Origin of the sequence: Neotamlana sargassicola (genome assembly GCF_020523965.1) — a bacterium.
GTDB lineage: Bacteria > Bacteroidota > Bacteroidia > Flavobacteriales > Flavobacteriaceae > Neotamlana > Neotamlana sargassicola.
Map to the genome: position 1 here is coordinate 519,041 of NZ_JAJAPX010000002.1, position 230,686 is coordinate 749,726.

A 230,686-nucleotide genomic window follows, 5' to 3' on the forward strand; every position below is an offset into this window, starting at 1 on the left:
CACCGTACATTAACCAAACTTATGATGAAAACAAATGGCAATTAGCAGCCGATGCTTGTAAGGAGGCAATAGATTATGCTCATGCTGGTGGGCATAGCTTATTTACATTTACTTCATCTTATGATTTGGCAGATGAGACCCTTTATAAAATGAATTTAAGAGGTGCTATTACAGACCGATGGAACGATGAAATTATATGGGGACAAGCCTATAACCCAACAACAAGTAATATTCAAAACGTATCTTTTCCAAGAATTGATCCTGCTTGGGTTGGGCAAACCGCTGGTCAGGTAAATTCATATTACTCAGCGCCGCTGCACATTGCAGAACAATTTTATTCAATTAATGGTGTGCCAATTGATGAGGATACAACTTACGATTATAATGCAAGATACGACATTACACCAGGCGATGAAGCTAATAAGTTTTATGTAAAAGAAGGTTACGAAACTATTGGTTTACATTTAAACAGAGAGCCTAGGTTTTACGCGTCTTTAGCGGCTGATGGTGTATTATCATACGATGTTAACAACGAGGCAGACGATACGAGCTTGTTTCATGTAGATGCTAAAAATGGTGGTGTTTCGGGGTATATTAACGAAAGACAGTATAATCAAACAGGATATTGGCCTAAAAAGTTGGTACATTACAAATCATTTATTGCAAACGATAGTTATACCGCCGAGAACTACTCATGGCCAGTATATCGTTTGGCAGATTTATATTTATTGTATGCCGAGTGTTTAAATGAAGCACAAGGGCCTTCTACGGAGGTGTATCAATATCTTGACGAAGTGAGAGAGCGTTCTGGTTTAGATGGTGTTGTTAATTCGTGGGCGAGCTATTCGTCTAACCCTTCTAAGCCAACAACAAAAGATGGGTTAAGAGATATTATTCACGACGAGCGTTTAATAGAATTGGCTTTCGAAGGACATCGTTTTTGGGATTTAAGAAGATGGTATAAAGCACATTTAGTTTTAAATAGTACCCCAATGGAAGGTTGGAGTTTTTCTAGAGCCACTCCAGAAACCTATTATACAATTGATAACTATGGTTTTACCGAGTTCTCAATACGCGATTACTTCTGGCCAATTTCAGAAGCAGATATTTTAGCAAACCCGAATTTAGATCAGGCGTTTGGTTGGTAATATAAACTAATAAGAATACTAAATTAATTAAGATGAAAAATTTTAAAACGTTTATCGCAATTGCTTTTCTTTCAGTTATATTTAGCTGTGAGGAAGATACGGTTACTTCATTGGTAGCCGATGATGGAATAGCTCCAGGGCCTGTTACTGTAACGGCTAATGCTGTCGAGAATTTTTCAGGTGGTTCAAAAATTACTTATAACCTACCTGATGAAGATGATTTACTTTATGTGGTTGCTGAATATCAAAGAGGTGATGATTCAGAATTAGTAAGTGTAAAATCTTCTGTGTTTAATAATACTTTAATTGTTGAAGGTTTTGCAAACGCACAAGAATATACCGTGAATTTATATGCTGTAGATCAGTCTGAAAACCGTTCTACACCTACAACTGTTACCATTAGTCCAGAAGAACCTCCATACACCTATGTTTGTGAAACTGTACAAGCCGAATCAACTTATGGAGGAATTCAGTTGTATTGGGAAAATCCACAAACAGGGCTGGTAACTATTGAGGTTTATATTGAAGACGAAGGTGGTAATTTAATTTTTAAAGATGCTATTTATACAGAAGGTCCAACTGGTGAACGCCTTGTTTTAGGTCTTGATGCTGTTGAAACTAATTTTGTTTTTATAGTTAGAGATAGATATAATAACAGATGTGGATATATTAGAGAAACACTTACACCGCTTTATATTCAGTTGTTCGATAGAGCTAATTATCAAGCCGTTTATCAAACGCACGATACACCAGATGCTTATGGTTGGATTTTACCAAATACATTCGATGGAGTTATTAGTGGCGGTAACGGCTTTCACTCACCTCCTGGATGGGTTGATCCAGATGGAGAATTACCAGAATATGCCGATTGGTCGTACGATGGAATAGATCTTTACCCATCTATTGTAACTTGGGATATTGGAGAATTAGTGCAGTTATACCGTTTTAAATATTGGCCAAGGCTAGGTAATTATATGTGGCGTCATGGTAATCCTCATTTATTCGATTTATGGGGTTCAGATAAGTTGAATGCGGATGGTTCACTAGATGGATGGACACTTTTATTAGAAAATGCCGGACCTGTAAAACCATCAGGGCAACCTGGTAACGATAATACAACAGAAGACGAAGAAGCAGCAACAGCTGGTTTTAACTTCGAAATTTCACCAGATATGCCAAAAGTTAGATACATAAGATTTGTTCAAAAATTGGCTCAAAATAGAACAAATACACTATTTCATATTAGTGAAGTTGAATTTTATGGAGATAATAGATAAAATTTAAATATTAAAATTTATGATAAATAATATAAAAAATAAACTTATTAATCCTTTTATGCTTGGTGTAGTTTGCGTGTTGCTAGCTTTTTCTTGCGATACCGAATTAACCGAAACTTTTAATGAGTTTATCCCAGAAACTGTAGTAAGTTTGGGAACGCCAGATTCTGTTGCGGTAGTTTCAACAGGTTTAAATAAAGCTATGTTTGAGGTGTTTATAAATTCAGACCCCAAAATTAAAAAAGCCGTTATTGCGCTTTTTGATGATGATGTTACCGATGATGATGATAAAATAGTTGCTACAATCGATATTAATAGAACTATTTTTGCTCCAGAAATTTATTCGGTAGAATTACAATTACCTGAGGGTGGTGCAGAGTATTTTGTGCATTTAGAAGACGAATATGGTAATCAGTCTACTAAATATGATGTTTTTGGTACAGTTTTAGGTGATGAGTATGTTGCAACCTTAGAAGCTAGATCATATTCCGATATACGATTGTATTCTGAAACTGAAGCCATAATAACATGGGATTCTAATAGAACCACTAACGACGATGATGAAGAAGTTGTTGTAAACCCTTTATTGGTAAAAAGCGTTATAACCTATACAAGTAGTGTGGACGGATCTGAGTTAACTGTAGAAGTCGACGAATCGGAAGATTTAACTATTATTCCAGATTTTATATCTGAAGGTATGTTTACTTATACAACCTTTTATAAGACAGTTGCAGATTCTGAATATATTTTTGAAAGTAATCCAACTGAAGGTACTTTTCCAGCCAAAATTTAAGTTTTTTTAAAACTTAAATAATTTAAATCTCTCAAAAAATGCTTTTTTTTTGGGAGATTTTTCTATTTAACTGATTTTTATTGTTTTGTGCGCTTAAATGGGTGTTTTTTTATAGGTTTTGCATAATAATTTATAGGTGAAACAAATTTAGAATACGACTTTTATTGTAACTAAACTTTTTAAACTATTAAAAATGAAAAAAACATTACTATTATTAGCATTAATTTGTTCTGTTACAAATTATGCGCAAACTGTTGGTGACACATTTACCTCTGGAGATTTAAATTACACAGTAACAAATGAGACCCCATTTGAAGTTGAAGTGTCTGGGCAAACGGGCGGTTTAACAGCCATAACAATACCAGAAACTGTTACAGATAACGCTACAGCTACCACATTTAGCGTTGTCGCTATTGGAGCCAATGCTTTCCTTAGTGACATTACACTTGAAACGGTTTCTCTTCCAAGCACTGTAGTAACTCTTAAAGATAAGGCATTTCAAAAATGTAATGTTTTAACAACTCTTGGAGATACCTCTAATATAGAGACTATTGGGTCCGGTGTATTTCTCGACTGTTTTGTATTGGCTTCTTTTGATGCATCGTCACTTACATCGTTGGGAGGGAATTCTTTTAGAGAATGTCGAGCTATAGAATCTTTAGTTTTTCCTGTGTTAACAACAGCTGTTGGTAATGCTACAAATCGTATGCCTAACATAAAAGAATCACACTGGCCTGCAATAGAAACTTTTGGAAATTATAATGTTTATCAATGTGAGTCTTTAACAGACCTATATTTAGGTTCTACGTTAACTGCTTTTGAAGCTCAAACATTTCATTCGGCAGGAACTTTTTTGTTACATATAGATAATGATACACCTATAGATGCTACAATTTTATCTACAGATCATGACGTAAGCGGTGTAACGGTTGTTGTGCCTACAGCTGCGGGAGTTACAGCATATGATAGTGCTCCAGGTTGGGATAGATTTGCAGATGTTATATCGCAGAGTGAGTTATTAACTGCAGTCGGTTATACTTTTACAGAAGGAGATTATACATATACTGTTACAAATAATTCACCGTTAGAAGTTGGTTTGTCCGGGGCTAGCGTTACAGCATTAGATGTACCTGCAAGCGTTACTTCGTCTACTATAACTTATTCGGTTACTAGTGTTGTGGCAAATGCTTTTGAAGGGGATTCTAACATTACTAGTGTTAATTTACCAAGTACAGTTAAAGAAATTGGAGCTTGGGCATTTAGCGGCTGTTCATCATTAACATCACTAGATACTGCCGATATAACAATAATTGGTTCAAATATTTTAAGAGGCACCAATGGTATTACTACCTTAGACTTAAGTAGCGTAACAACCATTGATAGTAATGGGCTTGGTCGTGTAACGAATCTTACAGGTGTATTAGATCTTCCTAATATTGAAACATTAGGGCCTTATGCCTTTGTAGGACCAGATACTGCCGATGGAACACATATTACAGGTTTAAATTTAGGAGGGTCGCTTACAGAAGTAAATACTTTTGCCTTTTATCGATTAAGAGATTTGTCTTTGTTAACAGTTGCCACAGATACACCACCTGCTTTAGCTGATGGAGCAACAACGTTCGATTTAAATTCAACTCCTAGTAGTGGTTTGGTTAGCGATATTTCTTTTGAAGTGCCAACACCAACGGGAGTTTCAAATTATAGTATGGCAGATGGATGGTCTCAGTTTACTAATATTTCGGATAATGCATCTTTAAGCAGCGAAACAATTGATGCAAAAAGCTTAGGTTTTGCTATTTATCCGAATCCTGCAATGGAATCTATTTCAATTAGAAACGCAGAATCTTTAGATGCAAAAATTGAGGTAAGTGACTTAAACGGAAGAATTTTAATAAATAAAAACGTCAATAATAATTTAACCGAAATAAATATATCAAATTTTAAATCAGGGATGTATTTATTTAAAATTAAAACTCAAGAAAGTGAGTTTGTTAAGCGAGTAGTTAAACAATAAGTTTTTCTGTAAGCAAGTATTTTAGTTTATTTTGAAAGAGCCGTATCAATGTTGTGTTGATATGGCTTTTTTGTTACAAAAGAAACAATATTTATAGTTTATGGTTGATTAGTTATATGTTAAATTTTAAACTTTTATCAAATTGCATAAACAATCATTTAACTATTCTAATTTTTTTTAATTTATAATGAGTTTTTCTAAAAATATATGTTGCATTACTATAGCCATAATTTCTTTTTGGTTTTTAAATGCACAGAACAATATTCAAATCGATGCCACTCATGAAGGTACAACTTTCAATCCTTATTGGAGTAAAGTGGTTGGAGCTGGTCGAGCAAACGAGGCACTTCGAGCGGGTTGGCTAGAACAAATGCAACAAGTGCAAGAAAATTGTGGTTTTCAGTATGTTCGATTTCATGGTTTGTTTCACGACGATATGTTTCCGGTAATTATTGAAAAAGGAAAAACAGTTTATAATTGGCAATATATCGACGATGTTTTTGATAGACTGTTAGATTTAAACGTAAAACCCTTTGTGGAGTTAGCGTTTTTACCCTCAAGTATGGCTGCTGAAGATTCTAAAACCGTATTCTGGTGGAAGGCTAAAGTAACACCTAAAGAAGATACATTTACCCAATGGTACGATTTAATTAAAGCATTTACACAGCATTGTGTAGATCGTTACGGAATAGAAGAAGTATTAACATGGTATTTTGAAGTTTGGAACGAGCCTAATTTGTACCCGTTTTTTTGGCACGGAACAAAATCGCAGTACTTCGAAATGTATAAGCAATCGGCCTTGGCTGTAAAAAGTATTGATAGCCGCTTAAAAATTGGAGGGCCATCTACAAGTAATTTTGTTCCAGATGCTCGATTTGATGGGGAAATTATAAATAATCATGTATCTGAAGAGATTTTTAAAATTGAAGATATTAATGCATTAAAATGGCATGGCGTATGGATTGAAGATTTTTTAAAATACTGTAAAAAAGAAAATTTGCCGGTCGATTTTGTTTCAACACATCCCTATCCAACCGATTATGCGTTTAACCCAGAAACAGGAAAAGGGCGTGGGTTAACACGTTACGTGCACTCTGTAAAAGAAGATTTGGTATGGTTAAAAAACACCATTTCAAAAAGTGCTTATCCAAATGCCGAAATTCATTTAACCGAATGGAATACTAGCCCAAGCAGCCGCGATGCTATGCACGATCGTTTGCCTGCGGCGGCCTATATTGTAAAGTCTAATTTAGATTGTATTGGGTTAACCAATTCATTAGCTTTTTGGACATTCACAGATATTTTTGAAGAAAAAGGTGGTGCTTCAAGCATTTTTCATGGTGGTTTCGGAATGATAAATTATCAAGGATTAGTAAAACCATCATACCACGCGTACAGAATGTTAAACCAATTAGGAAATCAACAATTGTACAAAGACGAATATTTATTCATCAGTAAAAAATCTAACGATAATAAAATTGTTGCACTGGCTTATAATTATCCTAAAGAATACGAAAATGCCGTACCATCTGGATCGAATAAACGAGAAAGTGGCACTTCAAAACCATTAAATTTCACAATAAAAAATTTAAAACCAGGAGCGTTATTTGAATTAGAAATTTTAGATAAAGATCATGGGAATATTCATAATTTCTGGGAAACTATGGGTAAACCAGAACCGCCAACAAGAGAACAGATTAAAACTATGAAGGTGTTTGCAAATACAATGGATAAAAAATTTATAAAAGCCAATAATAATGGCGTGTTAACCATTAACCACGAAATAACGCCTTGGAGCTTGGTGCTCATAAAACAAATTAACTAAACCAAATACCATGAAAAATTATAAACTGCCGGTTATAGTAGCGTTGTTAATCATAACGTTTTTTACTGTTTTTGTTTCAGGCTGTCAAAATGATAAAGTGTTTACTATTAACGAATCTGAAGTAGAAGCCACATTAATTTATAAAAATGATTTTGATGACGATTTAAACGATTGGCAGGTTGAACAAATGGAAGGTGGCGTTGTAGAATTAAACAATGGTAAGTTAGAAATTAACGATGTTAAAGGTTGTACGGTTTGGTTAAAGGAAAAGTTTGAAGGTGCCATTATTATAGAGTACGATGTTGTTATTGTGCAAGATGGAGGTGTTAACGATAGAGTGTCGGATCTTAATTGTTTTTGGATGGCTACAGACCCCGAAAACCCATCAAATTTATTCGAAAACTCTAAAAGTAGAGGTGGTAAATTTTCAAATTACGATAGCTTACAGTTGTATTATATGGGTGTTGGTGGTAATCATAATAAAACAACGAGATTTAGGAGGTATGTTGGTAATGGCGAGCGCACACTTTTACCAGAACACGATTTAAGCGATTCTAAATACATGTTAGAACCTAATAAAACATACCATATTAAAATTGTAGCCAATAACGATTTAATTCAATATTACAGAAACGGTCAATTGTTGTCTAATTTTCAAGATGACGCTCCTTATACTTCTGGGTATTTTGGTTTTCGAACGGTTAAAAATCATATGACGGTCGATAATTTTAAGGTATACCAAATTAAATCTTAATTATACAATGAGGTATTTTTATAAAATGAAGTTATTACCGTTGGTTTTTTGTGTAATTCTATTTACCGCAATGACTAGTGATACAAAATCAATTTACCATAACGGCTGGATAGATTTTAATAAGAACAACAAAAAAGATGTTTTTGAAGATAGCACTGCACCATTAGAAGCGCGTGTGCAAAACCTAATTGATTTAATGAATGTTAACGAAAAAACATGCCAATTAGCAACGCTTTATGGGTTTGCTCGTGTTTTAGAAGACGAGTTACCAAACGAAAAATGGAAGCAAAGAGTTTGGAAAGATGGTATTGCCAATATCGACGAACATTTAAACACTATCTGGAATCAAGAAAAAACACATACAAAATACGCTTATCCGTTTAGCACACATGCAGAAGCTATTAATAAAGTTCAAAAATGGTTTGTTGAAGAAACTAGGTTAGGTATTCCAGTCGATTTTACAAACGAAGCAATTCATGGTTTGTGTCACGAAAAAGCAACACCACTTCCTGCACCAATAGGTATTGGTAGCACTTGGAATAAAAATTTAGTAAAACAAGCGGGAGAAATGGTTGGGCGCGAAGCTAAAGCTTTGGGTTATACTAATGTTTATGCACCCATTTTAGATGTAGCCCGCGACCAACGTTGGGGACGTGTATTAGAGAGCTACGGCGAATCACCTTTTCATGTTGCCGAAATGGGTAAAGCCATGACCCTTGGTATACAAGAACAAGGTGTTGCATCAACATTAAAACATTTTGCGGTGTATAGTATTCCAAAAGGAGCGCGTGATGGCGATGCTAGAACCGATCCGCATGTAGCGCCTAGAGAAATGTTTCAACTTCATTTGTATCCTTTTAAACGGGTTATAAAAGAAGTAAACCCAATGGGAATTATGAGTAGTTATAACGACTACGATGGCGAGCCTATAACGGCAAGTCGCTATTTTTTAACCGAATTACTTCGCGAAAAGTATGGTTTTAAAGGTTATGTGGTTTCCGATAGTGAAGCTGTAGAATATGTATATGAAAAACACCATGTTGCCGATAGTTATAAAGAAGCTGTAAGGCAAGTTATTGAAGCCGGCCTAAATGTAAGAACCACGTTTAGAACCCCAGAATCGTTTATCGAACCGCTTCGAGAACTTATCGCAAATGGAGAACTTTCTATGCAAACCATAGATGCTCGTGTGGCCGATGTTTTAAGAGTTAAATTTAAATTAGGATTGTTCGATAATCCTTATGTTACAAACCCTAAAGAAGCCGATAAACTGGTGCATACCAAAGAAGCTGAATCACTATCTAAACAAATCAATAGAGAATCTTTAGTTTTACTTAAAAATGAAAATAATACACTGCCATTAAATCTTAATAAATTAAATAATATTTTGGTTACTGGACCATTGGCTAACGAAGTGAGTTTTACATATAGTCGTTATGGGCCAGCGTTTAATCCTTCGGTTTCGGTGTTTCAAGGCATTAAAAATTATGCAGGAAGTAAGGCATCGGTGGTCTACGAGAAAGGTTGTGAAATTGTAGATAAAGATTGGCCTGAAAGCGAAATAATTTCGACGCCATTAACAGAACTAGAACAAGAAAGTATAAATGCTGCTGTTAAAAAAGCAGAACAGTCTGATGTTATTATTGCAGTTGTTGGTGAAGACGATAAGCGTGTAGGAGAAACCATGTCGAGAACTAGTTTAGGTTTACCCGGTCGCCAGCAGCAATCAGTGCAAGCATTGTATGCAACAGGTAAGCCTGTAATATTGGTTTTAATAAATGGGCAGCCACTAACAATAAATTGGGAAAATAAATATTTACCAGCTATTTTAGAAGCGTGGTTTCCTAGCGCTGCGGCAGGCGAAGTGGTGGCCGAAACCTTATTTGGAGATTATAATCCGGGAGGTAAATTGTCGGTAACCTTTCCTAAAACGGTGGGGCAAATTCCGTTAAATTTTCCATTTAAACCTGGCTCTCAAGCAGGACAACCAGGTAAAGGGCCAAATGGCTACGGAAATACACGTGTACTTGGGCCATTATTTCCTTTTGGTTACGGTTTAAGCTATACTACTTTTATTTACAGTGATTTAAAGTTATCAGCTTTAAAAATAAAATCGCAAGCCAATTTAACGGTTTCTTTTAAGGTTAAAAATACAGGAAAGTATGCTGGAGACGAGATTGTACAATTGTATGTAAAAGATAGAGTAAGTAGTGTAACCACCTACGAGTCGGTATTAAGAGGATTTGACCGGATACATTTAAAGCCAAACGAAGAAAAAACGGTGGAATTTACCTTGAAACCAGACGATTTAGCAATTTTAGATAAAAACATGAATTGGACAGTTGAACCTGGTATGTTTAAAATTATGGTTGGAAGTTCGTCAGTCGATATCAGGCTAGAATCAGATTTTGAGGTATATTAGTTTAATTAATTAATAAGTATTACATTTCGAGAAAACCTAATTTACAAACAGGCTCTCTAAAGTTATGAAATTACATTTTCTTGATAGAAGTAGTTTAAACAATAGTTCATTTAGTGCTAGAGTTAATGAGTATTCAAATTTTTTAAAAGTTTGGCATTATCATCCAGAAATGGAGCTTGTTGTAATATTAAAAAGCCAAGGAACGTGCTTTGTTGGTGATAGTATAGAAAAATTTAAGCCAAAAGATATTGTTTTAATAGGGAAAAACTTGCCACACATGTGGCAGAACGACCCAGAATATTTTAATGAAGATTCTCAATTAAAAGCAAAAGCTGTTTCAGTTCATTTTAAAAAAGATTTTCTTGGAAGCTACTTTTTTGAAACACCAGAAATGATTCACCTTCTAGAATTGTTTGAACGCGCCAAATTCGGACTTAAATTTTTGAATGTTCCCAATCGTTTAATTAACGAAATTACCAAACTACCAGAGCTCGATGGCTTTAATAAAACTATTGCCTTTTTACAGGTTTTAAATCAACTTGCCAAATATAAGGATACGCAAAGGCTAACGAGTTATGGGTTTGTAAATGCATTTAGCTTAACCAAAAGTATTGTGCAAGATAAAGTGCAAGCCTATATTTTTAATAATTTTAATAAAGACATAAGTTTAGAAGAAGCAGCCAAAATTGCAAACATGAATGCTTCTGCTTTTAGTCGGTATTTTAAACGTGTAAATAGGAAAACATTTTCTAAATATGTAACCGAAATTAGAGTGGGTTATGCCTGTAAATTACTAATTGAAAGCAAATTTAATATTGCTGCTGTTTGTTTTGAGTCTGGTTTTAAGAATATCTCAAATTTTAACAGGCAATTTAAGGTTATTATGAATTGTACCCCTTCAGAATTTTTAAAAAACTATAAATCTGAAGCTTCTCAAGACGAAAATAAATAAGCAACTTAGTATATTCTTACAGGGTATTTTTGCAGTATTTTAAATAAAAACTTCTGACAAGCAAAAAAAATATTAGTATCTGTCAAATAAAAATTAGACAAAATCTTTATTAGGTAGTAATATTGCTTTAATAAACCAGCGACTAATGAGTACAGCGAATACGGTATTAAAAATACATCCTAAAGACAATGTAATAGTAGCTCTTCGAGATCTAGAAAAGGGAACTTCGGTTTCTTTAAACTCTGATGAATATGAGCTTAATGACACTATTCCAGCAAAACATAAATTTGCAACCGAAAGTTTTAAAAAAGGAGACGCCATATATATGTATGGTGTTTTAGTGGGGCGTGCTAAAAAAGATATTGCCAAAGGCGGATTAATTAGCACTACTAATTTAGAACACGATACCGAAACTTACGCGGCGAACAACGAAAAAAATAAAATTGAGTGGGAGCAACCCGATGTTTCAAAGTTTATAACTAAAACATTTCAAGGTTACCACAGGGCAGATGGTAAAGTAGGAACCGAGAATAATTGGTTAATTATACCATTAGTGTTTTGTCAAAATAGAAATGTTGAGGTTTTAAAACATGCGCTGTTAGAAAAATTAGGTTTTAGCAAAGAGCAACATTTAAAATTAGATGTTGATGCTTTAATTGCCGATTATAAAAATGGTGCTTCTACCGAAACCATTTTAAGTAAAGATATTTTAAAATCATCACAGCATAAAGAGAAGAATCCATTATTTCCAAATGTAGATGGTATTCATTTCTTAACTCACGAAGGTGGCTGTGGTGGTGCAACTTCAGATTCTGTGGCGCTTTGTCATTTATTGGCAGGTTATATTAATAACCCAAACGTGGCCGGAGCAACTATTTTAAGTTTAGGTTGCCAACACGCACAAGCTAGTATTTTACAAGATGCTTTAAATAAAATGTCGCCTGAACATAAAAAACCTATTTATGTTCTAGAGCAACAGCATATAGCTTCGGAAGAAGTGCTTCTAGCTGAAGCCGTTAAAAAAACTTTTGTTGGTTTAATTGAAGCTAATAAAATAGAACGAAAACCAGCGCCATTAAGTAAGTTGGTTATTGGTTTAGAGTGTGGTGGTTCCGATGGTTTTTCAGGAATTTCTGCAAATCCAACCTTAGGATATGTTTCCGATTTAATTGTGGCTCTTGGTGGTGCCAGTGTGTTGTCAGAATTTCCAGAGTTAAATGGTGTTGAGCAGGAAATGATTAATAGGTGTACCAAGGTTGAAAACGCTAAAAAGTTTTCACAAATAATGTCTACTTACAATGCTAAGGCCGATGCTTTAGGAGCAGGTTTTTACGCCAACCCTTCACCAGGAAATATAAAAGATGGCTTAATTACCGATGCTATTAAATCTGCTGGAGCTGCAAAAAAAGGAGGAAGTTCTCCGGTTGAAGACGTGTTAGACTACACAGAGCAAGTAACCAAGCCAGGTTTAAATTTATTGTGTACACCAGGAAACGATGTGGAGTCTACCACAGGTTTGGCAGGTTCTGGCTGTAATGTTATTTTATTTACCACAGGTTTAGGCACACCAACAGGTAACCCAATTACACCAGTTGTAAAGGTGTCAACCAACTCAAAATTATACAATAAAATGCCTGATATTATAGATTTTAATGCAGGTACAATTATAGAAGGAACAACCTCTATTGAAGAAGCCGGCGAGCAGTTGCTAGACTTTGTAATCGAGGTAGCTAGCGGTAAATTAACAAAAGCTAAGCAGTTGCGTCAAGACGATTTTATTCCATGGAAACGCGGAATGTCTTTATAAAATATTAATCCAACTAACATCACATGTCAAAATTCAGTTTAAAAAATAAAGTAGCTTTGGTTACTGGAGGCGGTAGCGGTATAGGTAAAGCCATATCGTTAACTTTTGCACAGCAAGGAGCCGAAGTACATATATTAGATTTTAATTTAGAAGCAGCCGAAGAAACGGTTAAAGAAATTGAAGCTGCGAATGGTAAAGCTGCGGCACACAAATGTGATGTTGCTAGCAAAACTAATGTAGATAGCATTGTAGAAGCCATTACAGAAAACGGAAACATCGATATTTTAATAAACAATGCGGGAATTGCTCACGTTGGAAATATTGAATCTTGCGAAGAAGAAGACCTAGATAGGTTATACAATGTAAATATTAAAGGTGTTTATAACTGTATCAAATCGTGTTTGCCGGCCTTAAAAAAATCAGGGAATGGTGTTATTTTAAATTTAGCATCTATAGCATCAACAGTTGGTATAAACGATCGTTTTGCGTATTCCATGACCAAAGGTGCGGTTTTAACCATTACCTATTCTGTAGCTAAAGATTATTTAAAAGATGGTATTCGTTGTAATTGTATAGCTCCAGGTCGTGTGCATACACCATTTGTAGATGGTTTTATCAAAAAGAATTATCCAGGAAAAGAAGACGAAATGTTTGCTAAATTATCTCAAACGCAACCCATTGGTAGAATGGGTAAACCTCAAGAAATGGCCGATTTAGTATTGTTTTTATGTTCGGACGAAGCCGGATTTATAACAGGGTCTAATTACGCTATCGATGGCGGATTTGTGACTTTAAACGGGAATTAAAAAACACTCAAAAAAATATTTTAAAATGAAATTAATAAGATTTGGAGCCGTAGGTGAAGAAAAACCAGGTGTTCAGTTAGCAAACGGAACAAAAATAGATGTGTCTGCTTTTGGGCAAGATTACGATGAAGATTTTTTTGGAAATGATGGTATCGAGAAATTAGCAAAGTGGTTAGAAACTAACCAAGCTAGTTGTCCAGAAGTTGATGATAGTGTGCGTTTAGGTGTGCCATTGACCAGACCATCAAAAATAGTTTGTGTAGGTTTAAACTATGCACAACACGCAGCCGAAGCTGGTATGGAAATTCCAAAAGAGCCTGTGTTATTCTTTAAATCTACAACAGCGTTAGTTGGGCCAAACGACGATGTTATCATTCCTAAAAACAGTGAAAAAAGCGATTGGGAAGTCGAGTTAGCTATTGTAATTGGTAAAAAAGCATCTTATGTTGAAGAAGCAGATGCTTTCGATCATATAGCAGGATACGTTTTGCACAACGATGTAAGTGAGCGTGCTTTTCAAATAGAAAAATCAGGACAATGGTGTAAAGGTAAAGGTTGCGATACATTCGCTCCAGTAGGTCCGTTTATTGCAACAACAGACGAAATTGAAGATCCAAATAACTTAAACTTATGGTTAAAATTAAATGGCGAAGTCATGCAAAATAGCACCACTTCCGATTTTATTTTTAACGTACAACACGTAGTAAGCCACATTAGCCAGTTTATGACGCTTTTACCAGGCGATATCATTTCAACAGGAACACCATTTGGTGTTGGTTTAGGTTTAAACCCACCAATGTACTTAAAAGAAGGCGATGTTATGGAGTTAGGTATTGAAGGCTTGGGGGTTTCAAAACAAAACGTAAAAGCATACAAATAATGCGTATAGATGCACATCAACATTTTTGGGTTTTCGATCCAGTTAGAGATAGCTGGATCGACGATTCTATGTTGGTTATTAGAAAGGATTTTTTACCAAAGGATTTAAAGCCCATTTTAAAAGCCAATAATATTGATGGCTGCATTGCCGTTCAAGCAGACCAGTCTGAAACTGAAACCAATTTTTTATTGCAAAGTGCTGCAGATAATCCTTTTATAAAAGGTGTTGTAGGTTGGGTAGATTTATGCAATAAGAACGTAGACGAAAGATTAAAGCATTTTGCCCAAAACAAATTATTTAAAGGTGTTAGGCATATTGTACAGGCTGAAACAGAAGATTTTGTTTTACGAAACGATTTTCTAAACGGAATTAGCAAATTAAGTAAGTATAACTTGGTTTACGATATTTTGGTTTTTCCAAATCAATTAGAAAATGTAATAAAAATGGTAGCTAAGTTTCCAGAACAACAATTTGTTCTAGATCATATAGCGAAGCCAAAAATTTCAGAAGGATTAATAGCAAATACCAACTGGAAAACTAATATTAAGCGTTTAGCATCGTATAAAAATGTATCTTGTAAAGTGTCGGGAATGGTTACCGAAACTCAAGATTTTAAGTGGGAAGAAAAGGATTTTCACGAATTTTTAAATGTAACTGTTGAAGCTTTTGGTGTAGATAGACTTTTATTTGGCTCCGATTGGCCGGTGTGTTTGTTGGCGGGAGCATACCAAGATGTGCTTCATATTGTAGAGGATTTTTTTAATTCATTTTCAATAGAAGAAATAAATAAAATTATGGGGGCAAATGCAGTTAGAATTTATAACCTAAACAACTAATTAAGAAACTAAACTAATGGATTTACAACTAAAAGATAAAGTAATTATTGTAACCGGCGGCTCTAAAGGAGTTGGGTTAGGTATTGTAGAATCTTTAATTAAAGAAGAGGCTATACCTGTTATAATTACCAGAAATAAAGCCAGTGTTGAAAAAGTTATGGAGAGATTTAAAGCGCAAAATGCTGAGGTGTTTTATGCTATTGCCGAACTTACAGATGCTGAGCAATGTAAAAACGCGGTTCAATCTACAATTGATAAATATGGTCGTATTGATGGTCTGGTTAATAATGCCGGTGTTAACGATGGTGTTGGTCTAGAAAATGGTGATGCCGAAAGCTTTATAGAATCTTTAAAGCGCAATCTTGTTCATTATTTTTTAATGGCAAAATATGCATTGCCAGAGCTTAAAAAGAGCAAGGGAGCCATTGTAAATGTAGGGTCTAAAACTGCCGATACCGGTCAAGGGGGAACTTCGGGCTATGCTTCTGCAAACGGCGGCCGAAACGCTTTAACCAGAGAATGGGCTATAGAATTGTTACCTTATAGTATTCGTGTTAATGCGTTAATAGTAGCCGAATGTTATACGCCTTTATACGAAAGGTGGTTAAATACCTTTCCTAATAAAGAAGAAAAATTAGCCGCTATAACCAAAAATATTCCTTTAGAAAATAGAATGACAACTCCTGAAGAATTAGGAGATACTGTGGCCTTTTTGTTATCTCCAAAATCGAGCCATACCACAGGTCAGTTGGTTTATGTAGATGGTGGTTACACGCATTTAGATAGAGCTTTAGAATAAATTAAACATTAACTTAAAAATTAAATTTCCTTAAAGCGCGCGAGTAGCTTTCGTACTTTTTAGCTAACATATTTATAAAAAGTATACAGAAAATTAATAATAGCTATCCAAAACATTATGAAACCTAGTTTTAATACAAAATATCCTTCCATTTACGATTTAAAGGCAAAAGCGAAGAAAAGAATGCCAAAATTTGCGTTCGAATATTTAGATGGTGGTTGTAACGAAGATGTAAACTTACACAGAAATACGGCAGAGTTACGAGAAGTACAATTATTGCCTAATTACTTGAGAAATTACGAAGGCTCGAATTTAAAAACCGAATTATTTGGTATTGAATATGATGCGCCTTTTGGAATTGCTCCTGTTGGTTTGCAAGGGTTAATGTGGCCAAATTCACCAGAAATTTTGGCTAAAGCGGCTTTTAATCATAATATCCCATTTTGTTTAAGTACAGTAACTACAAGTAGTATTGAGCGTATTAGCGAGATTACAGAGGGTAAGGCGTGGTTTCAATTATATCATCCGGCTAAAACAGAACTTAGAGATGATATAATAAAAAGAGCCGAAGCTGCAGAGTGTCCCGTGCTAGTGGTTTTGTGCGACGTGCCAACCTTTGGTTTTAGACCAAGAGATATTCGAAATGGTTTGGCTATGCCACCAAAAATGACGCTTAAAAATATTATTCAAGTGTTAGGGAAACCTGCCTGGGCTTTAAATACATTAAAGTACGGGCAACCAAACTTTGAAACTTTAAAACCATACATGCCTAAAGGTTTAGATTTAAAACAGCTAGGTAAGTTTATGGACGAAACTTTTTCTGGAAGATTAAACGAAGAACGCATTAAGCCAATTCGCGATATGTGGAAAGGGAAGTTGGTTTTAAAAGGAGTTGCATCAATGGAGGATACAGAAGCGGCAATTCGTTTAGGTTTCGATGGTATTATTGTTTCCAATCATGGCGGTCGTCAATTAGACGCTGGTGAATCAACAATAAAACCTTTAGAAAGAATTGTAGAAAAATATAGCGACCAAATAACCATTATGATGGATAGTGGTATTCGTACCGGTCCAGATATTGCCAGAACAATGGCTAGTGGCGCTAAGTTTACCTTTATGGGTAGAAGTTTTATGTATGGTGTTGGTGCTTTAGGAAAACAAGGCGGCGATCATACTATTGGATTGCTTAAAACCGAACTGCAACAAATTTTAGAGCAATTATGTTGTAAACAAGTATCCGATTTACCAAAACACTTAATAAAATAATCGTTTTTCTTTATAACAGAACCAAAAACCTTTGTTGTTCATTTATGCTAAAGTTTTATATTTTTACTAAATGAACAACAACTTTGTAAACGAGTTTTTTGGTATTGGTATTTTAAATGGTAAGACACCAGAAAATTTAGGGGTTTTGTGGCGTTCGGCCCAAAATATGGGTGCTAGTTTTATTTTTACAATTGGTAATCGATACGCTAAACAAGCGTGCGATACTCATAATGCTGTTAAATCGATGCCTTATTTTCATTACGATAATTTCGACGAATTTTTTAATAATTTACCCAAAGGCGCCAGAATAGTAGGTGTTGAGCTTCATGAAAAATCGCAAGACTTAGAGTCTTTTCAGCATCCAAGACGCTGTGTTTATTTGTTAGGTGCCGAAGATCACGGTTTAACCAACGAGGCTATCGACAAATCGCATTTTTTGGTAAAATTTAAATCAACCTTAAGTTTAAATGTTTCGGTAGCTGGAAGTATTGTAATGTACGATAGGCAGCTTAATAAGGCTAGGAGTTAAATACTTAAAACCTGTATTCTGTTAAAGTGTAATAAAACAAATTACCCAAGTAAAGCAATCGTTATATTTGTTTAAATAAGTAATTATAAAACCTATCCAGTGAGCGTTAAAAAATCTATTCTTCTGCCTATATTATTAGTTCATTCTATATTTTTATTTAATTGTAAAAATCCAAAGCAATCTAAAATTAACCAAGACAATATTGTAAAAGAGACGGCACCATCAGCACCACAAGGGATGGTTTGGGTAAGTGGAAAAACCTTTACACAAGGCGCCAAACCAGGAGATCAATATGCTATGCCCAGAGAAAAACCAGGGCATTTAGTTACAGTTGATGGGTTTTTTATAGATGTTACAGAAGTTACCAATAAACAGTTTAAGAAATTTGTTGATGAAACGGGTTACATAACCATTGCAGAACGTCCAATTAGCTGGGATGAAATGAAAGAAAGTTTACCTCCAGGAACCCCAAAGCCACACGATTCTGTGCTACAACCTGGAAGCCTAATTTTTAATAAAAATGTTAGTCAAGTTGCAACTATGGATAATTATACGCAATGGTGGACTTGGAAAATAGGAGCCAACTGGCAACATCCCGAAGGACCAGAAAGTACCATTGAAGGTAAAGAAAATTATCCGGTAGTGCACATAGCGTATCAAGATGCTGTCGCGTATTGCAAATGGGCTAACAGGCGTTTACCAACCGAAGCGGAGTGGGAAGCAGCTGCTCAAGGAACTTTAAAAGATAATATTTATACTTGGGGAAATAACCCAGAAGTGCTTACTCAAAAAGCAAATACTTGGCAGGGCGTTTTTCCTACCAAAAACGAATCTCAAGATGGTTTCGAGCTTATTGCTCCTGTAAAATCTTACGAACCAAATAGTATTGGTTTATACGATATGATGGGTAATGTTTGGGAGCTAACAAGTGATTTGTTTAATGTAAATTATTATCAGCAAATCAATCCAAACGAGTCGTTAGTAAACCCTACGGGAGCTACAGATAGTTATAGCCCAAGTAATCCTTATCAAGAAGAGCACGTTATTAAAGGAGGTTCTTTTTTGTGTCATGCTTCCTATTGCGCGAGTTTTAGAATTTCGGCTAGAATGGGTTCAAGTTCCGATTCTGGATCAGATCATTCTGGATTTAGAACGGTAGCAACTCCAGAGATGCTGAATGGAAATTAATTTAATTTTACCAGGCATTTGCTTTATTTTTACACCCTATTTGTAGTATTTTTTCATGTTTCTTTTTGGGTGTAACTGCCCTGTTTATAGTGGTTTATGAGTAGTTTAGATATTTTTTTTGTTTTTGGAAAAACCATTCGTCTATTCCATTTTACCATTCGTCTACACTTATTTTTATGTTAACGAACTATTATAATAAGTAAGAGGTTAAATTATATTTTTATACCCAAATCTCAAAAAAGCTTATCATGTCTAAAGTTTTAAATGTTTTATTAATAGAAGACGATGTAATCGAAGTTATGAAATTAAACAGAGCTATTTCATCACTTCAGTTAAATCATAATGTCATAGAAGCAAATAATGGAGAAGAAGCCTTAGATGTATTGCAAAATAAAGGCGAGTTACCTGATATAATTTTATTAGATTTAAACATGCCAAAGTTAAATGGTATTGAATTTTTAGAGGTTTTGAAAAAAGACGATATTTTAAAATATATTCCAACTATAATTTTAACAACATCAAGCAATCAGCGTGATTTATTAGAGTGTTATAAAATTGGAATAGCAGGTTATGTTTTAAAGCCTTTAAAGTATGAAGAATACATCACGAAAATACAAAGTGTTCTGGCATATTGGAGTATTAACGAATTAAAGAAAATATAGTGAAAGGGATTGTTTTTACAGAATTTTTAGATTTAGTAGAAGATAAATTTGGAATTGAAATGGTTGATAAAATCATTACCAGTTCTAATTTAAAATCTGAAGGTGTTTATACATCTGTAGGAACATACGAATTTTCCGAAATGCTGCAATTGCTAACACATTTAAGCGAAAATACAAATATTTCAATCGACGATTTATTGCAAGTTTACGCCGAACATTTTTTTAGTGTTATAAAAAGGAGCTATTCTGGCATATTAAATATGTATACCGATCCTATTGAAATGTTAGCTTCAATTGAAAACCATATTCATGTTGAAGTAAGAAAAATATACCCAGATGCCGAATTGCCTACTTTTAACGTACTAGAAAAAACATCTAAAAAATTAGTTTTAATTTACAAATCTAGTAGAGCAATGCATGCCTTTGGTTTGGGACTCATGAATAAAACTTTCGAACATTTTAATGAAACCGCTACAATTGAGTTTGAAAAACTTAATGATGTGGCAACCGAAGTAAAGTTCATAATTAATAAGAACTAAATGAGTCAAGATAAAATTGACATACTCCAACGCGCTCTTGCTCGCGAAAAAGCGGCAAGAAAACAAGCGGAATCTATTTTAGAGAAAAAATCTGCAGAATTATATGAGTCTAATCAAAAATTAGCTAATGCTTATTTAGATTTAGAATCTACCTATTCTAAAACAGACTCGCAGTTACAAGGTGTGTTCGAGCATATTGTGGACGCCTATGTAGTTGCCGATGTCGAGGGGAATATTATAAAAATGAATGCCTCAGCAGTTAAACTTTTAGGTTTAAATAGTGTAAACGATAATTGTAATTTAATGGAACTTGTACGTCCAGATCAATACGAAGATGTTTACCAAGCCTTTAATGTGGTTTATAAAGAAGGAGGATCTATTAGTAACTTGGTTGTAAATATAACAACTAAAGATAATCGAGATGTTATAGTTCAAATTAATGCAAGTGTTATTTATGATAACGGTTTTCCTATTGCATCTCACGGCATTGTTCGAGATATAACACAGGCGAAATATGAAAAAGAAAAGCTAATAGAATCTGAAGAACGATTAGCAACATTAATTCAAAACCTTGAAGAAGGCGTACTTCTGGAAAACGAGAATCGAAAAATTATCCTTGTAAATAACAAATTTTGTGAGTTTTTCAATTTAGAACAAAGACCTCACGAATTAATAGGTGAGGATTGCGAACTAATTATAGATCAAATAAAACAAAGTTTTAAATATTCTCAAAAATTTATTGATGATGTAAACACCATATTTAAAGAAAAAAAGCCCGTATTAAACGAAGATTTAGAAACGTTAGACGGTCGCATATTTGAGCGTGATTATATACCTGTGTTTAGAGAAGGTGTTTATAAAGGCCATTTGTGGAAATACAAAGATTTTACCATTAGAAGACAGTATAGAAGAAGTTTAGAAGCTGAAAAATTTAAGTATTCAAGTATAATTTCTAACATGAATTTGGGCTTAATTGAAGTTGATGTAAACGACAGAATTGTAATGGCAAATAAGAGCTTTTGCGAGATGACGGGTTACGACGAAGGCGAAATAATAGGTAAAGTAGGTAAAGATTTTTTACCCTATGAAGACGATAAGGATATAATACAAGAACAAATTTTAAATCGTAAAAAAGGAAAAACTGATTCCTACGAAATTCGTATAAAAAATAAAGCCGGAGAATTACGGCATTGGTTGGTCAGTGGTGCACCAAACTATAATTTAAAAGGAGAAGTTGTGGGGTCTATTGGAATAAATTTCGATATATCCGATATTAAAAGTTTACAACTACAAAAGGAAAACCTATTAAAAAAGTTAGAAAAAAGTAACGATGAACTTTACGAGTATGCACACGTTGTTTCTCATGATTTAAAATCGCCTTTACGCAGTATAAATGCTTTAGTTAGCTGGCTAAAAGAAGATAATAAAGATAATTTAGATGCGGTAAGTTTGCAAAATATAGCTCATATTGAAAGCACACTCGAAAAAATGGAACAATTAATTACCGACGTGTTAGAGTTTTCAAGTATTGGTTCGGACGACGGCGAAAAAGAACAAGTAAATTTAAACACATTAGTGACTGATTTAATTGGCATTTTGCATAAACCAAGTCATATTAATGTAAAAGTTCTAAACGCTTTACCAAGCATTAGCGGCAACCGAATTAAGTTGCAGCAGCTGTTTCAAAATTTAATGAGTAATGCTATAAAATTTATTGATAAAGAAAACGGATTAGTAGAAATTGATGTACAAACACAAGGAGATTACTTCTTATTTTCTGTAAAAGATAATGGTATAGGGATCGATAAAAAATTTCACGATAAAATATTTAAAATTTTTCTGTCTCTAAATAAACGAAAAGACTCCACAGGAATAGGTCTTTCTATCGTTAAGAAAATTGTTGAAATGCATGAAGGAGAAATATGGTTAGAAAGTGAGCCAACAAAAGGAACTACCTTTTATTTTACATTAAAAAAAATATAGCAAATGAAAATAGTTCAGTTAAAAAAGAAAGAAAATATCGGTTGGGAATATTTAAGCAAAAAAATAAACTTAAATAATCCATTAGTTTTAGTTTTTGGTAATCGATTTTTATTAGAACAAGCCAATATTTATGACGAGGTAAGTGAATTATTTCCAAATGCCCATATAATTTTTGCATCAACAAGTGGCGATATAACCGCTCATTCGGTTGATGAAGACTCTATAACCATTACGGCCATTGAGTTCGAAAAAAGTACTTTCGAAGTAAAAACTACTAATATATCTGCTTTAACAGATGATAGTTTTAAAACAGGAAGCGATATTATAAATCAATTTAAAAAAGAAAATTTAAAATTCATTTTTGTAGTTTCAGAAGGTAGTTTGGTTAACGGTAGTCAACTAACAAAAGGTATGAATGCTGCTTGTAATAATGTTTTAATAACAGGAGGGTTATGTGGTGATGCGGCAAGGTTCGAAAAAACATTAGCATCTTACAACGAAAGCCCTAAAGAGGGCGAAATTGTTGCCGTTGGATTTTATGGCGATTCATTAGAAGTGTCGTTTTCAATTTATGGAGGCTGGACACCATTTGGGCCAGAACGTATTGTAACTAAATCTCAAGGAAATACACTTTATGAGTTAGACAATCAACCAGCTTTAGATTTGTATAAAAAGTACTTGGGCGAAAAATCGAAAGATTTGCCAGGAGCTGCCTTACTTTATCCCATGAATGTGAGAATAGAAAACGAAGATCAATCTATTGTAAGAACAATTTTAAATATAAACGAAGAAGACCATTCCATGATTTTTGCTGGCGATATTCCAGAAAACTCAAAAGTACAACTCATGATGACGAATGTAGATAATATAGCTAATGCTTCAGAGCGTGCAGCAAAACAAGCTAGTTTAAATAGAGAAAAATCTCCTGAATTAGCGTTTTTGGTGAGTTGTATTGGAAGAAAGTTGGTGTTAGATCAACGCGTAGAAGAAGAGGTAGAAGAAGTCATATCGGTAGTTGGTGAAAACACTGTAATTTCCGGGTTTTATTCCTATGGAGAAATAGCGCCATTTAACGGAGAAAGTAATTGTCAGTTACATAATCAAACCATGACAGTAACATTATTAAGTGAATAATGAATTCGTTATTAAAAAGACAAATACGGAAACATTTAAGTGATGATCTTGCCGAAAACGAGCAAGTAAAAGCATTTCTAGATGCCGTAAACCTTTCGTATAATAATTTCGACGAACAATTTGTTATGCAGCAACGCGCTATGCAATTAAGTTCGGAAGAGCTGTTTACTGCTAATCAAAAACTACAAGAAGAAGCCAACGCTCAAAAGGTTGTTATAAATAAACTTAATAATGTAGTTAAAGCATTAAATTTAGGTCAGCTAACCACAGAAGATGGCCAAGAGTTAGTAAATTTAGATGGCCAAAAATTAGCGAACTTTATAGAAAGCCAAGCACAAAAAATAGCAGAAGCAAACCAACAACGAGAAAAGCTTCTAGAAGAATTATCTTACCAAAACCAAGAACTAAGTGATTATGCTCACATGATATCGCACGATTTAAAGTCGCCTTTAAGAAGTTTAGACACCTTAATTTTATGGCTTTACGACGATAATCAAGAAACCTTTAACGAAAGCGACAAGCATACTATTTATCAAATTAGAAGTCATGTAGAAAAAATGGAACTTTTAATTAATGGTATTTTAGAGTATTCTACCATTGGTAGAGCTCAAGAAGGCATGTATATTGTCGATGTAGATTATGCCGTTAATGAAATTTTAGGAAGAATTGAAATTCCAGATAATATTACCATCGAGAAAAAACAGCAGTTACCTTTAATAAAAGGTGAAAAATATAGAATTCAACAAATTTTTAGAAATTTAATTACCAATGCAATAAATTTTAACGACAAAAAACAAGGTAAGGTTGAAATAGGTTTTACCGAAAATGAAGACTTTTGGGAGTTTTACGTTAAAGATAATGGTAAAGGTATTGAAGAGAAATATTTCGATAGAATATTTAAAACTTTTGAGAAACTTGAAATAAAAGTTGGTGCAATTGGTATGGGCTTATCGATAGCAAAAAAAATTGTAACGATGTATGGGGGCAATATTTGGCTAAAATCTAAAGTAGATATGGGTTCAACATTTTACTTTACGATAAAAAAATAATATCATGGAACAACCAAATTTATCATATATTAAAAGCATGTCTGGTGGCGATAAAGCCTTTGAGCAAAAGCTAATAGAAATAATTAAATTAGAGTTTCCTCAAGAAAAAGACGTGTATTATTACAATGTATCTCAAAAAAAACATAAAGAAAGCGCTGAAAATGTACACAAACTTAAGCATAAAATTAGTATTTTGGGCCTTGAAAAAAGTTATGATATAGCCGTAGCTTACGAAGAAAACTTAATTGAAGGCAAAACAGACCTTAAAAACGAGTTCGAGGCTATTTTACAAATCATGACATTATATTTAGATCAATTATAACTAACTTTTATGAATTGTATTATTATTGATGATGAAGCAACAGCTCGTGCAATCATTAATCAATTGTGTTCTAGTGTAACTTCAATTAACGTTTTAGGAGAATTTCCTAATGCAATTCAGGCTATAAAATATTTAAATCAAAATTCAGTTGATTTAATTTTTTTAGATATACACATGCCAGATTTTACGGGATTCGATTTTATAGATACCATAAAAAACCCGCCAAAAATAATTTTAACAACCTCAGATGCAAAATTTGCAATTCAAGCATTCGAATACGATTGTATAGTAGATTATTTGGTGAAGCCAATTTCTCAGGAAAGATTTTTAAAAAGCATAAAAAAAGCAGAATCCTTTTTGGCGAATAAAGTCGAGGAGAAAGAGGAGGTAAATGCAGACGATGGCGATTCGCTCACAGATAATCACTTGTACATAAATATAGATAGGCGACTAATAAAAATTGATATACCAAGTATTTATCTTATTGAGGCAAAAGGAGATTATATTCAAGTTAAAACCGAAGATAAAAACTATACGGTACATTCTACATTGAAAAATATTGAAGAAAAGCTGCCTGCCGATTTATTTTTAAAAGTACATCGTTCGTACATCATCAATATTAAAAAAATAATTGATATAGAGGATAATAGCGTTTTAATTAAGCGAGATGTAATTCCTGTAAGTCGTTCTAATAGACCAGAATTAATGAAACGTTTAAATTTACTGTAATTTTATCGTGTTAATTTAACCATTCGTCTACACTTAAAATTCATCCAACGAAATTTAAATTTCACAGACAAGTAATAATTTAATATTGTAGTATAAACCTACTTATATTATGAAAAAATTATTACTCTTTTTTGTTTTAATTTCGGGGAGCCTTTTTGCTCAAGAACAGCCGTTTAATTGCGATTATAACGCTTATTTGTTTCAATACAACGATGTTTATGCTATCGACTTAGCATCTGGAAATTCCTATGCGGTTGCAACCGATGTTACGCCTGGCAACATAAACGCCGCAGCCTACAACCCTGCCGATGGCTATATTTGGGGGTCGTTAAGTACTCCGGAAAAGTCTATCGTTAGAATTGGTAAAAATTTTCAAACAACAACTTTCTATATTGATGAGTTGCCAACCAAAAATAGATATGTTGGAGATATTAGTGCCACTGGAATTTATTATTTAAAACCAGGAGGAACAACTTATTATGCTGTTGATGTTAATCCAGAATCTGCCAATTATGGTAAATATTTATCATCTCATAATTTAGATATTAATATTAATGTTCATGATTGGGCTTTTAATGCTGTAGACGGATTTCTTTATACCGTAGAAAAAACAACAAACATATTATATAGAATTAACGCACAAACCGGACTTGTTCAAAATTTAGGTGTTGTGCCTATATTATCTGGTTTAAATTATACTTATGGTGCGGTTTATTTCGATGCATCAGGACGTTTTTATGTTTCAGCAAACCAAACCGGTACAATATATGTTATCCAATCTGTTCAAGATTTAAATGGTATTAATGTTATAGAATCTAATCTATTTGCATTTGGGCCTTCAAGCGCTTCTAATGATGGTGCTAGATGTCCCACAGCACCAGTGCCACAAGAAGACTGTACTAACGGAATTGATGATGATGGCGATGGTTTGGTAGATTGTGAAGATCCATCTTGTTCTGGATACGCTTCTTGTCCAGTGCTTGAAATTAGCAGTACTTCTGGATCTAACGAAGGCGGTTTAGAAAGTAATAACCGTTTGGCGATGCAAATTTCTAAACGTAATTTTAATAGAGCGAGAAGAGGTTATAAATTTAATAAATTAACAGCTAAGAAACTTCAAAAAACATCGAAGTATGGAAAAGGCTCGACAGCTAAAGGTAATGGTGAGAATTTAAGTTTAAGCGATTTTGTTCCTTTAGGAGTTATAAGCGAAGATGAGGCATTAGAGGCTTCTCCAACCGATTTAATTGGAATCACTAACGCTGTAGATGTTTATTCGGTAGATTATCAAAAAAATGATAAAACCGTTGCATCAATTCTTTTATTAGAAACCGAAAATGGTGTTTACGAGCACACTAAATATATTTGTGATAGACTTTTAGGAGCCGAAATAATATCAGTTTCAACAATTGAAATTAAAGAACAATCATTTATAAAAACATTAATTAGGAACACCGAAGGGGCTTTAGAATTTGTGTTAAGCCTTTCTGCAAAACCAGTAAACGGTGATGCGAACTTTGAAGTGGAAAGTCATTGGACACTAGATAAGTATGAGGATAATGTTGGGTTTTATAACTTTCAAATTTGGTCTAACTCCCTTGACGATTTATTAATGCTAGGAGAGGAAGTTTTAAATTTGTTAGAGGTTCAAAAACCTATAGTAGGCTACAATAATTCTACGCCACCAACAGTTTTTGTTAGAAAAGGAAAATATCGCAACGGAAAATTAGATTTACAGATAGTAAATACAAATAGAACCGAAGCAGTTAATTTTGATGGCGGTGTAAGAACTACCGAAACAGAAACTGTAGAAAACGTATCTTCAAGTATCGATTTAACAGGTAGTTATATTACCTCTATTGAGGTAGATGCTGGAAACTTATTTGATATTGGTTTTAGAATAGGTGATGGTATAGCTACTCCAGACGATTTATTTTTATCGGATGGCCCATGGGGCTACGATGATGCTGCTACGGGTACAGAAGTTCTTTTTTATAATGTTCAAGAAAACGATGAGGTAATTAATGAAAATTCGTTTGCGGTTGAAAGAAATATTTCTCTACAAGCAGAAATTGACGATTACGTAGCAGTTTATAGAGCATTAACACCAAAATTCAATGCTGTTGATTTATTGGAGTATGACACCTTTAATTTTACAGCAAAAGGAACCGGTAATTTAATTATACGTTTAGTTAAAGAAAGCATTACAAATTGGGGAGAACAATACAAAACAACCATTGCGTTATCTGATAATTTTCAAGAGTTTTCTGTTTCTTTTGACGATTTTAAAAACTTAAACGGAGAAAGTATAGAGGCTTCCGATGTCACGTCAATTGTGTTTACAATGTTATCAGAAAACGGAACTGTTGAAACTAAAAGTTTAGACTTAAAGCAAGTTAGTTTTTCTAGTGCAAGCAACTCGTTATCTGTTAATGACGTAACTAGTGAAAATGGGTTAACGGCTTACCCTAATCCGTTTAAAAGTACAACGGTAATTAAGTTGGAAAGTGTTGCCACAGATGTAAGTATTCAAGTTTATGATATGTTAGGAAGAGAGGTAGATGCACAAGTAATTTCTGTTAATGGAAATGAAGCCATATACAAAGCTCCAAATTTATCAAAAGGCATATATAAGTTTAAATTAATTGATAGCAACAAAAAAGTTTACTCTGGTACATTTATGAAAGAGTAATTTTTACAAATTATTTATTAAAAGGGTGAAGGTATTATACTTTAACCCTTTTTTTGTGTACAGAATAAATTTAAGGAATGGTTTTTTTTTTTTTTTTTTAATGGGTTGGAATATAGTTATTTGAAGCTTTGTTCATCAAAATATTCCCTTAATTCAAAAGTCATAGATTTTAAATTGATAAAATGATAAAACGCTACAGACCAATCGGTCTCTGGTTTGCTTATCACTCCGAACAATTCAATAGTATCGTTCTCTATTTTGTTAAACCAATAGCCATGTAAATTAGCAATTTTTAAAAAGTCTTGTCCCGTCAATTCTCTGAAATCATTTTTCTTAAAAACAGTATCAATTACAACTTCATTATATTTCTTTATAATTAAGTGTTTTTCACTGTCTCTGTATTTGTCAATATGTTTAACTCCGTCGGTTTTAAATTCGTTAGTTACATAAGAGTCGAGAGTTGTACTTTTAATTGAAATTTTAATATTTAGAGCCGATACAATTGTGTCGAATTTTACAGTTTCATTTTCTTCAGGGAAGTATCGTTCAATAATAATTTCATCTTTTTGGCTTTTACTTTCAGGAATTGTAAGAGAGTCAATTTGCTCATTTGGAGTCTCAATATATTTAGGTTGCTTTTCAAAGATTACTTTTTCCTTTTTCTGTTTACTACAGCTGTAGAGTGTGATTGTGGTTATTAAAATTAGAAATAGTTTTATCATTATTTTTTTATGGTTGCACTCAACAAATGTTATGAGTTTTATTTACGAAAAATGGGAGAATTAAATAAATACCATTTAAAGCGCACTCCAATTTCGGTATAAGTAAATCCAGCAGCAGTAGCAGATGCAATGTTACTTCTTGTCCCAAAAAGGTTGGTTATACAGCGTTCGGAAAATTTATAACCTAATTTACCTTGTAGTCTGTATGTGCTTTGGCTAGCATCGTTATCTATATATTGTAATCCGGTGGCAGCTGTAAGTTCGTAAAACCATTCTTTTGGTTTTGTAATAGCTTCATCTTTAATAATATTAGCAAAAATTTCAGCAGCATTAAATTTATCAGGACTAAAATAAATAGTAGGAACTTGGTTTTTAAAAGTAATATATTGGTAATTTAAACCCGCTTTTAAAGAGGGTTTACTTAAAATATTGTAATACAAAGAAGTGAAAAGCAAGTTTCTGGCATTATCATCGTTTTGCCAGGTATAAAAATATTGTGTAAACCAACCTAAATTAAAATTTGTGCTTAAACTGTAGTTTGCATAAATGTTGTTCATTACAATTTCTCTATCTAATAACTCTGCGTTAAAACTTTGTATTTCACGATTATAGCCTATGTCTAAAACTTGTAGTTTTAAGGGTTTTATGTTAAACGAAACATCAGAAACTAATTGGGTATAGCTATCATTATTTGCGTTAGCGGCCGTTATACCTGCAATGGCTTTTAGTGTTATTGTATTTAAAAGCTGATATGAGAATCCGCCAGAAAATGTGTGAGATGTTGCATCATTGTCTGTTACTTTATTACTTGTATTGCGATATGCATAATTAGCTAACCATTTAAATTTAATTGAGGTAGGAAGCTCTAAACTTGTTTGTAGGTTGAAAGCTTTGTTATCGCCATTATCAAATGAATAAGAGGCTTTAGATTCTAAAAAAGGAGTAAAACTTCTATCTAAATTAGATATGAAGTTACTAGCGTCTTTTTGTTTTTTATAAAACTTTAAAGTGTTTTCTGCCCAAGTGTATGCTTTTTTATAAAAACCCTGAGCTTTTAAAGCGTTGGCTTTCCCTAAGTTACCATCAAAAGAGGTGCTATCATTTTTTAATATTTTATTGTAATCTGTAACACTGTCACTAAAATTACTTTTATAAATATTTAAAGTGGCTCTTAAAGATAAAACCCAATTTTGGTTAGGATGTTCTTCATTTAAACTGGAAATTAATACATCAGCTTGTTTAAATTTTTTATTCCAAATTAAAGCTTGAGCATAACGTTCTGTTGTGGCTTGTTTTAAATTATTATTAGTATCGGTTTTTAAGCTCGAATATGCTTTTTCGCTAATGTTTAAGGCTTCCTTGTTTTTGCTTTTTAAGTGCTTTACTAGTGCTAATCCGTTTAAAGCTATAAGTTTGTTTTCAGGGTTTTCACCAATTAAATTATATGTGTTTTCTGCATCATCAAGTCGGTTCGCAATTAAGTATAAATTGGCAAGGTTTATTAGTGTATCTTTATCGTTATTAAAGAGTTTAAGACTTTCTTTTAACAATGTTTCAGCTTCATTATAATTTTGAGATTGTTGTTTTTGGTAGGCATAACCTAAATAAATATATTTTTTTGAAATTAATGCATTGGGATTGCCAGGAGATACGGCAAGCGCCTTGTCTATGTAAGTTAAAGCATTTTGATATTCTTTTAAGTTTGAAAGCGTATTGGCATAGCTTAATAAGGCCGCAAAACTTTCAGGATCTTCATCAATTAGGGTTTTAAAAAAGGTTTTAGCTTCTTTAAAATTTTTGTTCCATAATAAAGATTCTCCATAATTTAGTTTCACTTCAAAATCGTTAGGATAATCTTCAAGTAATTTAGTAAATAGCACTTGAGCTTCTGGCGCTTTACCATTTAAACCAATAGCACGACCATAGCATAATCTTGCTGTTTTGTTATTTGGGTAATCAACTAAAATATTTTTAAAAAAAGTTTCAGAATCTTCGTAGTTGCCTTTTTCTAAGTAATTAAAACCTTCTTGCATGTTTTGGCTATAGGTATAACTTACAAGAAGCAGTATAAGGTAAATTAAGGGGTTTTTTATGGTCATAATTTTAGTTTTGTAATCATGCTGTAAGTTAATACTAAAATCCATTTCATTCACCTAAAGCAAATTGCGTCTCACCGAAATTTACAAGTGGATTATTGTTAATTTGAAGATATTTGTTTCACTAATAATAGAATTAATAATTTAATATTACTCAAATCGATTGTGGAAATTAAACGAAAAGATAAGATTTTTGTGGCAAAAGGAGAAATAAACGCCTCTAACGTTTCGCAATTTAAAGAGAGGATTAAAACACTTCTAAAATTTAATAGCGAACTCATAATTAATGTTGAGAAGGTAAATGCAATTAGTCTGGCAGGTATAAAGGCTATTATTGAGCTTAACTTGTTTGCTTTTAAACAGAAAAAGATTTTTTTAATTGAAGGGAAGCAACTCAGTGAGTTTTATAAAAAAAAACTCAATGAACGAAAGAGTTATTAGTTATTCTTACCCCAAACAACAATAAAAATTAAAATACTATGGAGCTTTTAGCGACCTTAAAGTCAAGAAAAATTACACCAGAACAATTATTCATGCTAAGTGTTTTAGTTGTAAACGGAGGTAATTATTTATACAATTTAATATTGGGTCGCATTTTAGGTCCAGCTCAATTTGCCGATGCGGCAGTTTTAATAACGTTTCTGTTGGTATTAAGTTTTGCCGCCATGACTTTTCAGTTAGTAACAGCAAAATTTTCGGTGCTTTTTGAAAACGAAATTTTTAAAAGTTTTATATCTAGAATTTATAAAAATGCACTGTTAACAGGCGCTATTATGGGGATGTTAATAGTGGTTTTTTCTAAACAATTACAAGTTGTTTTTAATACATCATCATCAACAATGTTTATGGTTTTTGGTTTTGGTGTTCCTCTGTACTTTTTAATGAGTGTAAATCGTGGTGTTTTTCAGGGGAAAAAGGCTTTTAAAAAGCTTTCTATAACTTACCAAAGCGAAATGTTAAGTCGTTTAATAATTACATTGGGGTTAATATTTTTATTTAAAATACAATCGTCGGTCGTAATTTCTATTGGGATATTATTGTCTTTTGTTTTTGGACTTATACCTTTTAAAAAACCAGAAATAAAGTCGAATAAAATATTTAAGCTTAGTAAAGAAAACTCGAAAGCCATAAAAAGCTTTTTTGTAATAACTGCATTTTACGAACTCACTCAAATTATAATTAATAATAGCGATATACTTTTAGTGAAGCATTATTTCGAGTCTTACGATGCGGGTTTGTACGCTTCTTTAGCATTAATTGGTCGCATAGTTTATTTTATAGCATGGATGTTTGTAATGTTATTATTGCCAACGGTTATTCAGCTTAAAAAAGAAGGCAAAGAAACCGCCCCTGTATTATTTAAATATGTGTTATACATTGCAGGAATTGCAGTTGCAATAATATTAGGTTGTGTGTTTTTTCCAAGAACAGCAATAATTATATTATTTGGTAAAAGTTATTTAGCCATGGCTCCTTTGTTATGGAAATATGCTTTAGCAACATCTATGTTTGCAATATCTAACATTTTTGCCTATTACTACCTGTCTTTAGATAAATATGTGCCTGTAGTTATTTCTGGGTTATTTGGTGTTTTGCAAATGGGGTTAGTTGTTTTCTTTCATGATAGTTTAGAGCAAGTCGTGCACATGCAAATTTTAGCTATGTTTTTACTTTTAATTATACAGTTAATCTTTTTTAAGTTAAATCATAAAAAAATAGTCTAATCTACGGTAAAATACCATTCGTCTATACTTAGAGGTTTTCTAACTAAAATCAACAAAAAGGACGAGATGTTTTTGTGTTATTTGTATTACAATTAATCAGTCTCAACAAATATCTATTATGAAATTAGCAATAGTAACAGCATATCCGCCAAGTAAGGTTACATTAAATGAATACGCATACCACTTGGTTAAACAGTTTAGAAAAAAAGAAGATGTTACAGAACTTATTTTACTAACCGATAAAACTAAAGAAGAAAAAGATCTTTGTTTTATGGAAGATGGTTGTAAAATAATTGTTAAAGAATGCTGGAGCTTTAATAGTTATACAAATATTTTAAGTGTAAATAAAGCCATAAACCAAACTAAGCCAGATGCTGTGTTGTTTAATTTGCAGTTTATGAAGTTTGGAGATAAAAAAATAGCTGCAGCTTTAGGGTTAATGTTACCACTGGTTTGTAAGTTAAAAGGTATACCAAATATTGTTTTGTTACACAACATTTTAGAAGAAGTTGATTTAGGAAGTGCTGGTTTTACTAATAGTAAACTAATGCAAAAAATATATGGTTTTATTGGAACATCTTTAACCAAATTAATTTTGCAAGCAGATACTGTTGCAGTTACTATGCAGAAATATGTTGATATTTTGCAAGAAAAATATAAAGCTCAAAATATAACACTTATACCGCACGGTACTTTTGAAATAGCCGACGAACCTAACTATAAAATACCAACAGAACCAATGCAAATAATGACTTTTGGAAAGTTTGGTACTTACAAAAAAGTAGAAGGGATGATTGAAGCGGTAGAAAAAGTACGGGCTAAAACAGGGTTAGATTTAGAAGTGGTTATAGCAGGAACAGATAACCCCAATGTACCTGGGTATTTAGCGCAAGTAAAAGAGGATTACAGGCATGTGTCTCAAGTAGTTTTTACAGGTTATGTAGAGGAACATGAAGTGCCGTTGGTTTTTAACGAAAGTGCGGTTGTCGTTTTTCCTTATACTTCTACCACTGGAAGCTCTGGAGTTTTACACCAAGCAGGAAGTTATGGTAAAGCAGTAGTTATGCCAGATTTAGGAGATTTAGCTTTGCTTGTACAAGATGAAGGTTATAGAGGTGAGTTTTTTGAACCCAATTCTGTTGAAAGTTTAGCCAATGCTATTGAAAATATTGTTACAAATGATGCTTATAGAATAGAGTTAGGTAAGGCAAATTATAAAGCAGCCACAGCTTACCCTATGGATGTTATAGCAGATATGTATTTAAACAGGTTTAAAAAAATTATAGAAATAAAACGAGGCTCAAAACCCCCCAAGGTTAATAGCAAAAATGAGATTATTCTATAGTATTTATATATTTAAACGCAGGTTTAGTCTCTCCATTTTGGTTAATAAAACCAAAATTACCTTGAACCCGTTTTTTCCAAGGAAGTCGTCCTACGACTTCCTTTGGTATTTCTACAAAGTCGTATAATGTCCAAGACATAAACTGTAAGTTTTGGTTAGTAATTATTTCTTGTATTTTTTTATGATAGTTGGCTTGATCTTCTTCTGTACTACCAAAAGGCTTCCATAAGCCTCTGTAACTGGACAGCCCAAACTCTTGCATTACAATCGGTTTGTTAGGGATAAGATTTTTTAAATGTTTTATTTCATCGTTTAATACCTCTAAATCTTCATAATAGTGAAAGGATATAAAATCTACTTTGTCCTTTAAAATAGTGGCACTTTCTGTGTTAGACCATCCTATAGTTATCGGGTGCTTTTCATCTATAGATTTAACTAAAACAATCATGTTTTCAAGCCAAGCGATAACATTATCTTTTCCTCTAGATTCAAAATCTAGATTGGGTTCGTTTTTAATGTCGTAGGCCAATAGTGCTTTATGGTTTTTAACGGCTAACACTATTTTTTCTGCGTGGCGTTGGTTTAAAGTCCAATCCATTACGGTGTAATTACCATAAAAATCGAATAAGGTTAAAACTACTTTTAGATTGTTAGCTTCAGCAATATCTAGAGTTGTAAGTAGTTTACTTATCTTATTATTATCAATGTCTGCTTTTCCAAAATCTTCATATTGTATAAAAATTCGTATTGAATTTAAACCTGCATTTTTAATTATTTTAAAATCTTTATTAATAGTGTCTGCAGAGAAATCATCGCCAAACATTTTCCAAGGAGTTGCTTGTGGGTAGTAATTAATTCCTTTAATTTTAAAATTGTTAAGCGGGCTTGTTTGGGGTATATCGGTATTGTCTTTTTCATCTTCTTTTACCATATGCCTAATACGCCAAAACCCATCTTCTAATAAAAAAACTACTTTGTATGTAGAGATTTCAGTGGTTTCGTAAACTAAACTATCATTTTTAAAAACACGTTTGTATTCTTTTACGTTATTATCTGTTAAAACAGCTAATTGACCGTCTTCGCTAAAGAATTCAAGTTTAGGGTTGTGTTTTAAAGTGGTTGCTTCAATAGTTATGTTTTGTTTTTTATTTAGCTCAATATACTCAAATAGATTTTCTCTAGCATGTTCTGTATAATAATCTTTAATACCAGCTGTTTTGTTGGTTTTATAGGCAATTTGCTTAACGTACCAAGCATCTAAATAATCGTTTTGTAAGGCGTTTAAGTTTTCTTTATCCATAGGGCGACCTTCATTGCTTAAGGATTCCCAAGTCATTTTAGGTAAATATTGTTCAACTTTTGCAATTTCTGTGTGCAGCATTTTACTACGATCGGCACCGGTGTTTAAATAACTAAAAATACCGCTAAGTGCAGATACTATTAGGGCAATAAGCAAAATGTAAGATGCTAATAAAACCGTACGCATTATATTTTTATTAATACTTACCATAGCTTTTTATTAAATTGTTTGGTTATTCCTGCTGTTTCAATTTTAAAATTGTAGTTGTTATTTTTGTATATGGCAGGTTTTAAGTTAAAATATACGTAACCATTAAATGTGGTTTTGGTTAGTATTTTAACCAGCTGGTTGTTAGAATAGATGTAAAGTTTTACGTGTAAACCATCTGGAATCATTTGGTTCATGAAACTTTGTAAAGGACCAACTGAAATGGTTCGGTTTTTATTTGTAAATGCCACATTAAAATCTTTAACTACTTGTTTGTAGTTTAAAGTTATAATGTTACTTTCTGCCATACCATTAATGTAAGCTTTTACAGACCAATTATCGGCGTGGTCTGGATGTATAATTTTAGAATTAGCAACTCCATTTAGTGTTAAGCCAGATGTTTTTAGAATGTTTCCTTCTGCATTTTTTATAAAAAAATCAACATAAGTACCGTCGCTAACTACATTATTAAATCTGTCTTTTATAACAGAAGTTGTAAAGTTGGTAATTTGATTTCCATCGGCGTAGTTATGAGGGCTGGAATATGAAATTTTAAAACGAGTTGGAACTGCAGGCATTGCATTAATTGTAAATTCTTTTGAATTCGTTCCTAAAGCTTCAGAAGACACCAAAATACGACCATCTTGTTTTTTTGAGTATATGTTTTTAAAAGCAATTAGATTTTTAGTGAAAACGTTATCAACTTCTTCAGAATTTAAAAACTGATTTTTAACTTTTACAGGCGTATTTGTAGGTACAGGGTTATCTAAAGAATCGGTAGGAATTACAACAAGCATGCTATAATCTGTTCCTCCAGCTTCAATACTAGGAGGACCAATATAGGTTTCCATTGTGGCAACTTCAGCTTTTGGTTTTATGTATAGTTTACCTGAAGTTGGATAATTTTTGTCTAAAATTTTCCAATTTATCACACCTATTTTTTTTGCTATATTTTCAGGTAAAGTATATTCTAAATTTAAATTGTTGATAGTGCCTGATACCAAAGTAGTGCCGTAACTGTTTGAGCAGTAAAGTAAAGGTGTGTTATTATTTACGTTTTTAAACTTTAAAACAATGTGGCTGCCTACGGTAAACTCTGTTTTAGTTGTTAAAAGTTTAACTGAAGTGTTTTTCTGAGCAAAAACCAAAGGCGAAGCCAGCCAAATACTTAAAAGTAATATGTAAATGGATTTAAAATTCATTAAAAAGGGCTGCCAATGTAAGTGTTAATTTCAATTTTAATATAGCTAAAATCTGGATGATTTATAGGTTGTAATTCATTATTTATGTGGTTTGTAATTCTGTTTGGAATAATTTTATTTGAAATATCGCTGTTGGGTAAACCGTTAACAAAAATGTTTTCCATGCTGGTGTTTATAATTTTTACGGCACCGGAGTCTAAAATTTGGTATTCAAAATTTTGTTTACGTTCTTGTCTTACGCCTTCTTTAACAAAAAAATGATCAACCCAAAGCATGTTTTTATTATCATCGTAATAAGAAATTAAAAGCTGAGGTATTGTTATTTCTTGAATACCACTATTAAATAAATTTCCATAAATATAGTTTTTAGTAATATTAACATCACTTAAAACGACACCTTTATATAAATCTGAACCAGCAACATTTCCAGCAGCTTGCAGGTTAAACTTTGTGGGTTGTTCTTCAAATTCAACTGGAGTAAATTCGTCTGGATTAAAGGTATCTGGAATAGAATCTTGGGTTTTGGACCATGCAATGCCTTCAAAATTAATTCTAAAGCAACTCGATTCCTTTGGCATTAACTTATGCTTAATATGATATTTTGCATTGTACGTTGCTAATTGTTTGTCGTCGTCATTATAAAGTGTACCTTTTAAAATAACATCGGCCGGAACATTATCTATATTCTGTACTTCTCCAATAATGGCATAACTACCATTGTATTTTACTAATTTGGCCGAAATAACTTCTAAAACAGGTTGCTTTAAAATATCTTCATGATGGGTTTGTTCTGTGGTAATTCGGCGTCTACCTTGGTTGTAATATTTCGTAACATTATTTGAGTATAGTTGGTCTGGCGGTAAATCGTTGTTTAAATCGTCGGGTTGTAAATACCATTTTCCTTTAATTTTTGATAAGGATTTATAATCTACCTTCTCAATTTTTTCTAGAGGCGTAATCCATTGGGTCGTTACTTTAGCCGAAACAGTACTGTCGTTATGTATTGTTATTTCAGATTCTATGGCATCCATTTTAGCATAGCTACTTAAAAGTCCATCTGTTACCGATATTTCTAGCATATACTGTGCTATAGGTAAATTACTTGCAGGATCTATTAAACTATGAGCTTTTTCAAATTCTTTAAAATCTAAGGCGTCGTAATATGCCATTATGGCATTTTCAGGACTTCGTTGCGAGTCGTTTTTTAAATAAAAAAGATATATGCCATAAAATATAATAAAGGCTAATATTAAAGACCAAACATGTGTTATTCTTATTATATTTCTATTAAATTTATTGTATTGTATAGGGAATTTTAAGAATTCTGGAATGGGTTTAAACCGAGTTTTTAACATAATAACCCATAACATTTGTATGTTTAGAATAAAAGCTACTATTACTGTTAAAAAAGGCATGATACCCCAGTGTATTTTTAACCACTTAGCCACATCTTCTTTAGGTAATATTTCTGAAACAGGAGGGATGTTTAAACGTTCCCAAACCATAATGCCGTTTTCTAGTTGCCTTAAGCGTTGCCAACCGCAGAAGTATAGAATAGGATCGTAAAATTTATCGTTTGAAAAAATGTATTTTAAATTATATTTTTCTGGAGTAGTTAAAAATTGCTGTAAAGAGCCAATACCGGCTACACCTTTAAATTTTGAGTTTTCTAGGCGCTCTATAGGTCGCGTTGTTAATTCAGGTAATCTTCTTGCAGAATGGTAATTACCGTCTACAGTCATGGCGTTAGTTTGCGCACTTAACCAGGCCATTTGGTCGCCAAAACCAAGAGTTAAAAATCGCCATTTATCATGATCATCTTGATTTAAAAAATTCACAATAGGAAGCATTTTTATTTTTTGAGGTTGCGATGGCCTAAAATAATTTAAACTCATAGTAAAAATTACCATGAACACTAATAAGCCTGCTAAAATACCTCCAATTATTCTGTGATAAACACCTCCAAATTTTTTCTGAATAGCATCTTTCATGTCTCCTTCTACAAAACGATAGGCAAACTCACCCATCATAGGAATAGAAAGTATAGAAGCCCAAAGTGTAAAACGGTCTAATGTTAAAATATTAAAAGCGGTTTCGCCTAACATTTTTAAAGGAACGGGTGTTGTGCCTCCGGTTCCTAAAATGGTACATATAGTAACCGATAAACCAAAAAACAAATAGCGTTTACTGTAATATCGGTAAAAAATATACGGTAATAAAACAAGTAATATTCCCCAAGGAATTAAAAAGAAAACGAGACCAGATGAGGTGATTTCTAAAAAATTATCGCGCGACCCATGCGGAATAGGAACCTGCGTAATTGGGTTGGCTTTAGAATTTAACCAATAAGGAAAAATACAACCAACAATAAGCACCAAAGAGAGCATACCAAAAACAACAATGCGTTTAAATAATTTAAAAAAACTATTTAAAAACACTTTAAAAGTAACGGCTTTCATGGAGCCAACTTGTTCTTTAGATACATCCATTAAAACCATTCCTATTAAAGGGAAAATAAAAAATACCATTCCAAAAATAGGCGTAACATGATGCGAGGTTACAGTAACCGATATTAAAGATAAACAAGTAGCTAAATACCATTTTTTGCCGGTTTTTAGCCATAAATAAATTTCTGGTAAGGCGTGCATTAAAACCGAAACACCAACAATACTTGGTAGTTGCCCAAAAATATGAAGCGTTTCAACAAAAGATGACGAAAACACAGCCAACACGCACGCATAACCAGCAACGGTTTTATTAGCTGTCATCATTAAAGAAAATCGGTAGGTTCCTGTAATAAATAAGGTTATTGCAATTAATGCCACGGTAAACATGCCAAACTTAACGCCTCCTATATAAGAAAGCACACCTATAGATTGATGTACTAATGGCGGATAACTCTGTACCGTAAAACCTGTATACCATTCGTAATTCCAAGGTTCAAACCAACTATTTGCGTAATGGTCTGCAAAAAATAAATGAATTAAAGCATCATAAGTAGTTTCTAGAGTAAAAAAAATAGAACTACCATGAAAAGCTAAACCTAGTAAAAGTGCAGCAATTAAAAATTTATTTGATTTTTCGGGCTTCAAGATATTTATTTAAAGAAGTGTAAATATATAAAATACATTAACGAAAGCTTTTTTAATCGTCTATACTAAATAGCGTTTCGTCTACACTTTATAATTCATTCAACTAAAATATGGATTTTCGTACAGTATGTGCAATAAATTTACCTCGTAATTAACCCCAACCAATCAACCTATGAAAATTTTAGCAATCGACGATCAGCAACTAGTTTTGCTGCCTTTACAAAAAAGGCTTGAAGAGCTAGGGTACGATGTGGTAATAGAAACTGATGCCAAAAGTGCTCTTGAAATTTTTAAAGGCCTAAGGCCCGATTTAGTTATTGTAGATATTAACATGCCTGAAATATCAGGTTTAGAGGTTGTTGAGTTTATTAGGAATTCTGCAAAACCAAAAACACCACTTATGGTCCTTTCTGGTAATACACAAGACGATGTTATTACTAAAGGTTTTGAGCTGGGAATAGACGATTACATGAAAAAGCCGTTAAGCTTAAACGAAGTTTGTGCGCGCGTTAAACGTTTAATAGGTGCTCCAGAAATAGAGAAATCTGCATTAGAAAGTAATGTAATGATACAGCAACGTTGTGTAGGCGTGGTAATTCCATGTTATAATGAAGAGGAACGGTTATTAAGCGACGAGTTTTTAAACTATATAGATAAATACTCTGGTTATCATTTATGTTTTGTAAATGATGGCAGTAAGGATAATACCTTAGGAGTTTTAAAAAATTTACAAGAAGGTCGAGAAGATTTTATTTCGGTTTATGATTGTGAAAAAAATGGAGGAAAGGCTGAAGCAGTAAGATTAGGTATGTTGTACATGGCTAAAAAAGAGGATTTAGATTTTATAGGCTTTCTTGATGCTGATTTATCTACAGATTTAGAGGATTTTGATGATTTAGTAAAAACCATAGAAACATCTAATTTTAAAATCGTTAGTGGTTCAAGAATATCCAGAATGGGAGCAGATATAACCAAAGAATCTGCGAGAAAAATTATTAGTTTAACCATAAACTATATTATTAGAAAAATATTAAAAATGGATTTTAAAGACACTCAATGTGGCGCTAAAATCTTTAGAAAAGACGTTATTAAAATTGCATTTAACGAGAAGTTTGTAACTCAATGGATTTTTGATGTTGAAATATTTAAACGTATAAGTCATCACTTTGGACTCGAAAAGGCAAGATCGCTTTTATGCGAACAGCCATTAAAACGATGGATTCATGCAGACGGCTCTAAATTATCCATGAAAGATTCTATAAAAATAATAATGCAATTAGCGCAGATAGCTTGGGTTTACAGAAAAAAAGGAAAGATTAATAATTCAGATTTAAAGCACATAGTTGTTGATAGCAACTAAGTAAGTTGATTGATTGTTTGGAAGAAAGGAATGCGAAAGCATTCCTTTTTTATTTATAAATTTTACAGTGTTCAATATTATTTTTCCTATTTTTGGCAATCAATAAAAAATATGAAACTAATGAGATTTTTAAGTTTAGCAATTGTAGCTGTGCTACTTGTATCATGTAACAAACAAGGTGTTACAAATAAAACATTAACATCAGAAATTGATTCTGTAAGCTATGCTATTGGTATGGATGTGGCTAAGAATGTAAAAACAAGTTTTGATGAGTTCGATACCGAACTTTTTATTCAAGGTTTTATGAACGTTACCGATTCTACAAATATGCAGTTAGATGCTAACGAAGCACAGCAATTAATAAGAGCGTATTTTCAGAAAAAACAACAAGAAGAATTAGTTAAAAGACAAGAAAAAGCTAAAGAAAATAAAGAAGCTGGGGAGAAATTTTTAGCAGAAAATAAAACTAAAGATGGTGTAGTAACTACCGAAAGTGGATTACAATACATCGTTTTAAAAGAAGGAACCGGTGCAACTCCAGTAACAACCGATAGAGTTAAAGTACATTATCACGGTACCTTACTAGACGGAACTGTTTTTGATAGTTCTGTAGATAAAGGAACACCAGCAGAATTTGGAGTTACTCAAGTAATTAAAGGATGGACAGAAGGTTTACAGTTAATGAAAGAAGGCGCAAAATACAAATTTTTTGTTCCAAGTGATTTAGCCTACGGTTCAAACCCAAGACCAGGAGGAAAAATTGAGCCAAACTCAACTTTAGTTTTCGATGTAGAATTACTAGAAATATTAAAATAATTAAAGTTTAAACTTTGTTAAAAGGTGCTAAATGTTTTTAGCGCCTTTTTTTATGTCCTATTTTAAATAACCAAATTGTACCTTTGCTGTAAATAAATTTTTAAAATATGAAGCACAAAGCTGGTTTTGTAAATATTATAGGTAATCCTAATGTTGGTAAATCTACCTTAATGAATGCCTTTGTAGGCGAGAAGTTATCCATAATTACATCGAAGGCGCAAACAACACGTCATCGTATTTTAGGCATTGTAAATGGCGATAATTTTCAGGTTGTTTTTAGCGATACACCGGGTATTATAAAACCTGCTTACGAGTTACAAGAATCGATGATGGGTTTCGTAAAATCAGCTTTCGAAGATGCCGATGTGCTTATTTATATGGTAGAAATTGGTGAAAAAGCTTTAAAAGATGAAGCCTTTTTTAATAAAATAACCAATTCTAAAATACCTGTTTTATTGCTTTTAAATAAAATTGATATTTCTAATCAGGAACAATTGGAAGAACAAGTGCAGCTTTGGGCAAAACAAGTGCCAAATGCCGAAATTATTCCAGTTTCGGCTCTTGAAGGTTTTCAAGTGGAAGAAGTATTTAATAGAATTATTGAAATGCTTCCAGAATCTCCGCCGTTTTATCCTAAAGATCAACTTACCGATAAGCCAGAGCGTTTTTTTATAAACGAAACCATTCGCGAAAAAATACTTTTACATTACAAAAAAGAAATTCCTTATGCGGTCGAGGTTGATACAGAAGAATTTCTTGAAGAAGAAAAAATAATTAGAGTACGTTCTGTTATTATGGTTGAACGCGATACGCAAAAAGGCATTATTATTGGTCATAAAGGAAGCGCTTTAAAACGAGTAGGAGTAGAGGCAAGAAAAGATTTAGAGACTTTTTTTGGAAAGCAAATTCACCTAGATTTATATGTTAAAGTGAATAAAAACTGGAGAAGTAATCAAAACCAATTGCGACGTTTTGGATACAATAATTAAATAATAGTAAATTTTTATTATCGTAACAATTAGTTAATATAATAACTCCATATTTGCACTGTCAAAAAAAATAATATTTGACACGTTTTGAGTTAGTTAGTTTTAAAAAAGCTTTAATTGATGTTCTTCATTTTTCAATTGGAGCTTTTTTGTTTTTATAACTTGTTAAAGTCTATTGAAACTAATACTATCACCAACCGCAATTTGCTTTTCATCAACTAAACCGGCATTAATTTCAAAAACATATTTGGCAGGAACGTTAGAAGGTAAGGATGCTTCGTTAAAAGGTTTTGCGTTTTTTTGAAAACTAACAATTTTATTGTTATCGTCAATAAAAATTAAGTCTAAACCAATTTTTGTGTTTTTCATGTAAAATGAACGTGGTTGCATATCGTTAAAAATAAAAAGCATTCCATGGTTTTCCTCCATATTGTTTCTATACATTAAACCAGTTTGCGTTTCGTATTCGGTTTCGGCAATTTCTATATCAAAATTAACCTGAGTGCTATTATTTTTAAAAATTGTAAGTTCGCCTTCTTTTGTAAAAGTAATTTCGGTTTGTTTAATTACTTTTTTATCTTCTTTACAAGAGAAATAAACTAGTATAAAACTCAACAATATAACTGAAAAACACCTTTTTAAAGTCATTATTTTACTGCTGTTTTAGGTTTGTAAACAAACATAAAATAAAGGCCAATTAAAATAAACGGAATACTTAACCATTGCCCTGTGTTTAAGCCAAACCAGTTTATGTATTCGTCGCCTTGTGGTTCTTTAAAAAATTCTATAAAGAAACGAATAGACCATAGTAGAATTAAAAATAAACCAAATAAAAATCCGGTTTGTTCGCTTTTTTTTGTTTTAGCATAGAAATACAACAAAATTAAGAATACAAAAATGTAGCAAAACGATTCGTATAATTGCGCTGGATGTCTGTATGGTACAGCGCTAAGTAATTCAGCGTTATTAGCAATGGCATCATAAGCTTTTTGTACATTTTTTATGCCTGTAATTTGGGTAACTTCGTATTTATTATAATAATCTTGAATAAAACGAACACCTAACGGAAAATCTCCAGATGTTTTACCAATAATTTCAGAGTTTATAAAGTTTCCAATTCTAATAAAAACAGCGCCTGAAGCCACCGCAAGCACAATACGGTCTAAAATCCATAAAATGGATTTGTAGTTGTATTTTTTACGATATAAATACATGCCAATAATAATACCAATAGCTGCTCCGTGACTTGCTAAGCCTTGGAAACCTGTGAATTCTACACCATTTTTAAAACTGAATGGAAGAAAAATGCTAAAAAAATCTTCTTGTATTAATTCCGATTGATAGAATAATACATGCCCTAAACGAGCCCCGAGCATTGTTGCTAAAACTGTATATATAAATAGCGGGTCAAGGTAATCCAACGAAATTTTTTCTTTGGTAAAAATACGTTTCATTATGTACCAGCCAATTACAAAAGCCGCAACCCACATTAGGCTATAAAAATGTATTTTGAAATTTCCAATAATATCAATACCTGTAACGGGATTCCAATCTAGTTTTAGTAAATGCATAGGTGTAATTTTATGGGTAAATATAACCCTAAATACAATGTTTTTTGTTAAATTTTAATTAATAAGTGAGATGGTTTCAATCTCGAAAATTAAATTAGACTTCCCAGGAATACCACGGTTGCCATATTCGCCATAGGCTAAATGGTATGGAATAAAAAAGGTAGCTTTATCTCCTAAGCTTAATTGTTTTAAGCCTTCTTTTAAACCTGCAATTAATGGTGCATCTGCACTTAATTCTAGTTCTACAGCTTCGTATTTATCTGCTAATTTTCTTTTTTCGTTTACGGCATCAAGTGCTTCTGCTGTTTCAAGCTTGCTTGTTTCTAGTAGTTTTGCGTTTTCAAAATATACGGCATAGTGGCATAAAACAATATCGCCATCTTTTAACTTTTCTCCTGTGCCTTTTTCTGAAACAAAATATTTTAAGCCAGACTCAAGTGTTTTAGCTTTAGCTTTTTGGACATCAAACTTATCTTTTGAAGCTTTAATAATAGCAGCTTCTTTTTCTGCTTTTTCTTTTGCAAGGCGTTCTTCTTCTGCAAAATGATTAATAAAAATTTCGTTGGCCTTAAATTTTTTAGCGGTTTTACCTTTTCTAATAATGTTTAGCTCTTGAATAACAACGTCGTTTTTTGGGCGATTTGCGTTATCTACTTCTACATTTGAGATAGAGTCTTGAATATTTAAACCTATAACCAATTCTCCAAATACACTATGTACATTGTCTAAATGAGGTTTAGGTATTTCGGTAATAAAAAACTGGCTGCCATTGCTGTTGGGACCTGAGTTTGCCATAGATAAAATTCCTGGTTTGTCGTGTTTTAAATCGGGGTGAAATTCATCTTTAAACTTATATCCAGGATTTCCCATGCCTGTTCCTGTTGGGTCTCCACCTTGAATCATAAATTTATCCATTACTCTATGAAAAATAAGGCCATTATAAAACTTTTTACCTTTATAAGCACTATCTACCATAGTGTTTGTGCCTTCTGCGAGCGAAACAAAATTGGCAACAGTTATTGGAGTTTTTTCAGCTTCAAGTTTAGCTACCATAGTGCCTTTATTTGTAATAAATTCAGCATAAATACCATCTTCAAGTTCAGGGTATTGAGCTTTACATGAAGTAAGATTAATACATACTAAAACATTTAAAATGAAAATAGATTTTTTGTAGATGTTCATTTTTTATGGGTTTAATTTTGGGTAATTGAGTTAACGGTTACTTCGCAGATTAAAGGGGTGTTATGTTGAATTTTATTCTCGTCTCCATAATAGCCATAGGCTTTTTGCGACGGAAAAATAAAAGTTACTGTTTCTCCAGTTTTCATAAGTTTTAAACCCTCTCTCATGCCGGCGAACAATTCTTCTTTATCCATAGCATAGTTTTGGGTTTTTATGTCTTCGAAAGAATAAATTTCCTTTCCGCTTAAGGTCTTCACATTGTAATTGTAGTTTACAATATCTCCAAACTTTGGTGTGCTAAGTGTATCTGCCTCAATTTTATTATTGTAATAATACCAAAAACCATTTTCTGATGCAATGTAATTTTGCTCTTGTTTTTGCATTAACTTTTCAATTAAGGCATGTTCTGTAGCATTTAATTTTTTGTTACGTTCTACAGATTCGTTAATAAAAGAACCAGATTTTACAGTAATTGGGCGTCTTGCTTCTGGTGTTTTACAACCCATTATAAAAATGGGTATTAGTAGCGTTAAAAACTTATTCATTATTAAGGGCATTATTGTAAGATGGTAATATACTAATAAATTTTTCAACTGTTTCATTTAGAGATAAACTACTTCGCCCTCCTGCAGCATTGGTGTGGCCGCCACCGTTAAAATGTTCTCGAGACATTAAGTTTACCGAAAAATTACCTTTAGATCTTAATGAGATTTTTATGATACCTTCCTGTTTATCTTCAATAAAAATTGCAGCTAAAACAATACCCTGTAGTGATAAGCCATAATTAACAAAGCCTTCAGTAAAGCCTTTTTTATAATTGTAGCGATTAAGTTCGTCCTGAGAAAGTGTAATATAAGCCGTTTTACTTTCAGGTATGGTTTTTAAGTTGTTAAGAGCACAACCCAATAGTTGTAAACGTTCAAAACTATTAGTGTCGTAAATATTGTTATGTATTTGCGAGTTATTAGCGCCTTTCTCAATTAAATTGGCAATAATATGATGTGTTTTACTTGTAGTTGATGGAAAACGAAACGAACCAGTATCAGTCATTATACCTAAATATAAGCAGGTAGCAATATCGGCATCAATTAAATTGGTGTCGTTTAATAAATCTATGTAATTGTAAACCATTTCGCAGGTAGAGGTCATACTAACATCGCTATAAGTATAGGTAGCATAATTATCTGGCGCTTGATGGTGATCTATCATTATTTTTAAAGCCTCACTGTTAGCTAGAGCGGTTTCCATTTCTCCAGTTCTGTGGAAAGCATTAAAATCTAGAGTAAAAATAACATCGGCACAATTAATTAAATTGTCGCTAGTATCTTTATCTGTTTCATATTTTAAAACAACGTTATTTCCAGGAACCCATTTTAAAAATTCTGGATAATCGTTTGGCATTATAACCTGTACATTATGATTTAGTTTTTTTAAATAATGAAATAACCCTAGCGATGAGCCAATAGCATCGCCATCTGGGTTTTTGTGGGCTACAATTACGATGTGTTTTGGGGTTGAAAATAAATGTTTTATGTCGAGTAAATCTTGCTTTTTCATAGTTTGCGAAGATACAATTTTTTTAAAATTGAATAACTTGTTTTTAATTATAAATAGCGTACTTTTGCAGGCAAATAAATACATTATATGGCAACAAATAGAACATTTACAATGCTTAAGCCTGATGCTGTTGAAAAAGGACACATTGGTGCAATACTAGAAAAAATTTCTGCTTCAGGTTTTAAAATTGTAGCAATGAAATTAACACAATTAACTAAAGCTGATGCTGAAGAATTTTATGCAATACACAGCGAGCGTCCGTTTTATGGAGAGTTAGTAGAATACATGACTCGCGGGCCAATTGTTGCGGCTATTCTTGAAAAAGAAAATGCGGTTGAAGATTTTAGAACTTTAATTGGAGCAACTAATCCAGAGGATGCAGCAGAAGGAACTATTAGAAAATTATATGCAGAATCTATTAGCCAAAATGCAGTGCATGGAAGCGATAGCGATGAAAACGCTGCTATTGAAGGTGCTTTCCATTTTTCTGGAAGAGACACTTTTTAATTTTTTAGTTATAATAAATACAAAAAAGCCCGCAACAATGTTGCGGGCTTTTGTTTTCTTAAAAAGTTACTACTATATTAAACAAGTTTTACGTTTACAGCGTTTAACCCTTTTCTTCCTTCTTGTAAATCGAATTCTACGTTATCTCCTTGTTGAATTTCATCAATTAAACCAGAGATGTGAACAAAATGTTCTTTGTTTGAACCTTCTTCTGTAATAAAACCAAATCCTTTGGTATCGTTGAAGAATTTTACTGTTCCTGTCATTTTTTTTTAAGATATTAAATTAATTATTTGTGTTAATGCAAACTCAGTGCCAAATAATAATTATTAGCTATCTATTTAACAAAAAGTTAGACAAGCGAAAGATAAAAAAAAAGCCTGTTCAAAATAAATTTTAAACAGACTTTTTTAAAATTGTAAGTGTTAAAGTATATGTTTAGATTACTTTTACGTTTACGGCGTTTAATCCTTTTCTACCTTCTTGTAGATCGAATTCAACATTATCGCCTTCACGAATTTCATCGACAAGTCCTGAAATGTGTACGAAATGTTCTTTGTTGTTGTCCTCTTCTACGATAAATCCAAATCCTTTTGAATCATTGAAGAATTTTACGGTACCTTTACTCATTGTGTTTTTATTAAATTAAGCGACAAAGGTAATGTAAATAAGTATAGTAACCGGTGTTTTAGCGGTTTATTTTAAATAAATTTTAAGTTGTATTTATCTTAAAATCAGATTCTTAATAATTTCTTTGCCTAACTCTTCGTTAAGCATATTAATTATTTTTTGTTTTCCGTAGCTTAATTCTTCACGAAGTACACTGGAGCTTAAGCTAACATAAAGGGTTTCGCGCTCTAAACTAACCGAAGTGGTATAGTTGTTTATGCCGTTACCCATTAAATTTTCCCAGGCATTAGCAACGTTTACTTTATCTAGGCCTTTATCTAACTTGTTAGTTTCAACAAACTGCTTTAGCGCATCGCTAATACTTAAGTGGTCGTGGTTTCGTTTTGCCATAGTTTTTACAGGTTAAATATCTCGTAGCTTTGGTGTACTTGTTTTACAGCATTTTCGGTTCTGTTAGCATGTGTATCGCTTATAAATAACTGGCCAAAATTTTCATCGTCAACTAATTTAATAATTTGTGCAACTCGGTTTTCATCTAATTTATCAAAAATATCATCGAGTAATAAAATAGGGTTAACGCCGCTTTGGGCTTTTATAAAATCGAACTGTGCTAATTTTAAAGCTATTAAAAATGATTTTTGTTGTCCTTGGCTCCCGAATTTTTTAATGGGGTGCGTTTCTATATTAAATTGTAAATCGTCTTTATGTATGCCAACACTAGTGTATTGTAGTGCTTTATCTTTATTAATGGCTTGTTTTAAAAGTGTGTCTAAATCATTATCAAACAAATGGCTATTATATACCAAATCTACTTCTTCATTACCATTACTAATAGCGTTGTAGCGCGACTTAAAAATAGGAATAAATTCTTGTAAAAAGGCATCGCGTTTTTTAAAAACTTGAGAGCCGTATTCGTTTAATTGGTTGTTGTAAACATCTAGTGTGTCTTGGTTAAACGTGTGGTTTAGTGCAAAATATTTTAATAATGCATTACGTTGTGCCAGAGTTTTATTATAACTAATTAATTGGTTTAAATAAGTTTTATCGCTTTGCGAAATTACGCTATCAATAAATTTTCTGCGGGTATCGCTACCTTCAATAATTAAGTCTCTATCGGCAGGCGAAATAATTACTAAAGGCAAAAAACCAATATGTTCACTAAATTTTTCGTAAGCTTTTCCGTTACGTTTAATTATTTTTTTTTGGCCCCGTTTTAGACTTATTGTTATTTTTTCTTCAGCTTCAATTTTTTCGTAATTACCATTTATTACAAAAAAATCTTCACCGTGTTTTATGTTTTGCGATGCTACAGGGTTAAAATAACTTTTTCCGAAAGATAAATGATAAATTGCATCGAGTACATTTGTTTTTCCAATGCCATTGTTACCTACAATACAGTTAATTTTGTTGTTAAAAACAAAAGATTTACTCTCGAAATTTTTGTAATTAAGTAAAGAAAGTGATTTTAAAATCATAAAAAAAGGCAACTATAAATGCATTTAAAGGCTTACAAGCTTAAAGAAGCGCAAATTATTGAAAAATATCAAATAAATAGGCTTTTAGTTATGAAGAAAAATTTTATTTTTGCGCCACATTAATTTAGACAGCATAGCATGGCGACGTATAAAAAGAAAGGTGGGAAACCACAAACAAAAGTAGAAAAGCAAATTGATATTGAAGAGGATTCTACTACGGCCGAAGTATTTAATACTTTAGATGAAACAGCTTCAAAAACAGAGGCTTTTGTACAAAAAAATCAAAAATATATATTTATTATTATTGGTGTTGTAGCCTTAATAGTTCTTGGTTCTATGGGGTACAAAGAGTTTATTGCTAAGCCAAAACAAACTAACGCTATGAACGATATGTTCCAAGCGCAGAAGTATTTTAACGAGGCTGTAAATAATGCAGGTACAGCAAAAGATTCATTATTTAATTTAGCATTAACTGGAGGAGAAGGTAAATTCGGTATGTTAGATATTATTGATGAATACAGCGGAACACCGTCTGCTAATTTAGCAAATTATTATGCTGGTACGGCATACCTAAATTTGAAAGATTACAAAAATGCTATTGAGTATTTAAGTGATTTTAGCAGTGAAGATGAGGTTTTAGCTCCATTAGCAAAAGGAAATATAGGTGATGCTTTTGCTCAGTTAAACCAACCAGAAGACGCTTTAAGTTACTACGAAGAAGCAGCAAATATGCGAGATAACGAATACACTACACCAATGTATTTGTACAAAGCAGGTGTAATAGCTTTAGAGTTAGGAAAAGCAAGTAAAGCATTAGGTTACTTCGAGACTATAAAAGAAGATTACGCTAATTCAACTGAAGCTTCGCAGGTTGAAGTTTTAATAGGTAAAGCGCAGGTGTTGGCTAATAAATAATATATGGCTACAGAAAATAAAAACTTATCACAATACGATAAAAACACAATCCCAAACGCGAGCAACTTTCGGTTTGGGATTGTTGTTTCAGAGTGGAACGAAAACATCACAGAAGGTTTATACCAAGGTGCTTTTGATGCTTTAATTGATAACGGTGTGCCTCACAATTCTATAATTCGTTGGGATGTACCAGGAAGCTTCGAGCTAATTTATGGCTGCAAAAAAATGATAGAGCAAAATGTTGATGCTGTAATTGCTATTGGAAGTGTAATACAAGGGGAAACCAAACACTTTGATTTTGTTTGCGCAGGTGTTACTCAAGGTATAAAAGATTTAAATATAATTACCGATACACCAGTAGTATTTTGTGTACTTACCGATAATACCATGCAACAAGCCATAGATCGTTCTGGAGGTAAACATGGAAATAAAGGTACAGAGGCTGCTATAGCTGCAATAAAAATGGCTAATTTAAAGTCAAATAGCTAATATTAAGCTTGTTTAAGTTACCAATAGTCTCTTGTCGTTAAGCATTAATGTTAACAATTTTTGGCATTTCTCCACTTAGTTTCTGCCTATTTTTAAGTATTTTTGAGGTTTAAATACCACAATTTTGTTTAAACAACGTAAGCCCAGGACTTTTAATTATCAACCTCGATTTTCAAAGGAAAATCAAGAGCAATCTCACGAAAGTGAAACAGATAAAAAAGACTTTGCTTCAAAATGGCGAAATAGTGTTGGTAACAGAAAAAAAGTGAAAGGCATTATGCCAATGCGTACTTTAATTTTGGCTTTGGTATTATTATTGATTTGTATGTATTTACTCGAAAAAAAATACATGTAACTTAAAGCTAAACATTATGGGACTTTTAAAAACGCGTAAAAACAAAAAATTTAATTATCAACCACGTTATTTTGACGATAAAGGTGAAGGTAATCCGTTTGAAATTAAACATAAATTCGACGATTTTAGAAAAACCATTGAAACTAATAAAAGCATAAAAACCCGATTTAATGAGGCTTTAGACGATTATAAAAATCCAGATAAAGAGGCTAACCGTCGTATTTTAATAATTGTAGGGATTTTAGTTTTAATATTTTTATTTATAATCGATTTCGATTTATCTATATTTTTTTCATAATAATTTATGGCAGACATTATACAACTTTTACCCGATCATGTAGCAAACCAAATAGCCGCAGGAGAAGTTGTACAGCGTCCAGCTTCGGTAGTAAAAGAACTTCTTGAAAATGCTATTGATGCAGGGGCTAATACTATAAAATTAATTATTAAAGATGCCGGTAAAACCTTAGTACAGGTAATAGATGATGGCAAGGGCATGAGTACTACAGATGCACGTTTAAGTTTTGAGCGTCATGCTACTTCAAAAATTAAATCTGCAGACGATTTATTTCAGCTTAATACTAAAGGATTTCGTGGTGAAGCTTTGGCGAGTATTGCAGCCATTGCCCATGTAGAGCTTAAAACCAAACAAGAAACAGACGATGTTGGTAACACCATACAAATAGAGGGTAGCAAGGTGGTTACACAAGAAATTGTGGTAACACCCAAAGGCACATCGGTTGCGGTAAAAAACTTGTTTTTTAATATTCCGGCACGACGTAATTTTTTAAAATCAGATGCTGTAGAATTACGCCATATTATGGATGAGTTTCATCGTGTAGCTTTAGCTCATCCTTCTATAAATTTTCTTTTTTACAATAACGGAAGCGAAACCTTTAATTTGCCGGTTAGTAATTTTAGGCAACGTATTGTAAATATTTTTGGAAGTAAAACCAATGAAAAGTTGGTGCCAGTTAACGAAGATACCGAAGTACTTAAAATTTCTGGTTTTGTTGGTAAGCCCGAGTTTGCCAAAAAAACACGTGGTGAGCAGTATTTTTTTGTGAATAATAGATTTATAAAAAGTGCTTATTTAAATCATGCCATTGCCTCGGCGTTTGAAGGGTTATTAAAAAACGGAACACACGCGAGCTATTTTTTAAATTTAGATGTAGATCCGCAAACCATAGATATTAATATTCATCCCACTAAAACTGAAATTAAATTTGACGACGAGCATACGCTTTACGCTATTTTACGTTCGGCTGTAAAACATAGTTTAGGGCAATTTAATATAGCACCTGTTCTAGATTTTGATAGAGATCCTAATTTAGATACCTCGTATACCCAGCAAAAAATTAATATTAAAGCACCGGAAATTGAGGTTGATAGAAGTTTTAATCCGTTTAAAAACGAGCCTATTAAAACAGAATCTAAATCGTCTTTCTCAGGTAGACAAACCACATCGTTCAAGCCAACACCTAATAATTGGGATAGTTTGTATGTTGGCGTGGCTTCAAAAGAAATAAATAATAATAACGAAACACTTGTAGATTTTAGTGAAGTTCAATTTGAAAGTGAAGAGCAAACAGCTTCAATGTTTGATAATAATGAGGTAGAACAAGCTAATACAACCTATCAAATTCACAATAAATACATTGTAAGCACAATAAAATCTGGTATGTTGGTTATCGATCAATACCGTGCACATCAAAGGGTTTTATATGAAGATTTTTTAAAGAATCTTACTATAAAAGAAGCTACAAGTCAGCAGTTATTATTTCCGCTACAGTTACATTTTTCAAAACAAGATGTAGAGATCATCAGTCAATTAAAAGAAGATTTAGAATTTACAGGATTTTTATTTTCAGAAATAACTAAAGAAACAGTCGAAATTACTGGGGTTCCGGTAGGTGTTCCCGAAAGCGAAGTGTCTATTATTTTAGAACAGTTAATAAGCGATGTAGAAAACGAGGTGCCCGATAGTAATTTTAGTGCGGCCGATTTACTAGCGAAATCTATGGCTAAAAGTTTAGCAATTAAAACAGGGCAGGCTTTAAAAAAAGATGAGCAAGAACACTTGGTAAATAAACTTTTTGCTTGTAAAGAGCCAAACGTTTCGCCTGCTAATAAAACAACATTTATTACTATGAGTGTTGATGAGTTAGATAAAAAATTTATATGATGTAACCTCTGTAATATAGAGGTTTACAAAAAGAGAGTTTAAATTATGATGAGAATTTCAGATACCGTAAAACATTTAATAATTATTAATGTATTAGTGTTTATAGGTACATTAACGATAGGTGGAGGTCAATTATTTTATGAATGGTTTGCCTTATATTTTCCAAAAAACGAAGCGTTTAAACCTTGGCAAATTGTTACACATATGTTTATGCATGGTGGCTTTACACATTTGTTATTTAATATGTTTGCACTTTGGATGTTTGGTTCGCCTGTAGAGAATGTTTTAGGCTCAAAGCGCTTTTTGTTTATATATTTTTCTGCTGGTTTAGGTGCTGTGGCATTACAGTTAGGGTATTATTATTTTAAATATATTCCTATGGAGCAAGAGGCGATGGCTTTAGGTTTTACGCAAGATCAAATTGTAGAAGTATTTAAAGAAGGCAAGGCATTTCGTGCAATAGGGCAAGAGTTTAACCAGATTTATTATGCTTCAATGGTTGGTGCATCGGGATGTATTATGGGAATTTTAGCTGCTTTTGGTATGATGAACCCTAATGCAGAACTTATGATGATTTTTCTTCCAATTCCTATAAAAGCCAAGTATTTTATCCCAGGAATTATTATATTAGACTTAGTTTCAGGTATAACAGGGCAATCCTTTTTTAGCCCAAGTAATACGGCTTATATGGCTCACGTTGGTGGTGCTATTACCGGATTTATTATTATGTGGTATTGGAAAAAAAATCAGTTTAACCAAAATCGTTGGTATTAATGAGTTCTTTTGTTCAAGACTTAAAATATAAATTTTCAAACCTAAATGTACTTGAAAAAATTATAGCCATAAATGTGGTTGTTTTTTTTCTATCACTTGTGTTTAAAAACCAAATGACTTGGTTTGAATTACCTAGTAGTTTTGGTGAGTTTATTACCAAACCATGGACTATAATTAGTTATGCGTTTTTGCATTCGGAAACCGATTTTTTGCATATTCTATTTAATATGCTTTGGTTGTATTTTTTGGGGCGAATGTTTTTAAACTTATTTAGTCCAAAAATGGCTTTAAACGTTTATTTTTTAGGGGCTATTTTTGGGGGTGTACTATTTATGTTGGGTTATAATTTATTACCATCACTTTTCGGTGGTCATTCTAGGCTGTTAGGTGCTTCTGCTGCTGTTAGGGCTTTACTTATTTTTTTATGTGCTTATATGCCCAATCAAGAAGTGCGTTTTTTTACTTTTAATATTAAACTTTGGTATATAGGTTTAGGTATTGTGGCTTTAGATGTGTTTGGGTTATTTGGTGTAAACGCAGGAGGGAATTTAGCCCATTTGGGTGGTGCAATTCTTGGTTATGTTTATGCCAAACAATTACAAGCAGGAAGCGATATTGGTAAAGGTTTCGAGCGTTTTATGGATAAAATTGTCAATCTTTTCAAGTCCTCTAAAAGAGGACCGTTAAAAACTGTTCATAAAAATAAAAATAAAGTTGGTGGGTACACTAAAGCTGATTTTAATGAGTTTAATAATCAAAAAAAAATTGATGTTATTCTAGATAAAATAAGTAAAAGTGGTTACGATAGTTTAACATCAGAAGAAAAAGAATTCCTGTTTAGAGCAGGGAAATAAAAGTTAAAGCTAGAAGCTAAAGTTTAAAAACTAAGGCATATATAGTAAAAAGCTATGAGTAAACTAAGCTTCACGAATAAAATAGTTTATTTTTTAAATACAGTAGTTGCTGTATTACTATTGCTGTCTTATATTTTACCATTTTTGCCACCTAAAACCTTTAGTATTCTTGCAGTACTTAATCTGGGCGTTTCCTTTTTAATAATACTTAATGTTATATTTTTTATTTATTGGTTAATTAAGTTTAAACGAAAGTTTATGCTGTCTTTAACCGTATTACTTATAGGTTATTTTGGCTTTGGTTCGCTTTACAAGTTTTCATCTGCCAAAAATATTGAAGATAGCGGCAATTTTAAAGTAATGAATTATAATGTTCGTTTGTTTAATTTATACGAATGGCTGCCAGGAACCGATGTTGATACTAAAATTATAGATTTAATTAAAACAGAATCGCCAGATATTTTAAGCCTTCAAGAATATCATTCTCGGGAAGATGTTAATTTATCTTTTTTTAAATATAAATATGAAAAGCTTTCAGGTAAAAAAATAAAATCAGGACAAGCCATTTACTCTCAGTTTCCCATAATAAACTCGGGTTCTATTGAGTTTCCAAATACATCAAATAATGCCATTTTTGCTGATGTAGTAAAAGGCAACGATACCATTCGCGTGTATAATATTCATTTAGAGTCAATGCGAATTAATACACAGGTTGAAAGTTTAAAAAAGGAAAACTCCGAGCGTTTGTTTAATCGAATTAGCAATACATTTAAAATGCAACAGTTCCAAACTGAGTTGTTTTTAATGCACAAAAAGCAATGCGATTATAAAATGATTATTTGTGGTGATTTTAATAACACCGCTTTTTCATATGTTTATAAAACTATAAAAGGCGATTTAAACGATACTTTTATTCAGGCGGGTTCTGGTTTTGGACGTACATATCATTTTAAATTCTTTCCTGTTCGTATAGACTTTATTTTTGCAGATGAAGCTTTTAATGTAAATGGTTTTAAAACATACGATAACTATTATTCCGATCATTATCCTATAACTACAACTTTAAGTTTAAAGAAATAACATAACTTCTTGTTAACATGTTTGCTTAAAAATTAGCTTTATAGCTATATCCCGATAACTTTATAATAATCTTTACAGGCTATGTTTGTTTATTACTAACCATTTAGTTTTTTAATAATGCAAACGCAACTCAATACCCACCAACCTGAAGTTTTTTTTCATGTTGGTACTGCAAAAACAGGAACAACTTTTTTACAATATCGCGTATTCCCAAAGTTAAAAGGCCTTTATTATATTCAACGGACACGCTACAAAAAGGCTATTAAAATTATACAAAAAGGCGAACACAACCGTTATTTAGTGTCTAGAGAGTTAGATCGACGTGTTTTTGAAAAAGAAGTAGAGCGTTTTGCAAAAGCATACCCAAATACCTTAGCAATTATTGTATTTAGAAGGCATGATAGCTATATAGCATCAGAGTATCGCAGGTATGTAAAAAATGGTTTTACAGGAAGTTTTAAAGATTTTTTTGATGTACAAAATGATTCAGGGTTCTTTAAAAAAGAGCATATGGACTACGATAGGCAAATAAAAATATTAGAAAAAAACTTTAATAAAAAACCACTTGTTTTAGTTTATAACGATTTAAAAAATGACTCGAAAGCATTTATAGGAGGCATTGCAAATGCTTTAGAAGCTACAGTAGATTTAAGTACTTTAGATTTATCTAGAAAACACAAATCCTACTCCGAAAAACAATTAAAAGCGATGCAATTTATGGGCAAGTTTATAAACATGACTAAACGTCGCGGATTTAAGAACAGCTTTTTAAACTTATTATTTAGGCTGTATTTAGGAACATTACGATATGGAATTCTGTATGGTGCGCGATTATTGCCAGATACCATGTTTTCAAAATCACCACTTATTAGCAAGAAGGATTTAAAAGAAGTAAAAAAATATTATAAAGCCGACTGGAAAGCTTGTAAATCTTACAGTACAAGATTGGTTACAGATTTTAGCCAAATTGAAGCTGTAGATTTAAATGAAGATTTAATTTACGGCGGAATATAGCTTACATAAAACTACAATCTAAAATATCGGCAATAATATGAATTACGAGGCCTAAGGCCACTAATCGAGATTTTTTAGGCACTAGAAGAAATATATAAAACAAAATAGCAAACCAAGAATGTAACGGATGATAGCCAATACTACAGCGACCCGAGTCGAAAATTGGTGTGGCTAATATATGATCCAAATCTATTAATATTCCAGCAGCCATAGTTAGGTAGGCAATTTTCCAGTTGGTTTTATAAAATAATAAAGCAATTACAAGTGGTAATAAAAAGTGTGTGCCGTAATGTACAATGGGTTGTAGCATTATTGTATCACATTTAGTTGCTGAGACTCCAAATAATTTAATGTGTTTGGTCCTTCATTAAATAATAAATCTAATATGCTTAAATTAGGAATAAAGCCGTGTTTACTGCTAAAAACTTGGGTGTAGCTATCAAAGTTAGGTGTGTTTTCTTTTTTTGCATTAACCAGCGGTCTAAAATCTGTTTTATCGTTTATTTCTTTTTGATAAGTTTCAGATTTTGTGAAATTTAAATCCAATTGTAAACAATCGCAAATTACCTCAAAACACTTCAAATTAAAATCTAGAATAAAATCCTGTTTTGTTGTAAATAATGGTTGTAATTCATCTTCATAAAACTCAAAAAAAGGAGAGGTTTTGTAAGCCGATTCTAAAGATTTCCAATGATTGCTTTGCCACTTTTCTTCATTAAAAATTTTAACATCGCGGTATTTTTGCCTGTTTTTTTGTGAGTAACTAACTGGAATATTTAAAGTAAGTTTTCCGTTTGCGCCGTAAATATTTGTACGATTACGGTAGGTTTGTTTTATAAAATTATCATCCATTTCAAAGTACACTTCTTCGGCATTTGCTATAGCAACAAAATGTTTAATGTTTGGAAAATATGTTGGGTGGATAATAATGTTCATAATCTAAATTCCCACGAAAGTGGGAATCTTAATAGAAGTTGTCTTAATGTTTTAAATCGCTTAAAGTGTATGAAGTGTTTCGATAGTTTTTGTTATTCTGCCTTCTTACGGTTACGCCATTGGCTAAACCCAAAATAAGCAGCTATTAAAACTAAAAATGGAATTAAGAAAGAGGTTGCTTTACCTGTTCCAGAAACGGTTGTAAAAAAGCGTTCCCAACGTGGGCTTGAACCATCCCAACTCATCCAAATAAACACCGGTTTACCAACTACATGGCTAAACGGTACAAATCCCCATGCACGAGCATCAATAGAGTTGTGGCGGTTATCACCCATCATCCAATAGTAATTTTGTTTAAAGGTGTAGCTGTTGGCCACTTCACCATTTATTAAAATTTGATTTCCGTTTACACTTAAGGTATTGCCTTCGTATTCTGTAATGGCTCGTTTATAAAGCGGTAAATTATCAATTGTAATTTCTATGCTTTTTCCTTCTTCAGGAATATAAAGTGGTCCAAATTGATCTACGTTCCAGTTGTAATTTGGGTCATGCGGAAAAATATTAGGATCGCGCTCGCCTTTTTCTTTTATGTTGGGCGTAATGCTAACTACATTTGGGTTGTTTTTAAATTTGGCTAATGCTTCATCTGAAATCGCTGAAAAATAATAGGTGTTTTGGTTATTTATAATTCCGAAACCATCAGTAATATCGTAGCGATCTTTTAAGTATTTTGGGTTAAACTGACTCGTTTTAGGTTGTACAAAATAACTAAATTGTAAGTGTGCTCTATCTGGCAGTTCGTTTTTCTTTCCGTTAATATAAACAAAACCATCGCGAACTTCTAAAGTATCACCAGCAACACCAACACATCGTTTAACTAAGTTGGTTTTTTTATCGATTGGCTTGTAGTAATTACGATCTGGATGAAAATTATTCATATCTAAAAGCGTATCGGCTGGTTGGTTAAATACCACAATGTCGTTACGCTCTATTTTTTCAAATCCAGGAATGCGCAAATAGGGTAGTTGCAACAGGTTTTTCCATGACTTACTATCCTTATGATCATCAAATAAATACGATTTCTTTTTTATAACAGGAATAGTGTCGTGCACCATTGGAGCAGCCACAGTTGTATTAGGTACACGGGCTCCGTAGTGAAATTTACTAACAAATAAAAAGTCGCCAACTAGCAACGATTTTTCTAGGGACGACGACGGAATAGTAAATGGTTGTATAAAATAAGTGTGTACAATAGTTGCAGCCACGATAGCGAATAAAATAGAACTTGTCCATTCACCAGAACCAGATTTTGGTTGTAAACTCCTGTTCTCAATATAACTTACATCTGCAACATAATTTAAATAGTAGTTGTAAAAACCTAAGGTTAAAACAGCAAGAGCAGTATCTAAATGAGTGTTTTTACCAAAACTTCTGGCAGTTTCTACCCAAACCACCATAAACATGATTAGGTTTACAATTGGTAGAAATAATAAAATGGTCCACCACCAAGGGCGATTAATTATTTTCATTAAAACTACGGCATTGTAAACAGGAACAAAGGCTTCCCAAGCTTGTTTACCTGCTTTAATATAAAGTTTCCAGGTGCCTAAACCATGAATTACTTGAATAATTAAAAAGAAAATAAACCACTGCGACCAAGTCATAATTTTAAATTTTTATTGTTTTGTTAGTGCTATACTTTGTTTATTAGTTACAAACTTAAGTAGTTTTAACCAATATTTAACACGTCGTTCATAGTAAATACACCTGTTTTGCCAATAATCCATTCGGCAGCGATTACTGCTCCTAGTGCAAAGCCTTGGCGGTTATGGGCAACGTGGTCTATGGTTATGGTGTCTACTTCGCTAGCGTAAGTAATAGTATGTGTACCCGGAACATCTTCAATACGTTTTGCTGTAATTGGAATGATGTTTTCTCCGTTTTCATTTAATTTCCAGTCGCTAAAATTATTATTGTTTGAAATTATATCGTTGGCTAAAGAAATAGCCGTACCGCTTGGTGCATCAAGTTTTTGGGTGTGGTGAATTTCTTCCATTGAAACGTTGTATTGTTTTAAGTTACTCATCATTTTTGCTAAGTACTTATTCATTTCAAAGAAAATATTAACTCCTAAACTAAAGTTTGAAGCATAAATAAATGCGCCTTTTTTGTCGTTACATAAATTTACAGCATTGTTGAAATTATCTAGCCAACCAGTAGTACCTGAAATTACAGGAACACCATTATTTAAGCAGTTAGAAATATTATTAAAAGCCACGTTTGGAATACTAAAGTCTATAGCAACATCGGCAAGTGTAATATCGTAATCGGTGTTGTCTTTGTCTATTTTTAAAACAATTTCATGCCCGCGGTTAATGGCAATTTGTTCAATGGTTTTGCCCATTTTTCCGTATCCTAGTAAAGCTATTTTCATATGTTTATAATGGTAATTCTGTTTTATAAAGGCTAAAACTTAAAATTTAATGTAAGGCCTAAATTATTTGTAGCGTTAATTTCATTAAACTCGTAATGTGGAGCTAAAGATAAGTTTTCATCTACATTATATTGCATTAAATGCGCATCAACATTGGCATCAATTATATTTAAGGCGTACAAACCAATAGTTACCAACAGCGATATTTCTTTGTTTTTTTTGTAGAAATCTTGTGCGGTTTCTAAATTTTCTGTTGATATTCTTGGAGTTTCTAGCAAATCGCCGTTGGAGTCGTAGTAAAACTCGTCGTTAGTAAAACCGGCAAGCCTACTTTTATAAGCATCGCGGTAGCGGTTGTATTGTTTGTTATTATCAATATAAAAATATAGCCCCGTACCAAGTGCTGCATAAACAATAGGAACTTTCCAGTATTTTTTATTGTAAACTTGACCTAAGCCTGGTAATATGGCTGAGAAAAACGCAGCTTTTGCTGGCCGTAATGCATCAATAGGTTTTCGAATTTCAAAAATAGAATCGACAACAACCTCGTTAGGAAGTTGTTTTTTTTTTGATTCCTCGGTTTCGCTTTCGTTTTGCGCTAGTAATGATAAACTACAGAATAAAAATAAAATACCTGCTATTACGGTTTTATTTAGCACCTTCAACTAATTTTTTTATGCGGTTAAAATCTTCTTCAGAATGAAAAGGTATAGTAATTTTACCTTTCCCGTTTTTAGAGACTTTAACGTCAATTTTATGCCCAAAGTATTCCGAGAAGGAATTAATTCCAGATTTTATAAATGATGGTACGTCATTATCGGCTTTATTTGAAGCACTGGTGTTAGGCGAGTTAATATTGCGAACCATATTTTCGGTTTCTCTAACCGATAATTTTTTGGTAAGAATACTTTCGTAAATATCCAGTTGTGTACTTGTATCGTCTATTGCAATTAAAGCGCGACCATGCCCCATAGATATAAACCCATCTCGCATTCCAGTTTGAATAATTGGGTCTAATTTTAATAAACGCAAGTAATTGGTAATAGTAGAACGTTTTTTACCAACGCGTTCACTCATTTGCTCTTGCGTTAAATTAATTTCGTCGATTAAGCGTTGGTACGATAAAGCAATTTCAATAGGATCTAAATCTTGTCGCTGAATATTCTCAACCAAGGCCATTTCTAGCGATTCTTGGTCGTTTGCAATGCGAACATAAGCTGGAATTGTTTCTAATTCCAATAATTTTGAAGCTCTAAAACGACGCTCACCAGATACTAATTGATATTGGTTGTGCGCTATTTTTCGAACGGTTATAGGTTGAATAATACCTAATTCTTTTATCGAAGATGCTAATTCGCGCAGCGATTCTTCGCTAAAATTAGTACGTGGTTGAAATGGATTAACTTCAATATGGTCTAAATCCAATTCAACTATATTGCCAATAACTTTGTCGGCATTTTTATCTTGTGCCGATTGTATATCGTTTTCAGGGTCTTTTAATAAAGCCGATAAACCTCTTCCTAAAGCTTGTTTCTTATTTGCCTTCGCCATAATTTAGGAGTTTTTATTAATAATTTCTTTAGCCAAACTTAAGTAATTATTAGCACCTTTACTTGATGCATCAAAATTAATGATGCTTTCGCCATAACTTGGAGCTTCGCTTAAACGCACGTTGCGCTGTATAATGGTTTGAAAAACCATATCGTTAAAGTGCTTTTGTACTTCTTCAACCACTTGGTTCGATAGTCTTAAACGGGCATCGTACATAGTTAGTAGTAAGCCTTCAATATCTAAATCTTTATTATGTATTTTTTGTACGCTTTTTATGGTGTTTAATAATTTTCCTAACCCTTCAAGTGCAAAATATTCGCATTGAATAGGAATAATTACAGAATCTGCAGCTGTAAGAGCATTAAGGGTTAAAAGGCCTAAAGATGGGGCACAATCTATTAAAATATAATCATAATCATCTTTAATATCTGTTAATGCCTTTTTTAGCATGTATTCGCGATGGTCTTTGTCTACCAGTTCAATTTCAATAGCAACCAAATCTATGTGAGCAGGGATAATGTCTAGGTTTGGTGTATCTGTGCTAACGATGGCCTCTTTAGGCCCATGCGAATGTTCTAAAAGTTGATAGGTTCCAATTTCAACCGATTCTACATCGATACCAATTCCAGAGGAGGCGTTGGCTTGAGGATCGGCATCTATTAGCAATACTTTTTTCTCTAAAACACCTAACGAAGCTGCTAAATTAATTGAGGTTGTTGTTTTGCCAACACCACCTTTTTGATTAGCAATTGCAATTATTTTACCCATCTATTAAGTTTGGTTTTGTTAGCGGTAAAAATACGATTATTTATTATTAATAAAAATGGAACTTGTTAACAAAATGGTAAACTAATGGAGTTGAAGTGTTTTGCTTAAAATTATTTATTAAGACAATTACTTTATTCTATTAAATTATAAATGTTTTAAGCTGAAAGCGTGCGTTTAATCGATAAAATTGAGAAAATATCTATAATCTGTCGGTTTCATTCCTATTTTAGTATATTTTTGGTAAACCAAATTGGGTAACCAATTAAACTAAACTTAAACTAAAATGACAACCAGAAAACGAATTAGTGGTTTTTCTATAAAATCATTATTTAAAAACATGATGCTTTTGCTAATATTGTTATTTGCAAAGAGCATTTCTTCACAAACCTTTACCGATGCAGACGACTTAAAAAGTGCTGTGAATGCGGCAACAAATGGCGGTATTTTTATTGTGTCAAATGGATCGTATGCAGATTTTGAGGCAACTTTCGAGAATATGGCATCCGAGAGTGAGCCTATTGTAATTAAAGCTGAAACTGTTGGTGGTGTTACTTTAACTGGAGAATCATCATTTGTGTTAAAAAAATCGTCACACATAACTATTGAGGGTTTTGTGTTTAACGTGGTTGATGCTGGAACTATTATTAAACTGGAAGGCTGTAATAATATTCGTATTAGCAGAAATGTTTTTGAGCAAAGCACAACGAGTTCCGCTAAGTGGCTTTATATTGGAGGTGTTTGGGACGATACGGTTTATCCATTTCAGTACCCAAGTCATAATAATCGTATAGATCATAATATCTTTAAAAATAAATCCAATTTGGGGAATTATTTAACTATCGATGGTTCTACAGACGATGCAAGCGATACACCTTACCAATCGCAATACGACAGAATAGATCATAATTACTTTTACAATAATGGTCCTAGAGCTACAAACGAGCAAGAATCTATTAGGATTGGTTGGAGCGAAATGTCGCAATCAAGCGGTTATACTACAGTGGAGTTTAATTTATTTGAAGACTGCGATGGCGATCCCGAAATTATTTCGGTTAAATCTTGTGATAACTTAATTAGGCATAACACATTCTTAAAAAGTTACGGAACATTGTCTTTAAGACATGGAAACAGAAATAGGGTAGAAGGTAATTACTTTTTTGGAGATGGAAAAGCTATCGGGAGCTCAAGTACAGGATCTAGTTTGTATACTGGTGGCATTCGAATTTATGGTACCGATCATGTTATAATAAATAACTACATGGAAGGTTTAACAGGGACACGTTGGGATGCGCCAATAACCTTAACTTTAGGAGACGCCATAGATGGGCAAAGTACGAGTTGGAGTAAGCATTTTAGAGCCGAAGATGTGGTAATTGCTTATAATACTTTGGTTAATAATAGCCATGGTATTGAAATTGGCTACGATAATAACGATGCTTATAATAAAGATTTAGAAAATATTACTATCGCAAATAACCTAATTACTGGTTCTGAAAATGCCATGGTCGAAATTGTAGACACTAATAATGATCAAGGCGATAAAATAACTTGGATAAATAATTTAATGTATCCAACCGGAACTGCTCAATTGTTGGTAGGGGCAACAAGTACAAGTTTTGATGCCTCCGAAGTGGTAAATGAAAATCCGTATTTAGAGTTTGATGCCGATTCGGGTGTTTATAAAACTACGGCAGATACACCGGTTTATACTAATGGAATTTCAGAATCTGTTTCTGAAGATATCGAGGGGCAAACTAGAGCGGCGACAAGTAATCCGGGAGCCGATAATTTTAGTGCTGAAAGTATTAGATATGCACCTTTAACAACCAACGATGTTGGGCCCTATGCTTATGAAGATGGAGAAGAAACCGAAACGCTTTATGTGTCTCCTATTTCGGGATTTGAAGCAGAAGGTGGAGCACAGACCGTTACTGTTACTTCTAATTTAGATTGGACCGTAAATGAAACCGCCGAATGGGTGTCGGTTTCTTTAACTTCTGGAAGTAATAATGGAAGTTTTACAATAACGGTTAGTGAGAATACAACCACCGAAGATCGCTCGACCTCTATTGAGGTTGCAGGAGGAACACTTTCGCGAACAATTACAGTTACTCAAAGTGCAGCCGATTTAACCAGTTTGTACACCTTAATAAATACTGGGGAATCTAACGATCCGGTTTCGGTTGAAGCTTTTTCTAAGGAAGAGGTTAACGGGACAACTAAGTTTAATTATGCAACAAATACTTTAGATAAAGATAATGGTACCGTTTGGGCAGCAGACGACGGCGAGTTGGTTGCAGGCGATTATAAAGGCGATGGTGAATATATAATATATGATTTGGGGGCAGAATACGAGCTTGATTTAATTCAATTTACAACCACAAATAAATCTGATGCTTTTGGGTATCAAATTTGGGTGTCAACTACAGGAACAAATGCAACCGATTTTTCACGTGTTTTACCTAGCTCGGGCGATTTAATTTTAACCGCTACTGGAACAACCGATTTTAATCAATATGAAATTGAAACAAACGCACGTTATGTAAAGTTGTTAGGTTTTGGAAGGTTTAATGCCGATGGAAATACTAGAACCAGTGTTTGGAGTGCTATTGGGGAAATTGAATTTTTTGGTGAAGCTAGTGTCTTGTCTAACGTATTATTTGATAAATCAAATATCAGTATTTATCCTAATCCTACATCAAATTATTTAATTGTTGATAATCCAGGTTTTGAGGCAACAAAGGTTGAGTTGTATAGGTTGAACGGAGCGCTTATTTTGAGTCAAAATATTACAGAATCAGCTTTAACTATCGATACGTCTAAATTTTCTGGTGGCCTTTATGTCTTAAGTGTTTTTAACAATGAAAAATTACTTGAGTCTAAACGAATAGTTATTTCAGCTAATAAATAGAGCTAAACAAAGTCTTAAATGTTAAATTTTTTGGATAAATAAAAAATAAATGTATTTTTGGTAAACCAAATTGGTAATCCAGTTTGGTCTGCCACTAAAAATACCACAACGCTAACTTGCTTTGTTAGTAAACAACTAAACTAAAATTAAACTATTATGAAAAAAACTTTACTTTTTGCTTTTTTAACAACCACGTTTTTAGGCTTTTCTCAGGTGCAGCCTACGGTGCACAATGCTACCTTCGATAATTTACCAAAATCTTCTGGTACCGACTGTGCATGTTCAGGATGGATAAATAAAGATATTGCCGATCAAGGGGAGTCTTCAACATTAAGCGGAAATGACGTTGTTAAGTTAGATGATTTTGAGTCGGATGGAATTTATCAAGAGGTTGAGGTAGTTGCAAACAGCAATTACACATTAGATCTTGATTATACTTATAAAATAGCTTCCACAACTACCAACTATATTGAAGTAGTTATTCTAAAAGGAAGCGGTTATGTTAGCGGTTACACGCCAGCCTATGAGCCACCAGCTACTGCGGCACAACAAGATTTTGGTTATGAAACTGTAGCTTCGGTAGAGTTAGCAGCTAATCAATTGGCGTATGCTCAAATTGCCCCTCCGGGAAATACAGATACAAACGCGATGTCTCAAATGGTTTTTAATACAGGTAGTGAAACTAGTATTGCCATTTTTGTTAGAGCTATAGGGCCTTACGATGCTGCTTCTCATGGTGATTCTAGTAAAGATAAAGGGTGGATGAATGGTGATTCTGAAATTAGATTAGATAATTTAGTGCTGGTTAATACAACGGTGTTGTCTGCTCAGGAGATTGCAGAATCGAGTTTTAAAGTATATCCTAACCCAGCTAAAGATGTTATAAACATTTCTGCATTAAATAGCGTCAATGTGGAATCTGTGAAGTTGTATAATGTTATTGGTAAACAAGTTTATGCAGGAGATGTTTTAACCGAAAAAATAGATATTTCGAATTTAAATAAAGGGTTGTATTTGTTAAAAATTCAAGCCGAAAGCGGCTCTATAAATAAAAAAATTATTATTGAATAATTGAGTAGTTGAATTAGTCTTTAAAAAGAAAGGTTTAGTATTTAGACCTTTCTTTTTATGTTTTAAGTGAATATTAAAAATATTAAAAATTTAAAATGAATTTACCGAAAATTTGTAGTAGAGTGTCTTCTTTAATGATGCTTTTGTTTGTGTTCTTAGCATGTAAAAACAACGAAGGCTTAAAAGCCGATAACAATAGTGTGTTGGAAAACGCTTCGCATCCAAGCTTAATTTTAACAGCTCAAGGTGTAAAAGATATTCGTGCAAATTTAGGGCAAATTCCAATTTTCGATAAAACACTTCAGGAAACAAAGGAAGCTGTAGATGCAGAAATTACAAATGGTATTGATGTGCCTGTTCCTAAAGATTACTCTGGGGGCTATACTCACGAACAGCACAAAAAGAATTTTGTTTTTATGCAAAAGGCTGGGGCGCTGTATCAAATTTTAAACGACGAAACTTATGCTAATTATGTTAAGGATATGTTGTTTGCTTATAGAGATTTGTATCCAACATTACCTGTGCATCCGCAACCAAGAAGTTATGCTCGTGGAAAATTATTTTGGCAATGTTTAAATGATAGTAATTGGTTGGTTTATACTAGTCAAGCTTACGATTGTATTTATGATTTTTTATCCGAAAGCGAACGTGCCGATTTGGAAAAGAATTTATTTAAGCCTTTCGCTGATTTTATATCAACAGGAAATCCACAATTTTTTAATCGTGTTCATAATCATAGTACTTGGGGAAGCGTTGCTGTGGGTATGATTGCTTTGGTTATGGAAGATGATAGCTTGCTTAACCGTGCACTTTATGGTATTAAAAATTTAAAAATGGATCCTAATATGAAGGATAATGATGGTGGTTTTATTAATAAAGATGGGAAGGCAGGATTTTACGCCAATTTAGAAGAACCATTTTCACCAGATGGTTATTATACTGAGGGGCCTTATTATCAACGTTATGCCTCGTATCCTTTTTTAATTTTTGCTCAAGCACTTCAAAATAAAAAATCGGAATTAGGTGTGTTTAAGTTTAAAGATAGCGTATTGCTTAAAAGTGTAAATGCGTTAATAAATTTAACTGACGCCGATGGGGAGTTTTTCCTGCTAAACGATTCTCAAAAAGGCATGTCGTATTACAACAGTGCTTTGGTTTCTGCGGTGGATATTGCTTATCAATTTGGGGGTAAAAATCCGGAATTGTTAAGTATCGCCGAAAAGCAGAATAAAGTTACTCTAGATGATGCAGGTTTATCTGTTGCACTTGGATTGAAAGCAGGTGAAGCCAAGTCTTTTGAGAAAAAATCTATTGAATTAACCGATGGGCCAAATGGTAAACAAGGTGCAGTTGGTATTTTAAGAAGCAATCCATTGGAGGTTGTTTTTAAATATACAGCACATGGTTTAAGTCATGGTCATTTCGATAAACTTTCGTTTGCTTTGTTCGACGGTGGCGATGAGGTTTTACAAGATTATGGCCTGTCGCGATATGTGAATATTGAACAAAAAGGAGGCGGTAATTACTTAAAAGAAAATAAAACTTGGGCGAAACAAACGGTTGCTCATAACACTTTGGTTCAAAACGAAAAATCGCATTTTAAAGGAGAGTATGGTATTGGGAGTAAATATCATTCTAATTCGTATTTGTTTAACAGTTCTGATAAAAATATTCAGGTAGCAAGTGCTAAAGAAGAGAATGCTTATCCAGGAACAAAATTACATCGCACCATGGCGATAATTAGTGATTCGTCTTTAGAAAATCCGTTTGTGTTAGATATTATGCGAGTGGAGTCGTTAAAACCAAATCAATACGATTTGCCATTTTATTACTTGGGTCAACTTATGCAAACAAGTTTTGAATATAACAAGTTAAATCAGCCTACTGTTTTAGGTGATAGCGATGGATATCAGCATTTATATAAAGAAGCGTCTGCTGTGGCAAATGGCGATAACATCACTTTAAACTGGTTAAATAAAAATAAGTTTTACTCTATCACTTCAGAAACAAATAAGTCGGACGCTATTATTTTGGCCCGAATTGGAGCTAACGATCCTGAGTATAATTTAAGACATGAACCTGCGCTAATTTTAAGGAAAAAAAATGCAAAAACAGCGCTTTTTGTTTCAACAATTGAATCGCATGGAACATATAGTCCAGTGTCCGAGTTGGCAATAAATGCTTATAGTAATATTGCAAGTTTAACTACGATTTATAATGCTTCAAATTATACAGCAGTTAAAATAACGCTTAAAAATAATACGTCGAAATTGTTTATTATTTCAAATGAAAATAATGACGAGCAAAAACAGCATAAATTAGAGGTTGATGGTCGTTTAATAGAATGGACAGGTGCCTTTGCGTTAGTAGATTTTAATTAAGCTTTTTAAAAATAAATTAAGATACTTGCATAGACTTTTTTTGCAAGTATCTTCTTAAGTATTTCCTGTGTTTTAAGCCGATTATTTGGTCAATTCAAAGAGATTTTTAGAGGTTATTGTTAAAATTCTGTAAAATTTTTTTTTAACAGAAAAATAACATATATTTGGTCAACCAGATTGAAAAACCAATTTGGTTGACCATATTAAACTTAAATAAACTAAACTATATGAACCACAAAAAACACCGATAGTGTAGCTATCTACTTCCGCATTTCCTTTTTTTCAGAAAAAAACACTTTTAACCCAAAAAGGGAGTAAAAAATCAATTACAAACTATTCAATTACAACAGATTATTAAAAACAAAAACAGACTTATTAAACTTAAATTAACTATGAATTTTAAAAACAAGTTAGCGTTTATTGCCATGTTGTTTTGCAGTGTAGCATTGTTTGCACAAGAAACAGTTATTAGCGGTACGGTCGTTTCAGAAAAAGACGGTATTCCAATTCCAGGAGTTAACGTCATTATTCTAAATACCACAAAAGGAACAACTACCGATTTCGATGGAAATTATCAAATTAAAGTTTCAAACGGAGAGGTTATTCAGTTTTCTTACATAGGTTTTCAAAATAAAAATGTTATTGCGGCAGGTCAAAAAACAATTAATGTTTCTTTGGTTGAAGATTTAGCGAAACTCGATGAAATTGTGGTTGTTGCTTATGGAGACCAAAAGCAAAAAAATGTAACAAGTGCTTTAACTAAGGTTTCTGCTAAAGATATTGAGGATGTTGCTGTTTCTCGTGTTGAGGATGCACTTCGAGGGAAAGTTGCTGGTTTAAGAATACAAACAGTAGCTTCGGAAGCTGGTGGAGATCCAAAAATTACATTGCGTGGTCCTGGTTCTATTACAGGAGAGTCGTCACCTCTTATTGTAGTTGACGGTGTGGTTCTAGGAAACGATGCAGATATTTTAGCATCTATCGACAATAATAATATCGAATCTATTAGTGTTTTAAAAGATGCTTCTTCTGTAGCTATTTATGGTTCGCGTGGTGCGAATGGTGTTATACTATTAACGCTTAAAAAAGGTATTACTGGTAAAACAAGGTTTTCTTATAACACATTTACTGGTTATAAATATGCTACAAATAATGACAATTTTAACACAACCATCGATCAAGAAAGATTACGATTAGATGGATTACAGTCTACTGTAAATGCTATTACTAATGCAGATAACTACAGCCGAGTAATTAACGATTACAATTCTGCTTATGCCGAGTTAGAAGCTATGGAGTTTATCGCTTCGTTAGGTGGTGGCTGGAAAAATTGGCAAGATGAAATTTTTAATGGTGGTATTATAACCAACCATTCGTTTGCAGCTCGCGGTGGTTCTGAATTAACAAACTATTCAGCTTCACTGGGGTATCTGGAAGATGAAGGTATCGCATTAGTAGATAATTTTAAAAAGTATAATGCCAGAATTAAAGTTGATAGTAAATCAAAAAACAAGAAAATTAAATTTGGTGGTACTTTACGTGTAAACTATAACGATCAAGATAAATTGCCTGCAAGATTTACCGATCCGTTAAGACAATATGGTCATATTCCACTTTATTTAAATGAAGAGCATTTAAAGTATGTTACTAACTTTTCAAGAGATGTGGGTGTGTCTACAGATGCAGGTAAATTGTTCGAAAATTTAGAAGAAGGTAGTTACGGGTTTTCAAGAGCTTTCGATCACGTTTTTACTGTCGACCCAGATAATCCGCAGTCTATCGCAATCGATCCTAACACAGGGTTGCCTCTTGCAAGTGCTCTAACTTCTGGTGGTTTAACACTTTCTACTACTAAAAACGTTCATCCATTAGTGCATTTCTTAGAGCGTTCTAGAACGAAAAGAAAATTAAGCTTAAATGCATCTTCTTATATCGATTTTGAATTAGCTGAAGGACTTAACTTTAGGCAAACTATTTCAGGTGTTTTTAGACACAATAAAACTAACGAAGCCGATTATTACTACGGTCAAGAAAACAGAGATCAAGAAGCGTACAGGTTTGTTAGTAGAGATGAGTTAAATCAATATGCATTTGAGTCTATTTTAAAGTATAACAAAAGCTTTGGAAAGCACAGTTTAAATACTGTTTTAGGTTTCGAATACACACGTAGAGATTTTTTCTCTCAAGATTCTGAGGCTGTTGGTTATACTAACGATTTTAATAATAACATTGCTCTTGCCGATGGCGGAACAACATTTACAGATAACGGTACAGATAAATTAGTATCGTACTTTGGAAGATTAGATTATAATTACGACGAAAAATATTTACTACAAATCTCGGCTCGTACCGATGGTAGCTCGCGTTTTGGTTCTAACACACGTTTCGGGTTTTTCCCAGCTGCTTCTGTTGGATGGATTGTTTCAAGCGAAGATTTCTTGTCTTCAAGCGATGTAATTTCATTCCTTAAGTTAAGAGCAAGTTATGGTGTTTCTGGATCTAACGAAATTTCTTCAAATATTTATGATTCACTTTATAGATTCGACGAAACTTTTAGTTCTGTAGGCTATAATTCATTGGCTGCAGTAAAAGCAATTACTTTAGCTAATCCAGACTTAGGATGGGAAAAATTAATAGAATTTAACCCTGGTATCGATATAACTTTTGGTAGAGGATTATTAAATTTCTCAGCCGATTATTATACCAGAACCAGTGAAGATTTAATTCTGTTTGCGCCTGTTTCTGCTGTTTATGGAACAGATAATTGGCTTCAAAATATTGGTGAAGTTAAAAACTCGGGTGTAGAGTTAGAACTGGATTCTAGAATCTTAACATCAGAAAATTTCAGCTGGAGACTTTCAGGGCAGTTTGCTTTAAATAGAAACGAAGTAGTTAGTTTAGGTAATAACGAACAAATTATTTCAAGAATCGATCAAGATACAAGACCTACAGAGTTTATCGCTAAAGTAGGACAGCCAATTACAAGTTTTTATGGTTGGGTTTACGAAAAGGAAGTTCCTTTAGAGTGGATTGATAATCCTTTTAACCGTTTTAATAACGATTTTGCACATGTTTATGTGAAAGACTTAAATAATGATGGGATTATTGATGATGAAGATAGAACCGAGTTAGGTAGTCCATATCCAGATTTTACTTGGGGCTTTAATTCTGATATTACTTGGAATGCTTTCGATTTTGCTTTTCAATGGCAAGGATCGCATGGTGCAGAGGTTAGAGTTGCCGATTTAGATCAGTTGTATTACGCAAGTGAATCGGCAGTAAATCCGGTTTCGAATTTCCCAGATTTAGATTTAACGGTTCATAGAAGATATACAGACGATCACATTCAAGATGCATCATTTGTTGCTTTACGTAATGTAACATTAGGGTATACTATTCCAGAATCATTTACATCTAAATACAGTATAGACAGATTGAGGTTTTATTTAACAGGAGAGAATTTATTATTCTTTACAGCAAGTGGTTACGAAGGCTTTAATCCAGAAGCTCAAGGACAAACCTCGAATAATGCAAATACTCCTTTAACAGCTGGTTACCAAAGAGGTGACGGACCTGTAGTACGAACAATTTCAGCAGGAATTAACTTTCAATTTTAATTAGTTATGAAAAAGACATTCAAAAATATAATCCTTTGTTTTTCTTTATTGGCGTTATTTTCAAGCTGTGAAGAAGAACTTGACCTTAACAACCCAACAGCCTTATCGCTAGAGGAGTTATTACAAACAAATAATGGTTTCGAATTATTGGCGAACGGTGTTTTAGACGCTTACCAAAAAGTTCCAGCTAACGAGTTTTTGCTTGTTGAGCTTAGAACCGATAATAGTAGAGCAAACTCTGCAAATGGTAACTTGCCAAATATTAGTGCGTATTTAGTAGATCCTAACAACGGTGATGTTGCTACGTATTATTCAAACAATATGGCAACTATTAAACACGCAAATACGATTATTGATAACAGGTTTTTAGCGCCAGAAAGTTATCAATATGCCGTAGGTGAAGCTTATTTTATGCGTGCATTATGTCACTTTAACCTTGTAAGAGCTTATCAAAATGTGCCTTATATCGATAAAGTATTGGACGTTGCTACAAATGAAGCTTTAGATTATCCTCAATTACCAGAGGCGGAAGTTTACGAAAAGATCATTGAAGATTTTAAAACCTCAATTGCTTATTTAAGTGGTGTAACTGCCGATAAGTATCGTCCATCTGCTGGTGCGGCTATTTGTTTAGCAGCGAAAGCTTATTTAAGTCAACCTAACCCTAATTATACAGAAGCAGAATTACTTTTAGCATCTGTTGTAGAAAATAGCGCTTCTTATGGTTACGAACTTTTATATACAGACTACGATTCGTCTTTATCTGTAGGTGAAAATAATTATAATCAGGTAATTAACTTTGGAAACGTATTCGGAAACGAATTTATTGGGTCTTATTCTGATGCCGATGGTACTCCAGATGGGTCTTGGACAAACAATGCTGGTTTAGAAAAAAATAATGAAGTTATATTCTCTATTGCATACGATTACGAAAGTAGCGATAATTACGTAACTAGCGATAGTGGTTTAGATGATCAAATTGAAACTGATTCAGAATCGTTTAGTTTTGCAATGACGCTTCAAGGTGGATCAAATGGTGTTAATCTTGCTACGTTAGATTTGTTAGAAATTATGACACCAGAACTTGAGCCAGTGCGTTTTTATGGAACCATAGATGTAATTACGTATAACCCGTTCGAAATTACAACAGATACATTTAACTCTAAATTCCCAACCGATGGTGAAATTGGAGACAACGACTGGATTGTGTTACGTTACGCCGATGTATTGTTGTTATATGCTGAAGCTATTATGGGCGATTCAGATAGCACAACAGATACTAGGGCGATTGATGCTTTTAACCAAGTTAGAGCAAGAGCTGGGAAAGACGAAGTGGCTAACCTATCGAAAGCCGATTTATTAAACGAACGTCGATTAGAGTTTGTGTACGAAAATCAAAGATTATACGATTTAATTCGATTTGGTGAAGCCGATGAAGTGTTGCAAGCATTCTCTAATGCTAATAGTTTAAACTATAACCCAGACATGAAATATCTTCCATTCCCACAAAGAGAAATAGATAATTTACCTAATTTTTACACACAAAATAGTGGCTATTAAAAAAAAGAAAATCATGAAAAGATACTTATTAAACATTAAATGCTTCACTTTAGTTGCTTTTATTACAATGGCTTCTTGTGTGAGTGACGATTTAGCCGATGTTGGCGACTTAGAAGATTTTACTGGTCCAACACCATTTTATAATTTTAGCGATCTTACAACTTCTGAGTTTAATTGTGAAGAGGTTGAACTTTGGGCAAAGTACGAATACAATTTTCAAGCAGGATCTAATCTTGCCGTAAATGGTACACAATACCAGTGGGCTTTTACAGATAGTAATGGAGACCCTGTAACAAACTTTAATTTGGTTAATCCAGATTTAAAAATTTTAGAATTATTAATTGATGCAGAATTAGCGACAGTTGTGGCTATTGAAGAAGATATTGCAGATCTAGAGTTTAAATTACCATGTGAAACCGATGCTGCAAAAGTTGCAGTTATGGAAGATGAAATAGCAGCTCTTGAAGTTGAATTGGAAGCTGCTAATGCAGCGCTTAGCGACGAAACATTAGAAAATGTAGCAAATTACCAGGCGCAAATTGATGCTTTAGATGCTGCAACGTTACAAGATCAAGAATTAATTATTGAATTCCCTGAACCAGGAGATTATATTGTTTACTTAACAGTAACTGACAATTTAGGAAAATCGGATATTACCGAGAAGATTGTGACAGTAAATCAAGCCATTCCAACGATTCCAGTACCTGAAATAGCAGAACCTGGTTTTGAAGACAATAGTTTGTTTGATGGTTCTGGAGACGGAAGAGATTCATGGAGAGTGCCAAGTAACGATGCTTGGAGCCCAGTAGGTGGCGGTACCACAGTAATTCAAATTAACTCTAAATCTGAGGAAGGTATTTTACCAGATGGTATTCAGGCGGCTAAATTCCCTTCAGATGGGGCTAGAGTTGCTTACCAAGAAATTGAAGTAACGCCAGGAGCCGAATATGTAATGACTTACTTTAGCGCTTTTAATATGGATGCAACTGGAGAGATGAAGGTGTCTATTTTAGCGCCAGGAACGGCGTCTTATGCAGATGCACAATTAGAAGCTAATATTATTGCTTCAAGAACCGATACTAATGATGGTAGAGTAGTAGATGTGTTTAAGCAGCATGCTATTACTTTCGAAGCAGGTGAACACGAATCAGTAATCATTTTTGCTACCAATTCTGGAGATGAAGCAAGATTAGATGCTTTTGCTATAACCGTTAAACAATAATAAGTTTTAAAATTTTAAATTATGACTTACAATATAAATAGAAAAAATATAGTAGGTGTTTTCATTTTGGCCTTGTCGCTATTTATGATTTCATGCTATGACGCAGGTTACGAACCGTTTGAAGCCCCAACAGGAAATGTAAATGATATACAACCAAATACCTTATTTACTACTAGTACAAGTGCAGATGATAATTTAACTGTAATCTTTAGAAGTTACTCTACCGATGCAGATTCATATTTATGGGATTTTGGTGATGGAAACACATCAACCGATGCAAACCCAGATTATACTTATACCGAAGGTGGACTTTATTTAGTAACTTTAACAACTACTAGTTCTGATGGATTAGTTGCTGAGGCTTCTAGCGAGGTGTCTCCAATTGATGTCGATTTTAGTTTTACTTCTGTAGATTCAGAAGTAACATTTACAAACTTAACTACTGGTGCAGCTAGTCTAGTTTGGGATTTTGGTGATGGTACCACTATTGACTGGTCAGAAGAAGATACAACAGACGATCCAGATTACAATCCGGTATATGCATACAAAACAGCTGAAACTTTTCAAGTTACTTTAACCGCTACTAACTATTTAGGAGTGGAATCATCGATAACTAAAAATATCGAAGGTTTAGTGTTATCTACGGTGCCAGATTTTACATTCGATGTATCTTCGCTTGATGTAAGCTTTACAGATGCTTCTATTTTAGCAGTGTCACATAGTTGGGATTTTGGAGATGGCAATTCTTCAACAGAGGTTAATCCATCACATACTTACGCCGTTGCTGGAACTTATGATGTTACTTTAACAACAACTAACGACGCAGGTGTATCAAGAAGTATAACTAAACCAGTACCTGTTGGTGGAGTAGAGCCTACGTTTAAAGTTATCGTTCAAAACAGTCAATGTAACGATCATACATCAAATACTGGCGATAATGCCGATGCTTGGGATATGACACCAAATAGTACCGTAGTTGATGATGATTTAGGGGAAATCGATAGTCCTTACAGAGCTTTATGGTATAACTCAGATTTAAATGCCTATATCGATGCAACCTATTGTACAAATGAGCAACCAGGATCTACTAGCGATGGTAATAAATTTGGACCAAACGCAGGTGGTGGTAGAGGTGTTAAATTAAGTAATAACTGTCGTCGTTTATATCAATTAGTGGCAGTTGAGCCGGGAGTTGAATATACGTTTACTATCGATACTAGATCTGAAGCCGAGGGCATTAATACCGAAGTATATATTTTAAATACCGAAATTACTACAGAGGTTGGAATTGAAAATTTTGCGGATGCTTACTATAACATTACTAACGACTTTAACAGTTCGAAATCTTCAAGTACAAGCGATACGTTTACAACAACCTCTTTTACTTTTGAAGCAACCTCGAATATAGCTGTTATTTATGTAAGAGCGCTAAACGCAGTAGATAGTAGTAATGAAGTATTTATTGATAATATCGATATTATAACCCCAGGATTTTAATTAATAGAAATTTAATTGGTTCAAAATGGAATAATAATTGAATAATAATTTTGAGGTTGCCTAAATGTTGGTTGAATTTATTTAAAAGTTTAATTAGGCAATCTCTTAATTATTAATAATTTATTTTAAAATGAAAAAGTTTACCCCAATCGTCCTCGTTTTTTTTCTTGTATTTTTTACGTCAAGTGTTTTAAACGCTCAACAAGACAATACATCGGTTGTTTCCGAAAAAGTTGAAAAAAAGAAAAAGAAAAAAAAGAAGAAAAAATACAAACTTCCAGATGTAGATTTAAGTCATTGGAAGGTAACACTACCAGTATTAAACGAAAAAGGTAAGCCTTACGAAATTGAACCACCAGAAATCTTTGATTTTGCCTCAAACGAGATAGCTAAACCATATATGTATATCGATTCTACAGCTGGAGCTATCGTATTTCATGCGATGCCAACGGCTTCAAAAACTCGAAATACTAAATACACAAGATCGGAGTTACGTGAACAAATGACTCCTGGCAATAATAATGTGAATTGGACTTTTGCAGATGGTGCTTATATGAAAGGGAAAATTCAAATGGAAGCTACTACAAAAGCTTCAAATGGAAAATATCACAGAACTATTATTATGCAAATTCATGGGCGCTTAACCAATGAGCAACGCGATTTAATAGGTGAAGATGATAATAATGCACCTCCTATTTTAAAAATTTACTGGGATAACGGTAAGGTAAGAGTTAAAACCAAAGAATTGAAAAATTTAAACGCTTCAGATAGTGAAATATTGCACGAAGACGCATGGGATGATGACGAAGGTTTTAATTTTGAACAGGAAGTAGGGTTTAGAAAATTTGTGCTCGAAGTTAAAGTTTCCGATGGAAAAATGGTAATTATTTTAAACGGAAACGAATACAAAGTCTATGAAAATATCCATATGAAACGTTGGGGTGTTTTTGAGAATTATTTTAAAGCAGGTAATTATTTTCAAACAAGAGATGAAGGCGCTTTTTCAAAAGTTAAATTTTACGAATTAGAAGTTAGTCATTAATTACTAGATTTAATTTGTAAAAGCTAATTGATTTATGATGTGTTATTAATAAAGAAGTTTTTAAAAGTAATCACTGTTTTAAGGAAATTAAAAAAGTTGTTATTTTTGCCGAATAATTGGGGTGGCCAATAGAAAATAGAAAGAATATGAAGTCAGAAGTACTAACAAAAGTGGGGTTAAATAGTTTACAAAATGGTATTATTCTAAATTTACGTGAACTTATAAATTACAAGAATTTAGAACCAGGTGATAAGTTGCCGTCAGAGCGTATGCTTGCTGAAAAATTTGGGGTTTCACGTAGCAATGTTCGAGATGCAATTCAAACACTAGAGTTATATGGTATATTAGAAACTGTGCCGCAAAGCGGAACATTTATAGCAAATATTGGTATAATTGCTATGAATGGAATGATTGATGAAATTGTAGGGCTTGAGGAACAAGATTTTAAATCGTTAGTTGAAACCAGGATACTTTTAGAATTAAAAACTGTAAAATTAGCATCCTTAAGAAGAACTGAAGAGGATTTGAAAAATATTAAATTTGCTTTGGACGCCTATGAAGAAAAAGCGAAATTAGGTGAAGATGCTGTTCAAGAAGACCTGTTATTTCATTTAGCCATAGCAAAAGCAAGTGGAAATTCTACTATTAACACGTTTATGCTTACCATTACACCTGGTATAATTATGAACTTTGAAAAGTACCACGTATGCGATAAACGTAAATCAATTATTGGTATAAACGAGCATATGGAAATTTATGAGGCTATTAAGTCTCAAAATCCAACCGAAGCTAAAGAAAAAATGAAAAAACACTTTAGTATGCTGTATCAATATTGCTACCAAACTAGTTAATAAAGCGTTTATTTGGAGTGGTTAAATGCCTGTTTTAGGTTAGGTGTCATTGTGACTATTAATGCATTAAGCAAAAGGAATTAAAAGGCGTTTTTTATTTCGTTGAGGTTTCTTTTTGCATATTAATTAAATGCGCCATACTTGCAATAATGCGGTTGTGTTTTTTAACAAACGGATTACTTTTATCCCAAACATACCCAGCCAGTACTGCGCAAATTTGTTTTTTAACTTCTAGGTTTTCTGGTCTGTGAAAAAATAGAGTTTGTAAATTACCAGTGTACCATTCCTTCACATATGAAGAGAAAACAGTAACGCCTTCAGATATATAGTTTGCATAATCAGTTTCCCAATTTACACACTCACCGTTTAGTTCTTTAGAAATTAATTTAGCGGCTAATAATCCAGATTCTGTAGCAAAGGTAACTCCCGACGAAAAAACTGGATCTAAAAACTCGGCACTATTTCCTGTTAAAGCAAACCCTTTACCATACAGTTTAGTAACAGCTTTCGAATAATTTTTTATATGCACAGGTTTAAATTCATAGTTTAAATCACTAAATCTGTCATAATAATAATTTGAGAGCTTTAACATATTATTCATAACTTGGGTTGTACTGCCTTCATACCCTTCAAATAAGCTATTTTCACCAACAAAACCAATACTTGTTATTCCGTTAGAAAACGGTATCACCCAAAACCAAGTGTCTTTATCAATTACATCAAAAGTAATTAAAGTACCTTCTTTTCCTTCTGGACGTTTAATGTCTTTTACATGAGTGAAAATTGAGGAATGAGTCGGGATAGACGATGGTTTGTCTAAACCAAGTAACCTTGGTAAAACACGCCCATATCCAGAAGAATCAATAATAAATTTGGCGTTAATAAAATGGTTTTCCTCTGTTTCTGTTTTTATTGTAGTTAAGGAGCTTCCATCGGCATTAAATACAACATTGGTAACCTCTTGTTCAAAATTAATATCGACACCTTTGTTTATTAACTCTGTGGCAAGGGCATTATCAAAATCGGCACGAGGAACTTGCCAAGTCCAGTCCCAACCTTTGGTGTGTTTTTGGCTAAAGTCGAAATTACAAACCACATCATTACTTAAAAAACGGGCCCCCGATTTTACTTCAAAATGTTTGGCTTTTAAGCAGTCAAGTAGTCCTACTTCTTCAAAATGATCCATACATCTAGGGAGTAAGCTTTCGCCAATAACAAATCTCGGAAATTTAGATTTTTCAATAATTTTTACCTTATGTCCTTGATTATAAAGGTGTGCTGCAGCCACAATTCCAGATGGTCCTGCTCCAATTATTAAAACGTCGACAGATTCATTTTGAATATCCATAGATGGAGGAATAATTACTTATTATTTTATATTTACGACGAACTTAACTATTTTCGCGCAAGAAATTAACGATTTTACTCAATAAATTTATAAAATAAATATGCTAACCTATAAAGGAAGTCTAGAAATAGAGGATTTCTTTAAAATTATTTTTAAAGATGCACCTTTTGTTATCGATGAAGATACAATACAGAAGGTCGAAGAAAGTTTTAAATTTTTAGTCAACTTTTCTCAGGATAAGGTTATTTACGGTGTGAATACCGGTTTCGGACCAATGGCTCAATATAAAATTGAAGACTCACAGCGCATAAAATTGCAATACAACCTTATTAGAAGTCATGCGTCGGGTGTTGGGCAACCATTGGAGCCAATGTACGTTCGTGCTATAATGTTAGCACGTTTAAATACCTTATCTAAAGGCAATTCTGGTATTCATAAATCGGCTATTTTGTTAATGCAAGAGTTAATAAATAGAGATATTACACCAGTAATTTTTGAACACGGAAGTGTTGGCGCGAGCGGAGATTTAGTACAGTTAGCACATTTAGCTTTAGTTTTAATTGGTGAGGGTGAAGTGTTTTATAAAGGGGAACGAGCCAATACCTCTGATGTTTTTAAAACTGAAGATTTAAAACCAATATCAGTAGAGTTGCGTGAAGGTTTAGCCCTAATGAATGGTACTTCGGCTATGACGGGTATTGGGCTTGTAAACGTTATTTATACGCGTAAATTACTAAATAGTATGATTGTTTGTTCGTCTGCAATTAATGAAATTGTTAAAGCTTATGACGATCATTTAAGTTTAGAACTTAACCAAACCAAACGTCATAAAGGTCAGCAAGATATTGCCGAACTTATGCGAGAACACTTGTCTGATAGTAAATTAACACGTAAACGTGAGCATTATTTATATTCTAAAAACGAAAATGTTTCCGTTTTCAAAGAAAAAGTTCAAGAGTACTATTCGCTACGTTGCGTACCTCAAATTTTAGGGCCTGTTTTAGATACTTTAAATAGTGTTGAAGAAATTTTGATTGACGAAGTTAATTCGGCAAACGATAACCCAATTGTCGATGTAAAACGTAAGCATGTTTATCATGGCGGGAATTTTCATGGAGATTATGTCGCCTTAGAAATGGATAAGCTAAAAATAGCTGTTACGAAGTTAAGTATGCTTAGCGAACGCCAGCTAAATTATTTGTTAAATGCAAGGTTAAACGATATGTTACCTCCATTTGTTAATTTAGGTAAATTAGGGTTGAATTTTGGGATGCAAGGTGTGCAGTTTACAGCTACATCTACCACTGCCGAAAACCAAACACTTTCTAATCCAATGTATGTTCATAGTATTCCTAACAACAACGATAATCAAGATATTGTTAGCATGGGGACGAACGCTGCCTTAATAACAAAAAAGGTAATTGAGAATGCGTTTGAGGTTTTGGCTATAGAACTTATTACCATTGTTCAAGCTATTGAGTATCTAGAGGTTAAAGATAAAGTTTCTTCGAAAACCAAAAAAGTTTACGACGATATACGAGAAATAGTTCCTATATTTACAGAAGATATTGTTATGTATCCTTACGTAAATAAGGTAAAGCAATATTTAATGAAAATTAAATAAACCTAATAGTTACTCATTATGAAAAAACTGTTTTTTGTAGTTGCTTTTTTAAGTCTAAGTTTATGTTTTGCTCAAGAATTAGCTTTAGCAAGAATTGATGGAAAATTTGGATATATAAATAAATCTGGTGATTGGGTTATAAAACCTCAATTTCTTAATGCTAAAAGTTTTTCGGGTGACTATGCACAGGCTATGGCCGACGATAAACTTTGGGGGTATATTGATAGAAGTGGCGAGTGGGTTATAAAACCAACCTTAAAGAAAACAAAAGCTTTTAAATGTGGTATTGCCATTGTAAACGATGGTGTTTCATGGTATTATATCGATAAAACTGGGAATAAAATTTTAACCGATGTTGTAAGCGATAAGGTTTACGATTTTTCTGAAGATTTAGCTGTAGTTAGAACTGTTGATAAAGTCGGATTTATAAATAAAAAAGGAGAAGCGGTTATTCCTAAAGAGTACACCAAAGCTTTCGATTTTTATAACGGTTACTCTCGAGCTCAAAAAAATGAAAAATGGGGTTTAATTGATAAAGCTGGAAAAGAGTATATAAAAATTGAATACGAAGAAATTGGTAACCTTTATAATGGCGTAATTGTGGCTAAAAAAGATGGTGTTTGGGGGTTAATAAAAAACAAGGCCTTTACGCCAGTTGAAGGCGCTATAAAAATTTGGGATTTTACGCTCAACGGGGATGTTACCTATGCAAAAAAAGGTGAGAAAGTTGGTTTTATAAATAGTAATGGAGAATGGGTTATAGAGCCTAAATACGAAAGAGTTAGAGGCTTTAGAAAAGGTTTGGCGCCATTTTATGAAAACAAACTTTGGGGTTACATAAACAAAGAAGGAGAAGAAGTTGTAAAAGCACAATATAAAGATGTGGAAGTGTTTAGTGAAGATGGCTTAGCTCCAGTGAAAACTAAGAAAGAATGGGGTTTTATTAACACTAAAGGCGAATTAGTAATAGAAGAAAAATATGGTATTACAGCCGGAAACTTTGGTATGTTTTTTGGCATAAAAACGGAGAAAGGTTTTGTTGATGGTTTAGCTCGTGTAAAATACAAGAAACAATGGGCTTTTTTAAATACTAAAGGCGAGGTGTTAAATAATACTTGGTTCCAAAACCTAGAACATTTCGAATAATAATTAAACCAACTAAAATAATATTTTAATGAAGTGTGCCCTAATAACTGGAGGATCTAGAGGTATAGGTAAGGCAGTATGCATTCAATTAGCAAAAGATTCAGATTATCATATCCTAATAAATTACAATAGTAACGAAGCAGCAGCAAACGAAACCTTGAAGCTAGTCGAAGCCGAAGGGAATACAGGTGAAATTTTGCAATTCAATGTAGCTAATGCAGAACAAGTTCAATCTGTTTTAACAAATTGGCAAGAAAACAACCCAGAAGCAGTTGTTGAGGTTATTGTAAATAATGCAGGAATTACAAAAGACGGTTTATTTATGTGGATGCCTGCTGAAGATTGGAATAGTGTTATAAACACATCTTTAAGTGGTTTTTACAATGTAACAAACTTCTTTATTCAAAAATTACTTCGTAACCGTTATGGGCGTATTGTAAATATAGCTTCAGTTTCCGGTGTAAAAGGAACTGCCGGACAAACAAATTACTCTGCGGCAAAAGCGGCATTAATTGGTGCAACAAAAGCTTTAGCACAAGAGGTTGCAAAACGTAAAATTACTGTAAATGCTGTAGCTCCAGGGTTTATAAAGTCTGATATGACTGCCGAATTAGACGAAAAAGAACTAAAAAGCTTAATTCCAATAAACCGATTTGGAGAGCCAGAAGAAGTTGCCCATGCAGTTTCGTTTTTAATTTCTAAAAAAGCGTCTTATATTACTGGCGAAGTTTTAAACATTAACGGCGGGATATACTCCTAATTTTTAATTAATGAACAGAGTTGTAATAACAGGAATGGGAATTTATTCTTGTATTGGCGAAAACTTAGCAGAAGTTAAGGAATCGTTATACAAAGGTAAGTCTGGTATTGTTGTAGATAAAGAAAGAATAGATTTTGGTTACCGGTCGCCATTAACAGGAATGGTGTCTAAACCAAACCTAAAAGGCATATTAACACGCAAACAGCGTATTAGTATTGGTGAAGAAGGTGAGTATGCATATATGGCAACTATTGAAGCATTTAAAAACGCTAAAATAGATCAAGATTTTATCGATGCCAATCAGGTTGGTATTCTTTATGGAAACGATAGTACAACAAAATCTGTAATAGAATCTGTAGATAAAGTTAGAGAAAAAAAAGATACAACCTTAGTGGGGTCTGGTGCAATTTTTAAGGGGATGAATTCCTCTGTTACCATGAATCTTTCAACCATATTTAAACTTACAGGAGTTAATTTTACTATTAGTGCAGCCTGTGCCAGCGGATCACATTCCATTGGAATGGCCTATCAATTAATAAAAAGTGGATTGCAAGATTGTATTATTTGTGGTGGCGCACAAGAAATAAATCCATATGTTATGTCTAGTTTCGATGGTTTGGGTGTGTTTTCGATGAATATTGAAAACCCCGGACAAGCTTCAAAACCATTTGATGCTAACAGAGATGGTTTAGTGCCAAGTGGTGGTGCAGCAACTGTAATTTTAGAATCTTATGATTCTGCAATAAAACGAGGCGCTCCTATTTTAGGAGAAGTAATAGGGTATGGCTTCTCATCGAACGGCGAGCATATATCAACACCAAATGCAGCAGGTCCGAGTTATGCTATGAAAATGGCCTTAAAACAAGCGGGCATCAGCGCTAGCGATGTAGATTATGTAAATGCACATGCAACATCAACACCTGTAGGCGATGCAAACGAAGCAAAAGCTATTTTTGATGTTTTTGGAGAGCATGGTCCAGCGGTAAGTTCAACAAAATCGATGACAGGACATGAATGTTGGATGGCAGGTGCAAGCGAGGTAATTTACTCAATGTTAATGATGCAGCATGGATTTGTAGCACCAAATATTAACTTGGAAACGCCAGATGAGGATGCAAAAAAATTAAATTTAGTCAGCAAAACCTTAGATAAAAAAATTAATGTATTTTTGTCGAACTCTTTTGGTTTCGGTGGAACCAATTCAGCATTAATAATAAAAAAAATATAATTGCGCGATGACTAAAGAAGTTATTATTGAAAAAATAAACAACTTTCTTATTGATGAATTTGAAGTAGAAAGTGATGATATTTCACCAGAAGCAGATTTAAAAGAAACCTTAGATCTTGATAGTTTAGATTTTGTTGATTTAGTGGTTTCTGTTGAAGCTAATTTTGGAGTAAAGCTTGTTGGCGAAGATTTTGTTAACGTTAAAGTGCTTCAAGATTTTTATGATTTAATCGAGAATAAGCTTAGCTAAATTTGATTAAAACATTATAACTCTATATGGCTGCTGAATGGAAAGGTAAATCCAGAGGAACAGTTTTAGGTTACAAAATATTTGTGTTTTGTATAAAAAAACTAGGTGTTAAAGCAGCGTATTTTGTGCTTTATTTCGTTTCCTTTTACTTTGTGTTATTTGCCAAAGATAGTTTTAAAGCCATTTACTATTATCTAAAAAATAGACAAGGTTTTTCTAAAATTAAAAGTCTTAAAAACGTTTATAATAGTTACTTTGTTTTTGGTCAAACTATTATAGATAAAGTAGCCATTTCTTCAGGGTTACGAAATAAGTTTACTTACGAGTTTGATGGTATTGAATTAATAAATCAAGCCTTAAAAAATAAAAAAGGAGGCGTTTTAATTAGCGCACATGTGGGGAATTTTGAAATTGCCGAACATTTTTTTGGAGATTTAGATGAATCTGCTTCAATAAGCCTTTTAACCACAGATCAAGAGCACACTGCAATTCAGGAGTATTTAGAAAGTGTAACTACAAAATCTAACATCAACCTCATTATATTAAAAGACGATTTGTCTCATGTTTTCGAGATAAATGCTGCCTTGGCACGAAACGAAATTGTTTGTATTACAGGCGATCGTTACACAGAAAACACAAAGTTTTTAGAGAAAGAATTACTTGGTGAAACTGCTAAATTTCCTGCAGGACCTTTTATGTTAGCTTCACGATTAAGAGTTCCTGTGTTGTTTGTGTATGTAATGAAAGAGAATAATTTGCACTATCATTTATACGCAAGACAATCTAAAGCAAAATATCGCGATGTAGATTCTCTTTTAAAAGATTACACCGATAGCCTATCTTGGATTTTAAAAAAGTATCCATTACAATGGTTTAACTATTTCGATTTTTGGGGAAAACTCAAAAAATAGGTGTTGTTTATAACCAACTATTTAGTTTCATAATAAAAGTTAGGTTTAACGTTTTAATTATTTATTTTTACTCATAATTTTAAAAGCACCATGAAGCAAGTTTTAGTTTTGCATTATTCTCAATCTGGTCAACTAACAGAAATTGTTAATAATATAGTTACAGATTTTAAGAATGATGACGCCGTAGAGCTTCATTATCATAATATCGAACTAGAACAAAACTTTCCTTTTCCGTGGACAAAAAAAGATTTTTTTGGTGTGTTTCCCGATACATTTTTGCAACACGCCAAAGCAGTAAAACCTATTCCCGAGGCTATTTTAAATAATACATACGATTTAATAATTTTTGGTTATCAAGTATGGTATTTAACGCCATCGTTACCAATATCTTCTTTTTTACAGTCAGAAAGTGCAAAAACGTTGTTTTCAGGATCCAAGGTTGTAACTGTAAGTGGTACCAGAAATATGTGGATTATGGCACATGAAAAAGTAAAGAAACATCTAAAAAGTTTAAATGCTAGTTTAGTAGGTAATATTGCTTTGGTTGATAGGCATATTAATCATATTAGTGTCATAACTATTGTAAGATGGATGTTTTCGGGTAAAAAAAAGAAATATTTAGGCCTTTTTCCTAAACCAGGAGTAAGCCAGAGGGATATTGATAACGCCGTTAAATTTGGCCCAGTAATTAAACAACATTTATTTCAAAACTCTTTTAATGATTTACAAGAGAACTTGTTAAAAAATGATGCTGTAAAAATAAAACCGTTTTTAATAACCGTAGATCGCAAGGCGAATGTTATATTTACAAAATGGGCAAATTTTATTCATAAAAGCAGCGAGCCAAATACAAAAAAACGAGAAACCTTGTTAAAATTTTTCAATGTGTATTTGTTTATTGCAATTTGGGTTGTTTCTCCAATTGTTTTTATCTTATTTTTGCTTACTTATGTTTTTAACATCCCAAAAATTAAAAAGCAGAAGGAGTATTACACTTCCGTAGAGCTATTAGAGAATACTAAATAACATATGAAAGAAGTATACATAACGCGTGTTTCAAAGTTTTTACCAAACAAACCAGTTTCTAACGATGAGATGGAAGAAAAACTGGGTTTAATTAACGGTAAACATTCCAAAGGAAGACGCATTGTTTTAAGAAATAACCAAATTAAAACAAGGTATTATGCTATTGATGAAAATGGTGAGGTTACGCATAACAATGCCCAACTTACTACAGAAGCTATTAATAGACTTTGTGATGATGATTTTAAAACTACAGATATAGAAGTATTATCTTGTGGTACTTCAAGTCCAGATCATATTTTACCATCTCATGCTTCAATGGTGCATGGGTTTTTAAAAAACGGAAATCTTGAAGTAAACTCACCAACTGGAGCCTGTTGTTCAGGAATGAACGCTTTAAAATATGGTTACTTTTCAGTAAAATGTGGGCAATCTAATAATGCTGTAGTTTCTGGTTCAGAACGTAGCTCTACTTGGATGCGATCAGATCTTTTTGAAGATGAAGTAAAGCACTTAGAATCTTTAGAAGAAAACCCAATAATTGCTTTTAATAAAGATTTTTTACGATGGATGCTTTCTGATGGTGCCGGTGCTTGTTTACTTGAAGCAGAACCAAAAGGTGAGCAGCCTTTAAGAATAGATTGGATTGAAGGATTCTCGTATGCCTTCGAGCTCGATGCTTGTATGTATTCTGGTGGCGAAAAACAAGAGGACGGATTTTTAAAACCATGGCGTGAATACGCATCGGATCAATGGAGTAAAAAAACACTTTTTGCAGTGCAACAAGATGTTAAACTTTTGGGGGCTAATATTCTAGAAAAAGGAGTAGATAGCTTAAAACGTACTTTTGCAAAACACAATATTTCTGCAGACGATATAGATTATTATTTACCTCATATTTCTTCCTATTATTTTAAAGAAGGGTTGTACGATGCCATGAAAGAAGCAGGTATTAAAATTCCTTGGGAAAAATGGTTTATGAACCTACAAACCGTAGGTAATGTTGGTGCAGCATCTATATATTTAATGTTAGAAGAATTAGTAGCTTCAGGACAATTACAAACAGGACAAAAAATATTACTATCTGTTCCAGAAAGTTCAAGATTTTCATATTCAATTGCCTTATTAACGGTTTGCTAAAATTATGAGTGCACAATTTCCAATAAAGGATATCACAAGCTTAATACCTCAAAAAGTGCCGTTTGTAATGGTAGATTCGTTGTTAAGTTTTGCAGAAACCGAAGTGGTATCGGCATTTACTGTTCCATCAGATAATATTTTTGTGGAAAACAACTGTTTTACCGAACCTGGATTAGTAGAAAACATGGCGCAAACAATTGCTTTGCATACCGGTTATAATTATTTTGTAAAAGGAGAAGAGTCTCCAACAGGTTATATTGGTTCAATAAAAAAAACACATATATCTAAACTTCCAAAGGTAAACGAAACCATAACAACTAAAGTGAATATCCTGCACGAAATATTAGGTGTAACTATGGTGGAAATTGTTGTTTTTAATGCTGAAAATGTAGAAATTGCTTCGGCTGAAATGAAAACCGTTTTAGCTAACTAATGAATCTTTCGGAAATAAACATTAGCGAATTATTACCTCATCGACCGCCTTTTTTAATGGTTGATAAAGTAATTTCGATTGATGACGAAAGTGTTTCCACTCAGTTTTTTATAAAAGAATCTTCAATTTTTAACGATAATGGCAAGTTTGCCGAAGCAGGTTTAATAGAACACGCGGCACAAACCTGTTCTTGTATAGTGGGTAAATCGTTTTACGATAATAAATCAACGGTTAGGCTTATTGGTTTTATTAGTGCCATAAAAAAAGTTACAATATACAGTTTACCTAAAGTAAATACTACAATTACTTCAAAAGCCAACTTAATTTCCCGGTTTGATGCGGACGATTATAGTTTGTGTAATATTGAATGCACCATATCTCAAGACCATAAAGAATTAGTATCTTGCAATCTCAATTTAATTATTCGAGAAATTAATTAAGCTATGAAAGCAAACGAAGTTCCTCAGGATAAAAGTAGTTTAGATTCTATAAATCAAAAAGAATTATGCTACGCAACAGACGAAAGTGGTAATTACATAACTACAAAAAGTAGTGGTTGGACGCCAAAAACAATTGCTTTAAACAATGCTATTGAAGATATTAAAGAGCGTGCCGAAGAAGCCAAACAACGTGTGCTAAATAACGAAACAAGCCCCATTGAATATTATATGGAATTAAACCGAATGGATGTTACCATTCTTGCAGGTTACGTTGGTATTTGGCCATTTCGAGTAAAACGACATTTTAACCCGAAACGTTTTAAAAAACTATCAGATAAATTATTGCAAAAATACGCCGATGCTTTTAACATAAGTTTAAAGCAATTAAAACAAGGAGATTTAAATGAAGATTGATTTTAAACATCACCAATCTGCACACTGCGAAAATGGTGTAGTTTCAAATTTAATGAAGCATAATGGCTTAAACATTAGCGAACCTATGATTTTTGGTATAGGTTCTGGGCTTATATACTGTTACATTCCGTTTCTAAAGGTAAATCATGGGCCAGCAGTAACCTATCGTGTTATGCCTGGGCTTATTTTTAAACGTTTTGCAAAACGAATAGGCGTGACTTTTAAACGTGAAAAATTTAAAAGTGTAGCCAAAGCGAAACAGCGTTTAGACGAAAATTTAAAAAACAACAACCCGGTTGGTTTACAAGTTGGTATTTATCATTTGTTATACTTGCCAGATCATTACCGTTTTCATTTTAATGCCCATAATATAGTGGTTTATGGTAAAGAAGGTAACAATTATTTGGTTAGCGATCCTGTTATTGAAACCGTTGCAACTTTAGATGAAAAACAAATGGAAAAGGCGCGTTTTGCCAAAGGTCCATTTGCGCCAAACGGACAAATTTATTATCCCATTTCTTTCCCAAAAGAAAGTGACATTCCGTATAAAGAAGCCATTGTAAAAGGTATAAAACAAACGTGTCGAGATATGTTGGCGCCAATTCCAATTGTTGGTGTAAAAGGCATTCGAATGGTGGCAAAACTCATTAAAAAGTGGCCAAAGAAAAAAGGTATAAAAGTAGCCAATCATTATTTGGGGCAAATTGTACGTATGCAAGAAGAAATTGGTACCGGTGGTGGTGGCTTTCGTTATATTTTTGCTGCTTTTTTACAAGAATCTAGTGCTATTTTAAATAATGAAAAACTCATGGAACTCTCTAAGGAAATGACCGTAATTGGCGATTTATGGAGAGATTTTGCTTTGGAAGCATCGCGTTTATACAAAAACCGCAAGGCAACAACAGGATCGTACGATAAGGTTTCGGAGATGTTATTTGAGTTAGCAGATAAAGAAGAAGTGTTTTTTAAAACATTAAAAAAAGCCATAAAATAGAAAATGATAGTAATAGATAAAATCTCAAAAAAATATGTAGGTGCCGATAATTATTCGGTGTCTAATTTGAGTCTGTCTATAAAAGATCAAGAAATTTTTGGGCTTTTAGGGCCAAATGGCGCCGGAAAAACAACCCTAATTTCTATGTTATGTGCTTTGGTAAAACCAACTTCGGGGCATTTTACCATCAATAATTTAAACTATAAACAGCACAAAACTGAAATTAAAAAACTTATAGGTATTGTGCCACAAGAATATGCGTTGTACCCAACCTTAACTGCGTTCGAGAATTTAAAATATTTTGGTAGCATGTATGGTTTAAAAGGTAAAGCGCTAAACCAAAAAATATTAAGTCACCTAGAAATTTTAGGGCTAGAGAAATTTGCAAACAAGAAAATTGATACTTTCTCTGGCGGTATGAAACGTCGCGTTAATTTATTAGCGAGTATTTTACATAACCCTAAAGTTTTAATTTTAGATGAACCTACGGTTGGGGTAGATGTGCAGTCTAAAAACGTGATAATTAATTTTTTAAAAGAGCTTAATGCAAACGGAACAACTATAATTTATACCTCGCATCATCTTAATGAAGCAGAGCAGTTTTGTACAAAAGTGGCCATTATAGATCACGGAAAAATAATTATTGAAGGAAAGCCAAAGGATTTAATTAATCAATCTGACGAATTGCATAACCTTGAAGATGTATTTATAAGTTTAACCGGTAAAGAACTTCGCGATTATGCATAAGTTACTAGCATCGGCATATAAGGAGTTTTTATTGTTAAAACGAGATTTTGGTAGTGTTATCATCTTGTTTGTAATGCCTTTGGTGTTAATAATTACCATTACTTTAATTCAAGATAGCACTTTTAAAACCATCGAGAATACTCAAATTCCTATTTTGGTGGTAGATAATGATAAAGGTGAAGTCGCCAAAACCATGTTGGAAGGTTTGCAATCTTCGGAAGCTTTTGAAATTATTATGAGTGCTACTGAAGCTGAAGCGAAAGATTTGGTATTTGGTGGCGATTATCAATTGGCAGTAATAATTCCAACTCATTTAACTTCAGATTTAAATAAAAAAGTAAATAATAACGTCGATAATTTACTGCAAAATTTCGGAATAGGCTCAGAAAGCAATGCTTCAGAACAACCAGAAGTTACAAGTAAAGAAGTGCGTTTATATTTCGATCCTGCAACACAAGTATCATTTAAAAATTCGGTTAAAAATGGTATTGATAAAATGATTTCAAAAATTGAAATGAAAACCATTTACACTAGTTTTCAAAAGCAATTAAGTGAAAATCCAGACGATGTTATTTTTAAAACCGATAATTTTGTAAAGTTTAAAGAAATACTTCCAAAAAAAGACAATGAAGAATTTATTCCAAACTCTGCACAACATAACGTTCCTGCTTGGTCGTTATTTGCCATTTTCTTCATAATTGTACCTTTATCAATAAATATTGTAAAGGAAAAAAGTCAAGGCACCTTTGTTAGGTTGCGTACAAATCCAGTAAGTTATGCCACGGTTTTAGGTGGTAAAACGGTTGTGTATTTAGCGGTTTGCCTTATTCAATTTGCATTAATGCTGGCGGTTGGTGTATTCGTATTTCCAAAAATTGGGTTACCAACACTCGATGTTTCTGGCAGGTTGCCATTGTTGTTTGTAGTTAGTATTTTTGCTGGCTTAGCAGCAATTGGCTTAGGTGTTTTAATTGGTACTATTGCAAAAACCCAAGAACAGTCGGCGCCATTTGGAGCCACGTTTGTGGTTATTTTGGCAGCGATTGGTGGTGTTTGGGTGCCCGTTTTTATAATGCCAAAGTTTATGCAAGTATTATCGAATATTTCGCCTATGAACTGGGGATTAAATGCTTATTACGATGTGTTTTTACGCAACGGAAGTTTAGCCAGTATTTTGCCAGAATTAGCATTGCTGTTATTGTTTTTTATAGTAACTACGTTGCTATCAATATTTTTTAACGAGAAGAAACATGCGGTCTAAACCAAAAGAAATAGAACATACAAGTAAAGTGCGGGTAAGGTTTGTAGAAACCGATCCGTTAGGAATTGTATGGCACGGAAATTACATTCAATATTTCGAAGATGGTAGGGAAAACTTTGGAAGGCATCATGGTATTTCATATTTAGATCAAAAAGAATACGGTTTTGCAACGCCAATAATAGAATCGAAAACCAAGCATAAACGCCCTTTAAAATATGGAGATGTAGCCACTATAAAAACCATTTTTGTAGATAGTTCGGCAGCAAAAATGATTTTTCGCTACGAAATATACAACCAAAAAAACGAGTTGGTTTGCACTGGGGAAACCGTTCAGGTTTTTGTAGATAATATTGGGCAAGGTGAATTGTGGTTAACGCCACCAGATTTTTTTACAGATTGGAAGAAAAAAGTAGGTTTGCGAGATGAGTAAAGTATATCTGTCATATAACAACATTATCTCATCTTTAGGCTTCAATAGCGCTTCGGTTGCGAAAGAAGTGATGCTTGGTAATTCCGGATTGAAACAAATTAAGGATACTTCGGTAATGCCAGAACCTTTTATGTCATCTTTAATAGATGATGATGCGTTAACGGCAGCTTTCAAAAATAAAACAGAAAAAAAATATACCAAACTTGAAAAGATGTTTATTACATCGCTTCAAGATACTTTAGGTCAATCTAACATTGTGTTAACCGATCGTGTTGGTCTCATTATTTCAACAACAAAAGGCAATATAGATGCTTTAGATGCTGAAAACGATTTCCCAAAAGAACGTGCTTATCTCGATGTTTTAGCTAAAAATGTAGCCCATTATTTTGGTTTTCAAACGGAACCTATTGTGTTGTCAAACGCATGTGTGTCTGGTGTTTTGGCGGTTGCGGTAGCTAAACGTTACATAAAAAGCAACATGTTCGATCATGTGTTTATTGTGGCGGGCGATTTGGTTACCGAGTTTATTTTATCGGGTTTCAATTCTTTTCAAGCATTAAGTTCAGAAATTTGTAAACCTTACGATAAAAATAGAATAGGTATTAATATTGGCGAAGTAGCCGTGAGCGCTCTAGTCACTAAAAATGAAGAAAATTTAAGTGACGAAGCGGTTGAAATTTTAGGCGAAGCATCTTGTAACGATGCCAATCATATTTCAGGACCATCGCGTACTGGCGAAGGTTTGTACAGAAGTATAAAATCGGCTTTAGCGCAATCAAATTTAACTTCAGAAGACATCGATTATATTTCCGCCCACGGTACGGCAACCATGTATAACGACGAAATGGAAGCGATTGCATTAAACCGTTTGGGTTTAGAAAAAACACCAATGAATAGTTTAAAAGGGTATTTTGGACACACATTAGGCGCATCAGGTTTATTAGAAACCATAATTGGTATGTACGCCTTAAAACAAAATATGCTAATAAAAACCTTAGGTTTTGCAGAAATGGGTGTAACACAGCCTATAAATGTTATTGAAAACACTGTAGAAAAGCCGTTATCAACATTTTTAAAAACAGCTTCGGGTTTTGGCGGTTGTAATACAGCGGTTATTTTTAAAAAAGTAAAATAAGATTGATAATTAATAATGAAAAATCAGTTTAAAATATCGTCTTATTGCCATGTTAAGCAAAATAAAATTAGCCTTAACGGAACTGTTTTGTTTTCAGCTGAAGCTGAAGAATCAAAATTTTTAAAGCAAGCTTATAAAGCCTTAGATGTTAATTATTCCAAGTTTTTTAAAATGGATAAATTAAGTCAGTTAGCTTTTTTAGCAGCCGATGTTTTGTTGCAACACGAAAATATTTCCGAAGAAAACCAAGAAAATATAGCCTTGGTTATGGGGAATAAAGCATCGAGTTTAGATACCGATAGAAAACACCAAGACAGTATTCAAGATAAAGCAAGTTATTACCCAAGCCCTGCGGTGTTTGTGTATACCTTGCCAAATATTATGTTGGGAGAAATTAGTATTAAATACAAATTGTACTCAGAAAACAGTTTCTTTGTATTCGAAAATTTTAAAACCAACTATTTTTATAATTACACGAATAGTTTAATTGACGATAAAAAGGCCGATAAAATTTTATGCGGTTGGGTAAATGTAGATGATGAAGATTACGAAGCCTTTTTATATCTTGTAACACCCAACGGAAATTTACAACATACAGAAAAACAAATAAATACATTATATAACGAATTATGGAAGCTTTAAAACAAGAATTGAAAGAAAGCCTTGTAGAACAATTAAATTTGGAAGATATAACACCTGCCGAAATTGCTGATGACGATATGTTATTTGGAGATGGTTTAGGTTTAGATTCTATTGATGCTTTAGAGCTTATTGTAATGCTCGATAAAACTTACGGTATAAAATTAACCGACCCAAAACAAGGTCGTGCTATTTTCGAAAGTATTAACACCATGTCTGCATACATCGCAGAACACCGTACAAAATAATTACAAAAATGGGTAAAGGCGTTGCAATTACAGGTATGGGTATTATATCTGCTATTGGAAACAATGTAGACGAAAATCGCGAAGCACTTTTTGCTGGTAAAACGGGCATTGGTCGCGTGGTTAAAATTAACACCAATCATAAAAATGAAATTATGGTTGGTGAAATTGCATATACCAATAGCCAACTAGAAAACCTATTGCAATTACCCGAAACTAATAATTATTCAAGAACCGCTTTGTTAGGTGCTGTCGCTGCTAAAGAAGCAGTTGAAAGTGCTTGTATTTCTGATATAAATGAATATAAAACCGGTTTAATATCAGCAACCAGTGTTGGTGGTATGGACATGACCGAGAAATACTATTACGAGTATTTAGAAGATAAAACGGTTCAAAAATATATCGAAGCCCATCATGCGGGCGACTCTACCCAAAAAATAGCTGAACAATTGGGGCTTAAAAATAGTTTGGTAACAACTATTAGCACTGCTTGTTCTTCGGCTGCAAATGCCATTATGTTGGGTGCAAGACTTATAAAATCTGGTAAATTAGATCGTGTTATTGTGGGTGGAGCCGATTGCTTATCGAAATTCACGATTAACGGATTTAAAAGTTTAATGATTTTGTCAGACACCTACAATACACCCTTCGATGAAAACCGAAAAGGTTTAAATTTAGGTGAAGCTGCTGCCTTTTTGGTGTTAGAATCTGATGCAGTTGTTAAAGCTGAAAATAAAAACGTATTGGCTTATTTAAAAGGTTACGGTAATGCCAACGATGCGTTTCATCAAACCGCATCATCAGAGAATGGCGATGGTGCTACTTTAGCTATGCAACAAGCCTTAAAAGTGGCAAATTTAAATGCAGAAGCGATAGATTATGTAAATGCGCATGGAACAGCTACGGGAAATAACGATTTATCTGAAGGAAAAGCCTTTTTACGCGTGTTTAATACAATGCCGCCCTTTAGTTCTACAAAACCGTTTACAGGACACACTTTAGCCGCTGCTGGTGGTATTGAAGCGGTGTTTTCGGTATTGGCTTTACAACATAATGTGTTGTATCCAAATTTAAATTATAAAACACCAATGTCGGCATTTAATCTTGTGCCAGAATTGGAGTTAAAGGAAAAACCGATAACAAACATTTTATCAAATTCTTTAGGTTTTGGTGGGAATTGTTCAACCTTAATATTTTCAAAACAAGCGTAGTTATGGAAAAGGTTTACGTAAATGGTTTAGGAAGTATTTCGGCGCAAAATACATTTGATAATTCTGAGTTTTTAAACAGCGTTGAATTTTATACAGAAAACGTTATTCCGGCAATAGATGTTAATTACAAAGCATTTATTTCGCCTGCAGCTGCACGACGTATGGCAAAAGGCATTAAAATGGGAATTGCGGTCTCAAGAACCGCTTTACAAGAAGCAAATTTAGAAAATGTGGACGCTATTATTACCGGAACAGGTATGGGCTGTGTGCGCGATTCCGAAAAGTTTTTAAGTGCAATAATCGATAATGATGAGCAATATTTAACACCAACGCCGTTTATACAATCTACACACAATACAGTTGGTGGCCAAATAGCTTTAGATATAGGTTGCAAAGGTTATAATTTTACCTATGTGCATGCGTCTGTATCGTTTGAGTCGGCTTTATTAGATGCGCTTTTACAGATAAAAACAGATGAAAGCCATTCTATTTTAATAGGTGGAGTAGATGAATTGGCGCCACATACTATAGAAATTCATAAAGCGGTAAATCATATAAAATCTGAAGCTGTTGAGGCTTCAAAATTACTGGAAAATAAAACAAAAGGTGCTGTATTTAGCGAAGGCGCTAATTTCTTTGTGGTTTCAAATGAAAAATCTGAAACTAGCTACGCTGAGGTTGTCGATGTGAAATTAATTAACACTTTGGAAGCCGATGAATTAGAAACAGAGCTTAAAGCGTTTTTAAAAGAACAAAAGCTTACTGTTCAAGATTTAAGTGCTGTTGTTTTAGGCTGTAATGGCGATGTAGAATTTGATGGGTTTTACGATGTTTTAGCCGAAAATAGCTTAAAAGACATGCCGCAATTATATTACAAGCATTTGTCGGGCGAGTTTCATACCGCATCCTCTTTTGCGTTTTGGTTGGCTGCTCGTGTATTAAAATCGCAAACCATTCCAGAAGCTGTGGTTTTAAAAGGAGACATGCCTTCAGAAATAAAAAATGTATTACTTTACAACCAGTATCGCGGGCAAAATCATAGTTTTACTTTATTAAAATCATGCTAAATTTTAAAACCATAAGCATTGTTAGTTGTATTGCTTTACTTGGTTTAATTATTTGTAATAGCAGTTGGATTTTCATGGTTATGGTCGTTGTAATTTGGTTTGTAATTACGGGTTTAGGTTCAGGTTTAATTGGTTGGAATTATCATTTAAAATCGGTGCTTTCAAATGCAGAAACATCAAAAAATGCAGTTTCAATTACCTTTGATGATGGCCCAAATACAGAATTCACGCCTAAAGTAATATCGCTCTTAAACCAGTTTAATGCAAAAGCCACTTTTTTTTGTATTGGTAAACAGGCTAAAAATCATCCAGAAATTTTAAAACAAATTATTGCCGAAGGTCATATAATTGGCAATCATACGTTTTCTCATGCGAATAACTTCGGATTTTTTACTACTAAAAAAGTTATTTCAGAATTAGAGAAAACAAACAAAGTAATTGAAGAAATTACAGGGCTGAAAATGAAATTATACAGACCTGCATTTGGGGTTACAAATCCTAATATAGCTAAAGCGGTAAAGGTTTTAGGTGTAACATCGGTAGGTTGGAATGTACGCTCGCTCGATACAACTTCGCGAAGTGCAGAATCTGTTTTAAATAGAATAACAAAGCGCTTAAAAGCAGGCGATATTATTCTGTTGCACGACACTAGCGAGAAATCGCTCATCGTTTTGGAACAATTATTGTTATTTTTACAAAAGAAAAATTTAGCATCGGTAACTGTTGATGCTTTATGCGATTTACAACCTTATGAATAAAATTTTATTGGTCTTTTTGTTTATGGCATCTTTAGTTGGTGCGCAGCAAAAAATGACAAATACCGAAGCCAAAGCATTAAAAGCTTTAGTGAAAAATAGAGCGTCGCAAACTAAAACCATTGTTAGCGATTTTACGCAATATAAGCATCTCGATTTTTTATCGAACGATATAGTAACACAAGGGAAATTACATTTTAAATCGCCCGATTTTGTAAAGTGGGCTTACGTAAAGCCGTTTCAATACAGTGTTATATTTAAAAATAAAACCCTATTTATAAATAACGAAGGCAGTAAAAGTGAAGTAGATGTTGGCTCGAGTAAAATGTTTACAGAACTTAATAATTTAATCGTAAAAAGTGTAAAAGGCGATATGTTTGATGATGCGCAGTTTGCTATTGCTTATTTTAATGTTGAAGAAGGTAGCTTAGTTCAGTTTGAGCCTAAAGACCCAAAACTAAATGAGTTCATAAAAAGTTTCCATATAGTTTTTAGTGAAAAAGGAGATGTTGAGACTATAAAAATGATTGAGCCTTCAGGCGATTACACAAAAATTGAATTTACAAACCGGGTATTAAACTCAACGATTAGCAATGCGATTTTTAATAATTAGTTTTTGTTTTTTGTTGGTTTCATGTGGTTCGTATAGTAAAAAATACGAGTTGCAAAGTGAACCCGTTGTAACAAAATCAATTGAAAATAAGTATTTCGACTCCAAAGTAACCGATTATGTTTACAAATCTAATATAACGGTTTATGGCAATAATTTTGGGGGTTTGTTAATTGTAAAAAAACTAGCAGAAAACAATCATCGTGTGGCGTTTACTACCGAGTTTGGTAATAAAATTTTCGATTTTTCTTTTGTAGATGATGGCTTCAAAATAAACTATATACTTGAAGATTTAAATAAAAAAATGCTGATTAATATTTTGCAAGAAGATTTTTCAACCTTAATAAAGTCCAATCTTCCGGTAACGGCAGCTTTCAAAAAAGATAACTTCAATGTTTTAAAATCCGAAAGTGCTAAAACCGATTTGTACTATTATTTTTTAAATTCAGATTTATCTAAAATTGAAAAAGTAAAACATCAAAAGGCTAAAACAATTTTTTTATTCAGCGAAATAAAGAATAATATTGCACAACAAATTGAGATTGTGCATCAATCTATAAAATTACATATTAAGCTAAACGCCTTAAATCAATAAATAATGAAAAATAAACTACTTAGTTTGCTGCTTTTGTTACTGGTTTCAACAAGTTTTGCCCAAGTAACCTTTAAACCAGGACTTCGTTTTGGAGCTAATTTTTCAGAAATTACTAATACATCAAGTTATAAAAATAAAACAAATTTTTATGCGGGTGTTTTTGCTGAAATAAAATTTACTGAGTTTTACGCCTTACAGCCAGAATTATTTTATAGTAAACAAGGTGCAAAGCATAAAAATAATGAGGGAGATATAGATATAGATTATTTATCTGTTGCTCTTGCAAATAAGTTTTTTATCGACAAGAACTCTGGTTTACATATTATTTTAGGACCTAGTATAGATATTAATTTGGAATATAATTGGGTTAGTGTTTTAAACGATAACGTAGATTACGAATTAACTCCAATAGATTTAAGTTTGTTGGGTGGTATTGGTTACGAGTTTCCAAATGGGTTGTCTATAGAAGCACGATTGAAGCAAGGATTAATAGATTTGGATCTATTTAATAATGCTGATTATAATGATAACGAAAACAACCAACAGGACGATAACCAACTAAATAAAGTGTTTCAATTAGGGATAACCTATAAATTTAAATTTCGCTAATGCTATTACAAGACTTCTATAAAATAAACAGTATACAAACCGAAAGCGGACAAACTATAGCTGCCGTAACAATTAATAAAGATCACGAAGTTTTTAACGGGCATTTCCCTGGAAATCCTGTAACTCCGGGTGTTTGTATTATGCAAATAGTAAAAGATATTACTAGTAAAGTGGTTGAAAAATCGCTTTTTATGGAATCGTCTAGCAATGTTAAATTCATGGAAATTATTAATCCAGAAGTTAATCAAGATTTAGAGTTTATTTTAAATATTTCCGAAGTTGAAGGCGTTTATAAAGTAAAAAACGTAACCAAGTTTAACGATACTATTGCACTAAAACTTAGCATGAATTTAAAAGTGGTTTAAAATGAAACTATTAATTTCTTTTTTATTGTTTTTGGTTGTTGTGCCACAAAAAATTGATTTAAAATCGGTTAGAGAAACGTATAAACAATCGGCCGCAAGCCAAGAAAAAACAGAGCAACTCGATAAAATCTTAACGGCTGTAACAAAAAATGATAAACCAGCGCTAGTTGCTTATAAAGGTGCGGTTATTGCCTTAAAAGCAAAAAATGCCGAGAAAATTAAAGATAAAAAAGAAGGATTTATTGAAGGCGTTTCGTGGGTAGAACATGCTATTGAAAAAAGCCCAAACGATTTAGAATCACGATTAATTCGGTTAAGTATTCAAGAAAATTCACCTAAAATTTTAGGATATAAAAAGAATATTACCGAAGATAAAACGAAACTTTTAAATGGTTTAAAAAGTATTTCCGATAGTGATTTGAAAAATTATATAGAAGATTATATCTTGCAATCGAAAGTTTTTACTGATGAAGAAAAGGCAGAAATTTCAAAGTAATTTGAAAAAATAAGCACTTTCAGTAAAATAAAAGCAAATGAAAAACCAATCAACCAAAACCAGCATTTGCGTAATCATTCCAACCTACAACAATGAAAAAACATTGGTTCGGGTTATTGATGGCGTTTTAAACTATTCTAACAACATAATTGTTGTAAATGATGGTTCTACAGACAGCACGCCAAATATTCTTGGAAATTACGCCGAAAAGGTTGATGTTATAGCCTTTGAAAAAAATCAAGGAAAAGGAAAAGCGCTACGCGAAGGCTTTAAATTTGCCATTAATAAAGGTTACGATTTTGCCATTACTATAGATTCTGATGGACAACATTTTCCTGAGGACATTCCTAGTTTTATTAATGCTTTAGAAGCGCATCCAGATGAAAATTTATTGCTTATTGGTTCAAGAAATATGAGTCAAGAAGGTGTGCCTAAAAAAAGTAGTTTTGGTAATAAATTTTCTAATTTTTGGTTTTGGTTTGAAACGGGAATAAAATTAGAAGACACACAATCTGGTTACCGACTTTATCCATTACACGCTATAAAAAAGCGTAAATTTTTCACTAATAAATTCGAGTTCGAAATTGAAGTTATTGTACGTTTAGCTTGGGCAGGTATTAAAGTTAAAAACATGCCAGTAAAAGTGTTGTACGATATGAGCGAACGGGTTTCGCATTTTAGACCAACAATTGATTTTGCCAGAATTAGTGTGCTAAACACAGTTTTAGTTCTCATAACTTTACTTTACATAAAACCTCGAGATTTATTTCGGAGATTAAAAAAAAAAGGCATTAAACGTTTTTTTTTAGAAGACTTTCTAGGAAGCCAAGATTCGCCAAAAAAGAAGGCACTTTCGGTTGGTTTGGGCGTGTTTATTGGGTTGTCGCCACTTTGGGGATTTCATACGGTTACAGTTATTTTTTTGGCCATGCTTTTTAAGTTGAATAAAACCATTGCATTTGCATTTTCTAATGTTAGTTTGCCTCCGTTTATACCTTTTATAATTTATTTAAGTTCTAAAATAGGGCAGTACATTTACGGTGTAGAGTTTAGTTATAAGCTCGACGATTTAACTAAAGATTTCGTGATTCTAGAACACCTGGAAACTTACATTGTTGGAAGTTTCGTTTTAGCAACTATAGCTTCGTTAGTGTTAACTGCACTCAGTTTTTTATTGTTTAATTTAGTTAGAAATAAAAACGTAATTGTAAATAATGGCTAAAATTTTCTTCGGCATATATAACACAATCCAAAAAAATAAAATCCTTGGTTTTACGGGTTTTTTAATACTGTTGTTGGGCTTAATTTTTGTGTCGACTAAAATTGAGTTTGAAGAAGATATTACTAAACTTATTCCAATAAATAAAGGCAACGAAAACGTTAGTAAAGTGTTTAAATCGATGAAGTTTGCCGATAAAATAATAGTAAATATAGCTTTAGAAAATGAAGGCAATGTAAATGATTTAACCGCATTTGCCGATGCTTTTTTAGATAGTTTAAATGTAACTTCTAGTCAATATATTGATAATATTCAAGGTAAAATTGATGATGAAGCCACCGAAAAAACACTCGATTTTGTTTACAATAATTTACCACTTTTTTTAAATGCTGAAGATTATAAAACTATAAAAAGCAAATTAGGACAAGATAGTTTAGCGGGCATTACCAAAAATAACTACAAAACCTTGGTGTCGCCATCTGGAATTGTTTTAAAGAAAACCATAGTAAAAGATCCTTTAGGTTTATCTTTTTTAGGATTGAAAAAACTACAAAGTTTAAGTCTTGGAAACGATTTTAATTTATCTAACGGTTATTTACTTACCGCCGATAAAAAACATATTTTGTTATTTGTATCACCAAAGTTAAAATCGAGTGAAACGGCACAAAATGCTAAACTTTCCGAAAACTTATATGCTTTAGCAAATACCTTAAATTCAAGTTTTAAAGATAAAGTTAGTGTCGATTATTTTGGGGGTGCATTAGTAGCTGTAGAAAATGCCAAACAAATAAAACACGATATACAGTTTACGGTTAGCATTACCTTAACTATACTTTTGGTAATACTCATAATATTTTATCGTAAGCTCTTGCTGCCAATTATTTTGTTTGTTCCAACCATTTTTGGCGGACTTTTGGCAATTACTGTGTTGTTTTTGTTCCGTGAAAAAATATCGGCTATTTCTTTAGGTATTGGTTCGGTTTTATTAGGTGTAACGCTAGATTATGCATTGCATATTCTTACTCATATTCGCGATAATAACAATATAAAATCGCTTTACAAGGAAATAACAAAACCAGTTTTAATGAGTAGTGTAACCACCTCGTTGGCTTTTTTCTGTTTGTTGTTTTTAGATTCGCAGGCGCTTCAAGATTTAGGCTTATTTGCAGGTGTAAGCGCTTTAGGAGCTTCTGTTTTTGCTTTATTGTTAATTCCGCATTTATATAAAAAATCTCAATCAAAAAATTATTCCAATACGGTTATTGATGCTTTTGCAAGTATAAATTTTCATAAAAATAAATTTGCTTTTATAGTTATTGCTTTGGCAATAATGGTGTCGTTATTTACCTATAATAAGGTTGGTTTTAATAAAGATTTAAGTAAGCTAAATTTTGAGCCGCCTAAATTAATGAAAGCGCAAAGTAATTTAGAGGAAATTACAAATGTGGCGTCCAAATCGGTTTATGTAGCGGCGCATGGTAATACATTACAAGAGGCGTTACAGGTAAACGATTCCGTATTTAATCTATTAAATGGATTAAAACAAAACAAAGAAATTATCGATTTTAGTTCGGTTGCAGCTTTGGTGCAATCTGAAAACAATCAGAAGGAAAAAATAAAACAATGGCAGCAATTTTGGAATGAAAACGATAAAGATTCAGTAAAATTAAATTTAATTGAAAGCGGTAAAACTTTAGGATTTAAGCCAGAAACGCATCATAAATTTTATAATTTAATTAATGAAGACTTTCAAGCTATTCAGCCTTCAAAATTTTCAGAATTAAATGTTTTAAATGTTGATGATTTTATCAGCGAAAGCGAAAACTTTTATACCATATCATCTTTAGTAAAACTCGATGAAGCTAATGTAGAGGCGTTTTCAAATCAATTTAAAACTGTTAAAAATGTTGTTGTTATCGACAGAAAAGGCATTAACGAACAATTTTTAGGAAATCTTAAAACCGATTTTAATCATTTAGTTTTATATTCTTTAATAGTAGTTGTTATCATTCTATTGCTGGCTTACAAGAGTTTTTCTTTAACCTTTATAACCGTTGTGCCAATTGCTTTAACATGGTTTGTAACCATAGGTTTAATGGGGCTTTTGGGAATTAAATTTAATATTTTTAATATAATAATTTCGTCGTTTATTTTTGGTTTAGGTATCGATTATGGCATATTTATAACCAATGGATTATTGCATGAATATCGCACAGGTGAACCGGTTTTAAACACCCACAAAACATCTATAATTTTATCTGTAATTACCACCATTTTAGGTGTTGGCGTGCTTATTTTTGCTAAACATCCTGCCTTGTATACCATTTCAGTAGTGTCTTTAATTGGTATTTTATCGGCCATGATAATGGCATTTACTATACAACCGCTATTGTTTAAATTATTAATAGGAAGTAAAACATCTAGACCAAAAACGGTGTTCGAGTTACTACACAGCACCATGTCGTTTACGTATTATGGTTTGGGTACGGTTTGTCTTTCGGTAGTGGCAACTATTTTCATAAAAATACGCCCCTCTAAAAAAGAAGCTTATATGTTAACATTTCATAAGTTAACATCTCGCTTTTTAACCTCGGTATTAAAATCAAATCCTTTTGTACCTAAGTATATTATTAATGATGTAAAAGAAGATTTTGAAAAACCAGCCATAATTATAGCAAACCACACCTCGTTTTTAGATACTTTAACAATTGAAATGGTGTCTTCAAAAATTATATTTTTGGTAAACGACTGGGTTTATAACTCGCCAGTTTATGCCAGAGCCATGAAATTAGCTGGATATTTTCCAGTGTCTGAAGGTATAGAAAACGGATTAGAGCAATTAAAAGAAAAAGTAGCGCAAGGTTACAGTATTATGGTGTTCCCAGAGGGTTCTCGTTCGTTTACAAATAAAATAAATAGGTTTCATAAAGGCGCATTTTATTTAGCAGAACAGTTTAATTTAGATGTGTTGCCTATTATGATTCATGGGAATTCTGAAGTTAACTCCAAAGGTGATTTCATTATTAGAAAAGGAAAAATTACCATTAAAGTACTAGAACGAATAAAGGCTAACGATGTTTCTTTCGGTGAAACAACCAGAGCAAGAACCAAGTTAATTAGTCAGCATTTTAAAACAGAATTTTTTAAGTTTAGAAAGGAAAATGAAGATGCAACCTATTTTCATCATTTAGTGTTATGCGATTATAGATATAAAGGCGATGCGCTTTACAAATGGGTTAAAACAGATTTGGAAACTTATAAAAATCAGTATTATAAAATTTTACAACAGCTTCACGAAAGCAAACAAGTTTGTCATATTTCAGATAAAAACGGTCAGTTAGATTTTTTAATGGCATTAAATAATGCGGCACTAAAAATAGAAAGCTTTATTGAAGATGTTAGCGTTAGAAAAATTCTAGAAAATTCATATTTATCGAATACACATTATAAAATTAATTATTCTGGTACTTTTGATGCCTTCAAAGAAAAACTAAACACTTCAGAGGTGTTAATAATTGATTCGGAAATTGATATTCATCAATTAAAATCATTAGAAAATATTAAAACATTGGTACTGCTTAAAGAAAGTTGTACATTAAGCCAAATGTTAATTAAAACAGATGGTTTTAACTTGTTTTTACAAGAAAAAGAGCTCGTTATATTAAAAAAATAATCAAATTTAAATGAAAGAACACTACGATGTAGTTATTGTTGGAAGCGGATTAGGAGGCCTTGTTAGTGCTATTATTTTGGCTAAAGAAGGCAAAAGCGTATGTGTTCTAGAAAAAAACCAACAGTTTGGTGGTAATTTACAAACCTTTGTAAGAGATAAAACCATTTTCGATACAGGTGTTCATTATATTGGAGGTTTAGCCGAAGGACAAAATTTACACAAGTATTTCTCGTACATAGGTATCATGGATGGTTTAAAGCTTAAGCGTTTAGATATTGATGGTTTCGATGTGGTTAGTTTTGATAATTACGATGGCGAATTTCCTTATGCACAAGGCTACGATAATTTTAGAGAAAAACTTATTGAAAAATTTCCAGAAGAAGAAAAAGCAATTACAGCTTATTGTGATAAAATGATAGAGGTTTGCCAAAAGTTTCCTTTGTATTCGGTAAAAAAAGGAAATCCGTATGACATAGAAATTTATCAAGAATCTGCAAAAGGATTTATTGATGCCTTAACAGGTAACGAAAAGTTAAAAGGTGTTTTGGCAGGAACAAATTATTTGTATGCAGGCTATAAAGAAAACACGCCTTTGTATGTGCATGCGCTATCGGTTAATTCGTATATAGAAAGCGCTTACCGTTGTGTAAATGGAGGGAGTCAAATAACTAAATTGCTTATTAAGCAGTTAAAATCGTTTGGTGGTGAAGCCCATAAAAATCATAAAGTAAGTCATTTTAAAACTGAAGAAGGCCGAGTTACAGAGGTAATTTGTGCAAACGGAAAAGTAGTAAGCGGAGATACATTTATTTCTAACATAGAGCCTAAGTTAACCTTACAAATGTTGGGCGATAGCCCTTTAAAAAAGGCCTATGTAAACAGAATAAATTCAATAGAAAACACCATAGCGCCTTTTAGTTTGTATATTGTTTTTAAACCAGATAGTTTTAAATATTATAACCATAATTTTTATCATTTTCGCGATGTAAATAAAATGTGGGATTCTCAAGATTACACTCAGGAAACTTGGCCAGAAGGTTATATGATGTCTTTTGGTGTTGGTAAAAATACCGAGGAATTTGCCGAATGCGTAACGGTTATGACCTACATGCGCTTTGATGAAGTTGAAAGCTGGAGCGATACCTTTAATACAGTAAAAGAGAAAAACGACCGAGGTGAAAGTTATGAAGCTTTTAAAACCAAAAAAGCCGAAAAATTAATTGACGAATTAGAGAAAAAATTCCCAAATATTAGAAGCTGTATGGCAGAATATTACACGTCCACACCGCTATCTTACCGAGATTATATTGGCAGCCATAACGGATCTATGTACGGTTATGTGAAAGATATAAACAAGCCATTACAATCTATTGTTTCACCTAAAACGAAAATTAAAAATCTTTATTTTACAGGGCAAAGTTTAAATATGCATGGCATTTTAGGCGTTACTATTGGAGGTGTTATAACCTGTTCGGAAATTTTAGGAATGGATTATTTAGTCGATAAAATTAACGAAGAAACACAAATATCTAAAACTGTAAACTAGTTGTTGGCATGAAATTGCTATTCGGGCAAATACATAAAGCATTTTGCATATCAGCAGTACTTGTGCTTTTGGTTTCTTGTGGTGTATCTAAATCACTTCACGATAAGCCAGATATATCTCAGTTTAATGCAGAAATACCAACTCGAAAAACTGTAAACGATTCTACTTTTGCTTTAGTCGATAACTATCTAATTAAAAACAAACAAGGCCAATGGGAATTGTTGGTTAGCGGAAATCCGTTGCAATTAGGTTTAAAAACAGGGCGGTTAACCCAAGAATTATTTGCTAAACAAGAAGCTTATTTTTTAGGCAAGGTAGAAACGATGGTGCCATCAAAATTTAAGCAGAAATTATTGCGCAAATTAATGGCATGGTACAACCGTAAAATGTATTTGCATATTCCTGAAGAATTTAAAACCGAAATTTACGGATTAGCCCAATACGCTGGTGATGATTACGATTATATTGCCGACGATTATCTGCGCATTTTGTACTTGCACGGAGCACACGATATTGGTCATGCCTTTCAAGATTTAGCTTTAGTTGGTTGTTCATCATTTGCGGTTTGGGGCGATAAAACCAGCGATGGCAGTATGCTAATAGCGCGGAATTTAGATTTTTATGCAGGCGATGATTTTGCTAAACAAAAAATAATAGCCTTTGTTAAACCCGAAAGTGGTTACAATTTTATGTCTGTAACTTGGCCAGGGATGATTGGCGTTGTTTCTGGGATGAACGAAAAAGGTTTAACAGTAACCATAAACGCCGGAAAGTCTAAAATTCCTCTGGTGGCAAAAACACCAATTTCTATTTTAACACGCGAAATTTTGCAGTATGCTTCAAACATTGAAGAAGCTGTAGCCATAGCTAAAAAACGTCAAGTTTTTGTTTCAGAATCTATTTTTATAGGCAGTGCTTCAGATAAAAACGCAATAACTATCGAGGTTTCTCCTAAAAATTTCGGAGTGTATCAAGTGCCAAATTCTAATCAGTTAATTTGTACCAATCACTTTCAAAGCAATGCTTATAAAACCGATGAGCGTAATGCCGAACATATTCAAGAAAGCCACTCAAAATATAGGTACGAACGTTTACAAGAGCTTGTAAATGAAACCGATAAATTAACGCCAGAAAAGGCTGTTAATATATTGCGCGATCGAGATGGTTTAAATAATTTGGCATTAGGTTATGGCAACGAGAAGGCATTAAACCAGTTGCTTGCGCATCATGGAGTGGTGTTTAAGCCGGAACAAGGTTTGGTTTGGGTGTCTTCAAACCCATATAATTTGGGTGAATTTGTAGCTTATAATTTAAATGAAGTTTTTACTGAAGCAGATTCAAGTTTTCAGTCGCATCAAACTTCAAATTTAAACATTGAAACCGACCCGTTTTTATATTCTGAAGCTTATAAAAATTATGAAAATTATCGTGTTGAAAGTAGAAAGTTATCCGAAGCAATATCAAATAACACACATATTAACACGAACGATTTAGAGGCTTTTAAGCAGTTAAACCCCAATTTTTGGGAAGCGTATTATTTAGTAGGAAAGTATTTTTATGAAAAGAAATATTATACGGTTGCATTGCTTAATTTTGAAGCGGCCTTAACTAAAGAAGTTACAACGGTTCCAGACCAGGAGCGTATAAAAACGTATATTAAAAAAATAAAAAGGAAGTTGTAAATGATTCCCGATATAGAAAAAGCATCTCGACAGGAAATAAAAGTTTTTCAAGAAGAAAAATTAAAAGCGTTGTTAGCTTATTTAAATAAAAATTCGGCTTATTATCAGCGTGTTTTTGCTGCAAATAATATCGATGTTTCCAATATAAAAACCTTAGAAGATTTAATAAAAATACCAGTTACAACAAAGGACGAGTTACAAAAGTACAACGACGATTTTTTATGTGTGCCAAAGCATAAAATTCGCGATTATGTAACCACTTCAGGTACTTTGGGCGACCCTGTAATTTTTGGTTTAACCGATAAAGATCTAGATCGTTTGGCTTATAACGAAGCCATTTCCTTTGCTTGCGCAGGTGTAAAAGAAGGCGATGTTGTGCAACTTATGACTACCATAGACCGCCGATTCATGGCAGGTTTAGCCTATTTTTTAGGTGTTAGAAAATTAGGTGCAACCATAATTCGTGTAGGGGCAGGTGTTCCAGAATTGCAATGGGATTCTATTTTAAAATTCAATCCTACCTATTTAATTGTGGTGCCATCGTTTTTATTAAAACTTATTGAATATGCCGAATCACACGGTATCGATGTCAATAAATCAGGAGTAAAAGGCGCTATTTGTATAGGTGAATCGTTGCGAAATCAAGATTTTACCTTAAATACTTTAGCCGAAAAAATTACGGCAAAATGGGATATTAACTTGTATTCCACTTATGCTTCAACCGAAATGAATACAGCATTTACCGAGTGCGAGCATTCCAAAGGTGGACATCAACATCCAGAATTAATTATTATAGAAATTTTAGATGATGATAACAAGCCTGTGCCAACAGGCGAGGTTGGCGAATTAACCATTACAACTCTTGGGGTAGAAGGTATGCCATTATTGCGTTTTAAAACTGGCGATATGGTAAAAGCGCACACCGAAGCTTGTTTATGCGGACGAACTACCACAAGACTAGGTCCTGTTATTGGTCGAAAAAAACAAATGATTAAATACAAAGGCACTACGTTGTATCCGCCAGCAATGGATAATATTTTAAACGATTTTACCGAGGTTGAAAGTTATGTTATCGAGATAAGCCATAACAATATTGGTACCGATGAAATTTGTTTAAAAATAGCGACTACTAATAATTCTAAAGATTTTTTAAACGCTATAAAAGATCATTTTAGAGCCAAACTTCGAGTGACTCCAAAAATAGAATTACATCCAAAGGAAAAAATAGAAAAAATACGCTTCCCAAAAATGAGCAGAAAACCTGTTTTGGTTATTGATAAAAGGAAAGCTTAATTTTACATGAGTTAAATAAGATTTACTCCAGCAGAAATAAACGGAATTAAATTAGGGGTGATTCTATTTAGAAATGGTTTGTTTACAGCCTTCGATGCAGAGTTTGAAAATCTAAATAATTCGACCGATGATGTTGTTTTAGGAACAAAAAGTGGTCTTTGGCCTATGGTGATTTAATAAAAGCCATATGTCTTGTTGCTTTAATTGAAATGTTTGAAGAATGGCCTATTGATAATGCTTCCGATGGTGCAGCTCCATTTAGTGATAAAGCTACTGTTTTGGCCAAATGTGTTACATTTTTAAAAGGAGCTAAGGATGCTTTAGAAACAGATCCAATGTCTGATGATTTTGAAACTTCTATGCAACGGTCTAGCTTTAGTTTATAAAAAACAATTCCGACGCCCCAACAATTTAATAGCTTAAAGTTAATTTTTTTAGTTTTTTTGAGGGTAGCAATATTGCTGCCCTTAAAAGCTAAAAAAGAATAGGTATATTTAAAATAAAAATTTATGAAAGTACAAACAGGTTTAGAGGTGTTGCTAAACGATAAAGAAATTCAAAAACAATTTAATGGAAATGTTGCATTACTTTGTCATAATGCTTCAATCGATGACACATATACACATGCCGCCTTAAAGTTTAAAACTGTATTTGGAGACCGATTTGTAAAGTTATTTGGTCCACAGCACGGTTTTTCAACAGATGTGCAAGATAATATGGTAGAAACCGATCATGTTATGCATCCATTTTTTAAAATACCTGTTTACTCATTATACTCCGAAACACGCATTCCTACAGACGAAATGCTTTCCGTTATAGATCATTTATTTGTCGATTTACAGGACGTTGGTTGTAGAGTGTATACCTACATTTATACCTTAACGCACTTGTTAGAGAAATGCGCATCAAAACCTATAGAAATAGTGGTTCTAGATCGTCCAAATCCATTAAATGGGGTGGAACTAGAAGGAAATATTTTAGAAGCAGGTTTCGAGTCTTTTGTTGGGCGACACCCAATACCAATGCGTCATGGTATGACTATGGGAGAAGTTGCTTTAATGCATCAAAAATTTTGGGCAACAGAAAAAGCTAACGTAAAAGTTATTAAAATGAAAAATTGGGAGCGCGGTATGTATTTTGAAGACACTAAGTTGCCATGGTTGTTGCCATCTCCAAATTTATCGCGAATAGAAAGTGCTTACACTTTTCCTGCAACTGTTATGTTTGAAGGAACAACCTTAAGTGAAGGTCGTGGTACAACTCAGGCTTTAGAAGTTGTTGGTCATCCTAAAATAGAACCTTATGCGTTTTATGAAGAGGTGCTTTCTCCAGCAAAAAAAGAATCGGAATTAACAGGCTTCGAGTTTCGACCTATTACTTTTTTACCAACGTTTCAAAAACATGGAAATAGTGTTTGTGGTGGTGTTCAAATACATGTTACTGATAAATCTACTTATAAACCTTGGCGCGTTGGGCAATTGTTAATGCAGAAGCTATATCACTATTTGGGCGATGATTTTGGTTGGAAAGAACCGCCATACGAGTATGTTTTCGATCAAAAACCTATCGATATAATTAATGGCTCTGAAAAAATAAGACATTGGATTGTTAATAATGATAGTATAGATAAGTTAAATACTTTAGAAGATTTAGAGGTTTATAAGTCGCAATTAAAAGAAATTATAATTTATTAAGCTTTTTGTGATGTCATATGATATTATACGAATAAAATATAGATTATTCATTAATAGTATTCAATCTTAAAATTAAACAATAATATCATCATTGCAGTAATCTAGAGTAACATTACACTAAATTTAATGAAAAAAATAATCGTATTTTTTGCGCTGTTAATTTGCCTGCATTTTCAGGCGGAAGTTCCATTACAAACTTCAAATGTTGAGCATCAAAAAAAATGGGTAGATAGTGTGTTTTCAACCCTAAGTTTAGACCAAAAAATTGGGCAGCTTTTTATGGTACAAGCTTATTCCAATAGAAGTGAAACCGAAACTAATTTTATCAAAAAAATGATAAATCAGTTTCAAATAGGAGGTCTTATTTTTATGCAAGGTACACCAGATATGAAGCTATTTTGGAATAACCAAGTTATGATTTGTTAAGTGTTTTTAAAATATTCAAGTTGTTTTTGAGCTTGTTTATGTTCTTATTTTTTAGCTATAAAAATTGAAGTATTATTAAAATACTTTGTAATTATTGCATTTTTGGTATTGATTTATTTTAGAAGGCAAAAAAAGTATTATAAATAATCAAATTATAGTTAGATATATCCTTTATTAGGGTGTAATATTGCTTTTGCAAACGAGTAAACTAAATAAAATCGAGATGCTACCATAAATCTTGGTTTTATTTTTTTGAAAATATACCAACTAAAACCATGTCAAAAATCAGTTTAAAAAATAAAGTAGCCTCAGTTAAAGCTATTCTTAACGGTTTTGGCAAAACCATACTGTTAATCTTTGCACAGCTAGGACCTGCAGTGGCTATCTGCGATTTTAATTTAGATTATTCCAAAGAAATGGTTTTATGTTTAAATGATGGCGGATTTGTGACTTTAAACGGGAATTAAAAAACACTCAAAAAAATATTTTAAAATGAAATTAATAAGATTTGGAGCCGTAGGCGAAGAAAAACCAGGTGTTCAGTTAGCAAACGGAACTAAAATTGATGTTTCTGCTTTTGGGCAAGATTACGATGAAGATTTTTTTGGCAACGACGGTATCGAGAAATTAGCAAAGTGGTTAGAAACTAACCAAGCTAGTTGTCCAGAGGTTGATGATAGTGTACGTTTAGGTGTGCCATTAACCAGACCATCAAAAATAGTATGTGTAGGTTTAAACTACGCACAACACGCAGCCGAAGCTGGTATGGAAATTCCAAAAGAGCCTGTGTTATTCTTTAAATCTACAACAGCGTTAGTTGGGCCAAACGACGATGTTATAATTCCAAAAAACAGCGAAAAAAGCGATTGGGAAGTAGAGTTAGCTATTGTAATTGGTAAAAAAGCATCCTATGTAGAAGAAGCAGATGCATTCGATCATATAGCCGGATACGTTTTACACAACGATGTAAGTGAGCGCGCTTTTCAAATAGAAAAATCAGGACAATGGTGTAAAGGTAAAGGTTGCGACACTTTCGCACCAGTAGGTCCGTTTATTGCAACAACAGACGAAATAGAAGACCCTAATAACTTAAACTTATGGTTAAAATTAAATGGCGAAGTCATGCAAAATAGCACCACTTCAGATTTTATTTTTAACGTACAACACGTAGTAAGCCACATTAGCCTGTTTATGACGCTTTTACCTGGCGATATCATTTCAACAGGAACACCATTTGGTGTTGGTTTAGGTTTAAACCCACCAATGTATTTAAAAGAAGGCGATGTTATGGAGTTAGGTATTGAAGGCTTGGGCGTTTCAAAACAAAACGTAAAAGCTTATAAAAAGTAGCCTTAATATTTCCCTTAATTTACAAGCACAACTAAGTTAAACTACAGATCTAAAACAAAGATATTTTATGAATAATATAGAAAAGACCCCAGTGGTATCGAAAAAAATAATTTTACCTTTTATACTAGTTACTTCCCTTTTTGCCCTATGGGGTTTTGCAAACGCAGTAACCGACCCCATGGTTAATGCCTTTAAAAAGGTTTTAGAGTTATCTAACACACAAGCATCTTGGGTACAAATGGCGTTTTATGGCGGCTATTTTTGCATGGCTTTGCCAGCGGCTTTATTTATGCGCAAGTATTCATACAAAGTTGGGGTATTAATAGGGCTGGGGCTTTATGCTAGCGGCGCATTGTTGTTTTATCCTGCTGCCACTACAGAAATGTTCTGGTTTTTCTGTTTAGGTTTATACATATTAACCTTTGGTTTAGCTTTTTTAGAAACTGCAGCAAATCCATACATTTTAGCAATGGGAGAAAAAGAAACGGCTACACAACGTTTAAATTTAGCGCAATCATTTAATCCGGTGGGTTTAATTGCTGGTTTATTAGTGGCGAAGTATTTTGTTTATGATAAATTACAGTCTGATGATATTGCGGATTTTTCCGCGTTAAGTGAAACAAAAAGGGCCATGGTTAGAGTGGCCGATTTAGCGGTAATTCGCGACCCATACGTAGTTTTAGGTTTAGTTATTTTAGGTGTTTTTGTGTTGTTTTTAGTTAACAAAATGCCACAAAGTAAAGCAGAAGGTACTATGCCTAGTTTAGGAGCTACTTTTAAAGGGTTGTTTAAAAACTCTAAATATGTTTTAGGTGTTTTTGCGCAGATTCTTTATGTAGGCGCTCAAATCATGACTTGGACATATATTTACCAATATGCAGAAGCCATTGACTTAGCAAATGCCGGAGTAGCAGGCTACGAAAAAATAGATGTTTTTGCCTATCAATTTGTGGCTTTCATTTTATTTGCTGTTGGTCGTGTGGTTGGTACAGCTATGTTACGTGTAATGAGTCCTGGTAAATTATTAATGTTCTTTGCTGTATTGGCTGGAGCTTTTGTGGCAGGAGCTATTTTTATAAGCGGTACTGTTGGCTTGTATTGCGTAGTTGGAATTTCATTTTGTATGTCACTTATGTTCCCAACTATTTACGGTATTGCTTTAAACGATTTAAATGAAGAAGAATCTAAAGTTGGTTCTGCAGGTTTAGTCATGGCCATTGTAGGTGGTGCATTATTACCCATGTTTCAAGGAATGATAATTGATGCAGGTGGTTCAGGAGTGGCTGACACTTTAATCATGGGAGTTGCAGAAGTTAACTTTTCATTTATACTGCCATTAATTTGCTTTGTATATATTGCATGGTATGGATTTCATGTGTTTAATAAACATGAGGGTAAAACTATTTAAATTGTATTATGATGAAAAGATTTTGTTTTGCACTCGATTTAAAAGATGATGAAGCTTTAATTGAAGCTTATAAAACCTATCATAAAAACGTCTGGCCAGAAATTATTGCCAGTATAAAAGATTCCGGAATAGAAGTTTTAGATATTTATTTGGTAGCAAATAGATTGTTTATGATTATGGAAGTAAACGATACGTTTTCGTTTGAGAAGAAAAATGAAATGGATTTAAATAATCCTAAAGTACAAGAATGGGAAACATTAATGTGGAAATATCAACAGGCATTACCAGCAGCAAAACCAGGTGAAAAATGGATGTTAATGGAAAAGATTTTTGAGTTATAAATTATATAGTTAAAGAAAAACCGAACTCAAAAGAGGCTTCAACTTTATATTGAAGCCTTTATTTTTTATTTTAATGTTGTTTTAAGTTAAGCTTTATTTGGTTAAAGATCTAATTGCATCCAAAGCGGGCGATGGTCTGAAATATAATATCTTAAATAGCTTCGAAAGTTTTTGGGTGTTTCATTTTGCCAAAGTTCTGGAAAAATGGCAGTATCAAAATCAAAAACACCATTATTTACAATTTTAGATTTTATATCTGGAAGAAACGCAATTTGGTCAAATTGTTTATCGTTTGAGATGTTTGAGTATACTTTAGTTGAATGATAGGGAAGCAGTAACCCACGACTTAAAAGTGCATTATAAACTACATCGCCAGGTTCTACTTTTGGGATGTTAAAATCGCCTAAAGCAATTATGTTTTTCGAGAAAGCGTTTTTGTTTTTTCGGTTTAAATCGGCATATCTAGAAATGGCATAAGCTTCAAGCGCGCGCCTATTTAAATCAGATTTTGATGTGCTTCCGGAAAAGGAATGCACCGTAATTAAAATAAAAGTAAAGTTTTGCCACTGGAAGGAGCATAGGTAAGGGTTTCTATCAAAACCTGTAAAGGTTTCAGTAATTCCCTTAATTTTTATGTATTTATGGTCTTTTGGCGCTACGGCAATTTCGCCAACAAGTTCCAATAATTTAATTTTTCGGTTATCGTATATAAAAGCCGATCGTTCGTTGTTGCCACCTCTATCAGAAAATATTAAGCTGTAATAACTCGGTAGTTCAGATTCAATATTACGTAAACCTTCTAAATTAGCATTTACTTCTTGCACAGCAACCACATCAAACCAGTTAATTATTTCGGCAATAAGTTTATAATGGTCGGTGTGTCTGTCTTGTAAACCTAGATTGGCTATATTCCAAGAGGCAATAAGTAGTTTGTCGTCTACTTTATCGGGTATTTCTCTTAACGTTTTATGCGCTTTTAAGTGATTTATTTCATCATTTAAAATAAAAGGAAAACTAAATTTTGGTTTAGCAAAGGATGGCATTAGAGGTAATGTTTAGATTATGCACTCTAATATAAATATTAAATTTTATTATTTTAAAATATAAGTTGTTCATTTTCAGTTGTAAATGAAACAATGTTGAATTAAATTGAAAAGGCTTCAAAATTAATATTTTGAAGCCTTCCTTTTTTGATTGATTGTTTGGTTTTATCGTTGCACAATACTACCTGAGGAGCTATCGCTTTTATTAACAGTTTTTGGGTTTCCATAATAATTTACATCTGCACCACTAGAAGCTTTTGCAATTAGTGTTTCGGTTGTGTTAACTGTTATGCCAGCACCGCTAGAAGCCTTTACTTCGCTACTTTTTGTAATTAAGTCTGCCGCTCTAATATCGCTTCCGCTTGAGGCTTCGGCTGTAAGTGTTTGTGTGCTTCCGCTTAAGCGCATATCGCTTCCGCTACTTGCTTTGCAATTTAGGCTATTGGTTTTTACTTCTAGTTTCATATCGCTGCCGCTACTAGATTTTAAACTTAAATGTTCTGCAACTATAGGTGTTTTTGCAAATACATCGCTACCACTTGTAGATATTATGTTACTAACATTTTTAAAATTGACATTAACTTTTAAAGTTGTAGAGTAACCAATACTTTCTTTACAGTGTATTTTTAAAACCCCGTCTTCAATATCGGTTAAAATGAGGTCTTGTAAATTTTCGTCGGCTTCAACAACAATGCTTTCGGTGTTGCTTTGTGTTAAATATACGTCTAAACCTTCGGTAGCTTTAATGGTTGTAAAGCCTTCGGTTACGGTTCTGTTGCTAGTAACTACATTGCCGTTACCGCGCTCGCCCATATCAAATTTACAGGAGAATAACGTTAAACTAATTATGGCAGCTACAATAATTTTGATTAGAGTGGTCATGATTGTTCGTTTTTTAATTGATTTAATTTGTTAGTCAAATATATTTAAGGATTGATGCATTTTATAATTTTGGTTTCTGAACTGTAAATTATTCAGGATGAATTGTGATGATTTTAATTATCCTCGTCAGAATCTATTTCAATACCATCAGAATTAATGTTAACTCTTACGGTTTCAGAGGTTGCTTTAACACCTTCGTCATCAATTTTAATTTCGTTGCCATCGGTTGTAATTTCAATACCATCATCATTTATTTTTAATTTTGGTGTGTGTACTTCAATTTCAAAATCATCTTCTTCAGGGCAATCTAAACATTCAGATTCTTCAGCATTAATTTTTATATAATGATTTGTAAGTTCGCGAGACACTAAATTATTGCTATTGCGGTAATACGATAAAAACGATTTTGTGCTTTGGCTAAAATAAACCACGGTATTTTCTGGTAAATACAAGTAAATATAAACCTCTTGGTCGCTAAATTTGTTTTTAACATGAGTGGTTAAATGGTCGTTTAGGTATAAGATGTTATTTTCAAACTCGTAAGTATAAACAATGTTTTTTGCACGTTGTAAAGCAATATCGTAATCGCTACCATCGGCATGTTTTTCAATAATTAGTTTTGCAGTATCTTCGGTGGTCGATTTTACTCTAATATTAATATCTGTAGAGTAAATTACTTTTTCTCCGGCTTCGTTATGCTTAATTTTAAAACCGTTATTGCGGTTAAAACTAGAGTGAAAACTATCTGAACTAACCATTTTTACGGTAAGTGTATCGTTCGCGGTAACAGGAAGCTCAACTTTTTTATTAAAACTTTCGTCGTAAGCATGTTCGCTGGCTTGTCTCACCCCAATTACAACAAGAGCAATAGCAGAAATTAACCATAAACCTAGTAACGTAAATTTTGCAGCATTACCAATAGATTTTAAGTTGGTTACTAAAATTTTCAAACCTAAATAAAACAGGAAGAAAAACGGAATACCAACTGCAAAAAAGGTAAAAATAGATACCAACCAAATTGGCGTGTTTCCTGTGTTGGCAATCTCAACCATATCCAAACCAGGGATGTGAATAATATCTACTACACCAACCGATAATAATCCTATTATAAGCGCAATTAAAGTAGCGGCGCCAACAAAAATTAAGAGTATACCAATAAATTTTGCAAAAAGCTTTACAAAAAACATGATAAGATTGCTTAATGCATCAAAAAAAGTTTGCGAAGACGATTTTATGTTATTCGATTGCTTTTTTAAATCTACATTTTTCGCGGCATTAGTAACCGAATCGGTAACATTTTTCGCGGCTTTACCAACCGTTTCTGTTACGTTTTCAAAACCATCTTTAATTTTTTTTTCAATGTTACTTATGTTCACCGGTTCGCCGGTCATCATAATTTTTTCGGCAGTCGTTTTAGCTTCAGGTACTAAAATCCAAAGTAAAATGTATAATAAAACCCCAGTTCCTAGTCCAAAAATTAATAATATCCAAGCTAAACGAATCCAAATAGCATCAATGCCAAAATAGTGTGCTAAACCAGATGATACACCTGCAACATAAGCACTATCAGAATCTCTAAAAAGTTTTTTATTCGATCCTGTTTTTTTCGTTTTTACAGGTTGTGGCTCGTCTTCAAAAATCTCGTCGTCTACTATATAATCTTCCGGTTGCCCCATAATGGCAATAACATCATCTACCTGTTTAATACCAATAACTTGCTTATCGTTTTGTACACGCTCGTTAAAAAGTTCGGCAATACGCGCTTCAATATCGGCTATAATTTCAGATCGCCCTTGCGAGTCTGTAAACGAACGTTTAATAGCCTCCAAATAGCGTTGTAATTTTAGGTAAGCATCCTCATCTATATGAAAAAATATACCTGCTAAATTTATGTTGACTGTTTTATTCATTTTTGGTTGTTTTTTGGCTAGTTACAATAGTTACAGCGTTGTGCAATTCGCTCCACGTTGTGTTTAATTCTTTTAAAAATAGTTTTCCCGTTTCGGTTAATCCGTAATACTTTCTTGGTGGTCCCGAGGTCGATTCTTCCCAGCGGTAGCTTAATAATCCCGCATTTTTAAGTCGTGTAAGTAAAGGGTAAATAGTGCCCTCAACTACCAGCAACTTAGCATTTTTTAGGGTGTCTAAAATTTCTGCAACATAAGCATCTTCGTCTTTTAAAACCGAAAGTATGCAGAATTCTAAAACGCCTTTTCGCATCTGTGCTTTGGTGTTCTCTATCTTCATAAGGTCATGCGTTTAATGTTTTTAAAACTGTTCATTTTTTGATTGATTGATTGATTGATTGATTTTGATGAAATTTATTTTTTTTAGAGTTACCCTCGAAACTTCGGGGTCGGGCTTTTATTCATGATTCTTTATTCTATATTTTTGAATTCATGAACATAAATGTTTCGCTATACCTGCCTGCCGGCAGGCAGGTCTTTTTCTCGTCGCTCAAAAAAGGATGCCGCTACAATCCCTAACGCGCTTCATAGTTTTTAAAAACTTTTAGTTAATTATAAGTTTTAGTATTGGATATAATTGTCTCCTTTAAAAAGAAAGGAGTAAGGGGTGCGTTATTTCTTATTTTAAAAAATTTATAGTCAAAGGATATTCATACAACTCGCCATCTCTAGCTTTTAAACTTGCTACTACAATTAATATCAGTTCAATAATAAAGGCTATAATAGCAACTGCGCCTAAAAAACCACCTAAATAAAGTAGAGGAGAAGGCTTGCCAACGTTAATATGAAAATTGTTAAAGCCATTAAAATCTATAACATCTAAACCATTAAATAGTTTGAAAATAAAAAACGGAATAGAAAGTGTACCCAAAATAAGAGCATACAGTAAAATACTTATCTGGAAATTAATAGCCTGTTTACCATGCGTATCTATAAAATTACTTTTCTCTTTGTTTATAGACCATAATACTAGTGGGCCTACAAAATTGCCAAACGGAATAAAGAACCGGCTAAATGTAGATAAGTGAATAAATGTGGCGATGTTTTTTTGATGCGATGTTACCATGATTTTTTTTGATTGATTAAAAACATATAATAGTTTCTTATACAAATATATGTCTAAAAACAGGTACTTTGTTATGCATAGTACTAAAAATTAACAAAAGATTAACAAATAGAGCCGTGTTTGTCTGTTTGTAATAGGTTGTTTAGTAGTGTTTTAGTTGTTAATTGATGAGATTGTTAATTTTCTCCCATAAATCATTATCAAAAGTAGAGAGAGCAAAATTTTCTTCACTAGCGGCATCTCCCATTCTAATAATTACTAATTTTTTGCTGGGTATAACGTAAAGTTTTTGGTCGTTTTTACCTAAACCAGCATACATGTCGTCTGGAGCATTAGGAATAAGTTCGCCATTAAACTCATATTGCGTTTGTGGTAAATGGTAGCTTGCTTTTCCGTTTAGCCACCACATGTAACCGTAAGCTTCATTAATAGTTTGCGAGGTATTAATGGCTTCATTTAAAAAATCTTCAGGAATAATTTGGGAATCTTCCCATTTCCCATTGGCATACATTAGCAAACCAAAACGTGCCATACTTCGGGTATTGCTCCAATACACATTGGTGCTTTCGAAAGGAAACCAAAATCCATTCATTCCTATTTCGTCTTTTAGTTTTGTATTGAAATAAGAATTCCAAGTGCTGCCAGTAGCTGTTGCCACAACATCTTGAAGTTTTAAAAATACACCATGGTATGCCCAACGCGTTCCTGCATCGGCGAGGTAGGTTAGGTCTTCAGGAGCTATATAATCATCACTATCATCTAAACCAGAAGTCATGGTTAATAAATGTTTGTTGGTAATTAATGCTTCTTGTTCTGTTGTAGCGCTTGTCCAGCCTGCTCCTATATAATCGGAAACTTTATCGTTTATATTTAAATAACCTTCTTCTTGTGCAATTCCTGTAATAGCGGTGGTTAATGTTTTTCCTGCGCTTGCCCAATACCAGTTTGTGTCTTCATCATGATCGTTGAAATATTTTTCAACTACAATCTTTCCGTTATAAAGTATCATGAAACTTTTGCTGTTGTTTTCTTCTAAAAAATCATATAAATTTTGAAGTTCGGTTTCATTCCAATCTAAATCTGTAACAGGCGTACTTTCCCAAGTATCGTTATCAATTGGTGGGAAATAAATAGTAGTTTCTATATCTTCATTTTCTGGCTCGGTATCTGAGTCGTTACTTGAACAATCGAAAAAAAGTAAAACGAATAAAGAACAAATAATTAGGTTAATAGCAGTTTTCATGAGGTAGATTTTAATTTTAAGACACTCAAATATATAAAAGGTTTAATTTAGTTGTATCTTTGCGCCCTGATTTATAGAAAAGTATGCGTACAAAAACTCTTAAAAAGAACAGAATTAACGTTGTAACCCTAGGTTGTAGTAAAAATGTTTACGATAGCGAAGTGCTTATGGGCCAATTAAAAGCTAGCGGTAAAGATGTAGTGCACGAACAAGAGGGCAATATTGTGGTAATTAACACTTGTGGTTTTATTAATAATGCCAAAGAAGAAAGTGTAAATACTATTTTAGAGTATATGCAAAAAAAGGAAGCTGGCGATGTTGATAAGGTTTTTGTAACAGGATGTCTTTCGGAGCGTTACAAGCCCGATTTAGAAAAAGAAATTCCAGACGTAGATCAATATTTTGGCACCACCGAACTACCAGGATTGTTAAAAGCTTTAGGTGCCGATTATAAGCATGAACTTATTGGAGAGCGTTTAACAACAACACCTAAAAATTACGCTTATTTAAAAATTGCTGAAGGTTGCGATCGGCCGTGTAGTTTTTGCGCCATTCCTTTAATGCGCGGTAAACACCGCAGTACACCAATTGAAGATTTAGTAACTGAAGCAGAAAAACTTGCTGCAAATGGCGTTAAGGAATTAATTTTAATAGCTCAAGATTTAACTTATTACGGACTCGATTTATACAAAAAGCGAAACTTAGCCGAACTTTTAGAAGCTTTGGTAAAGGTTGAAGATATCGAGTGGATTCGTTTGCATTATGCATTTCCAACGGGTTTTCCAATGGATGTGTTAGATGTTATGAATCGCGAACCTAAGATTTGTAATTATCTTGATATTCCGTTGCAACATATTTCCGATGCTATTTTAAAGAGTATGCGTCGCGGTACAACACAAGCTAAAACAACTAAGCTTTTACAGGAGTTTAGAGCTAAAGTGCCAGAAATGACTATTCGAACCACTTTAATTGTTGGATATCCGGGTGAAACAGAAGAAGATTTTCAAACGCTTAAGCAATGGGTTAAAGATATGCGTTTTGAGCGTTTAGGTTGTTTTACATATTCTCATGAAGAAAATACACATGCCTATAATTTAGAGGATGATGTGCCAGAGGAAGTTAAAATAGATCGTGCGAACCAAATTATGGAAATTCAATCGCAAATTTCTTGGGAACTTAATCAAGCTAAAATAGGACAGGAGTTTAAGGTTACTATTGATAGAAAAGAAGGTAATTACTTTGTAGGCCGTACAGAATTTGATTCTCCAGATGTTGATAACGAAGTTTTAATAGATGCTAGTAAAACGTATTTAAAAACAGGCGAGTACACTACCGTTAAAATTACTGAAGCGGAAGATTTTGATCTTTATGGTGAAGTTATTAGTTAACTAAAATAGGTTTAAAACGTATAAAAAAAAAAGCACCTTCAAGGGGTGCTTTTTTTATTCAAATTAAATTGATAAACTTGTATATGCAGAAATTTAATTTTCATGAATTTATTGAGGGCATAAGCCCAGAGTTTACAAATGTGTTAGATGTAAGTATTTTAAAATCTGAATATTGCACTTTAGATTTATCGGAAAGCAATGATGAGTTAAATAACATAGATGTTGGTTGTGCTAATGCATTAGGTGGATATATAAATAAACATATAGCTAAAAATGATGCTAAAGTTGCTTTTGGTGGTTATTTAGAAAAACGAAATATTTACAAGAGAAGTAACCATTTTAACAGTCAGTCTCAAGAAGAAAGAGATATTCATTTAGGAATTGACTTATGGATTGAAGCCGAAACTCCCATTTTTACACCATTTAATTCGGTGGTACATAGTTTTAAAAATAACACTAATTATGGCGATTACGGGCCTACCATAATTTTAAAGCATAACATAAACGATGTTGTTTTTTACACGCTTTATGGGCATTTATCATTAAAATCTATTGAAAATTTAAAAGTAGGTGAAATTTTTAAAAAAGGCGAACAACTTGCAACTTTAGGAGATGATAGTGTAAACGGTAATTATCCGGCACATTTACATTTTCAAATAATAAAAGATTTACAAGGAAATTTTGGAGATTACCCAGGTGTTAGTGGTTTTAAAGATTTAGAGTTTTATAAAACGAATTGTCCAGATCCGAAGTTGGTGCTGGGTCTGTAAATAGCAGTGCTAAACAATATTTTAATAAGGGTTATTCGCCCTTATCAAGATTCATGTTTTCGTTTAACCCGTCAATATAATTTAGGAGTTCGTCTTGTCCTATGTTTTTTGTCGATGAGGTTATAAAATAATTTGGCATGTCTTCCCAAGTTTCGAGCATAATATTTTTGTAATCATTTATATGATTTTCAATGGCTTTAGGTTTAAGTTTGTCGGCCTTGGTGAAAATTATAGAGAAAGGAATACCGTTTTCTCCTAGCCATTGCATAAACTCTAAGTCAATAGGTTGCGGGTTATGTCTAATATCAACTAAAACAAAAGCGGTTACCAATTGTTCTCGAAAACTAAAATATTGAGTTATAAATTTTTGAAAAACTTTTTTTGAACTTTTTGAAACGCGAGCGTAACCATAACCTGGTAAATCTACCAGATGCCAGTTTTTATTAATTAAAAAATGATTAATTAGTTGTGTCTTTCCTGGCTTTCCAGATGTTTTAGCTAAACTTTTACGGTTAGTTAGCATGTTTATTAATGACGACTTGCCAACATTGCTTCGGCCAATAAAGGCGTATTCTGGTAGTCTGCTCTTGGGGCATTTGGAAACATCAGAGTTGCTTACAACAAATTCAGCATATTTTATAACCATATTCTTTCCTTTAAGCGAAAGCGGAATTTTTTAAAAATTAAAATTACGTATCGATATTAAAATTGAATTCAAGGTAAATGCCTTAAAATCCTCGTTTTTGCAACCAAGAATCTAAAATGCTGTTAAATTCATCGGGATGTTCCATCATGGCTGCATGCCCGCATTTATCAATCCAAAATAACTCAGAATCTGGAAGTAAATCGTTAAATTCTTCGGCAACTTCAGGAGGAGTAACATTGTCGTTTTTTCCCCAGATAATACAAGTTGGCACATGCATATGGGGTAAATCTTTTGCCATATTATGGCGAATGGCGCTTTTGGCAATGGCAAGTGTTTTTATTAGTTTGTTGCGATCGTTAACCGTAGCATAAACTTCATCTACAATTTCTTTTGTAGCAACCTCCGGATCGTAAAATACATCTTGTGCTTTCTTTTTAATAACCTCGTAATCACTTCGTTTGGTGTAACCGCTTCCCATGGCACTTTCATAAAGTCCAGAACTGCCAGTTATTATTAAAGCTTTTACACTTTTTGGAAAAAGTTTTGTGTGGTATAAACCAATGTGGCCACCAAGGGAGTTTCCTAACAAAATAACTTCCTTAAAACCTTTAAATTCAATAAAATCGTGAAGGTAATTAGCGAAACTTTTTACATTTGTTTTTATTAAAGACATGGTGTAAATAGGGAGCTCAGGGATGATTATTCTGTAGTCCTTTTTACTAAAAAAGTTCGATACAGCAGTAAAATTACTTAACCCGCCCATTAGGCCATGTAACACAATTATCGGTGTGCCTTCTCCTTCTTCAAAGTAACTGTAAATGCCTTCTTTTTTTAATCTATGCGTCATTAATTAGTTCATCATTGCTTTAAAAACAAATATAGGTATTTCATTCTTATTTCCTATTAATATCATTTTTATCGCTAAAAAAAACAGAAAATGTAAATGTTGATAACTCTGTTCTATAAAATGGGTCGCTGTTTTAACTATTTAGGCTTTGTAAATAAAGGGTTTCTGGTGTTTTTATTCACTCAAAATGGCTTAAAGTACTTAAATTTATCAACAAAGTGGTATAAAGTGGTAAAATGTGGTAATTTTTTCAATATCTTTGAAATGTAAACGTTATAGCTATAAAATTTCATATTGGATTTAATCACAGGAACATACGATTGTAAGGTTGATGCAAAGGGCAGGTTAATGATGCCGGCTGCTATCAAAAAGCAATTGTCTGCTGTGTTGCAGGATGGGTTTGTGTTGCGCCGCTCGGTATTTCAAAAATGTTTGGAGTTGTATCCAATGAGCGAGTGGCAGGTTTTAATGCAAAAAATGAATAAGCTTAATAAGTTTAAAAAGAAGAATAACGATTTTATTAGAAGGTTTACGGCTGGTGCAAAAATTGTAGAAGTGGATGTTAGTGGGAGGTTGTTAATACCGAAGGATTTAACGGTTTTTGCGAGTATTTCAAAAGATATTGTGGTGGCTTCGGCTATTAATATTATTGAAATTTGGGATAAAGATTTATATGAACAAGCCATAGATGATGCAGCTTTAGATTTTGCAGATTTAGCTGAAGAAGTTATGGGGCAAGACGATGACGATCATGGAATATCATAATCCAGTATTATTAAAAGAAACCGTTGATGGTTTAAATATAAAACCAGATGGCGTTTATGTGGATGTTACATTTGGTGGTGGCGGACATAGCAAAGAAATTTTAAAACGACTTGGTGAAGATGGTAAGCTTTATGCTTTCGATCAAGATAAAGATGCACTTGAAAATGCTGTTGACGATCCTCGATTTACTTTAATTCATGAGAATTTTAGGTTCATAAAACGATTTTTAAGGTTTTATGGGGTGAAAAAAGTAGATGGTGTTTTGGCGGATTTTGGTGTGTCGTCACATCAATTTGATGTTGCTGAGCGTGGGTTTTCAACTCGCTTTGAGGCAAAGCTAGATATGCGCATGAATCAAGATGATAGCTTGTCGGCATTTCATGTGGTTAACGAATATAGTGAGGAGCAGTTAAAACAAGTGTTGTTGCAGTATGGTGAGTTAAGGTCGGCTCCGGCAATGGCTCGATTAATTGTTGAAAATCGAGAAGTAGAGTCTATTGTAACAAGTGAGCAATTAAAATTGGTGCTTAAAAAGTTTTTGCCGCCAAGACATGAAAATAAGGTGTTGGCTCAAATCTATCAAGCTATTCGTGTCGAGGTAAATCAGGAAATTGAGGTTTTAAAAGAGTTTTTGTTGCAAACACCAGAGATTTTAAATGAAAGAGGCAGGTTGAGTTTTATCTCATATCATTCTTTAGAGGATCGATTGGTAAAGCGTTTTATTAGAAACGGCATGTTCGAAGGTGAGCCGGAACGTGATGTATTCGGGAATTTTGAAGTTCCGCTTAAAAAAGTTGGAGGTTTAATAGTGCCAACAAAAGAAGAAATTAAAATAAATAATAGAGCAAGAAGTGCAAAGCTTAGGATTGCTGAAAAGGTTTAAGTGAAAAAAAGTATTTATAACATATTAAAAGGAACGTTTTTAGTAAGCGATGATGCTTTTAAGAACTGGCGCTTCATTTTGTTTGTGTCTTTTTTGGCAATTGTAATGATTGCAAGTTCGCATAGTGCAGATAAAAAAGTGTACGAAATAGCAAAAATGAAAGAACAGGTTAAGGAGTTGAGGTCTGAGTTTGTTGATGGTCGTTCTAGGTTGATGAAAATAAAAATGGAATCTTCTGTGGTTGAGATTATGAATAAAAAAGGATTAGAAGTTTCAGTAATTCCTCCAAAAAAAATAAAAGTAAAAGCTCAAGAGTAGGTAAATGGCAGTTAATGAAAAAGACATATTAAACCGATTGTACTTTGTGGCAGGCTGTATGTTTGTGTTTGGGGTTGCTGTGGTGTTCAAATTGGTGAGTATTCAGTTTTTTCAAGGCGATAAATACAGGTCGATGGCTACTAAAGAGGTGGTTAAAGATGTTGTTATTCCTGCTAATAGAGGTAATGTGTATTCTGTTAATGGGAATTTGTTGGCTACATCGGTTCCAAAATATACTATTCGTATTGATGCTGTAACATCTAGAAGCTCGACATTCGAAGAGAATGTAAAGCCTTTAAGTGATTCATTGTCTCGTTTTTTTAAAAATAGATCTTCAAGTTATTTCGAAAAGCGGCTTAGAAAAGCACGGGCTAATAAAAATAGATACTATTTGTTAGCTAAAAATATCGGTTATTCCGATTATGTGCGTATGCGTAATTTTCCGTTGTTGGAAAAAGGAGCGTATAAAGGTGGATTAATTGTGGAGCAAACTACTATGCGGGAGCATCCAATGGGAGATATTGCCCACAGAACAATTGGTTACGAACGTTTTGATGAAGACGGCAATGTAACACGTCCTGGAATTGATGGTGCTTTCGGGATTAAATACTTGCGCGGTGTTGATGGGAAGCGTAAAAAGCAATTAATAGGAAAAAAACAGTGGAAGCCGTTGCATGATGCGAACGAAATTGAACCGCAAGATGGTTACGATGTGTACACTACTATCGATGTTAATATTCAAGATATTGCGCATCATGCATTGTTGGAGCAGTTGGAGTATTATGAAGCCGATCATGGTTGTGTTGTGGTTATGGAAACTAAAACAGGGGAAATTCGCGCAATTTCAAATTTAGGAAGAAATAAAAACGGAAAATATATTGAGCGCTTAAATTATGCGGTAGGTGAAAGTCATGAGCCAGGTTCTACGTTTAAGGTTATGGCTTTAATGGCTGCTTTAGAGGATAAGGTAGTAGATACTGCTACGGTTATAGATACTAAGGCTGGTTATAAACAGTTTTATGGTCGCGCAATTTATGATACGCATGGTCATGGTAAAATTTCTACGGCGCGAGTTTTAGAGGTGTCTTCTAATATTGGGTTGGCTACAATAGTAGATAACGGGTATGCTTCTAACCCGAAAAAATTTATTAATAGGCTAAAGTCTTGGGGATTAAATAAGCCAATTGGTTTGTCGCTTATTGGTGAGGGAACTCCTGTAATTCCGGAGCCAGGAGATAAAATTTGGAGTAAAAACGCATTGCCTTCTATGGCGTATGGGTATAATTTAAAGTTAACGCCATTGCAAACGCTAACATTTTATAATGCTATTGCGAATAATGGTGTCATGGTAAAACCACGATTTATTCAATCGGTTCGCGAGTTGGATAGAGTTGTTGAAAGTTTTGAGGAAGAAGTGGTAAACGAAAAAATTTGTTCCGAAAAAACTTTAAAATCAATGCAGACTATGCTTAAAAATGTGGTTGTTCGTGGTACGGGTAGGTCGTTGTCTCTTGATTATTTTTCAATGGCAGGTAAAACGGGTACGGCACAAACTGAATATTGGATGAAGGACTGGAAACAAAATCGCCGATACATTTCGTCGTTTGCAGGGTATTTTCCTGCTGAAAATCCAAAATATTCATGCATTGTGGTAATACATAAGCCTAGCGTAAAAAAAGGGTATTATGGCGCCGATGTTACGGGGCCTGTGTTTAAAAAAGTGGCTCAGAAAATATATATCGATACGCCTGATGTCGACGAGATTGAAACCTTAAATATTCAAAAGGCTTCGGTAAAAAAGGAATACGAAAGTTTTTATAGTACGGCTCAGAGATACAAAACTATTATGCCAGATTTGGTTGGTATTCCAGCTATGGATGCGGTGGTCTTGTTAGAAAACATGCAGGTAGATGTTAAGGTTAAGCTTAACGGGAATGGTGTTGTTAAAGCTCAGTCGGTAAATAAAAACACCAAGTTAAAAAATAATCAAACCGTAGTATTAACAGCGTCATGATGGTTTTAAAAGACATATTATATAAGGTAGCTATAAATGCTGTGGTAGGTAGTACACTTACAGAGGTGTATGCGGTAAATTTCGATTCTAGAAAAATTGCTGCAAACGATTTGTTTGTTGCTATAAATGGTGTTACGGTTGATGGTCATGAGTTTATCGATGTGGCTATAAAAAAAGGCGCAAAAAGTATTGTTTGTGAGCGTATTCCTGAGGTTTTGGTTGATGGGGTGACATATGTTGAGGTAGATAACTCGAACAAAGCTTTGGCAATAATAGCTTCAAATTATTACGAAAATCCATCTGAAAACTTAAAGTTAGTTGGTGTAACAGGAACTAACGGAAAAACTACGGTTGCAAGTTTGTTATATCAGCTGTTTAAAAATGCTGGTTACAAGGTTGGGTTGTTGTCTACTGTAAAAATAATGGTTGATAATGTTGAGTATAAAGCAACGCACACTACGCCAGACTCGTTGACTATAAATAAGTATTTAACTGAAATGAGTGTTGCTGGTGTGGAGTTTTGTTTTATGGAAGTGAGCTCCCATGGTATTCATCAGTATCGTACCGAAGGATTGCATTTTGAAGGTGGTATATTTACTAATCTGTCTCACGATCATTTAGATTATCATAAAACGTTCGCTGAATACCGAGATGTTAAAAAGAAGTTTTTTGATGAGTTATCGTCAAAATCATTTGCATTAGTCAATATCGATGATAAAAATGGCATGGTAATGCTGCAAAATACCAAAGCAAAAAAATACACTTACGCATTAAAAGAATATGCTGATTATAAAGCCCAAATTCTAGAAAATCAACTTACTGGTTTATTGCTGAAGGTTAACGATAGCGAAGTTTGGACAAGGCTTATTGGGAATTTCAACGCCTATAATGTGTTGGCGATTTTCGCTACAGCGGAATTGTTAGGACTTGAAAAAGTTGAAGTTTTAAGATTGATAAGTGATTTGCAAAGTGTTAGCGGACGTTTTCAGTATTTAATTTCAGATACAAAAATCACTGCTATTGTAGATTATGCACATACACCAGATGCTTTAAAAAATGTGTTAGAAACTATAAATAGCATTCGGACAAAAAACGAAGAGTTAATAACGGTTGTAGGTTGTGGTGGCGATCGCGATAAAACAAAGCGACCTAAAATGGGGCATATAGCTTCGGCCTTAAGCACTAAAGTCATTTTTACAAATGATAATCCTAGAACAGAAAACGCGCAAGATATTTTAAATGAAATTGAAGATGGTGTAGAACCTCAAAATTTTAAAAAGGTTTTAACGATTGCAGATAGAAAACAGGCTATAAAAACAGCTTGCCAAATGGCGCAGCCAAACGATATTGTTTTAATAGCGGGTAAAGGTCATGAGAACTATCAAGAGATAAACGGAGAGCGTTTCGATTTCGATGACTTTAAAATTGTAAAAGAGTTATTAGTAAAACTAGAAAAATAATGGTCACGCTGAGCGCAGTCGAAGCGTAATTGAAAAATCAAAAAATAAAGAATGTTATACTACTTATTTGAATATTTAGAAAAACAGTTTCAGTTTCCTGGAGCCACGCTTTTTGGGTTTTTAACCTTTAGAGCGGCTTTAGCTATGATTTTGTCTTTATTAATATCAACTATCTATGGTAAGCGCATCATTGGTTTTTTACAAAAAAAGCAAATGGGAGAAACCATTCGCGATTTAGGTTTAGCGGGTCAAGCAGAAAAGGCAGGTACGCCAACCATGGGTGGAATCATTATTATAATTGCCACTTTAATACCGGTATTGCTTATTGCTAAACTTGAGAATGTTTACATCATTCTATTAATTGTTACTACGCTCTGGATGGGAGTTATTGGTTTTGTAGACGATTATATTAAAAAGTTTAAAAACGATAAAGAAGGCTTAAAAGGTAAGTTTAAAGTAATGGGGCAAGTTGGTCTGGGTGTTATTGTAGGAGCTACATTATACTTTAGCCCTGCGGTTACTATGAAAGAAAAGCTGCCTGTAGAACAACAACAAGTGCTGTTGGCAGAAAACCCTGAAATAGCACCATCAAAATTATTTAAGCCAGAAGAAAAATCAACAAAAACTACAATTCCATTTTTTAAAGGAAATGAGTTTGATTATGCCGATTTAATTACATGGATTAGTCCGAGTCTTGAAAAATACGCTTGGATCATTTTTATAATAGTCGCCATTTTTATAATTACGGCGGTTTCAAACGGTGCAAATTTAACCGATGGTATTGATGGTTTAGCGGCAGGAACTTCGGCTATAATTGTTCTGGTGCTAGGTATTTTCGCTTGGATCTCTAGTAACATCATATTTTCAGAGTACTTAAATATAATGTACATCCCAAGGGTGGAAGAAATCACCATTTATACCACAGCTTTTGTTGGAGCTTTAATCGGATTTTTATGGTACAATACTTATCCTGCGCAAGTATTCATGGGAGATACGGGTAGTTTAACCATAGGTGGTATTATTGCTGTAATTGCTATTGCAGTTCGTAAGGAATGGTTAATTCCTGTGTTGTGTGGCATCTTTTTAGCCGAAAATTTATCTGTGGTTATGCAGGTAAGTTGGTTTAAATATACAAAGAAAAAATATGGAGAAGGTCGTCGCATTTTCAAAATGTCGCCTCTACATCATCATTATCAAAAATTAGGATATCACGAAAGTAAAATAGTAACACGATTTTGGATTGTGGGTATTTTGTTAGCTATTCTTTCAATAGTAACCTTAAAAATCAGATAAAATGTCACACTGAGCGCAGTCGAAGTGTTTCAAGTATTTAAAAAGTAAAAATTGAATGAAAAAACAAAAGCTTGTAATTCTTGGAGGAGGAGAAAGTGGAGTTGGAACTGCACTTTTAGGAAAGGCAAAAGGTTACGATGTTTTTGTTTCAGATAAAGGAAAAATTAAAGAAAACTATAAAGAAGTTCTTATACATAATGAGATTGAATGGGAAGATGAGCAGCATAGCGAATCTAAAATTTTAGATGCCGATGTGGTTATGAAAAGTCCAGGAATTCCAGATAAAGTGGCTTTGGTAAAACAAATTCGTGAAAAGGGGATACCTGTGGTTTCTGAAATTGAATTTGCATCAAAATTTACAAATGCTACAATTGTTGGAATTACCGGGAGTAACGGTAAAACTACTACGGCAAGTTTAACGCATCATATTTTAAAACAAGAATTAAATGTGGGGCTTGCTGGAAATATTGGCGACAGTTTTGCTAAACAGATTTTAGAAGAGGATTTTGATAATTACGTGCTGGAAATAAGTAGTTTTCAGTTAGATGATATCAAAGATTTTAAACCGAAAATTGCTGTGATAACCAATATAACACCCGATCATTTAGATCGATATGATTATAAGTTTGAAAACTACATTGCTTCAAAATTTAAAATAGCAATGAATCAAACAAAAGATGATTATTTGATTTATGATGCCGATGATGAAGTTATTACGAATCATTTAAAAAACAACCCAGTTCAATCAACATTATTGCCATTTTCATTAACTAAAACTATAGAGAACGGCGCGTATTTAAAGGACGATAACATAATAATAACAATAGAAAAAAACCAGATAATTATGCCGACATCAAGCTTGACATTAGAGGGGAAGCACAATGTAAAGAACGCTATGGCGTCTTCAACAGTTGCTCATTTATTAAAAATTAGAAAACAAACTATTCGTGAGAGTTTAGAGAATTTTCAGGGTGTCGAGCATCGCTTAGAGGAGGTGCTAAAAATTAATAAAGTAAAATACATTAACGACTCTAAAGCAACCAATGTAAATGCAACATATTTTGCTTTAGAAAGTATGGATGCACCAACCGTTTGGATTGTTGGTGGTGTAGATAAAGGAAATAATTACCAAGAGTTATTTCGATTTGTGAACGAAAAAGTAAAGGCTATTATTTGTTTAGGTGTAGATAATAAAAAGTTGTTTGAGGCTTTTGGTAATATGGTTGATGTTATTGTTGAAACTCAATTTATGAGCGAAGCTGTAAAAATTGCTTATAAAGTGGCAGAATCTGGAGATAATGTATTGTTATCGCCTGCATGTGCAAGTTTCGATTTGTTTGAAAATTACGAAGATAGAGGGCGTCAATTTAAAAACGCTGTAAGAAATTTATAAACCTAGTGTGTCACACTGAGCGCAGTCGAAGTGTTTATAGGTTAAAAAATGAAAATAAGAAAAAAATAAAACAAAAGTTCTTTTTAAGAAGGAAGAAATAAAGAATGCAAGCACTATTTAAAAACATAAAAGGAGATAGGTTAATATGGGCAATTATTGCGCTGTTGGCTATTTTGTCGTTTTTACCAGTGTATAGTGCTGCGAGTAATTTGGCTTATAAAAGTGGCGGAAATACGTTTGCCTTTTTTGTAAAACACTTTATGCACTTGTTTTTTGGTTTTGTTATAATGTTTGGTGTGCATAAAATACCTTATCGATATTTTAGAGGGTTGTCCTTAATTATGATACCGGTGGTGTTGGTGCTTTTAGCTATTACCATGCTTCAAGGAACAACTATAGAAGGGGCAAACGCTAGCCGATGGATACAAATACCATTTGTGGGTATGTCTTTTCAAACATCAACGCTGGCGTCCGTTGTGTTAATGGTTTATGTGTCCAGGTACATGTCTAAAATTAAAGATAAAAATGTAACTTTTAAAGAAACTATTTTACCGCTTTGGTTAGTGGTTTTCTTAATACTTATATTAATTTTGCCAGCGAATTTTTCAACAGCAGCTATTATGTTTTTAATGGTATTGATGTTGGTTTTCTTAGGAGGTTATCCAATAAAGTATTTGGCTGTAATTGTGGGTTCTGGGTTGTTGGTTTTAACGATTTTTGTGCTAGCAGCAAAAGCATTTCCCGATGCTATGCCCAACCGTGTTGATACATGGATGGGGCGTATTGAAAGTTTTTCGAATCCAGAAGATACAGAATCCGATTATCAAATTGAGAAGGCAAAAATAGCTATAGCAACGGGCGGTATACAAGGTGTTGGTCCTGGAAAAAGTATGCAAAAAAACTTTTTACCACAATCTTCATCCGATTTTATTTTTGCCATCATTATTGAGGAATATGGTTTAATAGGTGGTTTTACAATCATGATTTTGTATTTGTGGTTGTTGTTCAGAATTGTAATTGTGGCACAAAAATCTGATACTATTTTTGGAAAGTTATTAGCGCTAGGTGTGGGGTTGCCCATTGTTTTTCAGGCTTTAATAAACATGGCAGTTGCAGTAGAATTGTTTCCGGTTACGGGGCAAACGTTACCATTAATAAGTAGTGGTGGTACCTCTATTTGGATGACGTGTTTAGCGCTTGGTATTATTTTAAGCGTTAGTGCTAAAAGAGAAGAGATAAAAGAACAAGAAAATATAGAAGATAATCCTTTAGAGGTTTTAAGTGAAGCGCTCGATTAAAGTTTTAAAAGATTAAATAATCACAAATTGGTGACAAAAAAAGAAACATATAAAATTATTTTATCCGGAGGTGGTACAGGGGGGCATATTTATCCTGCTGTAGCCATTGCTAACGAGTTAAAATCACGTTACCCAAATGCTGAATTTTTGTTTGTAGGCGCTAAGGATAGAATGGAAATGGAAAAAGTGCCGCAAGCAGGATATAATATTGAAGGCTTGTGGATTTCTGGTATTCAGCGTAAGTTGACATTGAAGAATGCCATGTTCCCAATAAAATTGGTTAGTAGTTTGTGGAAAGCTCGTAAAATTGTACGTGCCTTTAAACCTGACTTTGCCATTGGTACAGGCGGTTTTGCGAGTGGTCCGCTGCTTCATGTCGCAGCTTCAAAAGGTATTCCAACTTTAATACAAGAACAAAATTCATTTCCCGGTATCACAAATAAATTGTTAGCTAAAAAAGTTAATAAAATATGTGTGGCTTATGATGGTTTAGAGCGTTTTTTTCCAAAAGATAAAATTGTAAAAACAGGAAACCCGGTTCGTAAGGGGCTTTTAAATATAGAAGATAAAACTGTTGAAGCTAAAAACTTCTTCAATTTAAAACATGGTAAAAATACACTTTTAGTTATAGGTGGAAGTCTGGGGTCAAGACGTATTAATCAATTAATTGAAAAGGAATTAGACTTTCTTGATATGCAAAATGTCCAGATTATCTGGCAATGTGGTAAGTTGTATTATCAGCAGTATAAAATTTATAACAATACAAAAAACGTACAAGTTTACGAGTTTTTAAATAATATGGATTTTGCTTACGCTGCCGCAGATATTATAGTGTCTCGTGCGGGAGCAAGTTCGGTTTCCGAATTATGTATTGTTGGTAAGCCGGTGATATTTATACCGTCTCCAAATGTGGCCGAAGACCATCAAACTAAAAACGCTATGGCGATTGTGGAGAAGGATGCAGCGTTATTAATTAAAGAAGAAGATTTAGATGCCGACTTTCAAAATAAATTTTCACAATTGGTGTCTTCTTCAGAAAAGCAAAAAGCTTTAGGGACAAATATTAAAAAATTAGCATTGGTAAATGCAACAAACGATATTGTAAAAGAGGTTGAAAACCTATTAAAAAAGTAATGAATTTAAGTAACATACATACTGTTTATTTTGTTGGCATTGGCGGCATAGGCATGAGTGCTTTAGCGCGTTATTTTCATGCTAATAATAAAGAGGTTGTAGGTTACGATAAAACTGAAACCGAAATAACTAAGAGTTTAGAAGCTTTAGGTGTAAAAGTTCATTATAACGACGATGCATCTTATGCATCATCATTTAAAAATGAAGACACCTTAGTAGTCTACACGCCTGCTATTCCTAAAGTTCATGGAGAATTAAATTATTTTTTTGATAATGATTTTCAGGTTTTAAAGCGTTCTCAAGTGCTAGGTTTAATAACCGAAAATACATTTTGTTTAGCCGTAGCAGGAACACATGGTAAAACAACAACAACCAGTATTTTAGGGCATTTAATGCATGAATGTAATGTGCCTTTAACAGCGTTTTTGGGTGGGATTACAGAGAATTATAACTCAAATTTAATTTTAAAAGGCAATGAAGTTTCGGTAGTTGAAGCCGATGAGTTCGATAGATCATTTTTAACTCTATCACCAAATTTAGCCTGTATAACATCCATGGATGCCGATCATTTAGATATTTATGGAAGTAAAGATGAATTAACAAAATCGTTTGAAGATTTTACTAAACAGTTAAAGTCTAATGGTAAATTATTTGTAAAGAATGGTTTGCCTTTAAAGGGAATAACTTACGGAATTGAAGATGATGCTGACTATTCTGTACAAAATATAAAAATAGAAAAAGGTGTTTATGTTTTTGATGTTAAAACACCAGAAACAGTACTTGAAAATTTACAATTTAACCTACCTGGGAGACATAATTTGTCGAATGCTTTGATAGCCTTGGCGATGTCTGTAGAGTATGGGTGCCCTCACCAGCAGCTCGCCAAAGCATTAGCATCTTATAAAGGGGTTAAGCGTAGATTTTCATATCATATAAAAACAGATGATTTGGTTTTTATAGATGATTATGCACATCATCCTGAAGAAATAAATGCGGTACACCAAGCGGTAAGAGAAATGTATCCTAATAAAAAAGTTTTGGCAATTTTTCAGCCACATTTGTTTAGTAGAACTCAGGATTTTGCTGACGAGTTTGCAATTAGTTTAGCGAAATTCGATGCTTTGTTTTTGTTAGATATTTACCCGGCCAGAGAATTGCCTATTAAAGGTGTAAACTCAAGTTGGTTGTTAAGCAAAATAGATAATAACAATAAAAAACTAGTTAGTAAAGAAAATCTAATAAACGAAATTAAATCAACTCAAGCCGATATAGTTTTAACTATTGGAGCAGGAGATATAGGAGCGGAAGTAGAACACATAAAAAACGCGTTACAGGTTGCAAATTAAGTGGTATCACATAAAAATGGTTTTGTTACTAGGTTTAATTTCCTTTTTGTTTGCCTTTGCTTCAGGTAGGAATGCAAAGCGCAATGTTGGAACCCCAAAAATTAATTTTTTAGGAGAGAATAACCTCTTTATAACCAGTGATAATGTTAGTAAATTGTTAATACAAAATTATGGAAGCGTTTCAAACATAGCTAAAGAAACTTTAGATTTGAATGTGTTGGAAAATGCACTTAAATCTAACGCCATGATAAAAAATGCCGAAGTGTATTTGTCTGTTAATGGTACACTTAATGCCGATGTTGAGCAGAAAACGCCAATTGCAAGGGTGAATACAACAGCATCTTATTATATCGATGCAGATGGTCAATATATGCCTTTGTCAAGTAATTTTTCGGCTAGAGTTCCATTGGTTACTGGTTATGTAGAAAAAAATAATTTAAAAAGCGTTTATAAAGTCGCTCAAAAAGTAATAAACGATGATTTTTTAAAAACTCATGTTTTCGAAATTCATCAAGACCAAAATCGTAAACTTTACCTAAAATTACGCCAATGTAGTTTTATGGTAAAATTGGGAGATGTTAGTTTTATTGATAAAAAAGTAAATAACCTAAAAGCATTTTATAAAAAAAGCTCAAAAGAAAAAACACTTAACCAATATAGTGTTGTGAATTTGCAGTTTGAAAACCAAGTAATTTGTACCAAAATTTAAGCCATGGAAAATTATCGAACAGCTGGATTAAATAAAGGCGAAACACATAAGGAAGAGATGGAGCAAAATATAGCCGTTGGATTAGATATCGGAACCACAAAAATTGTGGCCATGATTGGTCGTAAAAACGAATATGGCAAACTTGAAATATTAGGTATTGGTAAATCTAAAAGTTTAGGTGTACATCGTGGTGTGGTAAACAATATTACCCAAACCATACAGTCTATACAACAAGCCGTACAACAGGCCGAGGCTGCTGCCAATGTTAAAATAGACGATGTAACAGTTGGTATTGCAGGACAGCATATTCGCAGTTTACAACACAGCGATTATATTACTCGCACCACATCAGATACGGTTATTGATGATGATGATATAGATAGGTTAATAAACCAAGTGCACAAATTGGTAATGTTACCTGGTGAAGAAATTATACACGTATTACCACAAGAATATAAAGTAGATGGTCAAGGTGAAATACGCGAACCAATAGGTATGTATGGTGGCAGGCTTGAAGCTAATTTTCATGTTGTTGTTGGTCAAGTATCTTCTATTAGAAATATTGGGAGATGTGTGCAAAGTGCTGGTTTAAATCTAGAAGGCATTACTCTAGAACCATTAGCATCTGCAAATGCTGTATTAAGTCAAGAAGAAAAAGAGGCTGGTGTAGCATTAATTGATATAGGTGGTGGTACAACAGACTTAGCCATATTTCGCGACGGAATAATAAGGCATACAGCTGTTATTCCTTTTGGTGGAAATGTAATTACAGAAGATATAAAAGAAGGCTGTTCAATAATTGAAAAGCAGGCGGAATTATTAAAGATAAAATTTGGTTCTGCATGGCCAGGAGAAAATAAAGACAATGAAATTGTTTCTATTCCAGGATTAAGCGGAAGAGAACCAAAAGAAATTACTTTAAAAAACCTCTCTAAAATTATTAATGCGCGAATGGTTGAAATCGTTGAGCAGGTTTTTGCCGAAATTAAAAATTACGGTCACGAAGTACAAAAGAAAAAACTTATTGCAGGTATAGTGTTAACTGGTGGCGGTAGCCAACTAAAACATTTAAAGCAATTGGTAGAGTATATTACAGGAATGGATACGCGTATAGGCTATCCAAACGAACATTTAGCAGGCAACAGTGAAGACGATTTAACAAGTCCGTTGTATGCTACAGCAGTAGGTTTAGTGTTAGATGGTTTAAAACGTCAAGAGCGTAAAAAGAACGAATTCCGTCAAAGTGAAATAGTTGAAGAAGAGAATATAGAAACAACAGAAGAAACTCAAGAAGAGGAAGAACAAGTAACGCCACCAAAAGAACGCTTGTCATTTCTAGATAAGTTAACCCAAAGGGTAAAAGACTTTCTAGACAATGCCGAATAAAAATAATCCAAAGAATTAAAAATATTTAAGTACAAAACCCCGAAAACAGAATTTTATGAGCAGTAACAAAGAATTCGAAAGCATTTCATTCGATTTACCAAAAAACCAATCCAATGTTATTAAGGTAATTGGTGTTGGTGGTGGTGGTAGCAATGCTATTAACCACATGTTCCAGCAAGGTATTAAAGGTGTCGATTTTTACATTTGTAATACAGATTCGCAAGCCCTTCAAAATAGTGGAGTTCCTAACAAAATTCAATTAGGTGTAAACCTTACCGAAGGTTTAGGTGCCGGTGCAAACCCAGAAATTGGAGAGCAAGCAGCCATTGAAAGTTTTGATGATATAACAACCATGCTCGATACTAATACTAAAATGGTATTTATTACAGCTGGTATGGGCGGCGGTACGGGTACAGGTGCAGCACCAATTATAGCTAAAATGGCTAAAGATTTAGATATTTTAACTGTTGGTATTGTAACTATGCCGTTTCAGTTCGAAGGAAGAATGCGTATAGAGCAATCGCAAAAAGGTATCGAGAAATTACGAGATGTAGTAGATTCTTTAATTGTAATAAATAATAATAAACTACGTGAAGTTTACGGAAACTTAGGTTTTAAAGCTGGTTTCTCTAAAGCAGACGAAGTATTAGCCACAGCTGCTCGTGGTATTGCCGAAGTAATTACACATCACTATACTCAAAATATCGATTTACGCGATGCTAAAACGGTATTAAGTAATAGTGGTACCGCTATAATGGGATCATCTTTAGCTTCAGGTCAAAATCGTGCTCAAGATGCTATTCGAAAAGCCTTAGATTCTCCGCTATTAAACGATAATAAAATTAGAGGGGCTAAAAATGTATTGTTGCTTATAGTTTCAGGTTCGCACGAAATTACCATTGACGAAATAGGTGAAATTAACGATCACATTCAAAACGAAGCCGGTCATGGCGCTAACATTATAATGGGTGTTGGTGAAGATGAGAGTTTGGAAGAATCAATCGCTGTAACTATTATAGCAACAGGTTTTGATGTAGAGCAACAAGACGAAATTTCTAACACAGAAACCAAACGCGTGGTGCACGATTTAGGAATTACTGCAGAAACCGAAACGAAAGAATCCGATCCTGTAATTATTGCTCCAGTAATTGAGCTAGAAGAAAAAAAGGAACCGCCAATTGTACGTCATACTTTAAATATAGAAGAAGAATCAAATGACTTGAGCGATCTGGAACAACGAATGATAAATAAGCAACAGCTTGTGGAACCGGTTATTGAAGTTGAAGAAGATTTTGACATTATTCCAACCTCGAATTTAATTAAAAATATTGATGTTGTTTACAATGAGGTTCAAGCTAACTTCGAGGATGAAGATTTCATTATTAAACCAGTAACCACCATGAAGGAAAGTGCGCTTGGTGAAGTGGTTGAAGACGAAGAAGAAAAGCAATTTACACTTACTTTCGATTTGCCTTTATTCGATAAAAAAGAAGTAGAGCCTGTTGAAGAAAAAACAATAGTTTCTCATCAATTAAATGAGGACGAGTTGAATAATATTGAGGTAGAATCGTACGAAGAAATTATTCCGGAAGTAAAACAAGATACTAAAGGAAATATTCGATACTCTTTAGATGATTTTAAAGAAGAAGAAAATGTTTCTGCAGGAAATACCGTAGCTAAAAAAGAACAGGTAGAGGTTGAAGATAAAGATGTGGTTTTCGAGAAAAAAGTAGTAAGTAAACCTGTTGAAGAAGTATCTAGACCCGAAGAAATTGACCCAATGAATACACCAATTTCTGAAGTTTTAAAAGATAGAGCTGCCGAACGTAGACGTATTATGAAAGACTTTAACCATAAATTTCATAATGGTAAAATTGATGATATTGAAAAAGTTCCAGCTTACAAACGTCAGGGTATCGATTTAAATGCGACCAAGTACTCATCTGAAACCAATATGTCTAGAACAAGTGTTGGTTTAGATGAAAATGATGACATTCAAATTAGAAAAAATAATTCATTCTTACATGATAATGTGGATTAATTTTTAATTTGATGTTAATTATGAACCCGAAATGTTTCTCTCACCATTTCGGGTTTTTCTTTAAGGTATTATTTCTTAAACCTACAGAATCTTAGTATATTCGCATTCCAAAAAAAGATTAGAATGAGTTTACAGAAACAGGTAATGACGGCGTTAAAGGACGCTATGAAATCTAAAGATCAAACAGCATTAACAGCATTAAGAGCTGTAAAGTCTGCAATTTTGTTGGCTCAAACCGAAAGCGGAGCTAAAGAAGAATTAACGGAAGAGCAAGAACTTAAATTATTACAAAAGCAGGTAAAACAAAGACGCGATAGTGCCGCGGTTTTTACAGAGCAAGGTCGTGCAGATCTAGCAGAACCTGAATTGGCAGAAGCTAAAGTAATAGAGCAATTTTTACCCGAAGCTTTGAGTGAAGAAGAAATAGAAAAAGTTGTGGTCGCAACTATAGAGCAAGTTGGAGCAGAAGGAATGAAGGATATGGGTAAAGTTATGGGCTTAGTAAGCAAAGAACTTGCAGGGCAAGCCGATGGCAAAACTATATCTAGCATAGTAAAAGCAAAATTAGCTTAAAAATACATTTTTAGGTAAAAAGGCCCCGTGGCGCAACTGAATAGCGCATCAGATTTCGGCTCTGAGGGTTGGGGGTTTGAATCCCTCCGGGGTCACGAATAAATAAAAAACTCCCACGTCAAATCAAGCTCGCTTGAATTTGTAAGTGGGAGTTTTTTTATTTTCAAAGCGGAGCTTTGAGGGAAATTTAATCCCGCTATATCAATTGTTAAATAAGTTATTAGTCACCAATTTCCTTGAATTTGTAAGTGGGAGTTTTATATATTCAAAGCTTAGCTTTGAAGGGATATTTAACTTCTTTAAAAAAAACAAAACGCCCAAATATTTTAATATTAGGGCGTTTTGTTTTTATTAAGTTACTTTATTATTTTTTTTACAAGCATCATAATGCTATATTTTTTTAAAATGCTAAATCCTGTTTGCATCCATTGGTAAGGTTGTAAAGTTTCTTTAAAATCGTTTTTGCAACCTTTTAATTCTTCCCATGCAATTTGTTTTTCAAGATCTAATTGTTTCAAGTGTCGTTTTATATCTGCTTCATTTTTGTATTGCTTTACCATAATTATTCAAAAAAAGTTTTAGATAGTGAGCGTATCACTATATTGTTTATAAAACCTCTAGCGAAATAAAATATAATAGATAATAATAAAAATACACCACCAACAATTAAGTAGCCTAAAGGCACGCTATTTAAAGCGTTACCAATAGCTACTGCTGCTGATATAGCTAAGAATAAAAATGCTACAAGAACCAAGGCTCCCATAAAAATAGTTTTAAATAGGAGACTCATAGATGAGGTTAGTTGTTGAAATACTTTTAACCTATAATATTCTTGCGATTTTTTTAAATATTCTTCGCCTTTATCTATGGCTTTATTTGAGGTTTCGTTTATATGTTCAAAAACCGACATATTACTTCTGTAATTGTTTGTTTTTAACTTTTAAATCTTTAAGCTTTTTCTCTAGCGTCGTAATTACATCTTCAGCTTTATAACTAGCATCAGAAACTACATGCTCTAATTGGGCATCTAAAGTTGCTTTTTTGGTAGTTAATGTGCTTGCTACTTGATTTTTTAAATCTTCGGCTGTCGAGGCTATATTATCCTTGGCTGCTTCAGCTTCTTCTCTTAATTTTTTTCTTGTATTGGTTCCTTTATCTGGAGCAAAAAGAATTCCTAATGTGGCACCTATAGCTCCACCTAATAAAAGTCCTAATGCAGAATTTGTGTTGTTACTCATAATCTTGTTTTTTTTAATGATTAAACTTTAATTTTTCAACTATTATAATTTATCATTATTTACGTAAAAACACTCTTAAAGAAGTTACAATGTTTTAATAAACTTATGTTAAACAGTCTTTTATAATATGGACTTTAAAGCATTATGTGTAATTTCAAATAAAAACAGTACGACTATGAAAAATAAAATTGAAACTATAAATCCGTATAACCAAGAACCTTTACAAACCTATAAATATCAAACTAAAAATGAAATTGACGGTATTTTAAAACAGGCAGCTTCAGCTTTTGAAGATTGGCGGAATATAAAGATTAAAGAACGGCTAAAGTTATTGGAAAATTTAGCGAACTTAATGGAAGATAATAAAGAAAAGTACGCTAAATTAATGACTGCAGAAATGGGAAAACCTATTAGCCAAAGTATCGCAGAAATTGAAAAATGTGTTTGGTTGTGTGATTTTTACATAACCAATGCCGAAGGGTTTTTAGCAGACAGTATAATTGAAACAGATGCTCACGAAAGTTTTATAAGTTACGATCCTTTAGGGGCAGTTTTGGCTGTTATGCCCTGGAATTATCCGTTTTGGCAAGTCATGCGTTTCGCCATTCCGTCACTCACGGCCGGTAATGTTGGGCTATTAAAACATGCTTCTAGCGTATCGGGAACAGCTATTGCAATTCAAGAGTTATTTGAGGAGGCCGGTTATCCAAAAGGGTGTTTTCAAACCTTATTAATAGGTCATGAGTTAATTGAAGATATTATAGCTAGCGACACTGTAAAAGCGGTTACACTTACAGGAAGTGAAGCAGCAGGAAGAAGTGTAGCAGCCATTGCTGGTAAAAATTTAAAGAAAACAGTTCTAGAGTTGGGCGGAAATAATGCATGTGTGGTTTTTGATGATGCTAATTTGGATGAACATTTAGAAACCATGGTAAAGGCCAGAATGCAAAATACTGGGCAAAGTTGTATTGCAGCCAAGCGTTTTATAGTATCCGAAGGCATTTACGATGAATTTTTAGAGCGTTTTACTAGAAGTGTTTTAGAGCTTAATTCTGGTAACCCTGAAGATAACGACGTTTTTATGGGAGTTATGGCTAGAGAGGATTTAGCTGAAGAATTAGAAGAGCAAGTTAACCAATCTGTAAAAATGGGAGCCAAAATTATAACCGGGAACAAACGCCATAAAGCTTATTTTGAGCCTACTATTGTAACAGAAGTAACTACCGATATGCCTGTTTTTAAAGAAGAGACTTTTGGGCCAGTAGCTGCAATTATTAAAGCAAAAAATAATGAAGAAGCCATTGCATTGGCTGCCAACTCAAGGTTTGGCTTAGGTACCATGATTTTTACAGAAAATATAGATAGCGTTTATAAAGAAATAGGAAATATACCCGATGGCGCTTTGTTTGTAAACGATATGGTGAAATCTGACCCAAGATTGCCCTTTGGAGGTACTAAAGCCTCAGGCTATGGTAGAGAATTATCTAAAGAAGGTATCATGGAGTTTGTTAATGTAAAAACAGTGTACATTAAAAAATAGTATAACCAAAAAAAGGTTTTTCTACTATTTTAATTTCTTAAGTTTTTAATAGAAATTAGTAACTGCTAAAAGTGTTTTTATATTTTAGTGGTTTTAGTTTATATGGATTTAGAAAAGTTAAATATTGGGGTTATAATTCTTATTTTTTTTATAGCTTTTTTATTATTTAAAATATTTAGTTTTTCCTTTAAGTTATTGGAAACGGCTTATGTTATTAAATTTAGAAAACCATTTTACAATCATTTATACTTACGATTAAAACGGTTAAAACCAGAAGAAAAGTTAATTTTAAAAAATAATTTTTCATTTTATAAACGATTAAATAAAAAAGAGCAGCGTTATTTTGAGCATCGTTTACATAAATTTTTGGACGAAAAAGATTTTGTAGGACGAGACGATTTGATAATTACTACCGAAATGCGTGTGTTAATTTCCGCTACAGCTGTAATGTTAACTTTTGGCTTTCGCGATTTTTATATCGACATTATTTCTCGTATCGTTGTTTATCCTAAAATATTTTATTCCACGAGTAACAAAACTTATAATAAAGGAGAATTTAATCCTAGACTAAAGTCGCTTGTGTTGTCTTGGGAAGATTTTAAAAAAGGCTACGCCGTTAATAATGATAATTTAAATTTAGGGATACACGAGTTTACTCATGCCATACAAATAAATAGTTTAAAATCCAGAGATGTAAGTTCTGTAATATTTACCGATTCGTTTTCTGAATTATCAAAGCTTTTAAATACAAATCAGCATTTAAAAAATAAATTAATGGCATCAAATTACTTCAGAAAATATGCGTTTACCAATCAGTTTGAATTTTTAGCAGTAGCCATTGAAACGTTTATAGAAACTCCAGGAGCGTTTAAAAGCCAATTTCCAGAAGTGTATTATAAAATTAAGCAGATGCTAAATTTTAATATTGCAGGATATTAATTTACCTCAAACATTACGCTTTTTTATTTAGATTATGCGGGTTTTAAATACAAGTTTATGGACAAAACACAATAAAAATCCGATTAAATGTTGTTTTTATCTGTTTAAATTAAATTTTTGAAGGAAAAATATTAAAATTCATTGGTTGTTTTGTAAATTTAGGTTCTAACCTAAACTACCATAAGTATGACCAACCAAATAAAAAGGGTAGCAAAATTTGCAAGTTTGCTTTTGCTAACTCAATTTTTTTCTTGCGAAATTGACACATTACCCCAAAATATAGAAAGTATTGATCAAGAGGATGTATTTTTTAAACCAATTGTAAAAGAGGTTTATAACGACTCTATTTTGCAACAAGTTTTACAGGAAGAATTAAATTTAATACAAAACACAGCTCTAAATAAAAGTTTTAAAAAATCTGCAGACCGAGGAATGCAAATAGATAAAACTAACCCTAAGAAAGTTTATGTGCATTATATGCCTTGGTTTCAATCGAAAGATTACGACGGCTATTGGGGCCAACATTGGACCATGACAAACAAAAATCCAGATGTTTTTGATGGTAATGGTTTTCGCGAAATAGCCTCTTATTATAACCCGTTAATTGGTCCTTATGCCTCATCCGACCCAGATTTACAGGAATATCATTTTTTATTGATGAAACTTTCTGGAATAGATGGTGTTATTTTCGATTGGTACGGCAGTCGTGATATTCACGATTATGGTTTAATTAAACATGCTACAGAAACCTTTATTCCTAAACTTGAAAATATCGATTTACAATTTTCTATAATGTATGAAGATCGTGTAACGCACATGCAACCCACAAAAACACCGGTTGAGGTTGCCGAAGCGGATTTTACCTATATTCGCGACGAGTATTTTACGAGCTCTAATTATATGACTCAAAATGGTTCTAAATTACTATCCATATTTGGCCCACATTATATAACCACAGAAAGCGAATGGAATACCGTTTATAACAATGTTTTTACAAGCTCAGATCAACCAGCATTAATATCGCTTTGGGCAACAAAACATGCATTAGGAAGCTATTTTAAAGGCGAATTTTTATGGGTGTCACCAGATCATTTGGGTGCACAAGATTATTACTATAATACCTATGCTAATGCTAACGATATTACAATAGGTTCAACTTACCCGGGGTTTAAAAGTTTTTATGCCGAAGGTGGATGGAGCGATGGCGTAAACGAATGGGAATTACCTTTAAATGATGGCTTAACTTTTATTGAAACTTTAAATAATTCTACTCACCAAGTTGCCGATTTTATACAAATGATTACTTGGAACGATTTTGGAGAAGGTACCATGATAGAACCAACACAACAGTTTGGGTACAATTATCTTACTATGCTACAAGAATATACTGGAGTTTCCTACACCGAAGAAGATTTGGCTACAGTAACCGAGCTTTACAGGGCCAGAAAAAAATATGCGAATAACTTTGAAGTTCAACAAATGTTAGATAATAGTTATATTTATATGAAACAGCTAAAAATAAACCGAGTAGATCGTGTTCTTGCTGCAATAAATAGGTATTATTTATAAATTAGCTTTTTCTTTCAGCTCTAAAATAGTTTTGGCAGGAAATTCACTATTAAAAACAAAGCTTCCGGCAATTAAAACATCAGCGCCTGCTGCTATAAGTAGCTGTGCGTTGTTAGCGTTTACTCCACCATCAATTTCAATAAGAGTAGAGGCGTTTTTATCATTAATAAGCTGTTTTAGCTTTTTTATTTTATGGTAGGTGTTTTCAATAAAGGTTTGTCCGCCAAAGCCTGGATTAACGCTCATTAATAATACAACATCAACGTCATTAATAATATCTTCTAAAACATTAATATTGGTATGAGGGTTCAACGCTACTCCGGCCTTCATACCTTCAGCTTTTATACTTTGAACAGTACGATGCAAGTGTGTACAAGCTTCATAATGAACAGTGAGTACATGGCTTCCTAAATCGGCAAATGTTTTAATGTATTTGTCAGGATTTACAATCATTAAATGTACATCCAAAGTTTTGGTAGCGTGTTTGTTTATAGCTTTTAAAACGGGCATGCCAAAAGATATGTTTGGTACAAAAACGCCATCCATAACATCAATGTGAAACCAGTCGGCTTCACTGTTATTTACCATTTCTATATCGCGTTGTAAATTGCCAAAATCGGCAGCCAGTAAAGATGGAGCTATTAATTTATTAGACATTTTAATAAGTTATTCTTTATTGCAAAGCTAATATTTTTATTGAACAGCTTCTAAAAGCTCTTCAACAATTTCTAAAAAAAGTGTACTATTTTCTGCTTGTAAAGAATTTAGCTTTAAAAGATAATCATGAAGTTCATATATGGATTCTGAGTCTTCTATAACGGTATATCCTGCCTTAAAGTTACTAAAGCTTCGACTAGATATAGAGCCATTAACTAGCTGAATAATATTATTGTGTCTAGAATCGTTTGTGATTTTTTTAAATAATTGATTAATTAAATTAGAATCTCCTTCAATTATTTGAAAAAAAATATCTTTATTTTTTACTAATACTCCAGTTATATTGTGTTTAAAATTATTGCTAAGGGTTTCTTTAAATACCATTTCAGTAGAAAGAATACTTAAGCCTGATTTTACCTTACTCTTATAAGCAATTGTTCTTAGCATAAAGTAAAGTTAGTGTATTTTAATTTAATTTGTAAGAAAAATTATAAAAATTTTAACAATTTATTTACATAGTTTAATTATTGATGGTTGATTGTGTTTGTTTAATTGACTTTTAGCAATAGTAAAAAACACTTAAATACTATTGTTTTGTAAAAAATAAACCCGCGGTAATCAGCCGCGGGTTCTTTCATCAATCAAAAAACGAACAGTTATGTTTAAACTGTTGTTACCTTAATTTAGACGTAAATTTTATAAAAAACTTACTATCCTAAATATGTTTTTAATATTTTACTTCTAGACGTATGTTTTAATCTACGAATAGCTTTTTCTTTTATTTGGCGTACACGCTCACGAGTTAAATCGAAAGTTTCTCCAATTTCTTCAAGAGTCATTGGGTGTTGGTTGCCTAAGCCAAAGTATAAACGAATAACATCTGCTTCACGAGGTGTTAAAGTTTCAAGGGCACGTTCAATTTCCGTACGTAACGATTCGTGTAATAATTCTTTATCTGGGTTTGGAGACTCTCCAGAGTTTAATACATCGTAAAGGTTAGAGTCTTCACCTTCAACTAAAGGCGCATCCATACTTACATGACGACCAGAATTCTTCATCGATTCTTTAACGTCGTTAATAGTCATGTCTAACTCTTTAGCAATTTCTTCCGCAGAAGGCGGACGCTCATGGCTTTGCTCTAAAAACGCAAATGTTTTATTAATTTTATTAATAGAACCAATTTTGTTTAACGGTAAACGCACAATACGCGATTGCTCTGCTAATGCCTGTAAAATCGACTGGCGAATCCACCATACAGCATAAGATATAAACTTAAAACCACGAGTTTCATCAAAACGCTGTGCTGCTTTAATTAATCCTAAGTTTCCTTCGTTAATTAAATCAGGTAAAGTTAAGCCTTGGTTTTGGTATTGTTTAGCTACAGATACCACAAAACGTAAGTTAGCTTTCGTTAACTTTTCTAAAGCAATTTGGTCTCCGGCTTTAATGCGTTGTGCTAATTCTACTTCTTCATCGGCAGTAATTAAGTCTACCTTCCCAATTTCCTGTAGATATTTATCTAACGAAGCGGTTTCTCTATTGGTTACCTGCTTCGTAATTTTAAGTTGTCTCATCTAAAAATTTCCTGTAATTTAATTGTGAATATTAGGGCATTCAGTAGTTATACGCACAAACATTAAAAAATGTTACAAAAAAATAAAAATAATTATTGGGCATTACCTATTTAAAGCTTTTTGGGCTTTAAATACGTCACGCTATACGCTATATCTTTTTTATAAAACTAAAAGTGTAATTTGTTACCTATAAACAAATTACACTTTTAGTTTTATAAAAAAGGATGCCGCTTCTATCGTTAATGCATGCGTAAAAATATTTAAATTTTTATTAAATGCTTATGGTTTAAATTTACAGCATCTAGCATATCTTGTGTGAATTTGTAATGTCCTCGTGCTGTAATTAATCTAAATCTTGAGGATTTTAAATTACTAAGGGCGTTTAAAAATAACCATTTCGATTTTAGTAATTTGGGTTTTTCCGATTTTAAACTAATATCAAAATAATATTTTCTGCCTTCTTTCGTGGCAACTACATCTGGAGTTATACTAATGTCACTTCCAGATTTCGAATAAGACTTCGGTGTTTCATAGCCTTCAATATCAGCTTTTATATTTTCAAAACCATGGTTTTCTAAATAGGAAATCGACTCTTCTAAAATGTCGGAGTATTTTGCTTTGTCTTCGTAAATCATAGCATATAAAATATAACTTATATCCTTATTTTCAAGTTTTTAACACGTTTTAACGTTTTTAAAAACTATTTTTTCTCTGCTAAACCTCGTGTTAACCAACCACTTCTGCTGGCTGTTGCAATTGCGTAAGGCGTAATCCAAAATAGTGCAAAGGTGTAAATTATACTATAAGTGTATGCCCAAACAGCTTCTTTAATTTTGTATCGATGCGAATAGAACGCTACCGAAAACGTTGATGTTATTAAAATACTCACTAATGTAGAACCTAAAAATAACAGCGGGTGTACGAGTACAAAAAATAACATAAAAACTAAAAAAGGATAGCTCATTATTAATCTAGCCGATTGGTCTATAAATAATAGTCGAGTACCTAGTTTATGACCGCTTCTAAAGTTTTTAAATACATATTTTCCCATGGCAATATTTTCTCTAACATTACTTCTAGCCCAACGAATAAACATTTTGTATAAGCCCGTATATCTATCTGGTACATTGGTGTAGGCAACGGCATTTCGTTGAAATAAAACATGCTTTCCTTGCTTTAAAATCATGTTTGTTAAAGCACGATCTTCACCAATATCCGATGGTTGCCCCATAAAAGTTTGATTTATCCATTCTGGTAAACAATTGTGCACAACATCGCTTCGGTAAGCGGCTAATGCGCCTGGTGTACATAATACAGATTTTAAGCTACTTTCTGCAGATCGAACAAATTCAAAACTCATAACAAAACTAACGTCTAGCATTTTTGGTAGTAATTCTGTTTTGTTATTAAGTACTCTAATATTTCCTGCTACTGCACCGCAGTCTTCATTTTCTACAAATGGACTCACTAAATTTTTTATGGTGTTAGGCTCTACAATCGAGTCACTGTCTACAGTAACATAAATTGTACCTGTTCCAATATTAAATCCTCGGTATAAAGCATGGCGTTTACCTTTGTTTTTTGGTTGTTGTAGTATGTTTAATTTGCCCCCTAAGTCTTCTTTTGCTTTTAACATCCATTGCCAAGTATCGTCTAAACTACCATCATCAATGGCCAGTAACTCAAGTTTTTGCTCTGGATAATCGCTTTTCGATAAACTAATTAAGGTGTCGTAAACTAGTTTGCCTTCGTTGTAAGCAGGCACAATTACGGTACAATTGGGTAAATCGTTATTGGAAACCGAATTAACAGGTTTATATTTAAAATATTTGTAGCACATAAAAAGAAAAAATCCCACTCTGTAAATAAATAAAGAGCCGGCCGCTATAAAAAAGACAAGTCCTAACGTTGTAGCACGATTATCTGCATTAAATTGTTTAAAATCGATTTGGAAATAACTAAAAAAGTAAATTCCTAAAAGTAAAAGTAAGAAGGTGCCAATTAAGGTGATTCGATTTTCTGGACTTTTTGAATTACCAGATCCCATTATAAATAAGTTAGTTTTGTTGCGTAAATTTTTAAAAGGATTAATTAAGTATTTTTTAACTTGCATGAAATGTTTTGTTTTTGAGGTTTTGTTGATATACGAAGCTTCTTAAATAAATAGATTTTTGTTAAGTGGGATTTAACATAGGTTTTAACTTTTAGTAAATAACTTAAAATTAAATTAGGTTTATCTTAACATCACTAATTTGACTTTAGGATACTTGTTTTGTAAATTTGCAGCATGGGAATAAAATTGCACGAAAAGCAAAATAAAAGAATCTTTAACTTTAACTTTCTGGTTTTTAGAACGCAATCAGATAAATTTATCCCGCCAGCTTTATAATTTATTCTTCTTTTTTAAGAGCTCCCATTAAGCGCTTTAACCTTTGGTTATCGAGCTGTGTTCCCTTGTTTTAATATTACAAATTATCTCACTTTAGTATTGTTTTGAAATACTGCAGTGATTCACTTTTTTTATGACTATAAAAACATTTGATGCTTTTTCTAGGCTATCATTTAACGATATCAATAGAATAGCCCATTTTTTATATACATACTCTGGAAGGTTTAGAGACACTAAGCGTGCCATTAAAAAGTCCATTTTATATGCTACAAAAGAAATTTCTGGTTTAGGTGGTTATGTGTTTGTAATTGAAGAAAAAAATGAAATTCAAGGAGCTATCGTAATAAATAGAACTGGAATGAATGAATATATTCCCGAAAACATTCTGGTTTATATTGCTGTAAAAGAAGACAAAAGAGGTAAAGGCTTAGGCGATGCATTGTTAAAACACGCAAAGTTTTATTGTAAAGGCGATATAGCCATACATATAAATGTAAATAATCCGGCAATTTCGCTTTTTGAAAAACACGGGTTTAAAAAAAATAACTTAGAAATGCGATTAACCAGATAAGTATTTCAAAATAAAACATAAAATATAAATGAAAATTTTTCAAGTAAAAAGAAAAACAACTTACGAGAAACTACATACCATCCAAATGGGCGAATTAACCACACAAGTAACTAGTATTAAAAGATGCTTGTTTGGCTTGCCTATAAAAACCTTGTATAAATATCGCCAAACTTATTATGGCGAAGTAAAGGAAACTAAAGATTGTATGCTGTTTATATAGAATTGTAAATTTAAAAACAACAAATACATACACAATGAAAGTATTAGTAATTGGAGCAGGAAACATGGGGCTAACTTACGCCGAAGGCATGTCTAAATCAAAACTTCTTAAACGCAAGAATATTATGGTTTTAGATAAATCTGAAGAAAAGTTAGAAGCACTAAATCAAATAGATCATTTTGATGCTTTTAGCGATTTAAAAGATTGCGTACCCGAAGCAGATATTATTTTTGTAGCAGTAAAACCCTATCATGCCGAAGCTTTATTTAAAACTATAAAGCCTATGGTAAATAGCCAACAAATCGTAATATCTATTATGGCAGGAGTTACCATTGCTTCAATAAAAGAGCACACTGGTTTACACAAAATAGTAAGAGCAATGCCAAATTTACCGGCAAAAATAGGTAAAGGTTTAACGTCTTACGTTATATCTCCAGAAGTGTCACGAATAGAAATGTTAACTGTAGAAAGTTTATTAGATACCACCGGGAAATCTTTACAAGTAAGCAACGAAATGCGTATTGATGCTTCTACCGGAATAAGCGGTAGCGGACCAGCGTACGTGTTTTACTTTATGCAAAGTATGATGGAAGCTGCTATGCAAATGGGCTTTTCAAAAAACGAATCTACCGTATTGGTGAGTCAGACATTTTCTGGTGCGGTTGAGCTTTTTAAGCAATCGAACTTATCGCCAAATTCTTGGATGGAGCGCGTAGCCTCAAAAGGAGGAACAACACGAGCAGCTTTAGACTCGATGGAAGATAACAATGTAAACGAATTAATAAAAGAAGCCGCTTTCGCTGCGTTTAACAGGGCAGTAGAACTTGGTAAAGAACATTAAAATGTATAAAGAAAGAATTGTAATAAAAGTTGGTACAAATGTAATGACCAACAAAGATAATCGAATTATAAAACCTGTTTTAGAAGGTCTTGTAAAGCAAATAGCAGAACTATACGAACGGGATATTATTTGTGTTTTAGTATCCTCTGGTTCTGTAATAGCAGGAAAAGAGGTTTTAGGGAAGTCTAAAATTGAAGATAGAACCCAACGCAGACAAGTTTACTCTGCAATTGGGCAACCAAGAATGATGCGACTTTACTATGGTATTTTTCATGATTATGGTATGAAGTGTGCCCAAGTTTTACCAACAAAAAACGATTTTAAAGCTGGTGTACATCGCGAAAACATGAGAAGCTGTTACGAAGGTTTACTCTCGGAAGGCGTAATTCCTGTAGCTAATGAGGACGATGCTGTTTCTGTTACAAACTCTATGTTTAGCGATAATGATGAACTTGCAAGTTTAATTGCTGAATTAATTAATGCAGATAAATTAATTATTTTAACAGATATTGATGGACTTTACGATGGACACCCGGAAGAAGCTGATAGCGATGTGATTAGAACAGTAAATCCCAACGAAAATCTTGCAAAATACATTAAGGATAGCGGAAAAACCGAAGGCGAAGGTCGTGGCGGTATGGGATCAAAATTAGGTTTTGCACAAAAAACTGCAGCTAAAAATATTCCAACATTTATAGCAAATGGTAAAAACCCAAATACAATTATCGATATTATTGAAGGAAAATCTATTGGTACAAAAGTAGCTTTATAGCTGCTTTAGCAATTTTTGTATTTATCATGTAAACCTATGTTATTTAATATCATAGGTTTTATTTTTTCTAATCGGGTTTGTTTGGTAGCTTCTCGTTTGGCGCTTTCAATATATTCGCAGTATTCTCGTTGTTTGCCAGGTGTTAAGTTTTTAAATGCAGCGTTTAGTTTGTCGCTATTGGTTAATTCGGTTTTTAATTCAATAGGAATTGTTACAGTTTTACCTTTGCGCTCAGGTTTAATTTCTTTACCTAATTTTTGGTTTTCAATAGCTTCTTTTACATAATCCAGAACCAGGTTTTTGCTTATGTCTTCAACGGTTTCAAAACGCATTTGTCGTAGTGCTTTTGTTTTGTTTTCTTGCGCATTAATCAAAATTTTTGCTTCATCTTTTAAAAATACACCATTAAAAAACCAAATACCAAAATGGTTTTTAAAAGCGCCTAAACCAATAACATTTTTGCCATTTACCGTGTAAACAGGAGCACTCCATTTAATGGTTTCTTCAACTTCGGTAGATAAAATAAGGGTTCTTAAAAGCGTTAATGCTTCAGCGAAGTTTGGGTGATTTTCTATGTATTCCTCTACAGATGTTGGTTTTTTCATACTAACAACTATGCTTTAACTGCGGTTAACTCAGCAATTTTACAAATAACTTCGGTGGCTTTAATCATACTTTCTACCGGAACATATTCGTAACGTCCATGAAAATTATGTCCGCCAGCAAAAATATTAGGGCATGGTAAACCCATATAGCTTAGTTGAGAACCATCGGTGCCGCCACGAATAGGTTTTATAATAGGTTCTATATCTATTTGCTTCATGGCTTCTTCGGCAATATCAACAATATGCATAACAGGCTCAATTTTTTCCTTCATATTAAAATATTGATCTGTAATAACGGTTTCAATAACTTCTTTACCATATTGCGAGTTTAGCTCATTGGTAAGTTTTACCATAACTTCTTTTCTAGCCTCGAAATGCATTTTATCGTGGTCTCGAATTATATAATGCAATTTAGTTTCTTCAACATTACCGTTAATATTATGTAGATGGAAAAAGCCTTGATAATCTTCAGTATGTTCTGGAGTTTCAATTCTAGGTAATGAGTTTATAAATTCTTGAGCGATGTACATGGAGTTCACCAATTTATCTTTGGCATAACCAGGGTGTACAATTTTACCTTTTATAGTTACCACAGCGCCTGCAGCATTAAAATTTTCGTATTCTAATTCGCCAATTTGGCTGCCGTCCATGGTGTATGCCCAATCGGCTCCAAATTTTTTAACATCAAATTTATGAGCGCCACGACCAATTTCTTCATCTGGTGTAAAGCCAACTCTAATTTTTCCGTGTTTTATTTCAGGGTGATTAATTAAGTATTCCATAGCCGAAATTATTTCACAAATTCCAGCTTTATCATCGGCACCTAAAAGGGTAGTGCCGTCGGTTGTAATTATAGTTTGATTTTTGTATTGTAATAAATCTTCAAAATAATCTGGCGATAAAACAATATTTTCAGCTTCATTTAAAACAATGTCTTTGCCATCGTATTTTTCAATAATTTGAGGATTTACGTTGGCTCCTGTAAAATCTGGAGACGTATCAAAATGAGAAATAAAACCAATGGTTGGTACCTCGTGTTCCACGTTGCTTGGTAAGGTTGCCATGATGTAGGCGTTCTTATCAATCTCGACATCTTGCATGCCAATAGTTTTAAGTTCTTCAACAAGTTTATTAGCTAAATCCCATTGTTTTTCGGTGCTTGGTGTAGTGTTCGATGTGGGGTCAGATTCGGTATCAACAGTTACGTAACTTATAAAGCGTTTTATAATATGGTCTTTTGAAATCATGCTGTTTTTCGATTGGGTTAGGTGAAGAAATTATCAGTTATTTTCGTGGTACTAAAATACAATTATTAATTTTTTGTGTTTAGTAATTGGTTGATTTTTTATTTACACTTACTTTTGCACAAACCATACAGATGTACAAACAATTACTTCGTCCGTTATTTTTTCAATTCGATCCAGAAAAAATTCATCATTTTACCTTTTCATTAATAAAATCGACCTCTAAAATACCTGGTATTCCGTCACTTTTTAAAAGTTTATATGTTATCGAAGATGAGCGATTAGAACGCAAATTGTTTGGATTAAAATTTAAAAATCCTGTTGGGTTGGCAGCGGGTTTCGATAAAAACGCAGTGTTGTATAATGAATTAGCGAATTTTGGTTTTGGTTTTATAGAAATTGGTACGGTAACTCCAAAAGGACAAGCTGGAAATCCTAAAAAACGATTATTTAGGCTAAAGGATGATAAAGGTATTATTAACCGAATGGGTTTTAATAACGAAGGATTGGAAGCCGCTATTTCTCAACTAAAAAAGAATAAGGGTAAATTAATTATTGGGGGAAATATTGGTAAAAATACCCAAACAAAACCCGAAGATTATACCAATGATTATTTAGAGTGTTTTAATGCATTGCATCCTTACGTTGATTATTTTGTACTTAATGTAAGCTGCCCAAATGTTGGTAGTCATGCTAAATTAAACGATAAAGATTATTTAGAGGAATTAATTGCAGCTGTACAAAAGGCTAACAATACTTTTGATTTACAAAAACCTATTTTACTTAAAATTGCACCCGATTTAAACAATAATCAATTAGATGAAATTGTTGATTTGGTTAAAGAAACTAATCTTGATGGTGTAATTGCTAGTAATACATCAACAGATAGAAGTCATTTAAAAGCTTCAAAGGAGCGATTAGAAGAAATTGGTAATGGTGGTTTAAGCGGACAACCTATTAAAGATAAAAGTACGGGCGTAATTAAATACCTTTCAGAAAAAAGTAATAAGTCTTTTCCAATAATTGGAGTTGGTGGTATTCATTCTGCTAAAGATGCTCTAGAAAAAATTGAAGCTGGTGCCGATTTAGTTCAAATTTATACTGGCTTTATTTACGAAGGGCCAAGTTTAATTAAGCAAATAAATAAGGCTATTTTAAAGTCTACTATTTAATGAATTTTTTAACGACGCTATTGTACGCATCGTTTAAAGAAATTAAGTAGCTTCCTGCAGGTAATTGATTTACATCTATTTCGGCCGAAGATAATTCGCCTCTTAATACTATTTGGCCTTGTAAATTCGAAATTCTATAATTTACAGCGCTTTCAAACGATGTTAAATTAAATTTTAGTGTACCCCCGGAAACAGGATTGGGGTAAATACGAATCTCAGAAAGTACATTTACGCCAGATAAGTTTAAATCATCTGTAGCAAAATCTTCTTTAACTAATTTATAATAGGCATACATTCTTGCAAATTGCTCGTTCGAGAATTGTGATCTACAAGATTTATTTGCGTAAGACATGATATTTGCAGTATCTGGTGCATACATATCTCCATTTGTGTCTATTAATCCGCCAATATAGTTACAATTAGCATCTAAATTCTGGGCATTTAAACCAGGATCTGCAGGTGTATCGCAAATACCATCGCCATCTGTATCGCAGTTGCTTCCATCAACCAATTCAGTTGTATTTCCATTGTCGCTCCAGCCGTGTGTGTGAACCAGTGAAAAAATATGCCCAATTTCATGAGCTAACGTCGATGAGTTTGTCGCGCAACTTGATTTCATTGCAATTACATTAAAACGTTCTTCTGTAAAACCACATATGCTTTCTCCAGAGCTGTTTTCTAAAAAATCAATGAAATAAATATTAATTGCTTTTGTTGAGTAATTACTGCTTAACAAAGATTGCTCATTGCCTTTTTTAAAATGATAGAGTGCATCATTATTAATGTAATTTATACCTTCATAAAGGTAAAAACTCATAGAGGCATTTTTGTAAATTTCGTTTAAATTTTCAATAGCATCATCTAAATCATTGGCATGAAAGTCTGAAGCGCCATTCGAGGTCCGTATAATATGAGCCTTTATTGGGATATAATTTAATTCAGTTTTAGTTGAAGAACCTTTTGCTGTTTTAATATTGAAAGCAGTTTCATATTTTTCAAGGTCAGGTCTTAAGCTTTTATAGTATGCTGCACGTTCGTTTGAAATTGTAGTGCCACAAAAACTTTGCGCCAACGCAAACGTTGAGCTCAGTAGAAGTAAGATACAAGAGAATAATATGTTTATTGCTTTGGGACTTTGCATACATCAAAGTTAAGCGGCAGTTATTGTTTTGTGAAAAAAAGACGATAAAACCATATAATACTCGTTTAAAGTATTAAATGCTAAGTTTTTAGGTTAAATTGCAATTTGTTTTTATTGATTTTTTGTGATAATATTTAAAAATATGATGAATTAAAAGCTATAATAATAGGAATTTGATAATTGGTTGAAAATTTGGAAATTTGAGCTATTGTATTTTGTGAATTTAATAGCTTATATTTAACCGTATTTTTTTGAGTTATATTAATGAGTAAAAGCATCAAAATAATTGAGTGTCCTCGCGATGCTATGCAAGGTATAAAAGCCTTTATTCCAACCGAGAAGAAAGTGCAGTATATACAGTCGTTGCTGCGTGTTGGTTTCGATACTATAGATTTTGGAAGTTTTGTATCGCCAAAAGCCATTCCTCAAATGGTTGATACGGCCGAAGTTTTATCTCAATTAAACTTAGAAAATACAACAAGTAAGTTGCTAGCCATTGTTGCCAATGTTAGGGGAGCACAAGATGCTTCAAAGCATAAAGCTATTAATTATCTCGGATATCCATTTTCTATTTCCGAAAACTTCCAAATGCGTAATACGCATAAAACAATTGCTCAATCGGTCGATACCCTAAGCAAAATTTTAAATATCGCAGTTAAAACCAACAAAGAAGTGGTGGTTTATATTTCTATGGGGTTTGGTAATCCTTACGGCGATCCTTGGAATGTTGATATTGTTGGCGAGTGGACTGAAAAATTAGCAAAAATGGGCGTAAATATTATTTCGTTAAGCGATACTATTGGTAGTTCTACACCAGAATCTATTAATTATTTGTTTTCAAATTTAATTCCCAATTATAAAAATATTGAATTTGGTGCACATTTACATACAGCACCAAATTTATGGCACGAAAAGGTTGATGCGGCGTACAATGCGGGTTGCAAGCGTTTCGATGGCGCTATAAAGGGCTATGGTGGCTGCCCAATGGCAAAAGATGAACTTACCGGAAATATGCCAACAGAAAAACTATTATCCTACTTCACAGCAAAACATGTTAATAATTTGGATGCCATGAGTTTTGAAAGTGCTTACAACGAGGCGTTGAAAATTTTCAATAAACTTTAAAAGTTTAACATTTATTTAGATTAATTAAAAATTTTCTTTTTTAATAGAGAAGTGCATATTATATTTGCTACGAATTATTTTAAATTAATCTAAATAAACCGAAAATGAAAAAGATTGTTTTAAGCGCTCTTGTTTTAGGGAGTTTCTTTGTATCCTGTTCTAACGACGATAATGGTGGTGATTCTGGAGTAGTAGCTCCTGCATCTTATGCTTTCACTAGAGATGGTGAATCTACAGTAGATTTTAATGGACAAACCACTAGAATTTTAATGGGAGAGGAGTTTTTACCAGCTTTAATGGAAACCAGCAATACCGAAGCACTTTTAGATGCTATGTTTGCTCATGCTGAAGGAGAAAGCGATTTTAGCGATGCCGATTTAAATGCCTCAGATAAAAATATTAGAAGTAAAACAGCGGCTTCAACCGATTATTTTTCTGCAAACACAACAGATGCAAGCGCTATTAAAGCAGAGTTCGACTCTTGGATTGCAGCACAAGTTGATGAAGTTTTCCCTAATTGGGATACCGATGCTGTTTCTGGTACTGCTGGTAAAATTCAAGAAGCTGGTGGTGGTTCTACACGATATGTAAGCGCTAAAGGTTTAGAGTACAACCAAGCAATAAATAAAGGTTTAATAGGAGCTTTAATGGTAGATCAAGCTTTAAACAACTATTTAAGTCCTGCGGTTTTAGATGCAGGAACAAATGTAGCAGATAATGATGCCGATGTTGTTGCCGATGGAAAATCGTATACAAACATGGAGCATAAATGGGACGAAGCTTACGGTTATGTTTATGGTTTAAACGCCGATGCAGCTAATCCTAATGCAGATTTAGGTGCAGATAGTTTCTTAAATAAATATATTGGTAGAGTAGAAGGCGACGAAGACTTTGCAGGAATTGCAGACGATATTTACCAAGCCTTTAAACTGGGTAGAGCTGCAATTGTAGCTAAAAATTACGATGTTAGAGATGCTCAAGCTGAAATTATTAAAGAAAAAATATCTGAAGTTATTGGTATAAGAGCTGTTTATTACCTATTACAAGGAAAAATAAATTTAGGTGTAGATTATGCTTCTGCATTTCACGATTTATCTGAAGGTTTTGGTTTTATTTATAGCTTACAGTTTACAAGACAACCAAATTCAGAAGAGCCATATTTTACTAAAGCAGAAGTAGATGCTTTTATTGCAACCCTAACAGAAGGTAATGGTTTCTGGGATATTTCTACCGACGACTTAGATGCTATGGCTACAGAAATTGCCTCTCGTTTTAACTTTACAACAGAGCAAGCTGAAAGTTAATTCACTTACATAATAAATGAACTTTTTTAAGTTGCTGTTGTATTAATTTACAATAGCAACTTTTAGTATTTTTGTAAAAAAAAAGTAAAAATGAAAAAAATTATTCTAGGAACTATAATTGTTGGCTTCATAATAGCTTGTAGTTCTTCATCTGGTGGCAGTGGAGGAACTACCGATAATTACGACAGAAGCGCGCTTCTTGTAAATTTAGCCGATAATATTATTATTCCAGCCTTTCAAGATTTAGAAACTGAGCTTTCTACTTTAACAGAAGCTAAAAACAATTTTGTAACTACCCCAAACCAAGCCAATTTAGAGGTTTTAAGAGCATCTTGGTTAACTGCTTATACAGCATGGCAGTATGTGGAAATGTTTGATATCGGTGAAGCAGAAACTACGCTTTATGGTTTCCAAATGAATATTTACCCAGCAAATATTGACGATATTTCTGCAAATATAAATTCTGGTTCTTACGATTTAACACATTCAAACAACAACGATGCCGTTGGTTTTCCTGCTGTAGATTATATGATATATGGTTTAGCCGATAACGATGCCGATATATTAACGTTTTACCAAAGTGAAAACTATACAAGTTATCTTTCAGATTTAATAGATCAAATGGAAAGCTTAACATCAAGTGTTTTAACAAACTGGACTAGTTCTTACCGTACTACCTTTGTAAGCCAAACAGGGAATACAGCAACAAGCTCTTTAAATAAATTTACAAACGATTTTATTTATTATTTCGAAAAAGGATTAAGAGCGAATAAATTTGGCATTCCAGCAGGCGTTTTTTCTACAGATCCTTTACCAGAAACAGTTGAAGCATTATATGCCAAAGCATTTTCAAAAGATTTAGCTTTAGAAGCTTTAAGTGCTGTTGAAGCTGTTTTTTATGGTGATGCATTTTCAGGAAGTGGTTCTGGTGAAAGTTTTAAAAGCTATTTAATTAGCTTAGATAGAGCAGATTTAGTAACCGAAATTACAACTAAGTTTGAAGATGCCAGAGAAAAAATTGAAGCTTTAGATGATAGTTTTTACGATCAAATAAATACTGATAATACAAAAATGACTGAAGCTTATGATGCGTTACAGTTATTGGTGGTATCTTTTAAAGTTGATATGTTACAAGCCTTCGATATTAGCGTTGATTATGTTGATGCCGATGGCGATTAATTTTTAAAATATTTTAATTAAAGGTTGCTTAAAAGCAACCTTTTTTTGTTAAAATGAACATGAGTTTAAGCTCGTATTTAAATAAAAAAACAAATGCAGCACCACTAGCAGTTTTTAGAATTGCTTTTGGCATCATGATGTGTTTAAGTATGGTGCGTTTTTCGTATCATGGTTGGATAGAAACCCTTTATTTACAGCCTAAATTTCATTTCTCTTATTATGGTTTTTCTTGGGTTAAACCAATTGGTAATTACACCTATTTACTTTTTGTAATTTGTGGGCTTTCGGCATTATTGGTGGCATTTGGGTTAAAATACAGAATAGCCATTATTACCTTTTTTTTAAGTTTTACTTATATTGAGTTAATGGATAAAACGAGCTACTTAAACCATTATTACTTTATAAGTTTATTAAGTTTTTTAATGATTTTTTTACCAGCTAATGCATACTTTTCGGTGGATAATTTAATTCGGAAAAAGACTTTTAAGAACGTTCCTAAGTGGAGCATAGATAGCATAAAATTACTACTTGGAATCGTCTATTTTTATGCTGGTTTGGCAAAATTAAATTCCGATTGGTTATTTAGAGCACAACCTTTAAAAATTTGGTTGCCTTCAAAATACGATTTACCCATTATAGGCGATACTTTAATGCACCAAACTTGGTTTCATTATGCTATGAGCTGGAGCGGTATGTTGTACGATTTAGGTATTCCTTTTTTATTGCTTTATCGTAAAACCAGAATATTTGCTTTTATTTTAGTGGTGTTTTTTCATGTGTTTACACGAGTTTTATTTCCCATTGGTATGTTTCCGTTTATCATGATTGTAAGTTCATTAATATTTTTTGAGTCGGACTTTCATCAGAAAATAATAAGTTTTTTAAAACGTGTTTTAAATAAGCTCTCATTTAGTTCTAAACGAGTACCTCATTTAAAAATCTACGATTATGGCACTATAAAATTTAAAAAAGCAACACTAACTATTGTTGGGCTGTTTTTTATTCTGCAATTAACAATACCATTTCGTTATTTGCTTTATCCCGGGGAATTATTCTGGACCGAAGAAGGTTACCGTTTTTCATGGCGCGTTATGCTTATGGAAAAAATGGGAATTGCTACTTTTAAAATAGTTAACGCAGAAACAGGCGACTTTTTTTATGTTGATAATAGCGATTTTTTAACACCATTCCAAGAAAAGCAAATGAGCTTTCAACCCGATTTTATTTTAGAGTACGCACATTATTTAGGCGATCATTTTACGTCCCAAGGGCATAAAAATGTACAAGTGTTTGTAGATAGTTATGTGGCACTTAATGGACGTTTAAGTGCGCCGTTTATTGATAAAACCGTAAATTTGTACGCCCAAAAAGAATCGTTTAAATCAAAATTTTGGATATTACCTTTTAAAGATGACATTAAAGGACTTTAAATTTATTATAGCACTAATTTTTAGTGTATCTGCTTTCTCTCAACAAAACGTTACCGGTGTGGTAACATTTCAAGAAAAACCTGTAAATGCTGTTAATGTTTACGATAAAGATTCAGGTTTATTAGCCATTACAGATGCCACAGGAACCTTTAAATTTTCAACAGATAAAATTAAATTAACTTTAGTGTTTTATGCTTCAGAATACGAAATAAAAGAAGTTATAATTAACGCCAAACAAGCAAACAATTTAAAAATTGAATTATATAGTTTAGCCACCGAATTGTCCGAAGTGGTTGTAAATGCCAACAAACGAAAAGCATTCGAGCTAAAACGTTTAAACGATGTTGAAGAAACTGCTATTTACGCCGGTAAGAAAACCGAAGTGGTTTTAATCGATCAATCTATGGCGAATTTGGCAAGTAATAATGCGCGCCAAATTTATAGTCAAGTAGCGGGTTTAAATATTTACCAAAACGACGATGCCGGTTTGCAGTTAAATATTGGTGGTCGTGGCTTAGACCCAAACCGAACGGCTAATTTTAATACTAGACAAAACGGTTACGATATTAGTGCCGATGTTTTAGGTTACCCAGAAAGTTATTACTCACCACCTGCAGAGGCTTTAAGCGAAATTCAAATTGTTCGTGGTGCGGCTTCGTTGCAATACGGAACGCAATTTGGTGGCTTGGTTAATTTTAAATTTAAAGACCCAAATCCTTCAAAACCGTTTGAGTTTATTACTAGAAATACTTTAGGAAGTTTTGGCTTGTTTACAAATTTTACAAGTGTTAGCGGAACAAGCGATAAACTCAGTTATTATGCTTATGCAAATTATAAAAAAGGTGATGGGTTTAGGCCAAATTCTGAGTTTGAATCGATAAACACTTTTGCTCATTTAGGTTATCAACTTTCCGAAAAAACCAAAATTGAAGGCGAGCTTACGTATTTAAATTATTTAGCAAAACAAGCGGGCGGTTTAACCGATGATATGTTTTACAACGATCCTTATCAAAGTAATCGCGCTAGAAATTGGTTTAAAGTAGATTGGTTACTCTATAATTTAAAATTAGCCCACGAGTTTAATGCCAATACCAATTTTACGTTTAATTTTTTTGGATTGAATGCGTCGCGAAAAGCTTTGGGCTTTAGAACAAACCGTGTAAGTCAAGTAGATTCTGGTGAAGAACGCGATTTAATTGTAGGCGATTTTAATAATTTTGGTTTCGAGTCTAGATTACTAAGCGAGTACACAGTTTTAAATAAAAACGCCACCTTTTTAATTGGAACTAAATTTTATAAAGCCAATAATTACCAAAGACAAGGCCCTGGGAGCGATGGTGCTGATGCTGATTTTAATTTTTATAATGATGCATTTCCTAATTATTCAGATCAATCGGAATTTGATTTGCCAAACTTTAATGTTTCTGTATTTGGAGAAAATATTTTTTATGTAACCGATAAGTTTTCGGTAACACCAGGATTTAGATTTGAATATATTAAAACCGAAAGTGAAGGTTTTTACAAAAATATAAATACAGATGCTGCTGGAAATGTAATTTTTGAAGAAGATGTTGCTGATAATAGAAATTTTGAACGTTCGTTTGTGTTATTGGGCATTGGGTTAAGTTACAAACCTAATAGTAGTTTAGAGTTTTACGGAAACGTTTCTCAAAACTACCGTTCGGTTACATTTTCCGATATAAATATTGCGAATCCTGCTTTTTCCATAGATCCAGATATTACAGATGAAGAAGGTTTTACTGCCGATTTAGGTATGCGAGGAAACTACAAAGGTTACGTGTCGTACGATGCAGGTTTATTTAGTTTGTTTTACAACGGAAGAATTGGTTTTGTACAAAAAGAAGCTGCCGATGGAAGTGTAACAAGCCAACGTGGTAATGTTGGAGATGCAGTTATGTTTGGCGTAGAATCTTTATTCGATTTTAATTTGAAAAAGATTTTTGGTTTAAATAATAATTATCAGCTTAATTATTTTATAAATACGTCTATTATAAATTCAGAATATATCACTTCAGAAGAACCGGGAGTAGAAGGTAATAAGGTAGAATTTGTTCCCGATTTAAATTTAAAAACAGGTTTAAATGGTGGTTACAAAAACCTACTGGCAAGTATTCAATATACCTATTTAGGACAACAGTTTACAGATGCTACAAATGCAACGGCAGGAAGTATTAGTGGTGTTATTGGAGAAATTCCAGCTTACGATATTTTAGACCTATCGTTATCGTACAAATACAAAAAATTAAAGCTTGAAACAGGTGTAAATAATGTTTTAGATAATGCCTACTTTACAAGACGTGCAACCGGTTATCCGGGACCGGGAATTATTCCTTCGGCGCCCAGAAATTGGTATGTTACTTTGCAAGTTAAGCTATAATACAGGGGGATTTAAGTGAATAAATCACTGGTTTACTTTGAGATATAAAAATTGCGAGTTAAAGATTCTTTTAAGAGTTTTTTAACATATTGAAATTAAACGTTGTAAGCAATATGTAGTCTTAAAATAAACCAACCAATCACTAAATTGAAAAAAACACTTATTTTCCTTGTGTTAAGCTTTTCTACAACGTTGTTTGCGCAAAAGTTTACGCTAGAAGGCTTTGTTAAAGATAAAGATTCACTTACTCTAGAAGCTGCTACAGTTTATTTGCAAAGCATATCCGATAGTATTCCAATTGCTTACGGTATTACCAATAGAGCAGGGAAGTTTTCATTACAAGTAAATACCTATAACGAGGCTAAAGCAATTTTTAATATTGCTTACATGGGTTATAAACCTTATAGTAAAGTTATAAACGCACCAAAAGGCGATGCTTTAAACTTGGGGACATTGGTTTTAGAGGATCAAGCCGAAGCTTTAACTGCAGTTTCTATAATTGCAAAAGCACCACCTGTAGTAATTAAAAAAGATACGATTGAATATAATGCTGATAGTTTTAAGAGCTTGCCCAACGACAAAGCCGAAGATTTACTAAAAAAACTTCCAGGTGTAGAAATTGATGCTGATGGCTTAATAACAGTAAATGGTGTTGAGGTTGAAGCTATAAACGTTGACGGCATGCCGTTTTTTGGCGAGAAAAATGGAGAAATAGCTTTAAAGAATTTACCTAGTGGGGTTATTAGTAAAGTACAGGTTACAGATTTTAAAACAAATTTGCAAAAGTTTACTGGTGAAGAATCGGATTCTGGTACAAAAGAAATCAATTTTAAAATTAAAAAAGGAAAAAACCGAGCCATGTTTGGCGATGTTAAATTAGGCGCCGGAACAGACGATAAATATCAAGGGAATGCTAATGTTTTTCAGGTAATAGATGGTAAGCAACTTGGGGTTATTGCCGGAACTAATAATATTAACATGTCACGCGGTTTTAATGCTTTGCCTAATACCGACACCAGTACCGGGTATTTAGAATCCGATTTTGTTGGAGCCAATTTTAGCAAAGGGAAATGGAACGAAACCCGTATAAATTCAAATTACAACTACAGCGCGCAAGATCGTGAAACAGCGCAAATGAGTTACAGAGAGAACTTTTTACCAGATTTAAACTATATTACAGAGTCTGAAAACAGAGGTTATAACGAATCGGATAGCCATAAGGCCAGAGCCGATGTGCAGTATATTGTAGATCCTAAAAATAAATGGTCTAAAAACCGATTTAAAATTTCCAACGAAACTAATTTTAATACATCAAATACAATATCTGGCTCCGAAAACGCAAGCACATCGTCGTATAGCGATGGAGCGCTGGTAAGCGATTACATATCTCGAAATAATACAGAAGCTTCAAGTTATAATATTCAAAATAATTTCGATGTAACACCATCTCAAGGTGGTGGTAATTACTTTAATATAGGTGTAAATACTAATTTTAGTAAATCGAATAGCGATGTAAATAGTTATTCTGAAAATGTTTTATATAACAGTAACGACACCATAATTCAGAATCAAGAAAAATACAACGAACATAAATCGAGTAACATTAATGTAAATACAATTTTAGTAAAAGAAGTGTTCAACGATTTTAGGATAATGCCGCGGTATTCGGCAACAGTACATACGAGCTCTACCGAAAATTTTATTTATGATTTTAATGAAGATTCTGAAAGCTATAACGATTTTAATGAAACCTTAAGTACCGATAGTAAATATGTTACAACAACGCTGCGTCCGTCGTTAAAATTAAGATACGATTTAAACGATATTAGGTTCGAGATTGAAGGTGCTCACACAACCACTTATAGGGATTTTAAAGATGCGTTAATTGAAGCGCGAAATTTTAAGCGGGATTTTAAATATGTAACATTTGGTGGGCGTATTCGCTATCGCGATGAAAAAGGTTATAAACGCATTTCTTTAGATTATAATCAGGATGTAAATTTACCATCGGTTAGCCAATTGCAACCCGTAGAAGATGTTAGTAATATAACCCACATTCGAGTTGGAAACCCAGATTTAGCACCGCAAGTAGACCATAATTTAAGGTTTCGTTATCAAAACAATATCGCCTTTCATAACATAAATGTTTCTGGCGATGCACGAGCCGAATTTACTAAAGACAAAATTATAAACTCAACTATAACCAATTCCGATTTAAATAAGTATACCACTTATACTAATTTAAATGGCGACTATAATTTGCGCGGCAATGCTTCGGTTTCAAAATCGTACTTCAATAAAAAAATTAATTTTAATTTAAATGGAAGCGTTATGGCAAGTTTCGATAATAGCTTGTCTTTACAAAACGGACTTAAATTTACGGCTCAAACTACAACCATTCGCCCAAGGGTTTCGGTAAATTGTTTGTATAACGAAATTATAGATCTTAGCACAAGCTACAGTTATTCAACTGTAAAAAGTATTTATGATACCGATAGTTTTAACGATAACAGTTATTTTATTCAGAATTTACAATTTAACTCCTCAATCTTTTTTATAAAAGATGTTTTGTTTGTTACTAATAAAGTGTCATATCGCTACAATAGTCGTGTAGGCGACGAGTACGATGCCGATGCTGTTTTTTGGAATGCTGGCTTAGGGGCAGAACTATGGAAAAATAAAGCTACTGTAACATTTGTAGGTTACGATGTTTTAGGAAAAAACAATGGCTATCGACGCACGGTAACCGATACTTATATACAAGATGTTGAAAACCGAATTTTAGAGCAGTATTTCATGCTTAATTTTACCTATAAATTTGGAAGTTTTGCTGGTCAGCGTATGAATTTTGATTCGAATAGTCGCCGTAGAGGACGTCGCGGTTAGAAAAATCCTTAAATGTTTTTTGGGTTATTTTGATGAAGTTGAGTTTATTCGTTTTTGTTTTTAAGTTAAGAATGAAAGATGGAATTAACTTAACATTAAATTTAGAATCAAATTAAAAAATGAAGCTATAAATTATGTATATTTGCACGCAATTATAACGTAATTGCAACATGAACGCACATCTTAACAAAATAGTAGGAGAGGGACTAACCTACGACGACGTTTTATTAGTTCCAGCTTTCTCCGAAGTTTTACCTCGCGAAGTAAACATTCAAACAAAATTTACAAGAAACATTACCATTAATGTGCCTATTATTTCGGCGGCTATGGATACTGTAACCGAAAGTAAAATGGCTATTGCTATGGCGCAAGAAGGTGGTATTGGTGTGCTTCATAAAAACATGACTATAGAGCAACAAGCTCTAAAAGTACGTCGTGTTAAGCGTGCAGAAAGCGGTATGATTCTCGATCCGGTTACTTTACCATTAACAGCCAAGGTAAAAGATGCTAAGCAAAATATGGCAGAACATGGTATTGGCGGTATTCCTATTACAGACGATAACGGTATTTTAAAAGGGATTGTTACAAACCGTGATTTACGTTTTGAGCATGATGACGAAAGATTAATTACCGATGTTATGACTAGTGAAAACTTAGTAACTGCAGGCGTTGGTACATCGTTGGTTGATGCTGAAGCAATTCTTCAAAAACATAAAATTGAAAAACTACTTATTGTAGACGATAATTATAAACTTACAGGTTTAATTACGTTTAGAGATATTACTAAATTAACACTTAAACCTATTGCTAATAAAGATGAATTTGGCCGTTTACGCGTAGCCGCTGCCATTGGTGTAACAGGTGATGCTGTAGAGCGTGCTGAAGCTTTAGTAAATGCAGGTGTTGATGCTGTAGTTATCGATACGGCTCATGGACATACAAAAGGTGTAGTTGGTGTTTTAAAAGCTATAAAAGAAAAATTTCCAACGCTTGAAGTTATTGTAGGAAACATTGCAACGGGTGCTGCTGCTAAATATTTAGTTGAAGCTGGTGCCGATGCTGTAAAAGTAGGTATTGGTCCAGGGTCTATTTGTACAACGCGTGTGGTTGCTGGTGTTGGTTTCCCTCAGTTTTCTGCGGTGTTAGAGGTGGCTGCTGCTATAAAAGGTAGTGGTGTTCCTGTAATTGCCGATGGAGGAATTCGTTATACAGGCGATATACCTAAAGCTATTGCTGCTGGAGCCGATTGTGTGATGTTAGGTTCGCTTTTAGCAGGAACAAAAGAATCTCCAGGTGAAACTATTATTTACGAAGGACGTAAGTTTAAGTCTTACCGTGGCATGGGATCTGTTGAAGCAATGAAAGAAGGTAGTAAAGACCGTTATTTTCAAGATGTTGAAGACGATATTAAAAAGTTAGTTCCAGAAGGAATTGTAGGTCGTGTACCTTACAAAGGCGAATTGTTTGAAAGCATTCACCAATTTATTGGCGGTTTACGTGCAGGTATGGGGTATTGCGGTGCTAAAGATATTGAAACCTTAAAAGAAACAGGGCAGTTTGTAAAAATTACAGCGAGTGGTATTAACGAAAGTCATCCGCACGATGTAACCATTACTAAAGAATCTCCTAATTATTCTAGATAAAATTAGATTATATATTTTAAAAAAAGGCTTGATTTTTACTCAAGCCTTTTTTTATAGTTTATAAATATCATGAATTTGCGCAATATTAAAGCCTGCTTTTATAACAGTTTGTGCTTCTTCACTATTTAAATTAATTACAGGATTGGTGTGGTTAAAATGTATAAATACAATTTTGTTTTTTTTAGAAAGTGGTAAGTTTTTAAATAAATCTAAGCTTTCTTGAATGAAAGGATGGGGAATTGTAGACATATCGCGATTATTTAACTCTTTACCACTAAAAAATGTGGCGTCAACAAAGGCGTAATCAACAGTTTTAATTTCTTCAATTATGCTTTTTTTCCATTTACTCCATTTATCAATGTCTGGGATAAATAAAGCGGATTTGCTTTTACCTTTTATTTTATAACCAACAGTTTCGGAATACTCGTCTCTGTGTGGTACTAAAAAAGGCGTGACCTTTAGGTTGTTGGTTAAAGTTATTGTTTGCTCATCATGAATATTTTTTAAAATAATATTTTCAGTTTTAACTAATTGGCTCCAAGGTCCGTTGCTTTCTAAAAATGTTTTCATTTTAGGCATGGCGTAAACAGGAACTTTACTGGTATTCATAGCTTCTTTACCCAAATACATTAAGCCTGTATAATGCCCAATGTGTGCATGTGTTAAAAATATACCGTCTGGAATTTCGTTGGTGTTTTTTATGTCTGGATTAACAAGCGCCTTAGTTTGAGAAACAAAATCGGGTGAAGCTTCAAACATATATTTCTTTTTAAATTCATTATCAATTAAACCTAAAGAAACCACCTGTCTGTTTTTATCTGGATTATTAAAAAGTGTTTTGCAGCACTCTTTTTGGCAACCAATTTGTGGCGAACCAGCATCTTGAATGGTTCCAAGAATTATTATAGCTGTTTCATTTGGGTTTATTTGGGGTGTTGAGGTTTTTGTATTGGATTTAATGTTTTTCTCTTTACATGAAAAAGATATAAGTATTACTAAAAGGAGCGCTATTCGAGTTCGGTGCATTATATAAACGTTTTATAATGTGCCAAGGTATTAAAATTGAAAACAAGTATGCAAGTTGGGTGTAAATAAAAAAAGCAACTAAATTAATAGTTGCTTTTTTTAACTGTATTACAAAAAGATATTTAAGTTTACTCTACCTCAATAGCGAAAGTTACTTCTACGTCTGTGCTACCACCTGCATTTTCAGAAGTTCCATCGTTTGGTTTTGTAGGTTCGTGCTTTAAAACAATAGTTAAAGAACCTGTACCTGCTTCACCTGTTGTAAAAGATGTGTCAATTCCAATTGGGTTACCGTCTTCATCAACATCGGTTTTTGTGATTACGATATCTGAAATGGTAGAAGTATAGAAAAATTCGTGCTCGTCACCTTCTTCTTCAACTTCTTCAGTAATGTCTTCAGCAGGATCTTCTGTTTCGTTTAATAATTGAATAGAACCAGAATACTGTGTATTAGCTACAAAACTTCCAGAAACTTCAGTAGTTCCGTCTGCACCACCATCACCGTCTAAATCTTCAAAAGTAAGGGTTACCGTGTTTCCATTTGCATCTTCTAGGGTATAAATAACTGTTGTTATAAGTTCTTCTTCGTGTTCGTGATCATCATCGTGATCGTCGTCACTAGAACAGCTAACTAAGGCTAAACTAGAGATAAAAAATAAGGCTAATAATTTTATTGTTTTTAATGAATTTATTTTTTTCATGATTTTTGTTTTAATAATTTATTTTGATTTTTAAGTTAAAGTTTCTTCCTAATTCATCGCCAAAATACCTCAGTCTATTAAGGTATTCTCTGTATGATGTGTTGAAAATATTTTCAACGTTAAATTCAACTTTTAAAGTTCCGGTTTTAAATGCTTTAAAATTAGCAGAACTGTTAAAACTGAATAGCGAGTAGGCCGAAGGCGGTGTACTAATATCTACATAAACATAATCGTCTACAGTAGCATTGTAAGTGTAAAAATTGTAATCTGGATATCTTTTTTGTTGTAATACAGTTTTGTGGTTTAAACGAATAGATAACTGATTTAAATTTTTATTATAATAAGTAATACTATTAGAAAAATTTGTGGATGGCATTTGTATAAGCGGAATATCATCGGTTAAATTATCGCCTTGAAGTAAGCTTATACTGCCACTATAATTAAATTTTGAGTTTAGTTTTACGTCTAAATCTATATCAATACCAAAAATTCTGGCATCAACTTGTTCGTATTCCCAAACCGGAAATGCACCACGAACTGTGGTAGTTATGCCAGCAGGTATTAATAGAATGTAGTTGTTTATAGCATTGTAATAAGGGCTAATGGTAAAACCAAATTTTTGACTGTTACGCTGTAAAGAGAACATAAATTTATTGGCTACTTCTTTACCAATAGTTAATTTTCCTGTTTCAATTCTAGCAGCACTATGGTGTAAACCATCACTAAATAATTCTGATGGATTTGGCATTCTAGAGGCTAATCCGTAGTTAAAAAATAGTTCGAAATCGTTACTAAAATGCCTAGTGTAACCTAAGTTTGCAGAAAAATTATGAAACGTAAATTCTGGATAGGTTAATGTTTCAGAATTATCGGTTGTTCCAGATTCAAATTCTGGGAATAACTCATCGTAATTGTAAGTTTCTTCCCAATCTGTGGTATTATACCATTTTACGGCTTCAATTCTAGAAAAGTCATATCGGACACCTGCACTAATATCATTAAACAAGTCCATTTTATAATTTGCTGTAGCGTAAACACCGGCATCATATTTTTCGTAATCTGGAATAAGTGGGCTCGCACCGGTTCCTGAAATTGCATCGTTTTGCTGGAAGCGTAATAAAAAACCTGTGTTTATCTCAAAATCATCAATAGCATCAATTAATAAGTTGGGCTGAAATGAAGTTGTAAATAACCTTAAATCTATTACAGGTGTATCGCTATAATCGCCTCTTCTTAAATCGTATTCTTTTCTACGATTTATTTGAAAGTCGTATTGCGCAGTTAGTTTTCCTAAGCCTTTAAATCGCTTGTAAGCTTCTACTTTTGCTAAATGATGTAAAATACTTTGCTTTGGATAATCTATGGTATATGAAAAATCGTCCGCTATACTTGGTTCTTCATTATTAATAGTTGTAACCAAATCGTTTACATTACCAATGTGCGACGACTTTAGTATGGCAAACTCGTTACTTACAATACTATAATAGGCATCAAACCCTTTTTCAAAACTATTATAACCAAACGCAACCGAAGCATTTAAGTTTTTTGTTCCAGTATTCGTTAAATAATAATCTGGCGCTTTAAAATCGCCAAATTGCTTATAGTTTGCTTGAATTTTTCCATAAAAACCCGATTTGTAAGTTTTAATAAGTTCGCTGTTTACAATGCCACCTAACCCATTAGAGTTAAAAGACAAAGTACTGCTACCAAATAAACTATCTATGGTCGCATATTTTTTAGGCTTTACTAATATTAAACCACCAATGGCGTCGCTTCCATATCTTAAAGTTGTGGCGCCTTTTACAACTTCAATGCTATTGGATGCATTGATGTCGATGTTAGGTGCATGCTCGTCTCCCCATTCTTGATCGAATAGACGTACATTGTTATTAATAATTAAAAGACGACTACTGTGTAAGCCATGAATCATTGGTTTTACAATTGTGCTTCCGGTATTTAATGACGATACTCCGCTAATAGTGTTTAAAGCATCTCCCAACGATTTATCTGTGAAATCATCGATAGTTTTTTGTTTAAGCGATCGCGATATACTAGTATTCTCTGCTCGAATAGTGGTATTAACAACAACCTCGTTAAGCTCATCTAAATGATGCTCTAACAAAATGGTTTCAAAAGCATTTTCTTTTATTTCTATAGAAATTATTTGAGTTTCACAGCTAATATGAGAAACTTCTATAGTTATAACTTTATTGCAAAGATTTTTTAAAGTAAAATTTCCATTAATATCGCTTACGGCATAATTATTAGTGTTAAGTACTTTAATTGCTGCATTTTCAATAGGTGTTGCATTATGAAAATCTATAACTTCACCTTTAAGTGAATATTCACAATTTTGACTTAGTACAACCGCATTAATTAGAAAACATATTACTACTAATATATTTTTCATTTAATAAAATAAATGATTACTAAAATGGTTTAAAGTGTATTTGTTTTATATTAAATATGCACAGGAGGTGCTCTTAAAGAAAAAGATAAATGTTGATGATTTGCTAAGAAGTTGTATGCTTTAGCTGATATTTTATTTGAAGCTAAAATATTTAAATATGTAAAGCATTGTGTAGGAAGTGTGAAAAAATGATTAAGTTGAAATTTTTGAAAATCGCAATCAAAATCTGTTTTGTGAATATGTGTTGAAGCACTTTTAGTGCAACAAATATTTATGTGCTCATGATGCTCAAAAATATGATTTAACTTAACTGCCGTAGGGGCAAACAAGGCACCTGTAACTACATGAGTTAAAATTTTAAAAACAATATGTTTAGCTATTTTATTCACTATCCTTTAAAAACTTGAATCCTAATCTTCGAAGCATTTTTTTTTCGAAATTCCAGAAAAACTTATGTTGCCCAAAAATCCAGCCAAAAAACACCAGCAAAAATTGATAAACAACGAAAAGCAAAAGTATACGAATTACCCAGTAAAAAAAAGGATTTAACGTTTCTGTAGTAATATTTAAGAAACTTAAAATGGGTTTGCCTATATAAGAAGCTGTAGAACCTGTTATGGCAAATACAATAAAGATAATGGCTATTTGCCAATTACTTGTAATGCCCCAACGCTCTTTTAACTTTTTCAATTTTGAAATTTTTACCAAAAATAAGTAAAAGCTTTTAAATTCTGGGGATAAAGCTTCCCAACCTTTGGTTATATTTTAATTGAAAATAAATAAAGTAATTATATAGTTTGTAATTTACTTCATAGCCATAATCTATATTTGGTTGGTAGTCTATTTGTAATTCGTATAAGTTAGGGCTAAATCTGTTAGGTTGTAACACGCGGTTATTCCATTCAATAACATATTGGTAGTTGCGCGATTCCATAAATTGCTGCGAATAATAACCTTCTGGTCGTGCTGTACTGGCAAGCCAATAGTTGTAGCCAGGTTCAATAATTATAATGTCGTACTCTACTTTGTCGCTGCTAATTTTTACAGTGTCGTTATTTTTTAAGTTTTCAAGTTTTTCGTTCGATATGTTCTTGGATGCCGTTTTTGGGGTGTTGCAATTAAAAACAACAAGTGCGACGAACAGCAGTGAGTAAAGTAGATGTTTCATAACTTGAATTTATTCTATAAGTTACAAAATTTGTTGCTAAAAACTAGGATTTATACCAGGTTTAACAAACCTAACTATGACTATGCAAAGTAATTTGTAATGTTGCACCTTAAATTCTAATGTCATGCAGAGTGCAGCGAAGCATCTCATTCATTGCGGTGTTTTTTAATAAAAAAATGCCATTTAAAGAATAACAATTTTTCTAAGCTTAACTTAGAGTTCGTTTGAACTTTAAATGACAAATTTTATTTATTAATTACGCTTTCGCGTTTTCTTAATATGATTTGCGAGTCTGGTTTTATTTACCAAAAAGGCCACCTAATAAGCCGCCAATACCACCTTTGCTTTTATTACCACTTAGTAACATACCGGCAACATCATCAACAACACTACCATCTCCATCGGCATCTAAAATTGACTCTAAAAAGCTTTGTTCTTGTCCTGCAGAACTTCCGCCTAATAAACCGCCTAATAAGTCTCCAATACCATTAGAACTGCTTACGTTTTGTTGTTGTGTTTGTTTCCCTAAAACCCCCATTAAAATTGGAGCAGCTACTTTCATAATGTTACCAACAGACCCGGCATCTAAACCTGCTTTTTGGCCTATTACTTGCTCTACACCTTGCTGCTTACTCCCAAGAATATGCCCTAAAATTTTAGAACCATCGTTAGTGACAGATTCATCGACACCACCATCAAATAAACCACCTAAATTATCAAGGATACTACCGTTGTGTTTCCCATTTAATGCACTCATTAACCCCTCTGCACCTTGAGGTGTAGAAGCATTGCGTTGCATTGCTTTCATTAATACCGGTAATGCCATAGTAAGTACACTGCTTGTTTTGCTTTGGTCGTTACCAGTAGATCCTGCTACACCGCTAATTATTGTTTTTCCTAGGTCGCTGTTTAATAAATCTAAAATTCCAGACATGTTATTTTTATTTTTTTTAATGTGTTAAACAAAATTGGTTAATCAATTTACAAAAAAAGTCCTAACCTTTTATAGTTAGGACTCAATTTATGTATTTAGGTCACATTTTACAGTTTCTTATCCAAGAATACTAATAATTTGCGACGCTAATTCTGTACCAATTCTGTCTTGCGCTTCATTAGTGGCTGCTCCTGTGTGTGGTGTTAACGACAAGGCAGGATTCATTAATAATTGCATTTCTGGTTTAGGTTCTTTTTCAAAAACATCTAATGCAGCTCTTGCAACTTTACCGCTTTCAATAGCTTTTACTAAAGCCACTTCGTTTAATACACCTCCGCGAGCGGCATTTGCAATAATAACACCATCTTTCATTATGTTAAATTCAGCTTCATCAATTACATAATCTTTTTGTGCTGGAACGTGTAATGTTAAAAAGTCTGCTTGTTTTAAAACATCTTCTTTAGATATGGTTTTAATTTCGAAGTTAACTTTTTGACCGTCGAAAAATTCTAACTCTAAATTAGCTTCTTCCATAAACGGATCAAAAGCAACAACTTTCATGCCGGCACCAAGAGCTACTTTTGCTGTAGCTTGACCAATACGACCAAAACCTAAAACACCTAAAGTTTTTCCTTTTAATTCTGTGCCTTTAGCATAAGCTTTTTTTAAGCCTTTAAAGTTGGTGTCGCCTTCTAAAGGCATTTCGCGGTTAGCGTTATGTAAAAAACGTGCTAAACCGTAAAGGTGTCCAAAAACTAATTCGGCAACAGAGTGCGACGAAGCAGCAGGTGTGTTAATTACGCTTAAACCTTTTTCGCGAGCGTATTCTACATCAATATTATCCATACCAACACCACCACGACCAATAATTTTTAGGTTTGGGCAGGCATCAATTAAATCTTTTCTAACTGTGGTAGCACTTCTAACCAATAAAACCGAAATATCGTTTTCGTTTATATAGTTTATTAATTGTTCTTGAGCTACTGTTGTGGTAGATACTTCGTATCCGGCTTTTTCAAGGGCATCAATACCACTTTGAGAAACACCGTCGTTTGCTAGTACTTTCATTTCTGTAAGTTAAAAATTAAAAGTTAGAAGTTAAAAGTGATAAAACCATTAGCTTAAACTTTTTGGATTAATTATTTTAAAATTTTAATAAAAACAACTGCATAACTGCAACTGGTTTACTGTTTACTATTATGCTTTACGTTCTAATTCGCTCATAACTTCAACAACAACTTTTACGCTATCTAATGGTAAAGCGTTGTACATTGATGCTCTGTAGCCACCAACACTTCTATGCCCGTTTAAACCATTAACGCCTGCTTCTTTAAGCATGGTATCGAAGGTTTCTTTAAGGTTTTCGTTTTCAAGTGTAAAAGTAGCGTTCATGTTCGAGCGATCTTCTTTTGATGCAAACCCCTTAAATAATGGGTTTAAGTCAATTTCAGAATACATTAAACGTGCTTTCTTTTCGTTTTCTTTTTCTACAGCCGCAATTCCGCCTAGTCCTTTTAGCCACTCTAAAGTTAGCATTGAAGTGTATACAGCAAATACTGGTGGCGTATTAAACATGCTACCTTTATCGATATGCAGTTTATAATCCATCATTGAAGGTATTTTACGAGATACTTTACCTAAAATATCTTCTTTAACAACGACTAATGTTGTTCCTGCTGGCCCCATGTTTTTTTGTGCACCTGCATAAATTAAATCGAATTTAGAAAAGTCTAAAGATCGAGAAAAAATATCGCTACTCATATCGCATACCATTGGTATTGGCGAGTTAGGGAACTCTTTCATTTGCGTACCAAAAATGGTATTGTTAGAGGTACAGTGAAAATAATCGTAATCTTCAGGGATTTCATAACCCTTTGGAATGTAGTTATAATTTGCATCTTTCGATGACGCTACTTCATAAATGTCGTCGTAAATTTTGGCTTCTTTAATAGCTTTTGCAGCCCAGGTACCAGAATTTAAATATCCTGCTCTCTTTTCTAAAAGGTTTAAAGCCACCATTAAAAATTGTGTGCTTGCTCCACCTTGTAAAAATAAAGCCTTGTAACCTTTGCCTTCTAGTCCTAAAAGTTCTAGAGCTAAAGCCCTTGCATTTTCCATAATGTCTACAAAAGCTTTGCTACGGTGTGATATTTCAATTAGCGACAACCCGCTATTATCTAAATTTAAAACGGCTTGCGAAGCTTTTTGTAAAACTTCTTGCGGTAAAATACATGGTCCTGCGCTAAAATTGTGTTTTTTCATCTGTTTGTTTTTTGTCTTATTTTTTTTGAATCAGATGTAATCTTAAATCAATTAAAAAGTTGAAAATTACTGCTAATTTAAGAATCTTTCTAATATTTTAGATTTCATTTTTTGTGAAAAAAATTAAGGTGTAAAGTTGGTGATAAATTGAGTATTTTATGTTAAAAAATCAATAATTTTTTTACGGAATTGCTAACAAAAATTCAACAGAATCGATACTATCCGCATAATCGTTTAGATTAGGCATTTGAGTATGCCCGAAGGCAATTTCAGCATCACTAAAATTGTGAGCAACAATGCACTGAATTTGGTCTTTTTCTGCATTTAGCTTTTCTTTTAGAACTCCAACGTTTTCGTAATATTCGTAGAACAAAGTAGCAATTGGCGATGCATAACTTTCGTCTTCTTTTATCATAAAAAATCCGTTTTCAAGCATGTCAAATTCGCTCATTAAATACACTGCTTTATTGTAGTCGTAATTATTAGCGTATTTGGCGTGTTCAATAATGTTGTGCCAATGGTAAATGCCCTCAAAAAAGGCATTAAAATTATAGCCTTTTGGGACATACATTTTAGAAACATTACGGCATCCTAAGCCATAATATCTAAAAATGTCTTCAGCTAAATTTTTTAAATCATCAATAGTTTCGTTGCCAGTTAAAACCGCAACCGAGTTTCTGTTTTTTCTAATTATAGCTGGTTTATTTTTAAAATAATATTCAAAATAACGAGCTGTATTATTACTTCCTGTAGCAATTACAGCATCAAAATTTTCTAATTTTTCTTCTGTAAATTGTATTTTGCCTTTAAAATCAGGTTCGGCATATTCTAAGTATTTAGCTAAATAGGGTAGTAGTTGTTTATCGTTACTCGATTGTTTAACTAAAATATGATGTCCAGTAATTAAAACACTTAAAAAGTCGTGAAACCCAACTAAAGGAATATTTCCTGCCATAATTATAGCAACAGTTTTAGGTGTAATGTTGTCTATATTATATGGTTTTAACCAAGTTTTTAAATTTTCTAGAGTTAATGCATTTGCCCAATTATTAATAGAAAACCTCAAGTTTTCTGTTGTAAACCAACCATTATGTTCTTGGGCAAGTTTTAATTGGTGTTTAAAGCCATCGAAAAATAAGTCGTTATTTTTAACATTATTTTCCTTTTTTATTGTTTCGTTTGAAAATTGTTTTAAAAACAACCCTAAATTCACAAAAGCATTAATTCTCTGTTCTAATTGCATTCTAATTTGGTTATGAATGGTTTTGGCTTTATTTTTGCAACTGCAAATTTAAGGAAACTATAACGAGTTCTTGAATTTTAAAAACAAAAATTACTATGGCAATTATAATAACAGACGAATGTATAAACTGTGGTGCTTGCGAACCGGAGTGCCCAAATACAGCAATATACGAAGGTGCCGACGATTGGCGCTATAAAGATGGTACAAGTTTAGAAGGATCTATTGTTTTACCTAACGGAAAAGAAGTTGACGCAGACGAACCGCAAGAACCGGTAAGCGACGATTTATATTACATTGTTCCAGATAAATGTACAGAGTGTAAAGGATTTCACGACGAGCCACAATGTGCTGCAGTTTGTCCTGTAGATTGTTGTGTGCCAGATGAAGACGTTGAAGAAACCGAAGAAGAGTTGTTGGCAAAACAACGCTTTATGCACCCAGAAGACTAATATTTTTTGATAATAATGAAATTGAAATCCTGAGTTTTTAAGCTCAGGATTTTTTTTGTTTCTTAGCTTTAAATAATTTTTTAATGGCATTGAAAAAAGCGTTTTTATTAATTAATGGCGAACCGCCTAAAATATTTCCAGATTTAAGTGAATATGATGTGGTTTGTGCAACAGATGGTGGTTATAAACACTTGTTAAAGCATGAAGTTAAACCAGATTTTATTAGCGGCGATTTCGATTCGTTACATGATTTGCCTAAAGATGTTGAGGTTGTACATACTCCAGATCAAGACTTTACAGATTTTGATAAAGTTTTAAAAATTTTAAAAGAAAAAGGCTTTACACATGTTGATGTTTATGGTGCTAGCGGGCAAGAACAAGATCATTTTTTGGGAAATTTAAGCACAGCAATAAAATGGAATAATGATATAAATTTGATGTTTTATGATAATTATGGTTATTATTTTTTAGCTGATAAGTATACAGAAATAAAAAAATGTAAAAACAAAATAGTATCGCTAGTTCCGTTTTTTAATGTTGAAGGCGTTACAACAAAAGGTTTAATGTATCCTTTAAATAACGAAGCTTTAATTTTTGGACAGCGTATAGGAACACGTAATATAGCCATTGAAGATTCGGTTGAAATTACATATGAAAATGGGCACTTATTTGTTTTTGTAAATAATAGATAATGAATAAGGAAGGTGAAAAAAACTTAGAAGAGCTAATAAAGCATATGAAACCAAAATTAAATGATGGCGAGTATGTTTTTGTAAGCTTACCTAATATTGATAATATTAAAAGAGAAGATACACTTTTCGAATTTAAAGAAGCTGCAGGTATTACCGTTGTGCTTGAAAAAAGTAAAGCAGATAATTTAAAGTTAAAATACCATTTTGTAGCTTCTTGGATTACTTTGCAGGTTCATTCTGCGCTTGAAGCTGTGGGGTTAACCGCCAAATTTTCGGTAGAATTAGCAAAATATAATATATGTTGTAATGTGGTTGCTGGTTATTATCATGACCATATTTTTGTAGATAAAACAGATGGTTTAAGCGCAATTAAAGTTTTAGAGCAATTGGCAGATAGCTATAAATAAAAAAAGACCCAATCGAGTCTTTTTTTTATTTATAAAATGAGTTCTCTTAAAATGTAAAATTAAGTTTAGCATAGTAATAAGCACCACCAAATCCCATTTGTACAGAATCCCAATATCCACCAGCTTCAGTCCAATCGTCTTGTTGGTCTGGGTAAATATTAAATAAGTTGTTTGCACCAACATTTATTTTTGTGCTCTCACATAAATCGAACCCTAAATTTAAATCGGTTACTATTTTAGAAGAGTATGTGTCTGTAGCTGCAGCAACTTGGTCTGCAAGTGTGCCGTAATCTGCAGTGTCTTCATACATTTGCCAGTCAAGTAACTCAACTTCGCTAAAACGTGTAAACGAAAGCGCAGCATCAAACCAATCTTTATCGTAGTTTAAGTTTAAACTTATTTTGCTATCTGGAGCAGAAGCTAATAAAAAGGCTTTGTCTCGCTCTCCAAAAAACGTTTGTTCGTCTAGATCTCCATTTAAAACATCATCAATTTCCATATTGTTAAAATTGGCAAGTAATGTTGCGCCTAATCGGCTACCATTACCTAAAGTTTCTTTGTAAGATAAAATTACATCTAAACCAGTTGTACTTGTATTAACACCGTTTGTAAAAAATTGTGCAGAACCAACATTATCAATATCTGTAGCTTCAAAATAACCTGTTAATACAATACGATCTTTTACTTTAATATAATAACCATCTAAAGTAGCTGTGAATTTTCCAAAAGAAGCAGTGAAACCTAAAGCGGCATTTAGGGCTTTTTCTTCATATAAATCATCAATTCCAAACGATTTTGTTACTGGGCTATCGTTTGATGCTAATAGCACTTCTTCTGTACCAGTACTTGATACGTTAGTAAATTTTAAGTTGTAATATATTTGAGCTAAAGAAGGCGCTCTAAAACCAGAACTAACAGAACCTCTAATATTTATGTTATCTGAAGCTTTTAAACGCATCGCTAATTTTCCGTTTAGAGTGCTACCAAAATCACTGTAGTTTTCAAAACGGGCGGCACCACTTAAAAGGAAACTATCCGTAATATCTAATTCCGCATCAGCGTAAAGCGATAAGTTACTTCTGTTTTCGTTAACTTCGTTATCTGGGCTATAACCAGGGAATCCTTGAGAGCCACCAGGACGCAATTCGCCGGTATTAGTATCGTAATACGTATAATCTGCCGGATCGGTGTTTGCGGTAACAGGCTCTCCGTTAACGTCGTAAGTGGCGTAAGATCCTTCTTCACCTGCAAAAATAGTAAAGTTCTCAGTTCTAAACTCTGCCCCAAAGGCTAAGTTCATGCCTGCTAAAACATCGTCGTAGTATTTAGATAAATCTAAGTTTACGGTATTTTGGCTTAAGCTATGTCCACCAGCATCAAAACTAGTGGGCGAGTTGTCTTCTAAAGAGGCGTTTAAAGTCCCTTTAATGTAATAATGAAAATTGTTCTTTCCGTAGGTGTTACTAAAATCTAAATTCCATCCACTAGCCATTTCGGTTCTAATACCAGCCGAAACCGAGTTATCTAAAATTACCGATGTAATTCTAGGTGTAAATCCATCAGGGTAAATAGATTCTACAACACGAGCACCACCGTTTCTTGTAAATGCATAAGCATCAGTATCTCTGTAATTACGTCCTCCAAAGGCATAAAATTCTGTGTTTTCAGATAGAGGAATGGCAACATTTCCAAAGAAATTAAAACCATCAATAGCGGCTTCACCAAACCCTTTTCTAAATTCAAAAGCAGGGCGTAACGTTTTATTTTTACTTAAATATTCAGTTGTAAAATTGGCATAACCTTCCTCGCCAATTTTAAACCCGTAGTTCGCTGCAATTTTTACAGAACCACCATCAAAATTTTTATCATCTCCAATAGCATTTCCATCTTTTTCGGTATCTAATCTATAACCATCGGTGTTCCAAGAACCGTATTCGCCAAAGTCGCTCGTGTCAACATCTGGGTTATTGTTGTAGGCACCGTACGAAATGCTACCTGTAAATTCTTCAACATTATCTTTTAAAACAATATTAATTACACCAGCAATGGCATCAGAGCCATATTGTGCGGCGGCACCATCTCTTAAAATTTCAATTCGTTTAATTGATGCAGAAGGAATGGCATTTAAATCGGTTCCTGTGTTACCACGACCACGCGTACCAAAAAGGTTAATTAAAGACGATTGGTGTCTTCTTTTACCGTTAATTAAAACTAAAGTTTGGTCAGGCCCTAAACCTCTTAAGGATGCCGGATCTACATGGTCTGCACCGTCAGATCCAGATTGTTTGTTGGCATTAAAAGATGGTGCTGCATATTGTAGCAATTCGTTAATTTCTACTTTACCAATTTGTGTGTTAACTTCTGTTACATCAATAACATCAATGGCTACAGCTGTATCTACAGCGGTACGTTTTGGGCTACGGGAGCCTACTAAAACAATTTCGTCGAGGCTAACTCCTTCTTCTAAGATTACGTTAATTGTAGATTGGCCGTTAACAGCAATAGTAGTAGTGTTGTAGCCTACGAAACTAAATACAAGGGAGGCATTATCGCTAACAGAAATAGAATAATTTCCGTCAAAATCTGTGGCCGTCCCATTTGTAGTGCCGCTTTCACTAATGTTAACACCAGGGAGAGGGATTCCTGAAGCGTCTTTTACAGTTCCGCTAACAGTTTGTTGTGCAAAAGTTAGGCATACTGAAAAAAAGAATAAATAAAAATGGATTGTTTTCATATGAGTATTTTATAGTTAGGTAAGCTAATTTATAGTAAAACACCTAGAAAAACTAAGAAAAACATTATAAATGTTATTGAAAATTCTGTAAATACATGTTTTTATTGAAAAATTACTAGCGTCTTCAATTTTAAAAAAAATGTAAAAAAACAAACAAGATAGTATATATTTGCACTCGCAAAATACAGTTATTATGAAAGCAGGAATTGTAGGATTACCAAATGTTGGAAAGTCAACGTTATTTAATTGTTTATCTAACGCGAAAGCGCAAAGTGCAAACTTTCCTTTTTGTACTATTGAGCCTAATATAGGAGTTGTTAATGTGCCAGATCCTAGATTAGAGAAATTAGAAGAATTGGTAAGTCCAGAACGTGTTATACCTGCTACTGTAGAAATTGTAGATATTGCTGGTTTAGTAAAAGGGGCAAGTAAGGGTGAAGGTTTAGGAAATCAATTTCTAGCAAACATTCGTGAAACAGATGCTATTTTACATGTTTTACGTTGTTTTGATAACGATAATATTGTACATGTTGATGGAAGTGTAGACCCAATTCGAGATAAAGAAACCATTGATATGGAACTTCAATTAAAAGATCTTGAAACCGTAGATAAAAAACTAGATAAAGTAAAGCGTGCCGCAAAAACAGGTAATAAGGAAGCTCAAAAAGAAGAAGCTATTTTATTAAGTATTAAAGCTGGTTTAGAAGCAGGAAAATCTGTTAGAGCTTTAGAGTTTAGTGAAGACGATTATGTCGATTTTGTAAAACCAGCGCAATTAATTACCGATAAGCCAGTATTATACGTTTGTAATGTAGATGAAGGTGCTGCTGTTTCGGGAAACGATTATGTAGAAAAAGTAAAGGAAACAGTTAAAGATGAAAATGCAGAAGTTTTAGTGCTTGCAGTTGGTACAGAAGCCGATATTAACGAGCTTGAAGATTACGAAGAGCGTCAAATGTTTTTACAAGATATAGGTTTAGACGAGCCAGGATCGGCAAAATTAATTCGTGGTGCTTATAAATTATTAAATCAGCAAACCTATTTTACAGCTGGTGTAAAAGAAGTGCGTGCGTGGACTGTAAATATTGGTGCAACAGCACCCCAAGCAGCGGGCGTAATTCATACCGATTTTGAAAAAGGTTTTATTCGAGCAGAAGTTATTGCATATAACGATTATGTTGAGTTTGGTAGCGAAGCAAAGGTAAAAGAAGCTGGAAAAATGCGTGTTGAAGGTAAAAATTATATAGTCAAGGATGGCGACGTAATGCATTTCTTATTTAATGTGTAAGTAAAGGCAAAAGGACTTAATAAAATCAAAACTTTGAAACTTAGACTTTTGATTTTTTTTTGATTTTTTTCTTGAAAAATGCATAATTTTTGAAGAAAATGTAGCTGTACTAAGAATCCTTTAAAATACGAGTTTGTTTTAGATTTATGTAGTTGAAAATCAGATGCCGTTTGGTATATTTGGAGAACTTTTTAAGATTACTAAAAATAGTTTCTTTGTATTATGCCTTGTATTGAAGTACAAACTGAAATCGACGCCGATATTGAAAAATGTTTCAATTTGGCGAGAGATTTAACGTTTTATCAAAATTCATTAAAAAAGCCAACCGAAATAGCTATTGCAGGCAAAGTTTCTGGTTTAGTGCAAAAAAATGACTTCACCCTCTGGGAAACAAGGCACCTTTATTTTCATCAGCATTTAACTTTAAAGGTTACAGAGTTTGAAGCCCCTGTTTTGTTTGTAGACGAAATGGTAAAAGGAGGTTTTAAGCAGTATAAGCATAAGCATATTTTTAAAGAGGAGTGTAATAAAACCATTATGATTGATGAGTTTTATTTTGAATCGCCTTATGGAATACTAGGTAAATTATACGATTCTTTTTTCCTTAAGAAGCACATTACTAACTTGTTGGTTTATAGAAATAAAGTTTTAAAAGAAAAAGCTGAATCGTATTAAGGTTTCCAGAATTGCTGCTTTAATTCAGGTGTTACTGTATGTAAATTTAAGTTAGGTGGTTTGGTGTGTTTATGGATAAACCGCGTTTTTTGGTAGCTCAGCTTGAGGTTCTTAACAATTAACAGGTCTTTTTGTTAATTATTTTGTGAGTTGCTGGTTTTATTTTTTGAGCCGATATGTTATATTAGCAAGCAATCTCACAAAACTCACCTAATTTTATGGCAGAACAAACCAATTACACCGAAGATAATATTCGTTCGTTAGACTGGAAAGAGCATATTCGTATGCGACCGGGAATGTATATTGGTAAATTGGGTGATGGTAGTTCTCCAGACGATGGTATTTATATTCTTTTAAAAGAAGTTTTAGATAACTCAATCGATGAGTTTGTAATGGGCGCAGGTAAAACCATCGAAATTTCTATACAAGGCAGTAAGGTTATTGTGCGCGATTATGGTCGTGGTATTCCTTTAGGAAAGGTTGTAGATGTGGTTTCTAAAATGAATACAGGGGGTAAGTACGACTCTAAAGCATTTAAAAAATCGGTGGGGCTTAATGGGGTTGGTACTAAGGCTGTAAATGCTTTATCTACTTATTTTCGAGTTGAAAGTACACGAGATGGAAAATCAGCCTCGGCAGAATTTGAAAAAGGCGAGTTAACAGGTAAAGATATGCTCGACGATACCTCGCGCCGAAAAGGAACCAAAGTATCGTTTGTGCCAGACGAAAGTATTTTTAAAAACTACAAGTTTCGCAGCGAATATGTTGTGAAAATGCTTAAAAATTATGTGTACCTAAATCCTGGGTTAACTATAGTTTTTAATGGTGAAAAGTATTACAGCGAAAATGGTTTAAAAGATTTGTTATCCGAAAAAATAAACGAATCCGATTTATTATATCCCATTATTCATTTACGAGGCGACGATATAGAAATTGCACTAACGCACAGTAAAACACAATATAGCGAAGAATATAACAGTTTTGTTAATGGGCAAAACACAACGCAAGGTGGTACACATTTAAATGCTTTTCGTGAAGCTATCGTTAAAACAATTAGAGAGTTTTATGGTAAAAGTTATGATGCTTCAGATGTGCGAAAATCTATTGTAAGTGCTATCGCTATTAAGGTTATGGAGCCCGTTTTTGAAAGCCAAACAAAAACCAAGTTAGGCTCTACAGATATGGGAGGCGATTACCCAACGGTAAGAACTTACATAAACGATTTTGTAAAAAACAAACTCGATAATTATTTACATAAAAACACAGATACCGCCGAAAAGCTTCAAAAGAAAATTTTACAAGCCGAACGCGAACGAAAGGAACTCTCTGGTATTCGTAAGTTAGCCAGAGATCGCGCAAAAAAAGCAAGTCTTCATAATAAAAAGTTACGTGATTGCCGCGTACATTTTGGCGATACAAAAAACGAGCGCAATCTAGAAACAACCTTGTTTATTACCGAGGGAGATTCGGCATCAGGTAGTATTACAAAGTCACGCGATGTAAACACCCAAGCCGTATTTAGTTTAAAAGGAAAGCCTTTAAATTGCTACGGATTAACAAAGAAAATAGTTTACGAAAACGAAGAGTTTAACTTGCTGCAAGCAGCTTTAAATATAGAAGAATCTTTAGAAGATTTGCGATATAACAATGTTGTAATTGCCACAGATGCCGATGTGGATGGTATGCACATTCGTTTATTATTAATTACGTTTTTCTTGCAGTTTTTTCCTGAAGTTATAAAAGAAGGTCACTTGTACATATTACAAACACCTTTATTTAGGGTTCGCAATAAAAAGGAAACTATTTATTGTTATACAGAAGAAGAGCGCATTAATGCTATAGAAAAATTAAAGCCAAAACCAGAAATAACACGATTTAAAGGATTAGGTGAAATTTCGCCCGATGAATTTAAACATTTTATAGGCGACGATATTCGATTAGACCCTGTAATGCTCGACGAAGGCATGTCTATTGAAGATTTATTATCATTCTACATGGGTAAAAATACGCCAACCCGCCAAGAGTTTATTATAGAAAATCTAAAAGTAGAGTTAGATTTAATAGAAGAAGAGAAAGCCTCATAATATATGATAGACGAACATAACGACGAATTAGCCAACAAAGAAAACCAAGAACCAAACGAAACCATTACCCGAGTTACGGGAATGTATAAAGATTGGTTTTTAGATTATGCGTCCTATGTAATTTTAGAACGCGCAGTTCCAGCCATTGAAGATGGTTTTAAACCGGTTCAAAGACGTATAATGCATAGTATGAAAGACCTCGACGACGGTCGTTACAATAAAGTTGCAAACATCGTTGGGCATACCATGCAATATCACCCACACGGCGATGCTAGTATTGCAGATGCTATGGTGCAAATAGGCCAAAAAGATTTATTAATAGATACTCAAGGAAACTGGGGGAATATTTTAACAGGCGATAGTGCAGCGGCATCGCGTTATATTGAAGCGAGATTATCAAAATTTGCTCTCGATGTGGTTTACAACCCTAAAATAACCGAGTGGCAAGCCAGTTACGATGGTCGTAGAAAAGAGCCGGTAAATCTTCCGGTAATGTTTCCGTTGTTATTAGCACAGGGCGGAGAAGGTATTGCAGTCGGGCTTTCAACAAAAATATTACCACATAATTTTATCGAACTTATCGATGCTTCAATTAAGCATTTAAATGGGAAGCGGTTTACATTAGTTCCCGATTTTCCTACGGCAGGAATTGCAGATTTTTCAAATTATAACGATGGTTTACGAGGTGGAAAAGTACGTGTACGAGCCAAAATTTCGCAACTCGATAAAAATACTTTAGTAATTACCGAAATTCCTTTTGGTACAACAACGTCGTCTTTAATCGATTCAATATTAAAGGCCAACGATAAAGGGAAAATAAAAATTAAAAAAATTGAAGATAACACAGCTGCCGAAGTAGAAATTTTGGTGCATTTGCCTTCCGGTTTATCACCCGATAAAACAATAGACGCACTTTATGCATTTACTAGCTGCGAAAGTTCCATTTCGCCTTTAGGTTGTGTAATTGAAGACAATAAACCACTGTTTATAGGTGTTTCTGAAATGCTTCGCAGAAGTACAGATAATACCGTTCAACTATTAAAACAAGAGTTAGAAATTAAACTCGGCGAGTTTGAAGAACAATGGCACTTTGCATCTCTTGAGCGTATTTTTATTGAAAATAGAATTTATCGCGATATTGAAGAAGAAGAAACCTGGGAAGGCGTTATTAAAGCCATCGATAAAGGGTTACAACCCCATATAAAACATTTAAAACGAGCGGTTACCGAAGAAGATATTGTACGATTAACCGAAATTCGTATTAAGCGCATATCTAAATTCGATATTGATAAAGCACAACAAAAAATTGATGCTTTAGAAGAGCAAATTGCCGAGGTAAAACACCATTTAGATAATTTAATAGACTATGCCATAGCTTATTTTGCAAGGCTAAAAAAGGATTACGGTGAAGGGCGAGAGCGTAAAACCGAAATTCGTGTGTTTGACGATGTCGATGCTACAAAAGTAGTTATTCGAAATACAAAACTTTATGTAAATCGGGCTGAAGGCTTTATTGGAACGTCCTTACGACGCGATGAATACGTTGGCGATTGTAGCGATATAGACGATATTATTGTATTTACAAAAGCCGGTAAAATGATGGTAACCAAAGTAGATACAAAAACCTTTATTGGTAAAGATATTGTTCATGTTGCCGTATTTAAAAAGAAAGATAAACGCACCATTTATAACATGATTTATCGGGATGGAAAAAGTGGGCCATCGTACATAAAACGTTTTGCGGTTACCAGTATTACCCGAGATAGAGAATACGATTTAACCACTGGTAATAAAGCATCAACCATGTTGTATTTTTCGGCAAACCCTAATGGTGAAGCCGAGGTAGTAACTATTTTATTGCGACAAGCTGGAAGCATTAAAAAATTGAAATGGGATATTGATTTTGCCGATATTTTAATCAAAGGTCGTGCATCAAAAGGAAATTTGGTAACAAAATATTCTATTAAGCGTGTTGAGCTTAAAGAGAAAGGCGTATCAACCTTAAAACCAAGAAAAATCTGGTTCGACGAAACCGTTCGTCGTATAAATGTTGATGGTCGAGGCGATTTAATCGGTGAGTTTCGAGGTGAAGATAAATTGCTTATAATTAGTCAGTCGGGTGTTATTAAAACGGTTACTCCAGAAGTAACGATGCATTTTGATGATGATATGGTTGTTCTAGAAAAATGGGAGCCTAAAAAACCAATTTCGGCTATTTATTATCACGGTGAAAAAGAGCTTTATTACGTAAAACGTTTTGTAATTGAGCAAGAAGATAAAGAAGAAACTTTTATATCCGATCATCCAAAATCGCAATTAGAAATTGTTTCTACCGATTGGAAACCAATGGCCGAAGTGGTTTTTGCTAAAGAACGCGGTAAAGACCGTAAAGAAAATTTAGAAGTAAATCTAGAAGAATTTATAGCCATTAAAGGTATTTCGGCATTAGGAAACCAACTCACAAAAGATAAAGTAAATCAAGTGAATTTATTAGATCCGTTACCTTTTGAATCGCCAGAGGAAGTTCATGCTAACGATTTAGAAGTTGTAGATGAAGAAACATTAGGTGCTACCGAGTCAGACGCTTCAACCAAACCAAAAGACGACACAGAAACCGATAAGGACGACGAAGGACAAACGAGTTTGTTTTAAAGTTATCTGGTTTTAGATAAATATAGGATTTTACTGAATGAAAAAAAAAGCACTGTTACTAGGAGTTTTTGTTTTACTTTATTGCTATAATTTAAATGGACAAAACTCTACTATTGAATTTGGAATTACGTTTGGAGGAAATTTTTCGCAATTTACTCCAGAACATAAAGTAGGCGGAATTACTTATCTTGATTATAAACCAAAACTTGGCTTTTTTGCAGGAGGCTATGCAAATGTTATTATAGGAAATAATTTTAACATGCAACCAGAATTAATGTTTGCTAGCCAAGGTACAAATATTTTAGTCGAGGATATACAAGTTTATGATTCTGAAGGATTCCTTATATCTGATTCAGATTATGAATCTAAAATAAACGAGTTTACCATTATATTGCCAATTGTTTTTCAGTATTTATTTAATGATGTTTTTTATATTGAGGCTGGACCACAATTAGGTTACATTTTTAATGTAAAAGAAAAAGTAAAGAAAAGTCCTTTTGAGTATAATGCAACAAATAACACATTTGAGAGTAATGTGTTTGACTTAGGATTAACTTTAGGTTTTGGGTATAAAATCGCTGAAAATTTAGCTGTTAATCTTAGATATTTTTTGGGGATAATTGAAAGAAATGGCACATTAAAATCTTCAGTTCTCAATTGTGGAGTTCAATTTAAATTGTAGTAAACAACGTTCTAACCTCAATAAAATTAATAAAACTTAAAAGAAAGTATAATTCTATGAAGCTTAAATTTATCGTTCTTTTTTTTGTCGGATTGGTTAATACGTTTTTGTTTGCTAATAACGATTTTGAAAAATATTTACTATTTACTCCTCAAGAAATAGCTGTAAATACCGATTCGGTTGTCATTTATAATGACGAAGTAGCTGTTTTGAAAGCGTTTTTAAATTCTAGTATCACTGAAGCTTCAGCTGGAAAATTTAATATATCAACTACAAAAAGTGATTATAAAATATGTTTCGAAATCGATGCTAATTTAAAGGGATTTGATGCTTTTCAGTTAGAAATAAATACTTCAAACGTCACCTTAGTTGCAAAAAACTTAAATGCGCTACGCTACGGAAAGCAAACATTACTAAGGTTGCTAAATTATGCTCAAACCGAGAACGAATTTGTTCCGTATACTAAAATTAGTGATTGGGCAAATTTTGAGAAACGCGGTTATATGCTCGATGTAAGCCGCGATAAGGTGCCAACTATGGCAAGCATTTATTTGTTAATAGATCAGTTGGCGCAATGGCGTATAAACGAATTTCAGTTGTATACCGAACATACTTTTGCTTATAGAAACCATAAAGTGGTTTGGGAAAATGCGAGTCCGTTAACCGCAGATCAAATAAAAGAAATTGATAGTTATTGCCTAAAAAAAGGTATTGATTTAGTGCCAAACCAAAATTCGTTTGGCCATATGGAAAATTGGCTAAAACATGATGCCTATTTAGATTTATGTGAATGCGAAACCGACTGTAAAACCATTTGGGGAAATAGAAAGCGCACCGCATTAGCACCGACGAACCCCAATTCGTTGGCTTTGATGCAAGAATTGTACACCGAATTATTACCCAATTTTTCGAGTAAATATGTAAATATTGGCGGTGATGAAACCGTAGAATTAGGCTTAGGAAAATCTAAAGCCTTAAGCGACTCTATAGGTAAAGGTAAAGTGTATTTAAATTTTTTAAAAAAACTAAATAACGAAATTGTTAAAAACGGCAGGCAAAGCCAGTTTTGGGGCGATATTGTTTTAAATCACCCAGAACTTATAAAAGACATTCCAAAAAACATGACGGCCTTAGTTTGGGGTTACGATGCTACTTATCCGTTTGATAAAAATTTAGAAAAGTTTCATGATGCTAATCTCGATTTTTATGTGTGTCCTGGTACATCGAGTTGGCGTTCTGAAATTGGTAGAAATTACAACGCTTTTATAAACCTAAAAAACGCAGCGATTGAAGGTGAAAAGTATGGAGCAAAAGGATATTTAATTACCGATTGGGGCGATTTTGGGCATTTCCAGCCGAAATCTGTGAGTTATCCAGCATTAGTTTTGGGGGCAAATTATGCTTGGAATTATTCAGATAAAACCGTCGAAAATTTAGAGTTTCTGTTAAATCAATATGTTTTTAATGATGATACAGGTAATACGGCAAAAGCTATTTTAACATTAGGAAATGCTTATTTAAAAGCCAATATTCCTGCTGGTAATGCAAATGCTTATCATTTAATGCTTAGACGATTTCGTTGGACTATGAAAGGGCATTACCAAACCAAACATTTAACAAAAAATGGCTTATTAGCTGCCCAAATAGAAATAGAAAAGGGGTTAAGTCAATTAGAACTCGCTAATCCGCAAGCCCCAGATGGCGAAACAATTATTACAGAACTACAACAAGCGTCGAAGTTGGCATTATTTGGTATTAAACTTGGTTTAGCACGTTTGGAAGCCAGAAATATGGCAACCCATAAAATACCAATTAAAAAAAGAAAGTTACTGGCCACCGAACTTTCAAAATTAATCGATAACCATAAAACGGTTTGGTTACTTAGGAATCGAGAAGGAGGTTTAAAAGATTCGGTAGAAAAACTGGAGGACTTAGTAAACTATTTACAACAATGACCGAAAAACAAAAAATGTTAAATGGTGATTTTTACGATTCTCGTGATCCGGAATTATTAAAAATGTACCATAATGCTAAAAAATTGTTGAAAGTGTATAATAATCTAGATTCTGAATTATTAGAAGATAGAAATAAGGTTTTAGAATCGCTTTTTAAGTTTCGAGGCTCTGGCGTATGGATTGAATCTCCTTTTTTTTGTGAATATGGCGAAAATATTAGTATTGGAGAAAATACGTTTGTTAATACAAATTGTATTTTTTTAGATACGAATAAAATCACGATAGGTAAAAATGGCCTTATCGCACCTTATGTTCAAATTTATACCGCAACACATCCAATAAATGCCGCAGATAGAGTTATTATATCAAACAAAGAATCGCGTTATGTAACAGCAACAAAGCCTGTGACCATAGGAGATAATGTTTGGATTGGAGGAAACGTAGTAATTTGCCCTGGCGTTTCCATTGGTAATAATGTTACTATTGGCGCAGGCAGCGTAGTTACTAAAAATATTCCAGACAACTCGTTGGCTTTTGGAAATCCATGCGTCATTCAAAAAAAACTATAACCTATACTTCGCTCTTATTTTACACGAAGTAACCAAACTTTATTAAACCCATCTTCTTTTTGTTTGCCAAAAGTGCGTTCAACGGCTAAATCTTTATCATCGTAACGATCTACATAAATATAGTAGAATTTATCACCATTTTTACGTCCTGCTCTGGCATAAATGCCTTGAGATTTTAAACGTTCTACTTCTTTGTTGGCATTGCTTTCGTTAACAAAACTTCCTAAAATTATATAATAACCAGATTTTAAGACACCGTTTACAATATCGGAAGGAGAATCTTCACTCATTACAGGTGTTGAGATAATGTTATCTTCGTCTGTATTGGTCTCTGGAATAACCTCTTCAGCAATTTCTTCTGTTTCTACAATTTCTTCAACGGTTTCAACAATTGTAGGTTCTGGTTTTTTTTCTTTCTTTTTTCTACCTAATTTTTCTCTACTTCGTTTAACGTTAGCTAACCATTCTGGTATTTCTTGTTCTTTTGGTGTTAAATCTACAGAAACCCCGACAGAATGCACACGATTAAAGTTTTGCGAACCTAAGGCACTTTCAAGAGAGTAGCTTACTCTAAAATATTTAAAAAAGCGTCCGCTAATGACGGTATTAAAAGAGTAATCGTCCTTATAGCTTAAAGCCAATTCGTAATTGCCTTTGTAATTAATATTAGCAACACCTTCAACAATGTTTAAGTCGCTGTAAGAATTGTATTTTGCCATAGGCGTAATCCTTAAATTATCAGAAACTCTTATTCTGTAGGCTGCATATGCAGTATAGCCATCACTACTGGTTAAGGGTTCGGTTGGAGCTAAAGACAAATCATTTTGAATAGGGTATGTTGTTAAAAAACCACCAATGGTTAAGTTAAAATTAGTGTAATGCGCCCCCAATTTATAAACAGAACTAAAGCTATTATCGTTCGATGATCTATTTTCGTTAACTCTATCTATACCAATTGAAGCTCCTAGGTTAATGTAATTAAATTCGTTACCTAAATTAAATTTAAACCGTGTATTTAAAAATAGTTGTGTATAATGATAAATTTGATAACTATGATTTGAGTAATCTAAACCAAAAGCGAAATTATCAAAAGGAGCTAATTGTGCATTTACATATTGTGATGTGTTAGATATGTTTGTGTCTGAAGCCTGAATAATTCCTGTCATGTTATAACGACCATTTAAAGCTAAAAATGAAGGGTCGTCTAAATATGGATTTATAGGATTTTGATTAGGAAAAACTACACGTTGGCCAAATATTGAAACTGAGACGAATAGAAATAATACAATGCAGTAGGCCTTTTTCATGATTTGAAGCTTTTATATGAAGTAAAGTTAAAAAAAATACAATAGTTACGATTATAATCCTTTTACAAAACTATATGTAACTTAAAATTAAACCGAATTATTGTTTTTTAGTGGTTTTAAAGTTTAAAAACTCTACAAAAAGTGAAAAGGCAATGGCAAAATACAAATACCCCTTTGGTATGGCGCCAACCTCGTTACCGAATAATTTGGTGTGCGATAGGTGAGCGGCTTCGGTAATTAGCATAAAGCCAATAAGAATTAAAAAGGCTAAGCCAAGTAGCTGTATACTAGGGTGATTATTTATGAATTTACGAATTGGATTTGCAAACCCAATCATGATGGTTATTGAAATTACAACAGCAATTATCATGAGTACTAAAGTGTAATTATGGTTTGGGTGTAAACCGTTTGTCATACCAACCGCAGTAAGTATAGAATCGATTGAAAATATAAAGTCTATAATTAAAATTTGTGTTATGGCTTGCTTTAGGCTTTGCATTTTTTTGCCTTTAAGATTTTGTTCACTGTGGTTGGGGTGTTCAACTTTTTCATGAATTTCGCTAGTACTTTTATATATTAAAAAAATACCACCAACAAAAAGTATTACGGCTTGCCAACTTATGCCGGCATGAAACCACGTTAGGTTAATGGTGTAAAAAGGTTCTTTTAAACCTACTAAAAAACTAACAAAAAACAATAAAATAATACGCTGCGCCATGGCTAAAAGTAAACCAATATTTGTGGCTTTACTTCGTTGGTTTTCTGGTAATTTGTTGGCTGCAATAGATATGAATACAATATTATCGATCCCTAAAATAATTTCTAAAAAAGTTAAGGTTAGTAACGCCATTATAGCGTCTGTTGTAAGTAAAAAATCTATCACAATAAAAAAGGTGTTTATATCAAAGCTAATGAAAAATTAGACACAAAAATAAAGCTTCAAAACATTTATGTATTTGTTTTGAAGCTTTACAATTCGTAAACCTAATATTTGTGTTTAATAGTTTTCGTAATCTTTATCGGTTAAAGTATTCATAAAGGCTATTATAGCTTGTTGCTCTTCTATGGTTAAATCTAAATTATCAAAAGGAAGTGTTTGGTGTGGTAAATTAAAACCTAAGCCGCCACCGCCGCCTTGGTTATAAAAATCTAGCACTTCTTCTAAAGTATTGTAAACACCGTTGTGCATGTATGGCGCTGTTAAGGTTATGTTTCTCACAGTTGGTGTTTTAAACATGCCTTTGTGTAAATCTTCTTTAAATTTCCAGTAGTAGCCATAATCATCATCTAATGCTTTATTCGCTTTGGTTTCTGGTACGCCAATAACCTCTTTTTCAGTTTCGCTATAAAATGGCGGTACCGTACCGTTTGTTAATGGCATAAAATGACAGGTAGCGCAAAGGGCTTTACCCATAAATAAGTTATAGCCAAGTTTTTCTTGTGGCGTAAAGGTGTTTTCTTCGCCTCTAATGTTTTTATCGAATTTTGAATTAAAGCCGTTTAGTGTAGCTACAAACGATGATAAAGCTCTAATAACAACACGGTTGTTTTTTGGTACGCTACCGTAGGCTTCTTTAAACAGATTGATGTATGTAGAATCTGTTAAAATTTCATCTGAAAATTGATGCACTTCGGTATTAAATTCTTTTTTGTTTGTAAATACCATGCCTATTTGTCCGGTAATGGTGCTGGCTCTACCATCCCAAAAAAAGTTTTTTTGATATACGCTATTTATCAAGGTTGGGGTGTTGCGCTCTAAATTATTGCCAGTATTATCTTTACCTAAAGCTAAACCATCGGCATAGCCTTTTTCTGGTAAATGGCAAGATGCACAGGCTAAAGTTTGTGTTTTGGAGATTTTTTTGTCGAAGAATAGTTTTTTGCCTAGTTCAACTTGTTTTTTTGTTGGGTTTTTATCGTTTACATCAACAAAATAATTGGTGTTAAACGCATTGTTTTCAAAAAAAGTAGGAGCATTGAAGTTAAAAGGATACCAGTCTGTTGGTTCCCAAAGGTCGCTTACTTTTCTAATTTCTACCCAATTTCTGGTAATTTCATTTAAATAGTCTCGGGTAAATGTAAACCTATCAAAAGTTATAAAATCGGTATTGTTGTTTATGTATTTTACGGCGTTTTCAATATTAGATTTAAACGCGCTATCGAGGTCTTTGTTATTAGAAATAATTACAGATTGAAGCGTGTTTTTGTAAACAAATAATAAACTTTCTAAGGAAGTGGCTGTTTCTTTAATGCTTAATTGGCTTACAGGTGTATCGAACCCTGCCATAGCTAAACTTACCAAGCGCATTAATTGTTGGTGTGTTGATACAAAAAAGCGTTTAGGGTTTAGGGGTCTTTTTTCAATATCTTTTTTTAAAACATTTAGTAAACCATGGGTAATAAATACTTCATTTTCGAAATCGGCTTTTGTAGTTTCTTGGGTGTAAATGCTTTCTTCTATTTTTTGAAAACCTACAGGTTTTAATATTTTACCATTATCTTCTTTATAAATGGGTAGCGCGGGTCCATTGGCTCGATGCCCAACTTCTGGGTTTAAATGTGATGCAAAAGGTTCCGCTTTTTTAAATGCAATTCTCGCTTGTTTAAAATAAAATTTTGCGTTTTTACCATTAAAACCTTCCATTTTTAAGCTATCTAAATAGCTTAAGGCCTGCTTAATATTGGTTAAATAATATTGATGAGCGATGTCCCAATTAATTTTATTTGGAATAGGTTGAGTATGTTCTTCTTTACATGATGTAATCCCAATTAAAGCAGTGAATACGATTAGTTTTAATAATAAATTTTTATACATAATGTTTTAATAATTATAAAAACAAAAGAATCTCCATTGTAACAATGGAGATCTTTTATTTATTTAAAAAAGTGTTTTCTTTTATCTAGGAAGCCCTTTTAATAAAACGATTTGAGACGCTTGGTCGTCTTCGTATGATGTGTTTTCATGTCCATCTAAACTTGTGAAATCGCTGTTTTCCCAATAGTGAGGTTGTACAGCAAGAATAAATGTGTTGGCTACACCTACTTTATCCGATACATCTATTAATGCACCAAACTCACCGCTGAAACCAGTACTAAAGTTAGGATCTAAATCTTGACGAACAACTAACTCTAACACTTGGTTAATGTTGTTTCCACTTAGGTCTGATTGGTAAATGTAAGCCGCGTGGTTTCTGTCAAAAGAATTTGGGTCTTCTTGCACATAAACAAAGTTTTCTGTAACACAAATGTTGTCTGGACTTTGTAAGTCGTTTAAGTTTCCGTCCATATTATTAGTGTCTGTATTTCCGCTAATAATTTGCGTTAGTTTACCAACAAGAGGGTTTGTTTCGTCTAATTCTAATTTGTAAACTGTTCCCCAATCGTTGTACGTACCTCTACCTGGGCCACGACCTGTAACAGCAAAATATACATTTCTTGCATTGGCATCGTCTCCTTTTTGGTAATCTACGTCTTCAACTCTCATAAATTGAGAAGCATTAACAGCGTTACAAGCGGTTTCCATTTCGTTCTTAGTTAAGTTTGCACCGTCAACTATTTCAACAAATTCTACACTGTATTCTGTTTGGAAATCTAGGTTACTTTCGTCGTATTGTGTGTCAGCATCTACTGCTTGAACTCCACCAGCACCATCAGAAACTTCGGTAAATTTTAAAACATATACTTTACCTCCAGTTAGGTCTGCATCTCCTGCTTCAGAATAATACATAGTTACTTGTCCTTCAGAGTCGCTAGAATCATCATCTCCACCAATAATAACTGTTTTACCAGAATAGGCGTCTTTTGGAAGAGGTACAGCATTTTCCCAAGAAAATTCTCCTAATGCGTCTAAACCAAAATCGGCAGTAGGTGTTGGAGTTTCTACCCAAGGATCTATACCTTTAACATCGTAGTTTATAGATTCTGAAGCAGATAAAAATAAATCTGAAGTTCCGCCATGAATTTCGCTTTCCCACATGGTTCCAGAACATTGTCTTGCGAAATCTGCTACGCCAGAGTTTAATAAATAGTCTCCAGAAATAGGATTCATAAATTCATCGAAACGTATTCTAGCTACCGCATAACTGTCTTCGCAGTTAACCACATACATGTAACCATCGCCATCTTTTAAAAAGCCTGCACCATCTGCAGATCCGGCTAATTGAAAACCATCAATAACATCGGGTGTTGATACTAAAGAATAGGCTTCAACAAAATTAAATTGAGTAGCCATTGCAACCAGAGGAGAGGTAGCCGATTTATTTTCAAACATGGTTGGAGTTTCAGTTAAGTCTTCACCATCTTCACCGTCTTCGCCATCTTCACCGTCTTGTCCGTCAACGCCATCAATTCCGTTTTTTCCATCTTCAACATCACAGCTAACTAAGGTAGCAGTAGATGTAAGTACAAATAATAATAAAAAGATTTGTAATAGTTTTTTCATGAGTTTTTGTTCTATTTTTTGTTGTTAATTTGATGTGGTAAAACTATAATTTAAAGAAGCCGTAATTGTTAACTTATTAAGGTGCTTGTTTTAAAATATTGTTAGACTAACTTTACCAAGGTTACCTCGGTATTAATATTTAAAATGAGTTTAAATAGTGTGTAGGAAAACATTTTAAATTCCCAAGAGATAGGAAATTGAAAGCCTTTTCTTAACTTAATTTTTAGAAATTAACAATTGCAATAGCCGTATATTTACGGTTTCTTATAATCAACCATGCAAAAACAAAGTCTTCCGTTTAAACAAACAGGTTACTTTTCGCAGTTAATTTGCGATTATTTAGACCAAAAAACAGAATTAAATGCGTTTTACAATAACTACCCGAATTTAAGTAGCTTTAAAAAGCAAATAGAAGAAAAACAAAAAGGGTTTAGTAAAAATACGCGACTCGTTTTAGTAGAAAGTTTAAAACGGCAATATGCTAAATTAAATACTTCAGATAAAACTTTAAATAATATTGATCTTTTAAAAGAAGATAACACATTTACAATTACAACAGGGCACCAGTTAAATTTATTCACTGGGCCATTATATTTCTTGTATAAAATTGTAGCTACTATAAATTTAACAGAAGAATTAAAAAAGGAATATAAAGAACAACATTTTGTGCCTGTTTATTGGATGGCTACAGAAGATCATGATTTTGATGAAATAAACTATTTTAATTTTAAAGGAAAAAAAGTAGTTTGGAATAAAGCCGCAAGTGGAGCCGTTGGAGAACTATTAACCGATGGGCTAGATGCTGTTTTTAATGTGTTTTCAACAGAATTAGGTAGTAGTAAAAATGCAGAAGCCCTAAAGCAGCTTTTTAAAAGAGCTTATTTGGAGCATAGTAATTTAGCTGAAGCAACCCATTTTTTAGTAAACGAACTGTTTAAAGATTACGGTTTAGTAATTATTGATGCGAACCAAAGTGAATTGAAGCGGCTTTTTATTCCTTATATAAAAGAGGAATTAATAAAACAGACCGCTTTTAATGAAGTAAACCAAACAAATGAAGCTTTAGTTCAAGTTTCAGAAGCTTATAAAATTCAAGTAAACCCTCGTGAAATAAATCTGTTTTATCTAAATAAAAATTTACGAGAACGTATTGTTTTTCAAGATGAAGTTTATAAAGTTTTAAATACAGATATTACTTGGAGCAAGCGTGACATACTTAAACACCTCGACGAGGCACCAGAACGTTTTTCGCCAAACGTTATTATGCGTCCGCTTTATCAAGAAGTTATTTTACCTAATTTATGTTACATTGGTGGTGGCGGAGAGTTGGCATACTGGTTTCAGTTAAAAGATTTTTTTACAGCTGTAAATGTGTCTTTTCCTATATTGTTGTTGCGCAATTCTGTGTTGTTACAGTCCAATAATCAGCAAAAAAAGCTTGAAAAACTTAATATAAGTACCGAGCATTTATTCTTGAAAAAGCATGCATTTATAAATAAGCGTGTGCGAGATATATCGAATATAGACATTGATTTTTCATCTCAAAAAGAACATTTAGTAAATCAGTTTAAAGATTTATACACATTAGCCGAACAAACAGATAAATCTTTTATAGGCGCAGTAAAAGCACAAGAAATAAAGCAAATAAAAGGCTTAGAAGCTTTAGAAAAGCGTTTGTTGCAAGCTCAAAAGCGCAAGTTAAAAGATGAGGTTGAGCGTGCTACCACAATAAAAAACGAATTATTTCCTAATGAAAGTTTACAGGAACGTTACACCAATTTTTCTGAAATATATCTGGAATATGGCGATAATTTAATTAAAGCCTTAGTTTCTAATCTAGAACCATTAAAATCAGAATTTTTAATAATCACGCTATAATATTACATGCATAAAATAGATATAAATTTAGTTGAAATGACATTAGATGTCATGAAGTATACCATAGACCGTGTATCTAACACAAAATTTGATATTGGTATACCTAAAAAGGCTGAAGAGTTAAAAGCATTGGTAGGCGAAACCATTACACCAAAAGGTGTGGGAGGCGAATATGCTTTCGATATGTGGAAAAAACACTTGTCAAAAGCTGTTGTGCCAATAGACCATCCTAGGCATTTAGCATTTGTGCCAGCATCTCCAACTCGAGCAGCAATTATGTTCGATTTGGTAACATCGGCATCAAGTATACACGGCGCCTATTGGATGGAAGGTGCAGGCGGTATTTTTTGTGAGAACGAAGCCATGTCCTGGATTGTGTCTTTAACAGGGCTACCAGAAGGTGCATTTGGTGTATTTACCAGTGGTGGTACTGCAGCAAATTTATCGGCTATTGTTACAGCCCGAGAACATTGGCGCGAAAATGCTGTTCATAAAACACAACGCGGTTTAATTATAACATCTTCAGGAGCACATTCTTCCATTAAAGCTATGGCAAAAGTAGCAGATGTAGATATTTTGCTTGTTGAAACTGAAGATGTAATGAGTGAAGAAGGTTTACAAGACTGTATAAACAGTTTAAGTAAAGATCAGCGTGAACGTTTATTTGCTGTTGTGGCAACTGGAGGAACAACAAATGCCGGAATTATAGACGGTTTAACAGGAATTGCAAATATTTGTGAACAAGAAAATTTATGGTTCCATGTTGATGCTGCTTATGGTGGTGGTGCTTTGGTAGCAGATTCGGTAAGACATTTATTTAATGGCATTGAGCGTGCAGATAGCATAACTATAGATCCGCATAAATGGATGTTTTCGCCATACGATTGTGGCGCCGTAATATACAAACAACCAGAATTAGCTAAAAAAGCGCATTCGCAACAAGGTTCGTATCTAGATATTTTTAAAGATGAAGGCGCTCATGGGTTTAACCCAACCGACTACCAAATACAATTAACGCGTCGTGTACGTGGCTTGCCATTATGGTTTTCGTTAGCAACTCATGGCACAAACCGTTATAAAGAAGCCGTAGAACGCGGTTTAGAATTAGCACAAATTGCAGGAAAATTAATAGAGAATGAGCCACATGTCGAGTTGGTTAGAGAACCAAGTTTATCTTGTGTTTTGTATAGAAGAATAGGGTGGAAGCCTGAAGATTATACGCATTGGACATACGAGAACCAAAAATCGGGCTTTGCACTGGTAACACCAACAAAATGGAAGTCTGGAAATACTTATGAAACTGTTTCTCGTTTCTGCTTTATAAATCCTGATACTACAGAAGAGGATATAAAATTGATTTTAGAGTCAATGAAATAAATAAGTGTTTATTTTTCTCGATACAATTCCTCGTGCCTCGGAATCACTCGAACCGACGAGTGTGCCTAGATTGATATTCTTTATAAATTCGGGTGAATTTGCGCAGAGCAACGAAGCAAATTTGTATCGAGAAGTATTTTACCTTTAGTTGATATTAGTTAATTAATTTTTTTTGTTTTGTTAATTTTTAAAGATTAGGTTTAAAAAAAGTTTTGTTGACAATTAAGTAAAAAAATTACGACTCGTAATTAGCAATTAAAAAATCAATTATTATTTTTGCGCATGCAACACGACAAGGTACTTATTTTAGACTTCGGATCGCAATACACACAACTTATTGCGCGCAGAGTTAGAGAGCTTAACATCTATTCCGAAATACATCCATTTAACAAAATTCCAACTAATTTAAGCGAGTATAAAGCTGTAATTCTTTCCGGTAGTCCAAATTCGGTAAGAGGCGAAAAGGCTTTACACCCAGAATTAAGCGAACTACGTGCAAAAAAGCCAATGCTGGCAGTTTGTTACGGCGCACAATATTTAGCCCATTTTTCGGGAGGAGAAGTAGCGCCATCAAACACCAGAGAATATGGTCGTGCTAATTTATCTTACATAAAAGGTGATGAGATATTTTTTGAAGGTATAAATGAAGGTAGCCAAGTTTGGATGAGCCATAGCGATACCATTAAAAAATTACCTTCAAATGGTGTTTTATTGGCAAGTACAACCGATGTTGAAAATGCTGCTTATAAAATAGAAGGCGAAACTACGTATGCTATTCAATTTCACCCAGAGGTGTATCATTCTACAGACGGGAAACTATTGCTGGAGAATTTTTTAGTAAAAATAGCAGGCCTAAATCAAGATTGGACACCACAATCGTTTGTTGAAGAAACGGTTGCTGCTATTCAAGAAAAAGTAGGAAACGATAAAGTTGTTTTAGGCTTATCTGGAGGTGTAGATTCTACTATTGCTGCAGTTTTATTAAACAAAGCTATTGGAGATAACCTATATTGTATTTTCGTAAATAACGGATTATTACGTAAAAATGAATTTGAAAACGTTTTAAAACAATACGAAGGCATGGGATTAAACGTTAAAGGTGTAGACGCATCGCAACGTTTTCTTGATGCTTTAAAAGGTATTGAAGACCCAGAGAAAAAACGTAAAGCTATTGGTAATGCTTTTATTGAGGTGTTTGATGATGAAGCACATAAAATTAAAGATGTTACATGGTTGGCTCAAGGTACTATTTATCCCGATGTTATTGAAAGTGTTTCGGCAACTGGTGGGCCGTCGGCAACTATAAAAAGTCATCATAACGTTGGTGGTTTACCCGATTTTATGAAACTTAAAATTGTAGAGCCACTACGTGCTATTTTTAAAGATGAAGTACGTCGTGTAGGTGCAAGTTTAGGGGTTAGTCCAGAATTATTAGGTAGACATCCGTTTCCGGGTCCTGGTTTAGGAATTCGTATTTTAGGGGATATTACGGCCGAAAAAGTGCGCATGTTACAAGAGGTTGATGCTATTTTTATTAATGGCTTAAAAGAATGGGGACTTTACGATAAGGTTTGGCAAGCTGGAGCTATGTTATTACCGGTTAATAGTGTTGGTGTAATGGGAGACGAGCGTACGTACGAAAAATGTGTGGCGCTTCGTGCTGTTGAAAGCACCGACGGAATGACTGCAGATTGGGTTAACTTACCTTACGAATTTTTACAAAAAACGAGCAACGAAATAATAAATAAAGTAAAAGGCGTTAATAGGGTAGTTTACGACATTAGTTCTAAACCACCTGCAACTATAGAGTGGGAATAAATTTTTGTTGAAGTCTATTTTTAGCAAGTACACCCGCGTTAGGGATAGAAATGGAAAGCCCACAGCGATCCCGATTGTATCGGGGCGCGAGGACTTGTAATGAATAGCCCGACGCCGTTTGCGACAAAAATCGAAAACGGGGTAACGCCCAATTAATTTTTGGCATGTTATGTGCTATAATTTTGTAGGTTTTTAATCTGTTTGCTTAAAAACTTACGTATATATTTTGGTTTATTACCGTTAACAAACTTACAGCTTACAAAGTAAAATGAAGAAATTTTTAATAGCATTAATTTTAATAGGTTGGTTTACTACCGCTAGGGGACAAAACTTTAGTACGCATCGTGTAAAAGAGGGCGAAACCGTAGAAGCTTTAGCTAAACAGTATTATGTTACTCCTGCCGATATTTATAGTTTAAACCCCGATGCGAAAAAAGGGTTGAAGGCCAATACTATTTTAATTATTCCTATTTCGAAATCTGAAAAGCCTAAAGTGACTGTTATTAAAGAGTTAAATGGTTTTAAGGAGCATAAGACTAAACGTAGAGAAACTTTATATGGCCTAGCGAAACAGTATAACATTACTGAAGATGAGATAAAAAAACACAATACTTTTTTATATGCGAACCCTTTAAAAAAAGGTGATAAAATAAAAATCCCGGTTTTTAAAGTTACCGAAGTAGTAGAGGAAGTTCAAGAAACTACGGAATATAAGGTTTTGCCAAAAGAAGGTAAATGGCGTATTGCTTATAAATTTGGAATTTCGGTTAAGGAATTAGAAGATTTAAATCCAGAAATGGGCGAGGTTTTAAAGGATGGACAAATTATTAATGTGCCAAATGTTGAGAAGTCGGAACAGCAAGTAATAGACGAAAAGTATAGCTATTATAAAGTGCTTCCTAAAGAAGGGTTTTATCGCTTAAAATTAAAATTAGGATTAGAACAAACCCAGTTGGAAGGTTTAAATCCGGGGTTGGCCGAAAGCGGATTAAAAGAAGGTATGATTTTAAAAATACCATTTTCGAACGCGGTTGAAACCTTAACATCTTCGGGGTTACAGGCTATTAATCTTGCAGATAGTATTAGCGATTTTAGCACCAAGCATATTGCTGTAATGTTGCCTTTTAGATTGCATAGAGTGGATTTTGACTCGGTGGTTGATACTAAACGCAGTATAAAATCGGATAGATATTTAAATGCTTCTTTAGATTTTTATTCGGGCGTTTTAATGGCTTTAGATTCTTTAAAAACACTTGGAGTTTCGGTAAAGGTGGATGTTTACGATACTAAAGGACAAGTAAGTGAAGTAGCTAAAATATTAAACGAAAATAACTTCGATACTGTTGATGCTGTTATTGGTCCCTTAACCACGGCGCCTTTCGATAAGGTTGCTTCGCAATTAAATAAAATGTCTGTGCCAGTTGTGTCGCCTATTGGGTCTAACTTAAAGCTTCATGGCAATGTGTTTCAGTCAAAACCTTCGGATGAGTTATTAAAGTCGAAAATAATTAATTACATTAAAAAAGATTCGTTAGCGAAAAATATAGTTATTATTTCCGATAGTAAAACGGCTGATGTGGCTTTAGAATTAAAACGTGAATTTAATGCTGCGAAACCTGTTACTTCAAGAAAAGATAAGAAAACGGGTAAAGATGAATTTTTTGTAATAAAAGATGATATACAGGCTGTGCTTAAACCTGGTAGAAATATTGTGTTTTTAGAAACATCGAACGAGGGGTTTGCCTCGAATGTATCTAGTATTTTGGCTTCGTTAAATAATAAAGTTTTGGTTGAAGGTGCGAAACCAACCGAAATTATTTTAACTACAACAAACGAAAATGCTGCTTTTGAAGGCGACCAAATAAACAATACTCATTTATCGAGTTTACAATTCTTGTTTGCAACAAGCTCTAAAGAATCTAGTTTTAACGATACCAGTAGTTTTACTAAAAAATATGATAAGCTTTATAACATAACTCCTAATAAACGCGCTGTAAAAGGTTTCGATTTAACTATGGACATTGTGTTGCGTTTAGTTACTTCAGAAAACTTATTTATTTCGGCAAAAAACACTTTGTTAACCGAGTATGTAGAGAATAAATTCTCTTACAAGCACAAGCTTTACGGTGGTTATTACAACGATAGTGTGTATTTGGTGAAATACGATAACTTATCGGTTGTCGAGGTTGAGCAATAATACTTGGTAAATAGTCGTTTTTAGTTTTTAACTCCTAAAAACGTGTACAGATTAGTATTTATTTGTTTATTTTTTCTTTTTAATGTGCAAGACGCTTCGATTAAATCGTGGCAAGCAAATTATAAGTTGACTTGGAATGATTTTAAAGGAAAACCAAAGGCGAATACTGGTGCCGTGGCAATTACTGCGTCTGGAATTACATTTGGATTTTCGATAACAGAAACAGACAACCATAAGGTTGTTGATTTCACAACAGAAGTTCATGCGCATTTTTACCCCGAAAAGTCTTGGTATTTGCCAAACAAAGCAACAAAACATGTGCTTGGACACGAACAACTTCATTTTGATATTACAGAACTGTTTGCCAGAAAGTTTAGGCAGCGTATTAGCAAAATAAAAACGTCTAATAATGTAAAACAAGAGTTAAAAACAGTGCATAATAATGTTAATAGAGAATTGGCGGCGTTTCAAAATAAATACGATGCAGAAACAGATTTTTCAAGAAATTTTGAAGCTCAATTACAATGGAAACTGTACATTGAAGACGAATTGAAAGCATTGGAAGATTTTGCGACAAATGATTAGTTTTTGTAAGAATCAAGAATCAAGAATCAAGAATCAAGAATCAAGAATCAAGAATTAAGAATTAAGAAGCTAGAACTAAGAATCAAGATACTAGAAACAGCCAACAAAAAACAAACAACCAACAACCAACAACAAATATCCAACAACCAACATGTTCCCCAATAAAGACTTTTTAATAAAACTAGCGCATACTAAAATGCCATTTGGTAAATATGAAGGTAGATATTTAATAGATTTACCCGAGTATTACATTGTTTGGTACAATAGTAAAGGTTTCCCAAAAGGGCAATTGGGCGATATGCTTCGGCAAGTTTATGAGCTTAAAGTAAATGGTTTAGAAGATATTGTTAGGAATATAAAACAACAATTTCCTAAAAAATAAACGCTATTTAATGCGTTTTGCCTGTGTTGTAAACGATAAACCTTGTTGTCCCATAGTAGAATTCATAACACCTTCAAACAAAGGTTCTGGTGCGTTTAATGGTGTTTTCCATTCAAAAATAAAATTCGATCCGGTTCCACCAATAACATCAATTTCATCAATTATAATTTCGGCAGTTTCAAGTGGTGCTAAAAAAATAGGTTGTTTAAAGTAGTTTCTTATGGAAGCGCCGTGGGTATCAAAATATTCGGCTCTTAAAACATAAACAGTGTCGGTTTCGCTTATGTTTCTTAAACTTACCATAGAGGTTAAATTGTGTGTTTTATGCTCAGACATGCTGTAAATTTGTGCATAAATAGAAAGGTAAGATTTGCCGTATTCTAAACTATCCGTTGGGTTAATTTTTGCATAACGTTTACTCCAGTTTTCGGGGTTTATAGAGCTAACTTCCTTGGTTTCTTCGCAGCCAATAAGTAAAACAGATACTAGTAATAATAATATAGTTGTTCTCATTTTTGTTATTGGTTTTGGGTTAAGAAAACAGTAAAGTTGTTTTTAAATTATTGTTTTAAATCTACTAAAAAGAAATGGTTTTTTATAATTTTAATTGTCTAATAGCTTCGTAAATAGTAATACTTACAGCATTAGCTAAATTTAGACTTCTAATATGTTCACTAAACATGGGGATTTTATAAAGTTGATTGGGATAATTTTCAATAATATCTTTTGATAACCCAACCGATTCTTTTCCAAAAATTAAGAAGAAATCATCTTCAAACGGAATGTCCCAATGGTTTTTAGTACCATGACTTGATAGAAATGCCATTTTTTTTGAGGTGTTTACACGGAAGAATTCTTCGGTGTTTTCATAATAAATTACTTCTAGATGTTGCCAATAATCTAAACCAGCACGTTTTAAGCGTTTGTCGTCTATTTCGAAACCAAAAGGCTTTACCAAATGTAGTTTTGCTCCAGAGGCCAAAGCTAAACGGCCAATATTTCCTGTGTTATTAGGTATTTCTGGTTCTATTAAAACAATATTTAAAGGCATTGCATATAAAAGTTAATAAGCGGTAAATATAAAATAACCTATTCTAAAAAATAGAATAGGTTACAAGTTATTAATAAAGCAATTAGTAAATTAATGCTTATGTTGTTGCTTTTTTATTGTGGCTTCATTTATATCAAAATCATTTGTATTTTGATTTATGTTTCCCGAAGGATTTGTTGGATTACTTTGTTCTTTGGTTGTTTTAAATTTTCTTTTGTCTTCAATAATTCCCATATCATTTAAATTTTAATGTTCATTCTTAATATATGAATTGAACAGAGGAAATTCTATTAAATAGTTATTAAAATATTGATAATAAGTGTTAAATCCTTTATTTAACCAAATAAGTAAGCTTCATTGTAATAGAAGCTGTTTTTTCTTTTGATGATGTGTTGTAAGCACCGCCCCAAGAATAGTCTTCGTTTGAGTTTTGACCCGTAATTTGAAAAATACCCATTTGTGCAGTTTGTAACTCGCCAAGAATAGCTCCAGAATTTTCGGCAATACTTTTTGCACGTAAATGTGCATTATCTGTTGCTTGAGCTATCATTTCAATTTTTAAATCTTCTAATTTTGTATAATAATAGCGCGGCGGGTTGGAATATAATTGAATGCCTTTGTTTAATAATTCGGTAACTTCGCGCGATATTTTCTCAACCTTTTCAACATCGTTAGAATTTATTTGAACCGTTTGGCTTAAGGTATAACCTGTAAAATCCTGTCCTAAATATTTTCCATCTGTAGAATAATTTGGGCTAAAGTTCTTATTGGTTTCAACAGCATTAAAAACAATAATATCGTCGCTTAATCCTTTTGCTTTAAAGTAAGTTAAAATGGATTCTTTATCTCTTTTTAAATCGGAATACGCTTGCTTTAAATCGGAGTTGACCTGAGAAAATTTAGCTTCCCAAACAATTAAATCTGAAGTAAAATTTGTTTTTCCTAAACCAGTTACCGCAATGGTTCCTGTTTTTTTATTACGATTAATAACCGCGTTTCCTAAAATTACAGAAGCTATAACGATAGCAATGGCAAATACAATGGCACTTATGTTTTTTTTCATGATGATGTTGTTTAAGAAATTAACTGGATAAATCTTATTTTATTTTAACTCGATTAGCAACAGGCTTCATTAAAATACGAAGTGTACTATCGTTATTAAAGTAACTAATCATCCAATTCATAAAAATCAAAAGTTTATTTTTTACACTTAAAATTAGCATTAAGTGAATAAACATCCATGTAAACCAAGCCAATCTCCCTTGGAAGCTAAATTTAGGCAAATCTACCACGGCTTTTCGTTTTCCAATAGTAGCCATGGAACCTTTATCGGTATACTCAAACTCCTTTAAAGGTTTGTTTTTAGCTTCATTTATTAAGTTTTTAGCTAATAAAGCAGCTTGTTGTATGGCAACGCTAGCTACTTGTGGGTGTCCTTTTGGGAATGCTTGTGTTTCCATATATGCAATATCGCCTAGAGCATAAATATTTTTAATAGCTTTTGTTTTATTAAACCTATCAACTACCAATCGGTTGCCACGGGTAAAAATGTCTTCGTGCAAACCTTGAATTTTATTTCCGGTTACACCGGCTGCCCAAATTACGTTTTTAGAGGTAATGTGTTCTCCAGTATTTAAAGTTACCATTTCACCATCGTAATCCTTAACAAATGTATTTGTTTTTACCACAACACCTAAATCTTCAAGATACTCTTGCGATTTGGTTTGCGAACCTTTACTCATTGGGCTTAAGGTGTTTGGAGAGCCTTCTAATAGGTAAATGGTTAGTTTTGAGAAATCTTTGTCTGGATAATCTTTGGGTAAAATGTGTTTTTTCATTTCGGCCAATGCACCAGCAAGTTCTACTCCTGTAGGGCCACCACCAACAATTACAAAGTTTAGTAAGGTTTGTAATTCGGTTTCGTTTTTTGTGTTTAATGCATCTTCAAAGGTTTGTAAAATTCTATTTCTAAGCTGAATGGCTTCAGGAATAGTTTTCATTGGGTATGCATAATCAGCAAGATTAGCATTGTTAAAATAGTTTGTTGTGCACCCAATGGCAATAATTAAATGATCGTATTCAAATGTACCAATTGGTGTAGAAATATAATTTTCTTCGGTGTTTATTTCTTCAACTTTAGTAATTCTAATTTTTACATTTTTGGCTTTTTGAAACACTTTTCGCAACGGAAAAGAAATACTAGCAGGCTCTAATCGCGCCGTAGCCACTTGGTACATTAACGGTTGAAATTGATGATAGTTATGCTTATCTATTAATAAAACCTCGAAAGCAGGATTGTTTATTAAATCTTGAGCAACTCGTAAGCCGGCAAAACCTGCGCCTACCACTATTACTTTTTGTTTTTGTACCATGATGTGTTGTGTTTAACTTAAAATTGAAGAAACAAACGTATCTATTTCTTTTGCATTTTTTGCGGTTAAATGTTTTACAAAAGCGCTACCTATAATGGCGCCTTTTGCATATTTTGTTGCCGCTGTAAAGGTGGCGTTGTTACTAATACCAAAACCAACTATTTGCGGGTTTTTTAAGTTTAAACTGTTTATACGCTCAAAATATGCGGTTTGCTCGTCACCAAAACCAGATTTTGCACCTGTTGTACTAGCGCTACTAACCATGTAAATAAAACCGTTTGATACGGAATCTATATAACGAATGCGATCATCGCTAGTTTGTGGTGTTATTAAAAATACGTTCGATAAACCATATTTCTCGAATGTAGATTGATATTTTTCATGGTAAACATCTACCGGTAGATCCGGAATTATGAGTCCGTCGATGCCTATTTCTTGACATTTTTTACAAAAAGCTTCAACACCATATTGAAACATAGGGTTAAAATACCCCATAATTATTAACGGAATATTTACCGTTTTTCGGATGTCTTTAAGTTGATTAAAAAGCACCTCGGTGGTCATGCCATTTTTTAAGGCTTGCGTTGAGCTATCTTGAATGGTTGGTCCATCGGCTAGAGGATCGCTAAACGGAAGACCAATTTCAATCATATCGACACCATTTTTTTCAAGATCTTGTATTATTGAAACTGTATCGTTAAGGCTTGGATATCCTGCCGTAAAGTATATGGATAGTAACTTTTTGTTTTCTTTTAGTTTTTGATTTATTCTGTTCATTGAAAATGAATAATTTTTTATTCCCTCGAAAGAGGGAATCTATTTTATATGTATTCTGAAAGATCTTTCCAATCGGGGTTTAAACTATTTATTAAACTTATTTTCCATGATCTGTTCCATTTTTTTATTTGTCGTTCTCGTTTTATTGAGTTGTTAACATACTTTGTAGTTTCAAAATAAACGAGTTTTGTTACGTTGTACTTTCCTGTAAAAGTTTTTGGACCATTAGTTTTGTGTTGTTTTAATCTCAATTTTAACTGCTTCGTTCGTCCTACATATAAAACCGTATGGTTTTTATTAGTTAAAATGTATACATAGTGAACATCCATAGACTTTGAGATTTCCGATTTCTCGGAAATGAAAAAACACTAATTATATTTTAAAATACTCAATATAATTATTCAAATCTTTATCGCCACGTCCCGATAAACTAACTACTACAATGTCGTCTGGTTTGAACGTTTTTTGCTCGAAAATGGCCAAGGCGTGCGAACTCTCTATAGCTGGAATAATACCTTCTAATTTACAAAGTTCTAAACCGGCATTCATGGCTTGGTCGTCGGTAATAGACATAAATTCTGCGCGTCCTGTTTTTGCTAAATGCGCGTGCATTGGGCCAACTCCAGGATAATCTAAGCCTGCTGAAATAGAGTAGGGCTCTGTTATTTGTCCGTCGTTAGTTTGCATTAACAACGTTTTACAGCCGTGAATAATACCTTCTTTTCCTAATACCGATGTGGCTGCACTTTCGCCAGAATCTACGCCTAAACCAGCAGCTTCAACAGCTATAATTTTTACATCTTCGTCGTGTAAATAGTGGTAATAGGTTCCTGCTGCATTACTTCCTCCGCCAATACATGCCACAACATAATCTGGGTTTTCTTTGTTTTCGTGCTCTAATAATTGCCATTTAATTTCTTCTGAAATCACAGCTTGAAAACGGGTGACCATATCTGGATATGGATGCGGACCAATAGCAGAACCAATAATGTAATGCGTATCTACGGGATTGTTAATCCAATCGCGAATGGCTTCGTTAGTGGCATCTTTTAAAGTACGACTTCCTGATTTTGCCGGAACTACTGTCGCGCCAAGCATTTTCATACGGGCAACGTTTGGAGCTTGTCGTGCAATGTCAATTTCGCCCATATACACAATACATTCTAAGCCCATTAATGCACAAACGGTGGCAGTTGCAACACCGTGTTGGCCTGCACCAGTTTCGGCAATTATGCGGTGTTTACCTAAGCGTTTTGCCATTAAAATTTGACCAATAGTATTGTTTATTTTATGTGCGCCGGTATGATTTAAATCCTCGCGTTTTAAATAAATTTTGGTGTTGTATTTTTCTGAAAGGCGTTTTGCAAAGTATAATGGCGATGGGCGCCCAACATAATCTTTTAAAAGCTGATTGAATTCTTCTTTAAATGAAGGTTCGCTCATAACTTCTAAATATTTTTGGCGTAACTCCTCGACGTTTGGATAGAGCATTTCTGGAATGTATGCACCGCCAAATTCGCCGTAATAGCCTTTTTCATCTACATTATATAAATTCATGTTTTTATTATTGAGATGGTTTTTGAATGCTTTTAAGGCCGAAACTTTTTTAAGTCCGGGTTCAATTTCAAATTTACTATTTATATCGATAGCATAACAGTATTTTGATGCTTCGCTAGTTTTAAATTTATTGATTACATCTACATCGCTTAAGCCAATACCTCCGCTTAAAAAGAAGGGTTTTGTTGATGGGTAATTGTTTAACAAACTCCAATCGAACTTGTAACCATTACCTCCTGGAAGTTTGCCTTTGGTATCGAACAGAAAATAGTCGCAAACCACTTCGTAAGGCTCTAATTGATTAAAATTGAAGCTTTCGTTTACAGAAAACACTTTTATAATTTCTACTTTATTTTTTGTAAAAAGTTTTGTCGATTTTAAAATACTGCAATAATATGGCGATTCGTGACCGTGAAGTTGTACGGCTTGCAAGTTGTAATCGGTTACAGTTTTAATAATGGTGCTAATTTCGGCATTTACAAAAACTCCAGTTTTTTTTATGGTTTCTGGTACATTTGTAATGGTTTTAGCATCGTAATTTCTAGGTGTTTTATCGTAAAATATAAAGCCAAGATAATCGGGTTGAAGCGAAGCGACTTGCTCGATATTATCTTGGTATTTCATACCACAGATTTTAAGCTTAATAGCAGCGCTATCAGTTTGTTCTGTAGCTTGTTGTGTTATGTTTGAAGTGTCTTTCATTTTCTGTGTGTTGGAATATGAATTCTGATAATCTAGGTGAATTAACTTAGGCTTTTAATAAATTCTGTTGCACTTGCACCAGGATTATCGGTTTTCATAAAATTTTCTCCTATTAAAAAACCTTGGTAACCGTAGGGTTGTAATTCTTTAATAGCCTCAATATTGCTTATACCACTTTCTGATACTTTTACAAAATCGTCTGGAATTATTTTACTTAATGCTTTGCTGGTGTTTAGGCTAACATCGAACGTTTTTAAATTTCGGTTATTAACGCCTAACATATCTAAACTTGGCATTATGGATTTGTGTAATTCTTCTTCGTTATGAACTTCTAAAAGCACATCTAATTTTAAACTTTTTGCTAATTCTGAAAATTGCTTGATTTCGTCTCTGGTTAAAATAGCCGCAATGAGTAAAATAACATCGGCGCCGTATGCTTTGGCTTCAAGAATTTGATATTCATCAATAATGAATTCCTTGCGTAATAGCGGTAAATTGCAACTGGCTCTTGCCGTTAATAAATCGTCTAGAGAACCACCAAAATATTTTCCATCTGTTAAAACCGACATACCACAAACGCCTGCTTTTTCGTAACCTGTGGCTACATCTTGAACATTTAAACCGTTATTTATAACAGATTTTGAAGGCGAACGTCGTTTATGCTCGGCGATTATTCCTGATTTACTATTTTTTAAATTTTGAGCCAAAGAAGTGGTTGCTCTTGTAAATAAAACAGATTGTTCTAGTTGTGAGATAGGGATTAAGGATTTTCTTAAATCTACTTCTTTGCGTTTATCTATTACTATTTTGTCTAAAATATTCATTTTATTTTTTATTAGTAATTCATTTTTTGCTTGTCCAAAAAACGAATCAAAAAAGGACATTCAAGTTGAGGAATTTTTTCTTCAGATTTAATTCTGAAGAAAAACCGATTTGAAAACTCCGCGTCGAACTGCGTTCTCCTGATTTCGGAGCTTTTCTTCATCTATTCTGCACCTTGACGATCAATTCTACGAATTGAAAAGGGACTTGAATTATTTCTTGTTCTATTCTAAAATTTTAATCTTTCTAACTTCTAACTTCTAACTTCTAACTTCTAACTTCTAACTTCTAACTTCTAACTTCTAACTTCTAACTTCTAACTTCTAACTTCTAACTTCAACTAAATCTATTTACTCAATTCAATTAATTTATCTAAACTTTGTTTTGCTTTACCAGAAAAAAGCGATTCTTTGGCTAGTTCAAAACCGGCTTTATGTGTAATTTGTTTACTTGTTGCGATGGCTAATCCTGCATTGGCACAAACCACATTGTTTTGCGCTTCGGTACCTTTTGCTGAAATAATATCGACAAATATGTTTGCAGCATCGGCAATGGTATCGCCACCATAAATGGCTTCTTGCTTTATGGTTTTAAGCCCTAATTGTTCTGGTGAAAAAATTGTTTCTGAATGATTGGAAACTATTTTAGCTTTTCCTGTTAGCGATATTTCATCATAGCCATCAAGAGCAAAAACGATATTGTAATTTTTATCGGTATTTTGATATAAGAAGCTATACAAACGCAACACTTCTAAATTAAAAACACCTAATAATTGATTTTTTGGAAATGATGGATTTACCATTGGCCCTAACATGTTAAAAAATGTTTTTACACCTAGTTGTTTTCTAATTGGTGCTACATTTTTCATGGCAGGGTGGAAGAGTGGTGCATGTAAAATACATATTCCGGCTTGGTCTACGCAGCGTTTTAAAAAATCTTCGTTGTTTGAAAATTTAACACCCAAATGCTCCATAACATTTGATGAGCCCGATGTTGATGACACGCCGTAATTACCATGCTTTGAAACCTGAACACCAGCACCTGCTGTTATAAAAGATGATAAAGTTGAAATGTTAAATGTGTTTTTACCATCGCCACCAGTTCCTACAATATCAATGGTATTAAACTCACTTAAATCGATAGGAATGCAAAGTTCTAAAAGCGCATCTCTAAAGCCTTGCAACTCATTTAAAGTAATGCTTCGCATCATAAAAACCGATAAGAAACATGCAATTTGGCTAGGGTTGTACATATCGTTGGATATGTTTACAATAATTTGTTTTGCCTCTTGTGTGGTGAGGGTTTCGTGGTTTATTAGTCTGTTTAGTATGTCTTTCATTAATTGTTCTTTTTTATTTCCGCGAAAGCGGAAATCTATTTTATTTATTCATTTTTTGCTTGTCCAAAAAACGAATCAAAAAAGGACATTCAAGTCGAGGAATTTTTTCTGCAGATTTATGTCTGAAGAAAAACCGATTTGAAAACTCCGCGTCGAACTGCGTTCTCCTGATTTCGGAGCTTTTCTGCATCTATTCTGCGCCTTGACGATCAATTCTACGAATTGAAAAGGGACTTGAATTTTTTCAATTTTTGTTTCTTTTATTTCTTGTTCTATTCTAAAATTTTAATCTTTCAAACTTCAAACTTCAAACTTCAAACTTCAAACTTCCATCTTCCATCTTCTAATGATTCACCCAGTTTTCTAATATTTTTTTTCCGTCTGGTGTTAAAACCGATTCGGGGTGGTATTGCACACCGCGAACATCGAACGTTTTATGGCGTAAAGACATGATTTGTCCGTTTTCATCAAACGATGTTGCTTCTAAACTTTCTGGTAAATTAGCATTTACAACCCATGAGTGGTAACGGCCAACTTCAATGTTTTTATTTAAACCTTCAAAAATATATTCATCATCAACGCTTAAAGTTACGTTGGTTGCCACGCCATGGTAAACATCGTCTAAATTTTCTAAAGAACCTCCAAATACTTCACCAATAGCTTGTTGCCCTAAACACACACCAAAAATACTTTTTGTTGCTGCATATTTTTCAATAATAGCTTTTAAAAGGCCTGCTTCGTCTGGAATTCCTGGTCCTGGAGATAAAACAATTTTATCGAATGGTTCAACATCTTCTAATTGTAATTTATCGTTTCTAACTACAGTAACTTCGCAGTTTAAATCTTCTAAATAATGTACAAGATTGTATGTGAAACTGTCGTAATTGTCTATAACTAATATTTTTTTCATAGTTGTTACCCTGAACCTGTTCAGGATCTTTTTTAAATTATCTTTTATAAATTCAAATGTTCATTTTGTCTTGATACAAAACGAACCAAAAAATCAAATCAATCTGAGGAAATTCCTTCGGAACGTTCACTTTAAAACTCCATGCTTGAAGCTGCGCTTCGCAGTTACGTTTCACGCTCTCTATTTCTGCAGATTGATATTTTCGACTATGTCGAAATTTGGGGCTTGACTTTTTTCATTTTTACTTTTTATTCAATTCTAAAATTTTAATCTTTCAAAATTCAATTATATTTCCTCAGCCACTTTAATAGCTTTTTTAAGCGCACCTAGTTTGTTGTAAACTTCTTGCATTTCACTTTCTTCATCCGATTTAGAAACCATTCCTGCTCCGGCTTGCCAGTTTAATTTGTAATCTTTACTTAAAAAGGTGCGAATCATTATGGCGTGGTTAAAGTTTCCTTCAAAATCCATAAAACCAATGGCGCCGCCGTAATAGCCACGGCTTGTTTTTTCGTATTTTTCAATAAGTTGCATAGCCATGTGTTTTGGAGCTCCACTTAAAGTTCCTGCAGGAAAGGTGTCGGCAACGACCTGCATTGTAGAAGTCGTGTCATGTTTTTTACCAATTACTTTACTTACTAAATGGATAACATGCGAGAAAAATTGAACTTCACGATATGTTTCTACATTTACGTTGTTTCCATGTCGGCTTAAATCGTTTCGAGCTAAATCGACAAGCATAACGTGTTCGGCATTTTCTTTGTCATCGTTTTTTAGCTTTTCTGCTAAAATTTCGTCTTGCTCTTCATCGCCTGTGCGTTTAAAAGTTCCTGCAATAGGATGAATTTCGGCTAAACCATTACTTACAATAAGTTGCGCTTCTGGCGAGCTACCAAATATTTTAAAATCGCCATAATCGAAATAAAATAAATAGGGCGATGGATTTATACTTCGTAAGGCACGATACACATTAAAATCGTCTCCAGTAAATTCTTGGGAAAAACGGCGCGATAATACTAATTGAAACACATCACCGCGTTGGCAATGTTTTTTAGCTAGTTTAACTTGTTCTTTAAACTCGTCGTCGGTTAAATTAGATTCAATTTCATTTTTGGCATTAAACTTATACGACGCAAAGTTTTGTACGTTTATAAGTTTATCTATTTCATGAATATTGTTTTCTGAACCTTCTGGACAATGCGCAAAAATATAAGCTTCATTTTTAAAATGATTTATGGCTATTATATTTTTATAAACCGCATAATACATGTCTGGAATGGTAACCGAATCGTCTTTTTTGCTAATATTGATATCTTCAAAATAACGAACAGCATCATAAGCTGTGTAGCCAAAAATGCCGTTGTTTATAAACTTGAAATCTTCTTCAGATTCTACATCAAATTTTTGGGTAAAATTGTAAATTTCATCTACAACATTAACTTTATCTGTAATATTAACCGCGCTAGAACTACCATCTGGAAACGTTTCGCTTATAACTTCGTTTTCAACTTTAATTGATGCAATTGGGTTAAAACAGATATACGAGAAATTCTTGTGATTACGGTGATAATCGCCACTTTCAAGCAAAATACTATTTGGGTATTTGTCACGAATTTTATAGTAAACCGTAACCGGTGTAATGGTATCGGTTAATATTTTTTTGTAATGTGTATGTAATTTGTGTTGTTTCATTTAGTTTGTTTTTCAAAATAAATAGTTTGATTAAAACCATTAAAAAAGGCCTGTCGTGAATGACAAGCCTTTTATGATATTTTAAATTAAATATACGAGGAATTTGCTTCACGAACGTTAGTTACGTAAACACCACCACCAAGTATTATTTAATGAATTTTTCATTGTTTTGTTTTTGTTGCATCAAAGATAAAAATGAAAATACTATTACCCAAAACTTTAAAAGATTTTTTGATTAAAAGTTTGTTAAACTATTAGAAAATCAGAAATGAGTTAATTATTTTTAAACTTATGAAACTAAAACTGATTTTTATTGTATTTTTTGCATTAGTAAGTTGTAAAAAAGAAACCAAAAACACTACAGAAACTAAAACAAAAGAAGCTGTTACCGAAACGAAGACTAGTGAAGCTCTTGAAATATACGACTTTAATGGTTTAGAGAAATTTTTAAATTTTAAAGACGATAAAACTTACGTTGTTAACTTTTGGGCCACTTGGTGTGCACCCTGTGTAAAAGAGTTGCCTTATTTTGAGCAATTAAATGAAGCTTATAATGATAAAAACGTTGAAGTTTTATTAGTAAGTTTAGATTTTCCACATCAGTACGACACAAAATTAAAACCCTTTATAAAAGAGCATAAATTAAAATCGAAGGTTTTAGTATTGGATGATGCAGATATGAACACTTGGATACCTAAAGTAGACGAAAACTGGTCCGGTTCTATTCCGGCAACGGTAATCTATAATAAAAATAAAAAGTTGTTTTTTGAACAATCTTTTAGCTTTGAAGAGTTAGAAAACGAATTAAAACCATTCTTAAATTAAAAAACCTATGAAAAATTCCATTAAATTAATTTTAGCTGTTTGCGTTGTTGGGCTTATTAGTGCCTTTACATTAAAACCAACAGCAGAATATGCCGGCTATAATGTTGGAGATATTGTTGAAGATTTTAAATTAAAAAATATCGACGGAAAAATGGTTTCGCTCTCCGATTACGAAGACGAGCTAGGTGTTATCGTAACTTTTACATGTAATACATGCCCGTACGCTGTTGCTTACGAAGATCGAATAATTGCGTTAGATAAAAAATATGCAGATAAAGGATACCCTGTAGTAGCTATTATGCCAAATGATACAAGTGTAAAACCAGATGACGATTTAGCGTCAATGAAAAAGCGTGCCGAGGAAAAAGGATTTACTTTTCCTTATTTAATTGATGCGAAACAAGATGTTTTTCCAAAGTTTGGAGCAACTAAAACACCTCACGTATTTGTTTTAGATAGAACGGAATCTGGATTTGTAGTATCTTATATAGGTGCAATAGATAATAATTATAAAGATGCATCGGCGGTTACTACAAAATATGTTGAAAATGCGGTTGATGCTTTAATAGCAGGAATACCAATAAAAGAAACAGAAACAAAAGCCATTGGTTGTTCAATAAAGGTAGCTAATTAAGAAAGTATTATACTGGTTTATGTAAATCTGGAGTTTTGTAAAACTTCAGATTTTTTTTCGTCTAAACTTAAATATATAGTAATTTTGTAATATAAATTTAAAGTAATTAAAATGGAAGATTTATCTCAAGAAGAATGGCAAGAGCAATTAGCCGATGATAATAATGCTGTAATTTTAGATGTAAGAACTGATGCTGAAGTTGCCGATGGAATTATTCCGAATGCTATTCATTTAGATATTTATAAAGGGCAAGAATTTATTGAAGAAATTGATAAATTAGATAAAAGTAAAAACTATTACGTGTATTGTCGCTCAGGAAATAGAAGCGGGCAAGCATGTAAACTAATGGAGGAGTTAGGTTTTGAAAATGCTTATAATTTAGAAGGCGGCATGCTACAATGGACCGGAGATGTTGTAGATAAATAGAATTAAATAAAAATTTTACAATTTAGAATCTTTAGGTAATTAATCATTTAATTATCTGAAGATTTTTTTATTAAAACAATTTCGTCCCTTTTTTTAGTACTTTAACTTGTTTATTTTAGTAGGAGTAACAATTTATGTAATTTCGCTAAAGGACTGTGTTAATAAGTATAAATTACGCAGATTTTTAGCAAAAAAATATTAATTCATTAATCCCTCGTTAAAAGTCATGGAAAATGGTTATGTAATTTTAGGAATTGTAGCCTTATTATTTTTAAGTATGTATGGCTACTCCTATTGGTCTGTTTTTAGAGAAAAAATGGCTCAGAAAAAAATTAAAGAAGAAGAACAAAAAAAGCGTGAGCTTAGGCGCGAACGTCGCTTAAAAAATCAAGCTTTAATTGATGCTAAAGTAAATGCATTTAATAAACGTAAAGCAGAAATAAAACAAGAGTTAAATATGCTTAATCGTATTAAAGAGCAACAAAAAGTTAGTTAATTTACTTCTGCATAAAATAATTTTTAAAGTCCATTTTATATGGACTTTTTTATTGCCTAATATGTAAAATTGAATCTTACTTTTTAAACTCAATAACTTCAAGATTATCAATTTTTTTACCATCAATAGTAAATCGTAACATGGTACGTACTTTATGAAACCCGTGTTTACCAACCGCACCGGGATTCATGTGTATTAAATTTAAATTTTTATCTGGCATTACCTTTAAAATATGAGAATGCCCGCAAATAAATAATCGCGGCGGATTTTGTTTAATTTCATTAACGGTTCTAACATTATATTTTGGCGGGTAACCACCAATGTGCGTTATCCAAACGTCGACGTTTTCACATAAAAATCGATTATGCTCAGGGAATTCTACCCGAACTTCAGCATCATCAATATTGCCATAAACTCCACGTAATGGTTTTATAGCTTTTATAGCATCGGTAACTTTTAAATCACCAATATCGCCAGCATGCCAAACTTCATCAGCTTGTTTTACATATTTTAAAATAGCATTATCAATAAAACCGTGCGTATCAGAAAGTAAAAGTATTTTTGTCATGTAAAAAGGGCTTTCTTTTAATATAGAATTAAGATTATGGCTTTCGCAGAAACTACAAAACTATCTATATTTGTTGTTTAATAAAAGAAGAAAAACAGATTGAGGTATTTTTTAGAGCTTTCGTATAATGGAACCGCGTATCATGGTTGGCAAAATCAGCCCAATGCAATAAGCGTTCAGGAAGTTATTGAGAAAGCATTATCAACTTTATTAAATACAAAAATTAGCATTGTTGGTGCGGGTAGAACCGACGCTGGTGTGCATGCCAAACAAATGTTTGCGCATTTTGAAACCGACCAAATAATCGATAACTTAGTTTATAAATTAAATTCTTTTTTACCTAAAGATGTCGCTATTCATGATTTATTCGAAGTAAAAACAGACGGTCATGCTCGTTTTGATGCTTTAAGTAGAACTTATTTGTACCGCATTGCAACAAAAAAAAATGTGTTTAATTTTAATAATGCGTATTTTGTAAATCAGGAATTAGATCTGGAAAAAATGAACAAAGCCTCGAAAATCTTATTTGAATATATCGATTTTCAATGTTTTTCAAAAACCAACACCGATGTTAAAACCTTTAACTGTAAAGTTATGCAAGCAGAATGGAGTAAGGTTGAAGACGAAATTCATTTTACGGTAAAAGCCGATAGGTTTTTGCGAAACATGGTGCGTGCTATAGTTGGTACCATGGTAAATATTGGTTTAGGTAAAATTGAAGTTGAAGCTTTGCACGACATCATCCAGTCTAAAAACCGCAGTGAAGCGGGCTTTTCGGTGCCTGCTCATGGGTTGTACTTAACGCATATTGAATACCCCGAGGACATAAAAATATAATGAGTAATTCTAAAGATAAATTTTTCGATTATAACCTGTTTAAACGACTGTTTGAGTTTATTAAGCCCTACAAGTTTGTGTTTTTTGGTTTAATTATAAGTGTTGTTTTACTAGCCGTTTTAAGTGCAGCAGTCCCGAAGTTAACAGAGTTAGCTATAGATGATAGCATGACTAATAAAGACAAAGAAGGCTTTGTATTTTATGTAACGCTAATGTTTGGTGCTTTAATTTTTCAAACTGTTTTTCAGTTATTGTTTATGTATTACGCCTCTTGGTTAGGGCAAAGTTTGGTTAAAGATGTTCGCGTAAATTTATTCGATCATTTACTAAGTTTTAAAATGAAATATTACGACCAATCTTCTGTAGGTGTGCTTATTACACGTTCGGTTGCCGATATGGAACGTATTGCCGATATTTTTGGACAGGGTTTGTTCATGATATTTAGAGATTTACTAACCATGGCGGTAGTTTTTGGTGTTATGCTTTACACCAATGTAAAGTTGTCTTTAATTGTGGTGCTTATGTTGCCTTTATTAATTTATGCAACTCGAATTTTTCAAAAGTACATGAAAAAAGCCTTTGAAGAAGTACGCTCGGAAGTATCAAACCTTAATTCTTTTGTTCAAGAACGACTTACAGGAATGAAAATTTTGCAAGTTTTTACGCGTGAATCTATAGAATTCGAAAAGTTTAAAACCATAAACGAACGACATAAAAAAGGGTGGTTAAAAACCGTTTGGTATAATTCGTTTTTCTTTCCAATTGCCGAATTATTTGGGTCTGTAACCATAGGTTTAGTTGCGTGGTATGGCGGATTAAATATTGGGGTGACAAGCAGTGTTTCTCAAGGTGTTTTAGTGTCGTTTATCATGTTTATTCCTATGTTGTTTAGGCCGTTACGACAAATTGCCGATAAATTTAATACATTGCAAATGGGCATGGTTGCAGCCAATAGGGTGTTTAAAGTGTTAGATACAACATCTCATATCGACGATTCCGGAACGCAGTTAGCAGAAGCTTTTAAAGGAAATATTCGATTCGATAAAGTTCGTTTTAGTTATGTTGAAGAAGAAGAAGTATTAAAAGGAATTTCTTTTAATGTAAATGCAGGTGAAACCATTGCTATTGTTGGCGCTACCGGCGCTGGTAAATCTACAATTATTAATTTATTAAATCGTTTTTACGAAATTAAAGATGGTAATATTTTAGTTGATGATGTTAATATTAAAGCCTTCACTTTACAATCGTTACGAAATCAAATAGCAGTAGTTTTACAAGATGTGTTTTTGTTTGCAGATACCATTTTGAGTAATATTACGCTCGATCATCCAGACGTTTCTGAGGCCGATGTAATTGCAGCAGCTAAAGAAATTGGCGTTCATGAGTTTATTTCAAGTTTGCCAAACGGCTATCATTACAATGTAAAAGAACGTGGGGTGATGTTGTCATCGGGTCAACGGCAATTAATATCCTTTTTACGTGCTTACGTTACCAACCCAAGTATTTTGGTTTTAGATGAAGCAACATCGTCTGTCGATTCGCACTCTGAACAACTTATACAAGACGCTACCGATAAAATTACCAAAGGAAGAACATCTATTGTTATTGCGCACCGTTTAGCAACTGTTAAGAAAGCAGATAAAATTATAGTTATGGATGCAGGCGAAATTGTAGAACAAGGCACGCACGACGAATTGCTTAAAAAAGAAAATGGCTATTATAAAAACCTTTACGAAGTACAGTTTTTACAGGAAAAAGTAGCTTAATTTTTAGGTACAAAATCTTGCGGGCTTAATTCGCCAGTTAAAAATAATATAGCTACAGTTAATACAGAAGTGCCTATATAACCTATCATAACAATGAGTAAGAACAAGGGGATTCTCCAAAATAAAGATTTCAGGTTGTTCTCTGAGTTTTTATATGATACATAAATACAAAATACAATCATGAAAACAATGTAAATCATTGCTGTACTCATGTACAACTGCGGATTTATTAGTAGCGTAATTATAGCATAAATTGCAGTAATAAGGCTAAAACTAGTAAGTGTGTAAATGGCTGAAACAACATGTTCTGCAAAATTATATTTTTTATAATTGAAGGCAACAAAACTAGCAAATGCAATAATGGGAATGTATAAAAAGTATACAAACGAGCTATATTCCATGGTTTTAGACATGATTTTCTCGGTGCCAGATGCTCCCGAACTGGTTTGGGCATAACCAATGTTACTAAAATCGATATGCTCCCATGCAAATTTTTTCATTAAAAACATTATTAAACCCGATACCGTAAGCGAAATAGCTAGTATGCTTACAGGATTTAAATATTTTTTGCGTAATCCAGAAATATAACCACCACAGACGTCTTGTGGTTTAATAATCATGTGCCAAAGCGTTTTAAAAAGCGTATTATCAAGATTGAAATAACGTTCAAAAAAATCGAAGGTTAAACTTTTAGCAGTAATTCGGTTTCTTATAACTTTAGCGCCGCAATTTGGACAAAAACTATAATCGGTTCTAAGGGTGTTGTTGCAGTTTTTGCAAATCATAATAATTAGCTTAAATCTTTTTTAATAAGCTTTGTAAGCTCGTTGCTATCTTCGTAAACCACGAATTCTCCGTCTTTAAAATACGAAATATGCCCTGTTTCTTCACTTACAGCTAGCGCTAGTGCATCGGTTTTTTCGGTAACACCAATAGCAGCTCTATGCCGAAGTCCGAAACGCTGCGGAATGTGTTTTTCATTATTAACAGGTAAAATAACTCGGGTAGCTTTTACAATATTATTGCTCACAATTATAGCACCATCGTGTAGCGGACTATTTTTAAAAAATATACTTTCAATAATGGGTTGTGTTACTTTTATGTTCATTTCGTCTCCCGAAGACGATAAAAAATCTAAATTATTGTTGCGTTCAAAAACTATTAAAGCTCCCGTTTTAGATAGACTCATTTTATTACAAGCCGAAATTATTGCATTAATATCGGTGTTAGATTCAATTTCGTCTTCAGTTTTTAAAAAGTTAAACGGCTTAAAAAATTGTTTACGTCGGTTAAGGTTTGTAGAACCTACCATTAATAAAAATTTCCTTATTTCAGGCTGAAAAACAACTATAAGCGCAATAATTCCGACTTTAATGAAACCTCCAAAAATGCTTGTTAGCAGTTGCATGTTTAAAAACTCGGTAAGTTTCCAAACCAAGTAAATAATTATGATACCAATAAAAATATTGATGGCAACAGTGCCTTTAATGAGCTTATAAATATAATAGAGTAGTAGCGCTACTAAAATAACGTCAATTACATCAATAACGCTAAAGTTTAAAATGTCTTTAAAAATATCCAAAGGAATGGGTTTTGGTAAATTTAATAAAAATGAAGTTATCAATTTATAAATTCTGTATTCGATATTTTAATGTGATTAAACTGTTTGTTTTTAATTAAAGATTTTATGGTTATATAATCTTGAAAAGTTAAAGACTTTGAAAACCGTAAAGAAACTTTTGATGCTTTATTGAATACATGTTTTAAGTCTGTTAGAAGTTCATTTTTATTGCTTTCTTTAATAGAAGGTTCTTTTTCGGGGCTTATGATAAATATTTTTCCGTCGTGGTTAACAAAAATAGTGTTAGCGGTTACATTAAAATCTGGAGGGATTGTTTGTACAGTGTTTTCTTTTTTTACCTCATAATTAACTTTAGTAAATTCTATAAACCCTAAATTATTCTTGCTTATGTCGTTGCACGAAAAATAGTTTTTAGCGTTTTCGTTTTTATGGCCAGCATTCGCCTTTTTTTCTTGTAGAAATTTTATTTGTGGGATAACTTGGCGTAAGGTTAAGCGTTTATCGATATTTACTAACCAATTTGTGGTGCTAATTAGGTTTTTTCTATTTAGTAAAACACTGTCTGTTTGTGTTGGGTCGTAAAATATATATGCAGCAGAAACGTCTTTAATATTTTGAATTTCAGAATTGTTAATTTCTGGTAATTGTACCGTTTTTTTATTTCCGCAGGAAAAAAATAAAACACCACTTAAGAGCAAAATAATATATTTCATGACTTCTAACTTCTAACTTCTAACGCTTCAATTAATTTAATACATTCAACAGCTTCTTTTACATCGTGAACTCGTAAAATTTTCGCTCCTTTTTGTAGCGCAATGGTGTTTAAAACAGACGTACCGTTTAAGGCTTCTTGAGCTGTAATGTCTAGTTTTTTATAAATCATAGATTTTCTTGAAACACCTGCGAGCAAAGGTTTATCAATCATTTTTAATAATTCTAAGTTATTTAAAAGCGTGTAATTTTGTTCTAAGGTTTTTGCAAATCCAAATCCAGGATCTATGATTATATCTTTAATTCCTAAAGCTTTTGCTGCCGCTAATCTTTCAGAAAAATAAAAAATAATATCTTTTATTAAGTTACCGTAATTGGTTTGTTGTTGCATGGTTTTTGGGGTGCCTCGCATGTGCATCATAATGTATGGCACTTTTAATTTAGCAACAGTTGGTAACATGTTTTTATCGAGGTTTCCTGCCGAAATATCATTTATAATAGAAGCGCCAGCTTCAATACTTTTTTCTGCTACACGGCTCCTAAATGTATCAATGGAAAGTATGGTTTCTGGAAAATGTTTCAGAATTAAGTCTATAATAGGAATCATTCGATGTAATTCTTCAGCCTCACTAACGTCATCTGCATTGGGTCGCGAACTGTAAGCTCCGGCATCTATAAAAGTAGCGCCAGCGTTTAACATGTGTTCTACATGATTTAAAATGTCTTTCTCGTTTTTATGTTTACCGCCATCGTAAAAAGAATCGGGTGTTAGGTTTAAAATTCCCATAACTTTTGGCGCAGATAAATCGATGAGGTTTCCTTTGCAATTAATTGTCATATTTTTGGTTCAGGGTTTAAAGTTTTAGGTTTTTAATTTTATTTAAAATGTATCGTTTTTCGAGTGATTTTGGAAAGGTTGATAATATTTAAAAACTTTTAACTTTTAACTTTTAACTTTTAAGTTATTTGTTCGAAATTTACACAAAATTCAATTTATTTATGCAAGAAACCTCAAAACAATACGATGCCGTTATAGAAACATGTAGAAGTCTCTTTATTAAAAAAATGAGCGATTATGGAAGCGCTTGGCGCATTTTGCGTTTGCCATCGCTTACCGACCAAATTTTTATAAAAGCACAACGTATACGAGGTTTGCAAGAAAACGAGGTTAGAAAGGTTGACGAAGGTGAAGTTAGCGAATTTATAGGCATAATAAATTACTGTATTATGGCTTTAATTCAAATTGAAAAAGGAGTTGTGGAGCAGCCAGATTTAAACACCGAAGAAGCTACCAAATTGTACGAAAAACAGGTAGCCATTACTAAAAAATTAATGGAAGACAAAAACCACGACTATGGCGAAGCATGGCGCGATATGCGTGTAAGTAGTTTAACCGATTTAATTTTACAGAAATTATTAAGAGTTAAGCAAATTGAAGATAATGCGGGTAAAACATTGGTAAGCGAGGGTATAGATGCCAATTACCAAGACATGATTAATTATTCGGTTTTTGCACTAATTCATTTAAACAAAAGTTAAAATTTTCTGCTGTACAGCGGAAATTTTTACATTGAAACTCAAAATCTCATAATGAAGATATTAGTTAGTATTTCCAGAATATTTGTTGGTGTTTTATTCATCATATCCGGATTAATAAAGCTTAACGACCCGCTTGGGTTTTCATATAAATTACAAGAATATTTTAGTCCAGATGTACTTAATTTACCGTTTTTAGAACCTTATGCATTAATGATTTCGGTTGTTGTTGTGGTTTTTGAGGTGGTTTTGGGCGTATTTTTATTAATAGGATATAAGCCTAAATTTACCGTTTGGAGTTTGTTGTTAATGATTGTGTTTTTTACATTCTTAACCTTTTACTCGGCTTATTTCGATAAAGTTAAAGATTGCGGTTGTTTTGGTGATGCCTTAAAACTTACGCCATGGGAAAGTTTTACAAAAGATTTGGTGCTGCTAATATTAATCTTGATTTTATTTGTTGGGAAAAAATATATCAATCCAATTTTTGGTAGACTAACGTTAACCATACTGGCGTTATTAAGTTTTATTTTATCACTTTGGTTTGGTTACCATGTTTTAATGCATTTGCCAGCAAAAGATTTTAGAGCCTATAAAATTGGAGCGAATATTAGTGAAGGTATGAGTATTCCAGATGATGCTCCTAAAGCCGAAACCGAATATTACTGGAAATTTAAAGTTGATGGCGAAGAACAAATAATTACCACAATGGGTGCTTACCCTTCGGTTGAAGGTGAGTTTATTGGTGTTGAAACTAAAGTGATAAAAGAAGGTTATCAACCAACAATTTACGATTTTTCAATTGAAACTGAAGATGAAGATGTTACATCAAAATTTCTTTCAGAAGAAAATTTAATTGTAGTTATTTCATATAGCTTAGAAAAGATAGAACGACAGGGTGCTTTAAAACTTAAAGCATTACAAGATGCCGCAGAAAAAAATGGGTATCAAATAATAGGTTTAACCGCATCTGGCGAGGCTACAAAACAACACATTAAAAAATTATATAATATTAGTTTTAACTGGTATTTGTGCGACGAAAAAGCATTGAAAACAGTGGTTCGTG

215 protein-coding genes, 1 tRNA gene and 1 pseudogene (2 of these 217 cut by a window edge) are annotated in these 230,686 nt (G+C 33.2%); 143 read left to right on the plus strand and 74 right to left on the minus strand.

Features of this window, described 5'->3' with window-relative positions; translation table 11 throughout:
* The 24 genes from LG651_RS06790 to LG651_RS06905 all read left to right on the plus strand — a co-directional run.
* A protein-coding gene (locus tag LG651_RS06790) for a RagB/SusD family nutrient uptake outer membrane protein (RefSeq protein ID WP_226695379.1) crosses the window boundary here: on the plus strand, window positions 1-1,148 show its 3' portion. The gene continues 739 nt to the left of window position 1, outside the view; 1,148 of the gene's 1,887 nt are visible here — the last part of the coding sequence; its start codon lies off the left edge, out of view; the stop codon is at window positions 1,146-1,148.
* Window positions 1,149-1,180: 32 nt separating this feature from the next.
* Entirely contained in the window at window positions 1,181-2,425 is a 1,245-nt protein-coding gene (locus tag LG651_RS06795) for a DUF4959 domain-containing protein (RefSeq protein ID WP_226695380.1), read from the plus strand.
* Window positions 2,426-2,444: 19 nt separating this feature from the next.
* Entirely contained in the window at window positions 2,445-3,218 is a 774-nt protein-coding gene (locus LG651_RS06800; protein ID WP_226695381.1) for a DUF4998 domain-containing protein, read from the plus strand.
* 193 nt (window positions 3,219-3,411) lie between these two features.
* On the plus strand, window positions 3,412-5,235 hold the full coding sequence (locus tag LG651_RS06805) for a leucine-rich repeat domain-containing protein (protein ID WP_226695382.1): 1,824 nt from the start codon (window positions 3,412-3,414) through the stop codon (window positions 5,233-5,235).
* A gap of 187 nt (window positions 5,236-5,422) precedes the next feature.
* Window positions 5,423-7,060 (plus strand): GH39 family glycosyl hydrolase, encoded by a 1,638-nt coding sequence (locus LG651_RS06810; RefSeq protein ID WP_226695383.1) that lies wholly within the window; start codon window positions 5,423-5,425, stop codon window positions 7,058-7,060.
* Window positions 7,061-7,070: 10 nt separating this feature from the next.
* Entirely contained in the window at window positions 7,071-7,814 is a 744-nt protein-coding gene (locus LG651_RS06815) for a DUF6250 domain-containing protein (protein WP_226695384.1), read from the plus strand.
* Between the two features lie 7 nt (window positions 7,815-7,821).
* Window positions 7,822-10,236 carry a glycoside hydrolase family 3 N-terminal domain-containing protein gene (locus LG651_RS06820; protein ID WP_226695385.1) on the plus strand — a complete coding sequence of 805 codons (2,415 nt, stop codon included), beginning with the start codon at window positions 7,822-7,824 and terminating at the stop codon, window positions 10,234-10,236.
* Window positions 10,237-10,300: 64 nt separating this feature from the next.
* The gene (locus LG651_RS06825; RefSeq protein WP_226695386.1) at window positions 10,301-11,188 is read left to right on the plus strand and encodes an AraC family transcriptional regulator; all 888 of its coding nucleotides are present in this window, start codon (window positions 10,301-10,303) and stop codon (window positions 11,186-11,188) included.
* Between the two features lie 145 nt (window positions 11,189-11,333).
* Window positions 11,334-12,995, plus strand: coding sequence for a UxaA family hydrolase (locus tag LG651_RS06830; protein ID WP_226695387.1), 1,662 nt, complete (start codon window positions 11,334-11,336; stop codon window positions 12,993-12,995).
* 23 nt (window positions 12,996-13,018) lie between these two features.
* On the plus strand, window positions 13,019-13,801 hold the full coding sequence (locus LG651_RS06835; protein ID WP_226695388.1) for an SDR family NAD(P)-dependent oxidoreductase: 783 nt from the start codon (window positions 13,019-13,021) through the stop codon (window positions 13,799-13,801).
* 25 nt (window positions 13,802-13,826) lie between these two features.
* The gene (locus LG651_RS06840) at window positions 13,827-14,681 is read left to right on the plus strand and encodes a fumarylacetoacetate hydrolase family protein (protein ID WP_226695389.1); all 855 of its coding nucleotides are present in this window, start codon (window positions 13,827-13,829) and stop codon (window positions 14,679-14,681) included.
* Window positions 14,681-15,517, plus strand: coding sequence for an amidohydrolase family protein (locus LG651_RS06845; protein ID WP_226695390.1), 837 nt, complete (start codon window positions 14,681-14,683; stop codon window positions 15,515-15,517). The genes LG651_RS06840 and LG651_RS06845 overlap by 1 nt, the downstream gene beginning before the upstream one ends.
* A gap of 16 nt (window positions 15,518-15,533) precedes the next feature.
* Entirely contained in the window at window positions 15,534-16,316 is a 783-nt protein-coding gene (locus LG651_RS06850; protein WP_226695391.1) for an SDR family oxidoreductase, read from the plus strand.
* A gap of 117 nt (window positions 16,317-16,433) precedes the next feature.
* A complete protein-coding gene (locus LG651_RS06855; protein ID WP_226695392.1) occupies window positions 16,434-17,582 on the plus strand; it encodes an alpha-hydroxy acid oxidase in 1,149 nt (382 codons plus the stop codon).
* Between the two features lie 70 nt (window positions 17,583-17,652).
* Window positions 17,653-18,111: an RNA methyltransferase gene (locus tag LG651_RS06860; RefSeq protein WP_226695393.1), complete on the plus strand. Its 459-nt coding sequence runs from the start codon at window positions 17,653-17,655 to the stop codon at window positions 18,109-18,111.
* Between the two features lie 99 nt (window positions 18,112-18,210).
* Window positions 18,211-19,299, plus strand: a complete 1,089-nt coding sequence (locus LG651_RS06865) for a formylglycine-generating enzyme family protein (protein ID WP_226695394.1) — start codon at window positions 18,211-18,213, stop codon at window positions 19,297-19,299.
* Between the two features lie 248 nt (window positions 19,300-19,547).
* Window positions 19,548-19,961, plus strand: coding sequence for a response regulator (locus LG651_RS06870; protein ID WP_226695395.1), 414 nt, complete (start codon window positions 19,548-19,550; stop codon window positions 19,959-19,961).
* Window positions 19,961-20,500 (plus strand): heme NO-binding domain-containing protein, encoded by a 540-nt coding sequence (locus LG651_RS06875; RefSeq protein ID WP_226695396.1) that lies wholly within the window; start codon window positions 19,961-19,963, stop codon window positions 20,498-20,500. Before LG651_RS06870 ends, LG651_RS06875 begins: the two co-directional genes overlap by 1 nt.
* Window positions 20,501-22,483 carry a PAS domain-containing sensor histidine kinase gene (locus LG651_RS06880; protein WP_226695397.1) on the plus strand — a complete coding sequence of 661 codons (1,983 nt, stop codon included), beginning with the start codon at window positions 20,501-20,503 and terminating at the stop codon, window positions 22,481-22,483.
* Between the two features lie 3 nt (window positions 22,484-22,486).
* On the plus strand, window positions 22,487-23,617 hold the full coding sequence (locus LG651_RS06885) for an FIST signal transduction protein (protein ID WP_226695398.1): 1,131 nt from the start codon (window positions 22,487-22,489) through the stop codon (window positions 23,615-23,617).
* Window positions 23,617-24,666 carry a sensor histidine kinase gene (locus LG651_RS06890; protein WP_226695399.1) on the plus strand — a complete coding sequence of 350 codons (1,050 nt, stop codon included), beginning with the start codon at window positions 23,617-23,619 and terminating at the stop codon, window positions 24,664-24,666. The genes LG651_RS06885 and LG651_RS06890 overlap by 1 nt, the downstream gene beginning before the upstream one ends.
* A gap of 4 nt (window positions 24,667-24,670) precedes the next feature.
* Window positions 24,671-24,988, plus strand: coding sequence for an Hpt domain-containing protein (locus LG651_RS06895; RefSeq protein WP_226695400.1), 318 nt, complete (start codon window positions 24,671-24,673; stop codon window positions 24,986-24,988).
* 9 nt (window positions 24,989-24,997) lie between these two features.
* Window positions 24,998-25,717, plus strand: a complete 720-nt coding sequence (locus LG651_RS06900; protein WP_226695401.1) for a LytR/AlgR family response regulator transcription factor — start codon at window positions 24,998-25,000, stop codon at window positions 25,715-25,717.
* A 109-nt stretch (window positions 25,718-25,826) separates the two neighbouring features.
* Window positions 25,827-28,409 carry a T9SS type A sorting domain-containing protein gene (locus LG651_RS06905; RefSeq protein ID WP_226695402.1) on the plus strand — a complete coding sequence of 861 codons (2,583 nt, stop codon included), beginning with the start codon at window positions 25,827-25,829 and terminating at the stop codon, window positions 28,407-28,409.
* A 116-nt stretch (window positions 28,410-28,525) separates the two neighbouring features.
* Here LG651_RS06905 and LG651_RS06910 read toward each other — a convergent pair whose 3' ends face one another.
* Both LG651_RS06910 and LG651_RS06915 read right to left on the minus strand, forming a co-directional pair.
* The gene (locus tag LG651_RS06910) at window positions 28,526-29,131 is read right to left on the minus strand and encodes a DUF4738 domain-containing protein (protein WP_226695403.1); all 606 of its coding nucleotides are present in this window, start codon (window positions 29,129-29,131) and stop codon (window positions 28,526-28,528) included.
* A gap of 38 nt (window positions 29,132-29,169) precedes the next feature.
* Window positions 29,170-31,230, minus strand: coding sequence for a tetratricopeptide repeat protein (locus LG651_RS06915; RefSeq protein WP_226695404.1), 2,061 nt, complete (start codon window positions 31,228-31,230; stop codon window positions 29,170-29,172).
* Between the two features lie 162 nt (window positions 31,231-31,392).
* Here LG651_RS06915 and LG651_RS06920 point away from each other — a divergent pair, with 162 nt between their 5' ends.
* The 3 genes from LG651_RS06920 (at window position 31,393) to LG651_RS06930 (ending at window position 34,296) form a co-directional block, all read left to right on the plus strand.
* Window positions 31,393-31,668, plus strand: coding sequence for an STAS domain-containing protein (locus LG651_RS06920; protein ID WP_226695405.1), 276 nt, complete (start codon window positions 31,393-31,395; stop codon window positions 31,666-31,668).
* Window positions 31,669-31,706: 38 nt separating this feature from the next.
* Entirely contained in the window at window positions 31,707-32,951 is a 1,245-nt protein-coding gene (locus LG651_RS06925; protein WP_226695406.1) for an oligosaccharide flippase family protein, read from the plus strand.
* 118 nt (window positions 32,952-33,069) lie between these two features.
* The gene (locus LG651_RS06930) at window positions 33,070-34,296 is read left to right on the plus strand and encodes a glycosyltransferase (protein ID WP_226695407.1); all 1,227 of its coding nucleotides are present in this window, start codon (window positions 33,070-33,072) and stop codon (window positions 34,294-34,296) included.
* On the opposite strand, the gene LG651_RS06935 is transcribed toward LG651_RS06930, so the two are convergent.
* Genes LG651_RS06935 through LG651_RS06945 form a run of 3 tightly spaced genes read right to left on the minus strand, consistent with a single transcriptional unit; the run spans window position 34,286 to window position 40,097 of the window.
* Window positions 34,286-35,806 (minus strand): glycoside hydrolase family 2 TIM barrel-domain containing protein, encoded by a 1,521-nt coding sequence (locus LG651_RS06935; RefSeq protein ID WP_226695408.1) that lies wholly within the window; start codon window positions 35,804-35,806, stop codon window positions 34,286-34,288. The two genes, LG651_RS06930 and LG651_RS06935, sit on opposite strands and share 11 nt — an antisense overlap.
* Window positions 35,800-37,005, minus strand: a complete 1,206-nt coding sequence (locus tag LG651_RS06940; RefSeq protein ID WP_226695409.1) for a hypothetical protein — start codon at window positions 37,003-37,005, stop codon at window positions 35,800-35,802. Before LG651_RS06940 ends, LG651_RS06935 begins: the two co-directional genes overlap by 7 nt.
* Window positions 37,005-40,097, minus strand: coding sequence for a hypothetical protein (locus LG651_RS06945; RefSeq protein ID WP_226695410.1), 3,093 nt, complete (start codon window positions 40,095-40,097; stop codon window positions 37,005-37,007). The genes LG651_RS06940 and LG651_RS06945 overlap by 1 nt, the downstream gene beginning before the upstream one ends.
* A 172-nt stretch (window positions 40,098-40,269) precedes the next feature.
* Here LG651_RS06945 and LG651_RS06950 point away from each other — a divergent pair, with 172 nt between their 5' ends.
* The 3 genes from LG651_RS06950 (at window position 40,270) to era (ending at window position 43,262) form a co-directional block, all read left to right on the plus strand.
* Entirely contained in the window at window positions 40,270-41,457 is a 1,188-nt protein-coding gene (locus tag LG651_RS06950; RefSeq protein WP_226695411.1) for a response regulator, read from the plus strand.
* Between the two features lie 120 nt (window positions 41,458-41,577).
* A complete protein-coding gene (locus LG651_RS06955) occupies window positions 41,578-42,273 on the plus strand; it encodes an FKBP-type peptidyl-prolyl cis-trans isomerase (protein ID WP_317197713.1) in 696 nt (231 codons plus the stop codon).
* Between the two features lie 107 nt (window positions 42,274-42,380).
* Window positions 42,381-43,262, plus strand: a complete 882-nt coding sequence (gene era / locus LG651_RS06960) for a GTPase Era (protein WP_226695413.1) — start codon at window positions 42,381-42,383, stop codon at window positions 43,260-43,262.
* Between the two features lie 165 nt (window positions 43,263-43,427).
* On the opposite strand, the gene LG651_RS06965 is transcribed toward era, so the two are convergent.
* The 5 genes from LG651_RS06965 to LG651_RS06985 are packed head-to-tail and all read right to left on the minus strand — an operon-like array spanning window position 43,428 to window position 47,572.
* Complete coding sequence (locus LG651_RS06965; RefSeq protein ID WP_317197714.1) at window positions 43,428-43,877, minus strand: DUF192 domain-containing protein; 450 nt, start codon at window positions 43,875-43,877, stop codon at window positions 43,428-43,430.
* A 32-nt stretch (window positions 43,878-43,909) separates the two neighbouring features.
* Window positions 43,910-44,833 (minus strand): prolipoprotein diacylglyceryl transferase, encoded by a 924-nt coding sequence (gene lgt, locus LG651_RS06970; RefSeq protein WP_226695415.1) that lies wholly within the window; start codon window positions 44,831-44,833, stop codon window positions 43,910-43,912.
* A 54-nt stretch (window positions 44,834-44,887) separates the two neighbouring features.
* Window positions 44,888-46,015 carry a peptidylprolyl isomerase gene (locus LG651_RS06975; RefSeq protein ID WP_226695416.1) on the minus strand — a complete coding sequence of 376 codons (1,128 nt, stop codon included), beginning with the start codon at window positions 46,013-46,015 and terminating at the stop codon, window positions 44,888-44,890.
* A gap of 11 nt (window positions 46,016-46,026) precedes the next feature.
* The gene (gene gldI / locus LG651_RS06980) at window positions 46,027-46,560 is read right to left on the minus strand and encodes a gliding motility-associated peptidyl-prolyl isomerase GldI (RefSeq protein WP_226695417.1); all 534 of its coding nucleotides are present in this window, start codon (window positions 46,558-46,560) and stop codon (window positions 46,027-46,029) included.
* Window positions 46,553-47,572 carry a DHH family phosphoesterase gene (locus LG651_RS06985; protein ID WP_226695418.1) on the minus strand — a complete coding sequence of 340 codons (1,020 nt, stop codon included), beginning with the start codon at window positions 47,570-47,572 and terminating at the stop codon, window positions 46,553-46,555. Before LG651_RS06985 ends, gldI begins: the two co-directional genes overlap by 8 nt.
* 87 nt (window positions 47,573-47,659) lie before the next feature.
* On the opposite strand from LG651_RS06985, the gene LG651_RS06990 reads away from it, so the two are divergent.
* Window positions 47,660-48,079 (plus strand): nucleoside-diphosphate kinase, encoded by a 420-nt coding sequence (locus LG651_RS06990; RefSeq protein ID WP_226695419.1) that lies wholly within the window; start codon window positions 47,660-47,662, stop codon window positions 48,077-48,079.
* Between the two features lie 77 nt (window positions 48,080-48,156).
* Here LG651_RS06990 and LG651_RS06995 read toward each other — a convergent pair whose 3' ends face one another.
* The 4 genes from LG651_RS06995 to recF form a co-directional block, all read right to left on the minus strand.
* Window positions 48,157-48,345: a cold-shock protein gene (locus LG651_RS06995; protein WP_226543938.1), complete on the minus strand. Its 189-nt coding sequence runs from the start codon at window positions 48,343-48,345 to the stop codon at window positions 48,157-48,159.
* 172 nt (window positions 48,346-48,517) lie between these two features.
* Window positions 48,518-48,709: a cold-shock protein gene (locus LG651_RS07000; RefSeq protein ID WP_226695420.1), complete on the minus strand. Its 192-nt coding sequence runs from the start codon at window positions 48,707-48,709 to the stop codon at window positions 48,518-48,520.
* A gap of 93 nt (window positions 48,710-48,802) precedes the next feature.
* Complete coding sequence (locus LG651_RS07005; protein WP_226695421.1) at window positions 48,803-49,099, minus strand: DUF721 domain-containing protein; 297 nt, start codon at window positions 49,097-49,099, stop codon at window positions 48,803-48,805.
* 5 nt (window positions 49,100-49,104) lie between these two features.
* On the minus strand, window positions 49,105-50,184 hold the full coding sequence (gene recF, locus LG651_RS07010; RefSeq protein ID WP_226695422.1) for a DNA replication/repair protein RecF: 1,080 nt from the start codon (window positions 50,182-50,184) through the stop codon (window positions 49,105-49,107).
* 138 nt (window positions 50,185-50,322) lie between these two features.
* On the opposite strand from recF, the gene LG651_RS07015 reads away from it, so the two are divergent.
* The 9 genes from LG651_RS07015 (at window position 50,323) to LG651_RS07055 (ending at window position 57,850) form a co-directional block, all read left to right on the plus strand.
* The gene (locus LG651_RS07015) at window positions 50,323-51,099 is read left to right on the plus strand and encodes a tetratricopeptide repeat protein (RefSeq protein ID WP_226695423.1); all 777 of its coding nucleotides are present in this window, start codon (window positions 50,323-50,325) and stop codon (window positions 51,097-51,099) included.
* Window positions 51,100-51,102: 3 nt separating this feature from the next.
* Window positions 51,103-51,588, plus strand: a complete 486-nt coding sequence (gene ribH / locus LG651_RS07020) for a 6,7-dimethyl-8-ribityllumazine synthase (protein ID WP_226695424.1) — start codon at window positions 51,103-51,105, stop codon at window positions 51,586-51,588.
* A gap of 124 nt (window positions 51,589-51,712) precedes the next feature.
* Window positions 51,713-51,943, plus strand: a complete 231-nt coding sequence (locus tag LG651_RS07025; RefSeq protein ID WP_226695425.1) for a hypothetical protein — start codon at window positions 51,713-51,715, stop codon at window positions 51,941-51,943.
* A 16-nt stretch (window positions 51,944-51,959) separates the two neighbouring features.
* Window positions 51,960-52,241: a riboflavin synthase subunit beta gene (locus LG651_RS07030; RefSeq protein WP_226695426.1), complete on the plus strand. Its 282-nt coding sequence runs from the start codon at window positions 51,960-51,962 to the stop codon at window positions 52,239-52,241.
* Between the two features lie 6 nt (window positions 52,242-52,247).
* The gene (gene mutL / locus LG651_RS07035) at window positions 52,248-54,128 is read left to right on the plus strand and encodes a DNA mismatch repair endonuclease MutL (RefSeq protein ID WP_226695427.1); all 1,881 of its coding nucleotides are present in this window, start codon (window positions 52,248-52,250) and stop codon (window positions 54,126-54,128) included.
* A 45-nt stretch (window positions 54,129-54,173) separates the two neighbouring features.
* Entirely contained in the window at window positions 54,174-54,902 is a 729-nt protein-coding gene (locus LG651_RS07040; RefSeq protein WP_226695428.1) for a rhomboid family intramembrane serine protease, read from the plus strand.
* Window positions 54,902-55,756, plus strand: coding sequence for a rhomboid family protein (locus tag LG651_RS07045; protein WP_226695429.1), 855 nt, complete (start codon window positions 54,902-54,904; stop codon window positions 55,754-55,756). Before LG651_RS07040 ends, LG651_RS07045 begins: the two co-directional genes overlap by 1 nt.
* Before the next feature lie 54 nt (window positions 55,757-55,810).
* Complete coding sequence (locus LG651_RS07050) at window positions 55,811-56,836, plus strand: endonuclease/exonuclease/phosphatase family protein (RefSeq protein WP_226695430.1); 1,026 nt, start codon at window positions 55,811-55,813, stop codon at window positions 56,834-56,836.
* Window positions 56,837-56,953: 117 nt separating this feature from the next.
* Window positions 56,954-57,850: a hypothetical protein gene (locus LG651_RS07055; protein ID WP_226695431.1), complete on the plus strand. Its 897-nt coding sequence runs from the start codon at window positions 56,954-56,956 to the stop codon at window positions 57,848-57,850.
* Between the two features lies 1 nt (window position 57,851).
* On the opposite strand, the gene LG651_RS07060 is transcribed toward LG651_RS07055, so the two are convergent.
* The 7 genes from LG651_RS07060 to LG651_RS07090 form a co-directional block, all read right to left on the minus strand.
* A complete protein-coding gene (locus LG651_RS07060) occupies window positions 57,852-58,160 on the minus strand; it encodes a DUF6122 family protein (RefSeq protein ID WP_226695432.1) in 309 nt (102 codons plus the stop codon).
* Window positions 58,160-58,786 carry a WbqC family protein gene (locus LG651_RS07065; RefSeq protein WP_226695433.1) on the minus strand — a complete coding sequence of 209 codons (627 nt, stop codon included), beginning with the start codon at window positions 58,784-58,786 and terminating at the stop codon, window positions 58,160-58,162. Before LG651_RS07065 ends, LG651_RS07060 begins: the two co-directional genes overlap by 1 nt.
* A 92-nt stretch (window positions 58,787-58,878) precedes the next feature.
* Window positions 58,879-60,450: a signal peptidase I gene (gene lepB, locus LG651_RS07070; RefSeq protein ID WP_226695434.1), complete on the minus strand. Its 1,572-nt coding sequence runs from the start codon at window positions 60,448-60,450 to the stop codon at window positions 58,879-58,881.
* 65 nt (window positions 60,451-60,515) lie between these two features.
* Window positions 60,516-61,220: a 4-hydroxy-tetrahydrodipicolinate reductase gene (gene dapB, locus LG651_RS07075; RefSeq protein WP_226695435.1), complete on the minus strand. Its 705-nt coding sequence runs from the start codon at window positions 61,218-61,220 to the stop codon at window positions 60,516-60,518.
* Window positions 61,221-61,252: 32 nt separating this feature from the next.
* Complete coding sequence (locus tag LG651_RS07080; protein WP_226695436.1) at window positions 61,253-61,879, minus strand: DUF5683 domain-containing protein; 627 nt, start codon at window positions 61,877-61,879, stop codon at window positions 61,253-61,255.
* Entirely contained in the window at window positions 61,869-62,771 is a 903-nt protein-coding gene (locus tag LG651_RS07085; protein ID WP_226695437.1) for a ParB/RepB/Spo0J family partition protein, read from the minus strand. The genes LG651_RS07080 and LG651_RS07085 overlap by 11 nt, the downstream gene beginning before the upstream one ends.
* Window positions 62,772-62,774: 3 nt before the next feature.
* Entirely contained in the window at window positions 62,775-63,539 is a 765-nt protein-coding gene (locus LG651_RS07090) for a ParA family protein (RefSeq protein WP_226695438.1), read from the minus strand.
* Window positions 63,540-63,822: 283 nt separating this feature from the next.
* Between LG651_RS07090 and LG651_RS07095 the strand changes: the two genes are divergently transcribed.
* The 9 genes from LG651_RS07095 to LG651_RS07135 all read left to right on the plus strand — a co-directional run bounded on the left by LG651_RS07095 (window position 63,823) and on the right by LG651_RS07135 (window position 79,691).
* Window positions 63,823-66,450 (plus strand): chondroitinase-B domain-containing protein, encoded by a 2,628-nt coding sequence (locus LG651_RS07095; RefSeq protein ID WP_226695439.1) that lies wholly within the window; start codon window positions 63,823-63,825, stop codon window positions 66,448-66,450.
* Window positions 66,451-66,606: 156 nt separating this feature from the next.
* Window positions 66,607-67,521 carry a T9SS type A sorting domain-containing protein gene (locus LG651_RS07100; protein ID WP_226695440.1) on the plus strand — a complete coding sequence of 305 codons (915 nt, stop codon included), beginning with the start codon at window positions 66,607-66,609 and terminating at the stop codon, window positions 67,519-67,521.
* A gap of 95 nt (window positions 67,522-67,616) precedes the next feature.
* Complete coding sequence (locus tag LG651_RS07105) at window positions 67,617-69,902, plus strand: heparinase II/III domain-containing protein (RefSeq protein ID WP_226695441.1); 2,286 nt, start codon at window positions 67,617-67,619, stop codon at window positions 69,900-69,902.
* Between the two features lie 392 nt (window positions 69,903-70,294).
* Complete coding sequence (locus LG651_RS07110) at window positions 70,295-73,519, plus strand: SusC/RagA family TonB-linked outer membrane protein (RefSeq protein ID WP_226695442.1); 3,225 nt, start codon at window positions 70,295-70,297, stop codon at window positions 73,517-73,519.
* Between the two features lie 6 nt (window positions 73,520-73,525).
* Window positions 73,526-75,079 carry a RagB/SusD family nutrient uptake outer membrane protein gene (locus LG651_RS07115; protein ID WP_226695443.1) on the plus strand — a complete coding sequence of 518 codons (1,554 nt, stop codon included), beginning with the start codon at window positions 73,526-73,528 and terminating at the stop codon, window positions 75,077-75,079.
* Window positions 75,080-75,092: 13 nt separating this feature from the next.
* Window positions 75,093-76,301: a hypothetical protein gene (locus LG651_RS07120; RefSeq protein WP_226695444.1), complete on the plus strand. Its 1,209-nt coding sequence runs from the start codon at window positions 75,093-75,095 to the stop codon at window positions 76,299-76,301.
* Between the two features lie 21 nt (window positions 76,302-76,322).
* A complete protein-coding gene (locus LG651_RS07125; protein WP_226695445.1) occupies window positions 76,323-77,798 on the plus strand; it encodes a PKD domain-containing protein in 1,476 nt (491 codons plus the stop codon).
* A 130-nt stretch (window positions 77,799-77,928) separates the two neighbouring features.
* Complete coding sequence (locus LG651_RS07130; RefSeq protein ID WP_226695446.1) at window positions 77,929-78,840, plus strand: polysaccharide lyase family 7 protein; 912 nt, start codon at window positions 77,929-77,931, stop codon at window positions 78,838-78,840.
* A 146-nt stretch (window positions 78,841-78,986) separates the two neighbouring features.
* Window positions 78,987-79,691, plus strand: a complete 705-nt coding sequence (locus LG651_RS07135) for a FadR/GntR family transcriptional regulator (RefSeq protein WP_226695447.1) — start codon at window positions 78,987-78,989, stop codon at window positions 79,689-79,691.
* A gap of 94 nt (window positions 79,692-79,785) precedes the next feature.
* Here the strand turns inward: LG651_RS07135 and LG651_RS07140 are convergent, their stop codons facing one another.
* Window positions 79,786-81,039 carry an NAD(P)/FAD-dependent oxidoreductase gene (locus tag LG651_RS07140; protein ID WP_262905098.1) on the minus strand — a complete coding sequence of 418 codons (1,254 nt, stop codon included), beginning with the start codon at window positions 81,037-81,039 and terminating at the stop codon, window positions 79,786-79,788.
* Between the two features lie 100 nt (window positions 81,040-81,139).
* Between LG651_RS07140 and LG651_RS07145 the strand changes: the two genes are divergently transcribed.
* The 38 genes from LG651_RS07145 to LG651_RS07330 all read left to right on the plus strand — a co-directional run bounded on the left by LG651_RS07145 (window position 81,140) and on the right by LG651_RS07330 (window position 116,199).
* Complete coding sequence (locus LG651_RS07145) at window positions 81,140-82,663, plus strand: HAL/PAL/TAL family ammonia-lyase (protein ID WP_226695448.1); 1,524 nt, start codon at window positions 81,140-81,142, stop codon at window positions 82,661-82,663.
* 18 nt (window positions 82,664-82,681) lie between these two features.
* Complete coding sequence (locus LG651_RS07150; protein WP_226695449.1) at window positions 82,682-83,809, plus strand: WG repeat-containing protein; 1,128 nt, start codon at window positions 82,682-82,684, stop codon at window positions 83,807-83,809.
* A gap of 28 nt (window positions 83,810-83,837) precedes the next feature.
* The gene (fabG, locus tag LG651_RS07155; RefSeq protein ID WP_226695450.1) at window positions 83,838-84,569 is read left to right on the plus strand and encodes a 3-oxoacyl-ACP reductase FabG; all 732 of its coding nucleotides are present in this window, start codon (window positions 83,838-83,840) and stop codon (window positions 84,567-84,569) included.
* A gap of 10 nt (window positions 84,570-84,579) precedes the next feature.
* A complete protein-coding gene (locus tag LG651_RS07160; protein ID WP_226695451.1) occupies window positions 84,580-85,797 on the plus strand; it encodes a beta-ketoacyl-[acyl-carrier-protein] synthase family protein in 1,218 nt (405 codons plus the stop codon).
* Window positions 85,798-85,804: 7 nt separating this feature from the next.
* Window positions 85,805-86,047, plus strand: a complete 243-nt coding sequence (locus LG651_RS07165) for an acyl carrier protein (protein ID WP_226695452.1) — start codon at window positions 85,805-85,807, stop codon at window positions 86,045-86,047.
* 26 nt (window positions 86,048-86,073) lie between these two features.
* A complete protein-coding gene (locus LG651_RS07170) occupies window positions 86,074-86,958 on the plus strand; it encodes an LpxL/LpxP family acyltransferase (RefSeq protein ID WP_226695453.1) in 885 nt (294 codons plus the stop codon).
* A gap of 90 nt (window positions 86,959-87,048) precedes the next feature.
* Complete coding sequence (locus LG651_RS07175; RefSeq protein ID WP_226695454.1) at window positions 87,049-87,984, plus strand: dialkylrecorsinol condensing enzyme DarA; 936 nt, start codon at window positions 87,049-87,051, stop codon at window positions 87,982-87,984.
* Between the two features lie 3 nt (window positions 87,985-87,987).
* Window positions 87,988-89,121 carry a beta-ketoacyl-ACP synthase III gene (locus LG651_RS07180; RefSeq protein ID WP_226695455.1) on the plus strand — a complete coding sequence of 378 codons (1,134 nt, stop codon included), beginning with the start codon at window positions 87,988-87,990 and terminating at the stop codon, window positions 89,119-89,121.
* Between the two features lie 4 nt (window positions 89,122-89,125).
* A complete protein-coding gene (locus tag LG651_RS07185; protein ID WP_226695456.1) occupies window positions 89,126-89,554 on the plus strand; it encodes a hypothetical protein in 429 nt (142 codons plus the stop codon).
* Window positions 89,554-89,994, plus strand: a complete 441-nt coding sequence (locus LG651_RS07190) for an ABC transporter permease (RefSeq protein ID WP_226695457.1) — start codon at window positions 89,554-89,556, stop codon at window positions 89,992-89,994. Before LG651_RS07185 ends, LG651_RS07190 begins: the two co-directional genes overlap by 1 nt.
* A gap of 3 nt (window positions 89,995-89,997) precedes the next feature.
* On the plus strand, window positions 89,998-90,408 hold the full coding sequence (locus LG651_RS07195; RefSeq protein ID WP_226695458.1) for a hypothetical protein: 411 nt from the start codon (window positions 89,998-90,000) through the stop codon (window positions 90,406-90,408).
* The gene (locus tag LG651_RS07200) at window positions 90,398-91,402 is read left to right on the plus strand and encodes a BtrH N-terminal domain-containing protein (protein WP_226695459.1); all 1,005 of its coding nucleotides are present in this window, start codon (window positions 90,398-90,400) and stop codon (window positions 91,400-91,402) included. The genes LG651_RS07195 and LG651_RS07200 overlap by 11 nt, the downstream gene beginning before the upstream one ends.
* A 3-nt stretch (window positions 91,403-91,405) precedes the next feature.
* Window positions 91,406-92,149 carry an ABC transporter ATP-binding protein gene (locus tag LG651_RS07205; protein ID WP_226695460.1) on the plus strand — a complete coding sequence of 248 codons (744 nt, stop codon included), beginning with the start codon at window positions 91,406-91,408 and terminating at the stop codon, window positions 92,147-92,149.
* On the plus strand, window positions 92,142-93,410 hold the full coding sequence (locus tag LG651_RS07210; protein WP_226695461.1) for an ABC transporter permease: 1,269 nt from the start codon (window positions 92,142-92,144) through the stop codon (window positions 93,408-93,410). Before LG651_RS07205 ends, LG651_RS07210 begins: the two co-directional genes overlap by 8 nt.
* Window positions 93,400-93,840, plus strand: coding sequence for an acyl-CoA thioesterase (locus LG651_RS07215; protein ID WP_226695462.1), 441 nt, complete (start codon window positions 93,400-93,402; stop codon window positions 93,838-93,840). Before LG651_RS07210 ends, LG651_RS07215 begins: the two co-directional genes overlap by 11 nt.
* Window positions 93,833-94,975 (plus strand): beta-ketoacyl synthase N-terminal-like domain-containing protein, encoded by a 1,143-nt coding sequence (locus tag LG651_RS07220; protein WP_226695463.1) that lies wholly within the window; start codon window positions 93,833-93,835, stop codon window positions 94,973-94,975. Before LG651_RS07215 ends, LG651_RS07220 begins: the two co-directional genes overlap by 8 nt.
* Before the next feature lie 15 nt (window positions 94,976-94,990).
* The gene (locus LG651_RS07225) at window positions 94,991-95,617 is read left to right on the plus strand and encodes a beta-ketoacyl-[acyl-carrier-protein] synthase family protein (protein ID WP_226695464.1); all 627 of its coding nucleotides are present in this window, start codon (window positions 94,991-94,993) and stop codon (window positions 95,615-95,617) included.
* Complete coding sequence (locus LG651_RS07230) at window positions 95,605-95,862, plus strand: phosphopantetheine-binding protein (protein WP_044633620.1); 258 nt, start codon at window positions 95,605-95,607, stop codon at window positions 95,860-95,862. The genes LG651_RS07225 and LG651_RS07230 overlap by 13 nt, the downstream gene beginning before the upstream one ends.
* An 8-nt stretch (window positions 95,863-95,870) precedes the next feature.
* The gene (locus tag LG651_RS07235; RefSeq protein ID WP_226695465.1) at window positions 95,871-97,070 is read left to right on the plus strand and encodes a beta-ketoacyl-[acyl-carrier-protein] synthase family protein; all 1,200 of its coding nucleotides are present in this window, start codon (window positions 95,871-95,873) and stop codon (window positions 97,068-97,070) included.
* A 2-nt stretch (window positions 97,071-97,072) separates the two neighbouring features.
* Window positions 97,073-98,137, plus strand: coding sequence for a beta-ketoacyl synthase N-terminal-like domain-containing protein (locus LG651_RS07240; protein ID WP_226695466.1), 1,065 nt, complete (start codon window positions 97,073-97,075; stop codon window positions 98,135-98,137).
* Window positions 98,131-98,895 (plus strand): polysaccharide deacetylase family protein, encoded by a 765-nt coding sequence (locus LG651_RS07245; RefSeq protein WP_226695467.1) that lies wholly within the window; start codon window positions 98,131-98,133, stop codon window positions 98,893-98,895. The genes LG651_RS07240 and LG651_RS07245 overlap by 7 nt, the downstream gene beginning before the upstream one ends.
* On the plus strand, window positions 98,888-99,505 hold the full coding sequence (locus tag LG651_RS07250) for a LolA family protein (protein WP_226695468.1): 618 nt from the start codon (window positions 98,888-98,890) through the stop codon (window positions 99,503-99,505). The genes LG651_RS07245 and LG651_RS07250 overlap by 8 nt, the downstream gene beginning before the upstream one ends.
* Window positions 99,486-100,097: a hypothetical protein gene (locus LG651_RS07255; RefSeq protein ID WP_226695469.1), complete on the plus strand. Its 612-nt coding sequence runs from the start codon at window positions 99,486-99,488 to the stop codon at window positions 100,095-100,097. The genes LG651_RS07250 and LG651_RS07255 overlap by 20 nt, the downstream gene beginning before the upstream one ends.
* 3 nt (window positions 100,098-100,100) lie before the next feature.
* Window positions 100,101-100,706: a porin family protein gene (locus LG651_RS07260; protein WP_226695470.1), complete on the plus strand. Its 606-nt coding sequence runs from the start codon at window positions 100,101-100,103 to the stop codon at window positions 100,704-100,706.
* On the plus strand, window positions 100,706-101,071 hold the full coding sequence (locus LG651_RS07265) for a hotdog family protein (protein ID WP_226695471.1): 366 nt from the start codon (window positions 100,706-100,708) through the stop codon (window positions 101,069-101,071). The genes LG651_RS07260 and LG651_RS07265 overlap by 1 nt, the downstream gene beginning before the upstream one ends.
* Before the next feature lies 1 nt (window position 101,072).
* Complete coding sequence (locus LG651_RS07270) at window positions 101,073-101,567, plus strand: hypothetical protein (protein ID WP_226695472.1); 495 nt, start codon at window positions 101,073-101,075, stop codon at window positions 101,565-101,567.
* 37 nt (window positions 101,568-101,604) lie between these two features.
* Window positions 101,605-102,789, plus strand: a complete 1,185-nt coding sequence (locus LG651_RS07275) for a DUF2062 domain-containing protein (protein WP_226695473.1) — start codon at window positions 101,605-101,607, stop codon at window positions 102,787-102,789.
* Window positions 102,790-102,877: 88 nt separating this feature from the next.
* Entirely contained in the window at window positions 102,878-106,459 is a 3,582-nt protein-coding gene (locus LG651_RS07280) for an MMPL family transporter (protein WP_226695474.1), read from the plus strand.
* Between the two features lie 10 nt (window positions 106,460-106,469).
* Window positions 106,470-108,005 carry a phytoene desaturase family protein gene (locus LG651_RS07285; protein ID WP_226695475.1) on the plus strand — a complete coding sequence of 512 codons (1,536 nt, stop codon included), beginning with the start codon at window positions 106,470-106,472 and terminating at the stop codon, window positions 108,003-108,005.
* An 8-nt stretch (window positions 108,006-108,013) separates the two neighbouring features.
* Window positions 108,014-109,687, plus strand: a complete 1,674-nt coding sequence (locus LG651_RS07290; protein WP_226695476.1) for a C45 family autoproteolytic acyltransferase/hydolase — start codon at window positions 108,014-108,016, stop codon at window positions 109,685-109,687.
* A complete protein-coding gene (locus LG651_RS07295; RefSeq protein WP_226695477.1) occupies window positions 109,688-110,980 on the plus strand; it encodes a phenylacetate--CoA ligase family protein in 1,293 nt (430 codons plus the stop codon).
* A gap of 158 nt (window positions 110,981-111,138) precedes the next feature.
* Window positions 111,139-111,366: a hypothetical protein gene (locus LG651_RS07300; RefSeq protein ID WP_226695478.1), complete on the plus strand. Its 228-nt coding sequence runs from the start codon at window positions 111,139-111,141 to the stop codon at window positions 111,364-111,366.
* A gap of 123 nt (window positions 111,367-111,489) precedes the next feature.
* Complete coding sequence (locus LG651_RS07305) at window positions 111,490-112,674, plus strand: exo-beta-N-acetylmuramidase NamZ family protein (RefSeq protein WP_226695479.1); 1,185 nt, start codon at window positions 111,490-111,492, stop codon at window positions 112,672-112,674.
* Window positions 112,675-112,800: 126 nt separating this feature from the next.
* Complete coding sequence (locus LG651_RS07310; protein WP_226695480.1) at window positions 112,801-113,100, plus strand: hypothetical protein; 300 nt, start codon at window positions 112,801-112,803, stop codon at window positions 113,098-113,100.
* A gap of 275 nt (window positions 113,101-113,375) precedes the next feature.
* The gene (locus LG651_RS07315) at window positions 113,376-113,567 is read left to right on the plus strand and encodes a hypothetical protein (RefSeq protein WP_226695481.1); all 192 of its coding nucleotides are present in this window, start codon (window positions 113,376-113,378) and stop codon (window positions 113,565-113,567) included.
* A gap of 25 nt (window positions 113,568-113,592) precedes the next feature.
* Entirely contained in the window at window positions 113,593-114,450 is an 858-nt protein-coding gene (locus tag LG651_RS07320; RefSeq protein ID WP_226695482.1) for a fumarylacetoacetate hydrolase family protein, read from the plus strand.
* Window positions 114,451-114,517: 67 nt separating this feature from the next.
* The gene (fucP, locus tag LG651_RS07325) at window positions 114,518-115,858 is read left to right on the plus strand and encodes an L-fucose:H+ symporter permease (protein ID WP_226695483.1); all 1,341 of its coding nucleotides are present in this window, start codon (window positions 114,518-114,520) and stop codon (window positions 115,856-115,858) included.
* Window positions 115,859-115,869: 11 nt separating this feature from the next.
* Entirely contained in the window at window positions 115,870-116,199 is a 330-nt protein-coding gene (locus LG651_RS07330) for an L-rhamnose mutarotase (RefSeq protein WP_226695608.1), read from the plus strand.
* Between the two features lie 101 nt (window positions 116,200-116,300).
* On the opposite strand, the gene LG651_RS07335 is transcribed toward LG651_RS07330, so the two are convergent.
* From LG651_RS07335 to LG651_RS07360, 6 genes are all read right to left on the minus strand, one after another.
* Window positions 116,301-117,242, minus strand: coding sequence for an endonuclease/exonuclease/phosphatase family protein (locus LG651_RS07335; protein WP_226695484.1), 942 nt, complete (start codon window positions 117,240-117,242; stop codon window positions 116,301-116,303).
* 165 nt (window positions 117,243-117,407) lie between these two features.
* Window positions 117,408-118,124, minus strand: a complete 717-nt coding sequence (locus tag LG651_RS07340; RefSeq protein ID WP_226695485.1) for a head GIN domain-containing protein — start codon at window positions 118,122-118,124, stop codon at window positions 117,408-117,410.
* 113 nt (window positions 118,125-118,237) lie between these two features.
* Window positions 118,238-120,034, minus strand: coding sequence for a PspC domain-containing protein (locus LG651_RS07345; protein WP_226695486.1), 1,797 nt, complete (start codon window positions 120,032-120,034; stop codon window positions 118,238-118,240).
* Window positions 120,027-120,371 (minus strand): PadR family transcriptional regulator, encoded by a 345-nt coding sequence (locus LG651_RS07350; protein ID WP_044633969.1) that lies wholly within the window; start codon window positions 120,369-120,371, stop codon window positions 120,027-120,029. The genes LG651_RS07345 and LG651_RS07350 overlap by 8 nt, the downstream gene beginning before the upstream one ends.
* Window positions 120,372-120,710: 339 nt before the next feature.
* Window positions 120,711-121,157, minus strand: coding sequence for a DUF4870 domain-containing protein (locus LG651_RS07355; RefSeq protein ID WP_226695487.1), 447 nt, complete (start codon window positions 121,155-121,157; stop codon window positions 120,711-120,713).
* Between the two features lie 160 nt (window positions 121,158-121,317).
* A complete protein-coding gene (locus LG651_RS07360; RefSeq protein ID WP_226695488.1) occupies window positions 121,318-122,400 on the minus strand; it encodes a serine hydrolase domain-containing protein in 1,083 nt (360 codons plus the stop codon).
* Between the two features lie 83 nt (window positions 122,401-122,483).
* Between LG651_RS07360 and rimO the strand changes: the two genes are divergently transcribed.
* Together rimO and LG651_RS07370 are read left to right on the plus strand one after the other, a co-directional pair.
* Window positions 122,484-123,788 carry a 30S ribosomal protein S12 methylthiotransferase RimO gene (gene rimO / locus LG651_RS07365; protein ID WP_226695489.1) on the plus strand — a complete coding sequence of 435 codons (1,305 nt, stop codon included), beginning with the start codon at window positions 122,484-122,486 and terminating at the stop codon, window positions 123,786-123,788.
* An 83-nt stretch (window positions 123,789-123,871) separates the two neighbouring features.
* A complete protein-coding gene (locus LG651_RS07370; protein WP_226695490.1) occupies window positions 123,872-124,558 on the plus strand; it encodes a peptidoglycan DD-metalloendopeptidase family protein in 687 nt (228 codons plus the stop codon).
* A 31-nt stretch (window positions 124,559-124,589) separates the two neighbouring features.
* Here the strand turns inward: LG651_RS07370 and yihA are convergent, their stop codons facing one another.
* Both yihA and LG651_RS07380 read right to left on the minus strand, forming a co-directional pair.
* Complete coding sequence (gene yihA, locus LG651_RS07375; RefSeq protein ID WP_226695491.1) at window positions 124,590-125,204, minus strand: ribosome biogenesis GTP-binding protein YihA/YsxC; 615 nt, start codon at window positions 125,202-125,204, stop codon at window positions 124,590-124,592.
* Between the two features lie 82 nt (window positions 125,205-125,286).
* Window positions 125,287-126,051, minus strand: a complete 765-nt coding sequence (locus tag LG651_RS07380; RefSeq protein ID WP_226695492.1) for an alpha/beta fold hydrolase — start codon at window positions 126,049-126,051, stop codon at window positions 125,287-125,289.
* 294 nt (window positions 126,052-126,345) lie between these two features.
* On the opposite strand from LG651_RS07380, the gene mraZ reads away from it, so the two are divergent.
* From mraZ to LG651_RS07455, 15 genes are all read left to right on the plus strand, one after another.
* Complete coding sequence (mraZ, locus tag LG651_RS07385) at window positions 126,346-126,816, plus strand: division/cell wall cluster transcriptional repressor MraZ (RefSeq protein WP_226695493.1); 471 nt, start codon at window positions 126,346-126,348, stop codon at window positions 126,814-126,816.
* The gene (rsmH, locus tag LG651_RS07390) at window positions 126,803-127,699 is read left to right on the plus strand and encodes a 16S rRNA (cytosine(1402)-N(4))-methyltransferase RsmH (protein ID WP_226695494.1); all 897 of its coding nucleotides are present in this window, start codon (window positions 126,803-126,805) and stop codon (window positions 127,697-127,699) included. The genes mraZ and rsmH overlap by 14 nt, the downstream gene beginning before the upstream one ends.
* Window positions 127,700-128,017, plus strand: a complete 318-nt coding sequence (locus LG651_RS07395) for an FtsL-like putative cell division protein (protein ID WP_226695495.1) — start codon at window positions 127,700-127,702, stop codon at window positions 128,015-128,017.
* A gap of 4 nt (window positions 128,018-128,021) precedes the next feature.
* Complete coding sequence (locus LG651_RS07400; protein ID WP_226695496.1) at window positions 128,022-130,031, plus strand: penicillin-binding protein; 2,010 nt, start codon at window positions 128,022-128,024, stop codon at window positions 130,029-130,031.
* Window positions 130,028-131,491, plus strand: a complete 1,464-nt coding sequence (locus LG651_RS07405; RefSeq protein WP_226695497.1) for a UDP-N-acetylmuramoyl-L-alanyl-D-glutamate--2,6-diaminopimelate ligase — start codon at window positions 130,028-130,030, stop codon at window positions 131,489-131,491. Before LG651_RS07400 ends, LG651_RS07405 begins: the two co-directional genes overlap by 4 nt.
* A gap of 51 nt (window positions 131,492-131,542) precedes the next feature.
* Window positions 131,543-132,784, plus strand: coding sequence for a phospho-N-acetylmuramoyl-pentapeptide-transferase (gene mraY, locus LG651_RS07410; protein ID WP_226695498.1), 1,242 nt, complete (start codon window positions 131,543-131,545; stop codon window positions 132,782-132,784).
* 55 nt (window positions 132,785-132,839) lie between these two features.
* The gene (murD, locus tag LG651_RS07415; protein ID WP_226695499.1) at window positions 132,840-134,177 is read left to right on the plus strand and encodes a UDP-N-acetylmuramoyl-L-alanine--D-glutamate ligase; all 1,338 of its coding nucleotides are present in this window, start codon (window positions 132,840-132,842) and stop codon (window positions 134,175-134,177) included.
* A 104-nt stretch (window positions 134,178-134,281) separates the two neighbouring features.
* On the plus strand, window positions 134,282-135,475 hold the full coding sequence (locus LG651_RS07420) for an FtsW/RodA/SpoVE family cell cycle protein (protein ID WP_226695500.1): 1,194 nt from the start codon (window positions 134,282-134,284) through the stop codon (window positions 135,473-135,475).
* A 30-nt stretch (window positions 135,476-135,505) separates the two neighbouring features.
* Entirely contained in the window at window positions 135,506-136,609 is a 1,104-nt protein-coding gene (gene murG, locus LG651_RS07425; RefSeq protein WP_226695501.1) for an undecaprenyldiphospho-muramoylpentapeptide beta-N-acetylglucosaminyltransferase, read from the plus strand.
* The gene (murC, locus tag LG651_RS07430) at window positions 136,609-137,955 is read left to right on the plus strand and encodes a UDP-N-acetylmuramate--L-alanine ligase (protein ID WP_226695502.1); all 1,347 of its coding nucleotides are present in this window, start codon (window positions 136,609-136,611) and stop codon (window positions 137,953-137,955) included. Before murG ends, murC begins: the two co-directional genes overlap by 1 nt.
* A 16-nt stretch (window positions 137,956-137,971) precedes the next feature.
* Window positions 137,972-138,664, plus strand: coding sequence for a cell division protein FtsQ/DivIB (locus tag LG651_RS07435; protein ID WP_226695503.1), 693 nt, complete (start codon window positions 137,972-137,974; stop codon window positions 138,662-138,664).
* Window positions 138,665-138,721: 57 nt separating this feature from the next.
* Window positions 138,722-140,050, plus strand: coding sequence for a cell division protein FtsA (gene ftsA, locus LG651_RS07440; RefSeq protein ID WP_226695609.1), 1,329 nt, complete (start codon window positions 138,722-138,724; stop codon window positions 140,048-140,050).
* Window positions 140,051-140,105: 55 nt separating this feature from the next.
* Window positions 140,106-142,091 (plus strand): cell division protein FtsZ, encoded by a 1,986-nt coding sequence (ftsZ, locus tag LG651_RS07445; RefSeq protein ID WP_226695504.1) that lies wholly within the window; start codon window positions 140,106-140,108, stop codon window positions 142,089-142,091.
* A 123-nt stretch (window positions 142,092-142,214) separates the two neighbouring features.
* Window positions 142,215-142,664: a GatB/YqeY domain-containing protein gene (locus LG651_RS07450; RefSeq protein WP_226695505.1), complete on the plus strand. Its 450-nt coding sequence runs from the start codon at window positions 142,215-142,217 to the stop codon at window positions 142,662-142,664.
* A gap of 21 nt (window positions 142,665-142,685) precedes the next feature.
* Window positions 142,686-142,759: transfer RNA gene (locus LG651_RS07455), tRNA-Arg, on the plus strand.
* 261 nt (window positions 142,760-143,020) lie between these two features.
* Here LG651_RS07455 and LG651_RS07460 read toward each other — a convergent pair.
* From LG651_RS07460 to LG651_RS07470, 3 genes are read right to left on the minus strand one after another with little or no spacing between them, the layout of a single operon-like run.
* On the minus strand, window positions 143,021-143,224 hold the full coding sequence (locus LG651_RS07460; RefSeq protein WP_044627581.1) for a hypothetical protein: 204 nt from the start codon (window positions 143,222-143,224) through the stop codon (window positions 143,021-143,023).
* A 2-nt stretch (window positions 143,225-143,226) separates the two neighbouring features.
* On the minus strand, window positions 143,227-143,574 hold the full coding sequence (locus tag LG651_RS07465; RefSeq protein WP_226695506.1) for a hypothetical protein: 348 nt from the start codon (window positions 143,572-143,574) through the stop codon (window positions 143,227-143,229).
* A gap of 1 nt (window position 143,575) precedes the next feature.
* Entirely contained in the window at window positions 143,576-143,902 is a 327-nt protein-coding gene (locus LG651_RS07470; protein ID WP_226695507.1) for a YtxH domain-containing protein, read from the minus strand.
* Between the two features lie 175 nt (window positions 143,903-144,077).
* Here LG651_RS07470 and LG651_RS07475 point away from each other — a divergent pair, with 175 nt between their 5' ends.
* The 3 genes from LG651_RS07475 (at window position 144,078) to LG651_RS07485 (ending at window position 147,950) form a co-directional block, all read left to right on the plus strand.
* Complete coding sequence (locus LG651_RS07475) at window positions 144,078-145,442, plus strand: NAD-dependent succinate-semialdehyde dehydrogenase (protein WP_226695508.1); 1,365 nt, start codon at window positions 144,078-144,080, stop codon at window positions 145,440-145,442.
* Window positions 145,443-145,544: 102 nt separating this feature from the next.
* The gene (locus tag LG651_RS07480; protein WP_226695509.1) at window positions 145,545-146,381 is read left to right on the plus strand and encodes a zinc-dependent peptidase; all 837 of its coding nucleotides are present in this window, start codon (window positions 145,545-145,547) and stop codon (window positions 146,379-146,381) included.
* A gap of 186 nt (window positions 146,382-146,567) precedes the next feature.
* Window positions 146,568-147,950 carry a glycoside hydrolase family 71/99-like protein gene (locus LG651_RS07485; protein WP_226695510.1) on the plus strand — a complete coding sequence of 461 codons (1,383 nt, stop codon included), beginning with the start codon at window positions 146,568-146,570 and terminating at the stop codon, window positions 147,948-147,950.
* On the opposite strand, the gene rpe is transcribed toward LG651_RS07485, so the two are convergent.
* From rpe to LG651_RS07510, 5 genes are all read right to left on the minus strand, one after another.
* A complete protein-coding gene (rpe, locus tag LG651_RS07490; RefSeq protein WP_226695511.1) occupies window positions 147,945-148,607 on the minus strand; it encodes a ribulose-phosphate 3-epimerase in 663 nt (220 codons plus the stop codon). The two genes, LG651_RS07485 and rpe, sit on opposite strands and share 6 nt — an antisense overlap.
* Before the next feature lie 36 nt (window positions 148,608-148,643).
* Complete coding sequence (locus LG651_RS07495; RefSeq protein ID WP_226695512.1) at window positions 148,644-149,054, minus strand: BLUF domain-containing protein; 411 nt, start codon at window positions 149,052-149,054, stop codon at window positions 148,644-148,646.
* Between the two features lie 263 nt (window positions 149,055-149,317).
* Window positions 149,318-150,181 carry a sigma-70 family RNA polymerase sigma factor gene (locus LG651_RS07500; RefSeq protein ID WP_019387909.1) on the minus strand — a complete coding sequence of 288 codons (864 nt, stop codon included), beginning with the start codon at window positions 150,179-150,181 and terminating at the stop codon, window positions 149,318-149,320.
* Between the two features lie 260 nt (window positions 150,182-150,441).
* Window positions 150,442-150,816 (minus strand): hypothetical protein, encoded by a 375-nt coding sequence (locus LG651_RS07505; RefSeq protein WP_226695513.1) that lies wholly within the window; start codon window positions 150,814-150,816, stop codon window positions 150,442-150,444.
* A gap of 65 nt (window positions 150,817-150,881) precedes the next feature.
* Window positions 150,882-152,228, minus strand: coding sequence for a glycosyltransferase (locus LG651_RS07510; RefSeq protein WP_394371661.1), 1,347 nt, complete (start codon window positions 152,226-152,228; stop codon window positions 150,882-150,884).
* 475 nt (window positions 152,229-152,703) lie between these two features.
* Here LG651_RS07510 and LG651_RS07515 point away from each other — a divergent pair, with 475 nt between their 5' ends.
* The 4 genes from LG651_RS07515 to proB are packed head-to-tail and all read left to right on the plus strand — an operon-like array spanning window position 152,704 to window position 154,974.
* Window positions 152,704-153,141, plus strand: a complete 438-nt coding sequence (locus LG651_RS07515; protein WP_226695515.1) for a GNAT family N-acetyltransferase — start codon at window positions 152,704-152,706, stop codon at window positions 153,139-153,141.
* A 28-nt stretch (window positions 153,142-153,169) separates the two neighbouring features.
* Window positions 153,170-153,361, plus strand: coding sequence for a hypothetical protein (locus LG651_RS07520; RefSeq protein WP_226695516.1), 192 nt, complete (start codon window positions 153,170-153,172; stop codon window positions 153,359-153,361).
* A 1-nt stretch (window position 153,362) separates the two neighbouring features.
* Window positions 153,363-154,202 (plus strand): pyrroline-5-carboxylate reductase, encoded by an 840-nt coding sequence (gene proC / locus LG651_RS07525; RefSeq protein ID WP_226695610.1) that lies wholly within the window; start codon window positions 153,363-153,365, stop codon window positions 154,200-154,202.
* A 1-nt stretch (window position 154,203) separates the two neighbouring features.
* Window positions 154,204-154,974 (plus strand): glutamate 5-kinase, encoded by a 771-nt coding sequence (proB, locus tag LG651_RS07530; protein WP_226695517.1) that lies wholly within the window; start codon window positions 154,204-154,206, stop codon window positions 154,972-154,974.
* 5 nt (window positions 154,975-154,979) lie between these two features.
* Here the strand turns inward: proB and LG651_RS07535 are convergent, their stop codons facing one another.
* Window positions 154,980-155,579, minus strand: a complete 600-nt coding sequence (locus tag LG651_RS07535) for a YdeI/OmpD-associated family protein (protein WP_226695518.1) — start codon at window positions 155,577-155,579, stop codon at window positions 154,980-154,982.
* Window positions 155,580-155,587: 8 nt separating this feature from the next.
* Window positions 155,588-156,826, minus strand: coding sequence for a peptidase T (gene pepT, locus LG651_RS07540; protein ID WP_226695519.1), 1,239 nt, complete (start codon window positions 156,824-156,826; stop codon window positions 155,588-155,590).
* Between the two features lie 131 nt (window positions 156,827-156,957).
* Here pepT and LG651_RS07545 point away from each other — a divergent pair, with 131 nt between their 5' ends.
* Window positions 156,958-157,995: a quinone-dependent dihydroorotate dehydrogenase gene (locus LG651_RS07545; RefSeq protein ID WP_226695520.1), complete on the plus strand. Its 1,038-nt coding sequence runs from the start codon at window positions 156,958-156,960 to the stop codon at window positions 157,993-157,995.
* Here LG651_RS07545 and LG651_RS07550 read toward each other — a convergent pair.
* Window positions 157,988-159,136: a zinc-dependent metalloprotease gene (locus LG651_RS07550; protein ID WP_226695521.1), complete on the minus strand. Its 1,149-nt coding sequence runs from the start codon at window positions 159,134-159,136 to the stop codon at window positions 157,988-157,990. The two genes, LG651_RS07545 and LG651_RS07550, sit on opposite strands and share 8 nt — an antisense overlap.
* 264 nt (window positions 159,137-159,400) lie before the next feature.
* Here LG651_RS07550 and LG651_RS07555 point away from each other — a divergent pair, with 264 nt between their 5' ends.
* From LG651_RS07555 to guaB, 7 genes are all read left to right on the plus strand, one after another.
* Window positions 159,401-160,261 (plus strand): hydroxymethylglutaryl-CoA lyase, encoded by an 861-nt coding sequence (locus tag LG651_RS07555; protein WP_226695522.1) that lies wholly within the window; start codon window positions 159,401-159,403, stop codon window positions 160,259-160,261.
* 104 nt (window positions 160,262-160,365) lie between these two features.
* Window positions 160,366-161,565, plus strand: a complete 1,200-nt coding sequence (locus tag LG651_RS07560; RefSeq protein WP_226695523.1) for a DUF4856 domain-containing protein — start codon at window positions 160,366-160,368, stop codon at window positions 161,563-161,565.
* Between the two features lie 90 nt (window positions 161,566-161,655).
* A complete protein-coding gene (locus tag LG651_RS07565) occupies window positions 161,656-162,744 on the plus strand; it encodes an imelysin family protein (protein WP_226695524.1) in 1,089 nt (362 codons plus the stop codon).
* Window positions 162,745-162,797: 53 nt separating this feature from the next.
* Window positions 162,798-164,174 carry an HTTM domain-containing protein gene (locus LG651_RS07570; RefSeq protein ID WP_226695525.1) on the plus strand — a complete coding sequence of 459 codons (1,377 nt, stop codon included), beginning with the start codon at window positions 162,798-162,800 and terminating at the stop codon, window positions 164,172-164,174.
* The gene (locus LG651_RS07575) at window positions 164,155-166,572 is read left to right on the plus strand and encodes a TonB-dependent receptor domain-containing protein (protein WP_226695526.1); all 2,418 of its coding nucleotides are present in this window, start codon (window positions 164,155-164,157) and stop codon (window positions 166,570-166,572) included. Before LG651_RS07570 ends, LG651_RS07575 begins: the two co-directional genes overlap by 20 nt.
* A 147-nt stretch (window positions 166,573-166,719) precedes the next feature.
* On the plus strand, window positions 166,720-169,458 hold the full coding sequence (locus LG651_RS07580) for an outer membrane beta-barrel protein (protein WP_226695527.1): 2,739 nt from the start codon (window positions 166,720-166,722) through the stop codon (window positions 169,456-169,458).
* A 170-nt stretch (window positions 169,459-169,628) separates the two neighbouring features.
* Window positions 169,629-171,101, plus strand: a complete 1,473-nt coding sequence (gene guaB / locus LG651_RS07585; protein ID WP_226695528.1) for an IMP dehydrogenase — start codon at window positions 169,629-169,631, stop codon at window positions 171,099-171,101.
* A gap of 51 nt (window positions 171,102-171,152) precedes the next feature.
* Here the strand turns inward: guaB and LG651_RS07590 are convergent, their stop codons facing one another.
* The 10 genes from LG651_RS07590 to LG651_RS07635 form a co-directional block, all read right to left on the minus strand.
* Window positions 171,153-172,127 (minus strand): MBL fold metallo-hydrolase, encoded by a 975-nt coding sequence (locus tag LG651_RS07590; protein ID WP_226695529.1) that lies wholly within the window; start codon window positions 172,125-172,127, stop codon window positions 171,153-171,155.
* A gap of 128 nt (window positions 172,128-172,255) precedes the next feature.
* A complete protein-coding gene (locus tag LG651_RS07595) occupies window positions 172,256-172,828 on the minus strand; it encodes a type 1 periplasmic binding fold superfamily protein (protein WP_226695530.1) in 573 nt (190 codons plus the stop codon).
* 10 nt (window positions 172,829-172,838) lie between these two features.
* The gene (locus tag LG651_RS07600; RefSeq protein WP_226695531.1) at window positions 172,839-175,238 is read right to left on the minus strand and encodes a TonB-dependent receptor; all 2,400 of its coding nucleotides are present in this window, start codon (window positions 175,236-175,238) and stop codon (window positions 172,839-172,841) included.
* Between the two features lie 50 nt (window positions 175,239-175,288).
* Entirely contained in the window at window positions 175,289-175,627 is a 339-nt protein-coding gene (locus tag LG651_RS07605; protein ID WP_226695532.1) for a hypothetical protein, read from the minus strand.
* Complete coding sequence (locus LG651_RS07610) at window positions 175,620-175,928, minus strand: DUF6787 family protein (protein WP_226695533.1); 309 nt, start codon at window positions 175,926-175,928, stop codon at window positions 175,620-175,622. Before LG651_RS07610 ends, LG651_RS07605 begins: the two co-directional genes overlap by 8 nt.
* Window positions 175,929-175,962: 34 nt before the next feature.
* Window positions 175,963-176,406 carry a DUF6146 family protein gene (locus tag LG651_RS07615; protein ID WP_226695534.1) on the minus strand — a complete coding sequence of 148 codons (444 nt, stop codon included), beginning with the start codon at window positions 176,404-176,406 and terminating at the stop codon, window positions 175,963-175,965.
* 298 nt (window positions 176,407-176,704) lie between these two features.
* On the minus strand, window positions 176,705-177,340 hold the full coding sequence (locus tag LG651_RS07620; protein ID WP_226695535.1) for a DUF937 domain-containing protein: 636 nt from the start codon (window positions 177,338-177,340) through the stop codon (window positions 176,705-176,707).
* A 117-nt stretch (window positions 177,341-177,457) separates the two neighbouring features.
* Window positions 177,458-178,408 (minus strand): D-2-hydroxyacid dehydrogenase, encoded by a 951-nt coding sequence (locus LG651_RS07625; RefSeq protein ID WP_226695536.1) that lies wholly within the window; start codon window positions 178,406-178,408, stop codon window positions 177,458-177,460.
* Between the two features lie 129 nt (window positions 178,409-178,537).
* Complete coding sequence (serC, locus tag LG651_RS07630) at window positions 178,538-179,602, minus strand: 3-phosphoserine/phosphohydroxythreonine transaminase (protein WP_226695537.1); 1,065 nt, start codon at window positions 179,600-179,602, stop codon at window positions 178,538-178,540.
* Window positions 179,603-179,783: 181 nt separating this feature from the next.
* Window positions 179,784-180,845 carry an acyl-CoA reductase gene (locus LG651_RS07635; protein ID WP_226695538.1) on the minus strand — a complete coding sequence of 354 codons (1,062 nt, stop codon included), beginning with the start codon at window positions 180,843-180,845 and terminating at the stop codon, window positions 179,784-179,786.
* Between the two features lie 95 nt (window positions 180,846-180,940).
* On the opposite strand from LG651_RS07635, the gene LG651_RS07640 reads away from it, so the two are divergent.
* From LG651_RS07640 to LG651_RS07650, 3 genes are all read left to right on the plus strand, one after another.
* The gene (locus tag LG651_RS07640) at window positions 180,941-181,294 is read left to right on the plus strand and encodes a 4Fe-4S dicluster domain-containing protein (RefSeq protein ID WP_226695539.1); all 354 of its coding nucleotides are present in this window, start codon (window positions 180,941-180,943) and stop codon (window positions 181,292-181,294) included.
* Window positions 181,295-181,377: 83 nt separating this feature from the next.
* Entirely contained in the window at window positions 181,378-181,986 is a 609-nt protein-coding gene (locus LG651_RS07645) for a thiamine diphosphokinase (RefSeq protein ID WP_226695540.1), read from the plus strand.
* Entirely contained in the window at window positions 181,986-182,393 is a 408-nt protein-coding gene (locus LG651_RS07650; protein WP_226695541.1) for an ACT domain-containing protein, read from the plus strand. Before LG651_RS07645 ends, LG651_RS07650 begins: the two co-directional genes overlap by 1 nt.
* 46 nt (window positions 182,394-182,439) lie before the next feature.
* On the opposite strand, the gene LG651_RS07655 is transcribed toward LG651_RS07650, so the two are convergent.
* Window positions 182,440-185,127 carry a TonB-dependent receptor gene (locus LG651_RS07655; protein WP_226695542.1) on the minus strand — a complete coding sequence of 896 codons (2,688 nt, stop codon included), beginning with the start codon at window positions 185,125-185,127 and terminating at the stop codon, window positions 182,440-182,442.
* A 193-nt stretch (window positions 185,128-185,320) separates the two neighbouring features.
* On the opposite strand from LG651_RS07655, the gene ychF reads away from it, so the two are divergent.
* The 7 genes from ychF (at window position 185,321) to LG651_RS07690 (ending at window position 195,032) form a co-directional block, all read left to right on the plus strand.
* Window positions 185,321-186,415 (plus strand): redox-regulated ATPase YchF, encoded by a 1,095-nt coding sequence (gene ychF / locus LG651_RS07660; RefSeq protein WP_226695543.1) that lies wholly within the window; start codon window positions 185,321-185,323, stop codon window positions 186,413-186,415.
* Window positions 186,416-186,637: 222 nt separating this feature from the next.
* Complete coding sequence (locus tag LG651_RS07665) at window positions 186,638-187,090, plus strand: SRPBCC family protein (protein WP_226695544.1); 453 nt, start codon at window positions 186,638-186,640, stop codon at window positions 187,088-187,090.
* A gap of 218 nt (window positions 187,091-187,308) precedes the next feature.
* Window positions 187,309-189,174 (plus strand): DNA topoisomerase IV subunit B, encoded by a 1,866-nt coding sequence (locus LG651_RS07670; protein WP_226695545.1) that lies wholly within the window; start codon window positions 187,309-187,311, stop codon window positions 189,172-189,174.
* Between the two features lie 3 nt (window positions 189,175-189,177).
* A complete protein-coding gene (locus LG651_RS07675; protein ID WP_226695546.1) occupies window positions 189,178-191,826 on the plus strand; it encodes a DNA gyrase/topoisomerase IV subunit A in 2,649 nt (882 codons plus the stop codon).
* 37 nt (window positions 191,827-191,863) lie between these two features.
* The gene (locus LG651_RS07680) at window positions 191,864-192,508 is read left to right on the plus strand and encodes a porin family protein (RefSeq protein WP_226695547.1); all 645 of its coding nucleotides are present in this window, start codon (window positions 191,864-191,866) and stop codon (window positions 192,506-192,508) included.
* Between the two features lie 56 nt (window positions 192,509-192,564).
* Complete coding sequence (locus tag LG651_RS07685) at window positions 192,565-194,463, plus strand: beta-N-acetylhexosaminidase (protein WP_226695548.1); 1,899 nt, start codon at window positions 192,565-192,567, stop codon at window positions 194,461-194,463.
* Window positions 194,460-195,032: a sugar O-acetyltransferase gene (locus LG651_RS07690; RefSeq protein WP_226695549.1), complete on the plus strand. Its 573-nt coding sequence runs from the start codon at window positions 194,460-194,462 to the stop codon at window positions 195,030-195,032. The genes LG651_RS07685 and LG651_RS07690 overlap by 4 nt, the downstream gene beginning before the upstream one ends.
* Before the next feature lie 14 nt (window positions 195,033-195,046).
* On the opposite strand, the gene LG651_RS07695 is transcribed toward LG651_RS07690, so the two are convergent.
* The 4 genes from LG651_RS07695 to LG651_RS07710 all read right to left on the minus strand — a co-directional run bounded on the left by LG651_RS07695 (window position 195,047) and on the right by LG651_RS07710 (window position 200,780).
* On the minus strand, window positions 195,047-196,339 hold the full coding sequence (locus LG651_RS07695; protein ID WP_226695550.1) for a PorP/SprF family type IX secretion system membrane protein: 1,293 nt from the start codon (window positions 196,337-196,339) through the stop codon (window positions 195,047-195,049).
* A gap of 97 nt (window positions 196,340-196,436) precedes the next feature.
* Window positions 196,437-197,222: a TerC family protein gene (locus LG651_RS07700; RefSeq protein ID WP_226695551.1), complete on the minus strand. Its 786-nt coding sequence runs from the start codon at window positions 197,220-197,222 to the stop codon at window positions 196,437-196,439.
* A 114-nt stretch (window positions 197,223-197,336) separates the two neighbouring features.
* The gene (locus tag LG651_RS07705; RefSeq protein ID WP_226695552.1) at window positions 197,337-199,154 is read right to left on the minus strand and encodes a cytochrome-c peroxidase; all 1,818 of its coding nucleotides are present in this window, start codon (window positions 199,152-199,154) and stop codon (window positions 197,337-197,339) included.
* A gap of 81 nt (window positions 199,155-199,235) precedes the next feature.
* On the minus strand, window positions 199,236-200,780 hold the full coding sequence (locus LG651_RS07710; protein ID WP_226695553.1) for a PhoX family protein: 1,545 nt from the start codon (window positions 200,778-200,780) through the stop codon (window positions 199,236-199,238).
* A 276-nt stretch (window positions 200,781-201,056) separates the two neighbouring features.
* Here LG651_RS07710 and bshC point away from each other — a divergent pair, with 276 nt between their 5' ends.
* The 6 genes from bshC to LG651_RS07740 all read left to right on the plus strand — a co-directional run bounded on the left by bshC (window position 201,057) and on the right by LG651_RS07740 (window position 209,017).
* Entirely contained in the window at window positions 201,057-202,658 is a 1,602-nt protein-coding gene (gene bshC, locus LG651_RS07715) for a bacillithiol biosynthesis cysteine-adding enzyme BshC (protein WP_226695554.1), read from the plus strand.
* A 6-nt stretch (window positions 202,659-202,664) separates the two neighbouring features.
* Entirely contained in the window at window positions 202,665-204,035 is a 1,371-nt protein-coding gene (locus tag LG651_RS07720) for a pyridoxal phosphate-dependent decarboxylase family protein (RefSeq protein ID WP_226695555.1), read from the plus strand.
* Window positions 204,036-204,317: 282 nt separating this feature from the next.
* Window positions 204,318-205,853 carry a glutamine-hydrolyzing GMP synthase gene (gene guaA / locus LG651_RS07725; protein ID WP_226695556.1) on the plus strand — a complete coding sequence of 512 codons (1,536 nt, stop codon included), beginning with the start codon at window positions 204,318-204,320 and terminating at the stop codon, window positions 205,851-205,853.
* A 268-nt stretch (window positions 205,854-206,121) separates the two neighbouring features.
* The gene (locus tag LG651_RS07730) at window positions 206,122-208,050 is read left to right on the plus strand and encodes a LysM peptidoglycan-binding domain-containing protein (RefSeq protein WP_226695557.1); all 1,929 of its coding nucleotides are present in this window, start codon (window positions 206,122-206,124) and stop codon (window positions 208,048-208,050) included.
* Between the two features lie 42 nt (window positions 208,051-208,092).
* The gene (locus tag LG651_RS15795) at window positions 208,093-208,635 is read left to right on the plus strand and encodes a DUF922 domain-containing protein (protein WP_226695558.1); all 543 of its coding nucleotides are present in this window, start codon (window positions 208,093-208,095) and stop codon (window positions 208,633-208,635) included.
* Window positions 208,636-208,786: 151 nt separating this feature from the next.
* Window positions 208,787-209,017 carry a DUF3820 family protein gene (locus tag LG651_RS07740; RefSeq protein ID WP_226544517.1) on the plus strand — a complete coding sequence of 77 codons (231 nt, stop codon included), beginning with the start codon at window positions 208,787-208,789 and terminating at the stop codon, window positions 209,015-209,017.
* Between the two features lie 3 nt (window positions 209,018-209,020).
* Here the strand turns inward: LG651_RS07740 and LG651_RS07745 are convergent, their stop codons facing one another.
* The 13 genes and pseudogenes from LG651_RS07745 to LG651_RS07800 form a co-directional block, all read right to left on the minus strand.
* Complete coding sequence (locus tag LG651_RS07745; RefSeq protein ID WP_226695559.1) at window positions 209,021-209,530, minus strand: DUF3124 domain-containing protein; 510 nt, start codon at window positions 209,528-209,530, stop codon at window positions 209,021-209,023.
* Between the two features lie 82 nt (window positions 209,531-209,612).
* Window positions 209,613-210,068, minus strand: a complete 456-nt coding sequence (locus LG651_RS07750) for a tRNA (cytidine(34)-2'-O)-methyltransferase (RefSeq protein ID WP_226695560.1) — start codon at window positions 210,066-210,068, stop codon at window positions 209,613-209,615.
* 90 nt (window positions 210,069-210,158) lie between these two features.
* Window positions 210,159-210,302 (minus strand): hypothetical protein, encoded by a 144-nt coding sequence (locus LG651_RS07755; RefSeq protein ID WP_226695561.1) that lies wholly within the window; start codon window positions 210,300-210,302, stop codon window positions 210,159-210,161.
* A 97-nt stretch (window positions 210,303-210,399) separates the two neighbouring features.
* Window positions 210,400-211,131, minus strand: coding sequence for an SIMPL domain-containing protein (locus tag LG651_RS07760; RefSeq protein WP_226695562.1), 732 nt, complete (start codon window positions 211,129-211,131; stop codon window positions 210,400-210,402).
* 34 nt (window positions 211,132-211,165) lie between these two features.
* Window positions 211,166-212,440, minus strand: a complete 1,275-nt coding sequence (locus tag LG651_RS07765) for an NAD(P)/FAD-dependent oxidoreductase (protein WP_226695563.1) — start codon at window positions 212,438-212,440, stop codon at window positions 211,166-211,168.
* Window positions 212,441-212,452: 12 nt separating this feature from the next.
* Window positions 212,453-213,217: a tryptophan synthase subunit alpha gene (gene trpA / locus LG651_RS07770; protein ID WP_226695564.1), complete on the minus strand. Its 765-nt coding sequence runs from the start codon at window positions 213,215-213,217 to the stop codon at window positions 212,453-212,455.
* Between the two features lie 44 nt (window positions 213,218-213,261).
* On the minus strand, window positions 213,262-213,546 hold the full coding sequence (locus LG651_RS07775; RefSeq protein WP_044633739.1) for a GIY-YIG nuclease family protein: 285 nt from the start codon (window positions 213,544-213,546) through the stop codon (window positions 213,262-213,264).
* Window positions 213,547-213,589: 43 nt separating this feature from the next.
* On the minus strand, window positions 213,590-214,774 hold the full coding sequence (gene trpB / locus LG651_RS15800) for a tryptophan synthase subunit beta (protein WP_044633766.1): 1,185 nt from the start codon (window positions 214,772-214,774) through the stop codon (window positions 213,590-213,592).
* 36 nt (window positions 214,775-214,810) lie between these two features.
* Window positions 214,811-215,476 (minus strand): annotated as a pseudogene (locus LG651_RS15805) (phosphoribosylanthranilate isomerase); the annotation flags it as partial.
* A gap of 41 nt (window positions 215,477-215,517) precedes the next feature.
* Entirely contained in the window at window positions 215,518-216,300 is a 783-nt protein-coding gene (trpC, locus tag LG651_RS07785; RefSeq protein WP_226695611.1) for an indole-3-glycerol phosphate synthase TrpC, read from the minus strand.
* A 344-nt stretch (window positions 216,301-216,644) separates the two neighbouring features.
* A complete protein-coding gene (gene trpD, locus LG651_RS07790) occupies window positions 216,645-217,637 on the minus strand; it encodes an anthranilate phosphoribosyltransferase (RefSeq protein ID WP_226695566.1) in 993 nt (330 codons plus the stop codon).
* A 343-nt stretch (window positions 217,638-217,980) separates the two neighbouring features.
* Window positions 217,981-218,547 carry an anthranilate synthase component II gene (locus LG651_RS07795; RefSeq protein WP_226695567.1) on the minus strand — a complete coding sequence of 189 codons (567 nt, stop codon included), beginning with the start codon at window positions 218,545-218,547 and terminating at the stop codon, window positions 217,981-217,983.
* A gap of 285 nt (window positions 218,548-218,832) precedes the next feature.
* Window positions 218,833-220,239, minus strand: a complete 1,407-nt coding sequence (locus LG651_RS07800) for an anthranilate synthase component I family protein (protein WP_226695568.1) — start codon at window positions 220,237-220,239, stop codon at window positions 218,833-218,835.
* Between the two features lie 291 nt (window positions 220,240-220,530).
* Between LG651_RS07800 and LG651_RS07805 the strand changes: the two genes are divergently transcribed.
* The 4 genes from LG651_RS07805 to LG651_RS07820 all read left to right on the plus strand — a co-directional run bounded on the left by LG651_RS07805 (window position 220,531) and on the right by LG651_RS07820 (window position 222,620).
* On the plus strand, window positions 220,531-221,064 hold the full coding sequence (locus LG651_RS07805) for a TlpA disulfide reductase family protein (RefSeq protein WP_226695569.1): 534 nt from the start codon (window positions 220,531-220,533) through the stop codon (window positions 221,062-221,064).
* Between the two features lie 7 nt (window positions 221,065-221,071).
* The gene (locus tag LG651_RS07810) at window positions 221,072-221,698 is read left to right on the plus strand and encodes a thioredoxin family protein (protein ID WP_226695570.1); all 627 of its coding nucleotides are present in this window, start codon (window positions 221,072-221,074) and stop codon (window positions 221,696-221,698) included.
* A gap of 111 nt (window positions 221,699-221,809) precedes the next feature.
* Entirely contained in the window at window positions 221,810-222,124 is a 315-nt protein-coding gene (locus LG651_RS07815; protein WP_226695571.1) for a rhodanese-like domain-containing protein, read from the plus strand.
* Between the two features lie 226 nt (window positions 222,125-222,350).
* A complete protein-coding gene (locus LG651_RS07820; protein WP_226695572.1) occupies window positions 222,351-222,620 on the plus strand; it encodes a hypothetical protein in 270 nt (89 codons plus the stop codon).
* Between the two features lie 76 nt (window positions 222,621-222,696).
* Here the strand turns inward: LG651_RS07820 and LG651_RS07825 are convergent, their stop codons facing one another.
* A complete protein-coding gene (locus LG651_RS07825) occupies window positions 222,697-223,188 on the minus strand; it encodes a metallophosphoesterase family protein (RefSeq protein WP_226695573.1) in 492 nt (163 codons plus the stop codon).
* A gap of 99 nt (window positions 223,189-223,287) precedes the next feature.
* Between LG651_RS07825 and truA the strand changes: the two genes are divergently transcribed.
* Window positions 223,288-224,025 carry a tRNA pseudouridine(38-40) synthase TruA gene (gene truA / locus LG651_RS07830; protein WP_226695574.1) on the plus strand — a complete coding sequence of 246 codons (738 nt, stop codon included), beginning with the start codon at window positions 223,288-223,290 and terminating at the stop codon, window positions 224,023-224,025.
* Complete coding sequence (locus tag LG651_RS07835; protein ID WP_226695575.1) at window positions 224,025-225,791, plus strand: ABC transporter ATP-binding protein; 1,767 nt, start codon at window positions 224,025-224,027, stop codon at window positions 225,789-225,791. Before truA ends, LG651_RS07835 begins: the two co-directional genes overlap by 1 nt.
* On the opposite strand, the gene LG651_RS07840 is transcribed toward LG651_RS07835, so the two are convergent.
* From LG651_RS07840 to folP, 4 genes are read right to left on the minus strand one after another with little or no spacing between them, the layout of a single operon-like run.
* Window positions 225,788-226,576, minus strand: a complete 789-nt coding sequence (locus tag LG651_RS07840) for a DUF3667 domain-containing protein (RefSeq protein WP_226695576.1) — start codon at window positions 226,574-226,576, stop codon at window positions 225,788-225,790. The genes LG651_RS07835 and LG651_RS07840 overlap by 4 nt on opposite strands.
* Before the next feature lie 5 nt (window positions 226,577-226,581).
* Entirely contained in the window at window positions 226,582-227,373 is a 792-nt protein-coding gene (locus LG651_RS07845) for a diadenylate cyclase (protein WP_226695577.1), read from the minus strand.
* Window positions 227,374-227,411: 38 nt separating this feature from the next.
* Entirely contained in the window at window positions 227,412-228,086 is a 675-nt protein-coding gene (locus LG651_RS07850) for a hypothetical protein (protein ID WP_226695578.1), read from the minus strand.
* A 5-nt stretch (window positions 228,087-228,091) separates the two neighbouring features.
* A complete protein-coding gene (gene folP, locus LG651_RS07855) occupies window positions 228,092-228,922 on the minus strand; it encodes a dihydropteroate synthase (RefSeq protein WP_226695579.1) in 831 nt (276 codons plus the stop codon).
* A 161-nt stretch (window positions 228,923-229,083) separates the two neighbouring features.
* Here folP and LG651_RS07860 point away from each other — a divergent pair, with 161 nt between their 5' ends.
* Both LG651_RS07860 and LG651_RS07865 read left to right on the plus strand, forming a co-directional pair.
* The gene (locus LG651_RS07860; RefSeq protein WP_226695580.1) at window positions 229,084-229,623 is read left to right on the plus strand and encodes a DUF1599 domain-containing protein; all 540 of its coding nucleotides are present in this window, start codon (window positions 229,084-229,086) and stop codon (window positions 229,621-229,623) included.
* Between the two features lie 51 nt (window positions 229,624-229,674).
* Window positions 229,675-230,686: the 5' portion of a BT_3928 family protein gene (locus LG651_RS07865; protein WP_226695581.1), read on the plus strand. It continues 299 nt past the right edge of the window; 1,012 of the gene's 1,311 nt are visible here — the first part of the coding sequence; the start codon lies at window positions 229,675-229,677; the stop codon falls past the right edge of the window.

What these genes read in the sequence shown, in the direction of transcription:
- LG651_RS06795 (WP_226695380.1), top strand. Translation starts at nt 1,181, where the DNA reads ATGAAAAATTTTAAAACGTTTATCGCAATTGCTTTTCTTTCAGTTATA.
- LG651_RS06800 (WP_226695381.1), top strand. Translation starts at nt 2,445, where the DNA reads ATGATAAATAATATAAAAAATAAACTTATTAATCCTTTTATGCTTGGT.
- LG651_RS06805 (WP_226695382.1), top strand. Translation starts at nt 3,412, where the DNA reads ATGAAAAAAACATTACTATTATTAGCATTAATTTGTTCTGTTACAAAT.
- LG651_RS06810 (WP_226695383.1), top strand. Translation starts at nt 5,423, where the DNA reads ATGAGTTTTTCTAAAAATATATGTTGCATTACTATAGCCATAATTTCT.
- LG651_RS06815 (WP_226695384.1), top strand. Translation starts at nt 7,071, where the DNA reads ATGAAAAATTATAAACTGCCGGTTATAGTAGCGTTGTTAATCATAACG.
- LG651_RS06820 (WP_226695385.1), top strand. Translation starts at nt 7,822, where the DNA reads ATGAGGTATTTTTATAAAATGAAGTTATTACCGTTGGTTTTTTGTGTA.
- LG651_RS06825 (WP_226695386.1), top strand. Translation starts at nt 10,301, where the DNA reads ATGAAATTACATTTTCTTGATAGAAGTAGTTTAAACAATAGTTCATTT.
- LG651_RS06830 (WP_226695387.1), top strand. Translation starts at nt 11,334, where the DNA reads ATGAGTACAGCGAATACGGTATTAAAAATACATCCTAAAGACAATGTA.
- LG651_RS06835 (WP_226695388.1), top strand. Translation starts at nt 13,019, where the DNA reads ATGTCAAAATTCAGTTTAAAAAATAAAGTAGCTTTGGTTACTGGAGGC.
- LG651_RS06840 (WP_226695389.1), top strand. Translation starts at nt 13,827, where the DNA reads ATGAAATTAATAAGATTTGGAGCCGTAGGTGAAGAAAAACCAGGTGTT.
- LG651_RS06845 (WP_226695390.1), top strand. Translation starts at nt 14,681, where the DNA reads ATGCGTATAGATGCACATCAACATTTTTGGGTTTTCGATCCAGTTAGA.
- LG651_RS06850 (WP_226695391.1), top strand. Translation starts at nt 15,534, where the DNA reads ATGGATTTACAACTAAAAGATAAAGTAATTATTGTAACCGGCGGCTCT.
- LG651_RS06855 (WP_226695392.1), top strand. Translation starts at nt 16,434, where the DNA reads ATGAAACCTAGTTTTAATACAAAATATCCTTCCATTTACGATTTAAAG.
- LG651_RS06860 (WP_226695393.1), top strand. Translation starts at nt 17,653, where the DNA reads ATGAACAACAACTTTGTAAACGAGTTTTTTGGTATTGGTATTTTAAAT.
- LG651_RS06870 (WP_226695395.1), top strand. Translation starts at nt 19,548, where the DNA reads ATGTCTAAAGTTTTAAATGTTTTATTAATAGAAGACGATGTAATCGAA.
- LG651_RS06880 (WP_226695397.1), top strand. Translation starts at nt 20,501, where the DNA reads ATGAGTCAAGATAAAATTGACATACTCCAACGCGCTCTTGCTCGCGAA.
- LG651_RS06885 (WP_226695398.1), top strand. Translation starts at nt 22,487, where the DNA reads ATGAAAATAGTTCAGTTAAAAAAGAAAGAAAATATCGGTTGGGAATAT.
- LG651_RS06890 (WP_226695399.1), top strand. Translation starts at nt 23,617, where the DNA reads ATGAATTCGTTATTAAAAAGACAAATACGGAAACATTTAAGTGATGAT.
- LG651_RS06895 (WP_226695400.1), top strand. Translation starts at nt 24,671, where the DNA reads ATGGAACAACCAAATTTATCATATATTAAAAGCATGTCTGGTGGCGAT.
- LG651_RS06900 (WP_226695401.1), top strand. Translation starts at nt 24,998, where the DNA reads ATGAATTGTATTATTATTGATGATGAAGCAACAGCTCGTGCAATCATT.
- LG651_RS06905 (WP_226695402.1), top strand. Translation starts at nt 25,827, where the DNA reads ATGAAAAAATTATTACTCTTTTTTGTTTTAATTTCGGGGAGCCTTTTT.
- LG651_RS06910 (WP_226695403.1), bottom strand. Translation starts at nt 29,131, where the DNA reads ATGATAAAACTATTTCTAATTTTAATAACCACAATCACACTCTACAGC.
- LG651_RS06915 (WP_226695404.1), bottom strand. Translation starts at nt 31,230, where the DNA reads ATGACCATAAAAAACCCCTTAATTTACCTTATACTGCTTCTTGTAAGT.
- LG651_RS06925 (WP_226695406.1), top strand. Translation starts at nt 31,707, where the DNA reads ATGGAGCTTTTAGCGACCTTAAAGTCAAGAAAAATTACACCAGAACAA.
- LG651_RS06930 (WP_226695407.1), top strand. Translation starts at nt 33,070, where the DNA reads ATGAAATTAGCAATAGTAACAGCATATCCGCCAAGTAAGGTTACATTA.
- LG651_RS06935 (WP_226695408.1), bottom strand. Translation starts at nt 35,806, where the DNA reads ATGGTAAGTATTAATAAAAATATAATGCGTACGGTTTTATTAGCATCT.
- LG651_RS06940 (WP_226695409.1), bottom strand. Translation starts at nt 37,005, where the DNA reads ATGAATTTTAAATCCATTTACATATTACTTTTAAGTATTTGGCTGGCT.
- LG651_RS06950 (WP_226695411.1), top strand. Translation starts at nt 40,270, where the DNA reads ATGAAAATTTTAGCAATCGACGATCAGCAACTAGTTTTGCTGCCTTTA.
- LG651_RS06955 (WP_317197713.1), top strand. Translation starts at nt 41,578, where the DNA reads ATGAGATTTTTAAGTTTAGCAATTGTAGCTGTGCTACTTGTATCATGT.
- era (WP_226695413.1), top strand. Translation starts at nt 42,381, where the DNA reads ATGAAGCACAAAGCTGGTTTTGTAAATATTATAGGTAATCCTAATGTT.
- lgt (WP_226695415.1), bottom strand. Translation starts at nt 44,833, where the DNA reads ATGCATTTACTAAAACTAGATTGGAATCCCGTTACAGGTATTGATATT.
- LG651_RS06975 (WP_226695416.1), bottom strand. Translation starts at nt 46,015, where the DNA reads ATGAACATCTACAAAAAATCTATTTTCATTTTAAATGTTTTAGTATGT.
- gldI (WP_226695417.1), bottom strand. Translation starts at nt 46,560, where the DNA reads ATGAATAAGTTTTTAACGCTACTAATACCCATTTTTATAATGGGTTGT.
- LG651_RS06985 (WP_226695418.1), bottom strand. Translation starts at nt 47,572, where the DNA reads ATGAAAAAGCAAGATTTACTCGACATAAAACATTTATTTTCAACCCCA.
- LG651_RS06990 (WP_226695419.1), top strand. Translation starts at nt 47,660, where the DNA reads ATGGCAACAAATAGAACATTTACAATGCTTAAGCCTGATGCTGTTGAA.
- LG651_RS06995 (WP_226543938.1), bottom strand. Translation starts at nt 48,345, where the DNA reads ATGACAGGAACAGTAAAATTCTTCAACGATACCAAAGGATTTGGTTTT.
- LG651_RS07000 (WP_226695420.1), bottom strand. Translation starts at nt 48,709, where the DNA reads ATGAGTAAAGGTACCGTAAAATTCTTCAATGATTCAAAAGGATTTGGA.
- LG651_RS07005 (WP_226695421.1), bottom strand. Translation starts at nt 49,099, where the DNA reads ATGGCAAAACGAAACCACGACCACTTAAGTATTAGCGATGCGCTAAAG.
- recF (WP_226695422.1), bottom strand. Translation starts at nt 50,184, where the DNA reads ATGATTTTAAAATCACTTTCTTTACTTAATTACAAAAATTTCGAGAGT.
- LG651_RS07015 (WP_226695423.1), top strand. Translation starts at nt 50,323, where the DNA reads ATGGCGACGTATAAAAAGAAAGGTGGGAAACCACAAACAAAAGTAGAA.
- ribH (WP_226695424.1), top strand. Translation starts at nt 51,103, where the DNA reads ATGGCTACAGAAAATAAAAACTTATCACAATACGATAAAAACACAATC.
- LG651_RS07030 (WP_226695426.1), top strand. Translation starts at nt 51,960, where the DNA reads ATGGGACTTTTAAAAACGCGTAAAAACAAAAAATTTAATTATCAACCA.
- mutL (WP_226695427.1), top strand. Translation starts at nt 52,248, where the DNA reads ATGGCAGACATTATACAACTTTTACCCGATCATGTAGCAAACCAAATA.
- LG651_RS07040 (WP_226695428.1), top strand. Translation starts at nt 54,174, where the DNA reads ATGATGAGAATTTCAGATACCGTAAAACATTTAATAATTATTAATGTA.
- LG651_RS07045 (WP_226695429.1), top strand. Translation starts at nt 54,902, where the DNA reads ATGAGTTCTTTTGTTCAAGACTTAAAATATAAATTTTCAAACCTAAAT.
- LG651_RS07050 (WP_226695430.1), top strand. Translation starts at nt 55,811, where the DNA reads ATGAGTAAACTAAGCTTCACGAATAAAATAGTTTATTTTTTAAATACA.
- LG651_RS07055 (WP_226695431.1), top strand. Translation starts at nt 56,954, where the DNA reads ATGCAAACGCAACTCAATACCCACCAACCTGAAGTTTTTTTTCATGTT.
- LG651_RS07060 (WP_226695432.1), bottom strand. Translation starts at nt 58,160, where the DNA reads ATGCTACAACCCATTGTACATTACGGCACACACTTTTTATTACCACTT.
- LG651_RS07065 (WP_226695433.1), bottom strand. Translation starts at nt 58,786, where the DNA reads ATGAACATTATTATCCACCCAACATATTTTCCAAACATTAAACATTTT.
- lepB (WP_226695434.1), bottom strand. Translation starts at nt 60,450, where the DNA reads ATGACTTGGTCGCAGTGGTTTATTTTCTTTTTAATTATTCAAGTAATT.
- dapB (WP_226695435.1), bottom strand. Translation starts at nt 61,220, where the DNA reads ATGAAAATAGCTTTACTAGGATACGGAAAAATGGGCAAAACCATTGAA.
- LG651_RS07085 (WP_226695437.1), bottom strand. Translation starts at nt 62,771, where the DNA reads ATGGCGAAGGCAAATAAGAAACAAGCTTTAGGAAGAGGTTTATCGGCT.
- LG651_RS07090 (WP_226695438.1), bottom strand. Translation starts at nt 63,539, where the DNA reads ATGGGTAAAATAATTGCAATTGCTAATCAAAAAGGTGGTGTTGGCAAA.
- LG651_RS07095 (WP_226695439.1), top strand. Translation starts at nt 63,823, where the DNA reads ATGACAACCAGAAAACGAATTAGTGGTTTTTCTATAAAATCATTATTT.
- LG651_RS07100 (WP_226695440.1), top strand. Translation starts at nt 66,607, where the DNA reads ATGAAAAAAACTTTACTTTTTGCTTTTTTAACAACCACGTTTTTAGGC.
- LG651_RS07105 (WP_226695441.1), top strand. Translation starts at nt 67,617, where the DNA reads ATGAATTTACCGAAAATTTGTAGTAGAGTGTCTTCTTTAATGATGCTT.
- LG651_RS07110 (WP_226695442.1), top strand. Translation starts at nt 70,295, where the DNA reads ATGAATTTTAAAAACAAGTTAGCGTTTATTGCCATGTTGTTTTGCAGT.
- LG651_RS07115 (WP_226695443.1), top strand. Translation starts at nt 73,526, where the DNA reads ATGAAAAAGACATTCAAAAATATAATCCTTTGTTTTTCTTTATTGGCG.
- LG651_RS07120 (WP_226695444.1), top strand. Translation starts at nt 75,093, where the DNA reads ATGAAAAGATACTTATTAAACATTAAATGCTTCACTTTAGTTGCTTTT.
- LG651_RS07125 (WP_226695445.1), top strand. Translation starts at nt 76,323, where the DNA reads ATGACTTACAATATAAATAGAAAAAATATAGTAGGTGTTTTCATTTTG.
- LG651_RS07130 (WP_226695446.1), top strand. Translation starts at nt 77,929, where the DNA reads ATGAAAAAGTTTACCCCAATCGTCCTCGTTTTTTTTCTTGTATTTTTT.
- LG651_RS07135 (WP_226695447.1), top strand. Translation starts at nt 78,987, where the DNA reads ATGAAGTCAGAAGTACTAACAAAAGTGGGGTTAAATAGTTTACAAAAT.
- LG651_RS07140 (WP_262905098.1), bottom strand. Translation starts at nt 81,039, where the DNA reads ATGGATATTCAAAATGAATCTGTCGACGTTTTAATAATTGGAGCAGGA.
- LG651_RS07145 (WP_226695448.1), top strand. Translation starts at nt 81,140, where the DNA reads ATGCTAACCTATAAAGGAAGTCTAGAAATAGAGGATTTCTTTAAAATT.
- LG651_RS07150 (WP_226695449.1), top strand. Translation starts at nt 82,682, where the DNA reads ATGAAAAAACTGTTTTTTGTAGTTGCTTTTTTAAGTCTAAGTTTATGT.
- fabG (WP_226695450.1), top strand. Translation starts at nt 83,838, where the DNA reads ATGAAGTGTGCCCTAATAACTGGAGGATCTAGAGGTATAGGTAAGGCA.
- LG651_RS07160 (WP_226695451.1), top strand. Translation starts at nt 84,580, where the DNA reads ATGAACAGAGTTGTAATAACAGGAATGGGAATTTATTCTTGTATTGGC.
- LG651_RS07165 (WP_226695452.1), top strand. Translation starts at nt 85,805, where the DNA reads ATGACTAAAGAAGTTATTATTGAAAAAATAAACAACTTTCTTATTGAT.
- LG651_RS07170 (WP_226695453.1), top strand. Translation starts at nt 86,074, where the DNA reads ATGGCTGCTGAATGGAAAGGTAAATCCAGAGGAACAGTTTTAGGTTAC.
- LG651_RS07175 (WP_226695454.1), top strand. Translation starts at nt 87,049, where the DNA reads ATGAAGCAAGTTTTAGTTTTGCATTATTCTCAATCTGGTCAACTAACA.
- LG651_RS07180 (WP_226695455.1), top strand. Translation starts at nt 87,988, where the DNA reads ATGAAAGAAGTATACATAACGCGTGTTTCAAAGTTTTTACCAAACAAA.
- LG651_RS07185 (WP_226695456.1), top strand. Translation starts at nt 89,126, where the DNA reads ATGAGTGCACAATTTCCAATAAAGGATATCACAAGCTTAATACCTCAA.
- LG651_RS07190 (WP_226695457.1), top strand. Translation starts at nt 89,554, where the DNA reads ATGAATCTTTCGGAAATAAACATTAGCGAATTATTACCTCATCGACCG.
- LG651_RS07195 (WP_226695458.1), top strand. Translation starts at nt 89,998, where the DNA reads ATGAAAGCAAACGAAGTTCCTCAGGATAAAAGTAGTTTAGATTCTATA.
- LG651_RS07200 (WP_226695459.1), top strand. Translation starts at nt 90,398, where the DNA reads ATGAAGATTGATTTTAAACATCACCAATCTGCACACTGCGAAAATGGT.
- LG651_RS07205 (WP_226695460.1), top strand. Translation starts at nt 91,406, where the DNA reads ATGATAGTAATAGATAAAATCTCAAAAAAATATGTAGGTGCCGATAAT.
- LG651_RS07210 (WP_226695461.1), top strand. Translation starts at nt 92,142, where the DNA reads ATGCATAAGTTACTAGCATCGGCATATAAGGAGTTTTTATTGTTAAAA.
- LG651_RS07215 (WP_226695462.1), top strand. Translation starts at nt 93,400, where the DNA reads ATGCGGTCTAAACCAAAAGAAATAGAACATACAAGTAAAGTGCGGGTA.
- LG651_RS07220 (WP_226695463.1), top strand. Translation starts at nt 93,833, where the DNA reads ATGAGTAAAGTATATCTGTCATATAACAACATTATCTCATCTTTAGGC.
- LG651_RS07225 (WP_226695464.1), top strand. Translation starts at nt 94,991, where the DNA reads ATGAAAAATCAGTTTAAAATATCGTCTTATTGCCATGTTAAGCAAAAT.
- LG651_RS07230 (WP_044633620.1), top strand. Translation starts at nt 95,605, where the DNA reads ATGGAAGCTTTAAAACAAGAATTGAAAGAAAGCCTTGTAGAACAATTA.
- LG651_RS07235 (WP_226695465.1), top strand. Translation starts at nt 95,871, where the DNA reads ATGGGTAAAGGCGTTGCAATTACAGGTATGGGTATTATATCTGCTATT.
- LG651_RS07240 (WP_226695466.1), top strand. Translation starts at nt 97,073, where the DNA reads ATGGAAAAGGTTTACGTAAATGGTTTAGGAAGTATTTCGGCGCAAAAT.
- LG651_RS07245 (WP_226695467.1), top strand. Translation starts at nt 98,131, where the DNA reads ATGCTAAATTTTAAAACCATAAGCATTGTTAGTTGTATTGCTTTACTT.
- LG651_RS07250 (WP_226695468.1), top strand. Translation starts at nt 98,888, where the DNA reads ATGAATAAAATTTTATTGGTCTTTTTGTTTATGGCATCTTTAGTTGGT.
- LG651_RS07255 (WP_226695469.1), top strand. Translation starts at nt 99,486, where the DNA reads ATGCGATTTTTAATAATTAGTTTTTGTTTTTTGTTGGTTTCATGTGGT.
- LG651_RS07260 (WP_226695470.1), top strand. Translation starts at nt 100,101, where the DNA reads ATGAAAAATAAACTACTTAGTTTGCTGCTTTTGTTACTGGTTTCAACA.
- LG651_RS07265 (WP_226695471.1), top strand. Translation starts at nt 100,706, where the DNA reads ATGCTATTACAAGACTTCTATAAAATAAACAGTATACAAACCGAAAGC.
- LG651_RS07270 (WP_226695472.1), top strand. Translation starts at nt 101,073, where the DNA reads ATGAAACTATTAATTTCTTTTTTATTGTTTTTGGTTGTTGTGCCACAA.
- LG651_RS07275 (WP_226695473.1), top strand. Translation starts at nt 101,605, where the DNA reads ATGAAAAACCAATCAACCAAAACCAGCATTTGCGTAATCATTCCAACC.
- LG651_RS07285 (WP_226695475.1), top strand. Translation starts at nt 106,470, where the DNA reads ATGAAAGAACACTACGATGTAGTTATTGTTGGAAGCGGATTAGGAGGC.
- LG651_RS07290 (WP_226695476.1), top strand. Translation starts at nt 108,014, where the DNA reads ATGAAATTGCTATTCGGGCAAATACATAAAGCATTTTGCATATCAGCA.
- LG651_RS07295 (WP_226695477.1), top strand. Translation starts at nt 109,688, where the DNA reads ATGATTCCCGATATAGAAAAAGCATCTCGACAGGAAATAAAAGTTTTT.
- LG651_RS07305 (WP_226695479.1), top strand. Translation starts at nt 111,490, where the DNA reads ATGAAAGTACAAACAGGTTTAGAGGTGTTGCTAAACGATAAAGAAATT.
- LG651_RS07310 (WP_226695480.1), top strand. Translation starts at nt 112,801, where the DNA reads ATGAAAAAAATAATCGTATTTTTTGCGCTGTTAATTTGCCTGCATTTT.
- LG651_RS07315 (WP_226695481.1), top strand. Translation starts at nt 113,376, where the DNA reads ATGTCAAAAATCAGTTTAAAAAATAAAGTAGCCTCAGTTAAAGCTATT.
- LG651_RS07320 (WP_226695482.1), top strand. Translation starts at nt 113,593, where the DNA reads ATGAAATTAATAAGATTTGGAGCCGTAGGCGAAGAAAAACCAGGTGTT.
- fucP (WP_226695483.1), top strand. Translation starts at nt 114,518, where the DNA reads ATGAATAATATAGAAAAGACCCCAGTGGTATCGAAAAAAATAATTTTA.
- LG651_RS07330 (WP_226695608.1), top strand. Translation starts at nt 115,870, where the DNA reads ATGAAAAGATTTTGTTTTGCACTCGATTTAAAAGATGATGAAGCTTTA.
- LG651_RS07335 (WP_226695484.1), bottom strand. Translation starts at nt 117,242, where the DNA reads ATGCCATCCTTTGCTAAACCAAAATTTAGTTTTCCTTTTATTTTAAAT.
- LG651_RS07340 (WP_226695485.1), bottom strand. Translation starts at nt 118,124, where the DNA reads ATGACCACTCTAATCAAAATTATTGTAGCTGCCATAATTAGTTTAACG.
- LG651_RS07345 (WP_226695486.1), bottom strand. Translation starts at nt 120,034, where the DNA reads ATGAATAAAACAGTCAACATAAATTTAGCAGGTATATTTTTTCATATA.
- LG651_RS07350 (WP_044633969.1), bottom strand. Translation starts at nt 120,371, where the DNA reads ATGAAGATAGAGAACACCAAAGCACAGATGCGAAAAGGCGTTTTAGAA.
- LG651_RS07355 (WP_226695487.1), bottom strand. Translation starts at nt 121,157, where the DNA reads ATGGTAACATCGCATCAAAAAAACATCGCCACATTTATTCACTTATCT.
- LG651_RS07360 (WP_226695488.1), bottom strand. Translation starts at nt 122,400, where the DNA reads ATGAAAACTGCTATTAACCTAATTATTTGTTCTTTATTCGTTTTACTT.
- rimO (WP_226695489.1), top strand. Translation starts at nt 122,484, where the DNA reads ATGCGTACAAAAACTCTTAAAAAGAACAGAATTAACGTTGTAACCCTA.
- LG651_RS07370 (WP_226695490.1), top strand. Translation starts at nt 123,872, where the DNA reads ATGCAGAAATTTAATTTTCATGAATTTATTGAGGGCATAAGCCCAGAG.
- yihA (WP_226695491.1), bottom strand. Translation starts at nt 125,204, where the DNA reads ATGGTTATAAAATATGCTGAATTTGTTGTAAGCAACTCTGATGTTTCC.
- LG651_RS07380 (WP_226695492.1), bottom strand. Translation starts at nt 126,051, where the DNA reads ATGACGCATAGATTAAAAAAAGAAGGCATTTACAGTTACTTTGAAGAA.
- rsmH (WP_226695494.1), top strand. Translation starts at nt 126,803, where the DNA reads ATGGAATATCATAATCCAGTATTATTAAAAGAAACCGTTGATGGTTTA.
- LG651_RS07400 (WP_226695496.1), top strand. Translation starts at nt 128,022, where the DNA reads ATGGCAGTTAATGAAAAAGACATATTAAACCGATTGTACTTTGTGGCA.
- LG651_RS07405 (WP_226695497.1), top strand. Translation starts at nt 130,028, where the DNA reads ATGATGGTTTTAAAAGACATATTATATAAGGTAGCTATAAATGCTGTG.
- mraY (WP_226695498.1), top strand. Translation starts at nt 131,543, where the DNA reads ATGTTATACTACTTATTTGAATATTTAGAAAAACAGTTTCAGTTTCCT.
- murD (WP_226695499.1), top strand. Translation starts at nt 132,840, where the DNA reads ATGAAAAAACAAAAGCTTGTAATTCTTGGAGGAGGAGAAAGTGGAGTT.
- LG651_RS07420 (WP_226695500.1), top strand. Translation starts at nt 134,282, where the DNA reads ATGCAAGCACTATTTAAAAACATAAAAGGAGATAGGTTAATATGGGCA.
- murC (WP_226695502.1), top strand. Translation starts at nt 136,609, where the DNA reads ATGAATTTAAGTAACATACATACTGTTTATTTTGTTGGCATTGGCGGC.
- LG651_RS07435 (WP_226695503.1), top strand. Translation starts at nt 137,972, where the DNA reads ATGGTTTTGTTACTAGGTTTAATTTCCTTTTTGTTTGCCTTTGCTTCA.
- ftsA (WP_226695609.1), top strand. Translation starts at nt 138,722, where the DNA reads ATGGAGCAAAATATAGCCGTTGGATTAGATATCGGAACCACAAAAATT.
- ftsZ (WP_226695504.1), top strand. Translation starts at nt 140,106, where the DNA reads ATGAGCAGTAACAAAGAATTCGAAAGCATTTCATTCGATTTACCAAAA.
- LG651_RS07450 (WP_226695505.1), top strand. Translation starts at nt 142,215, where the DNA reads ATGAGTTTACAGAAACAGGTAATGACGGCGTTAAAGGACGCTATGAAA.
- LG651_RS07460 (WP_044627581.1), bottom strand. Translation starts at nt 143,224, where the DNA reads ATGGTAAAGCAATACAAAAATGAAGCAGATATAAAACGACACTTGAAA.
- LG651_RS07465 (WP_226695506.1), bottom strand. Translation starts at nt 143,574, where the DNA reads ATGTCGGTTTTTGAACATATAAACGAAACCTCAAATAAAGCCATAGAT.
- LG651_RS07470 (WP_226695507.1), bottom strand. Translation starts at nt 143,902, where the DNA reads ATGAGTAACAACACAAATTCTGCATTAGGACTTTTATTAGGTGGAGCT.
- LG651_RS07475 (WP_226695508.1), top strand. Translation starts at nt 144,078, where the DNA reads ATGAAAAATAAAATTGAAACTATAAATCCGTATAACCAAGAACCTTTA.
- LG651_RS07480 (WP_226695509.1), top strand. Translation starts at nt 145,545, where the DNA reads ATGGATTTAGAAAAGTTAAATATTGGGGTTATAATTCTTATTTTTTTT.
- LG651_RS07485 (WP_226695510.1), top strand. Translation starts at nt 146,568, where the DNA reads ATGACCAACCAAATAAAAAGGGTAGCAAAATTTGCAAGTTTGCTTTTG.
- rpe (WP_226695511.1), bottom strand. Translation starts at nt 148,607, where the DNA reads ATGTCTAATAAATTAATAGCTCCATCTTTACTGGCTGCCGATTTTGGC.
- LG651_RS07495 (WP_226695512.1), bottom strand. Translation starts at nt 149,054, where the DNA reads ATGCTAAGAACAATTGCTTATAAGAGTAAGGTAAAATCAGGCTTAAGT.
- LG651_RS07500 (WP_019387909.1), bottom strand. Translation starts at nt 150,181, where the DNA reads ATGAGACAACTTAAAATTACGAAGCAGGTAACCAATAGAGAAACCGCT.
- LG651_RS07505 (WP_226695513.1), bottom strand. Translation starts at nt 150,816, where the DNA reads ATGATTTACGAAGACAAAGCAAAATACTCCGACATTTTAGAAGAGTCG.
- LG651_RS07510 (WP_394371661.1), bottom strand. Translation starts at nt 152,228, where the DNA reads ATGGGATCTGGTAATTCAAAAAGTCCAGAAAATCGAATCACCTTAATT.
- LG651_RS07515 (WP_226695515.1), top strand. Translation starts at nt 152,704, where the DNA reads ATGACTATAAAAACATTTGATGCTTTTTCTAGGCTATCATTTAACGAT.
- LG651_RS07520 (WP_226695516.1), top strand. Translation starts at nt 153,170, where the DNA reads ATGAAAATTTTTCAAGTAAAAAGAAAAACAACTTACGAGAAACTACAT.
- proB (WP_226695517.1), top strand. Translation starts at nt 154,204, where the DNA reads ATGTATAAAGAAAGAATTGTAATAAAAGTTGGTACAAATGTAATGACC.
- LG651_RS07535 (WP_226695518.1), bottom strand. Translation starts at nt 155,579, where the DNA reads ATGAAAAAACCAACATCTGTAGAGGAATACATAGAAAATCACCCAAAC.
- pepT (WP_226695519.1), bottom strand. Translation starts at nt 156,826, where the DNA reads ATGATTTCAAAAGACCATATTATAAAACGCTTTATAAGTTACGTAACT.
- LG651_RS07545 (WP_226695520.1), top strand. Translation starts at nt 156,958, where the DNA reads ATGTACAAACAATTACTTCGTCCGTTATTTTTTCAATTCGATCCAGAA.
- LG651_RS07550 (WP_226695521.1), bottom strand. Translation starts at nt 159,136, where the DNA reads ATGCAAAGTCCCAAAGCAATAAACATATTATTCTCTTGTATCTTACTT.
- LG651_RS07555 (WP_226695522.1), top strand. Translation starts at nt 159,401, where the DNA reads ATGAGTAAAAGCATCAAAATAATTGAGTGTCCTCGCGATGCTATGCAA.
- LG651_RS07560 (WP_226695523.1), top strand. Translation starts at nt 160,366, where the DNA reads ATGAAAAAGATTGTTTTAAGCGCTCTTGTTTTAGGGAGTTTCTTTGTA.
- LG651_RS07565 (WP_226695524.1), top strand. Translation starts at nt 161,656, where the DNA reads ATGAAAAAAATTATTCTAGGAACTATAATTGTTGGCTTCATAATAGCT.
- LG651_RS07570 (WP_226695525.1), top strand. Translation starts at nt 162,798, where the DNA reads ATGAACATGAGTTTAAGCTCGTATTTAAATAAAAAAACAAATGCAGCA.
- LG651_RS07575 (WP_226695526.1), top strand. Translation starts at nt 164,155, where the DNA reads ATGACATTAAAGGACTTTAAATTTATTATAGCACTAATTTTTAGTGTA.
- guaB (WP_226695528.1), top strand. Translation starts at nt 169,629, where the DNA reads ATGAACGCACATCTTAACAAAATAGTAGGAGAGGGACTAACCTACGAC.
- LG651_RS07590 (WP_226695529.1), bottom strand. Translation starts at nt 172,127, where the DNA reads ATGCACCGAACTCGAATAGCGCTCCTTTTAGTAATACTTATATCTTTT.
- LG651_RS07595 (WP_226695530.1), bottom strand. Translation starts at nt 172,828, where the DNA reads ATGAAAAAAATAAATTCATTAAAAACAATAAAATTATTAGCCTTATTT.
- LG651_RS07600 (WP_226695531.1), bottom strand. Translation starts at nt 175,238, where the DNA reads ATGAAAAATATATTAGTAGTAATATGTTTTCTAATTAATGCGGTTGTA.
- LG651_RS07615 (WP_226695534.1), bottom strand. Translation starts at nt 176,406, where the DNA reads ATGAAACATCTACTTTACTCACTGCTGTTCGTCGCACTTGTTGTTTTT.
- LG651_RS07620 (WP_226695535.1), bottom strand. Translation starts at nt 177,340, where the DNA reads ATGTCTGGAATTTTAGATTTATTAAACAGCGACCTAGGAAAAACAATA.
- LG651_RS07625 (WP_226695536.1), bottom strand. Translation starts at nt 178,408, where the DNA reads ATGAAAGTACTAGCAAACGACGGTGTTTCTCAAAGTGGTATTGATGCC.
- serC (WP_226695537.1), bottom strand. Translation starts at nt 179,602, where the DNA reads ATGAAAAAACACAATTTTAGCGCAGGACCATGTATTTTACCGCAAGAA.
- LG651_RS07635 (WP_226695538.1), bottom strand. Translation starts at nt 180,845, where the DNA reads ATGCAATTAGAACAGAGAATTAATGCTTTTGTGAATTTAGGGTTGTTT.
- LG651_RS07640 (WP_226695539.1), top strand. Translation starts at nt 180,941, where the DNA reads ATGGCAATTATAATAACAGACGAATGTATAAACTGTGGTGCTTGCGAA.
- LG651_RS07645 (WP_226695540.1), top strand. Translation starts at nt 181,378, where the DNA reads ATGGCATTGAAAAAAGCGTTTTTATTAATTAATGGCGAACCGCCTAAA.
- LG651_RS07650 (WP_226695541.1), top strand. Translation starts at nt 181,986, where the DNA reads ATGAATAAGGAAGGTGAAAAAAACTTAGAAGAGCTAATAAAGCATATG.
- LG651_RS07655 (WP_226695542.1), bottom strand. Translation starts at nt 185,127, where the DNA reads ATGAAAACAATCCATTTTTATTTATTCTTTTTTTCAGTATGCCTAACT.
- ychF (WP_226695543.1), top strand. Translation starts at nt 185,321, where the DNA reads ATGAAAGCAGGAATTGTAGGATTACCAAATGTTGGAAAGTCAACGTTA.
- LG651_RS07665 (WP_226695544.1), top strand. Translation starts at nt 186,638, where the DNA reads ATGCCTTGTATTGAAGTACAAACTGAAATCGACGCCGATATTGAAAAA.
- LG651_RS07670 (WP_226695545.1), top strand. Translation starts at nt 187,309, where the DNA reads ATGGCAGAACAAACCAATTACACCGAAGATAATATTCGTTCGTTAGAC.
- LG651_RS07675 (WP_226695546.1), top strand. Translation starts at nt 189,178, where the DNA reads ATGATAGACGAACATAACGACGAATTAGCCAACAAAGAAAACCAAGAA.
- LG651_RS07680 (WP_226695547.1), top strand. Translation starts at nt 191,864, where the DNA reads ATGAAAAAAAAAGCACTGTTACTAGGAGTTTTTGTTTTACTTTATTGC.
- LG651_RS07685 (WP_226695548.1), top strand. Translation starts at nt 192,565, where the DNA reads ATGAAGCTTAAATTTATCGTTCTTTTTTTTGTCGGATTGGTTAATACG.
- LG651_RS07690 (WP_226695549.1), top strand. Translation starts at nt 194,460, where the DNA reads ATGACCGAAAAACAAAAAATGTTAAATGGTGATTTTTACGATTCTCGT.
- LG651_RS07695 (WP_226695550.1), bottom strand. Translation starts at nt 196,339, where the DNA reads ATGAAAAAGGCCTACTGCATTGTATTATTTCTATTCGTCTCAGTTTCA.
- LG651_RS07705 (WP_226695552.1), bottom strand. Translation starts at nt 199,154, where the DNA reads ATGTATAAAAATTTATTATTAAAACTAATCGTATTCACTGCTTTAATT.
- LG651_RS07710 (WP_226695553.1), bottom strand. Translation starts at nt 200,780, where the DNA reads ATGAAAAAACTATTACAAATCTTTTTATTATTATTTGTACTTACATCT.
- bshC (WP_226695554.1), top strand. Translation starts at nt 201,057, where the DNA reads ATGCAAAAACAAAGTCTTCCGTTTAAACAAACAGGTTACTTTTCGCAG.
- LG651_RS07720 (WP_226695555.1), top strand. Translation starts at nt 202,665, where the DNA reads ATGCATAAAATAGATATAAATTTAGTTGAAATGACATTAGATGTCATG.
- guaA (WP_226695556.1), top strand. Translation starts at nt 204,318, where the DNA reads ATGCAACACGACAAGGTACTTATTTTAGACTTCGGATCGCAATACACA.
- LG651_RS07730 (WP_226695557.1), top strand. Translation starts at nt 206,122, where the DNA reads ATGAAGAAATTTTTAATAGCATTAATTTTAATAGGTTGGTTTACTACC.
- LG651_RS07740 (WP_226544517.1), top strand. Translation starts at nt 208,787, where the DNA reads ATGTTCCCCAATAAAGACTTTTTAATAAAACTAGCGCATACTAAAATG.
- LG651_RS07745 (WP_226695559.1), bottom strand. Translation starts at nt 209,530, where the DNA reads ATGAGAACAACTATATTATTATTACTAGTATCTGTTTTACTTATTGGC.
- LG651_RS07750 (WP_226695560.1), bottom strand. Translation starts at nt 210,068, where the DNA reads ATGCCTTTAAATATTGTTTTAATAGAACCAGAAATACCTAATAACACA.
- LG651_RS07755 (WP_226695561.1), bottom strand. Translation starts at nt 210,302, where the DNA reads ATGGGAATTATTGAAGACAAAAGAAAATTTAAAACAACCAAAGAACAA.
- LG651_RS07760 (WP_226695562.1), bottom strand. Translation starts at nt 211,131, where the DNA reads ATGAAAAAAAACATAAGTGCCATTGTATTTGCCATTGCTATCGTTATA.
- LG651_RS07765 (WP_226695563.1), bottom strand. Translation starts at nt 212,440, where the DNA reads ATGGTACAAAAACAAAAAGTAATAGTGGTAGGCGCAGGTTTTGCCGGC.
- trpA (WP_226695564.1), bottom strand. Translation starts at nt 213,217, where the DNA reads ATGAACAGAATAAATCAAAAACTAAAAGAAAACAAAAAGTTACTATCC.
- LG651_RS07775 (WP_044633739.1), bottom strand. Translation starts at nt 213,546, where the DNA reads ATGGATGTTCACTATGTATACATTTTAACTAATAAAAACCATACGGTT.
- trpB (WP_044633766.1), bottom strand. Translation starts at nt 214,774, where the DNA reads ATGAATTTATATAATGTAGATGAAAAAGGCTATTACGGCGAATTTGGC.
- trpC (WP_226695611.1), bottom strand. Translation starts at nt 216,300, where the DNA reads ATGAATATTTTAGACAAAATAGTAATAGATAAACGCAAAGAAGTAGAT.
- trpD (WP_226695566.1), bottom strand. Translation starts at nt 217,637, where the DNA reads ATGAAAGACATACTAAACAGACTAATAAACCACGAAACCCTCACCACA.
- LG651_RS07795 (WP_226695567.1), bottom strand. Translation starts at nt 218,547, where the DNA reads ATGAAAAAAATATTAGTTATAGACAATTACGACAGTTTCACATACAAT.
- LG651_RS07800 (WP_226695568.1), bottom strand. Translation starts at nt 220,239, where the DNA reads ATGAAACAACACAAATTACATACACATTACAAAAAAATATTAACCGAT.
- LG651_RS07805 (WP_226695569.1), top strand. Translation starts at nt 220,531, where the DNA reads ATGAAACTAAAACTGATTTTTATTGTATTTTTTGCATTAGTAAGTTGT.
- LG651_RS07810 (WP_226695570.1), top strand. Translation starts at nt 221,072, where the DNA reads ATGAAAAATTCCATTAAATTAATTTTAGCTGTTTGCGTTGTTGGGCTT.
- LG651_RS07815 (WP_226695571.1), top strand. Translation starts at nt 221,810, where the DNA reads ATGGAAGATTTATCTCAAGAAGAATGGCAAGAGCAATTAGCCGATGAT.
- LG651_RS07820 (WP_226695572.1), top strand. Translation starts at nt 222,351, where the DNA reads ATGGAAAATGGTTATGTAATTTTAGGAATTGTAGCCTTATTATTTTTA.
- LG651_RS07825 (WP_226695573.1), bottom strand. Translation starts at nt 223,188, where the DNA reads ATGACAAAAATACTTTTACTTTCTGATACGCACGGTTTTATTGATAAT.
- LG651_RS07835 (WP_226695575.1), top strand. Translation starts at nt 224,025, where the DNA reads ATGAGTAATTCTAAAGATAAATTTTTCGATTATAACCTGTTTAAACGA.
- LG651_RS07840 (WP_226695576.1), bottom strand. Translation starts at nt 226,576, where the DNA reads ATGATTTGCAAAAACTGCAACAACACCCTTAGAACCGATTATAGTTTT.
- LG651_RS07850 (WP_226695578.1), bottom strand. Translation starts at nt 228,086, where the DNA reads ATGAAATATATTATTTTGCTCTTAAGTGGTGTTTTATTTTTTTCCTGC.
- folP (WP_226695579.1), bottom strand. Translation starts at nt 228,922, where the DNA reads ATGACAATTAATTGCAAAGGAAACCTCATCGATTTATCTGCGCCAAAA.
- LG651_RS07860 (WP_226695580.1), top strand. Translation starts at nt 229,084, where the DNA reads ATGCAAGAAACCTCAAAACAATACGATGCCGTTATAGAAACATGTAGA.